At 71.8% G+C, this 230686-nt stretch carries 183 protein-coding genes, 1 pseudogene and 1 riboswitch (2 of these 185 running past the window's edge); of the genes and pseudogenes, 101 read left to right on the top strand and 83 right to left on the bottom strand.

What is annotated here, in order from left to right:
* Window positions 1-437, bottom strand: partial view of a VOC family protein gene (locus ACFY3I_RS04775; RefSeq protein ID WP_365288720.1) — the 5' portion only. It extends 367 nt beyond the left edge of the window; the window shows 437 of its 804 coding nt (coding positions 1-437); it begins with the start codon at window positions 435-437; its stop codon lies off the left edge, out of view.
* 314 nt (window positions 438-751) lie between these two features.
* On the opposite strand from ACFY3I_RS04775, the gene ACFY3I_RS04770 reads away from it, so the two are divergent.
* Window positions 752-1594, top strand: a complete 843-nt coding sequence (locus tag ACFY3I_RS04770) for a sulfurtransferase (protein WP_390859314.1) — start codon at window positions 752-754, stop codon at window positions 1592-1594.
* Window positions 1595-1710: 116 nt separating this feature from the next.
* Here ACFY3I_RS04770 and sepH read toward each other — a convergent pair whose 3' ends face one another.
* The 4 genes from sepH to ACFY3I_RS04750 form a co-directional block, all read right to left on the bottom strand.
* Complete coding sequence (sepH, locus tag ACFY3I_RS04765; protein WP_390859313.1) at window positions 1711-2745, bottom strand: septation protein SepH; 1035 nt, start codon at window positions 2743-2745, stop codon at window positions 1711-1713.
* 875 nt (window positions 2746-3620) lie between these two features.
* Complete coding sequence (locus ACFY3I_RS04760; protein WP_390859312.1) at window positions 3621-3917, bottom strand: hypothetical protein; 297 nt, start codon at window positions 3915-3917, stop codon at window positions 3621-3623.
* A gap of 11 nt (window positions 3918-3928) precedes the next feature.
* Window positions 3929-5257, bottom strand: a complete 1329-nt coding sequence (locus ACFY3I_RS04755; protein WP_390859311.1) for a D-arabinono-1,4-lactone oxidase — start codon at window positions 5255-5257, stop codon at window positions 3929-3931.
* On the bottom strand, window positions 5217-6455 hold the full coding sequence (locus tag ACFY3I_RS04750) for an MFS transporter (protein ID WP_390859310.1): 1239 nt from the start codon (window positions 6453-6455) through the stop codon (window positions 5217-5219). Before ACFY3I_RS04750 ends, ACFY3I_RS04755 begins: the two co-directional genes overlap by 41 nt.
* Window positions 6456-6615: 160 nt before the next feature.
* Here ACFY3I_RS04750 and ACFY3I_RS04745 point away from each other — a divergent pair, with 160 nt between their 5' ends.
* Window positions 6616-7743 carry a ferrochelatase gene (locus ACFY3I_RS04745; RefSeq protein WP_390859309.1) on the top strand — a complete coding sequence of 376 codons (1128 nt, stop codon included), beginning with the start codon at window positions 6616-6618 and terminating at the stop codon, window positions 7741-7743.
* A gap of 8 nt (window positions 7744-7751) precedes the next feature.
* Entirely contained in the window at window positions 7752-8567 is an 816-nt protein-coding gene (locus ACFY3I_RS04740) for an inositol monophosphatase family protein (RefSeq protein WP_390859308.1), read from the top strand.
* Between the two features lie 152 nt (window positions 8568-8719).
* Here the strand turns inward: ACFY3I_RS04740 and ACFY3I_RS04735 are convergent, their stop codons facing one another.
* Window positions 8720-8893 (bottom strand): hypothetical protein, encoded by a 174-nt coding sequence (locus ACFY3I_RS04735; RefSeq protein ID WP_365288728.1) that lies wholly within the window; start codon window positions 8891-8893, stop codon window positions 8720-8722.
* Window positions 8894-9309: 416 nt separating this feature from the next.
* Here ACFY3I_RS04735 and ACFY3I_RS04730 point away from each other — a divergent pair, with 416 nt between their 5' ends.
* The 4 genes from ACFY3I_RS04730 (at window position 9310) to ACFY3I_RS04715 (ending at window position 12848) form a co-directional block, all read left to right on the top strand.
* Window positions 9310-9963, top strand: coding sequence for a response regulator transcription factor (locus ACFY3I_RS04730; RefSeq protein WP_351728548.1), 654 nt, complete (start codon window positions 9310-9312; stop codon window positions 9961-9963).
* Window positions 9964-9968: 5 nt separating this feature from the next.
* The gene (locus ACFY3I_RS04725; protein ID WP_390859307.1) at window positions 9969-11219 is read left to right on the top strand and encodes a sensor histidine kinase; all 1251 of its coding nucleotides are present in this window, start codon (window positions 9969-9971) and stop codon (window positions 11217-11219) included.
* 401 nt (window positions 11220-11620) lie between these two features.
* The gene (locus ACFY3I_RS04720; RefSeq protein ID WP_003997302.1) at window positions 11621-11917 is read left to right on the top strand and encodes a DUF4193 domain-containing protein; all 297 of its coding nucleotides are present in this window, start codon (window positions 11621-11623) and stop codon (window positions 11915-11917) included.
* Window positions 11918-11930: 13 nt separating this feature from the next.
* Entirely contained in the window at window positions 11931-12848 is a 918-nt protein-coding gene (locus ACFY3I_RS04715) for a hypothetical protein (RefSeq protein WP_390859306.1), read from the top strand.
* Window positions 12849-12935: 87 nt separating this feature from the next.
* Here the strand turns inward: ACFY3I_RS04715 and ACFY3I_RS04710 are convergent, their stop codons facing one another.
* Window positions 12936-13409, bottom strand: a complete 474-nt coding sequence (locus ACFY3I_RS04710) for a DUF3093 domain-containing protein (RefSeq protein ID WP_365288731.1) — start codon at window positions 13407-13409, stop codon at window positions 12936-12938.
* A 58-nt stretch (window positions 13410-13467) separates the two neighbouring features.
* On the opposite strand from ACFY3I_RS04710, the gene ACFY3I_RS04705 reads away from it, so the two are divergent.
* The 8 genes from ACFY3I_RS04705 to ACFY3I_RS04670 all read left to right on the top strand — a co-directional run bounded on the left by ACFY3I_RS04705 (window position 13468) and on the right by ACFY3I_RS04670 (window position 21443).
* Entirely contained in the window at window positions 13468-14052 is a 585-nt protein-coding gene (locus ACFY3I_RS04705; protein WP_365288732.1) for a PaaI family thioesterase, read from the top strand.
* 41 nt (window positions 14053-14093) lie between these two features.
* Window positions 14094-14639 (top strand): dUTP diphosphatase, encoded by a 546-nt coding sequence (gene dut, locus ACFY3I_RS04700; protein WP_365288805.1) that lies wholly within the window; start codon window positions 14094-14096, stop codon window positions 14637-14639.
* Between the two features lies 1 nt (window position 14640).
* Entirely contained in the window at window positions 14641-15402 is a 762-nt protein-coding gene (locus tag ACFY3I_RS04695) for a DUF3710 domain-containing protein (RefSeq protein ID WP_365288733.1), read from the top strand.
* A 191-nt stretch (window positions 15403-15593) separates the two neighbouring features.
* Window positions 15594-16763, top strand: coding sequence for an alginate lyase family protein (locus tag ACFY3I_RS04690; RefSeq protein ID WP_390859305.1), 1170 nt, complete (start codon window positions 15594-15596; stop codon window positions 16761-16763).
* Window positions 16764-16920: 157 nt separating this feature from the next.
* Window positions 16921-19500, top strand: coding sequence for an ATP-binding protein (locus ACFY3I_RS04685; RefSeq protein ID WP_390859304.1), 2580 nt, complete (start codon window positions 16921-16923; stop codon window positions 19498-19500).
* Complete coding sequence (locus ACFY3I_RS04680; RefSeq protein WP_390859303.1) at window positions 19497-20183, top strand: response regulator; 687 nt, start codon at window positions 19497-19499, stop codon at window positions 20181-20183. Before ACFY3I_RS04685 ends, ACFY3I_RS04680 begins: the two co-directional genes overlap by 4 nt.
* A 102-nt stretch (window positions 20184-20285) precedes the next feature.
* Window positions 20286-20684 (top strand): OB-fold nucleic acid binding domain-containing protein, encoded by a 399-nt coding sequence (locus ACFY3I_RS04675; protein ID WP_365288737.1) that lies wholly within the window; start codon window positions 20286-20288, stop codon window positions 20682-20684.
* Window positions 20685-20687: 3 nt separating this feature from the next.
* Window positions 20688-21443 carry a DUF3159 domain-containing protein gene (locus ACFY3I_RS04670; RefSeq protein ID WP_365288738.1) on the top strand — a complete coding sequence of 252 codons (756 nt, stop codon included), beginning with the start codon at window positions 20688-20690 and terminating at the stop codon, window positions 21441-21443.
* A 69-nt stretch (window positions 21444-21512) separates the two neighbouring features.
* On the opposite strand, the gene ACFY3I_RS04665 is transcribed toward ACFY3I_RS04670, so the two are convergent.
* Together ACFY3I_RS04665 and ACFY3I_RS04660 are read right to left on the bottom strand one after the other, a co-directional pair.
* Complete coding sequence (locus tag ACFY3I_RS04665) at window positions 21513-22184, bottom strand: TrkA family potassium uptake protein (RefSeq protein WP_365288739.1); 672 nt, start codon at window positions 22182-22184, stop codon at window positions 21513-21515.
* Entirely contained in the window at window positions 22184-22855 is a 672-nt protein-coding gene (locus ACFY3I_RS04660; protein WP_365288740.1) for a TrkA family potassium uptake protein, read from the bottom strand. Before ACFY3I_RS04660 ends, ACFY3I_RS04665 begins: the two co-directional genes overlap by 1 nt.
* 363 nt (window positions 22856-23218) lie before the next feature.
* On the opposite strand from ACFY3I_RS04660, the gene ACFY3I_RS04655 reads away from it, so the two are divergent.
* On the top strand, window positions 23219-25264 hold the full coding sequence (locus tag ACFY3I_RS04655; RefSeq protein ID WP_365288741.1) for an APC family permease: 2046 nt from the start codon (window positions 23219-23221) through the stop codon (window positions 25262-25264).
* A 115-nt stretch (window positions 25265-25379) separates the two neighbouring features.
* A complete protein-coding gene (locus ACFY3I_RS04650) occupies window positions 25380-26708 on the top strand; it encodes a class I SAM-dependent RNA methyltransferase (RefSeq protein WP_390859302.1) in 1329 nt (442 codons plus the stop codon).
* A gap of 227 nt (window positions 26709-26935) precedes the next feature.
* Here the strand turns inward: ACFY3I_RS04650 and ACFY3I_RS04645 are convergent, their stop codons facing one another.
* Window positions 26936-30226 (bottom strand): AAA domain-containing protein, encoded by a 3291-nt coding sequence (locus ACFY3I_RS04645; protein ID WP_390859301.1) that lies wholly within the window; start codon window positions 30224-30226, stop codon window positions 26936-26938.
* 280 nt (window positions 30227-30506) lie between these two features.
* On the opposite strand from ACFY3I_RS04645, the gene ACFY3I_RS04640 reads away from it, so the two are divergent.
* The 7 genes from ACFY3I_RS04640 (at window position 30507) to ACFY3I_RS04610 (ending at window position 52716) form a co-directional block, all read left to right on the top strand.
* Window positions 30507-32330 (top strand): DUF262 domain-containing protein, encoded by a 1824-nt coding sequence (locus ACFY3I_RS04640; RefSeq protein ID WP_390859430.1) that lies wholly within the window; start codon window positions 30507-30509, stop codon window positions 32328-32330.
* A complete protein-coding gene (locus tag ACFY3I_RS04635; protein ID WP_390859300.1) occupies window positions 32330-33370 on the top strand; it encodes a CBS domain-containing protein in 1041 nt (346 codons plus the stop codon). The genes ACFY3I_RS04640 and ACFY3I_RS04635 overlap by 1 nt, the downstream gene beginning before the upstream one ends.
* A gap of 108 nt (window positions 33371-33478) precedes the next feature.
* Window positions 33479-34642, top strand: coding sequence for a serine/threonine-protein kinase (locus tag ACFY3I_RS04630; RefSeq protein WP_390859299.1), 1164 nt, complete (start codon window positions 33479-33481; stop codon window positions 34640-34642).
* Between the two features lie 35 nt (window positions 34643-34677).
* On the top strand, window positions 34678-37944 hold the full coding sequence (locus tag ACFY3I_RS04625; protein WP_390859298.1) for an SNF2-related protein: 3267 nt from the start codon (window positions 34678-34680) through the stop codon (window positions 37942-37944).
* Complete coding sequence (locus ACFY3I_RS04620) at window positions 37941-43586, top strand: hypothetical protein (protein ID WP_390859297.1); 5646 nt, start codon at window positions 37941-37943, stop codon at window positions 43584-43586. The genes ACFY3I_RS04625 and ACFY3I_RS04620 overlap by 4 nt, the downstream gene beginning before the upstream one ends.
* Window positions 43583-50401 (top strand): DEAD/DEAH box helicase, encoded by a 6819-nt coding sequence (locus tag ACFY3I_RS04615; RefSeq protein ID WP_390859296.1) that lies wholly within the window; start codon window positions 43583-43585, stop codon window positions 50399-50401. The genes ACFY3I_RS04620 and ACFY3I_RS04615 overlap by 4 nt, the downstream gene beginning before the upstream one ends.
* On the top strand, window positions 50398-52716 hold the full coding sequence (locus ACFY3I_RS04610) for a UvrD-helicase domain-containing protein (RefSeq protein ID WP_390859295.1): 2319 nt from the start codon (window positions 50398-50400) through the stop codon (window positions 52714-52716). Before ACFY3I_RS04615 ends, ACFY3I_RS04610 begins: the two co-directional genes overlap by 4 nt.
* Here ACFY3I_RS04610 and ACFY3I_RS04605 read toward each other — a convergent pair.
* Window positions 52713-52913 (bottom strand): DUF397 domain-containing protein, encoded by a 201-nt coding sequence (locus ACFY3I_RS04605; protein WP_390859294.1) that lies wholly within the window; start codon window positions 52911-52913, stop codon window positions 52713-52715. The genes ACFY3I_RS04610 and ACFY3I_RS04605 overlap by 4 nt on opposite strands.
* Window positions 52910-53758, bottom strand: coding sequence for a Scr1 family TA system antitoxin-like transcriptional regulator (locus ACFY3I_RS04600; RefSeq protein WP_390859293.1), 849 nt, complete (start codon window positions 53756-53758; stop codon window positions 52910-52912). The genes ACFY3I_RS04605 and ACFY3I_RS04600 overlap by 4 nt, the downstream gene beginning before the upstream one ends.
* A gap of 146 nt (window positions 53759-53904) precedes the next feature.
* Here ACFY3I_RS04600 and ACFY3I_RS04595 point away from each other — a divergent pair, with 146 nt between their 5' ends.
* The 7 genes from ACFY3I_RS04595 to ACFY3I_RS04565 all read left to right on the top strand — a co-directional run bounded on the left by ACFY3I_RS04595 (window position 53905) and on the right by ACFY3I_RS04565 (window position 67667).
* Window positions 53905-54363, top strand: a complete 459-nt coding sequence (locus ACFY3I_RS04595; RefSeq protein WP_390859292.1) for an ATP-binding protein — start codon at window positions 53905-53907, stop codon at window positions 54361-54363.
* Window positions 54364-54421: 58 nt separating this feature from the next.
* Window positions 54422-55963: a TIGR02677 family protein gene (locus tag ACFY3I_RS04590; RefSeq protein ID WP_390859291.1), complete on the top strand. Its 1542-nt coding sequence runs from the start codon at window positions 54422-54424 to the stop codon at window positions 55961-55963.
* A complete protein-coding gene (locus ACFY3I_RS04585; RefSeq protein ID WP_390859290.1) occupies window positions 55960-57183 on the top strand; it encodes a TIGR02678 family protein in 1224 nt (407 codons plus the stop codon). The genes ACFY3I_RS04590 and ACFY3I_RS04585 overlap by 4 nt, the downstream gene beginning before the upstream one ends.
* An 8-nt stretch (window positions 57184-57191) precedes the next feature.
* Window positions 57192-61355: a TIGR02680 family protein gene (locus tag ACFY3I_RS04580; RefSeq protein WP_390859289.1), complete on the top strand. Its 4164-nt coding sequence runs from the start codon at window positions 57192-57194 to the stop codon at window positions 61353-61355.
* Window positions 61346-62605 carry a TIGR02679 family protein gene (locus tag ACFY3I_RS04575; protein WP_390859288.1) on the top strand — a complete coding sequence of 420 codons (1260 nt, stop codon included), beginning with the start codon at window positions 61346-61348 and terminating at the stop codon, window positions 62603-62605. The genes ACFY3I_RS04580 and ACFY3I_RS04575 overlap by 10 nt, the downstream gene beginning before the upstream one ends.
* A gap of 719 nt (window positions 62606-63324) precedes the next feature.
* Entirely contained in the window at window positions 63325-66735 is a 3411-nt protein-coding gene (locus ACFY3I_RS04570) for a hypothetical protein (RefSeq protein ID WP_390859287.1), read from the top strand.
* The gene (locus tag ACFY3I_RS04565; protein WP_390859286.1) at window positions 66732-67667 is read left to right on the top strand and encodes a hypothetical protein; all 936 of its coding nucleotides are present in this window, start codon (window positions 66732-66734) and stop codon (window positions 67665-67667) included. Before ACFY3I_RS04570 ends, ACFY3I_RS04565 begins: the two co-directional genes overlap by 4 nt.
* A 436-nt stretch (window positions 67668-68103) precedes the next feature.
* On the opposite strand, the gene ACFY3I_RS04560 is transcribed toward ACFY3I_RS04565, so the two are convergent.
* Entirely contained in the window at window positions 68104-68253 is a 150-nt protein-coding gene (locus tag ACFY3I_RS04560) for a hypothetical protein (RefSeq protein WP_365288760.1), read from the bottom strand.
* Window positions 68254-68271: 18 nt separating this feature from the next.
* Window positions 68272-68449, top strand: a riboswitch (cobalamin riboswitch).
* A gap of 118 nt (window positions 68450-68567) precedes the next feature.
* Between ACFY3I_RS04560 and ACFY3I_RS04555 the strand changes: the two genes are divergently transcribed.
* Window positions 68568-68957 carry a (2Fe-2S) ferredoxin domain-containing protein gene (locus tag ACFY3I_RS04555; RefSeq protein WP_365288761.1) on the top strand — a complete coding sequence of 130 codons (390 nt, stop codon included), beginning with the start codon at window positions 68568-68570 and terminating at the stop codon, window positions 68955-68957.
* A 94-nt stretch (window positions 68958-69051) separates the two neighbouring features.
* Here ACFY3I_RS04555 and ACFY3I_RS04550 read toward each other — a convergent pair whose 3' ends face one another.
* From ACFY3I_RS04550 to ACFY3I_RS04540, 3 genes and pseudogenes are all read right to left on the bottom strand, one after another.
* Window positions 69052-70986: an NB-ARC domain-containing protein gene (locus tag ACFY3I_RS04550; protein ID WP_390859285.1), complete on the bottom strand. Its 1935-nt coding sequence runs from the start codon at window positions 70984-70986 to the stop codon at window positions 69052-69054.
* Window positions 70987-71076: 90 nt separating this feature from the next.
* A pseudogene (locus ACFY3I_RS04545) lies at window positions 71077-71238 on the bottom strand (helix-turn-helix domain-containing protein); the annotation flags it as partial.
* Window positions 71239-71379: 141 nt separating this feature from the next.
* Window positions 71380-72348 (bottom strand): helix-turn-helix domain-containing protein, encoded by a 969-nt coding sequence (locus tag ACFY3I_RS04540; protein ID WP_390859284.1) that lies wholly within the window; start codon window positions 72346-72348, stop codon window positions 71380-71382.
* Window positions 72349-72500: 152 nt separating this feature from the next.
* Between ACFY3I_RS04540 and ACFY3I_RS04535 the strand changes: the two genes are divergently transcribed.
* The 6 genes from ACFY3I_RS04535 to ACFY3I_RS04510 all read left to right on the top strand — a co-directional run bounded on the left by ACFY3I_RS04535 (window position 72501) and on the right by ACFY3I_RS04510 (window position 78230).
* Complete coding sequence (locus ACFY3I_RS04535) at window positions 72501-73199, top strand: alpha/beta fold hydrolase (RefSeq protein ID WP_390859283.1); 699 nt, start codon at window positions 72501-72503, stop codon at window positions 73197-73199.
* A gap of 280 nt (window positions 73200-73479) precedes the next feature.
* Window positions 73480-74313: an alpha/beta fold hydrolase gene (locus tag ACFY3I_RS04530; RefSeq protein ID WP_390859282.1), complete on the top strand. Its 834-nt coding sequence runs from the start codon at window positions 73480-73482 to the stop codon at window positions 74311-74313.
* Between the two features lie 182 nt (window positions 74314-74495).
* A complete protein-coding gene (locus ACFY3I_RS04525; protein WP_390859281.1) occupies window positions 74496-75077 on the top strand; it encodes a hypothetical protein in 582 nt (193 codons plus the stop codon).
* Between the two features lie 37 nt (window positions 75078-75114).
* Window positions 75115-75813 carry an alpha/beta fold hydrolase gene (locus ACFY3I_RS04520; RefSeq protein ID WP_390859280.1) on the top strand — a complete coding sequence of 233 codons (699 nt, stop codon included), beginning with the start codon at window positions 75115-75117 and terminating at the stop codon, window positions 75811-75813.
* Window positions 75810-77210 (top strand): carotenoid oxygenase family protein, encoded by a 1401-nt coding sequence (locus ACFY3I_RS04515; protein ID WP_390859279.1) that lies wholly within the window; start codon window positions 75810-75812, stop codon window positions 77208-77210. Before ACFY3I_RS04520 ends, ACFY3I_RS04515 begins: the two co-directional genes overlap by 4 nt.
* A gap of 63 nt (window positions 77211-77273) precedes the next feature.
* On the top strand, window positions 77274-78230 hold the full coding sequence (locus tag ACFY3I_RS04510; protein ID WP_390859278.1) for an RNA polymerase sigma factor: 957 nt from the start codon (window positions 77274-77276) through the stop codon (window positions 78228-78230).
* Here the strand turns inward: ACFY3I_RS04510 and ACFY3I_RS04505 are convergent.
* From ACFY3I_RS04505 to ACFY3I_RS04495, 3 genes are all read right to left on the bottom strand, one after another.
* The gene (locus ACFY3I_RS04505) at window positions 78190-79323 is read right to left on the bottom strand and encodes a YihY/virulence factor BrkB family protein (protein WP_390859277.1); all 1134 of its coding nucleotides are present in this window, start codon (window positions 79321-79323) and stop codon (window positions 78190-78192) included. The two genes, ACFY3I_RS04510 and ACFY3I_RS04505, sit on opposite strands and share 41 nt — an antisense overlap.
* The gene (locus tag ACFY3I_RS04500; RefSeq protein ID WP_365288808.1) at window positions 79320-79505 is read right to left on the bottom strand and encodes a hypothetical protein; all 186 of its coding nucleotides are present in this window, start codon (window positions 79503-79505) and stop codon (window positions 79320-79322) included. Before ACFY3I_RS04500 ends, ACFY3I_RS04505 begins: the two co-directional genes overlap by 4 nt.
* A 64-nt stretch (window positions 79506-79569) precedes the next feature.
* On the bottom strand, window positions 79570-80073 hold the full coding sequence (locus ACFY3I_RS04495) for an Asp23/Gls24 family envelope stress response protein (protein WP_390859276.1): 504 nt from the start codon (window positions 80071-80073) through the stop codon (window positions 79570-79572).
* Window positions 80074-80440: 367 nt separating this feature from the next.
* On the opposite strand from ACFY3I_RS04495, the gene ACFY3I_RS04490 reads away from it, so the two are divergent.
* From ACFY3I_RS04490 to ACFY3I_RS04480, 3 genes are read left to right on the top strand one after another with little or no spacing between them, the layout of a single operon-like run.
* Window positions 80441-81025, top strand: coding sequence for an RNA polymerase sigma factor (locus ACFY3I_RS04490; RefSeq protein WP_390859275.1), 585 nt, complete (start codon window positions 80441-80443; stop codon window positions 81023-81025).
* Window positions 81022-81663, top strand: a complete 642-nt coding sequence (locus tag ACFY3I_RS04485; RefSeq protein ID WP_390859274.1) for an Asp23/Gls24 family envelope stress response protein — start codon at window positions 81022-81024, stop codon at window positions 81661-81663. The genes ACFY3I_RS04490 and ACFY3I_RS04485 overlap by 4 nt, the downstream gene beginning before the upstream one ends.
* Window positions 81660-82013, top strand: a complete 354-nt coding sequence (locus ACFY3I_RS04480) for a hypothetical protein (protein WP_390859273.1) — start codon at window positions 81660-81662, stop codon at window positions 82011-82013. The genes ACFY3I_RS04485 and ACFY3I_RS04480 overlap by 4 nt, the downstream gene beginning before the upstream one ends.
* A 54-nt stretch (window positions 82014-82067) precedes the next feature.
* On the opposite strand, the gene ACFY3I_RS04475 is transcribed toward ACFY3I_RS04480, so the two are convergent.
* Both ACFY3I_RS04475 and ACFY3I_RS04470 read right to left on the bottom strand, forming a co-directional pair.
* Window positions 82068-82694 (bottom strand): DedA family protein, encoded by a 627-nt coding sequence (locus ACFY3I_RS04475; protein ID WP_390859272.1) that lies wholly within the window; start codon window positions 82692-82694, stop codon window positions 82068-82070.
* Between the two features lie 69 nt (window positions 82695-82763).
* Window positions 82764-83357 carry a TetR/AcrR family transcriptional regulator gene (locus ACFY3I_RS04470; protein ID WP_365288775.1) on the bottom strand — a complete coding sequence of 198 codons (594 nt, stop codon included), beginning with the start codon at window positions 83355-83357 and terminating at the stop codon, window positions 82764-82766.
* A gap of 166 nt (window positions 83358-83523) precedes the next feature.
* Here ACFY3I_RS04470 and ACFY3I_RS04465 point away from each other — a divergent pair, with 166 nt between their 5' ends.
* Together ACFY3I_RS04465 and ACFY3I_RS04460 are read left to right on the top strand one after the other, a co-directional pair.
* Entirely contained in the window at window positions 83524-84102 is a 579-nt protein-coding gene (locus tag ACFY3I_RS04465) for a hypothetical protein (RefSeq protein WP_390859271.1), read from the top strand.
* Between the two features lie 157 nt (window positions 84103-84259).
* On the top strand, window positions 84260-85234 hold the full coding sequence (locus ACFY3I_RS04460; RefSeq protein ID WP_390859270.1) for an alpha/beta hydrolase: 975 nt from the start codon (window positions 84260-84262) through the stop codon (window positions 85232-85234).
* Window positions 85235-85309: 75 nt separating this feature from the next.
* On the opposite strand, the gene ACFY3I_RS04455 is transcribed toward ACFY3I_RS04460, so the two are convergent.
* Window positions 85310-87676, bottom strand: coding sequence for a SpoIIE family protein phosphatase (locus tag ACFY3I_RS04455; protein WP_390859269.1), 2367 nt, complete (start codon window positions 87674-87676; stop codon window positions 85310-85312).
* Window positions 87677-87982: 306 nt separating this feature from the next.
* On the opposite strand from ACFY3I_RS04455, the gene ACFY3I_RS04450 reads away from it, so the two are divergent.
* A complete protein-coding gene (locus ACFY3I_RS04450; RefSeq protein WP_365288779.1) occupies window positions 87983-88447 on the top strand; it encodes a DUF5709 domain-containing protein in 465 nt (154 codons plus the stop codon).
* A gap of 20 nt (window positions 88448-88467) precedes the next feature.
* On the opposite strand, the gene ACFY3I_RS04445 is transcribed toward ACFY3I_RS04450, so the two are convergent.
* From ACFY3I_RS04445 to ACFY3I_RS04415, 7 genes are all read right to left on the bottom strand, one after another.
* On the bottom strand, window positions 88468-89337 hold the full coding sequence (locus ACFY3I_RS04445; protein WP_390859268.1) for a LysR family transcriptional regulator: 870 nt from the start codon (window positions 89335-89337) through the stop codon (window positions 88468-88470).
* A gap of 59 nt (window positions 89338-89396) precedes the next feature.
* The gene (locus tag ACFY3I_RS04440) at window positions 89397-90566 is read right to left on the bottom strand and encodes an MFS transporter (RefSeq protein WP_390859429.1); all 1170 of its coding nucleotides are present in this window, start codon (window positions 90564-90566) and stop codon (window positions 89397-89399) included.
* A gap of 280 nt (window positions 90567-90846) precedes the next feature.
* Entirely contained in the window at window positions 90847-91389 is a 543-nt protein-coding gene (locus tag ACFY3I_RS04435) for a GNAT family N-acetyltransferase (RefSeq protein WP_390859267.1), read from the bottom strand.
* Window positions 91390-91500: 111 nt separating this feature from the next.
* Window positions 91501-92499, bottom strand: coding sequence for a methylmalonyl Co-A mutase-associated GTPase MeaB (meaB, locus tag ACFY3I_RS04430; RefSeq protein ID WP_365288783.1), 999 nt, complete (start codon window positions 92497-92499; stop codon window positions 91501-91503).
* On the bottom strand, window positions 92496-94670 hold the full coding sequence (scpA, locus tag ACFY3I_RS04425; RefSeq protein WP_390859266.1) for a methylmalonyl-CoA mutase: 2175 nt from the start codon (window positions 94668-94670) through the stop codon (window positions 92496-92498). Before scpA ends, meaB begins: the two co-directional genes overlap by 4 nt.
* The gene (locus ACFY3I_RS04420; protein WP_390859265.1) at window positions 94670-96475 is read right to left on the bottom strand and encodes a methylmalonyl-CoA mutase family protein; all 1806 of its coding nucleotides are present in this window, start codon (window positions 96473-96475) and stop codon (window positions 94670-94672) included. The genes scpA and ACFY3I_RS04420 overlap by 1 nt, the downstream gene beginning before the upstream one ends.
* Window positions 96476-96588: 113 nt before the next feature.
* The gene (locus ACFY3I_RS04415; protein ID WP_390859264.1) at window positions 96589-97086 is read right to left on the bottom strand and encodes a MarR family winged helix-turn-helix transcriptional regulator; all 498 of its coding nucleotides are present in this window, start codon (window positions 97084-97086) and stop codon (window positions 96589-96591) included.
* Between the two features lie 100 nt (window positions 97087-97186).
* On the opposite strand from ACFY3I_RS04415, the gene ACFY3I_RS04410 reads away from it, so the two are divergent.
* Window positions 97187-97702 (top strand): YceI family protein, encoded by a 516-nt coding sequence (locus ACFY3I_RS04410; protein WP_365288787.1) that lies wholly within the window; start codon window positions 97187-97189, stop codon window positions 97700-97702.
* Here ACFY3I_RS04410 and ACFY3I_RS04405 read toward each other — a convergent pair.
* Window positions 97683-99473, bottom strand: a complete 1791-nt coding sequence (locus ACFY3I_RS04405) for a hypothetical protein (RefSeq protein ID WP_390859263.1) — start codon at window positions 99471-99473, stop codon at window positions 97683-97685. The genes ACFY3I_RS04410 and ACFY3I_RS04405 overlap by 20 nt on opposite strands.
* Before the next feature lie 238 nt (window positions 99474-99711).
* Here ACFY3I_RS04405 and ACFY3I_RS04400 point away from each other — a divergent pair, with 238 nt between their 5' ends.
* The 4 genes from ACFY3I_RS04400 to ACFY3I_RS04385 all read left to right on the top strand — a co-directional run bounded on the left by ACFY3I_RS04400 (window position 99712) and on the right by ACFY3I_RS04385 (window position 102737).
* The gene (locus ACFY3I_RS04400) at window positions 99712-100101 is read left to right on the top strand and encodes a cell division protein SepF (protein ID WP_365288788.1); all 390 of its coding nucleotides are present in this window, start codon (window positions 99712-99714) and stop codon (window positions 100099-100101) included.
* 411 nt (window positions 100102-100512) lie between these two features.
* Window positions 100513-101766, top strand: a complete 1254-nt coding sequence (locus ACFY3I_RS04395; RefSeq protein WP_390859262.1) for an ATP-binding protein — start codon at window positions 100513-100515, stop codon at window positions 101764-101766.
* Window positions 101763-102095, top strand: coding sequence for a nucleotide pyrophosphohydrolase (locus tag ACFY3I_RS04390; protein ID WP_390859261.1), 333 nt, complete (start codon window positions 101763-101765; stop codon window positions 102093-102095). The genes ACFY3I_RS04395 and ACFY3I_RS04390 overlap by 4 nt, the downstream gene beginning before the upstream one ends.
* Before the next feature lie 183 nt (window positions 102096-102278).
* Complete coding sequence (locus ACFY3I_RS04385) at window positions 102279-102737, top strand: DUF6099 family protein (protein WP_365288791.1); 459 nt, start codon at window positions 102279-102281, stop codon at window positions 102735-102737.
* Between the two features lie 407 nt (window positions 102738-103144).
* On the opposite strand, the gene ACFY3I_RS04380 is transcribed toward ACFY3I_RS04385, so the two are convergent.
* Entirely contained in the window at window positions 103145-103321 is a 177-nt protein-coding gene (locus ACFY3I_RS04380; RefSeq protein ID WP_390859260.1) for a hypothetical protein, read from the bottom strand.
* Between the two features lie 240 nt (window positions 103322-103561).
* Here ACFY3I_RS04380 and ACFY3I_RS04375 point away from each other — a divergent pair, with 240 nt between their 5' ends.
* The 4 genes from ACFY3I_RS04375 (at window position 103562) to ACFY3I_RS04360 (ending at window position 109642) form a co-directional block, all read left to right on the top strand.
* Complete coding sequence (locus ACFY3I_RS04375) at window positions 103562-104485, top strand: LLM class F420-dependent oxidoreductase (RefSeq protein WP_390859259.1); 924 nt, start codon at window positions 103562-103564, stop codon at window positions 104483-104485.
* Between the two features lie 100 nt (window positions 104486-104585).
* On the top strand, window positions 104586-105500 hold the full coding sequence (locus tag ACFY3I_RS04370; RefSeq protein ID WP_390859258.1) for a DUF4232 domain-containing protein: 915 nt from the start codon (window positions 104586-104588) through the stop codon (window positions 105498-105500).
* A 126-nt stretch (window positions 105501-105626) separates the two neighbouring features.
* Complete coding sequence (locus ACFY3I_RS04365) at window positions 105627-107102, top strand: 3' terminal RNA ribose 2'-O-methyltransferase Hen1 (RefSeq protein WP_390859257.1); 1476 nt, start codon at window positions 105627-105629, stop codon at window positions 107100-107102.
* Window positions 107099-109642: a polynucleotide kinase-phosphatase gene (locus ACFY3I_RS04360; protein ID WP_390859256.1), complete on the top strand. Its 2544-nt coding sequence runs from the start codon at window positions 107099-107101 to the stop codon at window positions 109640-109642. Before ACFY3I_RS04365 ends, ACFY3I_RS04360 begins: the two co-directional genes overlap by 4 nt.
* Before the next feature lie 31 nt (window positions 109643-109673).
* Here the strand turns inward: ACFY3I_RS04360 and ACFY3I_RS04355 are convergent, their stop codons facing one another.
* On the bottom strand, window positions 109674-110567 hold the full coding sequence (locus ACFY3I_RS04355; protein ID WP_365288797.1) for a hypothetical protein: 894 nt from the start codon (window positions 110565-110567) through the stop codon (window positions 109674-109676).
* A 148-nt stretch (window positions 110568-110715) separates the two neighbouring features.
* Entirely contained in the window at window positions 110716-111819 is a 1104-nt protein-coding gene (locus ACFY3I_RS04350) for an SPFH domain-containing protein (RefSeq protein WP_390859255.1), read from the bottom strand.
* Between the two features lie 149 nt (window positions 111820-111968).
* Here ACFY3I_RS04350 and ACFY3I_RS04345 point away from each other — a divergent pair, with 149 nt between their 5' ends.
* From ACFY3I_RS04345 to ACFY3I_RS04335, 3 genes are all read left to right on the top strand, one after another.
* Window positions 111969-113207 carry an arginine deiminase gene (locus ACFY3I_RS04345; RefSeq protein ID WP_390859254.1) on the top strand — a complete coding sequence of 413 codons (1239 nt, stop codon included), beginning with the start codon at window positions 111969-111971 and terminating at the stop codon, window positions 113205-113207.
* A gap of 97 nt (window positions 113208-113304) precedes the next feature.
* The gene (argF, locus tag ACFY3I_RS04340) at window positions 113305-114312 is read left to right on the top strand and encodes an ornithine carbamoyltransferase (RefSeq protein ID WP_390859253.1); all 1008 of its coding nucleotides are present in this window, start codon (window positions 113305-113307) and stop codon (window positions 114310-114312) included.
* A gap of 127 nt (window positions 114313-114439) precedes the next feature.
* On the top strand, window positions 114440-115876 hold the full coding sequence (locus ACFY3I_RS04335) for an amino acid permease (protein ID WP_365288801.1): 1437 nt from the start codon (window positions 114440-114442) through the stop codon (window positions 115874-115876).
* Here the strand turns inward: ACFY3I_RS04335 and ACFY3I_RS04330 are convergent.
* The 6 genes from ACFY3I_RS04330 to ACFY3I_RS04305 form a co-directional block, all read right to left on the bottom strand.
* A complete protein-coding gene (locus ACFY3I_RS04330) occupies window positions 115836-116285 on the bottom strand; it encodes an ATP-binding protein (protein ID WP_365288802.1) in 450 nt (149 codons plus the stop codon). The genes ACFY3I_RS04335 and ACFY3I_RS04330 overlap by 41 nt on opposite strands.
* Before the next feature lie 247 nt (window positions 116286-116532).
* Window positions 116533-117750: a sulfate adenylyltransferase subunit 1 gene (locus ACFY3I_RS04325; protein ID WP_390859252.1), complete on the bottom strand. Its 1218-nt coding sequence runs from the start codon at window positions 117748-117750 to the stop codon at window positions 116533-116535.
* Between the two features lie 2 nt (window positions 117751-117752).
* A complete protein-coding gene (gene cysD, locus ACFY3I_RS04320; protein WP_390859251.1) occupies window positions 117753-118655 on the bottom strand; it encodes a sulfate adenylyltransferase subunit CysD in 903 nt (300 codons plus the stop codon).
* Window positions 118652-119203 carry an adenylyl-sulfate kinase gene (cysC, locus tag ACFY3I_RS04315; protein WP_390859250.1) on the bottom strand — a complete coding sequence of 184 codons (552 nt, stop codon included), beginning with the start codon at window positions 119201-119203 and terminating at the stop codon, window positions 118652-118654. Before cysC ends, cysD begins: the two co-directional genes overlap by 4 nt.
* A 193-nt stretch (window positions 119204-119396) precedes the next feature.
* Window positions 119397-120209 (bottom strand): PaaX family transcriptional regulator C-terminal domain-containing protein, encoded by an 813-nt coding sequence (locus tag ACFY3I_RS04310; protein ID WP_390859249.1) that lies wholly within the window; start codon window positions 120207-120209, stop codon window positions 119397-119399.
* Between the two features lie 217 nt (window positions 120210-120426).
* Complete coding sequence (locus ACFY3I_RS04305) at window positions 120427-120621, bottom strand: DUF5999 family protein (protein ID WP_365292826.1); 195 nt, start codon at window positions 120619-120621, stop codon at window positions 120427-120429.
* A 298-nt stretch (window positions 120622-120919) separates the two neighbouring features.
* Between ACFY3I_RS04305 and ACFY3I_RS04300 the strand changes: the two genes are divergently transcribed.
* On the top strand, window positions 120920-121345 hold the full coding sequence (locus ACFY3I_RS04300; protein WP_390859248.1) for a DUF6299 family protein: 426 nt from the start codon (window positions 120920-120922) through the stop codon (window positions 121343-121345).
* 94 nt (window positions 121346-121439) lie between these two features.
* Here ACFY3I_RS04300 and ACFY3I_RS04295 read toward each other — a convergent pair whose 3' ends face one another.
* The 5 genes from ACFY3I_RS04295 to ACFY3I_RS04275 all read right to left on the bottom strand — a co-directional run bounded on the left by ACFY3I_RS04295 (window position 121440) and on the right by ACFY3I_RS04275 (window position 129126).
* On the bottom strand, window positions 121440-122696 hold the full coding sequence (locus tag ACFY3I_RS04295; RefSeq protein ID WP_390859247.1) for a carbohydrate ABC transporter substrate-binding protein: 1257 nt from the start codon (window positions 122694-122696) through the stop codon (window positions 121440-121442).
* A complete protein-coding gene (locus ACFY3I_RS04290) occupies window positions 122693-123715 on the bottom strand; it encodes a hypothetical protein (protein ID WP_390859246.1) in 1023 nt (340 codons plus the stop codon). Before ACFY3I_RS04290 ends, ACFY3I_RS04295 begins: the two co-directional genes overlap by 4 nt.
* Entirely contained in the window at window positions 123712-125103 is a 1392-nt protein-coding gene (locus ACFY3I_RS04285; RefSeq protein ID WP_390859245.1) for a vWA domain-containing protein, read from the bottom strand. The genes ACFY3I_RS04290 and ACFY3I_RS04285 overlap by 4 nt, the downstream gene beginning before the upstream one ends.
* Before the next feature lie 223 nt (window positions 125104-125326).
* Window positions 125327-127807, bottom strand: coding sequence for a tetratricopeptide repeat protein (locus ACFY3I_RS04280; RefSeq protein ID WP_390859244.1), 2481 nt, complete (start codon window positions 127805-127807; stop codon window positions 125327-125329).
* On the bottom strand, window positions 127807-129126 hold the full coding sequence (locus ACFY3I_RS04275; protein WP_390859243.1) for a serine protease: 1320 nt from the start codon (window positions 129124-129126) through the stop codon (window positions 127807-127809). Before ACFY3I_RS04275 ends, ACFY3I_RS04280 begins: the two co-directional genes overlap by 1 nt.
* Window positions 129127-129217: 91 nt before the next feature.
* Here ACFY3I_RS04275 and ACFY3I_RS04270 point away from each other — a divergent pair, with 91 nt between their 5' ends.
* Both ACFY3I_RS04270 and ACFY3I_RS04265 read left to right on the top strand, forming a co-directional pair.
* A complete protein-coding gene (locus ACFY3I_RS04270; RefSeq protein ID WP_365292815.1) occupies window positions 129218-129511 on the top strand; it encodes a trypco2 family protein in 294 nt (97 codons plus the stop codon).
* Between the two features lie 321 nt (window positions 129512-129832).
* On the top strand, window positions 129833-130981 hold the full coding sequence (locus tag ACFY3I_RS04265; protein WP_390859242.1) for a hypothetical protein: 1149 nt from the start codon (window positions 129833-129835) through the stop codon (window positions 130979-130981).
* Window positions 130982-131137: 156 nt separating this feature from the next.
* Here ACFY3I_RS04265 and ACFY3I_RS04260 read toward each other — a convergent pair whose 3' ends face one another.
* The gene (locus tag ACFY3I_RS04260; RefSeq protein WP_390859241.1) at window positions 131138-132667 is read right to left on the bottom strand and encodes a helix-turn-helix domain-containing protein; all 1530 of its coding nucleotides are present in this window, start codon (window positions 132665-132667) and stop codon (window positions 131138-131140) included.
* A 378-nt stretch (window positions 132668-133045) separates the two neighbouring features.
* On the bottom strand, window positions 133046-133243 hold the full coding sequence (locus tag ACFY3I_RS04255; RefSeq protein ID WP_365292810.1) for a DUF4236 domain-containing protein: 198 nt from the start codon (window positions 133241-133243) through the stop codon (window positions 133046-133048).
* A gap of 340 nt (window positions 133244-133583) precedes the next feature.
* Between ACFY3I_RS04255 and acnA the strand changes: the two genes are divergently transcribed.
* On the top strand, window positions 133584-136298 hold the full coding sequence (gene acnA, locus ACFY3I_RS04250) for an aconitate hydratase AcnA (RefSeq protein ID WP_390859428.1): 2715 nt from the start codon (window positions 133584-133586) through the stop codon (window positions 136296-136298).
* A gap of 154 nt (window positions 136299-136452) precedes the next feature.
* On the opposite strand, the gene ACFY3I_RS04245 is transcribed toward acnA, so the two are convergent.
* Complete coding sequence (locus ACFY3I_RS04245; RefSeq protein ID WP_365292806.1) at window positions 136453-136860, bottom strand: hypothetical protein; 408 nt, start codon at window positions 136858-136860, stop codon at window positions 136453-136455.
* Between the two features lie 879 nt (window positions 136861-137739).
* Between ACFY3I_RS04245 and ACFY3I_RS04240 the strand changes: the two genes are divergently transcribed.
* Window positions 137740-141021 (top strand): GH92 family glycosyl hydrolase, encoded by a 3282-nt coding sequence (locus ACFY3I_RS04240; protein ID WP_390859240.1) that lies wholly within the window; start codon window positions 137740-137742, stop codon window positions 141019-141021.
* Window positions 141022-141090: 69 nt separating this feature from the next.
* Here the strand turns inward: ACFY3I_RS04240 and ACFY3I_RS04235 are convergent, their stop codons facing one another.
* Window positions 141091-144834 (bottom strand): GH92 family glycosyl hydrolase, encoded by a 3744-nt coding sequence (locus ACFY3I_RS04235; RefSeq protein WP_390859427.1) that lies wholly within the window; start codon window positions 144832-144834, stop codon window positions 141091-141093.
* Window positions 144835-145258: 424 nt separating this feature from the next.
* Here ACFY3I_RS04235 and ngcE point away from each other — a divergent pair, with 424 nt between their 5' ends.
* From ngcE to ACFY3I_RS04185, 10 genes are all read left to right on the top strand, one after another.
* Window positions 145259-146710: an N-acetylglucosamine/diacetylchitobiose ABC transporter substrate-binding protein gene (ngcE, locus tag ACFY3I_RS04230; protein WP_365292802.1), complete on the top strand. Its 1452-nt coding sequence runs from the start codon at window positions 145259-145261 to the stop codon at window positions 146708-146710.
* Between the two features lie 28 nt (window positions 146711-146738).
* Window positions 146739-147665 carry a sugar ABC transporter permease gene (locus tag ACFY3I_RS04225; protein WP_365292800.1) on the top strand — a complete coding sequence of 309 codons (927 nt, stop codon included), beginning with the start codon at window positions 146739-146741 and terminating at the stop codon, window positions 147663-147665.
* A 3-nt stretch (window positions 147666-147668) separates the two neighbouring features.
* Window positions 147669-148592: a carbohydrate ABC transporter permease gene (locus tag ACFY3I_RS04220; RefSeq protein WP_365292798.1), complete on the top strand. Its 924-nt coding sequence runs from the start codon at window positions 147669-147671 to the stop codon at window positions 148590-148592.
* A 293-nt stretch (window positions 148593-148885) separates the two neighbouring features.
* On the top strand, window positions 148886-150085 hold the full coding sequence (locus ACFY3I_RS04215; RefSeq protein ID WP_390859239.1) for an ROK family transcriptional regulator: 1200 nt from the start codon (window positions 148886-148888) through the stop codon (window positions 150083-150085).
* A 133-nt stretch (window positions 150086-150218) separates the two neighbouring features.
* Complete coding sequence (locus ACFY3I_RS04210; protein ID WP_390859238.1) at window positions 150219-151310, top strand: sugar ABC transporter substrate-binding protein; 1092 nt, start codon at window positions 150219-150221, stop codon at window positions 151308-151310.
* A gap of 332 nt (window positions 151311-151642) precedes the next feature.
* On the top strand, window positions 151643-152434 hold the full coding sequence (locus tag ACFY3I_RS04205) for an ATP-binding cassette domain-containing protein (protein ID WP_365292793.1): 792 nt from the start codon (window positions 151643-151645) through the stop codon (window positions 152432-152434).
* Between the two features lie 101 nt (window positions 152435-152535).
* A complete protein-coding gene (locus ACFY3I_RS04200; RefSeq protein ID WP_390859426.1) occupies window positions 152536-153804 on the top strand; it encodes a sugar ABC transporter permease in 1269 nt (422 codons plus the stop codon).
* 227 nt (window positions 153805-154031) lie between these two features.
* On the top strand, window positions 154032-155948 hold the full coding sequence (dxs, locus tag ACFY3I_RS04195; RefSeq protein WP_390859237.1) for a 1-deoxy-D-xylulose-5-phosphate synthase: 1917 nt from the start codon (window positions 154032-154034) through the stop codon (window positions 155946-155948).
* Between the two features lie 210 nt (window positions 155949-156158).
* Window positions 156159-157655 carry an amino acid permease gene (locus tag ACFY3I_RS04190; protein WP_365292789.1) on the top strand — a complete coding sequence of 499 codons (1497 nt, stop codon included), beginning with the start codon at window positions 156159-156161 and terminating at the stop codon, window positions 157653-157655.
* A 72-nt stretch (window positions 157656-157727) separates the two neighbouring features.
* Complete coding sequence (locus ACFY3I_RS04185; RefSeq protein ID WP_390859236.1) at window positions 157728-159176, top strand: ArnT family glycosyltransferase; 1449 nt, start codon at window positions 157728-157730, stop codon at window positions 159174-159176.
* A 30-nt stretch (window positions 159177-159206) separates the two neighbouring features.
* Here ACFY3I_RS04185 and ACFY3I_RS04180 read toward each other — a convergent pair whose 3' ends face one another.
* Window positions 159207-159578: an NTP pyrophosphohydrolase gene (locus ACFY3I_RS04180; protein WP_390859235.1), complete on the bottom strand. Its 372-nt coding sequence runs from the start codon at window positions 159576-159578 to the stop codon at window positions 159207-159209.
* A 66-nt stretch (window positions 159579-159644) separates the two neighbouring features.
* On the opposite strand from ACFY3I_RS04180, the gene ACFY3I_RS04175 reads away from it, so the two are divergent.
* Together ACFY3I_RS04175 and ACFY3I_RS04170 are read left to right on the top strand one after the other, a co-directional pair.
* Entirely contained in the window at window positions 159645-160661 is a 1017-nt protein-coding gene (locus ACFY3I_RS04175) for a hypothetical protein (RefSeq protein WP_390859234.1), read from the top strand.
* A 40-nt stretch (window positions 160662-160701) separates the two neighbouring features.
* On the top strand, window positions 160702-161088 hold the full coding sequence (locus ACFY3I_RS04170) for a hypothetical protein (RefSeq protein WP_390859233.1): 387 nt from the start codon (window positions 160702-160704) through the stop codon (window positions 161086-161088).
* An 88-nt stretch (window positions 161089-161176) separates the two neighbouring features.
* Here ACFY3I_RS04170 and ACFY3I_RS04165 read toward each other — a convergent pair whose 3' ends face one another.
* The 5 genes from ACFY3I_RS04165 to ACFY3I_RS04145 all read right to left on the bottom strand — a co-directional run bounded on the left by ACFY3I_RS04165 (window position 161177) and on the right by ACFY3I_RS04145 (window position 168229).
* Entirely contained in the window at window positions 161177-163306 is a 2130-nt protein-coding gene (locus tag ACFY3I_RS04165) for a 3-hydroxyacyl-CoA dehydrogenase NAD-binding domain-containing protein (protein ID WP_390859232.1), read from the bottom strand.
* Window positions 163303-164520 (bottom strand): thiolase family protein, encoded by a 1218-nt coding sequence (locus tag ACFY3I_RS04160; RefSeq protein WP_390859231.1) that lies wholly within the window; start codon window positions 164518-164520, stop codon window positions 163303-163305. Before ACFY3I_RS04160 ends, ACFY3I_RS04165 begins: the two co-directional genes overlap by 4 nt.
* Window positions 164521-165132: 612 nt before the next feature.
* Window positions 165133-166422 (bottom strand): HRDC domain-containing protein, encoded by a 1290-nt coding sequence (locus ACFY3I_RS04155; protein WP_390859230.1) that lies wholly within the window; start codon window positions 166420-166422, stop codon window positions 165133-165135.
* A 194-nt stretch (window positions 166423-166616) separates the two neighbouring features.
* Window positions 166617-167279, bottom strand: a complete 663-nt coding sequence (locus tag ACFY3I_RS04150) for a response regulator transcription factor (RefSeq protein WP_129305965.1) — start codon at window positions 167277-167279, stop codon at window positions 166617-166619.
* A 272-nt stretch (window positions 167280-167551) separates the two neighbouring features.
* Complete coding sequence (locus ACFY3I_RS04145) at window positions 167552-168229, bottom strand: DUF3000 domain-containing protein (protein ID WP_365292774.1); 678 nt, start codon at window positions 168227-168229, stop codon at window positions 167552-167554.
* 106 nt (window positions 168230-168335) lie between these two features.
* Between ACFY3I_RS04145 and hemE the strand changes: the two genes are divergently transcribed.
* On the top strand, window positions 168336-169403 hold the full coding sequence (hemE, locus tag ACFY3I_RS04140) for a uroporphyrinogen decarboxylase (RefSeq protein WP_390859229.1): 1068 nt from the start codon (window positions 168336-168338) through the stop codon (window positions 169401-169403).
* A 9-nt stretch (window positions 169404-169412) separates the two neighbouring features.
* Here hemE and ACFY3I_RS04135 read toward each other — a convergent pair whose 3' ends face one another.
* Window positions 169413-170237, bottom strand: coding sequence for a rhomboid family intramembrane serine protease (locus ACFY3I_RS04135; RefSeq protein WP_390859228.1), 825 nt, complete (start codon window positions 170235-170237; stop codon window positions 169413-169415).
* A 131-nt stretch (window positions 170238-170368) separates the two neighbouring features.
* On the opposite strand from ACFY3I_RS04135, the gene ACFY3I_RS04130 reads away from it, so the two are divergent.
* The gene (locus ACFY3I_RS04130; RefSeq protein ID WP_390859227.1) at window positions 170369-170671 is read left to right on the top strand and encodes a hypothetical protein; all 303 of its coding nucleotides are present in this window, start codon (window positions 170369-170371) and stop codon (window positions 170669-170671) included.
* A gap of 162 nt (window positions 170672-170833) precedes the next feature.
* On the opposite strand, the gene ACFY3I_RS04125 is transcribed toward ACFY3I_RS04130, so the two are convergent.
* Together ACFY3I_RS04125 and ACFY3I_RS04120 are read right to left on the bottom strand one after the other, a co-directional pair.
* Window positions 170834-172219 carry an FAD-dependent oxidoreductase gene (locus ACFY3I_RS04125; RefSeq protein WP_390859226.1) on the bottom strand — a complete coding sequence of 462 codons (1386 nt, stop codon included), beginning with the start codon at window positions 172217-172219 and terminating at the stop codon, window positions 170834-170836.
* A 37-nt stretch (window positions 172220-172256) separates the two neighbouring features.
* Entirely contained in the window at window positions 172257-173135 is an 879-nt protein-coding gene (locus ACFY3I_RS04120; protein ID WP_390859225.1) for a DUF4349 domain-containing protein, read from the bottom strand.
* Between the two features lie 154 nt (window positions 173136-173289).
* Between ACFY3I_RS04120 and hemG the strand changes: the two genes are divergently transcribed.
* Window positions 173290-174828, top strand: coding sequence for a protoporphyrinogen oxidase (hemG, locus tag ACFY3I_RS04115; protein WP_390859224.1), 1539 nt, complete (start codon window positions 173290-173292; stop codon window positions 174826-174828).
* 4 nt (window positions 174829-174832) lie between these two features.
* Window positions 174833-175564, top strand: coding sequence for a hydrogen peroxide-dependent heme synthase (gene hemQ / locus ACFY3I_RS04110; RefSeq protein ID WP_365292761.1), 732 nt, complete (start codon window positions 174833-174835; stop codon window positions 175562-175564).
* Between the two features lie 7 nt (window positions 175565-175571).
* Here hemQ and ACFY3I_RS04105 read toward each other — a convergent pair whose 3' ends face one another.
* The 12 genes from ACFY3I_RS04105 to zapE all read right to left on the bottom strand — a co-directional run bounded on the left by ACFY3I_RS04105 (window position 175572) and on the right by zapE (window position 187545).
* A complete protein-coding gene (locus ACFY3I_RS04105) occupies window positions 175572-177212 on the bottom strand; it encodes an alpha/beta hydrolase (protein ID WP_390859223.1) in 1641 nt (546 codons plus the stop codon).
* A gap of 151 nt (window positions 177213-177363) precedes the next feature.
* A complete protein-coding gene (locus ACFY3I_RS04100; RefSeq protein WP_390859222.1) occupies window positions 177364-178143 on the bottom strand; it encodes a TIGR04222 domain-containing membrane protein in 780 nt (259 codons plus the stop codon).
* A 96-nt stretch (window positions 178144-178239) separates the two neighbouring features.
* Complete coding sequence (locus ACFY3I_RS04095) at window positions 178240-179031, bottom strand: DUF4142 domain-containing protein (RefSeq protein WP_390859221.1); 792 nt, start codon at window positions 179029-179031, stop codon at window positions 178240-178242.
* Between the two features lie 298 nt (window positions 179032-179329).
* On the bottom strand, window positions 179330-180607 hold the full coding sequence (locus ACFY3I_RS04090; RefSeq protein ID WP_390859220.1) for a DUF692 domain-containing protein: 1278 nt from the start codon (window positions 180605-180607) through the stop codon (window positions 179330-179332).
* 245 nt (window positions 180608-180852) lie between these two features.
* A complete protein-coding gene (locus ACFY3I_RS04085; protein ID WP_390859219.1) occupies window positions 180853-181569 on the bottom strand; it encodes an aminoacyl-tRNA hydrolase in 717 nt (238 codons plus the stop codon).
* Between the two features lie 65 nt (window positions 181570-181634).
* The gene (locus tag ACFY3I_RS04080) at window positions 181635-181817 is read right to left on the bottom strand and encodes a hypothetical protein (protein WP_390859218.1); all 183 of its coding nucleotides are present in this window, start codon (window positions 181815-181817) and stop codon (window positions 181635-181637) included.
* An 18-nt stretch (window positions 181818-181835) separates the two neighbouring features.
* On the bottom strand, window positions 181836-182684 hold the full coding sequence (locus ACFY3I_RS04075) for a polysaccharide deacetylase family protein (RefSeq protein WP_390859217.1): 849 nt from the start codon (window positions 182682-182684) through the stop codon (window positions 181836-181838).
* Window positions 182685-182706: 22 nt separating this feature from the next.
* Window positions 182707-183603: a slipin family protein gene (locus ACFY3I_RS04070; RefSeq protein ID WP_390859216.1), complete on the bottom strand. Its 897-nt coding sequence runs from the start codon at window positions 183601-183603 to the stop codon at window positions 182707-182709.
* Window positions 183604-183749: 146 nt separating this feature from the next.
* A complete protein-coding gene (locus ACFY3I_RS04065) occupies window positions 183750-185234 on the bottom strand; it encodes a SulP family inorganic anion transporter (RefSeq protein WP_390859215.1) in 1485 nt (494 codons plus the stop codon).
* Window positions 185235-185242: 8 nt separating this feature from the next.
* Window positions 185243-185821 carry a carbonic anhydrase gene (locus ACFY3I_RS04060; protein WP_390859214.1) on the bottom strand — a complete coding sequence of 193 codons (579 nt, stop codon included), beginning with the start codon at window positions 185819-185821 and terminating at the stop codon, window positions 185243-185245.
* A 102-nt stretch (window positions 185822-185923) separates the two neighbouring features.
* Window positions 185924-186247: a hypothetical protein gene (locus ACFY3I_RS04055; RefSeq protein ID WP_390859213.1), complete on the bottom strand. Its 324-nt coding sequence runs from the start codon at window positions 186245-186247 to the stop codon at window positions 185924-185926.
* Between the two features lie 191 nt (window positions 186248-186438).
* Window positions 186439-187545 carry a cell division protein ZapE gene (gene zapE, locus ACFY3I_RS04050; RefSeq protein WP_390859212.1) on the bottom strand — a complete coding sequence of 369 codons (1107 nt, stop codon included), beginning with the start codon at window positions 187543-187545 and terminating at the stop codon, window positions 186439-186441.
* Window positions 187546-187582: 37 nt separating this feature from the next.
* Here zapE and ACFY3I_RS04045 point away from each other — a divergent pair, with 37 nt between their 5' ends.
* The 5 genes from ACFY3I_RS04045 to ACFY3I_RS04025 all read left to right on the top strand — a co-directional run bounded on the left by ACFY3I_RS04045 (window position 187583) and on the right by ACFY3I_RS04025 (window position 192576).
* The gene (locus tag ACFY3I_RS04045) at window positions 187583-188413 is read left to right on the top strand and encodes a pyrimidine reductase family protein (protein ID WP_390859211.1); all 831 of its coding nucleotides are present in this window, start codon (window positions 187583-187585) and stop codon (window positions 188411-188413) included.
* 155 nt (window positions 188414-188568) lie between these two features.
* Window positions 188569-189042 carry an indole-3-glycerol phosphate synthase gene (locus tag ACFY3I_RS04040; protein ID WP_365292738.1) on the top strand — a complete coding sequence of 158 codons (474 nt, stop codon included), beginning with the start codon at window positions 188569-188571 and terminating at the stop codon, window positions 189040-189042.
* Window positions 189043-189236: 194 nt separating this feature from the next.
* On the top strand, window positions 189237-190625 hold the full coding sequence (murC, locus tag ACFY3I_RS04035) for a UDP-N-acetylmuramate--L-alanine ligase (RefSeq protein ID WP_390859210.1): 1389 nt from the start codon (window positions 189237-189239) through the stop codon (window positions 190623-190625).
* 13 nt (window positions 190626-190638) lie between these two features.
* Window positions 190639-191046, top strand: coding sequence for a peptide-methionine (R)-S-oxide reductase MsrB (msrB, locus tag ACFY3I_RS04030; protein WP_365292734.1), 408 nt, complete (start codon window positions 190639-190641; stop codon window positions 191044-191046).
* 228 nt (window positions 191047-191274) lie between these two features.
* Window positions 191275-192576 (top strand): SpoIIE family protein phosphatase, encoded by a 1302-nt coding sequence (locus ACFY3I_RS04025; RefSeq protein WP_365292732.1) that lies wholly within the window; start codon window positions 191275-191277, stop codon window positions 192574-192576.
* 6 nt (window positions 192577-192582) lie between these two features.
* Here ACFY3I_RS04025 and ACFY3I_RS04020 read toward each other — a convergent pair whose 3' ends face one another.
* Together ACFY3I_RS04020 and ACFY3I_RS04015 are read right to left on the bottom strand one after the other, a co-directional pair.
* Entirely contained in the window at window positions 192583-194019 is a 1437-nt protein-coding gene (locus ACFY3I_RS04020; RefSeq protein ID WP_390859209.1) for a sensor histidine kinase, read from the bottom strand.
* Window positions 194016-194711, bottom strand: a complete 696-nt coding sequence (locus tag ACFY3I_RS04015) for a response regulator transcription factor (RefSeq protein WP_365292728.1) — start codon at window positions 194709-194711, stop codon at window positions 194016-194018. Before ACFY3I_RS04015 ends, ACFY3I_RS04020 begins: the two co-directional genes overlap by 4 nt.
* Window positions 194712-195008: 297 nt before the next feature.
* On the opposite strand from ACFY3I_RS04015, the gene ACFY3I_RS04010 reads away from it, so the two are divergent.
* Genes ACFY3I_RS04010 through ACFY3I_RS04000 form a run of 3 tightly spaced genes read left to right on the top strand, consistent with a single transcriptional unit; the run spans window position 195009 to window position 197448 of the window.
* Window positions 195009-196139 carry an ABC transporter ATP-binding protein gene (locus ACFY3I_RS04010; RefSeq protein WP_390859208.1) on the top strand — a complete coding sequence of 377 codons (1131 nt, stop codon included), beginning with the start codon at window positions 195009-195011 and terminating at the stop codon, window positions 196137-196139.
* A complete protein-coding gene (locus tag ACFY3I_RS04005) occupies window positions 196136-196786 on the top strand; it encodes an ABC transporter permease (protein WP_365292724.1) in 651 nt (216 codons plus the stop codon). The genes ACFY3I_RS04010 and ACFY3I_RS04005 overlap by 4 nt, the downstream gene beginning before the upstream one ends.
* The gene (locus ACFY3I_RS04000) at window positions 196783-197448 is read left to right on the top strand and encodes an ABC transporter permease (protein WP_365292723.1); all 666 of its coding nucleotides are present in this window, start codon (window positions 196783-196785) and stop codon (window positions 197446-197448) included. The genes ACFY3I_RS04005 and ACFY3I_RS04000 overlap by 4 nt, the downstream gene beginning before the upstream one ends.
* Window positions 197449-197495: 47 nt before the next feature.
* On the opposite strand, the gene ACFY3I_RS03995 is transcribed toward ACFY3I_RS04000, so the two are convergent.
* Genes ACFY3I_RS03995 through ACFY3I_RS03980 form a run of 4 tightly spaced genes read right to left on the bottom strand, consistent with a single transcriptional unit; the run spans window position 197496 to window position 201465 of the window.
* Window positions 197496-198092, bottom strand: a complete 597-nt coding sequence (locus tag ACFY3I_RS03995) for an ATP/GTP-binding protein (RefSeq protein WP_390859207.1) — start codon at window positions 198090-198092, stop codon at window positions 197496-197498.
* The gene (locus ACFY3I_RS03990) at window positions 198079-198495 is read right to left on the bottom strand and encodes a DUF742 domain-containing protein (protein ID WP_365292718.1); all 417 of its coding nucleotides are present in this window, start codon (window positions 198493-198495) and stop codon (window positions 198079-198081) included. Before ACFY3I_RS03990 ends, ACFY3I_RS03995 begins: the two co-directional genes overlap by 14 nt.
* Window positions 198496-198529: 34 nt before the next feature.
* Window positions 198530-199009, bottom strand: a complete 480-nt coding sequence (locus ACFY3I_RS03985; RefSeq protein WP_351325995.1) for a roadblock/LC7 domain-containing protein — start codon at window positions 199007-199009, stop codon at window positions 198530-198532.
* Window positions 199006-201465 carry an ATP-binding protein gene (locus tag ACFY3I_RS03980; protein WP_390859206.1) on the bottom strand — a complete coding sequence of 820 codons (2460 nt, stop codon included), beginning with the start codon at window positions 201463-201465 and terminating at the stop codon, window positions 199006-199008. Before ACFY3I_RS03980 ends, ACFY3I_RS03985 begins: the two co-directional genes overlap by 4 nt.
* Window positions 201466-201831: 366 nt before the next feature.
* On the opposite strand from ACFY3I_RS03980, the gene ACFY3I_RS03975 reads away from it, so the two are divergent.
* The gene (locus ACFY3I_RS03975) at window positions 201832-202794 is read left to right on the top strand and encodes an ABC transporter substrate-binding protein (RefSeq protein WP_365292715.1); all 963 of its coding nucleotides are present in this window, start codon (window positions 201832-201834) and stop codon (window positions 202792-202794) included.
* A 120-nt stretch (window positions 202795-202914) separates the two neighbouring features.
* Here the strand turns inward: ACFY3I_RS03975 and ACFY3I_RS03970 are convergent, their stop codons facing one another.
* Entirely contained in the window at window positions 202915-203370 is a 456-nt protein-coding gene (locus ACFY3I_RS03970; RefSeq protein WP_365292712.1) for a TerB family tellurite resistance protein, read from the bottom strand.
* 133 nt (window positions 203371-203503) lie between these two features.
* On the opposite strand from ACFY3I_RS03970, the gene ACFY3I_RS03965 reads away from it, so the two are divergent.
* From ACFY3I_RS03965 to tatA, 3 genes are all read left to right on the top strand, one after another.
* Window positions 203504-203863: a metalloregulator ArsR/SmtB family transcription factor gene (locus ACFY3I_RS03965; protein ID WP_365292710.1), complete on the top strand. Its 360-nt coding sequence runs from the start codon at window positions 203504-203506 to the stop codon at window positions 203861-203863.
* Complete coding sequence (locus ACFY3I_RS03960; RefSeq protein ID WP_390859205.1) at window positions 203853-206426, top strand: HAD-IC family P-type ATPase; 2574 nt, start codon at window positions 203853-203855, stop codon at window positions 206424-206426. The genes ACFY3I_RS03965 and ACFY3I_RS03960 overlap by 11 nt, the downstream gene beginning before the upstream one ends.
* Before the next feature lie 140 nt (window positions 206427-206566).
* The gene (tatA, locus tag ACFY3I_RS03955; RefSeq protein WP_390859204.1) at window positions 206567-206833 is read left to right on the top strand and encodes a Sec-independent protein translocase subunit TatA; all 267 of its coding nucleotides are present in this window, start codon (window positions 206567-206569) and stop codon (window positions 206831-206833) included.
* A 168-nt stretch (window positions 206834-207001) separates the two neighbouring features.
* Here the strand turns inward: tatA and ACFY3I_RS03950 are convergent, their stop codons facing one another.
* Both ACFY3I_RS03950 and ACFY3I_RS03945 read right to left on the bottom strand, forming a co-directional pair.
* Window positions 207002-207439, bottom strand: a complete 438-nt coding sequence (locus ACFY3I_RS03950) for a DUF6114 domain-containing protein (protein ID WP_390859203.1) — start codon at window positions 207437-207439, stop codon at window positions 207002-207004.
* Entirely contained in the window at window positions 207439-208137 is a 699-nt protein-coding gene (locus ACFY3I_RS03945) for a DUF6230 family protein (protein ID WP_390859202.1), read from the bottom strand. The genes ACFY3I_RS03950 and ACFY3I_RS03945 overlap by 1 nt, the downstream gene beginning before the upstream one ends.
* A 615-nt stretch (window positions 208138-208752) precedes the next feature.
* Here ACFY3I_RS03945 and ACFY3I_RS03940 point away from each other — a divergent pair.
* Window positions 208753-209403: a Tat pathway signal sequence domain protein gene (locus tag ACFY3I_RS03940; protein WP_365292699.1), complete on the top strand. Its 651-nt coding sequence runs from the start codon at window positions 208753-208755 to the stop codon at window positions 209401-209403.
* 17 nt (window positions 209404-209420) lie between these two features.
* On the opposite strand, the gene ACFY3I_RS03935 is transcribed toward ACFY3I_RS03940, so the two are convergent.
* Entirely contained in the window at window positions 209421-210365 is a 945-nt protein-coding gene (locus ACFY3I_RS03935; RefSeq protein WP_390859201.1) for a lytic polysaccharide monooxygenase, read from the bottom strand.
* A gap of 377 nt (window positions 210366-210742) precedes the next feature.
* Here ACFY3I_RS03935 and ACFY3I_RS03930 point away from each other — a divergent pair, with 377 nt between their 5' ends.
* The 6 genes from ACFY3I_RS03930 to ACFY3I_RS03905 all read left to right on the top strand — a co-directional run bounded on the left by ACFY3I_RS03930 (window position 210743) and on the right by ACFY3I_RS03905 (window position 218160).
* Window positions 210743-211390, top strand: coding sequence for a ScbR family autoregulator-binding transcription factor (locus ACFY3I_RS03930; RefSeq protein ID WP_365292695.1), 648 nt, complete (start codon window positions 210743-210745; stop codon window positions 211388-211390).
* A 56-nt stretch (window positions 211391-211446) separates the two neighbouring features.
* Window positions 211447-212598: a damage-control phosphatase ARMT1 family protein gene (locus ACFY3I_RS03925; protein ID WP_390859200.1), complete on the top strand. Its 1152-nt coding sequence runs from the start codon at window positions 211447-211449 to the stop codon at window positions 212596-212598.
* A gap of 221 nt (window positions 212599-212819) precedes the next feature.
* Entirely contained in the window at window positions 212820-215009 is a 2190-nt protein-coding gene (cyc2, locus tag ACFY3I_RS03920; RefSeq protein WP_390859199.1) for a germacradienol/geosmin synthase Cyc2, read from the top strand.
* Window positions 215010-215263: 254 nt separating this feature from the next.
* Window positions 215264-215824, top strand: a complete 561-nt coding sequence (locus tag ACFY3I_RS03915; RefSeq protein WP_390859198.1) for a PDZ domain-containing protein — start codon at window positions 215264-215266, stop codon at window positions 215822-215824.
* A gap of 196 nt (window positions 215825-216020) precedes the next feature.
* Window positions 216021-217151, top strand: coding sequence for an aminopeptidase P family protein (locus ACFY3I_RS03910; RefSeq protein WP_390859197.1), 1131 nt, complete (start codon window positions 216021-216023; stop codon window positions 217149-217151).
* A 61-nt stretch (window positions 217152-217212) separates the two neighbouring features.
* Window positions 217213-218160: an aminoglycoside phosphotransferase family protein gene (locus ACFY3I_RS03905; protein ID WP_390859196.1), complete on the top strand. Its 948-nt coding sequence runs from the start codon at window positions 217213-217215 to the stop codon at window positions 218158-218160.
* Between the two features lie 100 nt (window positions 218161-218260).
* Here the strand turns inward: ACFY3I_RS03905 and treZ are convergent, their stop codons facing one another.
* A complete protein-coding gene (gene treZ, locus ACFY3I_RS03900; protein ID WP_390859195.1) occupies window positions 218261-220000 on the bottom strand; it encodes a malto-oligosyltrehalose trehalohydrolase in 1740 nt (579 codons plus the stop codon).
* Window positions 220001-220176: 176 nt separating this feature from the next.
* Between treZ and ACFY3I_RS03895 the strand changes: the two genes are divergently transcribed.
* The 3 genes from ACFY3I_RS03895 to ACFY3I_RS03885 all read left to right on the top strand — a co-directional run bounded on the left by ACFY3I_RS03895 (window position 220177) and on the right by ACFY3I_RS03885 (window position 222657).
* Complete coding sequence (locus tag ACFY3I_RS03895; RefSeq protein WP_365292678.1) at window positions 220177-220728, top strand: DUF1707 and FHA domain-containing protein; 552 nt, start codon at window positions 220177-220179, stop codon at window positions 220726-220728.
* Between the two features lie 196 nt (window positions 220729-220924).
* Window positions 220925-222244 (top strand): M14 family zinc carboxypeptidase, encoded by a 1320-nt coding sequence (locus tag ACFY3I_RS03890; protein ID WP_390859194.1) that lies wholly within the window; start codon window positions 220925-220927, stop codon window positions 222242-222244.
* Entirely contained in the window at window positions 222241-222657 is a 417-nt protein-coding gene (locus tag ACFY3I_RS03885; RefSeq protein WP_390859193.1) for a subtilase-type protease inhibitor, read from the top strand. Before ACFY3I_RS03890 ends, ACFY3I_RS03885 begins: the two co-directional genes overlap by 4 nt.
* A 58-nt stretch (window positions 222658-222715) precedes the next feature.
* Here ACFY3I_RS03885 and ACFY3I_RS03880 read toward each other — a convergent pair whose 3' ends face one another.
* The 3 genes from ACFY3I_RS03880 to glgX form a co-directional block, all read right to left on the bottom strand.
* Window positions 222716-223969 carry a M14 family zinc carboxypeptidase gene (locus ACFY3I_RS03880; RefSeq protein WP_390859192.1) on the bottom strand — a complete coding sequence of 418 codons (1254 nt, stop codon included), beginning with the start codon at window positions 223967-223969 and terminating at the stop codon, window positions 222716-222718.
* Between the two features lie 290 nt (window positions 223970-224259).
* Entirely contained in the window at window positions 224260-226614 is a 2355-nt protein-coding gene (gene treY, locus ACFY3I_RS03875; protein WP_390859191.1) for a malto-oligosyltrehalose synthase, read from the bottom strand.
* 68 nt (window positions 226615-226682) lie between these two features.
* Window positions 226683-228791: a glycogen debranching protein GlgX gene (gene glgX, locus ACFY3I_RS03870; RefSeq protein ID WP_365292668.1), complete on the bottom strand. Its 2109-nt coding sequence runs from the start codon at window positions 228789-228791 to the stop codon at window positions 226683-226685.
* Between the two features lie 195 nt (window positions 228792-228986).
* Between glgX and ACFY3I_RS03865 the strand changes: the two genes are divergently transcribed.
* Window positions 228987-229802, top strand: coding sequence for a Tat pathway signal sequence domain protein (locus ACFY3I_RS03865; protein ID WP_390859190.1), 816 nt, complete (start codon window positions 228987-228989; stop codon window positions 229800-229802).
* Between the two features lie 68 nt (window positions 229803-229870).
* Window positions 229871-230686, top strand: partial view of a copper amine oxidase gene (locus ACFY3I_RS03860; protein ID WP_365292664.1) — the 5' portion only. 501 nt of this gene lie beyond the right edge of the window; only the first 816 of its 1317 coding nucleotides appear in the window; its start codon is at window positions 229871-229873; the stop codon falls past the right edge of the window.

Here is a 230686-nt window from a genome sequence, read left to right as displayed (position 1 = left end):
CCGGTGATGGCCGTGCCCAGGTGGGCGGAGGCCTGCCAGATGCCGAACACCGCGCCCGACGGGTCGGAGCCGATGGCCATCCGCCCGGCCTCGGCGGCGTCCAGCGGGCCGACCCCCACCGTGCCACCGCACAGCCTGGCCGTCTCGGCCGCCAGGTCCACGTCCGTCGACGCGAAGTACGGCGTCCAGGCGATCGGCAGGTGCAGTTCCGGCGGGAGCTGCCCGATGCCCGCGACGTCCTGTCCGTCCAGCAGCGCCCGGACGTAGGGGCCGAGCTGCTGCGGTCCGGGCTGGAACTCCCAGCCGAACAGGGCCTCGTAGAACCTCTCGGTCGCGGTCAAGCCGTGCACCATCAGACTCACCCAGCAGGGGGTGCCGGGCGCGCGCCGAACGTGTGTACCGCCGTGCGGGCCGGCCGAACCCCGTACCTCGGTCATCGTCACTCTCTCCTCGGCCCCTCGCGGTGGCCGTGTCGCTTCCGCTCTCCGGACCGGCTGTGCCGCAGCCGCGGGCACGCCCCGTGCCGATGCTCGCACCCTCCGTGGCGGCCTGTGCCCAGGCGGTGGCGGCGGCCTTCGCCGCGAGGATGCCTGGTCTGCCGATTCTCGCCCGTTTCCGGTCGATTGCCGCCGAGTGTCCATCAGCCGTACAGCATGTGCCCGATCCCGCACGCCCGGTGATCGAGCCTGTCCGGCCGAGCAGAGTAGTCGTACCTGGACGTTGCGGCCACCCCTGGCGTAAGGATGGGGCCATGGAAGCCATCATCACCACAACCGAACTCGCCGACGACCTGGCCGGGCCGAAACCGCCCGTCCTGCTGGACGTGCGCTGGCAGCTGACCACGCGGGGCGGGGCGGCCTTCGACGGCCGCGCCGAGTACGCCGCCGGGCACCTTCCGGGCGCCCACTACGTGGACCTGGACTCGGAGCTGGCCGCCGCACCCGTGGGGCGCGGCCGGCATCCCCTGCCCGACCTGGCCGTCTTCGCGGCGGCGATGCGCCGTGCGGGTGTGTCGGCGCGCCGGCCGGTGGTCGTGTACGACGGCGGGCACGGCTGGGCGGCGGCGCGCGCCTGGTGGCTGCTGCGCTGGGCGGGTCACCCGGACGTGCGGGTCCTGGACGGCGGGTTGCCGTCCTGGGAAGGCGCTCTTTCGGCTGACGCCGCCGAGCCGGCCGCGGGTGACTTCGAACCGGCGCCCGGTGCCCTGGAGTTGCTCGACGCGGACGGGGCGGCCGCGCTGGCCCGTGCGGGTGTGCTGTTCGACGCCCGCGCGGGGGAGCGGTACCGGGGCGAGGTGGAGCCGATCGACCGGATCGGCGGGCACATCCCGGGCGCCGTCTCCGCGCCGACCACGGAGAACGTCGGCCCGGACGGCCGGTTCCTGTCGGCCGGGGTGCTGAGGGACCGCTTCAAGGCCCTGGGTGCCGTGGAGGCGGCTCCGGTGGGCGTCTACTGCGGCTCGGGTGTCTCGGCGGCGCACGAGGTGCTGGCGCTGGCCGTGGCGGGCATCGACGCGGCGCTGTACGTCGGTTCATGGTCGGAATGGTCCGCGGACCCGGCCCGTCCGGTCGCGGTCGGCCCCGGCCCGCAGTAGCCGGTCCCGGCCCGCAGTAGCCGGTCCCGGCCCGCGGCAGGGGAGCGGCGGGAGGGGGTATGCGCGCGTGCCCCCTCCCGCACGGTCTGCGCCCGTGCGGATCCTGCCTTTCGCGCCTACTCCTGCTTCTTGCGCCGGGTGCCGAAGACGATCTCGTCCCAGCTCGGCACCGCGGCCCGGCGACCCGGACGGACGCCGTCGGCCTCGGCCTGGCGGTCGGTGGCACCGATCAGCCGGTCGCGGTGGCTGCCGACGGAGCGGGGCATGAGGACGTCCGCGTAGGCGGAGCCGGCCGAGGCCGCGGGCGCCGGAGGCTCCTCCGTCACCGGTTCCGGAGCGGGTTCCTCCGGGACGGTCTCGGTGGGGCGTTCCGGAACGACCATGTCGCCACGGAAGCTCGGTACCGCCTCCAGCAGGCTGGTCAGCGAGTCCCGTTCGCTCGTCGTCTCCTCGAGAGGTTCGGACGGTTGGGCGGGCAGGCTCGGCCGGTCCCGGTCACCGCCGCGGTCCAGCGGGCGGTCCCGCGGCAGCCGCGCGATCCGCGGCACGAACGGAAAGCTGGGCTCCGGTACCGCGAGGTCGTCGGACTCGCCGATGAGGGACCGCGCCTCGTCGTCCACGGCCTGGACGAGCCGCCGGGGCGGGTCGTAGGTCCAGCTCGCCGAGTGCGGTTCGCCCGCGACCCGGTAGACGAGGAGGACCTCCCAGGTGCCGTCGTCGCGGCGCCAGGAGTCCCACTGCACGGTGTCCTTGTCGGCGCCGCGCAGCACCAGCCGTTCCTGCACGGCCTCGCCGAGCAGCGGTCCGGAGTTCTCGCCGGGCCGGCGGACCGGCGTCTTGCGGGCCCGCTCGGCCATGAAGGCGCGCTCGGCCAGTACCGGACCCTCGAAGCGCCGCACCCGGTCGACGGGGATCCCGGCGAGTTGCGCGACCTCTTCCGCGGTCGCGCCCGCCCGTATCCGCGCCTGGATGTCTCGGGGCCGGAGATGGCTCTCGACCTCGATCTCGATCTGGCCGAGCCGGGGCCGGTCGCCGCGTACGGCGGCACGGAGCCGTTCGTCGATCGGAAGCGTGTACTCCGTAGAGTCGGCAGCCTTGAGCACCAGCCGTGTGCCGTCATTGGAGACGGCCACGACACGCAGTTCGGGCATGGGGACCTCCCGGGTGGTGCCTGCCGACGTCACGTGCGTCGCTGCTTCCGCTAGTCGAGTGTGGCCTGCCCGGGTGCAGCCTGCCACAACCTTGCCGAGTTGCCCGGCGTGTCGGGCACAGGCCCGGGTGCGCCGTTATGGCACGGTTACCTATTCGCAACGCTAAGTGACCAACTCCGTCACCCTGTGCAACTAGCCCCCTCCCGGCGGTCCCACAAGGCCGCGGACGCCCTGGCGGGAGACCGGACCCAGGGCTCGCAACAGTACTCCATTCGGGCCACGTGCGTGGATTGGCGCGCCGCCCAACTTCTGGCAACGAGCCTTCCCGGGCCGCCGGTTGCCCACTCCTGGCGATCTTGAACGTGGCGTACTTCACGCAATCCGGAGAAACGGAACCAATGGTTTCGCTCGTACGTCCCTTTCTCATGCAGTCGGTCGAACAAGCACGGGAAAGGCAGGCAAGGTTCGGGAATGCGCGAAAGGCCCGGTTTTGGTGACCAGTCCAGTGCGGGAGAGGAGGTGACGGGTGGTCGGAAGCGGATCGACCTCAGCGTGCCCCAGGTCGCGGGCAGCGCGGTGGCCGCGGTCGTGGCCGCCAAACTCGCCTCCTCCGTGGGGGTGTACGGCACGATCCTCGGCGCCGGGGTGGTCAGCGTCGTCGCCACCTGCGGCGGCACGCTGTTCCAGCACTTCCTCAGTCGCACCGGGGAGCAGCTGCGCGACGCGAAGGTGACGCCCCGTCCTCGGGAGCAGGCGCCCCCGGCGCCCGGTGAGTTCACCGAGGGCACCGTCTACCGCGCCCGCGTCCGGACCTGGCGCCGTCCGGCAGTGGCGGCGGCCCTCGTGTTCGCGGTGGCCATGGCCGGTATCACGACCTACGAGCTGGTCGCCGGGAGCAGTTTCAGCGGTGGCTCCGGTACGACGGTCAGCGGCGCCGTGACCGGCGGCGGCGGGCCGTCGAAGCCGGCGGCCACCTCCGACTCCCCCTCCCCGGAGAGCCCGTCGGACTCTCCCGGTCCGAAGTCCGGTGACGGGCGGGCCACTTCGCCCACTCCGTCGCCGTCGTCCTCCTCGGGCGAGGTGCGGACCCCCGCGAGCGGGGAGGTCACCACCCCGGCGCCGTCGCCGAGCGAGCCGGAAAGCGGCGAGCCGGACCCGGCCCCCTCGGCCACCGCTCCCTCGGCTACTGACCCAGAACCCTCCGCAAGTAGTCGTTCTGGAACAGCCGTTCCGGGTCGAGCCGATCCCGCAACGCGGTGAACTCGCCGAATCGCGGGTAGGCCTTCGCGAAGTACTCCGCGTCCCTGGTGTGCACCTTGCCCCAGTGCGGGCGCCCCTCGTGCGCGGTGAAGATGCGCTCGGCGGCGGTGAAGTACGCCTGGTACGGGGTGCCCCGGTACATGTGGACCGCGACGTACGCGCTGTCCCGGCCGGAGGCGGTGGACAGGGCGATGTCGTCGGCCGGGGCGGTGCGGACCTCGACCGGGAAGTTGATCCTGAGACCGGAGCGGTCGACCATCGCCCGCAGTTCCCGCACCGTGTCCACCAGGGCCTCGCGCGGCACCGCGTACTCCATCTCCACGAAGCGCACCCGGCGCGGCGAGGTGAAGACCTTGTAGGGGATGTCGGTGTACGTCCGTGCGGAGAGCGCCCTGCTGGAGACACGGGCGACCGTCGGGACGACGGCGGGCACCGCCCGGCCGAGCAACTGCACCCCCTGGAAGAGGCCGTTGGAGAGGAACTCGTCCTCGAACCAGCCGGCCAGCCGGCTCACCGGCTGCGGCGGGCCGGCGCTGCGGTTGTTGCGCTTGGTGTTGGTGCTGCCGGTGTGCGGGAACCAGTAGAACTCGAAGTGCTCGTTCTCGGACCAGAGCTGGTCGAACTCGGCGAGGACCCGGTCCAGGGGCATCGGTTCCTCGCGCGCGCTGAGCAGGAAGAGCGGCTCCACGGCGAAGGTGATCGCGGTGACGACCCCGAGCGCGCCGAGGCCGATCCGCGCGGCCGCGAAGACGGCCCGTTCCTCCTCCGTGCCGTCCGCGGAGCAGGTGAGCACCGAGCCGTCGGCGGTGACCAGTTCGAGCGCCCTGATCTGGGCCGCGAGCGAGCCGGACGAACGCCCCGTGCCGTGGGTGCCGGTGCTGGTGGCCCCGGAGACCGTCTGCTCCATGATGTCGCCCATGTTGGTGAGCGACAGGCCCTCGCGGGCCAGTGCCATGTTGAGCCTCTTGAGGGGGGTGCCGGCCTCGACCGTGACGGTCATGGCCGTGCGGTCGATCGCGCGGATCCCGGTCAGCAGCTGAGGGCGGATCGAGAGGCCGTCGGTCGCGGCGATCGAGGTGAAGGAGTGGCCGCTGCCGACCGGCTTCACCCGCAGGCCGTCCTCGGCCGCCTGCCGTACCGCCGCCGCCAGCTCGTCCACGGAGGCGGGGGTGACCTCCCGCGCGGGACTGACCGTGACGGTTCCGCCCCAGTTACGCCACGTGCCGCTCTTCCCGCTCGCTGTACTGCTCAACGGTGCCTCCCCGACGCGTGACCGGCCTGTTGAGCCGGCGGTACCCGAGGAAACCGACCGCGACCGCGACGGCCCCGGACACGGCCGGAACCCCGTACCCGGCGCGGGCCCCGGCAGCGTCGATCACCCAGCCGGCGACCGAGGAGCCGAGCGCCACGCCGACCGCGAGGCCGGTGCTCACCCAGGTCATGCCCTCGGTGAGCTTCGCGCGAGGTACGTGCTTTTCGATGAGGGACATCGTCGTGATCATCGTCGGTGCGATGGACAGGCCCGCAACGAACAGCGCCACGGCCAGAAGCGGCAAGTTTCCGACCAGTAGGAGGGGGATCATACTCACGGCCATCGCACATATGCCCAGCAGCCACCTGCGTTCCGGCTTCCCCGCGAACCGCAACAGGCCGAACACGGCCCCGGCCAGGCAGGAGCCCGCCGCGTACAGCGCCAGGACCACGCTCGCGGCGCCCTTGTGGCCGCGTTCGTCGGCGAAGGCGACGGTCACCACGTCGACCGCCCCGAAGATCGCTCCGGTGGCCACGAAGGTCGCCACCAGGACCTGCAGGCCGGGTGCGCGCAGCGCGGAGCCGCGGGTGTCGTGCTCGCGCGGGTGCGGCGCGGGTTCCGTGGCGCGCTGGGAGGTCAGCCAGAGGACGCCGGCGGCCAGGAAGCAGGCGGCCAGCAGCGGTCCCGCCTCCGGGAACCACACCGTGGACAGGCCGATGGAGATGATCGGTCCGAAGATGAAGCAGACCTCGTCGACGACGGACTCGAACGAGTAGGCGGTGTGCAGCTGCGGGGTCCCCCCGTACAGGGCGGCCCAGCGGGCCCGGATCATCGCGCCCAGGCTCGGCACCGCGCCGATCCCGGCGGCGCAGACGAACAGCATCCAGTCCGGCCACCCGTAGTGCGCGGCCAGGAGCAGTCCGGCCGCCGCCACCAGCGCGAGCAGTGTCGCCGGCCGCAGCACGCGGCGCTGCCCGTACAGGTCGACCAGCCGGGACACCTGCGGCCCGACCGCGGCGGCGGACAGCGCGATGGTGGCCGAGAGCGCGCCGGCCAGCCCGTACCGGCCGCTGATCTGGGAGATCATCGTGACCACGCCGATGCCCATCATGGACAGCGGCATCCGGCCGACGAAGCCCGCGGCGGAGAAGCCCTTGGTGCCGGGAAGGGCGAAGAGGGCGCGGTAGGGGCTGGGCACGTGGGTCTCCGACGGGGGTGGTAAGGCGTGTTCGCGGTCTGTACAGCTTACGAGCAAGGGGGCGTCGAAGCACCCTGCCGGCACTGGGGATAAACCTCCCGAATCCGACTCTTCACGCGCCTGTTTCCGGGCCGTCAGTGCCGGGTGGCAGGATCGCCCCATGTCAGACGCGCTCGATGCCACCCCCTACGACGCCCTGCTCCTGCTCTCCTTCGGCGGCCCGGAAGGCCCGGACGACGTGGTTCCGTTCCTGGAGAACGTGACGCGTGGGCGCGGTATCCCGAAGGAACGTCTCAAAGAGGTCGGACAGCACTACTTCCTGTTCGGCGGGGTCAGCCCGATCAACGACCAGAACCGCGCCCTGCTGGACGCCCTGCGCAAGGACTTCGCCGAGCACGGCCTGGACCTGCCGATCTACTGGGGCAACCGCAACTGGGCGCCGTACCTGACGGACACCCTGCGCGAGATGGCCGCCGACGGCCGCCGCCGTGTCCTGGTGCTCGCCACCAGCGCCTACGCCTCGTACTCCGGCTGCCGCCAATACCGCGAGAACCTCGCCGACTCGGTGGCGGAGCTGGCCGCGGAGGGAATCGAACCGCCGAAGGTCGACAAACTGCGGCACTACTTCAACCACCCCGGTTTCGTGGACCCCATGATCGACGGGGTGCTCCGGTCCCTCGCCGACCTCCCCGAGGACGTCCGGGCCGGCGCCCACATCGCCTTCACCACGCACTCCGTCCCGACCGCGAGCGCCGACACCTCGGGGCCGGTCGAGGCCCACGGGGAGGGCGGCGCGTACGTCGAGGAGCACCTGGAGGTGGCCGAGCTGATCGCCGACGCGGTCCGCGAGCGCACCGGCGTGGACCACCCCTGGCGGCTCGTCTACCAGTCCCGCTCCGGCGCCCCCGGGACCCCGTGGCTGGAGCCCGACATCTGCGACCACCTGGAGGCGCTGCACGGCGCCGGGGTGCCGGCCGTCGTCATGGCCCCCATCGGCTTCGTCTCCGACCACATGGAGGTCCTCTACGACCTCGACACGGAGGCCACGGCCAAGGCCGCCGAACTGGGCCTGCCGGTGCGGCGGTCCGCGACCGTCGGGGCCGACCCGCGGTTCGCCGCCGCGATCCGCGACCTGGTCCTGGAGCGCGCGGGCGTGGAGAGCGGGCGCGAGGTCACGCCGTGCGCGCTGGGCGCACTGGGCGCGAGTCACAACCTGTGCCCGGTGGGCTGCTGCCCGGCGCGCGCCCCCCGTCCGGCCGCGGCCGGCGCCGACAGCCCGTACGCGTGAGGAGCCCCGTGACCGACGCCCTGCACACCGAACTGCTCCGGCTGGCCCGGGAGGCCGCCGCCCGCGCGGGCGAGCTGCTGCGGGACGGCCGGCCCGCCGACCTGGCCGTGGCCCGGACCAAGTCCAGCCCGATCGACGTCGTGACCGAGATGGACATCGCGGCGGAGAAGCTGATCACCGACCTGATCTCCGGACACCGCCCGGACGACGGCTTCCTCGGCGAGGAGGGCGCCTCGACCGAGGGCACGAGCGGGATCCGCTGGGTGATCGACCCGCTCGACGGCACGGTCAACTATCTGTACGGGCTGCCGACCTGGGCGGTGTCCATCGCGGCGGAGCAGGACGGCGAGACCGTGGCCGGGGTCGTGGCGGCACCCATGCGCGGCGAGACGTACCACGCGGTACGCGGCGGTGGGGCCTGGGCGACCGGGGCGTGGGAGGGCGAGCGTGAGCTGCGCTGCCGGCCCGCGCCGCCGCTGGACCAGGCGCTGGTGTCGACCGGCTTCAACTACGTGACGGAGGTCCGCGTCCACCAGGCCGAGGTCGCCGCCCGGCTGATCCCGCTGCTCCGCGACGTACGCCGGAGCGGGTCGGCGGCGATCGACCTGTGCGACGTGGCCTGCGGCCGGCTGGACGGGTACTACGAGCGCGGGCTGAACGCGTGGGACTGGGGCGCGGGCGACCTGGTCGCCCGGGAGGCCGGCGCGCTCACCGGCGGCCGGCCCGGAGAGCGTCCGTCCCGTGACCTGACGGTCGCGGCCACCCCGGGCGTCTTCGAACCCCTCCAGCGGCTCCTGGAGGACTTCGGAGCCTGGCACGACTGAGTCCCGACGGTGCGGCCGGTCGGACACCGGTTTTCTTCCGGTACGGGGAGTCGAACACGGACGGCCCGGGTAGGGGCCAAGGCATGAGCAGGGCCCCGGCGCTGGATTCGCCGGGGCCCTGCTCCCGTGCCGTGAGCTGCTGTGCGGGACTGTCAGACGCTGGTCACGGCGACTTCCACGCCATGTTCGGCGGCGAGGCGGTGCAGGTCGTCGAGCTCGGCCTGCTCCACCTCGACAAGGAAGTCGTCGCCCTCGTCACGAGCCCGGGTGATGTCGGACTCGGTCGCCTTTATGCGCTGCAGAAGTCCTGTGGTGAATGCGTCCATGCTGCGCCCCCTCGTCCTGGGTCGTGGGTCGGTGGCACGGGGGTGTGCCGTTGAAGGGGCGATCACGTCTCACGCGGGTGCCCAGCGCTGCCGTGCTGGGCGGCGACGGTGCCGGACACCCCCATCGTCCACTCTGCTGTAGCGGCGATGTACGTACCGCATGGTGCTGCGGCACATGCAGAGCGTGATCGCGGGGTGTACATGCCGTCCTCCCCTCGCGCCCTTCGGTGGAAACCTCAACCGCAGGAGAAAATCCCGCATTCCCGCCCCGCCCCGCGGATCCTGCCGTCACCACCCCTGCCTTACTGCCGACTTATGGCCGAAAAGGGCAGGATGGAGGTCACACACCCCACGGAGATCACTGCCCGCGTGCGCCGGTGCGCGCTACGCGGGTGGACAGAGGAAGGACAAGCGACGTGCGCGTACTCGTCGTCGAGGACGAGCAACTGCTCGCCGATGCGGTGGCCACCGGACTGCGCCGGGAGGCCATGGCCGTCGACGTCGTGTACGACGGTGCGGCGGCCCTGGAGCGTATCGGCGTCAACGACTACGACGTGGTCGTCCTCGACCGTGATCTCCCCCTCGTGCACGGCGACGACGTCTGCCGCAGGATCGTCGAGCTGGGCATGCCCACGCGCGTGCTGATGCTCACCGCGTCCGGTGACGTCAGCGACCGAGTGGAGGGCCTGGAGATCGGCGCCGACGACTACCTGCCCAAGCCCTTCGCGTTCAGCGAGCTGATCGCACGCGTGCGTGCCCTGGGCCGGCGTACCAGCGTCCCGCTGCCCCCCGTCCTCGAACGCGCCGGCATCAAGCTCGACCCGAACCGCCGCGAGGTCTTCCGTGACGGCAAGGAGGTCCAGCTCGCGCCCAAGGAGTTCGCGGTCCTGGAGGTCCTGATGCGCAGCGAGGGTGCGGTGGTCTCCGCCGAGCAGCTCCTGGAGAAGGCCTGGGACGAGAACACGGACCCCTTCACCAACGTCGTGCGGGTGACCGTGATGACGCTGCGCCGCAAGCTGGGCGAGCCCGCGGTGATCGTCACCGTGCCCGGCTCGGGCTACCGGATCTGACGGCCGTGGCGACCACCCCCGCACCCGCGCAGGCACCCCCCAAGCCCACCTGGGACCCCCGCAGACCGCAGCCGGTCTTCCCGTGGCTGCGCCCGACGATCCGGATACGGCTCACCCTGCTGTACGGCGGCATGTTCCTGATCGCCGGCATCCTGCTGCTGTCGATCATCTACCTGCTCGCGGCGCAGGCGATCAGCACCGGCAACCAGCCGCTGTTCAAGATCGTCAGCGGTACGGACGTCAACGTCTCCAGCGACAGCTGCTCGGCGATCGCCGGTTCCGCCCGCCTGCCGGTCCCGGACTTCAACAACGCCATCGCCCGGTGCGTGGACCACCAGCGCCAGGCGGCCCTGGACGACCTGCTGAGCCGTTCCCTGCTCGCCCTGCTGGGCCTGGCCGTGATCGCCTTCGCGTTCGGTTACGCGATGGCCGGGCGGGTGCTGTCCCCGCTCGGCCGGATCACCCGCACCGCCCGCGCGGTGGCCGGCTCGGACCTCTCCCGCCGGATCGAGCTGGACGGCCCGGACGACGAGCTCAAGGAGCTCGCGGACACCTTCGACGACATGCTGGAGCGGCTGCAGCGGGCCTTCACCGCCCAGCAGCGCTTCGTCGGCAACGCCTCCCACGAGCTGCGCACGCCGCTGGCGATCAACCGCACGCTCCTGGAAGTGCATCTGTCGGACCCGGGCGCGCCCGTGGAGCTGCAACAGCTCGGCAAGACCCTGCTGGCCACCAACGAACGCAGCGAGCAGCTCGTGGAGGGCCTGCTGCTGCTCGCCCGCAGCGACAACCAGATCGTCGAGCGCAAACCCGTGGACCTGGCCGAGGTGGCCACCCAGGCGGTCGACCAGGTCCACGCCGAGGCGGCGGCCAAGGGCGTGACCATCCGGGGCACGCGCAAGCCGGCGGTCGTGCAGGGCAACGGCGTCCTGCTGGAGCGGATCGCGCTGAACCTGGTGCAGAACGCGGTGCGCTACAACGTCGCCGAGGACGGCTGGGTCGAGGTCGACACCGAGATCGACCACGGCCAGGCGGTACTGTCCGTGTCGAACACGGGTCCGGTGGTGCCGGCGTACGAGATCGACAATCTGTTCGAGCCCTTCCGGCGGCTCCGTACCGAGCGCACGGGGAGCGACAAGGGCGTCGGTCTCGGTCTGTCGATCGTCCGGTCCGTGGCCCGGGCGCACGGCGGGCACATCGCGGCCCGGCCTCGTGAGGGCGGAGGTCTCGTGATGCGGGTCACCCTGCCGATCTGACCAGTTACAAGATCGCGACACTCGCGGCTGATGTTCGCTTTGCGCGGAATTTTCAGTCGGCGTGCCGTGGTACCCCCTGTGTGATCGATCACAAGGGCGGATTTCCGGCCATCTACTCTCCGTGATCATGACTAGGGGAATAAAGCCGGTAAAATCCCTGTTTTCACGGGTCTTGATCACGGGAAGTACAGGGTGAGGCGCCTTTGAGGTGCCTCGTGAGGACCGTGTACGGTCCCCATCGCCATTCAACCCGATCACTCTCGAGGGATCCGGTTGGGTGTCGATTGAGTAACAGACCTTGATGTGAGGCAAAATCTCCGCCTCAGGTCGGGCACAAGTCCGGCCTCTCACGCGTTACGTGCGCTGGAGACACCGCAGACACCCAGAGGGGGAGAGCGACCATGGCAACCGATTACGACACTCCACGCAAGACCGACGACGACGTCGACTCGGACAGTCTTGAAGAGCTGAAGGCCCGGAGGAACGACAAGTCCACGTCCTCGGTGGACGTAGACGAGTTCGAGGCCGCCGAAGGCCTGGAGCTGCCCGGCGCGGACCTCTCGAACGAGGAGCTGGCCGTCCGGGTGCTGCCCAAGCAGCAGGACGAGTTCACCTGCATGAGCTGCTTCCTGGTGCACCACCGCAGCCAGCTGGCCCGGGAGAAGAACGGTCAGCCGATCTGCCGCGACTGCGACTGAGGAGGGGTCGGGCATGACTGGCTCGACCCCACCCCGGAAGCGCCGTTTCCCCCTGCGGGGAGCGGACTCGGGGCCGTCCGACGGCCCACGCGCGCGTGACGACGGGCGAGGCTCATCCGATCCGGGAGCCTCGCTCGAACCGGCGGCCGACCGGGGTGACCTCCCGGCGCCGGCGGAACAGCCCGCGCCCGTCGCATGGCGACGGGCCGGGGGCATCCGTGACAAGGCCGTGAATCTGGCCCGGGAAGGCGTCCGTAAGGGCGGCAGCCGGGCGAGAGCGGGGCTGGCCTACCTCGCGGACCGGATCATCGAGATCGCCCCTCGTGTCCCCGTACGCGACCTCGCGGCGCTGCGCAGGCAGTTCCCGGACCTCGGGCCCGAGCAGCTCGCCGACAAGCTGGTGGCGGGCGCGGCGGCCGCGACCTCCGCGGTCGGGGCCGGGGTCGGCGCCGCGGCGATGCTGCCGGTGCCGCCGGCGATGCCGACCGAGCTGGCCGCGGAGATCACCGGGGTGGCGGCGATCGAGCTGAAGCTGATCGCCGAGCTCCACGAGGTCTACGGCGTCAGGCCGCCGGGCGGCCTCAAGGACCGCAGCACCGCGTACCTGGCCTCCTGGTCGGGGGAGCGCGGGATCGACGTGATGAAACCGTCGACGCTCAACAACGCCCTCGGCGGGCACATGAAGCGCGAACTGCGCCAGCAGATCATGAAGCGGATGGTGCGGGACCTGCCCAACCTGATGCCGTTCATGGTGGGCGCCGCGGTGGGCGCGGTCATGAACCGGCGGGACACCAGGAAGCTCGCGGCGCGGATCCGGGCGGACCTGAGAAAGATCCAGGTGCCGTGGTCGGCGCTGCCGGAGCTGCCGCCGCTGGAGGAACCGGCGCAGCCGCTGCCGATCGCCGAGCTGCCGGAGGACTTCGGGGACTGACCGCCGGCGGCCGGGAGACGGGCGGGACCGGCCGGCCCGCTCCCGGGACCCGCGGTACCCGCTGGGGCTTCCGGGGCCGGCCCGGGTCTACTCGGCCTTGTCCTGGGCGTTCCTGGCCGCCTCGATCGCCGCGGCCAGGGCCTCCGGCTCCCGCGTCGACAGGTACAGGTAGGGCGTCGGGTCCGCGGGGTCGGTGACCTCCACGCGCAGGGCCCTCGGGATGTAGGCGCGCAGCAGCAGGAAGGCGCGGACGTCGGCCTTGTACGTGCGCCAGGCGCGCGCCTCCTCCGGGTCCAGGATCTCCGACTCCCCGAGCGCGGACACCGGGATCTTCGCCTCGCCCGCGATCAGCGAGTCACCCACCACGCGGATGCGGGGAGAACCGTACGAACTGGCCACCACGGCCGCCGCCGCCGTGCCGCCCACGAGACCGCCGAGCGTGGGCAGGGTGCCGAACGGCAGCAGGACCAGGGCGCACGAGACGCCGATCAGGAAGCTGAGGAACCACCACGACCGGGGGGCCGTGAGGCGTTCTTCGTACGGGGTGGCGGAGAGCTGCATGGTGCCAAGCTTGGCACGGTGTCCTGATTCATCGGACGCGCGGGTAAGGTCTGCGCCTGTGAGTGGTAGTTCCGCAGCTCTTCAGCCTCCCGCCAGTGCCCGGAAACCGGTACGGCACCCCGACGCTCCCGCGCCCGGCGCGCTCATCGGCGCCCACTACGAACAGTGTTTCGGATGCGGTCACGAGCAGGCGCACGGGCTGCATCTGGAGGTGCGGGCCGGCGAGGGGGTGTCCCTCACCGCCGAGTTCACCGTGCGCGCCGCCCACCAGGGCGCCCCGGGCCTCGCGCACGGCGGTGTGCTCGCCAGCGCCCTCGACGAGACGCTCGGCTCGCTGAACTGGCTGCTGCGGAAGATCGCCGTCACCGGACGGCTGGAGACCGACTTCGTGCGACCGGTACCGGTGGGCAGCACACTGCACGTGTCGGCCGAGGTCGCCGCGGTGGCCGGCCGGAAGATCTACTCGACCGCCACCGGGCGCCTGGACGGCCCGGACGGACCCGTCGCGGTCCGTGCCGAGGCCCTCTTCGTGGAGGTGCCGGTCGAGCACTTCGTCGACCACGGCCGCGAGGAAGAGATCAAGGCCGCCATGAACGACCCGGACCGGACCAGGCGCAGCCGCGCCTTCGAGGTGAACCCGTGAACCCCGCAAGCTCCCCGGACCCCGCGGGCCCGGTCCGTACCGTGAGCCCGCTCGACGTCCTGATCCGCCGCGTCGACCCGGACGTACCGCTTCCGGCGTACGAGCACCCCGGGGACGCGGGAGCCGATCTGCGGACCACCGAGGCGTGCGAGCTGAAGCCCGGTGAACGGGCCGTACTGCCCACGGGGGTGTCGATCGCCCTCCCGGAGGGGTACGCGGCCTTCGTACACCCTCGTTCGGGGCTGGCCGCCCGGTGCGGCGTGGCCCTCGTGAATGCCCCGGGGACGATTGATGCCGGGTACCGTGGGGAGATCAAGGTGATCGTGGTGAATCTCGACCCGCGCGAGGCAGTGCGGTTCGAGCGCTTCGACCGGATTGCCCAACTGGTCGTCCAGCAGGTCGAGAGGGTCCGCTTCCAGGAGGTGGCGGAGCTTCCCGATTCGGCGCGGGCCGAGGGGGGCTTCGGGTCCACCGGCGGGCATGCCGCGGTGGACGACGTGAGCGGCACAAGCGGTCAGGCCGCCGAGGGCGGTCGGACGGGTGGGAATCGATACGCTTCGGTCGTATCCGACCGGGAAGGACAGTGACGTGTTCGGACGTCGCAACAAGAAGGGTGCCGCCGAGGACGCGGCCGGCGAGGCCGAGCAGGTCGTCGACAGCGTCGACACCGAGGCGGACGAGGTGGAGGGCGAGCGCGAGCGCGTACGCCTGGAGCCGGAGCCCCGGCCCGACGGGCCGTGGGACGCCACCGAGGTGCGGGAGCCGGGCGAGGGCCGGGTGGACCTCGGCGGGCTGTTCGTGCCCGGCGTCGACGGCATGGAGCTGCGGGTCGAGGTCGCGGGTGACGCGATCGTCGCCGCGACCGTGGTGCTCAAGGACAGTGCCGTGCAGTTGCAGGCCTTCGCCGCTCCCAAGCGCGAGGGCATCTGGGGCGAGGTGCGCGAGGAGATCGGCTCCGGCATCACCCAGCAGGGCGGCATCGTCGACGAGGTCGAGGGTCCGCTGGGCTGGGAGCTGCGCGCCCAGGTGCCGGTGCAGCTGCCGGACGGCACGGGCGGCTACCAGGTCGTCCGGTTCGTGGGCGTGGACGGTCCGCGCTGGTTCCTGCGCGGGGTGATCTCCGGCCAGGGCGCGGTGCAGCCGCAGGCCGCCGGGCTCCTCGAGCAGATCTTCCGGGACACCGTGGTGGTCCGCGGCGAGGGTCCGATGGCGCCCCGCGACCCGATCGTCCTGAAGCTGCCCAACGACGCCCAGATGGTTCCCGAGGGCGTCCAGCAGGAGGAGTCCTCGCGCTTCTCCGGCGGCATGGGCCAGCTCCAGCGCGGACCGGAGATCACCGAGGTCCGCTGACGGCGCCGCGCGCGACGGAGGGCCGTACCCCTTGCGGGTGCGGCCCTTTCACATGCCCGCACTCGCGGGTGTGAACGGCCGCCCCTTCCTTCACACCTTGACGGAAGTCTGGTCCGTACCTACGGTCTCGGCACGCCTTCGTTCACAGAGGCGCTCCAGGTTCACATACGAGAACGTAGAACGGAGTCGCTGTGCGTCGCATCCCCCTGCTCGCGGCCGCCGGAGCCCTGCTCCTGGGAGCCTTCACGGCCCCCGCCGCCCATTCGGCCCCCAGCACCTTCGTGCACCCCGGAGTCACCGTCTCCAAGGCCCAGCTGGACTTCGCCCGCTCCGAGGTGCTGGCCGGCGCCCAGCCCTGGAAGTCGGCCTACGACCAGATGATGGCGAGCAAGTACGCCGACCTGAACCGGACCCCGGCGCCCCGGGCGACGGTCGAGTGCGGGTCGTACTCGAACCCCAACTACGGGTGCACCGACGAGCGCGAGGACGCGATCGCCGCCTACACCGACGCCCTCGCCTGGTACATCACCAAGGACGCCCGCTACGCCCAGAAGGCGATCCAGATCATGGACGCCTGGTCGGGCACGATCACCAGTCACACCAACAGCAACGCGCCCCTGCAGACCGGCTGGGCCGGCTCCTCCTGGCCCAAGGCCGCCGAGCTCATCAGGTACACGTACACCGGCACCTGGGCCAACGAGGGCCGCTTCGCCACCATGCTGCGCAACGTCTACCTGCCCACCGTGATCAAGGGCTCCAACTCCAACGGCAACTGGGAGCTGACGATGACGGAGGCCGCCGTCGGCATCTCCGTCTTCCTGGAGGACAAGGCGTCGTACGACTCGGCCATGGCCAGGTTCCGCACCCGCACGGCCGCCTACGTCTACCTGGCCTCCGACGGATCGGTGCCGAAGACCGTGCCCAGCCAGAACCTCGACACCACCGCCAAGATCGTCTCCTACTGGCAGGGCCAGTCCACCTTCGTCACCGGGCTCACCCAGGAGACCTGCCGGGACTTCACGCACACCGGCTACGGCATCTCCTCGATCTCGCACGTCGCCGAGACCAGCCGGATCCAGGGCCAGGACCTGTACGGCACGGACGTCGGCGAACGGCTCCGGCAGGCACTCGGCTTCCAGTCCAAGTACCAGCTGGGCACCGCCGCCCCGAGCTGGCTCTGCGGCGGCTCCCTGAACCTCGGGCTCGGACCCGTCACCGAGGTCGGCTACAACGCCCTCCACAACCGGCTGGGCATCGCCATGACCAACACCCAGACCCTCACCCAGAACAACCGTCCCGCGGGCACCAACAACCTCTTCACGGCCTGGGAGACCCTCACCCACGGCGACAACCCCAACTGAGCCCCCGCGTGCCCCGCGACCCCCTCCGGGAGGCCCGCGGGGCACATCAGGGTTGTGTCAAAGATGCCCGCCGTCGCCCCGCCCGTCCCGTTCGCCGCGATTGTTGGCCGTAAGGTCGACGCTGCGTAGGCGGCGGTAAGCGGAAGACAATGGGACCATGGCACGCGGCAAGCTTCGGATCTATCTCGGTGCGGCACCGGGCGTGGGCAAGACCTACGCCATGCTCTCCGAGGCCCACCGGCGCGTGGAGCGCGGCACCGACTGCGTGGTCGCCTACGTCGAGCATCACAACCGGCCGCGCACCGAGGTGATGCTGCACGGCCTGGAACAGCTTCCCCGCAAGGAGCTGGACTACCGGGACGCCGCCTTCACGGAGATGGACGTGGACGCCGTCCTGCGCCGCGCCCCCGCCGTCGCCCTGGTGGACGAACTCGCCCACACCAACATCCCGGGCTCCCGCAACGCCAAGCGCTGGCAGGACGTCGAGGAACTGCTCGCCGCGGGCATCGACGTCGTCTCCACCGTCAACATCCAGCACCTGGAGTCCCTCGGCGACGTCGTCGAGTCCATCACCGGCGTGCGCCAGCGTGAGACCGTGCCCGACGAGGTGGTACGGCGCGCGGACCAGATCGAGCTGGTCGACATGTCGCCCCAGGCGCTGCGCCGGCGCATGGCGCACGGCAACATCTACAAGTCCGACAAGGTCGACGCGGCCCTGTCCAACTACTTCCGGCCCGGCAACCTGACCGCCCTGCGCGAACTCGCGCTGCTGTGGGTGGCCGACCGGGCCGACGAGTACCTCAAGCAGTACCGCAGCGAGCACCGGGTCTCCGCGATCTGGGGCTCCCGGGAGCGGATCGTCGTAGGGCTGACCGGCGGCCCCGAGGGGCGCACCCTGATCCGGCGGGCCGCACGCCTCGCCGAGAAGGGCGCCGGCGGCGAGGTCCTGGCCGTCTACATCTCCCGCAGCGACGGCCTGACCTCGGCGTCCCCGAAGGAACTCGCCGTCCAGCGCACCCTGGTCGAGGACCTCGGCGGCACCTTCCACCAGGTCGTCGGCGAGGACATCCCGGCGGCCCTGCTGGACTTCGCGCGCGGGGCCAACGCCACCCAGATCGTGCTCGGCTCCTCCCGCCGCAAGGCCTGGCAGTACGTGCTCGGGCCCGGCGTCGGCGCCACGGTCGCCCGCGAGTCGGGACCCGACCTGGACGTCCACATCGTCACCCACGAAGAGGTCGCCAAGGGACGGGGACTGCCGGTGGCCCGGGGCGCCCGGCTCGGGCGCGGCCGGATCATCGCGGGCTGGCTGGTCGGCCTGGTCGGCCCCGCCGCCATGGCGGTGCTGCTGAACACCGTCGAACTCGGCCTCGCCAACGACATGCTGCTCTTCCTGACCTTCACGGTCGCGGCGGCGCTGCTCGGCGGGCTCTTCCCGGCGCTGGCCTCGGCGGCCTTCGGGTCCCTGCTGCTGAACTACTTCTACACCCCGCCCCTGCACCGGCTGACCGTCGCCGACCCGAAGAACATCGTGGCCATCGTGGTCTTCTTCGGGGTCGCGCTGTCCGTCGCCTCGGTCGTGGACCTCGCGGCCCGCCGCACCCACCAGGCGGCCCGGCTGCGCGCCGAGTCCGAGATCCTCTCCCTGCTCGCCGGCAACGTGCTGCGCGGCGAGACCGGACTGGAGGAGCTGCTCGAACGGGTCCGGGAGACCTTCGGCATGGAGTCCGCCGCCCTCCTGGAACGGGCGGGCGACGTCGAGCCCTGGAGCTGCGCGGGCCGGGCCGGCGTCGGCCCGGCCCCGGCCCGGCCCGAGGACGCCGACGTCGACGTGCCCGTGGGCGACCACATGGCCCTCGCTCTCACCGGCCGGGTGCTGCCCGCCGAGAACCGCCGGGTGCTCGGCGCCTTCGCCGCGCAGGCGGCCGTCGTGCTGGACCGCAGGCGGCTCCAGGAGGAGGCCGAACGGGCCCGCGCGCTCGCCGAGGGCAACCGGATCCGCACGGCCCTGCTGGCAGCCGTCAGCCACGACCTGCGGACCCCGCTCGCCGGCATCAAGGCGGCGGTCTCCTCGCTGCGCTCGGAGGACGTGGACTGGTCCGAGGAGGACCGGGCGGAGCTGCTGGAGGGCATCGAGGAGGGCGCCGACCGGCTCGACCACCTGGTCGGCAACCTGCTCGACATGTCCCGCCTGCAGACCGGCACCGTCACCCCGATCATCCGGGAGACCGACCTCGACGAGGTGGTCCCGATGGCGCTGGTCGGGGTACCGGAGGGCAGCGTGGAACTGGACGTCCCCGAGACCCTGCCCATGGTCGAGGCCGACGCCGGGCTCCTGGAGCGGTCGGTGGCCAACCTGGTCGAGAACGCCGTGAAGTACAGCCCGGCCGACCGGGCCGGCCACGTGGTCGTCGTGTCCGCCAGCGCCATCGCCGACCGCGTGGAGGTGCGGATCGTGGACCGCGGGCCCGGCGTGCCCGACGACGCCAAGGAACGCATATTCGAGCCCTTCCAGCGCTGCGGCGACGCCCCGCGCGGCGCCGGGGTCGGCCTGGGGCTCGCGGTCGCCCGGGGCTTCGCGGAGGCGATGGGCGGCACCCTGGACGCCGAGGACACGCCCGGTGGCGGACTCACCATGGTCCTCACCCTCCGCGCGGCAGGATCGGTCGCCGCAGCAGCAGAACCCACGGCGGAGGCGACAGCACAGGCCGTGGCAGAACCGGAAAGGCAGGCCTCATGACCCGTGTGCTCGTGGTCGACGACGAGCCGCAGATCGTGCGCGCCCTCGTGATCAACCTCAAGGCGCGCAAGTACGACGTCGACGCGGCCCCCGACGGCCGTACCGCCCTCGAACTGGCCGCCTCCCGCCACCCCGACGTGGTCGTCCTCGACCTCGGCCTGCCCGACATGGACGGCGTCGAGGTGATCAAGGGGCTGCGCGGCTGGACCCGGGTGCCGATCCTGGTGCTGTCCGCCCGGCACTCCTCCGACGAGAAGGTCGAGGCGCTCGACGCGGGCGCGGACGACTACGTGACCAAGCCCTTCGGCATGGACGAGCTGCTGGCCCGGCTGCGGGCCGCCGTCCGCCGTGCCGAGCCGGCTGCCGGAGGCGGTGAGGGCGACGTGCTGGTGGAGACCGCGGGGTTCACCGTCGACCTGGCCGCGAAGAAGGTCAACAGGGCGGGCAAGGACGTCCGGCTGACCCCCACGGAATGGCATCTGCTGGAGGTGCTGGTCCGCAACAGCGGCCGGCTGGTCAGCCAGAAGCAGCTGCTGCAGGAGGTGTGGGGACCGTCGTACGGGACGGAGACCAACTACCTGCGCGTCTACATGGCACAGCTGCGCCGGAAACTGGAGGCGGACCCCTCGCACCCGGAGCACTTCATCACCGAGCCGGGCATGGGCTACCGCTTCGAGCGGTGAACCGGCCGCGGCCGGCGGGGCGGACCGGCGGCCGGCCCCGGAAGTGCGGCGGGACGTGAGCTGGACTACGGCGGTGCCGGTGAGCCCCGGTAGGCTTCAGACATGAGTGCTGTCCCTCGTTCCGAAAAGCCGGCCGGCCGGTTCCGGCGCATGCTGGGCCGGCTGTCCTCGTCGCAGGAGGACCTGGAGTCCGAGGAGCTGCGCGAGGCCGCCGACACGGCGGGCTGTATCCGGATCGGCGACTGCCAGGACCGGCAGATCGTCACCGTAACTGGTACCTTGCGCACGGTCACCCTGCGGCCGCGCGCCGGAGTCCCGGCCCTGGAGGCCGAGCTGTTCGACGGCTCCGCGGCACTGGACGTGGTGTGGCTCGGCCGGCGCTCCATCGTGGGCATAGAACCGGGGCGCAGGCTCATCGCTTCGGGCCGGATCTCGCTGAGCCGGGGCCGCCGGGTGCTGTTCAACCCCAAGTACGAACTGAGACCCCTCGGTAGGGAGTAGCCGGTGACGTCGCTCGACAAGCCGACCGAAGAAACTCAGGCAAAGGACGACGCGCGAGCGGTGACCGAGGCCGCGCTGTTCGAGGCCTTCGGCGGCGTGCGCGGCATGGTCGAGACCGTCCTGCCCGGCCTGCTGTTCGTCACGATCTTCACCATCAACAAGGACCTGCACTGGTCGGCGATCGCCGCCCTCGCGGTCTCCGTGGTGCTGGTCGTGGTCCGCCTGGCCATGAGGGACACCGTCAAGCACGCCTTCAGCGGCGTCTTCGGCGTCGCCTTCGGTGTCGTCTTCGCGATGATGACGGGCAACGCCAAGGACTTCTACCTGCCCGGCATGCTCTACACGCTGGGCCTGGCACTGGCCTACATCATCACCACGCTCTGCGGGGTGCCGCTGATCGGCCTGATCCTCGGACCGGTGTTCAAGGAGAACCTCTCCTGGCGCACCCGCAACCCCGGCCGCAAGAAGGCGTACGCCAAGGCCAGCTGGGCCTGGGGCCTGATCCTGCTCGCCAAGTGCGCGATCCTCTTCCCGCTGTACTGGTGGGCGAACACGGCCCAGCTCGGCTGGGTGCTGGTCGCGTTGAAGATCCCGCCGTTCCTGCTCGCGGTCTGGCTCACCTGGGTCTTCCTGGCGAAGGCGCCGGCGCCGATCGACGTCTTCGCCGAGATGGAGGCGGAGGAGAAGGCCGAGGAGGAGCGCAAGGCCGCGCTGGCCGCGGAGAACGGCGAGCCCTCCGGCGGACGCCACCGCAGGTAGCACCGGGCTGTCGGTACGCACGAAGGGCGCCCTCCGCGGTGGAGGGCGCCCTTCGTGCGTACCGCCGTGTCAGACCTCTTCGCGCCGTACCGACAGCAGGTCCTCCAGCTGCTCCTCACGGGCCTGGGCGGCGACGAAGAGGAGTTCGTCGCCCGCCTCCAGGGAGTCCTCGCGGGAGGGGGTGAGGACCCGGGTGCCGCGGATGATCGTGACCAGCGAGGTGTCCTCGGGCCACTCCACGTCCCCGACCTGCGTGCCGGCCAGGGCCGACTCCTCGGGCAGCGTCAGCTCCACCAGGTTGGCGTCGCCGTGGCTGAAGCGCAGCAGCCGGACCAGGTCGCCGACGCTCACCGCCTCCTCGACCAGGGCGGACATCAGGCGGGGCGTCGAAACGGCCACGTCCACGCCCCACGACTCGTTGAAGAGCCACTCGTTCTTCGGGTTGTTGACCCGGGCGACGACGCGCGGAACCCCGTACTCCGTCTTCGCGAGGAGCGAGACGACCAGGTTCACCTTGTCGTCGCCCGTCGCGGCGATCACGACGTTGCAGCGCTGCAGCGCCGCCTCGTCCAGGGAGGTGATCTCGCAGGCGTCGGCGAGCAGCCACTCCGCCTGCGGGACCCGCTCCACCGAGATGGCGGTCGGGGCCTTGTCGATCAGCAGGACCTCGTGGCCGTTCTCCAGCAGCTCGCCCGCGATCGAGCGGCCGACGGCGCCGGCTCCGGCAATGGCGACCCTCATCAGTGACCGCTCTCCTCTTCCGGACCCCCGGCGAAGGCGGCCTCGACCTTGTCGACGTCGTCCGTGCGCATCATCACGTGCACGAGGTCGCCCTCCTGCAGCACCGTCTGCGAGGTCGGCACCATCGCCTCGCCGAGCCGGGTCAGGAACGCGACCCGGACACCGGTCTCCTCCTGCAGTGTGCTGATCTTGTGGCCGACCCACTTCGGGGAGGCGTGCACCTCGGCGAGCTGCACCCCGCCGGTGGGGTCGCGCCACAGCGGCTCCGCGCCCGAGGGCAGCAGCCGGCGCAGCATCTGGTCGGCGGTCCAGCGGACCGTGGCGACGGTCGGGATGCCGAGGCGCTGGTAGACCTCGGCGCGCCGGGGGTCGTAGATACGGGCCGCGACGTTCTCCACGCCGAACATCTCCCGGGCCACCCGGGCCGAGATGATGTTCGAGTTGTCACCGCTGGAGACGGCGGCGAAGGCGCCGGCCTCCTCGATGCCCGCTTCGCGCAGGGTGTCCTGGTCGAAGCCGACCCCGGTGACCCGGCGACCGCCGAATCCCGGGCCCAGCCTGCGGAAGGCGGTGGGGTCCTGGTCGATCACGGCGACCGTGTGCCCCTGTTGCTCCAGGGTCTGGGCTAGAGCGGAACCCACTCTGCCGCAGCCCATGATGACGATGTGCACGACCGTCCTTCCGGTGTCCAAAAGTTACTGCTCAGCCCCATCAGGGTCTCAGACCGAGGCCCAAGCTACACACGCACCGTCCCGGCCGGGCACCCCTCGGCGAAGCTCATCGCCGAGTGATGCTGCGCACGCTGCAGGCGGTGAGGATTCCGAGGCCGAGGAGGGTCACCGCGGCACCGATCAGTTCTGCGGTCGCGGGCATGGGACCTCCGAAGTGCGATGACAGGCGGGGTCTGCCATCTAGGCACGAATGACGCGAAGGGCGCGGAACCCGCAGTTCCAGCCGTCACCTTTTTCACTCGGGAGGCAGATCGCGCCATGCGGCTGGAGCCCTGCCACGTCGAAGGCCTACGATGCTCTCTCGTGTCCAAACTGACCGACGTGCCCAAACGGATCCTGATCGGGCGCGCTCTGCGCAGTGACCGGCTGGGCGAAACGCTCCTGCCGAAGCGCATCGCACTCCCCGTCTTCGCCTCCGACCCGCTGTCCTCCGTCGCCTACGCGCCGGGGGAGGTCCTGCTGGTCCTGTCCATCGCGGGTGTGTCGGCCTACCACTTCAGCCCGTGGATCGCGCTCGCGGTCATCGTGCTGATGTTCACCGTGGTCGCCTCCTACCGGCAGAACGTGCACGCCTACCCGAGCGGCGGCGGCGACTACGAGGTCGCCACCACCAACCTCGGCAACAAGGCCGGCCTCACCGTGGCAAGCGCCCTGCTCGTCGACTACGTGCTGACCGTCGCGGTCTCCATCGCCTCCGGCATCGAGAACCTCGGCTCGGCGATCCCCTTCGTCGTCGAGCACAAGGTCTTCTGCGCGGTCACCGTGATCGTGCTGCTGACCCTGATGAACCTGCGCGGGGTGAAGGAGTCCGGCAAACTCTTCGCGATCCCGACGTACGTGTTCGTCGGCGGTGTCTTCATCATGATCGCGTGGGGTGCGTTCCGGGGCCTGGTCCTCGGGGACACCATGCGGGCGCCGACCGCCGGCTTCCACATCAGGGCCGAGCACCAGGGACTGGCGGGCTTCGCGCTCGTCTTCCTCCTGCTGCGCGCCTTCTCCTCGGGATGTGCCGCGCTCACCGGTGTCGAGGCGATCTCCAACGGCGTCCCGGCCTTTCGCAAGCCGAAGTCGAAGAACGCGGCGACCACGCTGGCCATGATGGGTCTGCTCGCCGTCACCATGTTCTGCGGCATCATCGCGCTGGCCATGGTCACCAAGGTCCGCATGGCCGAGAACCCGGCCACCGACCTGATCCACAACGGCGTCGGGGTCGGCTCGGGATACGTCCAGAACCCGGTCATCTCCCAGGTCGCCGAGGCCGTCTTCGGCAAGGGCAGCTTCCTGTTCATCGTGCTCGCCGCCGCCACCGCGCTGGTCCTGTTCCTGGCCGCGAACACGGCCTACAACGGCTTCCCGCTGCTCGGCTCGATCCTCGCCCAGGACCGCTACCTGCCCCGCCAGCTGCACACCCGCGGCGACCGCCTGGCCTTCTCCAACGGCATCGTGCTCCTGGCCGGCGCCGCCGCCCTGCTGGTGGTCATCTACGGCGCCGACTCGACCCGCCTGATCCAGCTGTACATCGTCGGCGTGTTCGTGTCCTTCACGCTCAGCCAGACCGGCATGGTCCGGCACTGGAACCGCCACCTGGCGACCGAGAAGGACCCGGCCAAGCGCAGCCACATGACGCGCTCCCGCGCGATCAACGCGTTCGGCGCCTTCTTCACCGGCCTGGTGCTGGTCGTCGTCCTGGTCACGAAGTTCACCCACGGCGCCTGGGTGGCGCTGCTCGGCATGTGCATCTTCTACGCGACCATGACCGCGATCCGAAAGCACTACGACCGGGTCTCCGAGGAGATCTCGGCCCCCCAGGAACCCGACGACGACCTGGTCCGGCCCTCCCGCGTGCACTCGGTCGTCCTGATCTCCAAGATCCACCGCCCCACCCTGCGCGCCCTCGCCTACGCCAAGCTGATGCGCTCGGACACCCTGGAGGCGCTCACCGTCAACGTCGACCCGGCCGAGACGAAGGCACTGCGCGAGGAGTGGGAACGGCGCGGCATAGACGTACCGCTGAAGGTCCTCGACTCGCCCTACCGCGAGATCACCCGGCCGATCATCGAGTACGTCAAGGGCCTGCGCGCCAAGTCCCCGCGGGACGCGGTCTCCGTGATCATCCCCGAGTACGTGGTCGGCCACTGGTACGAGCACCTGCTGCACAACCAGAGCGCCCTGCGCCTCAAGGGCCGGCTGCTGTTCACCCCGGGCGTCATGGTGACCTCGGTGCCCTACCAGCTGGCGTCCTCTGAGGCCGCGAGGAACCGGGCGCGCAAGCGGCAGGACTGGAACGCCCCGGGCGCGGTCCGGCGCGGTCCGGCCGAGCACCGGCCGAAGGAGCACAGCGGGGGATGAGCCGGCGGCCCGCCCCGAGCGGGGGCGGGCCCCTTCGCCGAGCACGTAGACTGGTGGGCTGTCGTCGGCCCGCGCGCGGCCGTACCCCCTCTCGCTGATCTGGAGTCACCCCGCCATGCAGGCAGAACCGAAGAAATCTCTGGTGGGGACGGAGTACGAGGTCGAGGTGGGCCCGGTCGCACACGGCGGGCACTGCATCGCCAGGACCGCCGAGGGCCAGGTGCTGTTCGTCCGGCACGCGCTGCCCGGCGAGCGGGTGGTGGCCCGGGTGACCGAGGGCGAGGAGGGGGCCCGCTTCCTGCGCGCCGACGCCGTCGACATCGTGGACGCCTCCAAGGACCGCGTCGAGGCCCCCTGCCCCTACGCCGGCCCCGGCCGCTGCGGCGGCTGCGACTGGCAGCACGCCAAGCCGGGCGCCCAGCGCCGGCTCAAGGGCGAGGTGATCGCCGAGCAGCTGCAGCGGCTCGCCGGTCTCACGCCGGAGGACGTCGGCTGGGACGGCACGGTGATGCCCGCCGAGGGCGACAAGCTGCCCGCCGGCGAGGTGCCGCAGTGGCGCACGCGCGTGCAGTACGCGGTCGACGCGGACGGCAACGCCGGTCTGCGCCGGCACCGCTCGCACGACGTGGAGCCGATCGAGCACTGCATGATCGCGGCGCCGGGCGTCAGCGAACTGGGCATCGAGGAGCGCGACTGGTCGGGCATGGTGTCGGTGGACGCGATCGCCGCGACCGGCTCCCAGGACCGCATGGTGATCCTGGAACCCCGCCCCGGCGCCCGCCTCCCTCTCGTCGAACTCGACCGGCCGGTCTCCGTCATGCGGGTCGACGAGAACGACGGCGGCATCCACCGCGTCCACGGCCGCGGCTTCGTGCGCGAGCGCGCCGACGGGCGTACCCACCGGGTCGGCAGCGGCGGCTTCTGGCAGGTCCACCCGAAGGCGGCGGACACCCTGGTCACCGCGGTCATGCAGGGCCTCCTCCCGCGCAAGGGCGAGATGGCCCTCGACCTCTACTGCGGCGTCGGCCTGTTCGCGGGCGCCCTCGCCGACCGGCTCGGCGAGAAGGGCGCGGTGCTCGGCATCGAGTCCGGCAAGCGCGCGGTGGAGGACGCCCGCCACAACCTCGCGGGGTTCCCCCGGGTCCGCGTCGAGCAGGGCAAGGTCGAGTCGGTCCTGCCGCGCACCGGGATCACCGAGGTCGACCTCGTCGTCCTCGACCCGCCCCGCGCGGGCGCCGGCCGCCAGACGGTCGCCCACCTGTCCTCCCTCGGCGCCCGCCGCATCGCCTACGTCGCCTGCGACCCGGCGGCCCTGGCCCGCGACCTGGCGTACTTCCGGGACGGGGGGTACCGGGTGCGGACACTGCGGGCGTTCGATCTGTTTCCGATGACGCATCATGTGGAGTGCGTGGCGATTCTGGAGCCTGCGGGAAAGGTCGCCTGACCTGGCGATTCGCGGCTAGTGGGGGACCACTTGACCTGTTTCCGGTCTGGAATCAGGTTGGACGGGTGGTGCCTGTTCCGACCGTGCTTTCATGGTGAAGTGCTGAGCGGGGTCGCAAGGGTGTTTCCGAGGACCAAACACCTCTTGACGCTCGTTCCATTTGTCTTTGGATCCGTGGCCACTGGTAGGCCGGAGTCTCTGCGCGGTGCGGGTTGGGTGCACGGCCCTTAACATCGGCCCTGGCCCAACCGAATATCCATGTTCCAGGCGTTGCTGCGGCCGTTCGGTCCGGCTTTGCAGACCGTGTCATAGCAGCGCCAGAACCAGGTGCCGTTCGTGCGGCGGCGCAGTTCGATGCTCGTGCCACCGCAGCGAGCACATTTCGGGGGGCGGGCGAACAGCTCGGCATGCTCGTGTTCCAGCAGCTTGCGCGCGAAGTGGCCGCCTCGCATCGTCACCATGATCTCGCGAGTCCACGACTGGGACAGGCTGTTGAGACTGCCCATCATCACCGTCTGCTCGTCGATCACCGCGATCTTCTGGTGCATGACGTTGACGGGGACGACGGTGTCGACGACGGCCCGAAGGTCGGCGATGAGGCTCTGGTTGTCCGGGCGTGCCTGGAGCTGGTCCGTGTCGTCGCGGATGAACACGGTCACGCGCACGCCCCGCCCCGCCGCCTCGCGCAGCAGCGGCAGAATGCCGCGTACCCGGCGCGCGACCCATGGGGCCCACAGCCAGATCGAGGTGCGAGCCTTGTCGATCTCCTCCTCGAAGGTGCTGAAGAAGGTCAGTTCGTCATCAAGGCCGGTCACTTCGACGTGCCGGGCCAGGACGTCGGCGAGCGCGGCTCCGAAACCGCCGAGATCTCTGGCCTTGTCCTGCGGCGGCGTGATCAGGTGGCTTGCTCTCAGCCGTCGTACGCCGGGAGTGCCGACCAACGCGGCCAGATGAGTGAAGGCCCTGCCGTTCCTCGCGGTCTGCATCCGTTCCCAGCTGCCGAGAATGTACAGACGGGTCTGGACGCGGGTGGCGGCCACATTGAACAGGCGTACTCCGTTCCGTGCCCAGTCGGACGCGTCCGGTTCGCGGTGCGCCAGGGACATCCACAGTTCGCGTCCGTCGATTCCCTCGACCGTGTCGAAGACGACGACGGGGAACTCCCGGCCCTGGAAGCGGTGCGCCGTGCCCACTTCGGCCAGAGGGCCGACTCCGCTCTCCACGTCCCGCAGAGCCTCAAGAGTCGCGTCCGCCTGGGTTCCGTACGGTGTGACGATGCCGGTCTCCTCGCCCTTGCCGCGGTGGTAGTCCACGAGGGCTCTGGCGATCAGTGTCCCGGCCGGCCACCAGCCGCTCCTGCGGCCTGTGAGGTGCGGCCTTGCCAGCTCGTGCAGTCCGTCGGTGTCGACGACCACGATCTCCGGATCGTCGGGCGGCCTCGGTGCCGCGGTCTGCTTGCCACCTCGCAGCAGTCCACCGTAGGCGAGCGAGTTGGCCAGCCGCATAACCGCCGGGCCGAAGCGGTGCTGCTCGCTCAGGGTGACGCACGCCGCGTGCCGGTGGGCGTCCGCCGGTTCCCGGATGCCGCAGTGTTCGAAGACGTCCGGGAGCAGCCAGCGCTTGACATCCGGGCGGTCGAGATCTTTCAGCTGCTCCTCGATGACCGGCCCGAGCTGCATGAAGTCACCGAGCAGCACGGCCGTCCGGGACGCCTTCGCCGTCGCGAGGATCACTTCCGGCAGCGTCGCCGCCCCCGCCTCGTCGACCAGGACGACGTCGTACGGGCCCTCGAAGACCGCCTTGTTGGTCCTGAACCTGGCGAGCGTGGTCGCGACCAGTCTGGCCCTCTTGATGATCTCGCCCTGGGCGTTGCGGGCGAGGCGTTCGTACTCCTCTTGAACCTGTTGGAACTGTGCCTCCAGCGCCGGCCGATGGGAGGTGTCGGCTGTCACCTGGGGCCGGAGTTGCTCGGCGCGGGCATGGCGGGTCGGCCAGCCCTGCCGGTCGGAGAGTCCGGTGAGTTCCGCCGCGTCGAGGGCGTGGACAACAGCTTTCTCCAGCCGGGTGACGTCGTCACGGCTCGTCGCAGTGACGGCAACGGCCGCCCTGCGGGCCGACTGCGCCGAAGCAAGCGTCCCCTCCAGGGCGACGATCTGCTCGCGGGTGTGTGTGATGCCGGCGGCCAGCTGTGCCCGCTCCCCTTCCAACGCGGTGACATGCGCTTCGGCCGTCGTACGCGCGGCCTGGGCGGTCCGGCGAGCCCGGCCGGCGTCCTCCGTCAGGGCGGTCGCCTGATCGCGGAGTGCCTGCCGCTTCTCCCGAGCCCGCCATCTGGCCATGGACCGCTGGCTGTCGAGCTGCCGCAAATCCTCTTCTACGTCACGCAGTTGTTCCTCGGCCAGGAGTGCCTCGGCTTCCTTTCGCTCCGCCGCTCCGAGGATCCGCGCCTGCTCGTCGCCAAGGCGGTCGACCTCCGACCACTTACGACGGGACTCCGCGGCTTCGTCCCGGTGCCGCTGTGCCGCCGACACAGCTCTCTCGGCCGCTTCCAAGGCCGCCTCGGCTACCTCCAGCAAGGACGCGGCGCTCTCCGCGCGTTCCCGCACGGACTGGGGGTCCTGGCCGGGCGTACGCAACAGCTTCAGCGCGTCGAAGTACGCGGTCGGATCGAAGCAGACGAGGGAGGTGTCCAGCGCGGCCAGTTCCTTGGCGCGGTTTCGTATCTCCACCAGCGCGGCCTCGATGGCACGCCTGCGCTCCGCCGTCTCCGTGAGTCGCTCGCGGATCATGAGAGGCAGAGACACCGTGGGATTGTCCGCCACTTCCCGGAGTTGCGGCGGGCCGACACGGACGATGTCACCGGATCCGTGCCGGTTCTCCCTCACCACGCCCAACAGGGCGTTGTCCACAGCGATGTTGGTGGCTGACACCAACAGCACACGGTCGCCCTGGGAGATCAGGTCACCGATCGCCCGCTTCAGCACGGTCGTCTTGCCGGTGCCCGGCGGACCCCACACCAGGTGCACGCCCTGGCCCAGGCACGCACGGTACGCATGGCCCTGCGCGGGGTGGAACCCAGGAGGGTCCGGGTCGGCGGAGGAAGTACCGCCGATCGATCCTGCGGCCAGGACGTTGGCCAGCGGATTCTCGCCCAGTCCGGCGATGCCGTCCCGCAGTGCCTCCACGAGGAAGGTCGGTGGTTGCTTCAGCAGCCACAGATACGCATCCGGAAGATCCGCGAATTCTGCGACTTTCAGCGTGAGCAAGGAGCCGTTCTGTACCGTCTCCGAGACCACGAACCCCTGCGTCTCGATGTTGTCCGAATCCGGGCCGGCCAGTCGCAGGGCGTCCAGTTGATCCGGTCCGATGTCCGAACCGCGCAGGTCCACCGCGTACCATCCGGCTTCTCTGGTGTGGACCGCGCGCCCCACCCGTTGCCAGCGCGGCTGCCTTCCCGAGCCGCCCGTGATCCTGATCAACTCGCCCAGAGCCGTCGCGATCTCCTCGCGCCACCCCACCCGCGTCGCCCCCGTTCCGCGCCCTCGCGGGATCTCCCGCGTGTACGCGGCCGGATCCCGCGGGGACCATACCCGTTGCGTACCTGGGGCGATTCCGTGCAGGACATGTTCTACGGCGACTTTCGGCCTGCCGCGTCACCGGTAGGCGTCGGTGATCCGGTGAGAAGGGCATGCACGGTCACCTGGATCTGTAGTCATCGAAGATGTGAGTCAGCGTCAAACTATGGTTGACGCTGCACATGCGCCTTGATGGAATGCCTTGTCCGCGACGAACGCGAGGGTGGGGCACGTGGCAGGGCTGGACAGCGCGAATCTCAAGGCACTTCTCGGTGACGTCGCCTCGGGAAGACTTCAACTCCCTGATTTTCAGCGGGACTGGAAGTGGGACGACGACCGTATTCGGGCCATCATCGCGACAGTGACGCTCGATTACCCGCTGGGCGTCACCATGACACTGGAGACCGGCGGCGCCTCCCGGTTCCGTACCAGGACACTCACGGGTGCGGAGTCCGCTGCCGGACGGGAGCCCGGTCTGCTGCTGCTGGACGGCCAGCAGCGGCTGACCTCGCTGTTCCAGGCGCTGTACGTCGCGGACGCGCCGGTGAAGACGGTGGACACCCGGGGCAAGCCCGTACGCCGCTGGTACTACGTCGACATAGCGAAAGCGACCGGTTCGCCGTCCGACCGAGACGAGTCGATCGTGTCGGTGCCGGAGGACCGGATCCTCCGTGCGGACTTCGGCCGCAAGATCGTGCACGACCTCAGCGATTCCTCCGGCGAATGCGGGGCGGGGCTGTTCCCCTTGCGCATCGTCTTCGACACGCAGCGGGTCAACGCATGGCGCCGCGAGTACGAGAGGGCCGACGAGGCGCGGAACTTCGATCTGTGGGCCGCCTTCGAGGACCAGGTGCTGCACCCCGTCCGGTCGTTCCAGGTACCGATGATCAACCTGTCCTCGGCGACGCCCATGGACGCCGTCTGCGCCGTCTTCGAGCGGGTCAACACCGGGGGCGTCCCGCTCAACGTCTTCGAGCTGCTCACCGCCAGCTACGCCGGGGATCCCGCGTACACGAGCCGTACCGGCGACTACTACGATCTTCTCTCCACCTGGCATTCGATCAAGGAACACCTCGCGGAACGGTTCGAGGTGTTCGGCCGCCTCGACGATGGTCTGAGCAACAGCGACTTCCTCCAAGCGGTGGCGCTGGTACGGACCTGGAACCTCAAGCAGCAGGACCCCACGGTGGGTGTCTCCTGTAAGCGGCGCGACCTGCTGGAGCTCCCGCTGAACGACTTCGAGGAGCTCGCCCCGCGTCTTCGGGAAGCCTTCGAGTGGGTCGGCCTGTTCCTGCTGACCCAGGGCATCGTCCGCGCCGAGGATCTGCCGTACCGAACCCAGGTGGTGCCGCTGGCCGCCGTGCGGGCGGTCCTCGGCGACGAGCTCGACAACCCTGAGGCGAGACAGAAGATCACCCAGTGGTACTGGTGCGGTGTCCTGGGCGAGATGTACGGCGGCTCGACCGAGACCCGGTTCACCCGTGACGTGGAGCAGCTCATCGCGTGGATACGCGACGACGGCGAAGTCCCCGACACGATCACCGACGCCTATTTCTTCCCCGAGCGCCTGCGCACCCTCAAGACCCGCAACAGCGCCGCCTACAAGGGCATCTTCGCCCTCCTGATCCGGCAGGGCGCCGTGGACTGGCACTACACAGACGGCCCGATGGCTCCCGGCCGGCTGGTGGAGTACGGCGTCGACGTCCGCCAGATCTTCCCGAAGAACTGGGTACGCCGGAACCTCGACGAGCGCTACCCGGCCGGCTCAGTGATCAACAAGACCCCACTGTCGCTCCGTGCCGCACAGGCCCTCAGCGGCGCTCCGGCCGGGTACCTGGACCCCCTCGCCGCGGCGGCGGACATGCGTCCCGAATGGTTCGACGACGTGATCTCCACCCATCTCATCGACGCGAAGGCGCTGCGGGCGAACGACTACGTCACGTTCTTCGAGGCACGCGCCACGGCGCTGGAGGACCTGGTGTACCAGGCGATGGGCAAGCGCACCACGGTCGTCCGCGGCACCCCGGACGACGAGGGTGACCGTTGATGAGGAAGCCGACGACGGAACAGCTGATCGCTCTCAAGGGGACGGAAGTACCGCTGTCCGAGCTGCTGGGCCTGTTCGCGGTCCGGGTACGGCAAGCCGGGGTCATCCGGGAGATGACCGAGTCGCTGGCCGCCGCCGGACTGACCACCCTCCCCGACTTCTCGACCTGCCCGACTCTCGCCCGGGTCCGCCTGGTGCCGGTCGCGACCGCGGTGACGACGGCGCCCGAGGACGATCCTGCCATCCCGGCCGATCCGCTGCCCCCGGGGGCGCTGCCGCAGCGCCTTCTGCTGGAGGACCTGCCCTCCGCGGTGGGTGGCCTCAAGTGCGTCTCCCGTGGTGCCGAGCTGAGCCAGGCCACCTATCTGATGCGCCACGAGGGTTACAACCAGATCCCCGTGGTCAGCAACATGACCGAACTCCACGGTGTGGTGACGTGGAAGTCGATCGCCCTCATGTACGAGAACGGCTGGGACACCACTCTGGAGAACGCGATGCAGCAGGAGTCGCTGCCCGTGTTCGACAGCCGGGAGGACCTGTTCAGCTGCCTGGCCATGCTCGTCGATCATGGATATGTGCTGGTCCGGGGGCAGGACGGCCGAATATCCGGCATCGTCACCTACCAGGAGATCGTCCGCCGCTTCCAGAACACCGCCCGCCCCTTTTTCCTCCTCGGGGAGATCGAGTCACTGCTGCGGCGCTGGCTGGGGTCCCGGCTGGACATGGAGGCCGTCATCGCCGTACAGGCCACCAACCGCAAGCCGGAACACCGCACCGGCAGGGTCGAGGACCTGATGTTCGGCGACTACGTCATCCTCCTGGACGGTACCCAACGGAGGCCCGCGCTGGCTCAGCGCGCGGACCAGAACTGGGCCGCCCTGGGCCGTCCGGCGCTCGATCGGGGCCAGTTCGTCCACCATCTCCAGCGAGTGCAGGCCATCAGGAACCGGATCGCCCACTTCGGCGACGATCCACTGCCGCCGGAAGATATGCGGGACCTGACGTCCTTCGCCCGGCAGCTGCGCGAGTGCGTACGGTGAAAGCCCTGCCCGGAGCCCCTGACGGCACTCCGGCCGCAGCGATAGGGTGAACCTCCGGTGAAAGTGTGACGTGCCCGGACAGGTGGGCACGAGAGGGTGGCGCGGCGCGTGAAGACTGAGGGGCCCACGCAGATCGGCCGGTACACGGTTGAGCGGAAGCTGGGCGCGGGGGGCATGGGACAGGTCTATCTGGCCTACTCGCCCGGCGGCGATCCGGTCGCGGTCAAGGTGATCAGGAACGACAGGCTCGACCAGGCGACCCGGGCGCGCTTCGAACGGGAGGCGCTGATCGCCCGGACCGTCGTCGGAACCAACCGGGTGGCCCGTTTTCTCGACGCCGACCCGTATGCCGACCAGCCGTGGATGGCCGTGGAGTACGTGCCCGGACGGACCGTCCAGGAACAGGTGGACGGTGCCGGCTCCCTCCCGGTGCCGCTGGTCGCCAGCCTCGGCGCGCTGCTCGCCGAGGGCCTGGAGGCGGTGCACGCGGTCGATCTGCTGCACCGCGACCTCAAGCCGCAGAACGTGATGCTCGGCGAGTACGGCCCGATCCTGATCGACTTCGGCCTGGGCGCCTTCATGGACACGAGCAAGGACACCCTCACCCAGGACGGCATGATCGTCGGCACGGTCCGTTGCATGCCGCCGGAACAGGCGCTGGGCCGTTCCAGGGTGGGGACTCCGGCCGACGTGTACGGCCTGGGTACGGTTCTGCTGTACGCGGCTACCGGCCATTACCCCTACGACGGCAACGGCTGGCCGGCGATCGTCGCCAAGGTGACCGACGAGACCCAGCCGCCGGACCTCTCAGGACTCCCCGGGGAGCTGCTTCCCCTGGTCATCGCGATGCTCGCGCGTGCCCCGGGGGACCGGCCGGGCCTCGCCGAGGTCACCGAGAGCTGCGTGGCGCTGATGAAGGGCGCCGGCTCCACACCCGTCGAGGCACGATATGCGCTGATCGACATCGCGGCACCGTTCGGCGAGCGGAGTGTGTGGGAGCGCGTCGCGGAGCAGTACGGTGACGCGCTGGACCTGCACACCCAGGTCGTGGATGAGGACGGACACGACAGCCCGCTGGACCGCCCGGTCCGCCCCGAGCCGGGGGAGGACGACGAACCGGAAGAGGCCCAGGAGGCCGACGCCGAGTCCGTCGTCGTGCCTGCCGCGGAGCCCGCGCCCGCCGCCCCGCCCCGCACGCCCGGCCGGCGGCCGGCCTCGCGGAAGGTGGCCGACGAGCTGAGGGCCAGGTACGCCATGCAGTCGGCCCTGTGACCTGCGAGCACGGGGAAGCGGCGGTGGGAAACGGTATGCGGGACGTCACAGACTTCGACGAGGGAACGGAGCGGTTCGTGAACGGTACGGGGGCGGACGGCGGTACGGCCGCCGCGCGTCAGGGCACCTTGGACTCGGCGGTCCACGAGCACACCGCACCGGACCCCGCACCTGGCACCACACCGGACTCCGCCGCGCCCGCCACGACCGGACCGCGCCGCGCGGGGTTCGCCCCCGGCTCCCAGGTCCTGGTCCGCGACGAGCAGTGGCTGGTGAAGAAGGTCGCGGAGACGAGGTACGACGGCTGGATGGTCGAGGTCACTGGCGTCTCCTCGCTGGTACGCGGCATGGACGCCGTCTTCTACGCGAAGCTGGACCACATCGAGCCGCTCGACCCGGACAACACCCGTCTGGTGCCTGACTCCTCGCCCAACCATCGCAAGGCGCGTCTCTACCTGGAGGCCGTCATCCGCAAGACCGCGCTGCCGCAGACCGAGCACGGCCTGGCGCTGGCCGGCAACTTCCTCATGGACGAGCAGACGCACCAGCTGCGCCCCGCTCAGCTGGCCCTGTCGATGGAGAACCCGCAGCCGCGGGTGCTCGTCGCGGACGTGGTCGGTCTCGGCAAGACCCTGGAGATCGGCATCCTGCTCGCCGAGCTGATCCGCCGGGGCCGGGGCGAGCGCATCCTCGTGGTGACTCCGGCGCACGTCCTGGAGCAGTTCCAGCGCGAGCTGTGGACCCGTTTCTCGATCCCGCTGGTCCGCCTCGACTCGACCGGCATCCAGCGGATCCAGCAGGACATCCCGGCCGGCCGGAACCCGTTCGCCTACTTCAAGCGGGCGATCATCTCCGTGGACACCCTCAAGAGCGACGTCTACGCCCACCATCTGGAGAACACCGACTGGGACGCCGTCGTCATCGACGAGTCCCACAACCTGGTCAACCGGGGCACGAAGAACAACGAGCTGGCCCGCCTGCTGGCCCGCCGCAGCGACGCCTTCGTCCTCGCCTCCGCCACCCCGCACAACGGGGACGCCGAGTCCTTCGCCGAGCTGATCGGCATGCTCGACGAAGCGGCGATCGCCGACTCCTCCTCGTATGACGTGAAGGACCTCGGCCACCTCTACATCCGGCGTACCAAGACCGACCGCGAGGTACGCGACTCCCTCAAGGGCGCCTGGGCGGACCGCGGCCCCTCCCTCCCGGTGGTCACGAAGGCGACCGAGAAGGAGCGGGCGGTCCTCGAAGAGCTGGCTGCCCGCTGGATCCCGCGCGACCCGGCGGCCTCCTCGGTGTGCGTGGACTCGATGGTCGCCTACAACCTGCTGAAGGCGTTCCTCTCCTCCCACCGTGCCTTCCAGCACTCGGTCGCCGCCCGGACCGCGACCCTCGCGAAGCCCTTGAAGGGCCGCAAGGGCCAGGATCCCGCGCAGCTGGAATCCGCGCGCCGGACCGAGCAGAAGGCGATCGTCGACCTCGCCCGCCTTGCGAACGACCTCGGTGACGACGACTCGTCCAAGCTTGAAGCCCTGGTCGAGGTCCTTGAGGAGATCGGCGTCAAGCCGGGTTCGGACACCCGCGTCGTCGTCTTCTCCGAGCGCATCCCCACCCTGAAGTGGCTGGCCGAGACCGTCCCGGCCCGGCTCGGCTTCCCGCGCGCCAAGCAGCTCGACCAGGCCGAGAAGGAATCCGAGCCGTGGAAGGCGTACGGCGGTGTCGTCGAGGTCATGCACGGCGACGCCACCGGCGAGGAGGAGCAGCAGCGCATCGTCGAGGAGTTCGGCCTGGCCACGAAGCCCGTCCGGCTCCTGTTCACCGGTGACGTGGCCTCCGAAGGCGTCAACCTGCACCAGCAGTGCCACCAGCTGATCCACTACGACCTGCCCTGGTCGCTGATCCGCATCGAACAGCGCAACGGCCGTATCGACCGCTATGGGCAGAGGCAGAAGCCGCAGTTCCGGGCCCTGGTCCTCACCAACGACACGGAGTGGCGCACCGACGACACGACCGGCGAACCTCTCCCGCTCGACGACCGGCTCGTCGGCGCCAAGCTCCTCGCCCGCGAGGAGGAGGCCCACCGCATCGAGGGCACCGCCGAGGCCGTCACCGGGATCTACCGGGCGAAGGAGGAGGCCGACCGCCTCACCCGCGACCTCATCGCCGGTCGTACCGTCGAGGAGTCGATCAAGCAGTCGGCCGCGGCGGGCGGCGGCGCGAAGGCGATGCTCGCGCGGGCGATGGGCAACGTCGGGGCGAAGAAGCCGACGGACGACGTCCCGCGCGCCACCGTGCCCAGTCTGTTCGGCACCTCCGGTGGCGCCCCGGCCACCTCCGCCTACTTCGACGAGGCGCTCCGCCAGGTCTGCGACCCCATCAGTCCCGACATCGCCCTCAAGCTGCGGCGGGAGAAGGACGGCACGATCGCGTTCCGGCCGCCGTCGGACCTCCTCTACCGGCTGAAGGCGCTGCCCAAGTCGTATCTGACCGAACAGCAGATCATGCCCACGGCCAACACGGAGGCGCGGATCCGCCTCACCTTCGACAAGGGTCTCGCCGCCAAGCGCCTGCAGGTGGCCCGCGAGGAGTCCGGCAGCCAGTGGCCCAACGTCGGCTACGTCTCCGACGTGCACCCCGTGCTGGACTGGGTGACCGACAAGGCGCTCGCCGCGCTCCGCCACGACGAGGCGTTCGTCCTCGCCTTCGACCCGGACCGGAAGCAGGCTGGTGACATCGCCCCTGAGCTGCCCGCCGCGCTCGACGGCCCGGTCTACCTCGTCCAGGGCATCTACTCGAACACGGCTGGACGCCCCACCGTCGTCGAGTGGATGGCGGTGACCGGTGTGCCGGACGCCCCGCGCACCTACCGGATGGACGACGCCTTCCTCGCCGCCTGCCGGGTCGGCCCGAGCATGCCCGGCCGTGCCGTCCCGGTGAACCTGGCGGCCCTCCAACGGCAGGTACCGGCCGCGGTCGGCGAGGCGCGCCGGTTCCTGGAGGGACGCGAGGCCGAGTACGGGCAGCGGATCGACGCCGTGCTCGCGCCGTACGAGAAGCGCGTCACCGAGTGGAAGCAGGCCGCGCTGTTCACCCCGGCGGCCCGCCGCTCCCAGAAGGCGAAGAACGACGTGAACCTCACGGCCGACCGCCGTCGGACCCTGATCCGCTCCCTGCGCACCTCCGGCGCCCCGCTCCTGAGGCTCTTGGCCGTACTCGAACCCCTGGCCGCCACTCCCGCGCCGCCCACCGCCGGACCCGCCGCGACCGACCTGCCCGACGCCGGAGAGGCGACCGCCCGATGAGCACCGACTTCGACTCCTTCTCCAACCGCGGCGAGTACCTGTCCGCGCACTACTTCGCCGAGCAACTCGCCGACGGCCTGAAGAAGGGCGTCTTCGCGGCCTGGGCGGACCGCGAGAGCGACGAGAACGACAAGCGCACGACCCCGCGGGTCGCCCTGCGTGGTCTGCGCTCGGTCTACCTCGACGAGAAGTACCGGGGGTTCTTCGCCGAACAGGCCAAGGCGGACGCGTACGACGACGAATACCCCGACAAGGACGGCTTCCAGGAGCGTCGCAGCACCTACGAGGACGAGGAGTGGCGCGAGCGCGTCGCCGCCTGGCACCGCGAGGTGCTCACCGCCCTCGGCTACCCGGGTCTCGACACCGACCCCGAAACCCCCTCCGGCCCGCGCGAGTTGACCGTCCACCGGGCCGGACGCGACCACACCGTCAAGGTCGCCTGGCACGGCGAAGGTATCGTCGCCGTCGACTGCGGCTGGTCCGCGGGTAACGACACCGCGCTGGACGCCGAGGCCTACGGCCGCCTGCTCCACCCCCTGCGCACGGTCGGCAGCGGCGAGACCTACGCATCCGGCCACGCCCTCGCCACCTGGCTCTTCCAGAGCGAGATCGGCGGCGAGGGCGGCACCCCGCCCCGCTTCGTCCTGCTGCTCTGCGGCGGGGTGATCGTCCTCGCTGACCGCCAGGCGTGGGGCGAGGGCCGCTACCTGGCGGTCAACATCGATGCCGCCCTGGAGCGCTACGACCGTAAGCAGTACGGCGAACTCGCCACGATCGCCGGTCTGTTCAGCCACGACGCGCTCGCCCCGGCCGAGGACGGCAAGGGCCCCGCCATCGACGCCCTGATCAAGGCGTCCCGGGACAACGCGGTCGGCGTCTCCGGTGAACTGCGCCAGGGGCTCCAGAAGTCCGTCGAGATCATCGCCAACGAGGTGCTGGCCCGCCTGGAGGAGACCGGACTCGACCCCCGCGACCTCGAACGGCCCGGCGAGCCGTTCCCCCGCCGGCTCACCCGTGAGGCGCTGCGCTACCTCTACCGCATCCTGTTCCTCCTGTACGCCGAGGCCCGCCCCGAACTGGGCATCCTCCCGGCCGACGACGGCACCTACGAGGCCGGCTACTCGGTGGCCCGCCTGCGGGAGATCGTCGAGCGGGATGCCCAGCTCACGGACGAGACCGCCCGCAACGGCTTCCACCTGCACGCGTCCCTGGACGTCCTGTTCAACAAGGTCAACCACGGCCACCGCGAGTACGGCACCGAACCCTGGGACGAGCGGCCCGAGGACGACGCCGAGACCCGCAAGAAGAAAGCCAAGCAGCGCAGCGAGGGCCGGGGCCTGCGCTTCGAGCCGCTGCGCAGCGAGCTCTTCGAACCGACATCGGTACGACTCATCGGCCTCGGCACCCCCGACCCGCGCCACGACGAGGACGGCCCCGACGGCCCGGCCTGGCTGGACCTGCGGCTGCGCAACAGCGCCCTGCACGAGGTGCTGCGCCTGCTCACCATGAAGAAGGCCAGGCGGCGCGGCGAACGCGGCGGCTTCATCTCCTACCGCAACCTCGGTATCAACCAGCTCGGCGCGGTCTACGAGGGCCTGATGTCGTACACCGGCATCATCGCCGACCAGGAGCTGTGCGAGGTCGCCAAGGGCGGCGAGCCGGAGAAGGGCTCCTGGCTGGTGCCCTCGCACCGGCTCAGGGAATACGACGAGAAGACCTGGGTCGAGTACGACGAGCGGGACCGCGAGGAGAAGGGCCTGCGCGGCCCGAAGAAGTACCCGGCGGGTACCTTCGTCTACCGTCTCGCCGGCCGCGACCGGGAGACCTCCGCGTCGTACTACACCCCCGAGTCACTGACCAAGGTCACCGTCGAACTGGCCCTCAAGCACCGCCTCGACCAGGAGAAGGACGAGGCCGGGAACGTCGTCAAGACCCGCGCCTCCGAACTCCTGCAATACCGCATCTGCGAGCCCGCTCTCGGTTCCGGAGCCTTCCTCAACGAGGCGATCAACCAGGTCGCCGAGGAGTATCTGCGGCGCCGCCAGGACGAGTTGGGCCGCTCCATCCCGACCGCCCAGGCCCTGACCGAGAAACAGAAGGTCAAGGCGTACATCGCCCTGCACAACGCGTACGGCGTCGACCTCAACCCCACGGGCGTCGAGCTCGCCGAGGTCTCCCTCTGGCTCAACACCATGCACCCCGGGATGCGGGCCCCGTGGTTCGGGCTTCACCTCCGGCACGGAAACTCGCTCATCGGCGGGCGGCGGGCGGTGTACGAGGCGCACGACGTCTCGCCGCACAAGGGCAAGGCCCGCTGGTCCGTCGACAAGGACACCCTGGCCCCGACCCGACTGCCGTTCCGCGACAACGAGTCGGGCGGCCGGCCGCTGTCGCTCCCCGACGGCGCGGTCCACCACTTCCTCCTCCCCACCCCCGGCTGGGCGGCGGTCACGGGCGCGAGCGGCGACGCGAAGAAGCTGCTGGGGCAGTTGGCGGGCGAAGGCGTCGACCGGCTCAAGGACTGGAAGAAGGGCATCGTCCAGAAGCCGGAGCGGAAGTACACCCAGGCGGGTACGCCGAAGATGGACCGGAAGACCGGCGGCGAGGCCGCGTCCCAGTACACGCGGCTGCGGGACGCAGCCCGGCGTGCGGAGTTCCTCTGGAAGCTCGTCGTCAAGCGCATGAAGCTCTCCGAGCGGGAGATTGCCCGCAGCATCGACGTCTGGGGCGCCGCCCCGGAGACCGACAAGGAGACCGACAAGGAGTTCGCTTTCCTGCGCCGCGCCGAGGGGGAGTCCCACCGGTCCCGGCAGACGAAGGAGAAGGTCTACGCGGACCTCTTCGACGCCGTGGACACACCGTACTGGCGCCTCAAGCAGGTGATGAACGCCTGGTGCGCGCTGTGGTTCTGGCCGGTGGACAAGGTGGGGCTCCTCGACGGCACGGACGGGGAGTATGCGGCGGAGTCCGTCGACGTGGAGTCGCTGCTGGGCGGGTTTGGGGAGGTGCAGGCAGTTCCTCCGGCCGCGGCGGAGGAGGTACGACCGCTGCCCGCGCCTTCGCCTGCACCTGCGGCGAGCAAGCCCGCGCCCCGGTTCGTGGAGGCTGGGCTGCTGTTCCAGATGGCCGGCGACCAGCCGACGCTCGACGACGCGGGCATGCAGGCCGAGGGTGACTACTTCTACGAGGTCCAGGAGGCCGGTGGTGTCCCCAAGCAACGCAAGAAGGCGGCGAGCGGCAGCGTTGGCCCGAAGCGTCGGCGCCCTCTCATCCCGCTGAAGGATCTGAACGACTGGCTGGACTTCCTGGAGTCGATGCTGGGGACGGGGCCGGTGCCAGACGGCAGCATCGGGTCCGGCCTCGACAACCTCAAGGACCTGGGGGAGTACGAGAAGCTGCTCCTCGACGAGATGTGGATGGACCAGCTCGACCCGAAGACACGGTACCCGTGGATGCGGGTCGTGGCGGACATCGCCGAGGAACAGGGCTTCCTGCACTGGGAGCTGGACTTCGCGCTGGCGTTCGCGGAGGGCGGGGGGTTCGACCTTCAGGTGGGGAATCCGCCTTGGGTGCGGCCGGAGTGGAAGGAGAACGCGGTACTCGCCGAGTCCGAGCCGTGGTTCATGCTGACAGAGAAGCCTCCGGCGGCGAAGAAGCAGGAGCTGCGCACGGCTGAGCTGGGCAAGGCGGGGGTGGCGGCTTACACGCTGGGCGAGTTGACGGCGACGCTGACGTTGGCTGACTATTTGGCGGCGTCGCAGGTGTATCCGCTGATTTCAGGCAGTCGTCCAGATTTGTACCGTGCCTTCATGTGTCAGGTGTGGGATCACGCTGCGAGCGCTGGTTCTGCAGGGCTGGTACACCCAGATACCCACTTCAACGGAGACAGGGAGGCCGCCCTGCGCGAGGCCGCGTATCACAGGCTGCGTGTACACGGTGACTTCGTCAACGCGGGCAATCGGTTCTTCCCTCCACCTGTAGGCCGGTCCAGCCACTTCGGCGTGCATGTCTACGGCACGCGGGCGGCGGAGATCAACTTTGAGCATCTGTCCTGGCTCTTCTCAGTCGAGGCGCTACGGCACTCCGCGACTCACGACGGAAAGGGTGACGCTCCGGGCGTGAAGTACGCCGGTGACTGGGACGAGCGAGCGCACTTGGCGCGTGTCATCCGGGTCACCTCGGACACCCTCGCGCGCTGGCAGAGGCTGTCTGGTGAACACGACGTACCTGTTGGGCAGACCCGTTTGCTTACTCCGGTGAGTACTGCTGAGGACCCGGCTATTGATGCCCTGGCGGCTTACCCGCTGCGTCTCGGGCAACTGCATCCTCGGCCCGATATCTCGGAGGGGTTGAACGAGACAAACGCTAAGAAGCCCATGAACGGACCGAACAAAGATGCCAGGCTGATTGAGTACAACACGAAGACCGAGGAGCGTTCGGACTTCCAGGCGGACACCTGGGAGGACGTCATCCTCAAGGGTCCGCAGATCGGTGTCGCCAACCCGTTCTTCAAGCAGCCCGGCCAGGGGGCCAGCGAGATGCGCGGACTCAACCACCTGGAGCTGTCGTCGGACGCAGTCCCGGAGTCGGAGTACCGGCGGGTTGCGGATGAGGCCACGTATCTGGGTACGCAGGACCGGTGGCTGGATCGTGCGGAACTGGAGCGGCTGCGGGCTTCGGACGAGGAGATCCGCGCGGTGAAGGCGACGTTGGCCGAGAAGACGGGGTGTCTGCCGCGGGAGGTTCCGTACGAGTTGGTGGACGGGGTGCTCCTGGCGCGGGCGACGAAGCCGTACACGTCCCTCTACCGGCTGGCGTGGCGGGAACGAGTCGCGGCTGACACTGAACGCGCTTTGTACGGAGCGCTCGTACCGCCAGGCCCTGCTCACATCCACGCCGTTCGTTCGGCAACGGCGGGTTCGAGCCGCTTGACAGCGCTACTCGCCGGGTTCTGGTCCTCGATTCCTACGGACTACATGGTGCGAACGGCTGGCGTAGGACATGTCGATGTCGCCCAGGCGAAGCGCCTGCTCGCTCCGCAAGAACACCACCCCCTAGCCCCCGCCCTACTCCTCCGAACCCTCCGCCTCAACTGCCTCACCACCGCCTACGCCGACCTCTGGCAGCAACTCCACGACCCCAACTGGGCCGACAACGACCCCTGGGCCCGCACCTGGCCCCAGATGTCCACGAAGCTCAACGACACCACCCCCACCTGGCAGCGCGACACCCCCCTGCGCACGGAGTACGCCCGCCGAGCCGCCCTCGTCGAGATCGACGCCCTCGTTGCCGTCTGGCTCGGTATCGACGCCGACACGCTCATCACCATGTACCGGGCCCGCTTCCCGATCATGCAGGACTTCGACAGTGTGACCTGGTTCGACGCCGCCGAGCGCAAGATCGCCGGGGACCGTTACACCTTCGGCCACGGCCAGGACAAGGACCACTGGAAGCAGTTCGAGAAGTACATGGCCGACCCCACCCGCCAGACCGCCGCCCCCGACGGCTACACCGCCCCCTTCTACAAGGCCGACCGCGAGGCAGAGATGCGGGAAGCCCACGTCTACTTCCAGAAGCGGCTCGATGCCGCCGTGGCCGCGGGCGAGTGGGACCCGGTCAAGCAGGAGGTGCCGAAGCCGTGAGGCCGACGCTCGAAGCCGAGGGGCTGAAGGAGAGCCTTCTCCAGTACCTGTCGACCACCTACGCCCTCACCGACGAGGGGGCCCGGAAGGCGCTCCACCGCTTCCTCGGGGACGACAACTCCGGCATGTTCCGGGGCCCGTTCCTCCGCCTGCGCACGCCCTTCGTGCAGGCGGACCCCTCCTGGGAGACCTACCTCGACTGGCGTCGTACGGACGGCTGGACGCCGTACGCCCATCAAGCCGTCGCCTTCGAGCGGCTGTCCTCCGCCGATGGGCGCACCCCGCGCCCGACCCTCGTCACCACCGGCACCGGATCCGGTAAGACCGAGTCGTTCCTGTACCCCGTGCTCGACCACTGCGCTCGCGAGCGCGCGGCCGGGCACAACGGGATCAAGGCTGTGTTCCTGTACCCGATGAACGCCCTCGCCACCGACCAGGCGCAGCGCATCAACGGGCGGCTGACCAAAGAACCCGCGCTCAGCAAGCTCCGCGCGGGTCTGTACATCGGTGAGCGCGCGGCGACCCGGTACGACAGGGTGTACACCGACCGGTATGACATGCAGGTCACCCCGCCGGACGTCCTGATCACCAACTACAAGATGCTGGACCTGCTGCTCCAGCGGGCGGACGACGCCGCGATGTGGGCGGGGTCGGACATCCGGTATGTCGTGGTCGATGAGTTCCACACCTACGACGGCGCGCAGGGCACCGACGTGGCGATGCTGCTGCGCCGGCTGGCCTCCGCCGTCGGGGCGTCGGAGAAGGGGCGGCCCCTGGGCCGTATCTGCCCGGTGGCCACGTCCGCGACCCTTGCCTCAGGGACGGACGCCGACGGCGTACGGCAGTTGCTCACCGTCGCGAGTCAGGTGTTCGGCACCGAGTTCACGCCGGACGCGGTCGTCGGAGAACAGCGGCTCACCGTCGACGAGTTCCTGCCCAGCGACGACTTCGACCCGCTCGCGCCCGTGCCGACTCCCGACCAGTTGGCCGCCCTGCCCGACCCGACCCGCGGTGACGCGGAGTTCGCCGTTCTCGCCGAGGCCGTCACCGGCAGCCCGTACACCGATGATCCGTACGCCCTCGGCCGCCTCCTGAAGCGGCATCCGCTGACCGCCGCCGTGCTGCACGCGTTCGACGGGCAGGTGCGGTCCGTGCCCGAGGTGCTGGATCTGATGTGGCGGCGGGGCGCGCAGGCGTGGGGCCGAACCATCACCCTGCGCCCGGAGGTGGCGGCGAAGGCGCTCGCCCGGTTCGTCGCCTTGCTGTCCGTCGCCCGCGACCCATCGTCCACGCCCGACGAGCCGCGACCCTTCGTGCAGGTCGAGGTGCACCAGTGGGCGCGGTCGGTGTCCCGGCTCGTGCGAGGTGTACTGCCGTGGCCCAAGGCCGAGTTCCAGTGGGACGCGGCGGGCGCGCCCGAGACCGCCGAGGAGGCGACCGCACGCACGACGCCCGTCACCACCGCGACCGCCGGGCAGGCGGCGAACCTGTTCCTGCCCGCCGTCTACTGCCGTGACTGCGGACGTTCCGGCTGGGCGGTGTTCACACCGGAGTCCGACGACCTCGACGTCGAGGTCGACACGCACAAGATCCGGCGGGCCTCGGTCAGCCAGGACAAGATGCGGGTGCGGAATCTCATCGCCGCCACGGACGGGGAGGCCAGGGAGGGTTCCGCCGCCGCGCCGATGGAAGGTGCGGGGCGGGCCGCCGGGCGGGCGGATGCCAATGCGCTCAGTGTGGCGGGGGCCGGACAGCTCCGGGTGCTGGACGGGCCCAAGCGTCGGCTGCGGCTGCCCGACCCGATCGCCGACTACGACCAGGAGACCGGCAGCCCCCGACTGGCCGGCGCCGACTCCGCGTTCGTGCTGGTGTACCTGGGGGAGACCGCGACCACCGCCGCCGAGGAGGACTGGTGCCCGGCCTGCGGCTCGCGCAACACGATCCGCTTCCTCGGTACCGGCGCCGCCGCCCTCGCCGCTGCCTCCGTCACCCAGCTGTTCACCGGCGGGGAACTGAACAAGAAGCAGGGCGAGACGAAGACCCTGATGTTCAACGACTCGGTCCAGGACGCCGCGCACCGGGCCGGGTTCGTCGCGAGCCGGTCGTACACCTTCTCGCTGCGCGCCCTGTTCAAGAGCCACCTCTCCGAAACCGCCCCTACCGCGCTGAACGACCTGATCGCCGATGTCGTCGCCGCGACCACCGACCGCACGACCCTTGCCGCCGTCGTCCCCACCGACCTGCACGACATCAAGGGCGTGAAGAAGCTGCTGTCCGGGCAGGGGCGGGGCGGGGACCACAAGACGTGGTCGCTGATCGGGGAGCGGTTCGCGTTCGAGGCGTTGATGGAGTTCGGGTTCCGGTCGCGCAACGGCCGTACGCTCGAACTGACGCGGACCGCCGCCGCTCAGGTGCGTATCGCCGACCCGGCCGCCGCCGTCGGCATCGTCCGGGCCGCGCACACCGCGCCGTACGGCAAGGGCGGTCAACTGCCCGTCCCCGAGGCGTTGGGCGACGCACGCTATCTCGGGTTCCTGCGGATCTTCATGGAGCGGCTGCGGACCCGCGGTGCCATCGGCCACCGCTGGTTGGACGGGTATCTGAAGGAGGCCGGGACCAGCCGCTACTTCATCTGGGGCAAGCGGCCGACCGGTATGAAGGCCTTCCCCAAGGGCATCGCCGCGCCCGTCTTCCTGCTCAACGCCCCCAAGGCGCGCAGCGAGTTCGACTTCGCCACCGGGCGGCTCTCCTGGTACGAGCGATGGGCGCAGCGTAGCCTGGGCCTGCCGCGTGAGCAGGCCGCCGAGTTCTGGTCGCGGCTGCTGCCCGAGCTCGTCGAGGCGGGGCTGCTCGCCGTACGGACCCCGGACGACGGCACCCTGCGCATCTATGGGCTCAAGCCGGGCGCCGTCGACGTACAGCTGCTGACGGACGACGAGGTCAACGAGGCGTTCGTGCGCTGCCCCTCGTGCTTCTGGGAGCAGACCGTGCACCCGTCCCTGCTCGCGCAGTGGGACGGCCAGAAGTGCCCCGCCTACCGGTGTCGGACAGGAAGGCTCGTCGCCGGGAACCGGCCGGAGGGGCTCGGCCTGCACCAGCGTGACCGGGACTACCGTGAGGACTACTACCGTCGGCTGTACCGCAAGGCCGGCACCTACCAGGTGATCACCGCCGAACACACCGGCATGCTCAAGCGGCCCGAACGGGAGCGCATCGAGGCCGCGTTCCGGGACGGCACCGGGTTCAAGGACCCCAACGTGCTGTCCTGCACGCCCACCCTGGAGATGGGCATCGACATCGGCGACCTGTCGGCCGTCGTGCTCGCCGCGCTGCCGCGCCGCGCCGCCAACTACGTCCAGCAGGTCGGCCGCGCGGGCCGGCGCACCGGGAACGCCTTCCTCCTCACCATCCCCGACCGCAGCCGCCGCGACCTGTACTACCTGGACCAGCCGCGCGAGATGATCGCCGGACAGATCGTGCCGCCGGGCAGCCATCTGTCGGCCATCGAGATCCTGCGCCGGCAGTACCTCGCCCACCTCCTCGACCTCGCCGCGCAGGGGCGACTCAAGCGCACCGACGGGCAGCCGCTCGCCGCGATCCCGCGCGAGGCGTCCGGCCTGTTCGGGCCCACCGGCTATCTCGTGGACCTCGTGGCGGCCGCCCTCGCCGGTGCCGGCGAACTGGTCGAGGGCTTCCTCGCTCTCTTCCCCACCGGCGTCAGCCCGCAGGCCGCCGACGAGCTGCGCGCCTACGCCACACGCGAGCTGCGCGGCGCCGTCGAGGAGGCCGGCCGGCAGTGGAAGCGTGGTGAGGAGGAGCTGCGGCGCAGACTCACCTTCATCGACGAGGCCGCCCGCGAACTCCGCGACGACGAGGACGAACAGCGCATCCGCAAGGCAGAACTCGAAGCCGAGCGCCGGGCTGTCGGCGGGCGGATGAACAAGCGCGGCCGGATCACCTCCCAGCAGGCCCTCTGCGACCTCGGTCTGCTGCCGAACTACGCCCTCCTGGACTCCGTCACCACTCTCAACGCCACCCTGTACTGGCCCGACGGCGTCGACCCGAGGACCGGACGGGACCGCTTCGACTCCAAGATGCGCGCCTACGAGCGGCCCCAGCGCTACGCCCTGTCCGAACTCGCGCCCGGCAACACGTTCTACGTCAACGGCTACAAGCACCAGATCACCGGCATCGAGATCGGCAGCTCCACCCGCCCGGACTGGACGCCCTGGCGGTTCTGCCCGGAGTGCGGCTACGTCCGCACCGAGAACGCAGCCGAGGACCGCGACCCGTGCCCGCGCTGCCACAGCACCGGCATCGCCGACGACGGGTCCTGCCTGCACCACGTGATCGAGCCGACTGCCGTCACCTCCCGCGACAAGCGCGACGACGCCCGTATCGGCGACGACAAGGACGACCGCGAGCAGCGCTTCTACTCCGTCGTCGACGCGGTCGACATCCCGGAGGAGCACATCGAGCCCGGCGCGTCCTGGCGGCACACCCGCGAGACCTTCGGCATCGACTACTCCCGCAAGGCCGTCATCCGCCGGATCAACGTCGGACCGCTCCGCTTCGACGCCCGCGCCGACGAACAACTGGCCGGACACGATGTTCGGTTGGCGCCCTTCCACGTGTGCACCGCCTGCGGCGCCGCCACCGCTGACGGCAAGCCCGTCTTCGACCACGACACCGACGCCCTCGACACCTCCGCCGTGCGCAACCCGGCCGTCAAGCACCACCAGCCCTGGTGCCCGCTGCGCCGCAGCAAGAAGGGGCCGGACCTGCCGAAGCAGGAACCGGTGCTCCTCGCCCACCAGCTCACCACCGAGGCCCTGCGCGTCCTGCTGCCCGCCGCGACCGTCCTCGTCGACGAGAAGGTGCACTCCTTCCGGGCCGCCCTGCGACTCGGCGTCGACAGGCACTTCGGCGGCGACCCCGCCCATCTGGACACCACCCTCGCCAGGATGCCCGACCGCACCACCGGCGAGACCCGGCACTTCCTCGTCCTGTACGACCGCCTGCCGGGCGGCACCGGCTACCTCGACCGGCTGACCCGGCCCACAGCCTTCCGTGACACCCTCGCCGACGCCCGCGAGACGCTGCTGGCCTGCCCCTGCAAGGAGGAGGGGCGCCGCGCCTGCCATCGCTGCCTGCACCGCTACACCGAGGAACGCCACCAGGACGCGGTCTCCCGCCAGGAGGCCCTGGAGATCATCAACAGCCTCCTCGGACCCGTCGACGAGAACGGCCGCCCCGTCACCGGCGACGACGGCGAGCCCGTCAGCCTCTGGGACGTCAAGGAGATCCCGACCACCGCGGCGATCGGCCTGGACAAGCAGGTCGAGTCCGACCTGGAGGCCCGCTTCCTCGCCGCGCTGCGCACCTGGAGCACCGGCCAGGACGACGCCTCCCTGGAGGAGAGCGGCGCTCACAGCGGCCTGCTGCGTTTCGCCGGGGCCGCGGCCTGGCGGCTGACCGCCCAGCGCGACGAGGAGTTCACCCGGACCGACTTCACCTTCGAGCGCACCGACGGCACCCCCCAGAAGGTGCACGTCTTCCTCGACGGCCACCGCTACCACGCCTCCCGCGCCCACAACCGCATCGCGGCCGACTGCGTGAAACGGGACGGGCTGCGAGCCGGCGGAGCCCTCGTCTTCCAGGTCACCTGGGACGACCTGGAACTCTTCGAGAAGGGCGACCGCGCCACGGCCGTTCCGGTGTGGCCGCCGTACCGGCGCACCGGACAGGACTCCGCCAAGGACTGGTACGAGGAACTCGGCGGCGACCGCACCGAGTTCGCCGACGCGGTCCTCACCAACCCCATCGTCACCCTGCTCGGCTACCTCCGTGACCCTTCCCGGAGCCGGTGGGGACGGCGGGCCGAGGCGCTCGTCGGCGGGCTGCTCGGCGACCCCCGGACACTGGCGCAGAACGTCGGCCCCGGCCAGGCCCGTGCGACCCTGCGCGCCGCCCTCCGCTCCCTGGCGAAGGGCGGAGACCCGGCGGCCGACGTCGAACCCGCCGCCGGGGACGGAGAGATCCTCGTCCTGCACGCCACCGACGAGCACGGCCTGCCGCTGCTCTACACCGTCGACCCCTCCGGCGGACCCGACGGCACGGGCGGGGTCGGCTGGAGCGCTCTCGCCGTACTCGACGACCACGACGGAGACCAGCTAGGCACCGCCGCGCACAAACTCCGGTGGCGGTCCTGGCTGTACTGGTCCAACCTCCTCCAGTTCCTCGCCTTCACGGGCGGCGACGGGGTGCAGCTCGCCGGTAGCGTGGCCGCCGACTTCGCGGTGGAGGTGCTAAGGGTTGGCGGCGGGGCGGGTGAACTGGAAACCCTGATCGCGCGGGCACACGCCGGGACGACCGAGGAGGCTGACACGCCCGCCGCCGAGATCCCCGAGGCGGCGCAGCGGCCTTCGGAGTCCTCCTCTCTCGAAGAGGCGGTGGCAGGCCTGATCCGCGACGCCGCCTGGGACGAGGACATCCTCGAACTGCTCGAAGAGGACGAACCCGACTCCGACCTCACCCGGCTGGCCCGCACCCTCGCCGCCCGGGGCAAGAAGGCCCCGGTCTTCGGACACGAACTGGGCGAGCGCGGCTGGCAGGCCGACTTCGCCTGGCCCGGTGCTCCCGCCAAGGTCGCGGTGGTCGTGGATTCCGACGCCCACGACAGCGACGAGCATCGCAAACGGGACGACGCGTACACGGGCGCCGGCTGGACCGTACGCACGGCGGCCGACTGGCTGGACCACCTCGACACCCTGCTCACCCTGCTCCCGGACACGGAAGGCCCGACCCGCCGATGACCGCACGGCTCAGCCTGTACGAGAAGGCCGAACAAGAGCTGTACAAGCTCGACCGATCGGTCAAGGGCAAGTTCTACGACTTCTGCCACCGCTTCCGGGAGAACCCCGACCACCCCGGCCTCGATCTCAAGCCTCTCAAGGGCGACGGCCGGGTCCACCGCGCCAAGATCGACCAGTCGTACCGGGCGCTCCTCGCCAAGATCGGCATCGACGCCGACGGCCGCGAGAAGTGGCTGGTCGTCGCCGTACGGCACCGCAAGCACGTCTACGAAGAACTCTCCGTCGCGATCAACCGCATCACCGGCGAGATCGAGTTCGTGGACCTCTCGGTGGTGGGCCAGAGCGTCCTCCAGCGGGCCGGGATGAAGCTCACCCCGGCGGAGCGTGAACAGCCCGAAGCCGCCGAGGTGCCCACGGCCGAGCCCGCTGCCGAGGCGCCCGTCCCGGCGGCCGAGCCGCTCCTCGCCGGTCTCACCGCCGCCGACCTGCGCGGTCTCGGCGTCGCCGAACAGCTCATCGACCTCGCCCTCGCGGTCACCGAGAGCACCGAACTCGACGCCCTCGTCTCCGGCGCCCCCCTCCTCACCAAGGACATCCTGTACGGCCTCGCCGCCGGGCTCCCGATCGAGGAGGTCCGCAAGGAGATCACCGCCCCCGTCGACGTCAAGCTCCCCGAGGAGGAGCGGCACGACCTGGACGCGGCCCTCGCCCGCACCGCCGTCACCACCATCGACGAGGATCTCAAGGACATCCTCGAAGAAGGCGACTTCCGCGCCTGGAAGGCGTTCCTGCACCCCGCGCAGGCCAAGCTCGTCGACCGCCGCTACACCGGTCCCTTCCGGGTCTCCGGCGGCCCCGGCACCGGCAAGACCATCGTCGCCCTGCACCGCGTCAGGCACCTCGCCGAGCAGCTGCCTCCCGGGCACAGCAAGCCGATCCTGCTCACCACCTTCACCAAGAACCTCACCACCGACCTGCGCGCCCGCCTGTCGTACCTCCTCGAACCCGAGCAGCTGGCCAGGGTCGACATCACGCACATCGACCAGCTCGCCGCCCGCGTCCTGAACGAGAACACCCTCTCCGGCGCCGGAAAGCAGCGCATCTACGACAGCGTCGCCCTCGACACGCTCCGCCAGATCCTCCTCGAACTCGACGAGAAGCGCTGGGACCCCGAGTTCCTCTACGAGGAGTGGGAGCAGGTGATCCTCGGCCAGTCGCTCGGCACCCGCAAGGCGTACTTCGACGCCCGCCGGGCCGGACGCGGCCGGTCCGTCAGCCGCCCCGACCGCGCCCAGATCTGGAAGATCCTGGAGCAGTTCACCACCCGCCTCGACAAGGAGCACCGCGAGACCTGGGGGCAGGCCGCCGAACGCGCCGCGCGTTTCGAGATGCAGCGCGCCGACAAGATCAGGAAGCGCCAGGAGTACAAGGACGAAGTCGGCGGCCTGGATCTCAAGCACCGCGACGACAGCTCCGGCATGTACTACCTGGGCCACCGCTACAAGCACGTCGTCGTCGACGAGGCACAGGACCTCCGCCCTGCCCACTGGAAGATGCTCCGCGCCATGGTCGCCTCGGGTGAGGACGACATGTTCATCGCCGGCGACACCCATCAGCGCATCTACGACCAGCAGGTCACCCTGGGGACCGTCGGCGTCCACATCCGGGGCCGCGCGGCCCGTCTCACCCTCAGCTACCGCACCACCCGCGAGATCCTGAACCGGGCCATGGAGGTGGTGAACCCGAAGAGCGGCCGGATCACCTTCGACGACCTCGACGACGGCACCGACAACCTCGACGGCTACCGCTCGGTCCTGCGCGGCCCGGCCCCCGAACTCGTCCCCTGCGACTCATGGGACGACGAGCTGACCCGCCTCGGCACCACGCTCCGAGCCTGGCGGGAGGAGCTGGCCACCGGCGGCGCCGACGGCGCGCCCCGCGACCCACGCGGCACCATCGCCGTCTGCGTCGCCGACCGCGACGCCGTCAACCAGGTCATGTTCCACCTGGCGACCCAGGCCGGCCTCACCGTCGCCGAACTCACCAAGGACGGAGCGAAGGGGGACGGCGACATCCACGTCGGCACCATGCACCGCTTCAAGGGCCTCGAATACCAGCGGCTCGCCATCGTCGGTGCCCGGGACGGCGTGATCCCCCGTGCCTCGGTCGTCCAGCGCTACCGCGACACGGACCCGCAGCGATTCGCCCGCGAGGAACTCAAGGCCCGTTCCCTGCTGTTCGTCGCGGCGACCCGGGCCCGTGACGCCCTGCGCATCAGCTGGTACGGCAAGCCGAGCCCGTACCTGCCGGTCTAGCGGGGCAGTCCGAGGAACCCCGCCCACGCCGCACGCGACACACGCATGACAGGTCCGGCCACGGCCTTGGAGTCACGGATGTGCACGACTCCGGGGTCGGCCGCGACCTCTACGCAGTCGCCGCCCTCAGTTCCGCTGTAGCTGCTCTTGAACCAGATGAGGCAGGAATCGACGGTCGAGGATTCAGCGGTGTTCATAGCTCTCCCAGCAACCTTTCGATGAACTCCAGGGACTCTCGCGGACTGAGAGCCTGCGATCGGATGATCCCATAGCGGGCGGCGGCGAGAGCCGTCTGTTCCGGGTCGGTCCGAAGGGTGCTGGTGTTCTGTGCCTCGACGTACATGAACTTCATGCCGTCCTTACGGGTGACGACCGTGAAGGGTCCGTTCACGCCCGCGTTGTCCTCGCAGTCGGTCGGCATCACCTGAATTTCGACGTCGCGCTTCTGACCGACCAGGAGAAGGTGTTCCAACTGCCCGCGCAGCACCTTCTTGCCGCCGTACCGGTGTCGCAATACCGACTCGTCCATCACGAAGCTCAGCAGAGGTGAAGGTCGCCGGTCGAAGATGTCCTGGCGGGCCAGCCGCGCGGCTACTCGTTGCTCGATGATCTCCTGGTCCAGAGCGGGGCGCCGCATGGCCAACAGAGCCCTCATGTACTCCTCGGTCTGGAGCAGGCCCTTGACCACCAGGGCGTCGTACGCGAGCAGTTCGACGGCTTCCTTCTCCAGCTTCGCCATCCCCTGGAAGAACACCGGATACTGCGCCCTCTCCACCTGCTCCTTCCACACCGTCAGCAGCCCCTCCGCCCCCAGCGCCTCGTCCGCCTTGTCGATGGTCCGGGGCGACGGGATCCGCCGGCCCTGCTCGAACGACGCGACCGTGGACGCCGAGTAGCCGATCCGCCGCCCCAACTCCTCGCGTTCCAGGCCCGCCCGCACCCGCAGCGTCTTCATGGTCTGGCCGAACGCGGCGACCACGCCCCGGCCCGAGGCGTCCGCCGCCTGACCCGCGGTGCTCTCTTCTTCCGTTGCCTCGGCCACCCCTACCGCCTCCCTGCCCCAACGCCCGTCTCCGGGACGGCGTCACGCCGCGCCGCTCGTACTCGTACCGCCACCGCGCGTACAACCGGCCCGCGTCAGTGCGTCACCGCTGGTCACGCTACGCGACCGGCGACACCGTTGTCGGCATGACGAACAAACCCGCCTGCCTCGTGGTTGGCCGTGCCTTTGAGATGCGCTTCACCTCCACCCCGCGCGGCGCCCGGCTCGCCCGCAGGCTGGTCGCCCACCGGCTGGACACGTGGGGGATCCCGTACGGCGGAGAGCCGCACGAGGCGATCGCGCTGGTCGTCGGCGAACTGGCCGCCAACGCGGTGCGGCACGGGCACGTGTCCGGCCGGGACTTCCAGCTGCGCCTTTACGAGATCGGAGCCGCCGGTACTGTGGTCCGGATCGAGGTCTCCGACACCCGCGCCGAACGCACACCGCCCCGCCCGGAGGCGCTGCGCGCGGCCGGCATCGAGGACACCGCGGGCCGTGGGCTGGTCATCGTCGCGGGGCTGGCGACCCGCTGGGGCTGGCACGCCCGGTCCGACGGGCCGGGCAAGACGGTGTGGGCGGAGTGCGCGGCCACGCCTCCGACGTGAGACGAAAACCGGACATCGTGCTCCGGCGAGGGTGGCGGTCGGGGACAATGGACCCACGATGACCTCGCAGGACTACAGCCCGTTCGCCCACCTCACCGTGCCCAACTCCGCCCTTTACCGTCAGGTGATGCGGGCGTTCCTCGCCGCCAAGGCGCGGTTCGCGGTGCATCTGCGGCCGGAGGACGTGTTCGCGGCGCTGGACCCGGACGCCCGGCCCGGTGACGTCGAGGCGGTGGCGACGGCGCTGGACAGGCTCGTGGGGTGGGGGAACCTGCGGGCCGATCCGGACCACGCCCGGGTGACGGCGGTCGAGGACTTCTACCGCAGGCGGTTCATCTACCAGCTCACCCGGGCCGGTGAGGCGGCCGAGGCGGCGCTCGGGACGTACGACGCGACGCTCGGGCGGCGCGGGGAACTCCAGGCGGTCGCGCTGCACGACATCGTCACGCAGTTGCGGGCGCTCCTGGTGATCGCCCAGGAGGACGAGCCGGATCCGGCGAAGGCGTACATCGCGCTGTCCGTCCTCACGGCCCGATTCACCGACCTCGCGGACAACGCGCGTGCCTTCATGGGCTCGTTGCAGCGCACCATCGACCTGCACGACATCGAGATCGAGGCGTTCCTCGCGTACAAGGACCGGCTGATCCAGTACCTGGAGCGGTTCATCCAGGATCTGATCACGCTCGGCGGGCGGATCGCCCTGCTCATCGGCGAACTGGAGGAACAGGGGAGGGTGAGGCCGCTGCTGGCCCTCGCCGCCGGGCGGGAGGCCGCCGACGCCGCTCCCGAGGAGGCCGGGCAGGCGGAGGCGGTGGCGTACGAGAGGTGGGCCGCGCGCTGGTCCGGGCTCGCCCAGTGGTTCGTGTCGGAGGAGGGGCGGGAGTCACAGGCTCGGCTGCTGCGCGGGCGTGCCCTCGGAGCCATTCCTCAACTGCTGGCTGTCGTACGTCAGTTGAACGAACGACGGGCCGGGCGCTCGGACCGCTCCGCGGACTTCCGCACGCTGGCCCGCTGGTTCGCCCAGGCACCGGACGACGAGACGCGGCACCGGTTGTGGCGGGTGGCGTTCGGGCTCCACTCGTCCCGGCACCTCACCGTCGACGCCGACACCCTCGCCGAACGCGCCGCCGCACCAGAGCCCGCCGCGACGCCCTGGGCCAAGGCGCGCCCCCTGCGGATCAGCCCCCAGCTGCGCCGTACCGGAAGCTACGAACGCCGGGGCAGGCCGCGCCGGGTGGCCGACCGCGGCGAGGCGAAGCGGCGGCTCGCCGAACTCGCCGCCCGGCAGACGGCTCAGGCCCGGCAGGCCCGTGACAGGCTCGCGACGGACGGGCCGGTACGGCTGTCCCGGCTCGGTGAACTCGACGCCCTCGCGTTCCAGTTGTTCCTGCGCCTGCTCGGTGACGCCCTCGCCACCTGGCGGCCGGACATGACGACCACCACGGTGACCAGCTCGGACGGTTCGATGGAGATACGGCTGACCGCGCTCGACGACAGCACGACGGCCGAAGTGCACACCCCTGACGGAGTGTTCAGCGGCCCCAACCATGTGATCGACATCGTCGACCTCACCACGACCGGGACGGGGGAGGACCGGTGACCGGGCCCGTCGGAGCCTCCGGCCCGCTGGCGGAGGTTCTCGAAGGTCAGCGCGAGGCCGAGATCCAGCGCGCCGCACGCGCGTTGCTGAAGGAGCCGCTGCTGACCGCCGACGGGCCGTACGCCGAGGAGTTCCGGCTGGTCCGCCGGCACGCCACCGCACTCCGCGACTGGTTCGAACGCAACGTCGGCTGGACGCTGCGCACCGACGCCGACGCGGCCCGGCTGCGCAAGACACCCGGCACCCTCACCGACGCCACCCACCCCGCCCGCGAGACGGCCCGCACCGCCCTGCCCTTCACCCGCCGCCGCTATGTCCTGCTCTGCCTGACCCTCGCCGCTCTGGAGCGCGGCGAGGCCCAGGTCGCCCTCGGCCGCCTCGCCGAACAGGTCGTCCTGGCCGCCGCCGACCCGGAACTCGTCGCCGCCGGAATCGAGTTCACCCTGGAACGGCGCGACGAACGCCTCGACCTCGCCGCCGTCGTACGTCTGCTGCTCCGGATCGGCGTGCTGCGGCGGGTCGCCGGTGACGAGGAGGCGTACGTCAGCGGCGCCGGTGACGTGCTGTACGACGTACGCCGGCGTGTCCTCGCCGGGATGCCCGCCGCCCTGCGCGGTCCCTCCCTGATCGAGACCGAGGACTTCGCCGAGCGCCTGACGGAGATGACGGCACGGACCACCCTCGACAGCGACGAACTGCGCTTCCGGGCCATCCGCTGGAAACTGACCCGCCGCCTCCTCGACGACCCCGTGCTCTACTACGACGACCTCACCGACGACGAACTCGGCTACCTCACCCGGCAACGCGGCTTCATCACCGCCCGCATCACCGAACTGACCGGACTGGTCGCCGAGGTCCGGGCCGAGGGCATCGCCATGGTCGACCCACTGGACGACCTCACCGACGTACGCATGCCGGAGCAGGGCACCCACGGCCACATCACCCTGCTCCTCGCCCAGTACCTGGCACGGGCCGACGAGCCCGTCACGGTCGCCGAGCTGGCCGCGCACGTGCGAGAACTCGCGGTGGAACACGGCAACTTCTGGTCGAAGACAGCCCGCGAGCCGGGAGCCGAACCCGAGCTCGTGGCACAGGCCCTGACCAAGCTCCAGGCCCTTGGGCTCGCCGAGCAGACCCCGCGAGGCGTCGTGCCCCGCCCCGCCCTCGCGCGGTACGCGGTCGGCGAAGCCGTCATCAGAACAACCGGCGACGAAAGGTGACCCGCGCCGTGACCGCGCCGACCGTACAGACTGCGCCGACCGCGCCCCCGGGCCTCGTCCTCCCCGCCCCCGCGCCCGGTCGCTGGCGGCCGCTGCGGATCGGGCTCGTCGACCTGTTCCACTACGACGTCGAGGAGTTCTGGTTCCGCGACGGCCGGCTGCTGCTGCGCGGTAACAACGGCACCGGCAAGTCGAAGGTGCTCGCCCTCACCCTGCCGTTCCTGCTGGACGGCGACCTCTCCGCGCGCCGTGTCGAGCCGGACGGCGACCCCGGCAAGCGGATGGAGTGGAACCTGCTCCTGGGCGGCGAACACCCCCACCCGGAACGGCTCGGCTACACCTGGATCGAGTTCGGCCGGCTCGACGACACCACCGGCGAGGCCCACTTCCGCACCCTGCTGTGCGGCCTGAAGGCCGTCGCCGGACGCGGCATCGCCCGCCACTGGTTCGCCGTCACCACCCAGCGGATCGCCGCCGGACTCGACCTGCTCGACGCCACCGGCACCGCCCTGTCCCGGGACCGGCTCGCCGAGGCCATCGGCGGCCACGGCATGGTGTACGACACCGCCAAGGCTTACCGCCGCGCGGTCGACGAGGCCCTGTTCGGGCTGGGGGAACGGCGCTACGGCGCGCTCGTCGACCTCCTCATCCAGCTGCGCCAGCCCCAGCTGTCCAAACGGCCCAACGAGGCCGCCTTGTCGCGGGCGCTGACGGAGGCGCTGCCGCCGATGGACCAGGCGGTCATCGCCGACGCCGCGGAGGCGTTCCGGTCGCTGGACGAGGAGAAGGAGGAACCGCGGGCGGCCCGCGAGGCCGAGCAGGCGTCGTCGGCGTTCCTCGACCACTACCGGCGCTACGCCCGGATCGCCGCCCGCCGCCGGGCCCGCCTGCCCCGCGCCGAACACGCCCGCTACGAACACCTCCAGCGGGAACTGGTACGGGCACAGGCCGATCACGACCAGGCCGTGACCGACCGGACCGAGGCGCAGGACCGGGCGGCCGCGCTCGCCGAGCGGGCGGCACGGCTCAGCGCCCAGGACGCGGCACTGCGGTCCGGGCCCGAGATGCGCGACGCCCGCGCCCTCGACCAGGCGGCGACCGACGCCTCCCGCACGGCCGGGGACGCCGTCCGCTCCGAGACCGACCGGCAGAAGGCCGCCGAAGCACACACCCGGGCCCTCGGCCGGCTCGCCACCGCCACGAACCGGCTGACCGCTGCCCGGGAAGCCCTGGACGACATTGAAGGCCGGGTCGCCGGCAGCGCGGCCGCGGCGCGGATCGAGGTGCCCCGGACCTCCGGAGCCCCCACCCCGGTCCTGCGCCGTGCCGCCGACGAGGCCACGGCGAGCAGGCGGCGGGCCGTGGACCATGTGGAGACCCTCGTGACGGCGGCCGAGCGCGCGGAGGGCGCACGCAAGGCCGCCCGGCTGCGCGCCGACGAGGCCGACGAGGAGGCCGGGCACAGCGCGGAGCTGCTGGCCGAGGCCGAGGAGACGGTCAAGGAGGCGGGGCACGCCCTGGTCGCGGCCGTACGGGAGAGGCTGTCGGGGTTCGTGGAACTGCGGGTCGACGGGCTGCCGGGGGTGCTCGACGCCGTGCAGAGCTGGACAGGCAGCCTGGACGGACCCCATCCGGCCCGGCTCGCCGCCACCGCCGCCCACCGCGTACTCGGCGCCCGACTGGCCGACCGGGCCGCGGCGTTGGCCCAGTCGGAGGCGTCGACGGCCGAACGCCTGCGCCTCGGGGCGGAGGAACTGGCCGCCCTGGAAACCGGCGGGCAACGCGGCCCCACCGCCCCTCACACCCGCACCGCCGATCTCCGCAGCCGCGCCCTGGGCGCCCCGCTGTGGCGCCTCGTCGACTTCCGCCCGCACGTGACGGAGGCGCGACGGGCGGGTCTGGAAGCCGCGTTGGAGGCCTCCGGGCTCCTCGACGCCTGGGTGCGGCCGGACGGTGCGGCGGTGCGGGCGGACGGCCACGACGTACTCCTCGACCCGCTCGACCTGCCCACTGGAAACGGCCTCGACCGTGCCTTGTGCCCGGCCGTCGACCACGCCGACGCCGGGGCCGCAGCTGTCGGCGAGCACACCGTCGAGCGCCTGCTGGCCGCCATCGCGCTCGTGGACGTCGACAAGGACGGTGACAGTCGCACCTGGGTCTCCACCGACGGCCGCTTCCGGGTCGGCGCGCTCGCCGGCGCCTGGGCCAAGGACCGCGCCCAGTACGTGGGAGAGGGGGCCCGGGAACGGGACCGTCGCAACCGCATCGGCGAACTGCGAGTAGAACAGGCGGCCTTGACGGCCGAACGGGAGCAATTGGCCAGGGAGCGCAGGACCGTGTCCGAGCGGCGCACCGTACTCGACGCCGAACTGGCTGCCGTACCCGGCGAGGACGGCCTGCGTGGCGCCCACGCCCGGCTCGGCGCGGCGGCCGAAGCCGTCCACCGGGCCCGTACCCGGCAGCGGGAGCGGGCCGCCGAACTGGCTCGCGCGGCTGCCGACGCCGACCGTACGGCGAACGAACTCGGCTCCACGGCGGTCGACTTGAACCTTCCCGCCGACCGCGACGGCCTGGCCGCCGTACGGCAGGCGCTCGCCGACCACACCCTCCACCTCGCCGTACTCTGGCCCGCGGCGCGCGAGCGCGCGGACGCCGAGCAGGCGGTCGACGGGGAGCGTACCGAGACCGGCCGCGCCGAGCAGCTCGCCGCCGAGCTCGCCGACCGTGCCACGGAGGCGGCCCGCCTCGCCGCGGCCGCCGACGAACATCTGCGTACCCTCCGCTCCACCGTCGGAGCGGCTGTCGACGAACTTCAGCGGCAGTTGGAGGAGACGGGGGAAGCCGCACGCGCATGCGAGCGCGAACAGCAGCGAGCCCAGGAGGACATCCAGGCCGCCGGCGGGCGGGCCGGCCACGCCGAGGGACGCATCGAGCGCCTCGCCGAGGACGTCACCGACGCCACCGCCGCCCGCGAACGGGCCGTCGCCGCGCTCCAGCGGTTCACGGCGACCGGACTGCTCGCGGTAGCCCTCCCCGACCTGCCCGTACCGGACGAGGACGGCGGACCGTGGGCGGGCACCCCCGCCGTGACCCTCGCCCGCGCCGTCGAGTCCCGCCTGGCCACGACCGACGACTCCGACGCGGCCTGGGAACGCATCCAGAAACATCTCAGCGAGGAACTCGGCCGGCTCCAGGACGCGTTGTCCCGGCACGGTCACACCGCCACGGCCCGTCCCGGCGAGGACGGCATGCGCGTCGACATCGTCTACCAGGGCCGCGAACGCGCGGTACCCGAACTCGCCGAAGCCCTCGCCACCGAGGTCGCCGAACTGACCCGCATCCTCTCCGCGCACGAACGGGAGATCCTGCAGACCCATCTGATCACCGAGGTCGCAGGCACCCTCCAGGAACTGATCGGCACGGCCGAACGCCACGTGCGCGCCATGAACAGGGAGCTGGAGGAGCGCCCGACGTCCACCGGCATGAAGCTGCGCCTGGTCTGGCGCGCCTCCCGCCGGGCCCCGCAGGGACTGGCCCAGGCCCGGGACCGGCTGCGTCAGTCCGCCGACGCATGGTCACCCGAGGACCGGGTGGCCGTCGGCGCCTTCCTCCAGGAACAGATCGCACGCCGGCAGGCCGACGACCGTACCGGCAGCTGGCAGGAGGACCTCACCGCTGCCCTCGACTACCGCGCCTGGCACGAGTTCGGTGTCGAACGCCACCAGCACGGCAAGTGGGTACCGGCCACCGGCCCCGCCTCCGGCGGCGAACGCGTCCTCGCCGCGTCCGTCCCGCTCTTCGCCGCCGCCTCCTCCCATTACGCGAGCGCGGGCGGCGCCCACGCCCCACGCCTCGTCACCCTCGACGAGGCGTTCGCCGGAGTCGACGACGACTCCCGCGCCAAGTGTCTGGGCCTGCTCCGTGCCTTCGACCTCGACGTCGTCATGACCAGCGAACGCGAGTGGGCCTGCTACCCGCAGGTGCCCGGCATCGCCATCGCCCAGCTGTCCCGGGTCGACGACATCGACGCCGTCCTGGTGACCAGATGGGAGTGGGACGGCGGTGAACGGCGACGCGGTCCCGAGCCCGGCGCCACCGCAGGTCCGGCATCGGTTCCCACTCAGGCTCACGCCCCCGCCACCTCGGTGGAACCGGGGGCCCCATGGGCGTGAACCACCCGGTGGCCGAGGCGAAGGTCGACGACGAACGGCTCGCGCGACTGCTCGGGGACCCGGGACTCGCCTGGCTTCTGGAACGCGTCCGGCAGCGGATCGCGGCGGGACGGCCGCTCACCGGGACGGTCACCCTCGCGCGCCCCGACGACCTCCAACGCCGGGCCGCCGAAAGGCTGCTGGGACGCCCTCCGGGCGCGGGCCGGTCCCTGACCCTACGCCTCGACACGGTCGACGAGATCCTGCGTCGCTCCGGCGTCAGCCCGGACGGCCTGGAGACCGCAGTCGTCGCCCTCACCGGGCCCGTCACACTGCGCGCGGAGACGAGGGACAGGCAAGCCGAAGCATGGCAGGAGGCACTGGCACCGCTCACCACCGTGAACGTCGAACTGGCCGCCTGGTCCGGCCGAATCCGTGAGGACGGTCTTGTACGGCGACTCGCCCGCACCCCCGATACCGCGGGCCCCCTCGTCTACGCCGCCGTGCGGGCACTGCACGCACTGCCCGCCGACCCTCCGATGTCACGGGCGGCGTTCGCGGCACTGCATCTGACCGGCGCCCACGCCCTGGACGAGGGAACCCCGCTTGCGACGCTCGTGCTGTCGGGGATCCGTGCGCTCACCGGCTTCCCCGACGGCGCCGGCGCCGAGTGGCGACGCGAGGCCTGGGCTTCGGCCGGACTGCTCAAGGACGACGTGTCGTCCACCGTCCTCACCCTCAACCTGCGCGGCACACCCGCCCTCGACTGGATGGCCGGCGATGGCGAGCCTGCCGTCCTGACACTGCGTTCTCTGACCCGCCCGACCGCGAACCGGATCACGACGGCGACGGGAGACGTCCACGTGTGCGAGAACCCGGCCGTCCTGTCCGCCGCAGCCGACGCCCTCGGCCCGGCCTGCCCGCCCATGGTGTGCCTCCAGGGGCAGCCCTCGGCGGCCGCACTCACCCTGCTGCGCGGCCTGTCCGCGTCCGGAGCAGCACTCTTTCACCATGCGGACTTCGACTGGGGTGGGGTACGCATCGCCACAGCCCTCGGACGAGTGGCCCCCTGGCGTCCCTGGCGCTACGAGGCCGCCGACTACCTGGCAGCTGTGACCAGGGTGAACGAGCCGCAGGACCTGACCGGCACGCCTGCCGCGACACAGTGGGATCCGGGCCTGGCCGACGCGATGAGCGAGCTCCGAGTGCGTGTCGAAGAGGAGTCGCTCCTCGATGACCTGATCTTGGATCTGCAGACAGCGACTCACTGAGCCACGCGCGACGGCGGTGGAAAGCTTCTCGACAGGCGTTTGAAGGGGCCCGCACGGCCTATCCGCCGAGGACCAGCGCAAGTGTGGAGGTGAGAGCGAATGCGGCCGTCGCGGAGGTCGGTGACGGTGTGTTTGAGCTGGGTGCGCCGATTCCGTCGACCCTGGCACCGATGGTCTGGCTGTCGGCGAGCTTGTGGTTGGCGATGCACCCCGGCGCCGAAGACGCCCAGCACGCGCCGCACTCGGACCATGCTACGGCAGGTGTCGACGGTGACCTCGGCGACCGCGGCGTCGTAGGCGTACATGGATGGCCGGGACCGGCTCGGAGCAGGAGCTGAGTGTTTCCAGGGCCCCCCAGGTCCTTGCGGGTGGGGAGCTGCTGTTATGCCTCTTCGCGGGCCGGGGTTGTCCTTCATGTGTAGCCGGTTGTCTCGGGCGACCAAGTCATCCGCGTCAACCTGTGGAGCGTATGGCAATGCCAGCATGGACGGCTCGGCAACACTGCTGCGAAAACTGCTGCTCCAGTGCAAAATTGACGGCCTGTCGTCTACGCAAGGGCGACGGGGGGTTATTCACCTGGAGACGACATGTCGGTAGGGAAGCAGACCCTGTTCGAGAGGCTGGACCGGGGTCCGTCCTTCTTGTTCCTGGGGCAGAGCTATCTATCTATCGAAACGGGCCACGACCCGCTGGTAGGACCTCTAGCCAGGTCACTGGGTATGGACAACTTGCCCGAGACCGTCTACCAGGCAATCCTTGGGGCCGCTCCGGACAGCCGTGAGGCAGCTGCCGAGGCGCTCAGCGATGCTGGACGTGCACTGGTTCTGCCGCCGTCATTGAAGACCACGCTGGAGTTCCCATGGAACGGCGTGCTCTCCTCGGCCGTCGATCCCTCGTGGCGGCTGGGTCTCAAACAGGACTGGCGGACGGTCCAGGAGACTGTGCCCCAGCGCGACCGGACGCGCCTGTCGCGCGACATGGCCGACGTCCAGGCGCTCATGCTCTTCGGAGGCGTTGATCAGCCGGTCGACGAGAGACCGCCTGCGACGAAGATGGAGTTGTCGCGACGCCGAGCGTTGGCAGCCGAGGCTCTGTCGCGGATCGTTACGGACGGGCTGACGCCGCGGGGTTTGCTGGTGGTGGAGGGGTGGTCCCTCAGCGACTGGCTCGACCCCGAGACGCTCTACAGCCAGATCTGCGACGCGGTTGCGAACCAGGTCCACCTTTTCTCCACGACCGACGAAATCCTCGCGGACGAGTTCATACGTGAGGCGATCAATCTCAAGGTGCTTGTCCCGCATCGAGAGACATTCGCCTCCCTGGTGGAGGAGGCACGCAGCACTGGTCGTTTGAGCGACGGCGGCCCGACCACAACCTCAACCCACGCCGTACGCGTCGGTGACCGACGCCTGCCCATCGACCGGAGTCGCTGGCAGCGGATTCTGCCGCACGCCCGCCCGGTGGACGTGGACCTCCTGGACGATCCGCCTGCTGAGTCCAAGCACCGGCGCTTCCAGAAGTTCCGTGAGTTTCTCGGTGCGAGCGACGGCTCGCCGACCTGGTGGGCGCACGCCCGCGGACTCCCCTTCCAGCGCAATTTCGAGAAGGTCTTGACGGACTTGGTCGAAGATGCAGCCGCATCCCCGGAACGACAGGGGCCGCTTCTGGTCGTCGGTCAGTCGGGGACGGGGAAGAGTGTCGCTCTGGCTCGACTGGCCTTCCAGACCGCCCGGACGGGGAGGCGAATCGTCCTCCATATCCCGCGCAAGTCGACGCGCCCGGAGTTTCAGGCACTCGACGACTTCTGCCTATGGGCCGAGGAACAGTCAGGGGCCAACACTCTGATCGTGTGGGACGGCATGCTGGAGGCTGAGGAGTACCAGCGACTCTTCGACTATCTGCGCAGCAGGGGCCGCAAGGTGGTCATGGTTGGCAGTTGCTACTGGGACGCGGACCAGTTCGGCGACAGCGGCGGCAGAAAGCGCGGGCGGGCTGACAAGCAGGTGAGGACGGCCTCCCGGTACCGGCGAGATAAGGATTTCGTTGAGGCACCCGCCACCATTGCCGGGAAGGAGCTTGACCGCTTCACCCGCTACTTGGCGGACTTTGGCATCGTCCTCAAGGGCGCGGACGAGGCGATCGTGGCTCGCGATCGGTCGTTCCTGTCGGCTCTGTACCGCCTGCTGCCCGACGCGCACGCTCCTCTGTCCCGCGGCTTGGTGCTCGAGCTGAGGCGCTCCGAGGAGCGTCTGGGCCATGCCGCCCGTACGCGAGTCAACTACGAGCCGTCCACGATCATGGCGGCGGCCCTGGAGAAGGCCGGCCTGCTGCATGGCCTGGAAGCACTCCCGGGAACCTCGGAAGAGGGGGCGGCCGCCTGGCAGGACGACCCATACGAGCGCCTCCTCAGCTTGATCCTGCTGATTCACAGCCACGGTCTGCGCACGCCACTTGAGCTTGCCCTGCGCACCATCGGCCGCGACGGCGTCCGGAATCTTCCGGACCTGCTGAGTGGCATAGACATAATCCGCTGGGACGAGGACGAACAGGGCAATTACGCACTCGGAGGGCGCAACCAGTTGGAGGCAACCCTGCTGACCGGCGCCCGCAGTTGGGGGGAGGAGCGAGAGGGTGCTCAGATTTCCGAAGTGATCGAGCTGGTCCGGCCTGATTCCCGAGCCCGTAATGGCGGCCCGGAGATCGAGTTCGTCATGGCGCTTCTCACCGCGATCGGCCCGCAGAAGAACCGGGAGCAGCGGAAGTACGGGGCCCAGTACCTGCTGATCGCTGACTCCATCGCCAAGCTGAGAATGCTGGTGACCAACCCTGTGATTCACGCTCGGCTCACCCACAAAGAAGTGAACATGCGGCGTGAATGGGCGGTGTGGGACCAGCGCCGACAGGGACCGGACGCCGACCTGCGGCGCCGCGCCTTGGAGGCAGCGCAGGAGGCGGTGGACGAGGCGTTGCGGGAAGCGGAAGACCTGGGTCACCGGCGGGACATTCGCCTGAATCTCTACGTCGAGCAGGCCAGCGTCCGCGGCTCCCAACTGTACGAACTGCTCCACTCCGGACCCGGCGGCGGCATCCCTCAGACGTTGCCGAGCGAGGAGTACATTTCGGGCGAACTCCGGGAGCTCAAACGAAGCGTCCAGTCGGCTCTGGAGTGTGAGGCGACCAATTACTACCCGGTGGATGTGCTCTGCTGGGCTACCCGGGACACGTTCAAAGCGGGAGCACTGTCCGACGAGACTGCAGCTACGCTGGTCGGTGACTGCCTGAGCGCCCTGACAGTGATCGACCCGGAGACTCTAGAGCCCGGACAGGCAGGCCTGTACCACAGCAAGTTCGTGGATATCGCCTCGCTGGCGAGCGACCATTTCCTGGCAGAGCAGCAGTTGAAAAAGCTCGAGGCGTACGACGAGCCGCTGGCCGCCTTCTTCTATGCCCTGAAAGTCAGTGGCTTCATCAATAATGAACCCAACCAGGAGGGAGTACAGCGGGCTCTGGAGCATCTCAGGCGGAATCCCCTCCGGCTCCAAGACGAACGCTGTGTGCGCCTTGCCGTTGATCTGCTGTGGTTCGCGCGAACCGGTGAGCGCTTCCTCTCGGGTGAGCGACAGACCCTGCCGTTGGATCAGGCTGCCTGGCAGGAATGCCTCGAGCTCACGGAGCTTGCGTCGGCCTACGACGCGATGCCTTCGCTCAGGGTCCACTTCATGCGCGCGCTGGCGCTCTTCCACCTGGGCAGCATCGACAGGGCGATTGAGGCGTTCCGGGACCTGGACCGCCTCTCACTGGAGCAGCGGGATCGCCGCCGCGTGATCAACGTCTACGTGTCGAGCTGGGAGGACGGTGCTCCCCGAGTCTTCAGGGCCAGAGTCCTCCGGGTCGACGCGAACTTCCGAGGCGGTCGCTGTTGGGTCGATGGGTACCAGAGGGAGCTCCCCTTCGACCCGTCCGGCTTCGGACCCGATCAGGCCGTGGAAGGCAGGACTCTTGACGCCTACATCTCGTTCAACATGATCGGTCCGCGGTTGGAGCCCCCGCGAGAACCTGGAGAGCGTCGTGGGCCCACGCTTCTGGGTCCTGCCGCCCATCGGCGGAGCAATGTGCGAGGTGCACGGTGACAACGACGCAGTCCACCCCGCCGGTCGCGCCCGCGGCCGCCTGGAATCGCATCGCCGGCGTCCATCGCAATCTTGACCGGCTCGCCCGCCATCTGTTGAGGCGCTCAGCTGGCACAGATGTCAGTCTGCCTCCACCCGACTTCACCCACCCGCAGACCGCTTTCTTCTTCGCCACGATATGGATGCGGGCGTGGTACTCGGAGGCATGGGCAGCGTCCAGCAGGTGGCTCTACGAACAGGCCGCGGCCCTGGGGCACACGCCGCCCGAGAAGGACTTTGCGGACACGATGCGCCGGTTGCGCGCGTTCCTGGTCCATCACATGGACGCCTCGGTGTCCGAGGGCGAGGATACCGAGCGAATTTGCAATGAGTGGTTCGAGCGGGCCTGCGGGTCCGTTGTGCCCCAGTCCACCATTGAATGGCAGCACTGCTTGGCCAGGCTGCTTGAACAGAACGAGGCGTATGCCCACTTCATGCTGGCCATAGCCAAGTCCGTCGAGCGTAGTCCGGAGAAGTCCACGCTGGTGTTGCAGTGGCGTGCCGCCTTGGAGCGTCAGGACTATCCGCGCTACAGGCAAAGCCTTCAGGAGGCTGCGGGAGACCTGGGGCTTCAGCGGTTCAATGATCAGAAGTTGAACAGCATCCATGCTAGGTACCGGGTGCGGTGGGCGAAGGCACTTGAGAAGCTGGCGCACGATGCCGACTTCGACCGTGAGATCCGCCTGCGCGCCGAGTGGGCACTTCTCGCCGACACGACCGGAGTCCTGATCGTCTCCGCCTCGGACGTCATAGAGGCGCTCGGCCTTTCGCCTGGTCCCCAGGTGGCCCGCGCCCTGCGTCTCGCACAGGTCCTCCGGGAGTTCCACCCTGACGACTCGGCCGAGCAGCTTCTGCAGCGCCTTTCCGTGCAGTGGGTCGCTATAAGTCAGTAGCTGCACGCGTCGACAACGCCAGGGGGATGGGCCACGGATCGGAAGCGCGGCCTATCCCCTGCGATGGGAAAGACCAGCCCACGGATCGCCGAAATGGACAGCGCACGACCGCGATGGTGAGGGTCCTGGAACGCCACCGGTGTTTACCGCGATGCACTTTATCGCCGTCGCGCTGACGCTCTAGGTGCCCACAGGGGCACTCAGAGCACCGGGAACCAATCCTGAGCTGCGGTTATGCCTTCCCCGCTTAACATGACGTTTTTCTGATGACGCATTATGTGGAGAGTGTGGTGATCCCGGAGGCTGCCGGGAAGCGTGCCTGACCTGCTGTTTTGCCCATGCGCGTAATGTGCGGTGTGGCCGGTGTCACGGGCCGGATGGCAGGAGGATCGAACGGCTGTGCGTGCACGTCGTCCCTGGTGAGGTCCTCGGGCTTTCAGTGTCCGCGGGGGCGGCGGGAGATCGTCTGGGGGAGCTTTCCCGTCCCCCAGCAGCCGTCGAGGATCTCGAGCAGGTTCTCGGGGTCGCGGAAGACCTCGGCGATCCGGTCGCCGTACTGGTCAAGGAGCGGGTCGCTTCGGACCATCTGCCCGTACGCCGGACTTGATAGCCTCGACGTGCCAGTCGAACCACGTCCGTGGTCAGGGAATCCGGTGGGAATCCGGAGCTGACGCGCAGCGGTGAGGGGGACGGGCGGGGCACGCGAGCCACTGGGAGACCGGGAAGGCGTCCCGGCCGGAGGAACCCGAGTCCGAAGACCTGCTGGCACCTCCGTGCCCCGGCGCGGAGGACGTCCGCAGGCCAGGCTCCGCGTACGAGCCCCGACACCCGCCGAGGCATGCCGTGCAGTTCCGCGCTCCCGCGACCCCGTCCGTCCTTCCGGCGCAGGGGGTGAGCCCGATGTCCCGGCCGCGACCCGAGGCAGGACGTTCGGCGAACCCCGCGGCCACACCGGCACCCTGCCGTGTCGTGGTCTGCCGGGACTGCTGCTGCGGCACCCCGAAGGTCACCGGGGTGGATCACGACCGGCAGTTGGCGCGCCTGTCGGAGCAGGTTCCCGTGCGGGTCTCGGACTGCCTCGACGTGTGCGAGCACGCCAACGTGATCGTCGTCCAGCCCTCGGCCGCCGCGCGCGCCGCGGGAGCCCGCCCGGTCTGGCTCGGCCTGGTCAACGATCCCGAGGCCACCGAGGACGTCGCCGCCTGGGTGCGGGCCGGCGGGCCGGGCATCGCGCCCTGTCCCGACATCCTCGAGCTGTACGTCTTCACCCCGCCGGGCAGGGCGAGTTGACCGGTCGGCGTGACCGAGGCCGGGGAGTTCCCGGGCGGGGGGTGACGGGAAGCGCGTACGGCTGCCCGACGGCGCCCGCGGGCGGTCGGGGTGGTCAGGTGGCGGCCTCGCAGCGACGGCCGGCCGCCTCGTCGCCGATCTCCCGGTAGGTCCGGGCGGCCCGCTCGTAGTAGGGGCGGCCTTCGTCCTCCAGCAGGGCTCCCAGTGTCTCCAGGGCTTCGGCCTGACGGAAGTTCGGCTGGAGCTTCTCCATCAGCTCCACCGCCTCGGTGAGGGCGGCGACCGCCTCGGCGCGGCGGTCGAGGTCCGCCAGGCACTGTCCGATGCGCGCCAGCACGTACGGCCGGCACTGTGCCGCGATGGTGGGCGTCATGCCCGAACTCCCGTCGCCGATCAGGTCGAGCGTCCCGCGGTACTGCCGCAGGGCTTCGGCGGTACGCCCCTGCTTCCTGCGGCAGTGGCCGATCTGGGAGAGGGTCTGCACGTACGCGTCGATGTCGCCGGCCGCCTGGAACATCCCCGCGGCCACGGCCGCCGACGCCGCGGCCTCGTCGGGTCGGTCGAGCGCCAGCAGGGCACGCGAGGTGTAGTCGTGTGCCGCGGCGACCTGTTGGGCGGCACCGCTCCGCTCGGCGAGTTCCAGTGCCCGCGCGGTGCAGCGGAGCATGGCCTCGGGGTCGCTGGGCGGCACCCAGTGGACCCAGGCGAGGTAGTTGAGCTGCGTCGCCTGCTGTACGGGGTCGGCGAGGGCGACGGCGGCCTCCGCGCCGAGAGAGAAGACTTCACGCCAGTGGGGGGCATGGGCCCAGCGGTCGGAGAACCAGTGCATCGACTCGGCGCAGTCCAGGACCGGTCGATGCCGGCCGGCGGCCGACGCGGAGCGCAGTGCTCCGAGCCAGTTCTCCACCTCCGCCCGCAGCCAGTCCTCCGCTTCCTCCGTGCTGCCGAGGGCGGGGACGTCCGGGTCGGGGCGGCCGTAGCCGGGCTCGAACCAGCGTCCGGCGGCCGTCGCCGTCCGCAACAGCCACACCGTCACCCGTTCCCGGACGGCCGCGGCGGCGTCGCCCTCCTCCGCCTGGAGCCGGTCGCGGGCGAAGAGCCGGACGAGGTCGTGGAACCGGTACCTTCCCGCCCCGGCGTCCTGGAGGAGGCCGAGGTCCACGAGGTCGTCCAGCGCCTCCCAGGCGTCCCCGAGCGGGAGTCCGCCGGCCACCGAGGCCAGTTCGGCGCCGAAGTCCCGCCCCGGCAGCACCGCCAGTCTTCGGAAGACCTGCCGTGCCGAGGGGGTCAGCTGTTCGTAGGACATCATGAACGCGGCGGCGATCCGCAGGTCCCCCGCCCTGAACTGGTCGAGGCGGTGTTCCTCGGGGGCGAGCCGGGCGGCCAGTTCCGCGGCATCCCAGTCGGGCCGGCTGAGCAGCCGGTTCCCGATGATCCGCAGCGCGAGGGGCAGGCCCCCGCAGCTCTCGGCGAGCCGGGTGAGGGCCGCGCCGTCGACGGTCCGCCCGTTCAGGATCCCGGCCAGCAGGTTCGTGGACTCGGCCGGCCCGAGCGGCCCGAGGGCCAGCCTGCGCACGCCCTCCAGACCGGCCAGCAGCCGCCTGGTGGTGACCAGGACCCGGCTCGTGCCGCCGCCGGGCAGGAGCGGGCGTACCTGTTCCTCGGACCCGGCGTTGTCGAGGACGACCAGGATGCGGCGGTCCCGCATCAACGACCGGTAGAGCGAGGCCCGCTCATGGACGTCGGGCGGGATCCGCTGGTCGGGCACACCGAGGGCACGCAGCAACGCCCGCAGGGCGTCGGGGACGGGCAGCGGGCGTTGCGAGATCCCGAACAGGTCGAGGAAGACGGCCCCGTCGGGGAAGCTCGGCAGTAACGCATGGGCGGCGCGGACGGCGAACGTGGTCTTGCCGAGGCCCGCGGATCCGGTGACCAGCCCGACGACGCCGACGCCGGGCGCGCTCTCGGCGTAGACCAGATCGCTCACCCAGATCAGCTCCCGCGAGCGGCCGGTGAAGTCCGCCACCACGCGGGGCAGTTCGTGGAGTCCGGCGGCCGGACGGCTCCAGTGGTCCGCCAGCCTGCCGTCCCGGGCCAGTTCCAGGAACCGGGTACGGGTGTCGCCGGCGAGCTTCAGCGCGTCGGCCAGCGCGGTGACGGTGCGGTGCCGTGGACCTCTGCTCCGGCCGCGCTCGATGTCCGACAGCGTGCGGGCGCTGACCCCTGAGGCCTCGGCCAGCTGTTCGAGCGTCAGGTGTGCCGCACGCCGATGGCCGCGCAGCAGCTCGGCGAAGCCGTTCTGTGTCGTGATGGGTCACTCCTGCCGGACAACCGCGAGACGGAGGTCCCATGATGGAAGTCCGCACCCCGGGCAAACACGGACGGCGGCGCACCCCGGGCAGGACAGGAGCGCACCCGTCGGCTACCGGCCCCGCCGCAGTTCCCGGGGGCTGACCCCGTATCTGGCCTTGAACGCCCGGTTGAAGCCGCTGAGATCGCCGAATCCCGCGTCGAACGCGAGCGCCGAGACCGGCCGGTCGGCGAAGCGCGCGTCCAGCAGCCGCAGCCGTACCTGTTCGAGCCGGCGCTCGCGGATGTAGTGCGCCACCGTCTCCCGCTCGGGCCGGAAGAGCTTGTGCAGATAGCGGGTGGAGATGCCGAAGGCGGCCGCCACCCGAACCGGGTCGAGTCCTGGGTCGGCCAGGTTCCGGTCGATGTGGTCCCTGATCCGCAGTGGCAGGGTCCGCTGCAGGGAGCCGGCCAGCCGCGGGCTCTCGGCCAGGGGCTCGCCGAGCAGCGTGACCAGCAGGTCGTTCGCCAGGGCGAGCGCGCCCGAGCTCTGCGACCGGCTCGGTTCGCCGGTGTTCCGGGTCAGTTCGCCGGCGTTCCGGGCCAGGTCGAGCAGCGCCCGGCGGGAGACCCCGGCCAGCCCGGTGCGGGCGTTCACCCGACGGGCGGCCAGCCGCCGCTGGTCCTGCTCGCCGAGTCGTACGAGGTGCCGCGGGAACGCGAACACCCACAGGCCGAAGGACTCGGCGAAGTCCAGCTCGAAGGCGCGGCGCGACTCCAGGACCACGCAGTCACCGGGGTCGAGCCGGATCCGGCGGTCGCCCTGCGCGATCCCGGCCGCTCCCCGCACCTGCATGCCGAGCAGAAGGTAGTGGGCCTCGGCAGCGTCCACGAGCCGCTGGGTGCGCGTCATCGACTGCGCGGTCGCCGCGATGTCCCCCACCGCCAGCCCGTCCACCTCGTACGCCCGGACCCGGCCGCCGATCGCCTCGCCGGGCCTTCCCGCGGTCTCGACCCCCACGAAGGTCCGCGTGCACGCGTCGCGCCAGAACTCGGCCCGGTCGCCCGGGACGACCCCCTCGAAACTCAGCACCCCCGGCATGCCGCGAGTGTACGTGCGCTCTCGCGGCCGGCGCGCGGGCCGCGGAAGAGCCCCGATCCTGCGTGCTGTTCTGCGTGTTCACCCGCGCGCCGGACGACTTGGATGGCGACGTCGGACAGGTGCGGCGCCTGTCCATCCGGTCAGGAGGCACCATGACGACGGTCAGGAACGTCGTGCTCGTGCACGGCGGTTTCGTGGACGGATCGGGCTGGCGGGGGGTCTACGACCACCTCGTCGCCGACGGCTACCAGGTGTCCGTCGTACAGAACCCCACCCTGTCGCTGGCGGGCGACGTCGCCGCCACGGGCCAGGTCCTCGACGCCCTCGACGGCCCGGCGGTCCTGGTCGGCCACTCCTACGGCGGGGCCGTCGTCACGGAGGCCGGCAACCACCCGAACGTCGCGGCGCTCGCGTACATCGCGGCGTTCGCCCCGGACAAGGGCGAGTCGGTCGGCACCCTGATCGCGGACCCGCCGCCGGGCGCGCCGGTCCCGCCGATCCTTCCTCCCCGGGACGGATTCCTCTTCCTGGACCGCGAGAAGTTCGCCGCCTCCTTCGCGGCCGACGTGCCCGGGAGGACCGCGGCGTTCATGGCCGACGCGCAGGTCCCCTGGGGCGTCGAGGCGCTCGGGGGCGCGGTCACCGTACCGGCCTGGCGGGCCAGGCCGTCCTGGTACCTGGTCGCCACCGACGACCGCATGATCCCCCCGGCCGCCCAGCGCGCCATGGCGGAGCGGGCCGGGGCGACGGTGTCCGAGACGCCGGGCAGCCACGCCGTCCACGTGTCGCGCCCGGCCGTCGTGGCCGCCGTCATCGCCCAAGCGGCGCAGGGGCCCGACGGACAGGCCTGACACACGACGGACATCGCGGCACCGCACCACCCGATGGCCGGGCCCGGATCCCGGCGGCCATCCGATGGCCGGGCCGCGATTACCGGCAGTCCCCTCGTGGCCGGGACCAGCCTTTCCTCGCCGTCCCCCCCGTGGCCGGGGCCAGCCTTCCCTGGCCGCCCACCCCGTGGCCGGGGCCAGGTCCCCGGCCGTCACCCGATGGCCGGGCCGGGATGCCCGGGACGGCGTCCGGCCGTCGTCTGTCACCCCGTGCCCGACACCCACCACCCAAGGAGTCTTCGTGAGTTCCGATCTCACCCGCCGCACCGTGCTCACCACCGGTGCCGCCGTCGCAGGCGCGGCAGCGCTGACCGGCCCGTTCGCCACGACCGCGTCAGCGGCTGACCGCCGCGCCGCCGAGGCCAGGCCGACCGTCGTGCTGGTGCACGGCGGTTACGCCGATTCGTCGTGCTGGAACGGCGTCGTCCAGGAGCTGCAGAAGAAGGGCTACACGACGATCGCCGGGTCCAACCCGCTGCGGGGCATCCCCACCGACGCGCCCTACGTCGCGAGTCTGCTGGACTCCATCAGCGGGCCGGTCGTGCTGGTCGCCCACTCCATGGGCGGAACCGTCATCACCAACGCCGCCGCGGGGAAGAAGAACGTCAAGGCACTGGTCTACGTCGCGGCCTTCGTGCCCGACGTGGGGGAGACCCAGGGGGAGCTCATCGACAAGTTCCCGGGCAGCGAGGTCCTGCCGGTGAGCGTGCCGGTTCCCTACACCAGGCCCGACGGCACCACCGGAACCGATCTGTACCTGAGCAAGGACGGCCAGGGCGCGTTCGCCGCCGACATACCCGCGGCCGCGTTCCGGGTCCTGCAGGCCACGCAGCGGCCCTTCGACGCCGACTCCTTCACCTTTCCGACCACGGCCGCCGCATGGCGGACGATCCCGTCGTGGGGACTGGTCGCCGGCCGGGACAAGGCGATCCCGCCCGCCGCCGAACGCTGGATGTACGGCCGGGCCGGCTTCCGCAAGGTCGTCGAGGTGCCGACCTCGTCGCACGTCGCCATGATCAGCCACCCGGACGTCACCGCCCGCCTCATCGAGGACGCCGCCCGGGCGACCTGCTGACACCGCGTCAGCCGCCCCGCCCCGCAGCCCCGGTCCGCCGTCGCGGGCCGGGGTGCGCCCAGGCCCGCCGCCGGCGACGCATCCGTGTGACGTGTGTCACGCGCCGGAGTTCGAACTTCCCGGCCCGCCCCGCATCCAGTCCGCGTCGACCACCGTCGTTCCGCCTCAGCAAGGAAGGCTCAATGGGTTATCTTCGCGGATTCGTCCCCTGGATCATCGCCGGTGTCGTGTCGGGCTTCGTGGACTGGCGCTGGGGTGCGGTCGCCGGTTTCGCCTCGGGACTGCTGCTCCTGCTCCAGGACCGCCGTCGCGGGGTGAATCTCGACGCGCTGATCCTGGAGGCCAGCACCATCGTGTACTTCGCGGTGGTCGGTGCCGTCGCCCTCACGCGGCCGCACTCGTCCCTCTCGCACCACACCGACGTCGTGTCCTTCGCCTGGCTGGCGGCCACGGCCTGGGGGACGCTGGCGATCCGTCGCCCCTTCACGCTGGGCATCGCCAAGCGCCAGACGCCGCGCGAGTTCTGGGACCTGCCGGAGTTCGTCCGCGTCAACAACCACATCACCGCCGCGTGGGGCACCGGCTTCACCTTCATCGGCGTCAGCCTGGCCGTCGCGGGCGCGGTCGACGCCCCCGCCTGGGTGGGGATCGCCGCCCATGTCGTCGGCCTCGTCGGCCCCGCCGTGTTCACGAAGGTCCGTCCCGCCCGCGCCCAGGCGCGTCTGCGGGCCGCGCAGACCCAGGTCACGGCCGTACCGCAGTAGTCCGTCCAAGCAGTCCACCCAAGAGGAGCGCTCACGCATGAACACGGAAGCAAGGAACGTCGTCCTGGTCCACGGCGGGTTCGTCGACGGTTCGGGCTGGAAGGGGGTGTACGACCTGCTGACCGCCGACGGCTACAGCGTCACCGTCGTCCAGAACCCCACCCTGTCCCTGGCCGGCGACGTGGCGGCCACCCGGATGGTCCTCGACGCCCAGGACGGCCCGACCGTACTCGTCGGCCACTCCTACGGAGGCGCGGTGATATCCGAGGCGGGCAACCACGAGAAGGTGAGCGCGCTCGTGTACGTCACGGCGTTCGCGCCCGACAAGGACGAGTCCGTCAACATGCTGATCGCCGACCCGCCGCCCGGCGCGCCCGTGCCGCCGATCCTGCCGCCCCGCGACGGTTTCCTCTTCCTGGACAGGGAGAAGTTCGCCGCGTCCTTCGCCGCCGACCTGCCCGCCGACGAGGCACGGTTCCTCGCCGACTCCCAAGTGCCCTGGGGCGTGAACGCGTTGGACGGGACCGTCACCCACCCGGCGTGGCGTGACAGGCCGACCTTCTACCTGGTGGTCACCGAGGACCGCATGATCCCGCCGCCGGCCCAGCGGGCCATGGCCGAACGGGCCGGTGCGGCGGTGACCGAGACGGGCGGCAGCCACGCCGTGTACGTCTCCAAGCCCGCCGAGGTCGCCGCGCTGGTCAGGAGGGCCGCGTCGCCCGGACCGCGGGCATGACGGAGGGGACGTCCCTTCCCCACCACCTCCGGGGCCGGTTCGCACCGGTCCCGGAGGAGCGTGAGGCGACCGGCCTCACGGTGCGGGGAACGCTGCCGCCCGAGCTGGACGGCCGCTATCTGCGAAACGGCCCCAATCCCCGGCCCGGCGAGGCCGGCGGGCACTGGTTCACCGGTTCCGGCATGCTGCACGGCATCCGGCTGCGCGGCGGACACGCGGAGTGGTACCGCAACCGGTGGGTGCGCACGCGGGAGTTGGCGGGCCACCCCTTCGTCCGCGAGGACCGCACCCTCGATCTGGCGGCCACGCCCGCCAACACGCACGTGATCCGGCACGCGGGCATGGTGCTGACCCTGTGCGAGGCCGGCCTGCCCTACTGGGTCACCGAGGAGCTGGAGACCGTGGGGCCGTACGACTTCGGCGGGCGGCTGAGGACGGCGATGACCGCGCACCCCAAGGAGGACCCGGTGACGGGCGAACTCCACCTGTTCGGCACCGGGTTCACCCCGCCGTACCTCGCCTACCACCGGGTCGGCGCACAGGGCGAACTGCTCGACAGCCGGCCGGTCGCGGTGCCGGGGCCGACGATGATGCACGACTTCGCCGTCACCGAGCACCACATCGTGTGGATGGACCTCCCCGTCGTCTTCGATCCCGGCCTGGCCGGACGCGGCGGTATGCCCTACCGGTGGGACGAGGAGTACGGCGCCCGGCTCGGGACCATGTCCCGCGCGCCCGGCAGCGCCGACGTGCGCTGGTACGACATCGATCCCTGCTACGTCTTCCATGTGGGCAACGCCTACGAGGACGCCCACGGCCGGATCGTGCTGGACGCGGTGCGCCACGACCCCGCGGGCTTCCGCCACACGTGGTCGGGCATGGGCGGCTCCACCGGGTTCGGCGGGCCCACCCGGTTCGGCGGCCCCACCGGTTTCGGCGGCCCGGCCGGGCGGAGGGAACCGGACGGCTCCCCGGCCGTCCCCTCCGTCCTGCACCGCTGGACCCTGGACCCGGGCACGGGTCGCGTCGCCGAGTCCCCGCTGGACGACCGCGACGCCGAGTTCCCCACCCACAACGAGACCCTCACCGGAAGCCGCCACCGTTACCTGTACACGGTCTCCGGCGACGGCGTCGCCAAGCACGACCTCACGACCGGCACGCGGCGTCTGCACAGGACGCCAGGGGGCCGCCATGCGGGCGAGGCGGTCTTCGTGCCGGCGGCGGACGGTTCCGGCGAGGACGCGGGCTGGCTGCTGTCCCTCGTGTCGGACGACCACGGCGGGGCGGGCGGGCTGCTCGTGCTCGACGCGCGGGAGCTCACCCAACAGGCGGTGGTGGAGCTGCCGTACCCCGTCCCGGCCGGGTTCCACGGCAGCTGGCTGCCGGAGGTGCCCTGACCGGAGCATGATGCACCACAGGCACGCCCGCGAACCACGTCGCCACGGAGGCGTTCACCCACCATGACAGCCCTCGACGCGCCAACGGACGAGGTACTCGCCCGCAGGGCCCAGGCCGGTGAGACCGCGGCGCTCGGTCTGCTGCTCGCCCGCCACCAGGCACCGATGCGGGCCGTGGCACTGAGCCTGCTCGGCTACGGCCCCGACGCGGAGGACGCGGTGCAGGACGCCGCGCTCACCGCGCTGCGCCGCATCGGCGACGTACGGGACCCGGCGGCCGTGGGCGCCTGGCTGCGGGCGGTCGTGCGCAACAGCTGCCGCATGCGGCTGCGGAGCCGCCGGGAGACACCGGGCCTGGACGGCCTCGACCACCTGCACGCGCCCGGGTACGGGCCCGCGAACCCCTCGTATCTCGGGCATCCCGAACGGGTCGTGGACGAGCACGCGATGCGCGACTGGATCTGGGACGCGCTGGAGCAGCTGCCCGAGTCGCTGCGGCTGGTGCTGATGCTGCGTCATTTCAGCGGTATCACCGCCTACCAGGACATCGCCCGTGCCTGCGGGATCCCGGTCGGTACGGTGCGCAGCCGCCTCAACCAGGCCCGGGCCAAGCTCGCCCAGGTGCTGCTGACGACGGCCGCACAGGTCCACGACGACGCCTCCCGGCTCACCGAGGCCAGCCGTCAGGAGGCGGAGGTCACGCTGGAGGGCGCGCGGCGCGGCCGTCAGCCCGGCGAGATCCTGGAGCTCTGGCCGGCGGAGACCGAACTGGTCGGCGTCCTGAGCACGCCGGGCGAGCGCTGCCACCCCATCCCGGCCATGCGCAGGAACCGGGAAAAGGGCATCACCCAGCATCTGCGCCATGTGGTGGCCAGCCGCACCGTCACCATCTGGGAGATGGACGTCACCAATCCGGACGGCATCGCCGACCCCTGTCCGCCGACCCTCGCCTGGCTCATGCACCGCCGCGACGGGCGGGTCACGACACTCCGCGTCGTCTTCCCCGAGCCACAGCGCTGAGGAGCCGGTGGGAAGCACCACCGGCCGGTGCCGTCCGCGACGCGCCGTCCGCGGCGGCCTGCTTCCCCAGCTCGGCGGTGAACTGCGCGCCGCTGAGCAGCGCGAGGTTGGACAGCCACAGCCAGACCAGGAAGACGACGCCGCCCGCGAGGGAGCCGTAGAGCCTGCTGTACGTGCTCAGGGTGGCGGCGTACAGCGCGAAGCCGGTGGAGACGGCCAGCCACAGCACGGCGGCCAGTACACCGCCGGGCAGACTGCGCGCCCGGTGGCGGGCCGCGGCCGGGCCGGTGTGGAAGACCACGACGACCAGCAGCGCCACCAGGCACAGCAGCAGCGGCCAGCGCAGCAGGTTCCAGCCCCAGGCCGCCGTGGCACCCAGACCGAGTATCCGGCCCAGGCCCTCCGCCAGCGGCCCGGTCAGCAGCAGCGCGAGGGAACCGGTCAGCAGCAGGAGGAGCAGCACCAGCGCGGTGAGCACGATGCGGTGGGCCCGGCGCCAGGGCGAACGCCGGTCCTCGACCCGGTGCATGCGGTGCAGGGCGCGGCGGAAGACGGCGAGATAACTGGACGCCGACCACAGCGCGCTCACGGTGCCGGCCACCAGCAGCGGCCACGCGCCCCGGTCCGCGCCGAGCATCCGGGACAGGGTGGCGTGCAGGTCGGCCGCCGACTCGGCGGGCGCGTACGCGCTGACATGGGTGACGAACTCCTCGGCCGTGCCGGGGCTGATCAGGCCGAAGGCCAGGACCGTCACCAGCAGCGCGGGCAGCACGGCGAGGATCGCGTAGTACGTCAGGGCCGCCGCGTAGTCGGAGATGTCGTCGTTCCACAGCGACACCGGCGTGCGCCGCAGCGCCGTCCACCAGGTGGCGGCCCGGGTCCGGGGCCGCGCGGGCGGCGGCCCTTCCGCCGAGGGGGAGCGGCGCACGCGCGGTGGGCCGGGCCGGCCCAGCTCGCGGGCCGTGGGCGCCTCGTCGGCCGAGCGCTCGGCGCTCCCGCCCGCGGCCCGGCCCGCGACCGCGCTGCTGTCCCCCGTGACCGTGGTGGTGCCCCCCGTCACGGCGGTGGTGCCCCGTTCGGCGGCGGCGGTCATCGGCGCCTCCGCTCGAAGCCGTCCCGCAGGTCCTGGACGCCACCGCCGCCCTCGACCCAACGGCCCACCGCCCAGCCGAGTCCGCCGAGCGCGGCCACCAGCAGGAACGCGCCGAAGCCGCCGAAGTACCCGGCGAACGCCAGGGCCATCCCCGCGATCATCCCCATGAACGGTGCGCTCACGCCCGCCCGCCTCCCACCTGGATCCACTGCCGTCCGTCCACGTCACCCGCACCGGAGAGAACCGCTACGCCACGCGGGCCTCGGTGCCCACGGGAGGCTCCTCCTCGTCGGGCAGGCGGACGTCGTTGACGGTGATGTTCACCTCGACGACCTCCAGCCCGGTGACCCGCTCCACCGCGGAGATCACGTTCTCACGGACGTCCCGGGACACGTCGGTGATGGACACGCCGTACTCGACGACCAGGTCGAGGTCGATGGCCGTCTGCCGCTCGCCCACCTCGACCTTCACCCCACGCCCGACGTTGGGCCGACCGCCGGGTACGCGGTCGCGGACGGCGCCGATGGTGCGGGACAGCCCGCCGCCCATGTCGTACACGCCCGGGATCTCGCGGGCGGCGATGCCCGCCACCTTCACGACGACGAGGTCGGCGATGGACGTCCGGCCGCGGTCCGCGGCCGGCTGGTCCGCGCCGGTGGCGCCGCCGGAGACGGCCGTGGTGCCTTCGGTCCTGCCGCCGGTGCGGGATGCGGGCGCGTCCTGGGCGGCCACCGCGGTCTGTGTGGTCATGGTGGGGTCCTTCCTGCCGTGACTCGTTCGTGGGGTGCGTGAACTCGTCGCATGTACTCGTTGCCCGTACTCGTTGCCTGCACTCGTTTCGACCCGCGGTGGCCGTCACTGTGACGCGGATGCCCGGAAAAGATCCCGGCGAACGCCGACGCGGCCCGACGCGGGTCCGACGCGGGCCCGACAGTGACCCGACGGGAACCCGTCGGGGCCCGCCTCGGCATCCGGGAGAGCCCGGGAGGGCGCCGGGTGACGTGCTCCGCCCGGGTGAGCGAGGTGCGTCCGGGTGCGGTTCGGCCGCCGAAGTCGTGCGTAACGGGCACGGTGTGCGGGTGTCCAACGGGAGAGACCGGACGAGAGGAGCCGCCCAGTGGCGGGCGCCAGCAGACTCACCGCGCCGCCGGACGTCGACGGCGGTACCGACGACGCCCTGCTCGCGGTCCGCGCCGCGGAGGGCGACGAGGACGCCTTCGCGGTGCTCGTGCAGCGCCACGCACCGGCGCTGATCCGGCTGGCCACCCGGCTGCTGGGGACCGCCACGGAGGCGGAGGACGCGGTGCAGGACGCCTTCCTCAGCGCCTGGCGGCGGCTGCCGGAGTTCCACGGCGAAGCCTCCTTCGGTACGTGGATGTACCGGATCGTCACCAACCGCTGCCTGAACGTCCTGCGGGCCCGGAGGCCGGTGGCCCCCCTGGAGGCGGCGGGGGAGGTGGCGGCCGCCGAACACGCCACCTCCCCGGCGCGTATCACCGAGGGGCGGGACGCCGTCCGGGAACTGCGGGAGGCCCTGGACCTGCTCTCGGCGGAGCAGCGCGCCTGCTGGGTGCTGCGTGAACTGGACGACCGGTCCTACGAGTTCATCGCGGGTGCGGTCGGCATCAGCCAGGAGGCCGTCCGCGCCCGCGTCTTCCGCGCCCGTCGCTGTCTGACACGAGCATTGGGGGCCTGGCGATGACCACCCGCACCGATCCGCCCGAGGACGCCCGCCCACGCGGCGGCGGCGACGGCGATGGAGACGTCGAGGAACTGCTGCCGTGCGGACGGTCGTTGTCCCGGGTCTGGGACGACCGGGAACGGCGGACCGACGACCCCCACCCGGCCACCTGCCCGCACTGCCGCCGGGCGACCGGTGAGCTCGAACGGCTGGAGAGCGCGGTGCGCGGCCTGCGCGAGGAGGCGCCGGACGTCTCGGCGTACGACGCCGAGCCGCTGACCCGCCGGGTCATGGAACTCGTCCGCCTCGAACTGCGGCCCGGCCGTCCGCTGCCTCTGGGCGAACCCGCGGAGGACCTGTGGATCATGGAGACGGTCGCCGCCCGCGCCCTGCGCGCGGCGGCCGAGACGGTCCGCGGGGTACGCGCCGGTTCCTGCCGTGTCTCGGCCGCCGACGGCCCGGCGGGCGGTGTCGTCGCGGTACGGCTCGACATCCACGCCCCCGCCGGCGCCGCGCTGCGCCAGGTCGCGGAGCAGGTACGGCAGCGGGTGCGGGAAGCCGCCGAGCGGCAGCTGGGCATGGTCACCGGACCCGTGGACATTCGCGTCACGGACCTCGTCGGCACTCCGGCCGACGGCCGCGAAGGGAGCACCCCATGACCGCGCGCACGGCGCCCGCCGCCCTGGTCGAGGACGTGGCCGGCGTCGTGGAGAACGTGCCGGGCGTCGCCTTCCTCAGGCCGGGGCTGGCCGACCGGCTCCGCTCCTCGCTGTCCCGGCCGGGCGAGGGGACCGCGACCGGCCGTGGCCCGATCGCGGGGGTCCGCCTGACGCCGGGACCCGACGGCACCGACGGCTGGCACGTCGACGTCCAGGTGGTCGCCCTGCGCCGGGCCAGGGCGGTGGACGTGGCCCGTGCCGTCCGCTCCGCCGTCGAGGAGCACCTGGCCGCGCGCCTGACGGGCCGACCGGTATCGACGGTGACCGTCACGGTCACGGGCCGGGTCTGACCGGCCCGCGCGACCTTCGGGGGCCGTCCTTCGGGGGCTGTCCTTCCGGGCGCCTCAGGTCCGGCTTCGGCGTCGCCGGCGCAGTACGTGCCGGATCACGAAGGCGGTGACCAGGGCGGCGAGGGCCACGAGTGCGTACAGCTGGTAGCGCCGGATCTCGTCGTAGACGGCGTCGATATGGGTGCCCGCCACATAGGCGAGGCTCGCCCACAGCCCGACCCACAGGGCCGCGCCGAGGGCGTTGAAGACGAGGAAGCGCCGCCAGGGCATGCCGCTGGTGCCCGCGATGATGCCGTTGACCTGGCGCAGCCCTTCGACGAAGCGGGCGACGACGACGATCTTGGCGCCATGGCGGGTGAAGAACTCCTCACCCGCCCGGAAGCGCTCCGGGGTCACGAAGACATAGCGCCCCCACCGGTGCACGAAGGCCCGTCCGCCGGTGTGGCCGATCAGGTAGCCGATGTTGTCCCCGATGACGGCGGCGGCGAAGGCGATGCCCGCCACGGCCGCGATGTTCAGCTGCCCGGCCCCCGCGTAGACGCCGGCGGCCAGCAGGATGGTCTCTCCCGGAGCGGGGACCCCGAAGTCCTCCACGAGGATCACGGCGCCGACCGCCCAGTAGCCGTAGTGGCTGAGCAACGGGGCCAGATGAGCCAGCGGTCCCGGAAGCGGCGGTGCCATGTCCCCACCGTACGCGGCGGCCGGTCGTGCGGCCGGTGTCCCCGGGGCGGGCCCCGGTCGGTGGCCCGGTCAGGCGTGGGCGCCGTGGTCCGTGCGCAGGAGGCCTTCGACGCCCCGCAGGAACGTCTCGGAGATCATCGCCGGGTCGAAGAGGCAGCCGGCGGCCATGGCGCCGTCCCGGAGCATGACGAAGTGCCGGCCCGCCGCGTCGGCGGGGGTGCGTCCGGCGTCCGCCAGCAGCTCGGTGACGGTGTCCAGGAACCACTGGCGGTGCGCCAGCACGGCCTGGTGGACGGGGTGCGCCGGGTCGGGGTACTCGGCCGCCGCGTTCAGGAAGGCGCAGCCGCGGAATCCGGCGGACCTGATGCCGCCGGTGATGGACCGGCTCACGGCACGGAGCGTGTCGGCCGCCGGCAGGTCCTGCGCGCGGACGGCGGCCACCTGTCCCCGGATGCCCTGGTCGGCCTGCTGGAGGTAGGAAAGGATCAGTTCTTCCTTTCCCTTGAAGTGCCGGTACAGGGTGGCGCGAGTGACCTGTGCCTCCGCGATGATCCGGTCCACGCCGACCGAGTGGATCCCCTCGGCGTAGAAGATCCGGGTCGCCGTGTCGACCAGCCTCGTCCGTGCCTCGGAGGTGCTTCCGCCCTCTGTGCCCGTGTTCATGCCGTCCACGGTATCAGCCGCCGAGGGAGAACGTTCGGTCTTGACAGGGGCGCGGTGGTCCCCTTGGATGAGTGGAAGACCGAACGTTCTCCCTCACCCTCCCTCTCTCCGTACCTTGCCCTCGCCCTGCCCTGTCGCAGCTCCCGCCCTCGCCGAAAGGACCCCCATGGACTCCGTCCTCGCCGCCCCCGCCCCCACCGTGAACGACACCGCGGCGTTGCGCCGCCTGTACCTCGTGCGGTTCGCGTTCGCCGCGGTGTGGGCCGCCCTGCTGTTCACCTCCGCGCACAGCCTGAACGCCCTCAGCGCGACACTGCTGGTGATCTACCCGCTGTTCGACGTGGCGTGCGCGGTCGTCGACCTCAGGTCCGCGCGGGCGAACCGCGGACCGGCCCGCGGGCTCCAGGCCAACATCGCGCTCAGCACCCTCGCCGTCGCGGGCCTGGCCGTCGCCGCCACCTCGGGAATCCCGGCCGTCCTGCGGGTCTGGGGCGCCTGGGCCGTCACCGCGGGACTCGTCCAGCTGCTCGTCGGCGTCCTGCGCCGAGGTACGGCGGGACAGTGGCCGATGATCGCCAGCGGCGCCATCTCCACGTTCGCCGGAGTCTCCTTCGCCGCCCAGGCCGGACAGGACCACGCCTCCCTGGGCGCCCTGGCCGGCTACGCCCTCCTGGGCGGGATCTTCTTCCTCGTCTCCGCACTCCGCCTGGGCCGGGCCGCCGCGCCCACCGGTCACACTTCGTGAGGAGGTCCGGCGCGGTGGCGGCGGTTGCGGGCCGCGCCGGGCGCGCCAACGATGGGACGGGGGAGTCCTCGTCCGGAGGGGACCGCCATCCGCAGCGGCCGCTCCGCCGGGCCGCACGACCGGGCACTCCGGTGCCCGAGACGTGGAGTGAGTGAGCGTGACCGACCTTCCACCGCCGATCACCCCCTACCTCGAACCGGCCGCGAGGGACCTGGCGGAGGCGACCGACCCGCACCCCCGCATCCACGAACTTCCCCCGGAGCGGGGCCGGGCGGTCCTCGTCGGCCTGCAGAGCGACCCGAGCGTGCCCCGCCCGGACGTCGACGAGGAGTGGGTCGACGTCGACACCGGCGACCGGGGTACGGTCCGCACCCGCATCATCCGGCCCAAGGGGGCGACCGGGCCGCTTCCGGTGGTGTTCTACATCCACGGCGCCGGCTGGGTCCTCGGCGACGACAGGACCCACGACCGCGTCTTCCGCGAACTCGCCGTCGGGGCGGGCGCCGCGGGCGTCTTTCCCGTCTACGACCGCGCGCCCGAGGCCAGGTACCCCACCCAGGTCGAGCAGAACTACGCCGTGGGCCGGTGGGTCGCGAAGCACGGCGCCGGGCACGGCCTGGACACCTCGCGCGTAGCGGTCGCCGGCGAGTCGGTCGGGGGCTGCATGTCGGCGGTCTTCGCACTGATGAACAAGGAGCGCGGCGGAATCGACCTCAGGGCCCAGTGCCTGCTCTACCCGGTGACCAACGCCGACTTCGACACCCCCTCCTACCTGCAGTTCGCCGAGGGCTACTACCTCACCCGCGACACCATGAGGTGGTTCTGGGACGCCTACACCACCGACGTGGCGCAGCGCTCCGAGGCGCACGCCTCCCCGCTCCGGGCGCCCCTGGAACTGCTCCGGGGGCTGCCCCCCACCCTCCTGGTCACCGGCGAGGCCGATGTCCTGCGCGACGAGGGCGAGCAGTACGCCAACAAGCTCCGCGAGGCGGGCGTCGACGTCACCGCGCTCCGGGTGGCCGGCATGGTCCACGACTTCATGCTCCTGGACAGCCTGCGCGACACCAGGGCGGCCACCGTCGTCCGCAAGATCGCCGTCGACTTCCTGCGGGACGCGCTGCACGGCGGCTGACCGGCCGCGCCGCACGGCGTGCGCCCCGGACCGTGATCAGGGTGCGGGGCAGGGACTGATGAACGCGGACGCGGCCTAGGGGATGGACAGTTCCGCCCAGATGGTCTTCCCGGACGCGGTGTAGCGGGTGCCCCAGCGCTGTGAGACCTGGGCGACGAGGAACAGGCCGCGGCCGCCCTCGTCGTCACGGCGGGCACGGCGCAGATGGGGTGCGGTGTGGGCGTTGTCGGAGACCTCGCAGAGCAGGCTGCGGTCCCTGATCAGCCGCAGCATCACGGGACCGGTCGCGTACCTGATGCTGTTGGTGACCAGCTCGCTCACCACCAGGGCCGCGGTGAAGGAGAGTTCGGACAGGCCCCAGGTGTCCAGCTGGCGCTCGGTGTCCGTGCGGGCGTCGGCCACCACCGCCGGGTCCGGCGGCAGCTCCAGATCCGCCACACGGTCGGCGCACAGCCGGCGGGTGCGCACCAGCAACAGCGTGGCGTCGTCGGCCTGGGGGCCGGGCGGCAGGGTCGACATCGCCCGGTCGCACAGTTCCTCCAGCGGGCAGCGCTGCCAGGTGAGCACATGGGCGAGGCGGTCGATCCCGCTGTCGATGTCGGTGCGCCGGTCCTCCACGACACCGTCGGTGAAGAACGCCACCACGCTGCCGTCGGACAGACCCAGCTCGACGTTCTCGTACGGCAGGCTGCCCAGCCCCAGCGGCGGACCCGGCGACGCCGCCGACAGGGCGACCGAGCCGCTCGCGTCGGCGACGATCGGCGGGGGATGACCCGCGCTCGCCCAGACGCAGCGGCCGCCGACCGGGTCGTAGATCGCGTAGAGGCAGGTCACGCCCAGGGCCTCGTCGCTCGGCCCGCCGGCCTCGTCGGGTTCGCAGTCCTGTGTGACCAGGCCGTCCAGCCGGGTCAGCAGCTCGGCCGGATCCAGGTCCAGCAGCGCCAGGGTCCGTACGGTGGCGCGCAGCCGGCCCATGGTCGCGGCGGCGTGCACACCGTGACCGACCACGTCGCCGACGGTCAGCCCCACCCTGGCACCGGACAGCGGGATCAGGTCGAACCAGTCGCCGCCCACCCCCACCCGGCTGTCCGCGGGCAGGTAGCGGTACGCCACCTCGACCGCGCTCTGCTCGGGCAGCCGCCGCGGCAGCAGGCTCCGCTGCAGCACCAGGGCGGCGGCGTGCTGGCTGGTGTAGCGGCGGGCGTTGTCGATGCCGACGGCGGCCCGCTCGGCCAGCTCCACGGCGAGCGTCTGCTCCTCGGGACCGAAGGGGTCGGGGTTGTCGCCGCGCCGGAAGGTGGCGAGGCCGACGACCGCGTCACGGGCGAGCAGCGGGACGAAGAGATCGGAGCGCCGGGTGCCGGGGGAGCCCTCGTCCGGCGTCGGGCAGGTCTCCACCACGGGGCGGTTGGTGGCCAGGCTCTGCGCCTGTGGTGACGACGGCGGATAGGAGACCGGAGTGGTCGAGAACTCCTCCGGGGTACGGCCGTGCATCCGAAGGAGACTGTGTCCCGGCGCGGAGCGGGTCGGCGGCTGACGTCCCTCGATGACCGCGGGCGGCAGGTCCACCAGCACCTCGTCGGCCAGTTGCGGCACGGCCACGTCGGCCAGCTCCGCGGCCGTACGCCGCACGTCCAGCGAGGCGCCGATCCGCTTTCCCGCCCGTACCAGCAGGGACAGCCGTTCCTGGGCGCGGTAGCGCTCGGTGATGTCCAGGGACTCCTCGAAGAGCCCCAGCGGTTCGCCCCTGGCGTCCACCAGCCGGTGGTAGGAGCAGGACCAGACGTGCTCGCGTCCCGGGTCGGCGGGGGCACGTCCGCGATAGTGCATGCCGAGGACCGGGTCGCCGGTCTTCAGCACCTGCTCCATCACCTGGTCCTCGTCCGGCGGATGGTGGCGGGAGATGAACTCGCCCTCCGGGAAGAGCGCCGAGGCGGGCAGGCCCACGTACTGGGCGACACCGGCCAGCTCCTGGTCGGTGGAGGCGTTGCCCCACACCACGCGCATGTCGGTGTCGTAGATGGTCAGGCCCACGGAGGACTCGGTCGCCAGTCCCTGCAGCATCGCCAGCTGTGCCTCCCAGCCGCGCAGGGCGGTCAGCTCCGCCGCGACCACGACGGTGGCGGCGGCACCCTGGTGGACGAGCGGACTGAAGGTGACGGCGGCGCGCAGGACGTGCCCGTCCCGGCACCGCAGGTCAAGGACCGCGGTGCGGGGGCGCCGAGCCCCGCAGAGGGCGGACCGCCGTGCGCCCGGGCCCGTCGCCAGCAGCCGGTCGGCCGACCGCCCGAGCACCTCCTCCGGCGGATGGCCGAGGAGACGCTGGGCCGAGGCGCTCCAGCCGGAGAACCGGCCTTCCGCGTCCAGTACCGCGGCGGCCGCCTTGGTGAGGTCCAGGGGACTGTGGAATTCGACGTCGGCGGCATTCGGAAAACGATCCATGGCACCGCTTCCCCTCGTGCTCAATCAGCATCCCGTGCCGCACGACGGACGACAACCGCACGCGTGGGCGCCGCCGGTTCAGGGGCGTCGGAGCCCTGTGCCACGAGGGTCGGGGCCCCGTTCCACCAGGGTCGGCGCCCCGCGCCGGCCAGGGGCCGCCGACCGGTCGCGGGGCCGTCGCGGCCGGTACCGACCGCGGGGGCGGCGGACGGCCGCCGCGAACACCTCCGGTCCGCCTGCCGGACCTCATAACCTTTCCCCCGACGGCCTGATCGAACGGACGGCCCGAGCGACGATGGAGCACGTATGACCGACGAGGCGATGGGTGACGACGTCTACCAGCCGGACGGTTCGGAGGTGCAGGACGACGCCGGTGTGCTGGACGCGTCCGACACCCTGGACTACCGGGCCGGAGAGGAGGCCCTGGACGAGGGCTACTCGCCGCCGGAGCGGCCCTGGGCCGTGACGCACACCGGCGTCACGGCGGCCGAGGCGCGGCGCGGGGAGACCCTCGACGAGCGGCTCGCCGAGGAGGTGCCGGACGTCGGCGTCCCGGACGGCGACGGGCTCGGCGACACCTGGGACACGGACGGCGAACTCCTCGACGACGAGGTCGGCGACGGCCGCGCCGGACGGCTGGTGGCACCGGACGAGGGCGCCCACGAGAACACCGAGACCGACCTGTTCGCCTCCGACCGGGGCCTGGACGGGGCCGGGGCGTCCGCCGAGGAGGCCGCGATGCACGTGATCCCCGACGCCGAAACCTACTGACAGCCGGGGCGCCCGGCGGGTCAGGTCAGGTGCCTCAGCAGGGCCGCGACCGCCGCCGGGGGCTCGCCCTGCGGCCGTACCACCATCACCTTCCAGCTCGGCGGGTTCCGGGTGAAGCGGTAGCAGGCCAGGTCCGGGAAGCGGTCGGCGATGGTCGGCGGCATGACGCAGACACCGAGGTCGTTGCGGACCAGCTCGGACGCGGCCACGATGTCGTTGACCTCGAAGGTCGTGGCCCGTTCGACGCCGGCCGCCCGGAACGCGCGGTCGGTGGCGTCACGGACCGCCCAGCCGGGGGTGAACTCCACCTGCGGCAGCTCGGCGATCCCGGCCAGGTCGACCGTGTTCCCGGGCCCGCTCACGGGCAGGTCCCGGCGGGGCGAGGCCACCAGGACCATCTCCTCGTGGGACAGCAGCCGGGTCACCAGCCCGCGCTGCTGGCGGCGGTCCAGCGCCACCACCGCCAGGTCCACGGTGCCCTCCCGCAGCCCCTGCCGGAGGTCGACGACCGCCGCCTGCCGCAACCGCACCACCACCCGCGGGTGTTCCGCCCGCAGCGCGGCCAGCGCCAGGTGCAGGTCGGCCCAGACCCCCTGCATCGTGCCGACCGTCACCCGGCCGCGGAGCTCGCCCTTGGCCGCGTCGACCGCCTCGCGGGCCAGCTCGGCGGCGCGCAGCGCCTGCCGTGCCGCCGGCACGAACGCCTCCCCGGCCGGGGTGAGCCCGACCCGGTGCGTGGTCCGGGTGAACAGCGCGGTGCCCAGCTCGCGTTCGAGCGCGCGGACCGTGCCGGAGACCGCGGACTGGACCACGTGCAGCCGCCGGGCCGCCGCCGTGAACCCGCCCGTGTCCGCCACCGCGACGACGACTTCCATCTGGCGCAGGTCCATCATCCGCTCCCACCGGCGCAGCGTCCCGCCCCCGGCGGAACGGCGATCATCACCGCATCCTAGGCAGTCGCGGGCTTCGCGCCCTGCCGACGCTCGGTCAGCCAGTACAGCAGCGCGAGCACCGGCAGAGCCGCCGCGAACAGACTGACCGCGCTCCAGCCGCCGGCCCGGTAGGCGATCGAGCCGGCCTGCGAGCCGAGCGCGCCGCCGACGAAGAAGATCGCGATGAACGCGCTGTTGAGGCGGGCCCGGGCGAGCGGGTCGAGCTGGTAGACGGTGTGCTGGCCGAGGATGAGGCTGGTCTGGACGGCCGCGTCCAGCACCAGGGCGCCGAGGGCGATCAGGATCACGCTGTGCTGACCGAAGCCGGCTATGACGAAGGCCAGCGCGGCGAGCGCGAGCGCGGCACCGGTCATCCGCCGGGTCAGTCCGTGGTCGGCCCAGTGTCCGGCGAGCGGCGCCACGGCCGCACCGGCCGCGCCGACCAGCGCGAACACCCCGACACCGACGGCCGAGTAGTGGAACCGCGGTCCCGTCAGCACGTACGAGACCGTGGTCCAGAAGGCGCTGAAGGCACCGAACATCGCCGCCTGGTAGAGACCGCGGCGCAGGAGTGCGGGGTGCGTGCGCACCAGGGCCGCCGTGGAGCGCAGCACGTGGTGGTAGGGCACGGACGTGGTCGGCGCCTGCCGGGGCAGTGCCAGCCGCAGCGCCACGCCCAGCAGCGCCATCAGGACGGCCGAGCCGAGGTAGACGACCCGCCAGCCGGCGGCGCCGGAGACCAGGCTGCTCAGCGTGCGGGACAGCAGGATGCCGGTGAGCAGGCCGCTCATCACCCGGCCGACGATCCGGCCCCGTGCGTGGTCGGGCGCCAGGCTCGCGGCGAACGGCACCAGGATCTGGGCGACCACCGAGGTGGCACCGCTGATCAGGGACGCGATCAGGAGCATGGGGAAGCCGGTCGCCAGACCTGCCGCCACCAGGGCGAGCGTGGTGACCGTCAGCAGCGCGGTGATCAGGCTCCGCTTCTCCAGCCGGTCCCCGAGCGGGACCAGGAAGACCATGCCGAGCACGTAGCCGACCTGGGTGAGGGTGATCAGCGCGCCCGCCGTGGCCTCGCCGATGTGGAAGACCCCGCGCAGCTCGGACAGCAGGGGCTGGGCGTAGTACAGGTTGGCGACCGTCATGCCGGAGGCGACGGCGAACAGCGCGATCAGCCAGCCCGGCACCCCGTGGGCGGGCTCGGCGGCGGGCTTCCGACGCGGGGAGCGGACTTCGGACGACGACTGGGACACGGGGACCTTCCTCACAGCGCGGTGACTCTCACCCGTGTCAGCGCTCCACCGGTCACGATGCTTCCCCCGCCGCGGCGATCGCTGCGGATGTCAGTCATCTCCGTCACAGATGACCACCGCTGCCGGCGGCCCGGACTCGGGCGTGCGCTGCGGGTGGCGGAAGTGTTCGCGCGGTCCCGTGTGCGCGGTCGCCGGCCCCCGAGCGGCCGGCGGCCTAGCCCTTTACGGCCGGCTCCCAGTCCTCGGCCAGCAGGCCGAGGAGCACCTCGTCCAGGAACTCGCCCATCACCCAGGCCGCGGAGCGCAGCACGCCCTCGCGGACGAAGCCGTTGCGCTCGGCGGAACGCAGCATCGCGGTGTTGTCGGCCAGCGTGTCGACCTGCAGCCGCCGCAGACCGCGCACCGCGAAGCCGAAGTGGCACAGTACGGCGACCACGTCGGTGCCGTAACCGCGGCCCCGGGCGGACGGCAGCAGTCCCACCCCGACGTGCGCGGACCGGTTGTGGGTGTCGACGCCCCACAGCATGGCGCTGCCGACCAGCGCGCCGCCGTCGAGCTCCACCACGGAGAACGGAACGTTCTTCTCGTTCTCGTCGTCCACCACGAACGGCGCTTCCTTCGAGCCGGGCGTGAACGGCCGCCACGGCCTGCCGCTGGCCCGCGACGCACCGGCCACGTCGTCGTGGAGCTCGGCCTGCAGCACCGGGACGTCCGCCTCGTGCCGGGCCCTGAGCGCGATCTTGCTACCCCTCAGCATGCGAACTTCCTATCCGCCCCGGCCGACCGGCGGCAAACCAATTAAGGGGGGCGGACGGTCGTGGACAGCCGTCGCCGCCCCGCCGCGCCGGGCCCGCGAGGTGCTCGGGGATCAGCTGGTCCGAGGCGCGTCGGGGGAGTCGCCGAACGCCTGGAGGATCCGCTCGGCGGCCAGTGTCGCCGTCAACGTGCCGTCCCTGACCTGTCGTTCCAGGTCGGGGGCGGCCGCCCGCACCGCCGGGTTGGCGGACAGCCGGCCCAGCAGTTCGTCCCGGACCATCGACCAGGTCCAGCCGACCTGCTGTTCCCGGCGCTTCTCGGCGAGCCGTCCGGTGGAGTCGAGCAGCGCCCGGTGCTGCTCGAGGCGCTCCCAGACGGCGTCCAGGCCCGTCGACTCGCGGGCGCTGCAACTCAGCACCGGCGGAGTCCAGAACGCGTCCTTGCCGTGCATCAGCCGCAGCGCGCCCGCCAGTTCCCGGGCCGCCGACCGCGCGTCCCGTTCGTGCGGGCCGTCCGCCTTGTTGACGGCGATGACGTCGGCCAGTTCGAGGACGCCCTTCTTGATGCCCTGGAGCTGGTCGCCGGTGCGGGCCAGGCTGAGCAGCAGGAAGGAGTCGACCATGTCGGCGACCGCGGTCTCGGACTGCCCGACACCGACGGTCTCCACCAGGATCACGTCGTACCCGGCGGCCTCCATGACCACCATCGACTCGCGGGTCGCCTTCGTGACCCCGCCGAGGGTGCCCGCGCTGGGGGAGGGGCGGACGAAGGCGTTCGGGTCGACCGACAGCCGTTCCATCCGCGTCTTGTCACCGAGGATCGAGCCGCCGGTCCGGGTGGACGACGGGTCCACGGCGAGTACGGCCACCCGGTGGCCGAGGCCGGTCAGTATGGTCCCGAACGCGTCGATGAACGTCGACTTGCCCACGCCCGGCACCCCGCTGATGCCGATCCGCCGCGCCCGGCCGCTGTGCGGGAGCAGCTCGGTCAGCAGCTCCTGTGCCAGCACGCGGTGCTGCGGCCGGGTGGACTCGACCAGGGTGATGGCGCGGGCGACGACCGCGCGCTTGTGGTCGAGCACACCCTTGGCGTAGGCGTCGACATCGATCACAGGTCGTGCCCGAGTTCCGCCGACAGCCGCTTCACCAGGTCGTAGGCCGCGTCCGGGATCACCGTGCCGGGCGGGAACACCGCGGTGGCGCCCATCTCCAGGAGGGTCGGCACGTCCTGCGGCGGGATCACGCCGCCGACCACGATCATGATGTCCGCCCGGCCCTCCTCGGCGAGCTTCTCGCGCAGCGCCGGTACGAGGGTGAGGTGGCCGGCCGCCAGCGAGGACACGCCGACCACGTGGACGTCCGCCTCCACCGCCTGGCGGGCGACCTCCTCCGGGGTCTGGAACAGCGGGCCGACGTCGACGTCGAAGCCGAGGTCGGCGAAGGCGGTGGCGATCACCTTCTGGCCGCGGTCGTGGCCGTCCTGGCCCATCTTGGCGACCAGGATGCGCGGACGGCGCCCCTCGGCCTCGTCGAAGGCGTCGACCAGGGCCCGGGTGCGGTCCACGTTCGGGGACTCGCCGGCTTCGTTGCGGTACACACCGGAGATCGTACGGATCTGGCTCGCGTGCCGGCCGTACACCTTCTCCAGGGCGTCGGAGATCTCGCCGACGGTCGCCTTGGCGCGGGCCGCGTCCACCGCCAGCTCCAGCAGGTTGCCCTCGCCGTCGGCCGCCCGGGTCAGCGCGTCCAGCGCCGCCCGGCACGCGACGTCGTCCCGTTCCGCCCGCAGCCGCCGCAGCTTCTCGATCTGCTGGGCGCGCACCGAGGAGTTGTCGACCTTGAGGACCTCGATCTGCTCGTCGCTGTCCACCCGGTACTTGTTGACGCCGATCACCGGCTGCCGTCCGGAGTCGATCCGCGCCTGGGTCCGCGCGGCCGCCTCCTCCACGCGCAGCTTCGGGATGCCGGCGTCGATGGCCTGGGCCATCCCGCCCGCCTGCTCGACCTCCTGGATGTGCGCCCAGGCCTTGCGCGCGAGGTCGTAGGTGAGCCGCTCCACGTAGGCGCTGCCGCCCCAGGGGTCGATGACCCGGGTCGTCCCGGACTCCTGCTGGATCAGCAGCTGGGTGTTGCGGGCGATGCGCGCCGAGAAGTCCGTCGGGAGCGCGAGCGCCTCGTCGAGGGCGTTGGTGTGCAGCGACTGGGTGTGGCCCTGGGTCGCGGCCATCGCCTCCACACAGGTGCGCGTCACGTTGTTGAAGACGTCCTGCGCGGTGAGCGACCAGCCCGAGGTCTGCGAATGGGTGCGCAGGGAAAGGGACTTGGTGTTCTTCGGGTCGAACTGCGCGACCAGCTTGGCCCACAGCAGCCGCGCCGCCCGCATCTTCGCGATCTCCATGAAGAAGTTCATGCCGATCGCCCAGAAGAAGGACAGGCGCGGGGCGAACGCGTCCACGTCCAGGCCGGCTTCGCGTCCCGCCCGGATGTACTCGACCCCGTCCGCGAGGGTGTACGCCAGCTCCAGGTCGGCCGTCGCGCCCGCCTCCTGGATGTGGTAGCCGGAGATGGAGATCGAGTTGTAGCGGGGCATCCGCTGCGAGGTGTACGCGAAGATGTCGGAGATGATCCGCATCGACGGCTTCGGCGGATAGATGTAGGTGTTGCGGACCATGAACTCCTTGAGGATGTCGTTCTGGATGGTCCCGGCCAGCTTCTCGGGCGGTACGCCCTGTTCCTCGGCGGCCACGATGTACAGCGCGAGCACCGGCAGCACGGCGCCGTTCATCGTCATCGACACGGTCATCCGGTCCAGCGGGATCCCGTCGAACAGCTGGCGCATGTCGTAGATCGAGTCGATGGCCACGCCCGCCATGCCGACGTCACCGGTCACCCGCGGGTGGTCGCTGTCGTAGCCCCGGTGGGTGGGCAGGTCGAAGGCGACCGACAGGCCCTTCTGGCCGGCCGCGAGGTTGCGCCGGTAGAAGGCGTTGGACTCCTCGGCGGTGGAGAAGCCCGCGTACTGGCGGATGGTCCACGGCTGGTTGACGTACATCGTCGGGTAGGGGCCGCGCAGGTACGGCGCGACGCCCGGGTAGGTCCCGAGGAAGTCCAGGCCCTCCAGGTCGCGGCCGGTGTAGAGCGGCTTGACCCCGATGCCCTCCGGGGTCTCCCACACCGGGGCCTCGCCGCCGGTGGCGTGCTTGACGGCCGTACGCCACTCGGCGTCACCGCCCTCGGCGACGGGGGTCCCCAGCTCGATGCCGGAGAAGTCGGGGATTCCCATCAGGACACTCCCATGCGGTCAAGGGTCTCGGACAGCACGGCCACGGCGTCGCAGCCCGCGAAGACGTACGCGTCGACGTCCGCGTACTCTCCCCGGCCGGCGAGGAAGACGTGCCCGGCACCCGCTGCCTTCAGCGACCGGGCCGTCGTCTCGGCCTGTTCGGCGTAGAGCGCGTCGCTGGAGCAGAGCACCGCCTCGCCGGCACCGCTCTCCTCGAAGGTGCCCCCGGTGACGGTTTCGATGCCGCCGGCCTGGAAGAGGTTGGCGGCGAAGCCGGCGCGGGCGGTGTAGGCGGCGGCCGGACCGATCGTCGCCAGGTGGATCCGGGGCCGGGCGCCGGTCGCCGCGAGGTGGGCGTCCGAGCGGGCGCGCAGCTCCTCGAACGCCTCGTCCCGGCGCACCCGGGGAAGCCCGCCGGACGGCGGCTCGGGGGCGGGTTCACGCACCGGCGTCTTCTCGGACAGCAGCGGGAACTCGCTGACGCCGGTGACGGGTTCACGGCGCCTGGCGAGCTTCTTGGAGCGCTCCGCCCAGGTGGTCGCGAGGTCGGTGCGCAGCCGGCCGGAGCGCAGTACGGCCGCCTGGCCGCCGTCCCGCTCGATCGACCGGAAGTACTCCCAGCCCGCGTGCGCGAGTTCGTCGGTGAGCCGCTCCACGTACCAGGAGCCGCCCGCCGGGTCGACGACCCGGGCCAGGTGCGACTCCTCGACCAGGATCGTCGAGGTGTTGCGGGCGATGCGGCGGGCGAACGCGTCCGGCAGGCCGAGCGCGTGGTCGAACGGCAGCACGGTGACCGATTCGGCGCCGCCCACCCCGGCGGCGAGCGTGGCCACCGTGGTGCGCAGCATGTTCACCCACGGGTCGCGGCGGCTCATCATCACCGGTGAGGTGACCGCGTGCTGGACCTGGGCGCCCGCGTCCGGGGCCCCGCTGACCTGGGCGACCCGCGCCCACAGCCGGCGCGCGGCGCGCAGCTTGGCGATGGTCAGGAACTGGTCGGCGGTGGCCGCGTACCGGAACTCCAGTTGCCCGAAGGCCTGTTCGACATCCATGCCGGCCTCGGTCAGCTCCCGCAGGCAGGCCACCCCGGTGGCCAGCGAGGCGCCCAGCTCCTGCCCGGCCGAGCCGCCCGCCTCGTGGTAGGGCAGCGCGTCCACGGTCAGGGCGCGCAGCCCCGGGAACTCCTGCGCGCACCGCCGCGCGAGGGCGATGGCGGGTGCGAAGTCCAGCGGCTCACCCGTACGCGCCTCGAACCCGAGCGGGTCGGCGCCCAGATTGCCGCGTACGGCCCTGGGGTCGACGCCGTTCTCCTCGTACAGCCGGAACAGCTCGGCGGCCGCCTCCGGTGTCTCGCGGCCGGCGTCGAGGACCACCGGGGCGAGGTCGAGGAAGACCCCGTCGAGGGCGCGGGCCAGGCCGGACACCGGGATGCCGTCCGGGCCGACCGCCAGCCAGAGCGAGGTGACGCCGTTCTCCAGATCGGCCAGGACCGCGCCGTCGGGAGCGGCCGCGTGCCGCTGCCTTATGTCCCAGCCGCCTGCGGTGCCCCCCTCGGGCCGGGCGCCGCGCACGTACGGCGCGAAGCCGGGCAGGCCGGGGTCGGGGGCCGTGTCTCGCGCGGTGTAGAGGGGACGGGTGCGCAGCCCGTCCTCCAGCGTCGTGGACAGAGCGTCCTCAGCGGCCTCGCCCGAGACGTCCCTGCCCGACTTGCGCAGCACACCCTCCACGAGGTGTTGCCACTGCTCGTGTGTCGCGTCAGGGAACTCGGCGGCCAGTGAGAGCCCGTCGTCAGGCAGGACCGTCATGCTCGGATGCTAGGGCAGAGCGTCAGAAGTGCACGGGTGACGGGGCTGTGACCTTGCCCTCTCCGTGGTTGTGACCTGCGCCTCGCGAGGCCGGCGAGGCCGGGTTCCGGCGGTCAGCGGGCGTCGTCGGCCGGTGCCGGCACGAGCGCGGCCAGGGCCTCGCGCTGCTCCGGTCCGATCACGTGGGCGAACGCCGTGCCGACCGTCTCGGCGAGGGCGGCCGAGGCGTCCTCGATGCGGCCGCGCGCCTTGTCGGTGAGGGCGACCTCGATGCCCCGCCGGTCGTCGCAGACGGCCTTGCGGGTGACCAGGCCGGCGTGCTGGAGGCAGGCGATCTGGTAGGTGAGGCGGGTCTTGGGGCGGCCCAGCAGCTCCGCGATCCGGCTCATCCGCAGTCCCTCGCCCGGCTGCTCGGCCAGCAGGCACAGGATCAGGAACTCGTCGTGGGAGACGTCCAGCGTCTTCTTCACGACCGACCGCAGCCGCTGCTCGACCGAGCCCGTCGCGGCCAGCAGCAGCATCCAGGCGCGCAGCTCGTCCGGGAGTAGCCCGTCGCCCGCGTGGGACGGGCATACGGGCAGCTCTGCGGGGTCGTCGTGGGCCGCGGTCATGGCATCGAGTCTACCTGTTGTCCAAATTTGGATATTGGGCTAGCGTGCAGCCGTACCGAAGTCATCCAAATTTGAACCATCAAGCGATCGGAGCACGGCCATGACCGTCACCGTGGAAACCGGCCTCTGGCAGCTCGACCCGACCGCCACCACCGTCGCCGTCCGGCACAAGTCGGTGTGGGGTCTGGTCACCGTCAAGGGCGCCTTCACGGGCGTCACCGGCCGGGGCGAGGTGGCCGCCGACGGCACCGCCACCGGCACACTGGTGATCGACGCGGCCACCCTGGACACCAAGAACAAGAAGCGGGACGACCACCTGCGCTCCGCCGACTTCCTCGACGCCGCCAACCATCCGGAGATCACCTTCGCGGTGCGCGGCGCCGAACGGGACGCGGACGGAGTGGTGCGCGTCGACGGCCAGTTGACCGTCCGGGGCGTCAGCAGGCCGCAGCAGGTCACCGCGGAACTGGTCTCGGCCGATGCCGACGGGCTGACGCTTCGGACGGAGTTCACGGTGACGCGCGAGGAGTTCGGGCTCACCTTCAACCAGATGCGCATGATGGGCGGCCCGACCACGGTGACCGCCACCCTGCGCTTCACCCGCGCGGCGGCCTGACCGCCGGGCGGGTGAACCGCGGGGTGACGTCCTCGCTGGACAGGGTCTGCGGGTCCGCCGTGAAGGCGCGCAGCCGGATCCGGGTGCTCGGCTTCGCGGGGATCCCGAACCGGCCGTCCGGCGGCCGCAGTTCGACGCTCGCCGAGCCGTGCCCGGGAATCGTCGCCGGGCCCCGCACCAGCAGCCAGTAGCGGCTCATGCCCTGCCCGGTGGTGAGCGTGTAGTGCGGGGTGAGCGGCGAGTTCCCGGTGTTCACCACCCGCAGCGTCATCGCCCGGACCACCGAGGCCGACCGCTCGGCCCGGCGCAGCGCGGTGACCTCCATCCGCAGCGGTGGCCTGCCCGACACCGCGAGGACCGCGCTCACCAGCGCCGGGGTGAACAGCAGGACCACCGTCCCGAACAGGAGGGCCCGGCGCCGGGGTCTCCTCGGAAACGCCGGCCGCGGCTGCCAGGCGCGCTCGAACTCCGACAGCGGCGCGGTGACGGCGGCCGCCAGCCACAGCGGGGTCATCAGCAGGTAGTAGCCGTCCTGCGAACGCGTCGCCAGGAAGAAGGCGAGCCAGGGCAGCACGGTCGCCACCGGGCCGAGGCGCCGTACGAACAGCACGAACAGGGCGAGCAGTGCGGCCGCGAGCAGCATGCTGGCGTGCGAGTACCAGTCGATACGGTCGCCGCCGTCGGTGAAGTACAGCGTGACGTCCACCAGGCCCTGGCCGTGCACCACGGCGCCCTGGGTCAGCGGCAGCGCGATCCCGGCCAGCCAGCGGCCGGGATCGGACACGGCGAAGTACGTGTTGATCAGCAGCCAGACCGTGACGGCGACGCCGGTGAACCGCAGCAGCACCAGGGCGGCGGCCCGGCCGCCCAGTTCCCCGCGCCGCACCGCGTAGATCCCGGCCAGCAGGAACGGCGTGACGAACCAGGGCAGTTGCTGCGCCGCGCACGCGGCGCCCAGGCACGCGGCCCGGGCGATCCCGGCCGTGCCCAGCCGGCCGCCCGCCCCGATCCGCGGCCAGCGCACCGCCACCGGGATCAGCAGGGCCAGCCCGATGATCGCCGGGTAGCCGACCCGGGCGTACGTCGACAGGAAACCGAATCCCAGACAGGCCAGCGTCGCCGCCGACCGCCACGGGACCGGGAGCATCCGCCACAACGTGACCGTGCCCGCGATCAGCGCGAGCGTGCACAGCGCCGTCGCCGGGGCGCCGGAGTGGCCGAGCCACAGCAGCGGGACGGTGAGCAGCGGGGCCAGCGGGGGATAGCCGTAGGTGTAGTCGTAGCCGCCGCCTGTCGTCGGCGTCAGCGCGATGCCCGTGCCGTGGAAGAGCCAGGGCCAGGGCTGCCCGTAGACGGCGTGGCCGCTGACGAGTTCCCTGGCCGCCTGGGTGGTGAGGACGCCCTCGTCGCCGCCGTTGTGGTTCAGTGCCCAGGCGCACAGGGCGAGGATCGCCGCCGTGACCAGGACCAGCAGGTCCAGGCGGGCCAGCGACCGGGTCCTGCGCACGGTCAGGGTCAGCACGCCGGTCACCAGGATCGAGGCGTAGCAGAGGGAGATCAGGGCCGCCAGCACCAGGTGGTGGGTGGCCGCCTGTGTCCACACCGACCGGGTGCCGATGAACAGGGAGACGTCGGCGAGGAGGGTGAGGGCGCGGTGCCAGGGGACGGGGGGCGCGGAGGGCTCGGGATCCCGGGGATCCCCCGGGGCGGCGGACACCGCCGACTGTGTCCGCCGGTCGGGTGTCACCTGCCGTGTTTCTGCCAAGTGCACGTACCGGACGCTAATCCCGGGCGGTGAACGGGACGCCGAAGGAGGAGAAGAGTCCGGTGTGAGGGCAGTAAGAAGCCCCCAATGCGCGGCAATCGCCCTAATAGTGACAATATTCCTTCTCCCCCGCATGAGCGCCCACAGTCGCTCGCCCTTCGTGTCGCTGTTGGGCCGAACGGATGACTTGGCGTAAGAATTGGCTGGTGCAGGCATCGAGTGTGAGTCAGGTCAGGGGGAGCCGGTGAGCCGTTACGACGTCACCGATGAACAGTGGGAGGGGCTCGCCCAGGTCGTGCCGCTGCGGGGCCGCGACGCCTGGCCGTCCTCGGTGGGCCACCGGTCGCTGCCGGACGCGGAGACCGAGACACGGCGCCGGTTCGTGGTGCTGCGGGTGAACGTCTTCGCCGACGCGCGGGAGGTCGCCGAGACGCTGATGGCCGGCATACCGGTGCTGCTCGACCTGACCGGCGCGGAGACGGAGACCGCCAAGCGCGTCCTCGACTTCAGCACGGGAGTCGTCTTCGGCCTGGCGAGCGGGATGCACCGGGTGGACCGCAACGTCTTCCTCCTCACCCCGCCCGGCACCGAGGTCAGCGGCCTGATGCAGGACGCGGGAGTCTCGGGCGGCTGAACCGGCTGAACCGGCTGCCGGCTCCCGGCGAACCCGGTCCGGCGGGTGGCGGGCGTGCTCTCCTTCGCGACGGCGGGCACGGCCACGGCTCGTCTCCCGGGCGAGCGGAAGGCGCCAACCGCAACCTTGTCGGTGAATGACGGTGTGCCCGCCCCGGCCCATGGCCGACGTGGTGGCCGTGTTCGTCTCGGTCCGTCGGTGGTGTGCTCGCCCCGCTCCGTCGATGGTGCGGCCCGCACGGTCTCCTCGGCTGCGGCTGCGGCTGCGGCTGTGGCTGTGGCGGCGGGGTGCCGGTGCACGGGCCGGCCGTCGGCGTGCCGGTCGTGGACGGGGGCGTCCTCGTCCCTCGATCGTAGGAAGGTCGCGACGGCGGAACGGTTTGCCGGTCGGCCGGGGCCGTACGGTCCGCGTATGGCCCTGCCCTCCACCTCACCCGCGCCCCGCTCCGCCCCGTCCACCGGTCCCGCCCCGGGCCGTACCCCGACGCCCGGTGATTCCGCACTCCCGTCGGCCGTCCCGGCCCCCGCGCCCCCCGTGGCCGCCCCCCGGTGTGACCCCCGTCCCCGGGTCACCGAGCTCCGGCTCTCGGCCTTCGGGCGGCATCGCGGAGCGTCTTTTCCGCTGGGGCCGGTCACGCTTCTCGCCGGGCCCAGCGGCAGCGGGAAGTCGACGGTGCTCGCGGCCTACGAGGCGCTCGCCCGACTCGGTGGCGGGGCCTCGGTCACGGAGGTGTTCCCCGATCCCGTCGCACTGGTGCCGGAACGCGCCCGTCCCGACGCGCAGCGCCGACGGGGGTTCCGGATCGGCTGCACGGCGGACGGCGCCGAAGGCCCCGTACGGCTCGATGTCGCCGTGCAGGCCGAGCCCGAACTCCGCATCGTCGGTGAGCGGTTGACCGCCGGCGGTCTGGTACTGCTGGAGACCGCGCTGCGCGACCCGGGGCGCCGGAGCGTGCAGGCCGCCTGGCACACGGCGGGCAGCTCCCCGGTGACCCGGGCCCCGCTGCCCGACGACCGGCTCGGCACCGCCCTGCTGCCGTTGCGTGTCGCGGGGAAGACCGACGGCCAGCGCCGGGTCCTCGCCGCCGCGGAGCAGATGGTCGTCGCCCTGCGGTCCGTGTTCGCCTGCGACCCGCGCCCCGAGGAGATGCGCACCCCCGTCCTCACCGGAACGGGGCGCCTCCTGCGCGGCTGCGGCAACCTCGCCGACGTCCTGTGGCGCACCCGCTCGGAGTGCGGGCGCCGGCACGGACTGCTCGTCGACGCGGTGCGCACCGGCTGCGCTGGTCCCGTGGCCGACCTGCTCGCCGAACCGCTCGGCGACGGTACGGTCCGGGCGCTGCTCGACCGCGGGGACGGCCACCGTTCGGAGCTGGCCAGGCTCGGCGACGGCGAGCTGCGCTACCTCGCCCTCTCCCTGGTGCTCTTCACCGGCCCCGGCGTCCTGGAGGTGGACGCACCCGGTGAGGTCCCCGACGCCATGCGCGGCCTCACCGTCCTCGCCGACGGCTTCGACCGTTGCCTCGACCCCCGGCAGCGCGCCGAACTCCTGCGCACCGCCGCCCTGATGGGCGAGCGCGGTCACATCCGCTTCGTCGGCGCGGTGGGCGACGTGGACCGGGCCGCCGAAGCCGGGGCGATCACAGTGGTACACCTGGACGCGTGACCGACGAAGAACCCCTCGACGTGACGAAGCTCCAGCGCCGGCTGGCCGAGTTCGCCGCCGCCCGTGACTGGCAGCAGTACCACACGCCCAAGAACCTGGTGGCCGCCCTCAGCGTGGAGGCCTCCGAACTGGTCGAGATCTTCCAGTGGCTGACCCCGGAGGAGTCCGCCCGGGTGATGGCCGACCCGGACACCGCGCCCAAGGTCACCGACGAGGTCGCCGACGTCCTGTCCTATCTGCTCCAGCTCTGCGGGGTACTGGACATCGACCCGCTGGCCGCGCTGGACGCGAAGATCGAACGCAACGAGAAGCGCTTCCCGCCCGCCTGACGGGGTTTTCGACGGGTCGACGGTCCTCCTGGGTAACGCTGGGTAGCCAAAAGCCCGCCCGAATCCGAATTGTTGTCCACAGATTTCCCCCTTCCTCTGGCTGTACGTCTCGGGCGCCTTCACTCTGGGTAGTGAACTACTGACTGGTGCAGGGCAGTTGGACCGACGGGGACGGGGCGGCGGATGGACGCGATGCGGCTCATCGTGGCGAGCAGACGGGCGCTGGCGAGCGGTGCGGGTGTACCGGAGATGATGACCGAGGTGTGGCAGGCCCAGGCGCTGGCCCAGGCGATCGGCAGCCGGCTCGCCGTCTCCGGTCCGCCCGAGCTGCGCGGCGAGGCACTCGGCCTGACCGAGCTGGCGGGCCGGGGCTGCGGGATCCTGGGCGCCCCCGACCTGGACCCCGGGACTCTGCGTGCCGCCCAGCTCACCGAACTGGAAGACGCCCGTGCCACGCTTCTCTCCCTCGGCGGCCTCCTCGCCGAGGTCGGCATCACGCTGGTCGGCATGGCCAGCGCGGCGGCCGACGAAGCGGCGTACTGGCAGTGCATGGAGGCCATCGACGCGGCCGACGAGTCCCGGGACCGCGTGCTGGAGATGCTGCGCAAGCTGGCGGCACGAGAGGAAGTCCGCGACGGCTGACCGCGTGCGGCGCAGCCGGGGCGACGGACACGGAGCGGCTCACCGGCGCGGAGCCGCGCACCGGCGCGAGGCCGTACTCCGTCCACGGGCCCGTGGACGTGCGGTACGCCGGTGCCCCGCACGCCGAGCGCGCCCACCCGACGCCGCGAGCCACCCTCCGGCCGGCTACGGGCCCGGGTGGCGACAGGCCCCGCCGATGACGAGCCCAGGTGGCGACAGCCCCGGCCGGTGACGGGCCACGGCGGTGAGGGGCCCGGCCGGTGACGGGCCTGCCCCGTGACGAGCCCGAGCGGTGAGGGGGCCGTTGGCGAAGTCCGGCCGACGACGTGCCCGGGTGGCGACGCGCCCGGCCGACGACGTGCCCGGCCGACGCGCCCGCCCGGTCACGGGCCCCCGGCCCGGCAGGCCTAGTCGTTCAGCGGGCCGCCGACGCATTCCCGGGAGTCGCAGTCGGTGAAGCCCGCCTCCCTGTGCAGGTCGGACAGGTCCGCGTTGAGCGCGGCCATGAGCTCCTCCATCTGCTGGAGCAGTCCCTTCGGTGGATCGGAGGGATCGCTCTGCTCGGGAAAGGACTCTTCGGACAAGACGGCCTCCTCGGCCCCCCGGTCCGCCGCCGGCGGACCACGGACTGCGCGCGGTGGCGAGGACCGTCCGGCGCGGGTGCCGGACGGCCCGGCTCCCAACGGCCAACGATCACCGGACAGGCCGGTCACTGGCCCGCTCCGCCCCGGGCCCAGCCGTCGGCGGTTTTCACCCTGGCGGGGACGCGTGTGACGGCCGGTGCCGATGCGGTGGACGGCGCCCGGGGCAGGCAGGATGGACGTATGGACCTTCGCATCTTCACCGAGCCCCAGCAGGGCGCGAGCTACGACACCCTCCTCACCGTCGCCAAGGCGACCGAGGAACTCGGGTTCGACGCCTTCTTCCGCTCCGATCACTACCTGAAGATGGGCGACGTGGACGGCCTGCCCGGCCCCACCGACGCCTGGATCACCCTGGCCGGGCTGGCCCGCGAGACCAAGCGGATCCGCCTCGGCACCCTCATGACGGCCGGCACCTTCCGGCTGCCCGGCGTGCTCGCCATCCAGGTCGCGCAGGTCGACCAGATGTCCGGCGGCCGGGTCGAACTCGGCCTCGGCGCCGGTTGGTTCGAGGAGGAGCACAAGGCGTACGGCATTCCCTTCCCGAAGGAGAAGTTCGGCCGCCTGGAGGAGCAGCTGGCCATCGTCACCGGGCTCTGGGAGACGAAGGCCGGCGAGACCTTCGACTTCCACGGCGCCTACTACGACCTCACCGACTCGCCCGCGCTCCCCAAGCCCGCCCAGGCGCGGATCCCGGTGCTGATCGGCGGCCACGGCGCCACCCGCACCCCGAAGCTGACCGCACGGTACGCCGACGAGTTCAACATGCCGTTCGCGTCGATCGAGGACAGCGCCGCCCAGTTCGGGCGGGTGCGTGCCGCCGCCGAGGCGGCCGGCCGCAAGGGCGACGACCTGACGTACTCCAACGCCCTCGTGGCCTGCGTCGGCAAGGACGACCAGGAGGTCGCCCGCCGCGCCGCCGCCATCGGCCGTGAGGTCGACGAGCTGAAGGCGAACGGCCTGGCCGGCACCCCGGCCGAGGTGGTCGACAAGATCGGCCGTTACGCGGAGGTCGGCGCGCAGCGCTTCTACCTCCAGATCCTCGACCTGTCCGACCTGGACCACCTGGAGCTGATCTCCGCCCAGGTCCAGACGCAGCTGTCGTAACCGGGCCGGGCCCGCGCATCCGGCCGGCTGTGACGCGGCTGTGACCGGAACTATGGCTTCCATCACAGGAGTTCGGGGCTTCCCCTGATGAGGTGGCCGGATGCGCAGACCCCACTCCCGCCTCCTCGCTCCCGCCACCGCACTTCTCCTGGCCACGGCGTGCGGCGTGGAACACGCGGACACCGGCGCGTCCGTCCCGGTTCCCCGCGCCACCGTCACCGACCCGCCGGTGGACGGCGTACGGATCACCTCGGTCACCGTCCCCACCGTCTCCCCGACACCGTCCGTCACCCCGGACGGGGTGCACGCGGACCGGCTGCCCGGCGACTCCGGCATCTCCGCCGCGTACCAGGTCAGCAACGACGGCGACCGGGCCCTGACCTACACCGTGCTCTTCGACTTCACGACGGACACCGGCGCGGTCATGGCGAACAGGAAGGTGACCGTGCGCGGGGTCGGGCCGGGCCGCAGCACCAGCGGGACCGTCGCCCTCGGCGCGCTCGCCCCCGGCGCCTCCCCGGTGACCCGGGTGAAGGTCGCCGAGGTCACCAGGGTCCCGGCCGACGAGGCACCGTCCGAGGCCGGCGCCTGCCCCTCCTCGGGCGTGCGGCTGTGGGCCGACGACGGCGACGCCGCGATGGGCCTGCGCGTCGTCGGACTCCACCTGGAGAACTGCGGGAAGCGGGACTACGCGCTCGACGGCTACCCGCGGTTGAGCCTGCTGGACGACGACCTCGCACCCGTCGACGGCATCCGCGTCCTGCACGGCGGCGCCGCCGTCGCCACCGGCACCGGCCTCGACGTCCCGCCCGCCCCGCTCGTCCTCAGGCCCGGTGAGACCGCCCTCTCCGGTCTGGTCTGGCGCAACACGACGCTCGCGGGCACCGCGGTGAACGTGCCGTACGTCCGGGTCCTGGCGAAGCCGGGCGCCGCGCCCGTGACGGTCACCCCGAACCTGGATCTCGGGACCACCGGGAAGCTCGGCGTCGGTGCCTGGCGGCGGGCCGACCGCTAAGGGCTGTCCCGTAGCGCCGGGAAATTACTCCGCCCCGCCCGGCGAGGCTCTGTACGTTGGAACCGCGCGTGAGCGCACGACCAGCGCTTTCGCACCCTTTGCTGACCCGTTTCGAGGCGACCCACCGTGTTCCTGACGATCACCACCACCGGCACAGCCGACCGTCCCGCGACCGACCTCGGGTACCTGCTGCACAAGCACCCCGACAACGCGCAGACCTTCTCGACGTCCTACGGCATCGCGCACGTCTTCTACCCGCAGGCGGATCCCGGGCTCTGCACGGCGGCGCTGCTCCTCGAGGTCGACGCGGTGGCGCTGGTCCGGCGCGGCAAGGGCAAGGGACGCGGCGGTGCCCCGGACGCGGCGCTCGCGCAGTACGTCAACGACCGCCCGTACGCGGCCTCCTCACTGCTCGCCGTGGCGATAGGCAACGTCTTCTCCAGCGCGATGCGCGGAGTGTGCCGGGCCCGGCCCGACGCCCCGGAGCGGCCGCGGCCGCTGCGCATCGAGGTGCCCGCGCTGCCCGCGCGCGGCGGTCCCGGTCTCGTCCGGCAGCTCTTCGAGCCGCTGGGCTGGACGGTGACCGCCGAACCGGTCGCCCTGGACCCCGCGTTCCCGGAGTGGGGTGACTCGCGGTACGTCGCGCTCGTGCTGGAGGCGGAGTCGCTGACCCTCGCCGAGGCGCTGCGCCACCTCTACGTCCTGCTCCCGGTCCTCGACGACGCCAAGCACTACTGGGTGTCCGCCGAGGAGGTCGACAAGCTGCTGCGCGCCGGTGAGGGCTGGCTGCCCGGCCACCCCGAGCAGAAGCTCATCACCACCCGCTACCTCTCCCGCCGCTGGTCGCTGGCCCGCCAGGCGATGGAGCGGCTGGAGCTGGTGCGGCTCGCCGAGACCGACGACAGCGAGGTCGAGCAGATCGACAACGCGGTCGCGGAGGAGACGGAGACCGAGGAGCGGCCGACACCGCTCGCGGTCCGGCGCCGGGAGGCGATCCTCGACGCGCTGCGCCGGTCCGGCGCCGCCCGGGTCCTCGACCTCGGCTGCGGCCAGGGCCAGTTGGTGCAGGCGCTGCTGAAGGACCCCGCCTTCACCGAGATCGTCGGCATCGACGTGTCGGTGCGGGCGCTCACCATCGCCGCGCGCCGTCTCAAGCTGGACCGCATGGGCGAGCGGCAGGCGTCCCGCGTCACGCTCCTCCAGGGCTCGCTGGCCTACACCGACCAGCGGCTCAAGGGGTACGACGCGGCCGTGCTCTCCGAGGTGATCGAACACCTCGACCTGCCCCGGCTGCCCGCCCTGGAGTACGCCGTGTTCGGCGCGGCCCGGCCGCGCACGGTCCTGGTGACCACACCGAACGTCGAGTACAACGTCCGCTGGGAGACCCTCCCCGCCGGACACGTCCGGCACGGCGACCACCGCTTCGAGTGGACCCGCGAGGAGTTCCGCGCCTGGGCCGGCCGGGTCGCCGAACTCCACGGCTACGAGGTCGGTTTCGTTCCCGTCGGCCCCGACGACCCCGAGGTCGGCCCGCCCACCCAGATGGCCGTCTTCCAGCTGAACACCACCACTTCCGCCGTGAAGGAGGCGAAGGCGGCATGACCGAGCGGACAGCAGGACGGGTCCTGCCCGTCACCGACCTCTCCCTGGTGGTCCTGATCGGAGCCTCGGGCTCCGGCAAGTCCACCTTCGCGCGACGCCACTTCAAGCCGACCGAGGTGATCTCCTCCGACTTCTGCCGGGGACTGGTCTCCGACGACGAGAACGACCAGGGCGCCACCAAGGACGCCTTCGACGTGCTGCACTACATCGCGGGCAAGCGGCTGGCCGCCGGCCGCCGTACGGTCGTCGACGCGACCAGCGTGCAGCAGGAGTCCCGGCGCCGGCTGATCGACCTGGCGAAGAAGTACGACGTGCTGCCCATCGCGATCGTTCTTGACGTCCCCGAGGAGGTGTGCGCCGAGCGCAACGCGGCCCGCACCGACCGGGCCGACATGCCCCGCCGGGTCATCCAGCGGCACATCCGTGAACTCCGGCGCTCCCTCAGGCACCTGGAGCGCGAGGGCTTCCGCAAGGTGCACGTCCTGCGCGGGGTCGAGGAGGCCGAGGCGGCGACCGTCGTCACCGAGAAGCGGTTCAACGACCTCACCCACCTCACCGGCCCCTTCGACATCGTCGGCGACATCCACGGCTGCTCCTCGGAACTGGAGTCCCTGCTCGGCGAGTTGGGCTACTCCGACGGGGTGCACCCCGAGGGCCGTACCGCCGTGTTCGTCGGCGACCTCGTCGACCGCGGCCCGGACAGCCCCGGCGTGCTGCGCCGGGTGATGTCGATGGTGGGGTCGGGCAACGCCCTGTGCGTGCCCGGCAACCACGAGAACAAGTTCGGGCGGTATCTCAAGGGCCGCCAGGTCCAGCACACCCACGGACTGGCCGAGACGATCGAGCAGATGGCCGGGGAGAGCGAGGAGTTCACCCGGCAGGTACGGGAGTTCATCGACGGACTCGTCAGCCACTACGTCCTCGACGGCGGCAGGCTGGTGGTCTGCCACGCCGGGCTGCCCGAGAAGTACCACGGCCGCACCTCCGGCCGGGTCCGCTCGCACGCGCTGTACGGCGACACCACCGGCGAGACCGACGAGTTCGGCCTGCCGGTGCGCTACCCCTGGGCCGAGGACTACCGGGGCCGGGCGGCCGTCGTCTACGGCCACACCCCGGTCCCCGAGGCGAGCTGGCTCAACAACACCATCTGCCTGGACACCGGTGCCGTCTTCGGCGGCAAGCTGACCGCGCTGCGCTGGCCGGAGCGCGAACTGGTCGACGTACCGGCCGAGCGGGTCTGGTACGAGCCGGCCCGGCCGCTGCGCACCCAGGCGCCCGGCGGCCAGGACGGGCGCCCGCTCGACCTGGCGGACGTGCACGGGCGACGGGCCGTGGAGACCCGGCACCAGGGCCGGATCGCCGTCCGCGAGGAGAACGCGGCGGCCGCCCTGGAGGTGATGAGCCGCTTCGCGGTCGACCCGCGCCTGCTGCCGTACCTGCCGCCGACGATGGCCCCGACCGCCACGAGTCACGTCGAGGGTTACCTGGAGCACCCGGCGGAGGCGTTCGCGCAGTTCGCCGAGGACGGGGTCGCCCGGGTCGTGTGCGAGGAGAAGCACATGGGTTCGCGGGCGGTGGCCCTGGTGTGCCGGGACGAGGAGGCGGCGCGCAAGCGCTTCGGCGTCGCGCCCGGCCCCACCGGCTCCCTGTACACCCGCACCGGACGCCCGTTCTTCGACGACGAGTCGGTCACCGAGGAGATCCTCGGCCGGATCCGCGGCGCGGTCGACGCGGCCGGACTCTGGGACGAACTCGGCACCGACTGGCTCCTGCTCGACGCCGAACTGCTTCCCTGGTCGCTCAAGGCCGCCGGCCTGCTGCGCACCCAGTACGCGGCCGTGGGCGCCGCCTCCGGCGCGGTGTTCCCTGGCGCGCTGGCCGCTCTGGAGGGCGCGGCGGCACGCGGCGTGGACCTGACCGGGCTGCTCGCCCGGCAGCGTGAACGCGCCGCCGACGCGGCCGCGTTCACCGACGCCTACCGCCGCTACTGCTGGACCACCGAGGGCCTGGACGGGGTGCGCCTCGCACCCTTCCAGATCCTCGCGGTACAGGGCCGCAGCCTCGCCGCGCTCCCGCACGACGAGCAGCTCGCCCTGCTGGACCGGCTGGTGGAGAACGACCCGACCGGCCTGCTGCGGACCACCGGGCGCCGGTACGTCGACACCGGGGACCCGGAGTCGGTGCGGGCCGGTGTCGACTGGTGGCTGGAGCTGACCGGCGAGGGCGGGGAGGGCATGGTCGTCAAGCCGCTCGGCGCGGTGGTGCGAGACCCGAAGGGCCGGCTGGTCCAGCCCGGCATCAAGTGCCGGGGCCGCGAGTACCTGCGGATCATCTACGGTCCCGAGTACACCCGCCCCGACAACCTGGCCCGGCTGCGGAACCGGTTCCTCAACCACAAGCGGTCCCTGGCGATCCGGGAGTACGCGCTCGGCCTGGAGGCCCTGGACCGCCTCGCGGACGGCGAGCCGCTGTGGCGGGTCCACGAGGCGGTGTTCGGGGTGCTGGCCCTGGAGTCGGAGCCGGTCGACCCCCGGCTGTGAGGCGGAGGCCGGCCGTTCCGCGGCCGGCCGGTCAGCCGATCAGCCGGAGCCGGTGGGCGCAGGCTCCCACCCGGACCGTCTGCCCCCAGGCGAGCTCCAGGGCGTCGGTCTCGATGCCGTCGCCGAAGACGATCAGCCGGTCCGACTCGACCGTGAGCGTCAGGGCGGCCGTGGCGGACAGCTCGCCCGCGACCAGGGAGGTACCGGTCGCGGGCGAGGGCCAGGCCTCGCGGACGAACCACAGCAGGCGGTCCTCGGTGGGGGAGGGCAGCGTCAGCCGGGCGCCGCGCTCCTGCCACAGCGAGCGCAGCCAGCCGGTGGCGCCCGTGCCGGTGCCCACCAGTACCCCGGAGGAAGCCTGGGCCTCGACGACACCCCCGTCGTTCTCGAGGCCCAGGCGGTATCGGGCGGTCTGATGACCGGCGGTACCGAGGTAGATCTCGTTGAGCGCCACGAGCCGCTGCCTGTCGTCGGTCACGGCCTCGACCATCGTCAGCTCGTCGGCGCCGGTGGCCCGGACCGAGGCCAGCAGCGCGGCCGCGTGCTCGGGGCGGTGCCGTACCAGCACACCGGGGTTGCGGCCGGGGTCGGTGTCGATGCCGATCACCGGCTGGCCGTCCAGGTACTTGGCCACGTTCGCCACCAGCCCGTCCTGGCCGACCACCAGGACCACGTCCTCCGGCGCGAACAGGAACCGGTCCAGGTCGCCCCGCTCGACCCGGGCCTGCCGCCAGGTCAGCGGGATGGCCGCGGTCACCTCGGTGAGCGCCCGCCCGGTGCGGCGGTGCCGTTCGGCGACCTCCTCGATGTCCCGCCCCCGGGAGGAGAGGAAGAACGCGGCCTGGCCGTGGGTGCCGTGGTGGGCCACCAACTCCTCGTACTCGGTGGTGCGGTGCACGAGGACCACCCGGGGTGCGAGGCTCATGACGCGGCCCGTGCGGGCCGGCCGCTCCGGCGCGCGGGAGCCGCCGGCCCGGCCGTCCGGACCGCCGCCGGTCCCCGGCCGGACCGCGCGACCGCGCCCGCCGTGCCGTTTGCCGGTGCCGCGAGGGCCGGGGACCTCCGGGCGGCGGTCACGACTCCGCCGCCGTACCCAGCTTCGCCAGCAGCCCCGTCAGCACGTCCGGTGACACGGTCAGGCTGTCGATGCGCGGCAGGTTCTCGGCGAGCCGGGTGCCGGTGAGGGCGTGCAGCGTGGCCACGTCCACCTCGCCGTGCACCCGCAGCCAGGCCGCCTGTGCCGCGGCACGTGCCTCGCCGACCTCCCGGGCCGCCTCGGCCTCGGCCCGGGCGAGCGTGACCGCCCGGGCGGCCTCCGCCTCGCCCAGCTTCACCGACCTCGCGGCCTCCGCCTCCGCGAGCCGGACCGTGCGGGCGGCCTCGGCCTCCGCCAGCTTCACCGACCTCGCGGCCTCGGCTTCCGCGCGCACCGCGTCGGCGGCCGCGTGCTCCTCCGCCTCGCGCCGCGTGTTGGTACCCCGCTGCTCGACCAACTGCTCCTCGCGCCGGGCCAGTTCGATCTGGCTGGCCAGTTCGTTCTCGGCGATCGCCCGCTCCCGCTCGACGGCCACCGCCCGCCGTTCGTAGGTGGCCCGGTCGGCCTCCTGCTGGATCTGCTCACGGGCCGGGGTGCGCAGCGCCCGCTCCACCTCCGGTTCGGGCCGCAGCGCCATCACCCGCACGGCCACCACCTCGATCCCGGTGGCGGGCAGCCGGGGCTCCGCGCCGAGGCCCGCCGCGATCCGCTCCCGGACCGCGGCCACCCCGTCCACCAGGGCCGCCGCCAGCGGGGTGCGGGCCAGCACGGCCAGCGCGTGCTGCTGGGCCGTCTCGGTGAGCAGGGTGCCGAGCTGTTCCAGCGGGGTGCCGCGCCATGCCCCGGTGTCGGGGTCGATCGAGAAGTCGAGCCGGCCGGCGGCGAGCGCCGGGTCGCCGACGCGGTAGGTGACCGTCGCCTGCACCGCCACGTCCTGGAAGTCGGCCGTACGGGCGTGGAAGGTCATCGCGAGTTCGCGGTCGTCGACCGGTATCTCGGAGATCGCCGCGGTGAGCGCGCGGAACCAGAAGCTGATGCCCGGCCCGTCGTGCAGCAGCTTCCCGTCCCGGTGGTGCCTGATGTGCGCCGTCGGGGCTCCGCGCAGGTGGCGCCGGCCCAGGCGTCGGGTGATGTCGGCCATGAGGTCCCCCTCGTGATGTCCTCGCGATGCCCTCGCGATTAAGAGTCAGCATGACAATAATTATCCTGATCCCGCTTGTCGTCAAGGGGACGACAACAGAAACGGTCGACCTGGGGGTGAATCCGGTCCGCGATGGTCAGGATGGAGTCATGGGATTCCATGTCGACTCCGAAGCCGGGCGGCTGCGCCGCGTCATCCTGCACCGGCCGGATCTCGAGCTCAAAAGGCTCACCCCCAGCAACAAGGACGCCCTCCTCTTCGACGACCTCCTGTGGGTCCGCCGGGCGAGGGCCGAGCACGACGGTTTCGCCGACGTGCTCCGGGACCGCGGCGTCGCCGTCCACCTCTTCGGCGACCTCCTCACGGAGACGCTGGCGATCCCGGCGGCCCGCACCCTCGTCCTGGACCGGGTCTTCGACGAGAAGGAGTACGGCCCGCTCGCCACCGACCATCTGCGCGCCGCCTTCGAGAACCTGCCCGCGCCGCGGCTGGCGGAGGTGCTGGTCGGGGGCATGACCAAGCGGGAGTTCCTGGACGGGCACGCGGAGCCCACCTCGGTCCGCTTCCATGTCATGGACCTCGACGACTTCCTCCTGCAGCCGCTCCCCAACCACCTCTTCACCCGGGACACCTCCGCCTGGGTCTACGACGGTGTCTCCATCAACGCCATGCGCTGGCCGGCCCGGCAGCGCGAGACCGTGCACTTCGAGGCGATCTACCGGCACCACCCGCTCTTCGGCGGCGAGGAGTTCCATGTCTGGTCGGAGGGGCAGGCCGCCTATCCCTCCACCATCGAGGGCGGCGACGTCCTGGTGATCGGCGGCGGCGCGGTCCTGATCGGGATGAGCGAGCGCACCACCCCGCAGGCCGTGGAGATGCTCGCGCACAAGCTCTTCGCGGCCGGCTCCGCGCGGACCATCGTGGCCCTGGACATGCCGAAGCGGCGCGCCTTCATGCACCTGGACACCGTGATGACGATGGTCGACGGCGACACCTTCACCCAGTACGCCGGGCTCGGCATGCTCCGCTCGTACACCATCGAGCCGGGCAGCGGCGAGAAGGAGCTGAAGGTCACCGACCACCCGCCGGAGCACATGCACCGCGCGATCGCCGCGGCCCTCGGCCTGAGCGAGATCCGGGTCCTCACCGCCACCCAGGACGTGCACGCGGCCGAGCGGGAGCAGTGGGACGACGGCTGCAACGTGCTGGCCGTCGAGCCCGGGGTGGTCGTCGCCTACGAGCGCAACTCCACCACCAACACCCACCTGCGCAAGCAGGGCATCGAGGTGATCGAGATCCCGGGCAGCGAGCTGGGCCGGGGGCGGGGTGGTCCGCGCTGCATGAGCTGCCCGGTGGAACGGGACGCCGTGCAGGGGTCCCGCAGGTGAACACTGGATACGGCGCGTACAGCCCTGTATAGAAATGTGAAACGTCGTATAGACTTCCAAAAGTCCCGACGTCGATCTCTACTGCTGGAGCGCCCCCATGGCGACAGTCCCGACCGCCCTCACCGGCCGCCACTTCCTCAAGGAGCTGGACTTCACCCAGGAGGAGTTCCGCGGGCTGGTCGGGCTGGCCGCCGAGCTGAAGGCGGCCAAGAAGGCCGGGGCCGAGACGCAGTACCTGCGCGGCAAGAACATCGCGCTGGTCTTCGAGAAGACCTCCACCCGCACCCGCTGCGCCTTCGAGGTCGCCGCCGCCGACCAGGGCGCCGTCACCACCTACCTCGACCCGTCCGGCTCGCAGATCGGGCACAAGGAGTCCGTGAAGGACACCGCCCGGGTGCTGGGCCGGATGTTCGACGCCATCGAGTACCGCGGACACGGGCAGGGCGTCGTGGAGGAGCTGGCGGCGTTCGCCGGGGTTCCCGTCTACAACGGCCTCACCGACGAATGGCACCCCACCCAGATGCTCGCCGACGTGCTCACCATGACCGAGCACAGCGACAAGCCCCTCGACGAGATGGCCTTCGCCTACCTCGGCGACGCCCGCTACAACATGGGCAACTCCTACCTCGTCACCGGCGCCCTGCTCGGCATGGACGTGCGGATCGTGGCGCCCCGGCTGCTGTGGCCGGACGACACCATCGTCGAGCTGGCCGGACGGCTCGCCGAGGCGTCCGGCGCCCGGATCACGCTCACCGAGGACGTGAAGGACGGTGTGCGGGGCGCCGACTTCATCGCCACCGACGTATGGGTGTCCATGGGTGAGCCCAAGGAGGTCTGGGACGAGCGGATCGCGCTGCTCGGCCCCTACGCCGTGACCATGGACGTGATGCGGGCCAGCGGCAATCCCGACGTCAGGTTCCTGCACTGCCTGCCCGCCTTCCACGACCTCGGCACCGACCTCGGCCGGGAGATCCACGAGCGCCACGGCCTGACCGAGCTGGAGGTCACCGACGAGGTGTTCGAGTCCGAGCACTCGGTCGTCTTCGACGAGGCCGAGAACCGGATGCACACCATCAAGGCGGTGCTGGTGGCCACCCTCGGCTGACCTTCGCCGTACCGCAAGGTCCCCACCAGGCCTTATTCTGTCCGGCGGCCCGGCGCCACCCCTGCCGCGGCCGCCACGGCGACCGACCCGGATCGCACCCGCACCACCAGAAACGAGCACCACCCGCATGCCCCGCATCAAGTCCCCCCACCTGCTCGTCGCCGAATCCGGCGCCGACCGCGCGGGCCACGGCCTCCGCCGCACCATGGGCCTCTTCCAGCTGATCTGCTTCGGCATCGGCGCCGTCGTCGGCACCGGCATCTTCGTCGGGCTCTCCGACTCGGTCGCCCAGGCCGGCCCGGCCGTCGTGGTCTCCTTCGTCCTCGCCGCGATCACCTGCGTCTTCACCGCCCTGTCCTTCGCCGAGCTGGGCGGCGCGATCCCGGTCTCCGGATCGTCGTACTCCTTCGCCTACGCCGGCCTCGGCGAGTCCACGGCCTTCCTGGTCGGCTGGTGCCTGCTCCTGGAGTACGGCGTCTCCATCTCGGCCGTCGCGGTCGGCTGGAGCCAGTACGTCAACGAACTGCTGCACAGCCTCACCGGCCTCCAGCTCCCGCACGCCCTGTCCGCGGGCCCCGGAGACGGCGGGGTCGTGAACCTCCCGGCGGTGATCGTCATCGCGATGGGCGCCCTGCTGCTGGTGCGCGGAGTCCGGGAGAGCGCCCGGGCGACCGCCGCGATGGCGGCCGTGAAGCTCGTCATCCTGCTGGCCTTCTGCGTGATCGGCTTCAGCGCGTTCAAGGACGGCAACCTCGTGCCGTTCTCCCCGGCCGGGCTCGGCGGCATCGGCGCGGGCACCACCGCCGCGTTCTTCTCCTACATCGGCTTCGACGCGATCACCACGGCCGGCGAGGAGGCCAAGAACCCGCGCCGGGACATCCCGGTCGCGATCCTCGTCTGCATGGGCGTGGTCACGCTGCTCTACTGCGCCGTCGCGCTGGCCGCGACCGGCGCCATCGGCGGCGACCAGGTGGCCGGCCGGCCCGCGGCCCTGTCCTACGTGGTCAACCAGGTCACCGGGTCCACGATCGGCGGCGGTGTGATCGCCTTCGGCGCGGTCGTCGCCATCGCCTCCGTGGTCCTCGCCGTGATGTACGGCCAGACCCGCATCCTCATGTCCATGTCCCGGGACGGGCTGATCCCGCGCGTCTTCGAGAAGGTCTCCCCGAAGACCGCCACCCCGGTCGCCGGCACCCTGATCGTCGCGCTCGTCTTCGCGCTGCCCGCGGCGTTCGCCTCGCTGGACGCCGTGATGAACCTCTGCACCATCGGGACCCTCGCGATCATGGCCGTGGTGAACATCGTGGTGATCGCCCTGCGGCGCCGCGAACCGGCGCTGTCCCGTACCTTCCGGGTGCCGCTCTACCCGGTCGTGCCGCTGCTCGGCGTCGGATTCTGCCTGTACCTGATGTACGAGACCGGCTGGACGACCTGGCTGCAGTTCGCGGTCTTCCTGGTGGTGGGCCTGCTGGTCTACGTCGGCTACGGGCGCCGGAACTCCACGCTGGCCCGCGCCGGGGCGATCACGCCGGACGCCACTGACGCGGTACTACAGGAAGCCTGAACCACACCGCCTTGCCGGACGGGGTGGCGCGGTGCCCGCAGGACGCGCTGAGGGCGCGGATCAGCAGCAGACCGCGCCCGCCCTCCTCCATCGGATCGGGCTCCTCGATCACCGGACGGGTCAGGTGGCCCGGCGGCGCCGGGTCCGGGTCGTGCACCTCGACCTTGCAGCCGCCCGGCAGCAACTCCACGACCAGCTCTATCGGTCCCCGGCCGGCGGTGTGCTCGACGGCGTTGGCCACCAGTTCCGCGGTGAGCAGCTCGGCGGTGTCGGGGTCCGCCGCGTGCTCCGCCTCCTCCATCGCCGAACGCACCAGGGCACGGGCGACCGGCACGGCCGCGACGGTGTGCGGCAGCGCGATTCGCCAGGAGGCGGCGGAAGGTGGTTCGTACACGGCGATTCCGTTCATGGCGCAGGCGATCACTGCTTGTCCTGCTTTCAGCTGTAGGAATGGTACGGGCCCCGTCCCGGAACCCGTCGGCGGGCCCCGGACCGGAGCTTCGTCCCGGTAACCGGCTGCTTACCCAGCCCCGCGCGCCGTCCTGCACGCGCGGCCCGGCTGTTACCGCGTTATTGACTCGCTGTGACCTTGTGACCGCCCGCACGCGAAGAGCCCCCGGCCGCGGCCGGGGGCTCTTCGCGTGCGGGCGAGGGGATCAGGCGAGGTCGACCATCCCCGCGGTCAGCGTCGCGCCGTCCGCCGGGTCGATCAGGATGAACGACCCGGTGCGCCGGGAGACCGCGTAGGCGTCCAGCGGCACCGGCTCGGCACTGCGCAGGGTGATCCGGCCCAGGTCGTTGGCGGTGAGCTCGGCCGCGCCCGCCAGGTCCCGGACGATCGCCTTGACGGTCCGCGTGGTGTGTCTGAGCAGCACCCGGTCGCCGACCCTGAGCGGCCGGTCGGCCAGATGGCACACGTCCGCCGTGACGTCCCGGGTGAGCACGGGCGCCTCCGGTCCGGCCGTGATCAGGTCGCCGCGGGACACGTCCCGCTGGTCGGCCAGGCGCACCCCGATGGACTGCGGGGCGTACGCGGTCTCCACCGCGGTGCCCAGCACGTCGATCCCGGCGATCTCGGAGACCGCCCCGGACGGGTGCACGGTGACCCGGTCGCCGACCCGCAGCGAACCGGAGACCAGCTGGCCCGCGTAGTGGCGGAGGTCGCCGTGCCGGATGACGTACTGGACCGGGAACCGGGCCGGGCCGTCCGCCGCGTCCGCGGCCACCGGGACGCCCTCCAGGAACTCCAGCAGGGCCGGACCGTCGTACCAGTCCATCGCCGTGGACCGGTCGACGACGTTGTCACCGGCCAGCGCGGAGACCGGGATCGCGGTGACCTCCGGAAGCCCCAGCTCGGCGGTCCGCGCGGCGAAGTCGGCGACGATCCGCTCGAACTCCGTCCGCTCGTAGCCGACGAGGTCCATCTTGTTGACGGCGAGGACGACGTGGGGGACGCGGAGGAGGGCGGCGATGGCGGCGTGTCGGCGGGTCTGTTCGACGACTCCGTTGCGTGCGTCGACGAGGACGACGGTGAGTTCGGCGGTGGAGGCGCCGGTGACCATGTTGCGGGTGTACTGCACGTGGCCGGGGGTGTCGGCGAGGATGAAGCGTCGTTTCGGGGTGGCGAAGTAGCGGTAGGCGACGTCGATGGTGATGCCCTGTTCGCGTTCGGCGCGCAGTCCGTCGGTGAGGAGGGCGAGGTCGGGGGTGTCCTGGCCGCGGGAGGCGGAGGCGCGTTCGACGGCTTCGAGTTGGTCGGTGAGGACGGACTTGGAGTCGTGCAGGAGGCGTCCGACGAGGGTGGACTTGCCGTCGTCGACCGACCCGGCGGTCGCGAACCGCAGGGTGTCGACGGTCGTGGTGGTGCTGGTCATGCCTAGAAGTACCCTTCGCGCTTGCGGTCTTCCATCGCGGCCTCGGAGAGCTTGTCGTCGGCGCGGGTGGCGCCGCGCTCGGTCAGCCGGGACGCGGCGATCTCCGCGATCACCTTCTCGATGCCGTCCGCGTCCGAGTCCACCGCGCCCGTGCAGGACATGTCGCCCACGGTCCGGTAGCGCACCCGTCGCTTCTCGACGGTCTCGGTCTCGCGCGGGCCGCCCCATTCGCCCGCGGTGAGCCACATCCCGCCCCGCATGAACACCTCGCGGTGGTGGGCGTAGTAGATGTCCGGCAGGTCGATGGCTTCGCGGGCGATGTACTGCCAGACGTCGAGTTCGGTCCAGTTGGAGAGGGGGAAGACGCGGACGTGTTCGCCGGGGGCGTGGCGTCCGTTGTAGAGGTTCCACAGTTCGGGGCGTTGGCGGCGGGGGTCCCACTGGGAGAACTCGTCGCGCAGGGAGAAGACGCGTTCCTTGGCGCGTGCTTTCTCCTCGTCGCGGCGGCCGCCGCCGAAGACGGCGTCGAACCTCTCGTGCTGGATCTTCTCGGTGAGAGGGAGGGTCTGCAGGGGGTTGCGGGTGCCGTCGGGGCGTTCTTTGAGCACGCCGCGGTCGATGTAGTCCTGGACGGAGGCGACGTGGAGGCGCAGTCCGTGTGCGGTGACGACGCGGTCGCGGTAGTCGAGGACTTCGGGGAAGTTGTGGCCGGTGTCCACGTGGAGGAGGGAGAAGGGGATCACCGCGGGGGCGAAGGCCTTGAGGGCGAGGTGGAGCATGACGATGGAGTCCTTGCCGCCGGAGAAGAGGATCACCGGCCGTTCGAACTCGCCCGCCACCTCGCGGAAGATGTGCACGGCCTCCGACTCCAGCGCGTCCAGATGGGACAGGGCGAAGGCGCTCACGCCAGCCCCCGTTCCACCAGCAGCGCGTGCACCGCGTCCGCCGACTCCCCGGGGGTCTGGTCCTGGGTGCGCAGCACCAGCGCCGGATCGGTGGGCGGCTCGTACGGGTCGTCGACACCGGTCAGCCCGGACAGTTCGCCCGCGGCCTGCCTGGCGTAGAGGCCCTTCACGTCCCGCTCGCTGCACACCTCGACCGGTGCCGCGACATGCACCTCCAGATACGGCGTACCGCTCTTCTCGTGCCGGATGCGGACCGCCTCGCGGCTGTCGGCGTAGGGGGCGATGACCGGGACGACGGAGATCACGCCGTTGCGGGCCAGCACCTCGGAGACCAGTCCGATCCGCTGCACGTTGGTGTCGCGGTCCTCCCGGGAGAAGCCGAGGCCGGCCGAGAGGAAGCGGCGTATCTCGTCGCCGTCGAGGATCTCCACGCGGTGTCCCCGGGCCTTGAGCCGATCTCCCAGGAGCCGGGCGATCGTCGTCTTGCCCGCGCTCGGCAGCCCCGTCAGCCAGACGGTGGCTCCCTGCACCCTTGGCGTGGTGGTCATGCGCAACAGACCTCTTTCTTACCTTCTCGTCCAGCTCGCGTACGACCTGTCGAAGAGTAGGTAAGAAGTCTGAGAGGAGTGGTTGAGGAAGCTGAGGTTTGGCTGAGTGACTCGCGGTGCGCAAGAGGTCACGGGGGCCCGCAATGAACATTTCACAATCGGCCGCCCGTTCACTGTTCGGCCGATCGTTCGTTCACAGTCCGGCGAAGGTACCACCCGCGTCCCGCAGCCGTTCGTGCAGCGCCCGGAAGACGGCGGCCGAACGGGTGCCCGGCCAGTCCGCCGGCAGCAGGCTCGTCGGCAGTCCGGGGTCGGTGTACGGCAGATGGCGCCAGGAGTCCAGGGCCAGGAGGTAGTCGCGGTAGGCGTCCTCGGGCGGGGTGTCCGTCCGGCGCTCCCAGCCGCGCAGTACCGGCTCGTGGTCGTCGAGGAACTGCTCGTGCGCCTTGGCGATCGCCGTCAGGTCCCACCAGCGGGCGACCGCCTCGGTGGTGGGCGCGAAGCCGAGATGGTCGCCGCGGAAGAAGTCCACGTACGGGTCGAGGCCGAGCCGTCGCAGGGTGTGCCGGGTCTCCTCGAACAGCCGGGCCGGGGCGATCCACACCCCGGGGGCGGCCGTGCCGAAACCGAGACCGGCGAGCCGGGAGCGCAGCACGTGCCGCTTCTGCCGTTCCGACTCGGGCACCGAGAACACCGCGAGCACCCAGCCCGCGTCCTCGGGCGCCGCCGCCGCGTACACCCGGCTGTCGCCGTCCTCCAGCAGCTGGCGGGCCTCGGCCGAGAGTTCGTAGCCGGCGGCACCCTGCGCGGTGCGGGCCGGCGCCAGCAGCCCGCGCCGCTTCAGCCGGGACACCGACGACCGTACGGATGGGCCGTCCACGCCGACGGCGGCCAGCAGCCGGACCAGCTCGGCGACGGGCACCGGGCCGGGCAGGAAGCGGCCGTACGCGCCGTAGAGCGTGACGATGAGGGACCTCGGGGCGTGTTGCTCGGGCACGTTGATCATTTTAGGTCCCCGGCATCGCTGCTGGTCACCTCAGGTACACGCCTGAACGCGAGTCAGGATTTCGGGGTGCGGCGGCCGGCGCGGGGTTTGCGGGGCCGCCGGGGTTGGGCGCGGGGCCGCTGGAGTCGGGCGCGGGGCCGCCCGGGGTGAGCCGAGAGGTCGCCCGGGGTGTGGCGAGGGGCCGCCCGGGTCGGGCGCGGGGCTTGCCGCGCCCTGGTCAGGCGGCGACGGTGAGCCGGCCGGCCGGGCCGCGGTGCGGCTCGGTCACGGTGCCGTCGGGACGCAGCTCGCCGGTGTCGTCGAAGACGATCGCGCCGTCGCACAGCAGCGTCCAGCCCTGCTCGGGGCGGGCGGCGACGATGTGCGGGAGGCCGCGGTCGGCCGTCGCGCTAGGGATCTGATGGGAACACATGGCGCACCTCCACGGGTCTGCCTCCGGCACGGTCGCCGACCGGCATGACCAGACCATGCTCCCGTCGTGAACGCCGCGGAACCACCTGCCGCGACCTGTGACAACACACGGACAACTCCCGGACGCGGCCACGACGGACGCCGCGCGACCGGGACGGCGGCCGGCGGCACCGACCCGTCGCGGAGCGGTGTGCGGCATGCGCGCCGGGACGCGCCACCGAAGGGGTGATGGTCACGCCCACCGGCCCGGGAGCCCGGTATCCAGGGCATGCCCCACACCACGACCTGGGAAGGATGTCATGCGCCTACGCCCCGTCCTCGCCGCGGCCCTCGGTTCCGCCGCCCTGCTCTGCGGCGCCGTCGCGCCCGCGACCGCCGCCTCCGCCGACTCCGTCACCGTCGACCCCGCCGGCCGCCTCGCCGACGACGGCACGGTCACCCTCTCCGGCACCTACACCTGCACCGACGCCACGGGCCCGGTGTTCGTCAGCTCGTCGGTCAGCCAGGAGTCGCCGAACACACGCCACGGCGTCGGCGGCACCCGGGCCGTGTGCGACGGCGCCGAGCACCACTGGGAGAACACCGGCAAGGTGACCTCGGAGAAGCTGAAGCCCGGCGCGGCCCACGTCGAGGCCACGATCATGGAGCTGCGTCCCCAGGGCGTCCTGCCGCTGCCCACCTTCCACGCCGTCCAGCAGCAGGACGTCACCCTCGACAAGGCCTGAGGCGCGCCGCACCGGGCGGCCCCGCACCCTCCCCGGTGCCGGGCCGCCGCGACCTCGCGCCGGGCCGGTCGCGGACCGGCCTGCGGGAAGCGCCTCACCGGGAACTGCACACCGTCCGCGGCGCCGCCCGGCCAGGGGCGCCCTGGGCGTCCTGCACCCGCTGGAGATCCCGCAACAGGCCCGTGATGCCGGGGTCCTGGCCCTCGGCGACCCGGGCGATGGTCTGCAGGACGGCCTCGTAGAAGGCGTCCCGTACGGCGGGTGCCATGACGTCCGAGGCGTCCAGGCAGCGCGGACCCTCCCGGAGCCGCTGGGCGATCCTGTGCTCGACGGGGTGGTTCCGCGGGACCACCTCCCGGTTCGCGGAGAAGGAGTCCGCCGAAGCCGCCCACTCCTGCTGGCCGTCCCTGGAGGCCAGCCGCCGGACCAGTTCGCGGGCCCGGGGGCGGTCGCTGAACAGTGCCGCGAAATCTCCCGTGACCTCGTGGGCCCGGACCCGGCCGCCGCCGGGCAGCAGCGGGGCGGAGTCCGTGAAGTCCGCGTGCGGCGCCTCGGTCCGGTAGAAGGAAGGGGCGAACGAACCCTGGTGCTCCAGACCGCAGCCGCCCCAGCCGTCGAACAGCAGCCCGTTGCCGTCCGGCGCGCCGCGATGATCGGTGAGCAGGGCGTGCCTGGCCCTGGTCCGGTCCTGCCCGAGCAGCCCGGCCCAGGCCTGCCAGGCCGACCGCACCGGGTCGCTCCGCCACCACCGTGTGCCGCCGGTACCCAGTGCCCACCGCGCGTAGACGCCCGGTCCCGCACGCTGCAGCACGAGATCCTCGATCCAGTCGGTGCCGGGCCAGCCGGAGGCGCCGTCGTCCCCCATGCCGATGCACCAACTCCGCAGCGGCGCGGGCGAGTCGGCGGGCCGCTCGTGCTGCCGGTACCAGACGATGCTCTTCAGGTCCGCCTTGACCGGGACCCAGTACACCGACGACGAAACGGTGCCGGTCGCGTTCCACGGCGCGCCGTACTGCCCCGGGTCGTAGAGCCCGTTCAGCGGTTTGAGGCGGTTCTGGTCGGCGTACTCGGCGAGTTCACCGATACCCGGCATGATCACGATGTCCGGGGGCTCGCCCGACTGCACCTTGGAGAGCAGCACCTCGCGCTGGGCGGCGGTGCCCTGGTAGCGGAAGGGAATGCCGAAGTCCCGCAGCACGGCCTCGAACCGGTCCGCCTGGTCCCCGGTCCACGTGCCCAGGATGGTCACCGGCTCCCCGTCGTCGTGCCGGGCCCAGGCCGCCACCAGCCCGCCGGCCGCGATCAGCAGCATGACCACGAGCACGACCATTACCTTGAACCGCTGGGTCACCGCCGCCTCCAGTAGTCGCTGTCCAGCCGGAGCCCGAGGCCCAGCGCGGGCAGGACGACGACCAGCAGGCCGCCGACCGCGGTGCCCATGTACATCCGGTCGGCCCAGCCGCCGTCGGTCAGTTCCTGCCGCACCTCCTCCGATTCCTGCGCGACGCTCTGCTGTGCCGAGGCCAGTCCCGGACCGGTGCGCCGGGACGTCTCGGTGATCCGGCCGAGGTCACCGAGCGCCCGGTCGAGGCGGTGCCCGGTGGCGGTGGCCGTCAGCAGCGGGAACACCGCGAGCGACACGGTCAGGGCGAACGCCGCCAGCAGGTACGGGTTCCAGTCGCGGCCGCACCGGTCGCGCAGCACGAACAGTGCCGAGAGCAGGGTCAGGGCCATGACGGCCAGGGCGAGTTCGGCGAGCCACCAGCCGGCCCGCTGCCACCGCCCCATGGTGGCCGTGGCCTTGGCGTGTCGCAGCTGGACCCGTTGCAGGGCGTCGAGGCGGGGTGCCAGCCCGACCGTGCTGCGGCTGAGCAGCGAGTCCGCCTCGTCCAGCTTCTGCTCGCGCATCAGCGGCTGGTCGCGGTACATGGACGTCCCCAGACCGAGCGAGTTGCCGTAGGTGTCGAGCAGCCCGTCGACCGTGCCGAGGTCCTGGTCCGTGCGGTCGGCGATCCGGGACAGGCCCTGGTCGGCCGCGGACAGCTGGGACCGGTAGGTCTCGCCCGAGCCCGCCACGTCGACGAGATGCGCCGTCACCAGGGCGTGGGCCTCCTGGTCGGCCCGCACCGCCGCCAGCCGGGCGGCGGCGAGCCCCTGCACGGCCGGCGCCTCACGGGCGGCGAGTGCCGCGGCCCCCTGCCGGGTCTGCCGGTAGGACAGGAACAGGGAGGCCGAGGCGACCACAGCGCACAGGAACAGCACCAGCAGATGCGTCTCCAGCAGCCGTCGGGTCCGCCGGCCGCTCAGCCGCCGGCGCCAGTACGCGGCGGGGGAGTACCGACGCGGGAGGGCGGTCCGCGGGGCCGTCACAGCAGCTTCTCCCCACAGGCGACGCAGTGACGGGCCTCCGGGCCGGCCGGGCGGCGGCAGGCGCCGCAGCGCGGGCCAGGCGGTGCGTCCACGAAGCCGGACACGGGCCCGCCCGGACGGGAGCCCGCCCGCAGGATCATCGGGCCGAGCGTGCCGGCGTCCACGGCGCGCAGCCGGACCCGTCCCTCGGCGGCGTCCTCGATGTCGGCGACCGTACGGATCTCGTCCAGTACCCAGTCCGTGCCCAGCCGCGCCGCCAGCCGGGCCGCCTGTGCCAGGTACTCCCGGGCGGTGTCGGGCCTCTCTCCCCGGAGCGCGGTGAGCCCGTCGCGCAGCGCGCCGCGCATCCGGGTGGTGGCGTTGAGGCCGCGCACACTGTCACCGCCCGCCGGACCGGTCGGGGGAGGGGACTGCCGGGGCAGCCGCCAGCGGGCGACGACCGGTGCGTGGACGTCGTCGACGGAGACCATGGCGAACTGGAGGTCGGTCTCCAACGGGTCGCCGTCGGCGCCCGCGACCAGGGTGAGCAGGTAGTCGCGGCTGCCCTGCTCCCACTGGTGGGTGGGGAAGCTCCAGCGGTGCGGCCGGTCGGTGTCGGGCAGCCCGACGAGCCGGTGCGGCCGGGGTGCCTTCTCGCTGAGCGAGACCTGACGCACCGAGGGCCGCAGGGTCACCTCGATCGCCAGCTGCGACGGTCCCACCCGGCGCAGCCGTGCGACGGCGTCGGTGACCGCCCCGCCGAGGCCCTCGTCCACGAACTGGGCGGTGCCGTGCAGCCGTTCGGCGATGGCCAGCAGCGGATCGGGCGCCCAGTCGGCGCCCACCGCGAACACGTCGCAGGTGAACCTCTCCGCGCAGCGGGCGAGTTCCTCCTCGAGGCGGGTCTCTCCGGCGGCGCTGCTGCCGTCGGTGATCAGCACCAGATGCGGTACGGACAACGGGCGCCCGGCGAGCAACGCCCGTGCCTTGGCCGCCCAGGGGGCGTATCCGGCGGGACGCGGCCCGTCCCGGTGCAGCGGCAGCGAGCCGACGGCGAACGCCGCCCGGCGCCGCTGGTCGCCGTCGGCGACGGCCCAGTCGTCGGTGCCCCGCGGGTAGCAGCGGACCGGCTCGGGACCACTGCCCAGCACGGTGAAGGAGATCCCGTCGGGCAGGGCGCGCAGCGCGGCCGGCAGCGCGTGGCGTACGGCCGCGCGCCGCGCCTCGGCGACGTCCACCGCGATGATCACCGCGAGTTCGACCGCGGGCAGGTCGGCGGGGGCCCGGTCGGCGGCCACGTCGACCCGCAGATGGGCCTCGATCTTGGTGTTGCGGTGCGGTCGCAGATCTCCGTCGAGGTCGACGTGGAGGCGGACGCGTGGCCGCGACGGCCGGGTGTGGCTGCTCATGTCCTCCGTCACCGCTCCTTCCCTTCGTCACCGTGGGGGGCGCGCCGCGGGAGCGGCGCCGTACGGCCGCGCGGGCCGGTCGTGCCGGTCGTGCCGTGTGCTGCCGGTGTGGTGCGGACCGGTCCGGACGTGTGCCGTGGGCCTCCGTCGTGTCGCGAGGCCCGGTCGTGCGGGGTGCGTTGTGATCGTGGCGCGTGTGGTCCGGCTGGACCCGTGCGGGTGGTCAGACCCGGGTCTGCGGCCGTACCGCGTGCAAGAGGTCCACGAGATGCTCGTGGGCGGCGGGCGACTCCCGGTGCCGGGCCGCCAGTTGCCGGTACAGGGACTCCATCCGGCCGCGTTGCTCGCGCTCGGGCGGGCTCAGGCCTCTGAGCCTGCGGGCGTCGAGCCGGCCGGCGCCCGCGCCCGGAGCACCGGGCAGGTCGCTCTGGTGGTGCAGCGCGTCCAGCTTCCACTCGTGCAGCTCGGTCCGCAGCCGCAGCGCCTCGTCCTCGGACAGACTCGGCTCGCCCGCGCCCGGCCCACGGCCCACCAGTACGGGCACCTCGGCCAGCACCGCGTCGACCTCGGCGGGCGCGGGCAGCGCGGCGAAGTTCTCCGGCGCCGGACCGAGGCCACCGGGCAGCCGGGCCGCGCGGATCCGCAGCGACGCGATCCGGGCGACGGTGTGGTCCAGGGTGCCGGGCCCCACCCGGCCGAGGACGTCGAGGGCCGCCCGCCGGTCGCCCGCGCGCAGTGCCAGCCTGGCCAGCCCCAGCGCGGCCCCGCCGTGCGCGGGGTTGCGGGCGAACACCGCCTCGTACAGCTCCCGCGCGGTGGGCCCGTTCCCGGGGTCGCCGAGCCGCTCCCCGCAGTAGGCGAGGGCGAGCTTGGGGGCGTACTCGCCGGGCAGTTCGAGGTGGACCCGCAGGAAGTGGGTCCGGGCCGCGGTGACCTGGTGGGGGGCGTCGTGGAGACCGGCGTGCCGCAGCGCCAGCAGCGCGCGGTGCCACTCCAGCCGCCACCGGCGCACCGCGGACGGCCCTGGAATGGAGTCGGCGGTGTCCAGTTCCGCCTGGGCCAGCTCCAGATCGTCGCGGGTGTTCCGGCCCAGCAGGACCCGCACGTTGTGCAGACAGATCTCCACCGACGCCGGTTTCTCGTCCTCCTGGTCGAGCAGGAGGCCGGGGTCGTAACCGCTGCTCACCTCGAACCGCGCGGTCTGCGGGTCGCCCGGATACCGTCGCGGCACCGGCAGGCAGCCCGCGATCTCCGTGGGCGTGGGGGCGCCGAGATCGAGGGCGGGGGCCACCGGCGGCTCGTACCGGTCGCGGCGGGGCCGCTCCAGCCAGTGTTCGATGCCCGGTACCGTGCCGAGCCGGGCGCCGAGCAACTGCGGGGACGGACGGAAGTAGTCGGAGGGTTCGGGCGGGTCGCTCTTGCCGCGCAGCGCCCGGATCTCCCGGAGCGCGCCCCGCAGTTGGCCGGCCATCTCGCGGGCGTCGGCGAAGCGCCGTCCGGGGTCGGTCCGCACGGCGCGCTCGACGACCTGCCAGAAGGAGCCGGTGCCGAGGCCGGGCACCTCGTCGACGGCCCACCGGGCGAGTTCGCGCAGGGTGACGCCGACGGTGTGCAGGTCGTGGGCGACGGTGGGCAGGCCCGAGAACGCGGTCTCGGGCGCCATGAAGTCGCTGGTCACATGGGCGGGCGGCCGGCTCTGACCCTCCTCGCGCATCCCGCCGAGGTCGATGACCTTCACGCCGTCCCCGTGGTGCACGACGTTCGAGGGCTTCATGTCCCCGTAGACGAAGACCCGTTCGCCGCCCGCGTGCAGATGCGCGAGGGCTTCGAGGATCTGGCAGCCGTACGCCGCCACGTGCTCGATGTCGAGTACGGACTCGCCCCGCCGGGTCTCCTCGACGACCTTCTCCAGGGTGCCGTCCCCGACGTCGTCCATGACGATGTAGCCACCGGTGATCTCCCCGGTGTCGTCGCCGCGGGCGACGAAGTCCCGGATCTGGACGATCCGCGGGTGGCGGATGGCGACCAGGTTTCGGCGCTCCACGTCGGCGAGCCGGGCGCCGTCCTGCTCGTACCGGTTGAGCAGGCCCTTGACGGCGACGACGTCCCCCAGGTGGGTGTCCTCGGCGAGGTAGACCCAGCCCTGGCCGCCGTGGTCGATGGGCCCCATGATCCGGTACTGGTCCCGCAGCAACTCGCCCTCGGTGAGCTCGGGTTCGTACGAGTAACGCTCCCCGCACGCCGGGCAGTACCCCGTGACGGGGACCGGGCCCTCGGTGTAGGGCGGGGCGAAGGTGATCCCGCAGTCGGCGGCCGAGCACCCCATCCGGACGCGCAGCGGCGCCTCCGCACGGATCAGGCGAGCCCCGGCGGGACGCGGTGCGCGGTCCGGCAGCGTGAGCAGGTCGCGGGGGCCGAGGTCACGCGGGTCCTCGGGCAGGACGGGCAGCCTGACGCCGTGCTCCGCACGGCCGCACCGGTCGCACCAGCCGGTGGGCAGGACCGAGCCCGGACAGGGCGATCCGTCGAAGTCCCGGTGCGGACACCCGGACACCCTGCTGGTGCTGGTGCTGGTGCTGGTGCTGGTGCCTGTGCCTGTGCCTGTGCCCGTGCCGGTGGCGTTGCCGCCGGCGTCCGCGTCCGCGTCGGCGGCAACGTCGGCGTTGCCCTCGATCCGGGCCCGGTCCGTGCGGTGTTCCCGCATCACCGGCCCCCCTGTCGGTCCAGGTCGGTGCGCAGCGTTCGCAACAGCGCCCGCAGGCCAGGCAGTTGCCGTTCCGGATCAGGCAACGCGCTGATCCGGCGGAGTTCGGCCCGGCGCAGGTCGGCCGTCTCGGTGACGGAGGCGAGGGAGGCGCTGTCGACGACATCGCGGCGGATCGCGCCGGCGGACTCGGCGCTTTCCAGGCGGCCGAGCAGGGTGTCCGCGTGACCGAGGAGCGCGGGCCGCAGCAGCTCGTCGCGGGCGGTGTTCCAGCCCGTACCGCCTTCGTGACGGAAGACCAGCAGCATCCGGAAGCCCAACAGCCTTAATCGGAGCAGCAGTTCCACCAACGCGCCGGCCCGGGGCTCCTCGTCCAGGCCGTCGACCACCAGGGTGACGGGCCGGGCGGGCGCGGGGATCGCCCCCGTCGGGCGGCCCGCGGTGCCGAGCAGCCAGTTCCAGTACGCGAGGTACTCGCCGACCGGGAAGGAGATCCGGCCCAGGGCGTGGTCGGCGAGGTGCGGTCTGCTGTCGCCGCCGCGGTGCACGAGGTCGGCGCGGTGCAGCAGATGACGCAGCGAACGGTCCTTGCCCGTGCCCGGGGGAACCACGGTGATCTTCACCGGTTCCTCGTCCGGATCGTCGAACCACCGGTCCAGACGCTCCTCGAAGGCGTGGTCCCAGGCGTCCGGGGCGCTCAACTCCGCCACCAACGGCGAGAGTTCGGCGATGCGATCGACCGGTACCAGATACGAGAAGGCGAGTCGGCTGTCCTCGGGCAGCGGCCTGCCCAGGTCCCCGCGCCAGCTGACGACGAGGCCGACCACCCGCCCCGGACGCCCCTCCCGGGGCCGCGTGCACACACCGGCACCGCTGAACCCGGGGCGTACCACCTCGGCCTTGGTGACGGCGTCGAGCTGTACCCACTCGCCGCTGACCCCGCCGACCCGGCCCTTCAGGCTCATACCGTCGTCGAAGCCCTCCGCGTACCCGGTCGCGTACACCTCCGCACCGACGCCGAGCGCGGGCTCCAGCCGGGCCGGGCGTGCGCGTGGGCGCGGACTGTCGAGCCGTAGCACCGCGACGTCCTCGCCGTGTCCGCCCTCCCGGAGCCAGCCGCCCGCCATGACCCGTGCGGACACCGGATCCAGGGAGCTGTTCTCGGCGAACTCCAGCCACATCACGGCGTCCGGGTGGCGTACCACATGCGCACAGGTCAGCGCCGTGTGCTGGTCCACGAGTACACCGGCCCCGCAGACGGGGCCGTGCGCGTCCTCGCGTCGCAGCCTGAGTCTCCAGTCCGCACGCAGTTCCCCCATGCTGTCTCACACTACGCGCGGGGCATCGCCCGTCCCTAGACTCGTGACCAGGTTGGATCGGTCGATCAGCGGAAGACGGCGGTGAGTTGTCATGGGGGATCCAGAACCGATCGGTCTCGCGGAGGCCATCGGCACGGTACGCGCGGAGCTGGCCCGGGCCCAGGCCGAAGGCGCGGAGAGCGACTGGCGGTTCAGCGTGGAGCAGGTGAGCCTGGAGTTCTCGGTGCAGTTCCACCGGGCCGGTGAGGGCGGTGCGGGGCTGCGCCTGGGTGTCGTCGAGGCCCGCCTGGGCGGCTCGGTCAGCCACGACTCCACCCATCGCATCCAGGTCGACCTCAAGCCGCTGCCCCGCCCGGACGGCCGCCACCACGAGGTCGGCCGCTAGTGCTGCGACCGGAAAGGTTCACCGGCTCGCGACGCCCGGCACGGCACCTCGCCGCGTTGTCGCATCGCCCGAGTACATCCAGTACGCGGGCGATGCTCCGCCTTGCGATGCACCGCACCGGACGCCGCGAGCCTTCCGGTAAACCTTTCCGGTCACAGCACTAGCCCCGGGCGCGGGGGCTCCGGTCCGCTCCTGAGGAGCCGTCAGGGACCCTCCTTCGGGGACGTCGTCGCAGGCCGGCCGGCGCGCGCAGAATGATGCGCGTCCGCCGGCGCATCCGGCGAATCGACCCGCGTGAGGCCACCGAAGATGGCAGTGCAAGTGGCAGAGAGAGACGAGACTCCCTTCTCGTTCATCGAAGTCGACTCCCTCTCCTTCCGTTTCGACGATCACCGGCTGCGTACCGCGCGCATCGAGGGCCGGCTCCTGGACAGCAAGTACGGCCCGGTCGTGTGCGATCACGCGACGGTCGGCCGGCTGCTGCGGGAACCGACCCTGGTGCACGACCCCTGGCGGCAGCTGCGGCACGCCGGGGTGACGGATCAGACGATCGGCTCCTGGTTCGCGTCGCTGCTCATCTTCTCCCGGGCCGAGGACCACGGGACGCTGCGCCAGAGCATGCGCCCGCTCCTGCGCGGCCCGGCCTTCGAGCCTTCCTTCGCCGCCGCGGAGGCACTCGCGGCCACGGCCGGGATCGACGGGGAGTGCGAGTTCGTCGAGGACGTCGCGGACCCGGTCGTGCACGCGCAGGCGGCCCGGCTGCTCGACATCGACCGGGTGACCTATCGCGAGATCGCCGATCCGGTGCGGGATCTGGCCCTGATCCACCGGCTGACGCCGTCGGAGGTGCTCGCACCGGCGAGGGCGGCGGTCGAGCAGGTGCAGGACTTCCTCGGCCGACTGGCCCGCAGACAGGGCGTCACGGCGGCCGAGCGACCGCGGTGGGCGCGCTCCAGGATGTCGCTCCTGATCGGCTTCGAGCCCTACCGCCTCGCGCTCGGCCAGCTGGTGGCCGCCCTCGCCGACCACCCGCGGACCTGGTCCGCGGCGGCCGCCGACGAGACGACCGCGAGGTCGGCCGTACGGGAACTGCTGCGCTGGATGCCGACCGCGCCCCTGCAGATCCGCTTCACCGAGACGCCGTTGGCGCTGGCCGACCGGATCCTGGAGCCCGGCAGCCCGGTCCTGCTGTGCGCGGTGCAGGCCAACCGGGACGGCGAACCCGACGGCGACGCCTACCACCCGCTGCGCGAACCGGGCCGCCCGCACCTGAGTTTCGGCGCTGGCCTCCACTACTGCACAGGCGCCACGGCCTCGGAACGGCAACTGACCGCCGTGCTGCGAGCGCTGGCCGCCCGCTTCCACCCCCCGCGGCCGACGGGCCCCGAGCGCTGGGGGCCACCGTCCGGAGTCCAGGGCCCGATCGAGGTCCCGGTCCGGCTGGACAGACGTCGAGGGCGGGACGCCTGAACGGCGCGGTACCGCCCCCGTCGACCGGGTGCCCGCGCTCCGGGCCGGCCGCCCCGGAGCCGTGCGCGCGGAGAGGCCGCCCGCCTTCCGGACCGGCCGGGCCCTCCCGACCCGCCACCCAGCGGATCAGCGAGGCCCGGCCGTCACGTTCACACGTCAGATGTCCCGGAAGATCTCGATCTGGGCCCCGATCGTGTTCAGTCGCTCCGCGAGGTCCTCGTAACCGCGGTTGATGACGTACACGTTGCGCAGTACGGACGTGCCCTCGGCCGCCATCATCGCCAGCAGGACGACGACCGCGGGGCGCAGTGCCGGCGGGCACATCATCTCGGCGGCGCGCCAGCGGGTCGGGCCCTCCACCAGCACCCGGTGCGGGTCCAGGAGCTGGAGGCGGCCGCCGAGGCGGTTCAGGTCGGTGAGGTAGATCGCGCGGTTGTCGTAGACCCAGTCGTGGATCAGGGTCTTGCCCTGCGCGACCGCCGCGATGGCGGCGAAGAAGGGGACGTTGTCGATGTTCAGGCCCGGGAACGGCATCGGGTGGATCTTGTCGATCGGCGCCTCCAGTTTGGAGGGGCGGACCGTCAGGTCGATCAGCCGGGTGCGGCCGTTGTCCGCGAAGTACTCGGGGCTGCGGTCGTGGTCGAGGCCCATCTCCTCCAGGACGGCGAGTTCGATCTCCAGGAACTCGATCGGGACGCGACGGACCGTCAGCTCCGACTCCGTCACCACCGCCGCGGCCAGCAGGCTCATCGCCTCGACCGGGTCCTCGGAGGGGGAGTAGTCGACGTCGACGTCGATGTTCGGGACGCCGTGCACGGTCAGGGTCGTGGTGCCGATGCCCTCGACCCTGACGCCCAGCGCCTCCAGGAAGAAGCAGAGGTCCTGGACCATGTAGTTGGAGGACGCGTTGCGGATGACGGTGACGCCGTCGTGCCGGGCCGCGGCGAGCAGCGCGTTCTCGGTGACCGTGTCCCCGCGCTCGGTCAGTACGATCGGACGGTCCGGGCGCACCGACCGGTCGACCTGCGCGTGGTACTGCCCCTCGGTCGCCGCGATGTCCAGCCCGAACCGGCGCAGGGCGATCATGTGCGGCTCGATGGTCCGGGTGCCGAGGTCGCAGCCGCCGGCGTACGGCAGCTTGAAGTGGTCCATGCGGTGCAGCAGCGGACCGAAGAACATGATGATCGACCGGGTGCGTACGGCGGCCTCGGCGTCGATCGCCGCCATGTCGAGGTCGGCCGGCGGCACCAGCTCCAGGTCGACGCCCTCGTTGATCCAGCGGGTCCGCACGCCGATCGAGTTGAGCACCTCCAGCAGGCGGTACACCTCCTCGATCCGGGCCACCCGGCGCAGCACCGTGCGCCCCTTGTTCAGCAGCGAGGCGCACAGCAGGGCCACACACGCGTTCTTGCTGGTCTTCACGTCGATCGCGCCGGACAGCCGGCGGCCGCCCACCACCCGCAGGTGCATCGGGCCCGCGTAGCCCAGTGAGACGATCTCGCTGTCCAGGGCTTCACCGATTCGAGCGATCATCTCAAGGCTGATGTTTTGGTTGCCGCGCTCGATGCGGTTGACAGCGCTCTGACTGGTGCCGAGCGCCTCCGCGAGCTGCGCCTGCGTCCAGCCACGGTGTTGCCGGGCATCACGGATGAGCTTGCCGATGCGTACGAGGTAGTCGTCTGCCATGGGGCCGAGGTTATCTCAGATATGAGATGGTGCGCGGTGGGGGGTCCGTTCGGGTGACGTGCTGTCAGTGCGGTTGCGGTAATGACGAATCCGGATACAGGTGGACCCGGACCGCAGGTGCGTGGATTACTCGCAAAAGGTACAAAATTACCGAAGTCGCCTACATGGTCGACGTGTCGTGCGCCGACCGGATGAACGGGCGTACGACACGCCGAAGGTCGGCCGTGCGGGTGTCCCGTACCTCCGTCCGGGGTCCGGACGCTGCGGGGGCCGGGTCGCCGGCTCGGCGGGTCTCCGGTGCGGACGGTGTGGGCGGTGCGGACGGTGTGGACGGTGCCGCGGGGCGGGCCGCCGGGGCCCCGGTCCGCCCCGGGGGCGTCACCGGCGGCGCTCCTTGGAGGTGTGCCGCCAGCCGAACGGTCCGGGCAGGTCCATGGACGTGGTCCGGCGACCCGTGCTGCTGTGCGTGTGCCGGGGGCCGTGCTTGCCTCCGGTGGTGATGGACCAGGAATGCCGGTTGATGTTGAGGCGTACTCCGGGCAGGATCCGGAAGCTCTTCCGGAAGGTGAGCGGCATGGGTGCGACTCCTCTCGCTTCGCACGTCGCATACCCCCGCTTCGCGAACTGATGGCCCTGGGGCCGGGATTCGCCCCGGACGTCCGCTCGGGGTCCGCCGGCTCCCTCCCGTCGGGAGCCGGCGTCCGGTGCGCCGCGGGGAGGGCGGGGGCGGGTCCGGGCATGACCTTCCGGCGCCCGTGTACTAGAGTTATCTCGACATCGAGATATCTGCCTAGGCGCACCGTAGCCGCCACCTCTAGTAAGGCATGCCTAACTTAGCCTGACCTTACTGGATCGGCCAAGTCGGCGTGGCGGCACGATTGACGGTGGTACGCGCACATCAATGAAGGAGACTGTCGTGTCGGCGAACAGCTTCGACGCCCGCAGCACGCTGCAGGTGGGCGACGAGTCGTACGAGATCTTCCGGCTGGACAAGGTGGAAGGCTCGGCTCGCCTTCCGTACAGCCTGAAGGTGCTGCTGGAGAACCTGCTCCGCACGGAGGACGGCGCGAACATCACCGCCGACCACATCCGTGCCCTCGGCGGCTGGGACTCGCAGGCTCAGCCCAGCCAGGAGATCCAGTTCACGCCGGCCCGCGTGATCATGCAGGACTTCACCGGCGTCCCCTGCGTCGTGGACCTCGCCACCATGCGCGAGGCCGTGAAGGAGCTCGGCGGCGACCCGGCGAAGATCAACCCGCTGGCCCCGGCCGAGCTGGTCATCGACCACTCCGTCATCGCCGACAAGTTCGGCACCCACGACGCCTTCGCCCAGAACGTCGAGCTGGAGTACGGCCGCAACCGCGAGCGCTACCAGTTCCTGCGCTGGGGCCAGACCGCGTTCGACGAGTTCAAGGTCGTCCCGCCGGGCACCGGCATCGTCCACCAGGTGAACATCGAGCACCTGGCGCGCACCGTCATGGTCCGCGGCGGGCAGGCGTACCCCGACACCCTGGTCGGCACCGACTCGCACACCACCATGGTCAACGGCCTCGGCGTGCTGGGCTGGGGCGTCGGCGGCATCGAGGCCGAGGCCGCCATGCTGGGCCAGCCGGTCTCCATGCTCATCCCGCGCGTCGTCGGCTTCAAGCTGACCGGTGAGCTCAAGCCCGGCACCACCGCCACGGACCTCGTCCTCACCATCACCGAGATGCTCCGCAAGCACGGTGTGGTCGGCAAGTTCGTCGAGTTCTACGGCGAGGGCGTGGCGGCCACCAGCCTCGCCAACCGCGCCACCATCGGCAACATGTCGCCGGAGTTCGGCTCCACCGCCGCGATCTTCCCGATCGACGGCGAGACCCTGAACTACCTGCGCCTGACCGGCCGGGACGCCCAGCAGGTCGCGCTCGTCGAGGCGTACGCCAAGGAGCAGGGCCTCTGGCTGGACCCGAAGGCCGAGCCCGACTTCTCCGAGAAGCTCGAGCTGGACCTCGCCACGGTCGTCCCGTCCATCGCCGGCCCGAAGCGCCCGCAGGACCGCATCGTCCTCGCGAACGCCGCCGAGCAGTTCAAGACCGACGTGCGCAACTACGTCGACACCGCCGACGAGGCGGGCAAGGAGTCCTTCCCGGCCTCCGACGCCCCGGCGTCCACCAACGGCGTGCCGACCAACCCGGTCACCGTCACCGCCCCCGACGGCTCGACCTACGAGATCGACCACGGCGCGGTCACCGTCGCGGCCATCACCTCCTGCACCAACACCTCCAACCCGTACGTCATGGTCGCCGCCGCGCTGGTGGCCAAGAAGGCGGTCGAGAAGGGCCTGACCCGCAAGCCCTGGGTCAAGACCACCCTCGCCCCGGGTTCCAAGGTCGTCACCGACTACTTCGAGAAGGCGGGCCTGACCCCCTACCTCGACAAGGTCGGCTTCAACCTGGTCGGCTACGGCTGCACCACCTGCATCGGCAACTCCGGCCCGCTGCCGGAGGAGGTCTCCAAGGCCGTCAACGACCACGACCTCGCGGTCACCTCGGTCCTCTCCGGCAACCGGAACTTCGAGGGCCGGATCAACCCCGACGTCAAGATGAACTACCTGGCCTCCCCGCCGCTGGTCGTCGCCTACGCGATCGCCGGCTCGATGAAGGTCGACATCACCAAGGACGCCCTGGGCACCGACACCGACGGCAAGCCGGTGTACCTCCAGGACATCTGGCCGACCGAGGCCGAGGTCAACGAGGTCGTGGCGAGCGCCATCGGCGAGGACATGTTCAACAAGTCCTACGCCGACGTCTTCGCAGGCGACGCCCAGTGGCAGGCGCTCCCGGTCCCGACCGGCAACACCTTCGAGTGGGACGCCGAGTCCACCTACGTCCGCAAGCCCCCCTACTTCGAGGGCATGCAGCACGAGCCGGCGCCCGTCACCGACATCGCCGGTGCCCGCGTGCTGGCCAAGCTGGGCGACTCGGTCACCACCGACCACATCTCCCCGGCCGGTGCCATCAAGGCCGACACCCCGGCCGGCAAGTACCTCACCGAGCACGGTGTGGAGCGTCGCGACTTCAACTCCTACGGCTCCCGCCGAGGCAACCACGAGGTCATGATCCGCGGCACGTTCGCCAACATCCGCCTGCGCAACCAGATCGCGCCGGGCACCGAGGGCGGCTACACCCGCGACTTCACGCAGGCCGACGCGCCGGTGGCGTTCATCTACGACGCCTCCCGCAACTACATCGAGCAGGGCATCCCGCTGGTCGTCCTGGCCGGCAAGGAGTACGGCTCCGGCTCGTCCCGCGACTGGGCCGCCAAGGGCACCGCGCTGCTCGGCGTCAAGGCCGTCATCGCCGAGTCGTACGAGCGCATCCACCGCTCGAACCTGATCGGCATGGGCGTGCTCCCGCTGCAGTTCCCGGAGGGCGCCACCGCCGAGTCCCTCGGTCTGACCGGCGAGGAGACCTTCTCCTTCACCGGTGTCGAGGAGCTCAACAACGGCACCACCCCGCGCACGGTCAAGGTCACCACCGACTCGGGCGTCGAGTTCGACGCGGTCGTCCGGATCGACACCCCCGGTGAGGCCGACTACTACCGCAACGGCGGCATCATGCAGTACGTGCTGCGCAGCCTGATCCGCAAGTAGCCCCCAGGGGCCAGCAAGGGCCGCGTCCCCGGTCACCGGGGACGCGGCCCTTCGCCGTACGCCGGTACCGGGCGCGACGGGGCGGCCGGGAACGAGCCGTCGCCCGCCTCGCCCACGTCGGGTGTCACCGGCGACGGCCCCTGCCGTCAGGGCGTCAGTCGTACGGGTTGATCGAGGTGGCGGACGTGCTGCAGTTGTCGAAGGTCGTGTCGCGGCAGACCGTCAGCCAGAGGCTGTGGATGCCGCCGTCCAGGCTGCCCGGCAGGCTGCCCCAGGTGGTGGTGGTACCGCACCCGGCGCTGTTGAAGTGGTTCGGGAACTGGAAGCCCGGCACGGAGACGTGGAAGAACACCGGGTGGGCGTCGCACGAGGTGTCGCTGAGCTTCACGTTGCGCAGGGTGAACGATTCCGAGCCGGTCCAGTCGACGGTGAGCGAGGCGGAGGCGCCCGTGGTGCTGGCGCTGAGCGTGTCGTTGTCCGCGGCGCTGGCCGTGCCGGGCGTGAGCCCGAGGGCCGCGGCCGCGAGGCCGGCCACGACGGCCGCGATGGCACGCTTCTTCATGAGTCCTCCCGTGTTTTCAAGCACGTGTTCGGTCTGATGTCCGGCCGGGGTGTCCGCCCCGGCCCGGCCGCAGCAGGCTTTCGGCGTGGTCGGGAATATGCCAAGGAGTTCCGGCCGTCCTGGGACGCCGGGATGCCGTCGGTGTGCTGAACTGCCGTGTCGCGGGGGTGGTGGGACGCGCCTGGGATGTGACCGGGGCAGCCGCCCGGGGCACGTGGGCCGTGGGAGGCGGGAGGCTCGCGCGTCGGCGCCTCCGAGGAACGGCGGGTACGTGCCCGGCGTTTGCAGCCGTGCCCAGCTTTTAGCCGTGCCCAGCTTTTAGCCGTGCCCAGCTTTTAGCCGTGCCCAGCCTTTACAGCCGTTCCCGGCGTTTACAGCCGTTCCCGTTCGCGCTACCGTCTCGCGGAGTGGGGTGGGAGCGCTCCCATAACCTTCGGCGGACCGGAACCCGCCGAGGCGCCGGGCCCGCTTCCGCCCCGCCCTCGACTTCCGTCGGGGCTGCTCTCCGCGGTGCCCGGCCTCTGCTCTGGGCGGACCCGGTGTCGGTGCACACCGGGTCCGCGAGCCGGGCAGGGAGGGGGGTGGGGTCCTGCCCGGGGGAAGTGGCTCGAACTGCCACGTGCGCGCTGTGCTGTTCGGCTTGTGTCGACGCTGCGGGACACGACAACGTTGTCTGATGGTCCTTTCATGACTCTACCGCCCCAACCGACAACGATGTCAAGCCACTTCGCGTAGCCCGACCGGGTGAACAGGGGTGATGCCGGTCGGCGGACGTGCGGTCGGAGGCGGTCTTCCGTGTTACGGGTGGCGCACGTTACTGTCCCTGCGGCTTGTGCGACCTGTGGTGCGCGACCCGTCCGGAGGAGGAAGGGCCGCGTCATGCGTTTCCGTCCCATGTCCCTGCTGCTGGCCGCGGTGCTCGCGGCCGGCGGCGCCACCCCCGCCCTCGCGGCGACCGCCGGCGGGCCACCCGAGCGAGCCCCCGAACTGGTCAAGGACCCCACGGCGTACGTGGATCCACTGATCGGCACCAAGAACGGCGGCGACACCTTCCCGGGCGCCGTCGTGCCGTTCGGCATGCTCTCCTGGAGCCCGGAGAACACCAGAGGCGACGCCACCAGAACGGCCGCGCCCGGCGGTTACCAGTACGACGCCACCCGCATCCGCGGATTCAGCCTCACCCACATGTCCGGCACCGGCTGCGCCGGCGGCAGCGGGGACATCCCCTTCTTCCCGTACGCCGGCGACGTCACCTCGTCCCCGGCGAGCGACACCAAGGACGCCGTCTACGCCTCGGACTTCAGCCACGCCGACGAGAAGGCCGAGCCCGGCCACTACCGGGTCGGCCTCGCCTCCGGTGTCACCGCCGACCTCACCGCGACCGCCCGCACCGGCTCGGCCCGGTTCGGCTACCCGGCCGGCAAGCCCGCCTCGCTGCTGATCCGTACCGCCAACTCCGAGGTCGGCTCGGCCGATTCGACGGTCACCATCGACCCGGCCACCCGCACCGTCTCCGGCTCGGTCACCTCCGGGAACTTCTGCGGCTACCTCGACCCGGAGGGCCAACGGTCCTACTACACCCTGTACTTCACCGCGCACTTCGACCGCGCCTTCGCCACCGCGGGCACCTGGCAGGACGACCGGCTCAGCCCCGGATCCACGACCGCCTCCGGCTCAACCGGCGGCTTCTCGTCCGGCGGACGTCCGGTCGCCGGCAAGGGGGCGGGAGGATACGTCGAGTTCGCGCCCGGCACCGGTCCGGTCAACGTCAAAGTCGGCATCTCCTACGTCAGCGGGTCCGCCGCCGAGGCGAACCTGAAGGCCGAGAACCCGCCCCGGCGCTCCTTCGACGCCGTCCGGGACGCGGCCCGTCGCGCCTGGCGCGACCGCCTCGGCGCCATCCGCGTCGGAGGCGGCACGGACGCCGACCGCACCACCTTCTACACCGCCCTGTACCACTCCCTGTTCCACCCGAACGTCATCAGCGACGCCGACGGCCGCTACCGGGGCAGCGACGACCGGGTGCACCGGGTCGGGCACGGCCACCGGGCGCAGTACGGCACGTTCTCCGGCTGGGACGTCTACCGCGACCAGGTCCAGCTCCTCACCCTCCTCGACCCCCGGACCGGCTCGGACATCGCCCAGTCGCTCTACGAACTCGCCCGGCAGAACGGCGGGACCTGGGACCGGTGGCTGCACGGCGCGAGCGGCACCCACGTCATGAACGGCGACCCCTCGCCCACCGCCCTCGCCGGCATCCGCGCCTTCGGCGGCACCGACTTCGACCTGAAGGGCGCCCTTCGCTCGCTGGTGAGGGCGGCCACGGTACCGACCGCCGAGGACCTGTCACCGGCGGGCAAGCCCGTGCTGTCGGCCGGGCAGCGCCCGTCCCTGGACAAGTACCTGGACAAGCACTACATGCCGTCCGTCTCCAACGCCTGGGGCGGCGCCGCCGAGACCCTGGAGATGTCCACCGCCGACTTCTCCCTCTCCCAGCTCGCCGCCGCGGCGGGGGAGAAGAGCACGGCGGCAGCCTTCGCCGACCGGTCGCAGTGGTGGCAGAACAACTTCAACATCGCCGCCGACCCGAGCGGCGGCTACATCGCCAACCGCAAGGCCGACGGCAGCTGGGTCACCGGCTTCACCCCGGCCACCGGCAACGGGTTCGTGGAGGGCACCGCCGCCCAGTACACCTGGATGGTCCAGCACGACCCGGCCGGACTGTTCGCCGCGATGGGCGGCACGGACCAGGCCCTGGCCCGCCTCGACTCCTTCTTCCACAACGACGACGGCAGCTGGGCCCTCACCGGCGGCGGCGGGGACAAGTCCGAGCTGGACAACGAGCCCTCGATCAACGTGCCGTACCTGTACGACTACGCGGGCGCCCCGTACAAGGCCCAGGAGACCGTCCGGGCGGCCATGACCACGCTCTGGAACACCGGCCCCGGCGGCATCCCGGGCAACGACGACCTCGGCGCGATGTCGTCCTGGTACGTCTTCTCGGCGCTCGGCATGTACCCCCAGGTCCCCTCCCGTGCCGAACTCGTGCTGGCCTCACCGTTGTTCGAGCGGGTGGAGATCGACCGGCCGGGTGGCAACGACATCTCGATCCGGGCCCGGGGCGCGGCCGCCGACACCCCCTACGTCCAGTCCCTGAAGGTCGACGGCCGTACCAGCGACCGCCCTTGGCTGGACAGCTCGTTCGTCCGCGACGGCGGCCGGCTCGACTACACCCTGTCCGCCACCCCGAACCGCGCCTGGGGTGCCTCCTCGCCGCCGCCCTCCTTCCGCCGGGGCGAGCAGCCGTACCAGATCGGCGTCGGGCCCACCTCCGCGACGCTCGCCCCCGGTGACAGCACCCAGGTCGGCATCCGTGCGCTGTCCCTCACCGGCGGCACCGGCCCGGAGGTCCGTTTCCGGGTGCGGACCCCGGACGGCGTCGAGGCCTCCCCGGCCGAGGGCACGGTGACCGACGGCTCGCAGCGGATCACCCTGGCCACCACCCCGGGTACACCCCAGGGCTACTACGACGTCCAGGTCACGGTGACCTCCGCCGGCACCTCCTACGCCCAGCCGGTCGCCCTGACGGTCGCGGCCCCCGGCACCCTCCTCGCCGCCTACGACAACACCGGGGTCTCGGACGACACCGGCGACCACGCCGAGGGCGACTTCGACGGCGGCGGCTGGAGCTACTCCCGCCAGTCGCTGGCGGCGGCCGGCCTCACCGCGGGCGCCCACGGCACGGTCGACGGTCTCGCCTACACCTGGCCGGACGCGCCCGCGGGCCGTCCCGACAACGCGACGGCGGCCGGCCAGAGCGTCGAACTGGCCACCCCGGCGGCGAGGTTGTCCTTCCTGGGCAGCGCCACCAACGGCAACCAGTCGGCCCGGGCGACCGTCACCTACACCGACGGCACGACCGGCACGGTCGACCTCGCCCTCACCGACTGGACCGTCGGCGGCGGAGGAGGCACCGTCCAGTACGGGAACGAGACCGTGGCACGGACCGCGTACCGCAACGTGGCGGGCGCCGACAAGGACCCGGTGGCCACCTACGTGTTCGCGACCAGGCCGTTCGAGGCGCCGGCGGGCAGGACCATCAGGAGCGTCCGGCTCCCGGACAACGCGGACCTGCACGTCTTCGCCCTCGCCACCGGCTGAGACGGACAGACGCAAGGGGGGCGGACCCGAACGGGCCCGCCCCCCTTCCTTCTTTCGGCTGCCGTTGTCTCAGGCCAGCAGCTCCACCTCCGCGAGCGTCGACGCGCCGTCCAGGACCAGCCGGTAGTGCGCGTACGTCCCGGGGGCGCGGACCGTGAACGCCCGGGTCTGCAGGTTCCAGGGGAAGTTCTCCCCGGACCGCCGGTCCACGGTGCGCCAGTGGGTGCCGTCGGCCGAGGCCTGCAGGGTCCAGCCCGTGGGGGCCTGCGCGTGGTCCGCCGGTGAGGTCAGCGTGTACTGGATGCCCTTGACCGCCTGGGTCACCGGCAGGTCCACCGAGGTCACCGACTGCTGCGTGGCCGACGTGTCGTCGAACAGGGAGCCGTCACCCTTGAGGACGTCCACGCGCGGCGTGGGCACCTTGTCGTCCTGGGTGATCGAGACCGGGCCGGCGTTCTTGCCGGTGCCCCAGGTGGACGGCTTCGGGCCCATCGTGAAGTCGATGACCCCGCCCTTGGAGAGGAGCGAGTGGGGGAGCGTGGTCGACGTCCAGATGCGGCCGTCGACGCGCACACCCTGTACGTAGACGTTGGCCGCGCTGTTCCGCGGCGCCCGGACCACCAGGTCCCGGCCGTTCTCCAGGTGGACCGTCGCCTTCTTGAACAGCGGGGAGCCGATCGAGTAGTCGCCGCTGCCCATCACCAGCGGGTAGAAGCCGAGGGCCGAGAAGAGGTACCAGGCCGACTGCTCGCCGTTGTCCTCGTCGCCGTGGTAGCCCTGGCCGATCTCGCTGCCGAGGTAGAGCCGGGAGACGGCCTCGCGCACGTACGCCTGGGCCTTCCAGGGCTCGCCGGCCGCGTCGTACATGTAGATGACGTGGTGGGCGACCTGGTTGGAGTGGCCGTACATGCCCATCCGGACGTCCCGGGCCTCGGTCATCTCGTGGATGACCCCGCCGTAGGAGCCGACGAAGTCGGTGGAGGCCGTCTCGGGGGTCGCGAAGTACTCGTCCAGCTTGTCCGCGAGCCCGGACCGGCCGCCGTACAGGTTGGCCAGGCCCCGGCTGTCCTGGGGTGCCGTGAAGGCGTAGCCCCAGCCGTTGGTCTCGGTGTAGTCGTACCCCCACACCCGCGGGTCGAACGACGAGGAGTCCACCCGCCACTTGCCCTGGGCGTCCTTGCCCTGGAAGAAGCCGGCCTTGGAGTCGAAGAGGTCCACGTAGTCCTGGGCGCGGTTCAGGAAGTACGCCGACTCCTCCTTGTAGCGCTTCTCGCCGGTCTTCTCGTACAGCGCCTTGCCCATCTCGGCGATGCCGTAGTCGTTGACGTATCCCTCCATCGCCCAGGACAGGCCCTCGCGGGTGTCGTCGCTGGTGTAGCCGAGGAAGGGGGAGGTCGACATGCCCTTGCGGCCCACGCCCGAGGAGGGCGGGACGACCGTCGCGTTCTTCACGGCCGCGTCGTACGCCGCCTTCGCGTCGAAGTGCACGCCCTTGACGTAGGCGTCCGCGAACGCCACGTCCGAGGAGGTGCCGGTCATCAGGTCGGCGTAGCCGGGGGAGGACCAGCGCGAGGTCCAGCCGCCGTCCTTGTACTGCTGCACGAACCCGTCGACCATCTCCCCCGCCTGACCGGGTGTCAGGAAGGAGTAGGCGGGCCAGGTCGTGCGGTAGGTGTCCCAGAAGCCGTTGTTGACGTACACCTTGCCGTCCACGATCTTCGCGCCGGTGTGCGTCGGGGTGTCCTGGCTCGTCATCGGCGAGAAGGGGGAGGCGTACTGGTCTTTCGAACCCACCTTCTCGAAGCCCGAGTTGGGGTACAGGTACAGCCGGTACATGCTGGAGTAGAGGGTGGTCAGCTGGTCCGCCGTGGCGCCCTCCACCTCCACCTTGCCGAGCAGCCTGTCCCACACCTTCTGGGCCCGCGCCTTGACCGTGCCGAAGGAGGTGCCGTCCGGGATCTCCTGGGACAGGTTGTCCTTCGCCTGGTCCACGCTGATCAGCGAGGTGGCCAGGCGCAGGGTGACCGCGTGGTCGGCGCCCGCGTCGAAGCGCAGGTAGCCCTTGACCCCGGCGGAGTCGCCGCCCGTCACCGGCTTGTCGAAGACGCCGTAGACGAACAGCCGGGTCGCGCCGGTCGAAAGCCCGGACTTGACGTCCGAGTACCCGGTGACGATCCCGTGCTCCTTGTCGAGGGTCAGGCCCGCCTGCTCGGTGACGTTGTCGAAGACCACGCTCGCGTCGTCGCCCGGGTAGGTGAAGCGCAGCGCGGCCGCGTGGTCGGTCGGCGCTATCTCGGCCTTGAGGCCGTTCTCGAACGTGACCCCGTAGTAGTACGGCCGCGCGGTCTCGTTCTCGTGCCGGAAGGCCAGTTCGCGGGCCTCCCGCCCGGTGTCCGGGGTGCCGGCGGCCGCGGACGGCATCATCTGGAAGGTCTGCCGGTCACCCATCCAGGGGCTGGGCTCGTGGCTCGCGCTGAACGCCTGGATCGTGGGCAGGTTGGCGTCGTTGTTGGCCCGCGCGTACTCGTACAGCCAGCTGTCCGAGGACGCGTTGGTCACCGGCGTCCAGAAGTTGAAGCCGTGCGGCAGGGCGGTGGCCGGGAAGTTGTTGCCGCGCGAGAAGCTGCCGCTGGAGTTGGTGCCGCGGGTGGTCAGCGCGTAGTCGGACAGGTGCGCCTTCGGCTTCTCGGGCGCGACGCGGGCGATGTTCACGTCGTCGATCCAGCCCCGGAACCTGGCCGGACCGGCCGGCGAGTCGTAGCCCACCAGGATCCGGTCGACGGTCTTGCCGGCCGCGACCGATCCGATCACCGAGGAGACGTCGTTCCACTGGTTGACGTACAGGCCCTTGGCCGAGCCCTGGCCGCGTGGCGACAGCGCGAACCCGTGGCTGTCCACCGCCCCGAGACCGCTCAGGTACGTGCCGTCGGTGAAGGCCAGGTCCACGGCCACGTTCGTGGCGTCGTAGTCGAGGTCGCCGTCGGCCATCGAGGGGAAGATCCGGTACGAGAGCCGTGTGTCGCGCCCGACCTTCACGTTCACGTCGAAGACCTTGTTGTACGAGTACGCCCGGCCGCTCGCGGTGTGCCGGCCCGCGTACCGCAGCGCGTGGGTCCCGGTGAAGCCGGCCCTCGCCTTCGCGGTCGGCGAGCCGCTCGGGCCCCTGTCGACGAGCGAGAGCATGTCCTGGGGCACCGGGCCGCCGCCGCCGCCCGTGGAGAACTGGACGTCGGCGATCTGCAGGATGCCGGACGCGCCGTTGTTCTTCGTGACGTCGAGCCGGAAGTGCTGGTACTCGGCGGGCGCCGAGAGGTCGTACGAGCGGGTCTGGAACCGCTCGGCGAAGCCCTCCCCGGTGCGGGTGTCGACGGTCTTCCAGTCCTTGCCGTCCGTCGAGCCCTGCAGCGTCCAGTCGGCGGGGTCGCGTTCGGCGTAGTCGTTCGCGGAGGTGACGGCGTACGTCACCAGCTTGATGGGCTTGTCGAAGTCGAACTCCACCCACCCGGTGGGCTCGAAGGTGAGCCACTTGGTGCCCGGCTCGCCGTCGGTGAGGTTCTCCTTGACCTCGCCCGCCCCGGAGTTCTCGCCGCTGGCCCGCATGTCGGTCACGTGGTCGGTGACGTTGCCGGGGATGCCGGTGCTGTAACCGCCGTCGACGCCCGAGGCGCGCGGGGCGCCGGCGGGGTCCGTGTCGACCGTGTCGGTCCAGTCCGGTGACGGGTCACCGGACTCGAACGAGGATGCGAACTGCGTCGCGGCGGACGGGGCCTTGGCCGGCAGGGCGACCGCGGCCCCCTGGGAGCCCAGGGTCATGACTACGGCGGCCGCGATCACGACCGCCGTACCGGATCGGTGTCCTGTTCTTCGCTGCGTTCTCCGCTGCATCACAACGGGTACCCTCCCTGCCACATGAGACAACGTTGTCAGATGTGTGGCGCAGGAACCAGTAGGTGGTCAAGTGGTACGTGATGTCAAGGGTGTTGGCTGCGGCATTCAGGGGTCTATGTCGGCTCTTTTTCCGGCAAGGCGTACACGGCTCGCTCAGATTTCCGACAGGTCTCAACTAGGAAAAGACCCTTGGCGAACCTTGCATTCGATCTTGCCCCGCTGGCGGGAAGTGGACTATACCTGTCGGCACTTCCTGAGTGACTTCCTGCACGGCCCAGCACGACCCGACCGCGGTGCCGGGGAGGATCCGGTTCACCGCCTGAGTCCTGGAGAGGGCGAGGACTTGAGCATGGGATCCACATCCGCAGCCAGTCATGGTTCCGAAGGCGTCGGCCGCCGCGATCTGATCAAGCGGTCAGCCGCACTCGGCCTGATCTCGGTCCCCACCGTCGGATTTCTCTCCGCCTGCGCCAGCAGCGGCGGAGGCGGCCAGTCCAAGGACAAGGCCGGCAAGAAGACGACCAAGAACCCGCTCGGCGTCAACGACACCGCCCAGATGGAATTCGTCCTCTTCGACGGCGGTTTCGGCAAGGAGTACGCCGAGGACGCGGTGAAGATCTACCAGAAGGACTTCCCGAAGGCCAAGGTCAAGTTCTCGGCCACTCAGAAGATCCAGTCCACCCTGCAGCCCCGCTTCAACCAGGGCACCCCGCCCGACCTGATCGACAACTCCGGTGCCGAGCAGATGGACATGGGCGTCCTGGTCGGCAAGAAGCAGCTGGCCGACCTCACCCCGCTGCTGGACGCGCCGTCGTACGACGACCCGAACAAGAAGGTCCGCGACACGCTGCGCCCGGGCATCGTCGAGATGGGCCAGTTCGACGGCGACCCGGTCTGGATCATGTACTACGCCTACACGGTGTACGGCGTCTGGTACTCCCAGAAGGCCCTGGACTCGCTGGACGCGGAGTACCCGCAGACCTGGGACCAGATGCTCGCGGTCTGCGAGAAGGCCAAGAAGAAGGGCATGGCCGGCTGGACCTACGCCGGCAAGTACCCGTACTACATCCCCTTCTCGCTGTACCCGATGATCGGCAAGGTCGGCGGCGTCGAGGTCCTGAACGCGATCGACAACCTGGAGCCCAACGCCTGGAAGCACCCGGCCGTCAAGGCGTGTTTCGAGGCGTACTACGAGCTCTACAAGAAGGGGTACATCCTCAAGGGCACCCCCGGCCTCGACCACATCCAGTCGCAGACCGCGTGGGCCCAGGGCAAGGCGCTGTTCATTCCGAACGGCTCCTGGGTGGAGAACGAGTCGGCGAACGTCATCCCCTCCGACTTCAACCTCGCCGTCTCCGCGCCCACCGGCATCGACAAGAGCGACAAGATGCCGTTCGGCACCATCTGGGCCTCCGGCGGCGAGCCGTTCATCGTCCCGGCCAAGGCGGCGAACGCCGAGGGCGGCATGGAGCAGCTGCGCATCATGCTCAGCGAGGCCTCCTCGAAGAACTTCACGTCCAAGGTGAAGTCGCTGACCGCCTACAACGGCGGCACCGACGGCATCACCCTCACCCCGGGTCTCACCTCCGGTGTCGCCGCCCTCAAGCTGGCCGGGACGAACGTGGTCAACCCGCGGCTCCAGGACTGGTACGTGCAGCTCCAGAAGGAGAAGATCGGCGTGGCCGGCCTCGGCGAGATGATGGCCGGACGGCTTACCCCGGCGGAGGCCATCAAGAAGATCCAGGGCTATGCCGACGAGGCGGCCAAGGACAGTTCGATCAAGCACTACAAGCACCAGTAATACCCACCTTCACGGCACCGGAGTGGCGATGCAGCACGGCAAGTACCGGTTCATCGTGGGGTTTCTGGCGTTGCCCCTCGGACTGTACGCGCTCTTCGTGGTCTGGCCGTTCATCCAGTCCATCTACTACTCGTTCACGGACTGGACCGGCCTGAGCCCCGATTTCAAGATGGTCGGCCTGGACAATTACAAGAGGATGCTCAACGACGACATCTTCTGGAAGTCCTTGCAGCACAGCTTGATGTTCGCGGTCGTGCTGCCGCTGGTGACGATCAGCCTCGCGCTGTTCTTCGCTTTCATGATCAATGTGGGCGGTCGCAGAAGGAAGGGCGGTCCGGTCGTCACCGGTGTCCGGGGCTCTTCCTTCTACAAGATCGTCTATTTCTTCCCGCAGGTGCTGTCGATCGCGATCGTCTCGCTGCTGTTCGCCTTCGCGTACAACCCGGACAGCGGCGCGATCAACTCACTGCTCCGCGGAATCGGCCTGGACAACGTCCAGCCGCTGTGGCTCGGCGACCCGAGCCTCGCGCTGTGGTGCGTGATGGCCGTGCTGGTCTGGTCCACGGTGGGTTTCTTCGTGGTCCTCTTCTCGGCCGGCATGGCCTCCATTCCCACGGATCTCTACGAGGCCGCCCTGCTCGACGGGGCCGGCCGCGCGACCACCTTCTTCCGCCTCACCCTGCCGCTTCTGTGGGACACCGTGCAGTCCGGCTGGGTCTACATGGGCATCCTCGCGCTCGGCGCCGAGTCGTTCGCAGTCGTACAGATCATGACGACAGGACCGGGCGGGCCGGACTACTCGACGACCGTCATGGTCCTGTACGTGTACCAGAAGGCGTTCCGGGACGGTCAGGCCGCCTACGCCACCACCATCGGCGTCGCCCTGCTGGTCGTCACGCTCGCCTTCGCGGCGGTCGTGATGCGGCTGGGCCGTCGCGAGCGGCTGGAGTTCTAAGCGATGACGACGACCGAGACCGACGCCACGACGCCGACCGGCCCCGACGCGCCCGTGACCAAGGCCGGGGACCCGGCGCCGAAGCCGTCCCGGGGCAGGCGCGAGGGCGGGGTCCTCAACGTCTTCTCCCACGGCGTCCTGGTCCTGTGGGCGATCATGGTGGTCCTGCCGCTGGTGTGGGCGGTGATGACCTCCTTCAAGGACGACAGGTCGATCTTCAGCTCGCCGTGGGCGCTGCCGGACAAGCTGCACTTCGACAACTGGTCGCGGGCGTGGACCCAGGCCAACATGGGCGACTACTTCCTGAACACCATCCTGGTGGTGGGCGGTTCACTGATCGGCACGCTGGTGCTCGGCTCGATGGCGGCCTACGTGCTGGCCCGCTTCGACTTCCCCGGCAACCGCTTCATCTACTTCCTCTTCATCGGCGGCATGAGCTTCCCGATCATGCTCGCGCTGGTCCCGCTGTTCTACGTCGTCAACAACATGGGCCTGCTGAACACCATCCACGGCCTGATCCTGGTCTACATCGCGTACTCGCTGCCCTTCACGGTCTTCTTCCTCACCGCGTTCTTCCGCACCCTGCCCACCTCGGTGGCCGAGGCCGCCTTCGTCGACGGCGCCTCGCACAGCCGCACGTTCTTCCAGATCATGCTGCCGATGGCGAAGCCCGGCCTGATCAGTGTCGGGATCTTCAACTTCCTTGGGCAGTGGAACCAGTACATGCTGCCGACGGTCCTCAACACGGACCCGGACAAGCACGTCCTCACCCAGGGCCTGGTCCAGCTGGCGGTCAGCCAGGGTTACAAGGGCGACTGGTCCGGCCTGTTCGCCGGTCTCGTGATGGCGATGCTCCCGGTCCTGGCGGCCTACATCGTTTTCCAGCGCCAGGTGGTGGCCGGTCTGACGGCGGGCGCCTTGAAGTAACGAAGCGTTTGCCATCCGAAAGAACCGCGAGCCACCGCGCGACCGGCCACGACACCTCCCGCACCCGGCCACGGACCCCGTCCGGCCTCGCTGACCAGTGGCCTAGACATGTCGAACGCATGTCCCTCAGGCATCCCCCGAACCGCCAACGATTTCTGTCAAGGACTTGACGGCGGTAACCCGTTCAGCAGAGCTTGGAGTTCATAACTTGTAAGTGGCCCGGTCTCAGTGAGGTGACCTGGGTCACGTTGGCGGCACCGTGGCCGCCTCCGATGGCGGGAGTGGATGGGTCGATGGAGACTCCGGGGTCGCAGTCGTCGCTGCACCGAGCCAACCTGGAACGTGTCGTACGGGCCGTACGGCTGGCCGGATCGCTCACGCAGGCGGAGATCGCGCGCACGACCGGCCTGTCGGCCGCGACGGTCTCCAACATCGTGCGCGAGCTCAAGGACGGCGGAACCGTCGAGGTCACGCCCACGTCGGCCGGCGGCCGCAGGGCCCGCAGCGTGAGTCTGAGCGGTGACGCCGGCATCGTCATAGGGGTCGACTTCGGCCACACCCACCTGCGTGTCGCGATCGGGAACCTCGCCCACCAGGTGCTGGCCGAGGAGTCCGAGCCGCTCGACGTCGACTCGTCTTCCAGTCAGGGGTTCGACCGGGCCGAAGAGCTGGTCAACCGTCTGATCGCGGCGACCTCCGTGGACCGGTCGAAGATCGCCGGCGTGGGCGTCGGCGTGCCGGGACCGATCGACGTCGAGTCCGGCACCCTCGGCTCCAGCGCCATCCTGCCCGGCTGGATCGGCGCGAGACCCGCCGAGGAGCTCAGGCTGCGCCTCGGCGTCCCCGTGCACGTGGACAACGACGCCAACCTCGGCGCCCTCGGCGAACTGGTCTGGGGCAGCGGCAAGGGGGTGCGTGATCTTGCTTACATCAAGGTGGCGAGCGGTGTCGGCGCGGGGCTCGTGATCAACGGGAAGATCTACCGCGGTCCCGGCGGCACGGCGGGCGAAATCGGGCATATTACACTCGACGAGTCCGGCCCGGTCTGCCGGTGCGGCAACCGCGGCTGCCTGGAGACCTTCGCGGCGGCCCGCTACGTGCTGCCGCTGCTCCAGCCCAGTCACGGCACCGACCTGACCATGGAGAACGTCGTGCGGATGGCCCGGGACGGCGACGCCGGGTGCCGTCGGGTGATCTCCGACGTCGGCCGGCACATCGGCAGCGGTGTGGCCAACCTCTGCAACCTGCTGAACCCCAGCAGGGTGGTCCTCGGCGGCGACCTCGCCGAGGCCGGAGAGCTGGTCCTGGCGCCGATCAGGGAGTCCGTGGGGCGCTACGCGATCCCCAGTGCCGCACGGCAGCTCTCGGTGCTTCCGGGGGCGCTCGGGGGCCGTGCGGAGGTGCTCGGGGCGCTCGCTCTCGCGCTCAGCGAGATGGGCGATTCGACCCTTTTGGACGGCTCGTTGCCTGCTGTTGCACCTGCCTTCACTTAGAGAACGAATGGCGCCGTTGCCATCTCGTTAAGTATTTACTTCTTGACGCCGCAGTCACGGCCGAGTTGACTTCCAGCCACCTCGGCCGCAGCGTTGCGGCCCTGTCAGGGAGGCACCCCCAATGAACGCAACGATGCGTAGAGTCGTGATCGGCACCGCCGCGGTTTCCATGGCGCTGTCCATCGCCGCCTGTGGCAAGGCCGGCGATGACAAGAAGAGCGACTCGAGCAGCAGCTCCTCCGGTGGTAGCAAGACCATCGGCCTGCTGCTTCCCGACAGCGTGACCGCGCGCTACGAGAAGTTCGACAAGCCGTACTTCGAGGCCAAGGTCAGCTCGCTGTGCGCCGACTGCAAGGTCGAGTACGCGAACGCCGCCGGTGACTCGGCCAAGCAGGCCCAGCAGGTCAGCAGCATGATCACCAAGGGCGTCAAGGTCATCGTGATCTCGTCCCAGGACGCTGCGGCCATCAAGTCCTCCGTGCAGGCCGCCGTCGACAAGGGCATCAAGGTCGTCGCGTACGACCGCCTCGCCCAGGGCCCGGTCTCGGCCTTCGTCTCCTTCGACAACGTCAAGGTCGGCGAGCTCCAGGGCCAGGCCCTGCTCGACTCCCTCGGCTCCAAGGCGACCAAGAAGTCCAAGGTCGTCATGATCAACGGTGACGACGCCGACCCGAACGCCGCGCAGTTCAAGGAAGGCGCCCACAAGGCGCTGGACGGCAAGGTCGACATCGCCTACGAGCAGTCCGGCCTGTGGAAGGACACCACCGCGGCGCAGAAGGTCAAGGCCGCCATCACGCAGCTCGGCGCGAAGAACATCGCCGGTGTCTACTCCGCCAACGACGGCATGGCCGGTGGTATCGCCACCACCCTCAAGGGCGCCGGCATCAGCGGCATCCCGCTGACCGGTCAGGACGCGGAGCTCGCGGGTATCCAGCGCATCGTCGCCGGCACCCAGTCCTCCACCGTCTACAAGGCGTTCAAGCCGGAGGCCGAGGCCGCCGCGACGATCGCCGTGGACCTGCTCCAGGGCAAGGACATCGCCTCGCTCGCCACCAGCACGCAGACCAGCGGCTCCGGCGACAAGGTGCCCTCGCAGCTGCTGACCCCGGTGTCGGTCACCAAGGCCAACATCAAGGACACCGTGATCGCGGACAAGCTCTACACGGTCGCCGACATCTGCACCGCCGAGTTCGCCAAGGCCTGCAAGGCCGCCGGCCTGCAGTAGTCCGGCACCCCGGAGCCGCACGGCTCCGGTCGCCAGCGCCCGGGTGCTCGCAGTACGACACCCGGGCCCCGGCCGCCCGACGGCCCCGGCCCTGCGCGAGCAGGGCGCCCCGTCCGTCCGGCGGTCTCGCGAAGCCCCTCCGACGCCCGCTCCGGCCCTCATACCCCGCTGCCGGAGCGGGCGTCGGACGGACCCGTTGCCAAGCGCAGCGGATTCGCGCATGTTCATCTTGTAAATCGCGTGCGTACACCGAGGGCAACCCGAGGTGACCGCACGCCCCTCCGCGCCTGATCAACAAGCGCGGCATCCCCGCCGGTCAGGCGGCGAAGGAGATGGTTCACGTGTCCGCTACGCCCGTGCTGGCGTTGCGCGGAGTCTCCAAGCGATTCGGTGCGGTCCAGGCACTCACCGATGTCGACTTGGAGGTCCACGCCGGAGAAGTGGTCGCCCTGGTGGGCGACAACGGCGCCGGAAAGTCGACCCTGGTCAAGACGATCGCGGGTGTGCATCCCATCGATGAGGGCGTCATCGAATGGGAGGGCAAGCCGGTCCACATCAACAAGCCCAACGACGCCCAGGGCCTGGGCGTCGCGACGGTCTACCAGGACCTCGCCCTGTGCGACAACCTGGACGTGGTCGGCAACCTCTTCCTCGGCCGTGAGCTCCTGCACCGGGGCGTCATCGACGAGGTCTCCATGGAGAAGCAGGCTCGCGAGCTGCTGAGCACCCTCTCCATCCGCATCCCGAGCGTGCGCATCCCGATCGCCAGCCTCTCCGGCGGTCAGCGCCAGGTCGTGGCCATCGCCCGCGCCCTGATCGGCGACCCGAAGGTCGTCATCCTCGACGAGCCCACCGCCGCGCTCGGCGTGGAGCAGACCGCCCAGGTCCTCGACCTGGTCGAGCGGCTCCGCGAGCGCAACCTCGCCGTCATCCTGATCAGCCACAACATGGCTGACGTGAAGGCGGTCGCGGACACGGTCGCCGTGCTGCGCCTGGGCAAGAACAACGGCTCCTTCCCCGTGAAGAGCACCAGCCATGAAGAGATCATCGCCGCGATCACGGGCGCCACGGACAACGCCGTGACCCGTCGTGCGGAGCGTCGCACCCCGGAGGCGGCAAAGTGAGCGAGACGTCGAACAAGACCGTGCAGGGCGACGAGTCGCCCGACGAGTCGCCGCAGGTCGAGAAGTCCGCGGCCGCCGAGGCCGCCGCGGCCACGGCGACGGTGGCCCCTCCGGCCGAGGACCCCACGGCCGCGCCCGTTGCGGTCGTCGACCCGCGTCTGCTGGTCCGCGAAGAGGGCCTCAAGGGCTACGTCACCGAGTTCAAGCGCAAGGTGCGGGGCGGCGAGCTGGGCTCGCTGCCGGTGGTCATCGGCCTGATCATCATCTGGACCATCTTCCAGGCGAAGAACAGCCTGTTCCTCAGCGCGGACAACCTCTCCAACATCAGCTACTTCCTCTCGGCCACCGGCATGCTCGCCATCGGCCTGGTGTTCGTGCTGCTGCTGGGTGAGATCGACCTCTCCGTGGGCTCGGTCAGCGGTCTGGCCTCCACGCTGTTCGCGGTCTTCGCGGTCAACCACGGGATGAACCCGTGGCTGGCCCTGATCCTCACGATCATCACGGGCGTCGGCATCGGCGCGCTGCACGGCTGGTTCTTCGCCAAGATCGGCGTACCCGCGTTCGTGGTCACCCTGGCCGGCTTCCTCGGCTGGAACGGTCTGATGCTGTGGCTGCTGGGCGACAGCGGCACCATCAACATCCCGTCGGACAGCGGTCCGGTGCACATCCTGGGCCAGAGCTCGTTCTTCATGGACCAGGCCATCATCGGCGCCTACCTGCTGGCCGGCCTCGGTGTCGTGCTGTCGGCCCTCGGCCAGTTCAACGAGCAGCGCCGGCGCCGCGCCGCGGGCGTGCCGTTCCGTCCCACCAGCGAGATCCTGGTCCGCGTCGTCCTCCTCGGCATCGCGTCCTTCGCCGCGGCGGCGGTCCTCAACAACGCGTCCGGTGTCTCCAACGCGCTGGTGATCTTCCTCGCCTCCCTGGTGATCGTCGACTTCGTGCTGCGTCGCACCACCTACGGCCGCAAGGTCTTCGCGGTCGGCGGCGGCATCGAGGCGGCCCGGCGTGCCGGTATCAGCGTGCCGATGGTCCGGATCACCGTGTTCGCGATCTCCGGTGGCTTCGCGGCGATCGGCGGTATGTTCTTCGCCGGCCAGACCGCCAGCGCCACGCTGAACGCCGGTGGCGGCAACACCCTGATGCTGGCCATCGCGGCGGCGGTCATCGGTGGTACCTCGCTGTTCGGCGGCCGCGGTTCGGTGTGGTCGGCGCTCCTGGGCATGCTGGTCATCCAGTCCATCCAGACCGGTCTCGACCTGCTCAACATGAACACCTCGATCCAGTACATGATCACCGGTGGTGTTCTGCTCGGCGCCGTCGTCATCGACTCGGTGTCCCGCCGGAGCCAGAAGGCCGCGGGTCGCGGCTAGCACCCGTCGCCGTCAGGGGCGCGGGGCCGGCCCCGCGCCCCTGGGGTCTCCGACCGTGCCCGGCACTGTCCAGTGCCGGGCACGGTCGTGTCATAGGTGGGGGTCATGATGGGTACAGCCGATCGCGTGACCTATGACCCCGGGGCCGGAGTCGTTCCGTCCGGGCGGAACATTAGACTCGTCTGGCCCGGCAACAGCTCGATCAGCTCTACTGCAAGGAGGCACGGGTGTCGCTGCTGACCCGTATCAGGGGACCGCGCGATCTGGACCGGCTCACCCCCGAGGAGCTGGTCCAGCTGGCAGAGGAGATCAGGGGCTTCCTCGTGGAGGCCGTCTCCAAGACCGGCGGACACCTCGGTCCCAACCTGGGCGTGGTCGAGCTCACCATCGCCCTGCACCGCGTCTTCGACTCCCCGAAGGACAAGGTGCTCTGGGACACCGGCCACCAGTCCTACGTGCACAAGCTGCTCACCGGCCGGCAGGACTTCTCCCGGCTGAAGCAGAAGGGCGGCCTGTCCGGCTACCCCTCGCGTGCCGAGTCCGAGCACGACGTCATCGAGAACAGCCACGCCTCCACGGTCCTCAGCTGGGCCGACGGCATCGCCAAGGGCAACCAGCTGCTCGACAACGACAACCACGTCGTCGCCGTGATCGGTGACGGCGCCCTCACCGGCGGCATGGCCTGGGAGGCGCTCAACAACATCGCCGAATCCAGGGACCGCCCGCTGGTCATCGTCGTCAACGACAACGAGCGGTCGTACTCCCCGACCATCGGCGGCCTCGCCAACCACCTCGCCACCCTGCGCACCACCGACGGGTACGAGCGGTTCCTGGCCCGGGGCAAGGACCTGCTGGAGCGGACGCCGGTCGTCGGCAAGCCCCTCTTCGACACCCTGCACGGCGCCAAGAAGGGGCTGAAGGACTTCATCGCCCCGCAGGGCATGTTCGAGGACCTCGGCCTGAAGTACGTCGGCCCCATCGACGGACACGACATCGAGGCCCTGGAGTCCGCGCTGGCCCGCGCCAAGCGGTTCGGCGGCCCGGTCATCGTGCACTGCCTCACCGAGAAGGGCCGCGGCTACCAGCCGGCCCTCCAGGACGAGGCCGACCGCTTCCACGGCATCGGCCCCATCCACCCCGACACCGGGCTGCCGATCAAGGCCTCCGGCGCCGACTGGACCTCCGTCTTCGGCGACGAGATGGTCGAGCTCGGCAAGGAGCGCGAGGACGTCGTCGCCATCACGGCGGCCATGCTGCAGCCGGTCGGCCTGAAGAAGTTCGCCGACACCTTCCCCGAGCGGATCTACGACGTCGGCATCGCCGAGCAGCACGGCGCCACCTCCGCCGCGGGCCTGGCCACCGCCGGACTGCACCCGGTCTTCGCCCTCTACGCCACCTTCCTCAACCGCGCCTTCGACCAGGTCCTCATGGACGTGGCCCTGCACAGGTGCGGGGTGACCTTCGTCCTGGACCGGGCGGGCATCACCGGCACCGACGGCGCCTCCCACAACGGCATGTGGGACATGTCGATCCTCCAGGTCGTGCCCGGTCTGCGGCTCGCCGCCCCGCGCGACGCCGACCAGGTCCGCGCCCAGCTCCGCGAGGCCGTCGAGGTCGACGACGCGCCCACCGTCGTCCGCTTCTCCAAGGGCGCGGTCGGTCCCGCGGTGGCCGCCGTCGGCAGGGTCGGCGGCATGGACGTGCTGCGCGAGCCCGGCACCGACACCCCCGACGTGCTGCTGGTGTCGGTCGGCGCGCTGGCCCCCATGTGCCTGGAGATCGCCGGCCTCCTCGACAAGCAGGGCATCTCCACCACGGTCGTCGACCCGCGCTGGGTCAAGCCGGTGGACGAGGCGATGGCCCCGCTGGCCGAGCGGCACCGGGTGGTCGTCACGGTCGAGGACAACCTCCGCGTCGGCGGTGTGGGCGCGGCGATCGCCCAGGCCCTGCGCGACGCCGGAGTGGACGTCCCGCTCCGCGACTTCGGCATCCCGCAGCGCTTCCTCGACCACGCCTCGCGGGCCGAGGTCATGGCGGAGATCGGCCTGACGGCCCCGGACATCGCCCGTCAGGTCACCGGTCTGGTCGCCAGGCTGGACGGCACGACGACGGAGGTCGACTCGGTGGAGCCCGCCAGGGACTGAACCGCGACGCACCCCGAGGGGGCCGCGGGGACCCGCGCGAGCGACCGCACGCGGTCTTCGGCCCCCGACGGAAGACGTACGCCCGATGGGCCGGTCCCGCCACCTCTCCGGTGGCGGGACCGGCCCATGTGCGTGAACCTGCCTTTGCCGGGCATACGCATCCCCGGCCCTCTCGATCATGTCGAGGACGACAAGCGTGGGAGGTAGGCAGTGGCCAGTTCGCTCTTCAGGACCAAGAACGTCGAACAGTCCATCAAGGACACCGAGGAACCGGAGCACGCGCTCAAGAAGTCGCTCTCCGCCCTGGACCTCACGGTCTTCGGCGTGGGTGTCATCATCGGCACCGGGATCTTCGTCCTGACCGGCACGGCCGCCAAGAACACCGCGGGTCCCGCCGTCGCGCTCTCCTTCGTCGTCGCCGGTGTCGTCTGCGGCCTCGCCGCGCTCTGCTACGCCGAGTTCGCCTCCACCGTTCCGGTGGCCGGTTCGGCGTACACGTTCTCCTACGCCTCGCTGGGCGAGTTCCCGGCCTGGATCATCGGCTGGGACCTGGTGCTGGAACTCGCGCTGGGCACGGCGGTGGTGGCCGTCGGCTGGTCGGGGTACATCCACTCGCTGCTCGACAACGCCGGCTGGCAGCTGCCCGACTACCTCAGTGGCCGGGACGGCGCGCACGGCTTCGGCTTCGACATCCTCGCCGCCCTGCTGGTCCTCGCCCTCACCGCGATCCTGGTCGTCGGCATGAAGCTCTCCGCCCGGGTCACCTCGGTCGTCGTCGCCGTCAAGGTGGCCGTCGTCCTGGTCGTCATCATCGCGGGCGCCTTCTTCATCCACAGCGGCAACTACGAGCCGTTCGTCCCCAAGTCGCAGCCGGTGCCGGCGGGCGGCAACCTCAAGGCCCCGCTGATCCAGCTCATGTTCGGCTGGGCACCCTCCAACTTCGGCGTGATGGGCATCTTCACCGCCGCCTCCGTCGTCTTCTTCGCCTTCATCGGCTTCGACGTCGTCGCCACCGCCGCCGAGGAGACCCGCAACCCCCAGCGGGACGTGCCGCGCGGCATCATGGGCTCGCTGATCATCTGCACCCTGCTGTACGTCGCCGTGGCCATCGTGGTCACCGGCATGCAGAAGTACAGTTCGCTGTCCGTGGACGCCCCGCTCGCCGACGCGTTCAAGGCCACCGGGCACCCCTGGTTCGCCGGCCTGATCAGCTTCGGCGCCGCCGTCGGCCTGACCACCGTCTGCATGATCCTGCTGCTCGGCCAGTCCCGGGTGTTCTTCGCGATGAGCCGGGACGGGCTGCTGCCCAGGTTCTTCTCGCACACCCATCCGAGGTTCCGCACCCCGTACCGGCCGACCATCCTGCTCGGCGTCGTCATCGCGATCGTCGCCGGCTTCACCAGCCTCAGTGAACTCGCCGAACTGGTCAACATCGGCACGCTCTTCGCCTTCATCGTCGTCGCGATCAGCGTGATCATCCTGCGCAACACCCGGCCCGACCTGGAGCGGTCCTTCCGCACCCCGTGGGTGCCCGCGCTGCCGGTGGTGTCCGTGCTGGCCTCGCTGTGGCTGATGCTGAACCTGCCCGCCGAGACCTGGCTGCGGTTCGCCATCTGGATGGTCATCGGCTTCGTCGTCTACTTCCTGTACGGCCGCACGCACAGCGGTCTCGCCCGCGCCGAACGGACCCCCGCCGACGCTCCGTGACCGGCAGGCTCGCCACCGCGGCCCCGTATGTCCCGTCCGGGTGGGACTGCGGGGCCGGATAGCGTGCTCTCCATGCTTCTCGCGCCCCTCGCCCCGCCACGGTCCGTAGTCGCAGGGAAGGGGTACTGGACGCGGCTGCTGCCCCTGCTCGCCGCCCTGGCCTGCGTGACCCGGGTGCCGTCCTTCCTGGGGCGGCTGTGGAACCCGGACGAGGGCTATCTCGCCGTTCAGGCCCGCATACTGGCGCGTGGCGGGCAGCTCTACGAGACGGTCGTGGACCGCAAGCCGCCGCTGCTGCCGTGGCTGTACGAGGCGGTCTTCGGGGTCTTCGGATCCGGATCGCTGACCCCGGTGCGGGTGCTCGCCGTGCTCGCCCAGCTGGCCACCGCCGTGACGCTCGCGTCGATCGCCCGGGGCCGGTGGGGCGACAGCGCGGGGCGCACCGCGGGGGCGCTGTACCTGCTGGTCTCCGTCGGCCTGAACCCCGAGGACGCGCAGGCGGCCACCTTCGAGGTGTTCATACTGCCCGCCACGGCCGCCGCGATGTGGTGCGCCGACCGCCGCCGCTGGGGCGCCGCCGGCGTCGCCGTCGCCTGCGCACTGCTCACCAAGCAGACCGGCGGCGCGGTCCTGCTGCCGGTGGTCTACCTGCTCAACCGGTACGGCGGCCCGCGCGCGAGCCCGCTCCGGCTGGCGGCCGGCGTCGCCCTGCCTGTCCTGGGCGCGGCCCTGGTCACCGACCCGGCCGGCTTCGCCTTCTGGACGGTCACCGGCTCCGGCGCCTACGCCTCCTTCACCGGCTCCGAACTCCACGTCCTGGTCAGGGCGTTGACCAACAGCGCGATCCTCGCCACGGCCTGCGCGGGGCTGCTCCCGCCGGTCGCGCGCGCCCTGCGCATCGCCCGAACCGGTGCCGCCGACCTCTGGCTGTGGCTGGCGGCGTCCGCGGTCGCCGTCACCGTCGGCTTCCACTTCTTCGGCCACTACTTCCTGCAGCTCACCCCGCCGCTCGCGCTGCTGGCCACGGCCGCGCTCCAGGTCCTGCCGCGGGAGCGGACCGCGGTCGCCGTCCGCACCTCGGCCTGCGTCTGCGCCCTCTTCCTGGCGTGGGGACTCCTGGCTCCCCGCCCCGAACTCGCGCACGCCCAGCGGCTGGCGACCGCCCTCGCCCACCGCACCCAGCCGGGCGACCGGGTGCTGGTGTGGGGCATACACCCGGAGACGTACTGGCTCGCCGACCGTGCCCCCGCCACCCGCTATCTGACCGCCGGACTGCTCACCAACTTCAGCGGCGGCCGGGACGGCCCGGAGGTCGGTGAGAAGTACGCCGTCGAGGGCACCTGGCCGGTCTTCCGCGCCGAGCTGGCCGACCGGGCGCCGGACCTGGTGGTCGACGACTCCCGGGGCAAGCCGTACGGACCCGACCGGGTCCCCACCCTGCGCCGCCTGCTCATGGCCGGCTACGAGCAGGTGGACGAGGTCGACGGAGCGGTGGTGTACGCCCGGGTGCCGGGGGAGTAGGCCGGGAACGGCCCGCCGGGCGCGCCCCGTTCAGCGGAGCAGCGCGCTCGGGCCGATCACCTCGGCACCCAGCTCGCTCACTCTGCCGCGCAGTTCACGGTCGGCGGTGACGACGAGACGGGGGCGGCCGGGATCCTCGGCGGTCAGCTCCACGATCCGGTCGTCGCCGCTGCCGGACGCCGGTTCCACGCGCACCCCGGGCACCGACGCCACACCCCGGGCCGCGCCCTCGACGACGAGCACCAGCTCCACCGGGGTGGGGTGGCCGGGCAGGCCCCGCTCGGCCAGCCGGTCACGCAACCGCTCGGCGGCCCCCTTGCGGTCCCGCCACCAGCCGTCCGGCCGTGACCCCACGACGTTCGCGCCGTCGACGATCACCAGCAGCGGAGCTTCGTCATCCATGCCACCAGCCTCGCACGCCAGGGGCCGGGCCACTGCCCCGAACGGCCCCCCGCTTAGAGTGAGGCGGTGAACGGCGACTGGCTCCTCCGCGGCCGCGACGGCCGGCTCAGTGTCTATCTGCCGTCGGGCGACGCCCTGCTGTGCCGGGCGGAACGCGGTCCCGGCGGCCCCTGGGGCGCCCCTCGGCGGATGGGCGGCGGCCAACGGCTGCACCCCGGCTTCTCGGTGGGCCGGAGCGCCGACGGGTACGCTCACCTGGTCGCCTGGCGGCCCACCGGGCAAGGGGAGTCGGGCCTGGTCCACTCCACCCACTACCGTCCCCATCTGGCCGCCCTGGACTGGCAGTCCATAGGCCACCCCGGAAAGAAGGGCGAGGTCACCGGCGCCCCGGCCGTCGCGGTGGACGCGCGGGGCCGGGCCCATGTCTTCGTCCGCAACCGGGGACGCGGGGTGAGCATGGCCGCCCAGAAGGAGAAGGGCGGCTGGGAGCCGTGGCGTGATCTGAAGGGCCGGCTCGTGGAGGACGGGCTCGCCGCGGTGACCGGTGAGTCGGGGCGGGTGGAGGTGTACGCGGCCGTGCCGGGCGGGATCGTGCACTGGCGCCAGCAGGAGGCGGGCAAGCCGCCCGTGCTGCTGGAGACGGTCGAGACCCCGGTCCGTCCGGGCACCCTCGCCGCCCTCGCCACCTCCCCCGGGAACACGACCCTCTACTACGGCGACGAGTCCGGCGACCTGTGCGCCTGGCGTCCCGGCGGCGAGCCGCGCCGGCTGCTGCCCTGCGCCGGCCCCGGACCGGTCGCGGCGGTCCGCTGCGAACTCGACGGACACGACTGCACCCTGCTCGCCCAGCGCTCTTCCAGCGGCCGGGTGGCCTTCGCCGCCTACCCCACCGAGGACGAGGGGGCCGGCGCCTGGTGGACCGAGTCGGGCCCGCAGCTTCCGGCCGACGCCACGGTCGCCCTGACCACGGACGAGGACGACCGGGTCACCGCGGTGGCCCTCTCCCCGTCCGCCGGCCAGTTCCTGATCACCCGCCGCAAGGCCGAGCCGGGGCTGGCCCTGGAGGCCTGGCGAGAGGTCTGACACGGCCCTGGGCCGTCACGGACGGTGCGCGTGCGCCATGATGGCCACCGTGGAAAGCCAGACACTCATAGACGCCTGGCGGCGTCTGCTCACCGGCTCCGGCAAGTCATGGGTGCTGTTCGAGCACGGCACCTGCGTGGTCCTCGAACACCCCGCCGGTGACATCGCCGAGCAGGCCGTCGGTATTCTCCGCGAGTTCGGCCCCCTGCAGGTCAACACCAGCGCGGGTGACTTCCGGGTGCTCGAACTCCAGCAGGACGACGGCTGGCTGGTGACGAGCCACCATCCGGACGTCGTCACCTTCGTGCCGCGCGACGATCCCGAGGACCCCTCCCACCTGGCCGTCGGCATCCTGGGCCGCTCCCGCCGCGACCTCGACGGCACCGAACTGAGCGTCGTCCACACGGAGGCGGCCCCGCCCGCCTGAAGCGGACGAGGCCGGCGCACCGATGCCCGACGCACCGATGCCCGGCGCACCAGTCGGTGTGCCGGGCATCGGGTCCGTGCGGACGGGGCTACGCCGGGACGCTCGCCACGCCCGGCGCCAGGAACTTCTTGCCGTTCACGCGCTCGGAGACACCCTCGCGGTCCAGGTACGGCGTGAGGCCGCCCAGGTGGAAGGGCCAGCCGGCGCCCGTGATCAGGCAGAGGTCGATGTCCTGCGCCTCGGCGACGGCACCCTCGTCGAGCATCAGCCCGATCTCCTGGGCGACGGCGTCCAGGACGCGGTCACGGACCTGCTCCTCGCTGAGAACGGTGTCGCCCTGCTTCAGCAGCGCGGCGACCTCCGGGTCCAGCTCCGGCTTCCCGCTGTCGTACACGTAGAAGCCGCGCTTGCCCGCCTTCACGACGGCCGCGAGGTTCGGGGAGACCGTGAAGCGGTCCGGGAAGGCCCGGTTGAGGGTCTCCGAGACGTGCAGGCCGATGGCGGGGCCGACCAGCTCCAGGAGCACCAGCGGGGACATCGGCAGACCGAGCGGCTCGACCGCCTTCTCCGCGACCTCGACCGGGGTGCCCTCGTCGATGACGTTCTGGATCTCGCCCATGAAGCGGGTCAGGATGCGGTTGACGACGAACGCCGGGGCGTCCTTCACCAGCACCGCGGTCTTCTTCAGCTTCTTGGCGACGGCGAACGCGGTCGCCAGGGAGGCGTCGTCGGTCCGCTCGCCGCGCACGATCTCCAGGAGCGGGAGGATCGCGACCGGGTTGAAGAAGTGGAAGCCCACGACCCGCTCGGGGTGCTTGAGCTTCGACGCCATCTCGGACACCGACAGCGAGGAGGTGTTGGTGGCGAGGATCGCGTGCGCCGGGGCGACCGCCTCGACCTCTGCGAACACCTGCTGCTTGACGCCGATCTCCTCGAAGACCGCCTCGATGACGAAGTCGGCGTCGGAGAAGCCCTCGGCCTTGTCCAGCACACCGGTGACCAGGGCCTTGAGGCGGTTGGCCTTGTCCTGGTTGACGCGGCCCTTGCCGAGCAGCTTGTCGATCTCGGCGTGGACGTAGCCCACACCCTTGTCGACGCGCTCCTGGTCGATGTCGGTCAGCACGACCGGCACCTCCAGGCGGCGCAGGAAGAGCAGCGCGAGCTGGGAGGCCATCAGACCGGCGCCGACGACACCGACCTTGGTGACCGGACGCGCCAGGTTCTTGTCCGGCGCGCCCGCCGGACGCTTGCCGCGCTTCTGCACCAGGTTGAACGCGTAGATGCCGGCGCGCAGTTCACCGCCCATGATCAGGTCGGCGAGCGCCTTGTCCTCGGCGTCGTAGCCCTGCTGGAGGTCGCCGCTCTTGGCGGCCGCGATGATGTCCAGGGCGCGGTAGGCGGCCGGAGCGGCGCCGTGCACCTTCGAGTCCGCGATGAAGCGGCCCTTGGCGACGGCCTGGTCCCAGGCCTCACCGCGGTCGATCACCGGACGCTCGACCTCGATGCCGCCCTTGAGGACCTCGGCGGTCCAGATCAGCGACTGCTCCAGGAAGTCGGCACCCTCGAACAGGGCGTCGGCGATGCCGAGGTCGAAGACCTGCTGCCCCTTGAGCTGCTTGTTCTGGTTCAGGCTGTTCTCGATGATGACCGAGACGGCCTTCTCGGCGCCGATCAGGTTCGGCAGCAGCGCGCAGCCGCCCCAGCCCGGGACCAGACCGAGGAAGACCTCGGGCAGCGAGAACGCCGGGATGGCCTTCGAGACGGTCCGGTACGTGCAGTGCAGACCGACCTCGACGCCACCGCCCATGGCGGCACCGTTGTAGTAGGCGAAGGTCGGCACGGCCAGGCCCGCGAGGCGCTTGAAGACCTCGTGGCCGCCCTTGCCGATGGCGAGCGCGTCCTCGTGGTTCTTCAGCAGCTCGACGCCCTTGAGGTCGGCGCCGACCGCGAAGATGAACGGCTTGCCGGTGATGCCGACACCGACGATCGTGCCGTCGGCCGCCTCCTTCTCCACCTGGTCGATGGCGGCGTCGAGGTTCGCGAGCGACGCCGGGCCGAAGGTGGTCGGCTTGGTGTGGTCCAGGCCGTTGTCGAGGGTGATCAGCGCGAAGCGGCCGGCCCCCGACGGCAGGTCGAAGTGGCGGACGTGCGCGGACGTCACGACCTCGTCGGGGAACAGGTCCGAAGCCTGCTTCAGAAGCTCGGTGGTGGCGCTCACTTGTCCCCCTCGAAGTGCGGGTTCTCCCAGATGACCGTCGCGCCCATGCCGAAGCCGACGCACATGGTGTTCAGGCCGTAGCGGACGTTCGGGTGCTCCTCGAACTGGCGGGCCAGCTGCGTCATCAGACGCACACCCGAGGAGGCGAGCGGGTGACCGAAGGCGATCGCGCCGCCGTACTGGTTGACGCGCTCGTCGTCGTCCGCGATGCCGTAGTGCTCCAGGAAGGCCAGTACCTGCACGGCGAAGGCCTCGTTGATCTCGAACAGACCGATGTCGGAGATGCTCAGCCCGGCCTGGGCGAGCGCCTTCTCGGTGGCCGGGATCGGGCCGTAGCCCATGACCTCGGGCTCCACACCGGCGAAGGAGTACGACACGAGTCGCATCTTGACCGGCAGGTTGTTCTCGCGGGCGAAGTCCTCGGAGGCGATCAGCGAGGCGGTGGCGCCGTCGTTCAGACCGGCCGCGTTGCCGGCGGTGACCCGGCCGTGCACGCGGAACGGCGTCTTCAGACCGGCCAGGTTCTCCAGGGTGGTCCCCGGGCGCATCGGCTCGTCGGCGGTGACCAGACCCCAGCCGGTCTCGCCGCCCTCGGGGTTGGTCCGGCGCACCGAGATCGGCACCAGGTCGGCCTGGATCTTGCCGTCGGCGTACGCCTTGGCGGCCTTCTCCTGGGAGCGGACCGCGTACTCGTCCGCGCGCTCCTTGGTGATCTGCGGGTACCGGTCGTGCAGGTTCTCGGCGGTCATGCCCATGAACAGCGCCGACTCGTCGACCAGCTTCTCGCTGACGAACCGCGGGTTCGGGTCGACGCCCTCGCCCATCGGGTGGCGGCCCATGTGCTCGACACCGCCGGCGATGGCGACGTCGTACGCGCCGAAGGCGACGGAACCGGCGACCGTGGTGACGGCGGTCAGGGCGCCGGCGCACATGCGGTCGATGGAGTAGCCGGGCACGGAGGTCGGCAGGCCCGCGAGGATGCCCGCGGTACGGCCGATGGTCAGGCCCTGGTCACCGATCTGGGTGGTCGCGGCGATGGCGACCTCGTCGATCTTCTTGGTGTCCAGCCCGGGGTTGCGGCGCAGCAGCTCCCGGATCGCCTTCACGACGAGGTCGTCGGCACGGGTCTCGTGGTAGATGCCCTTCGGGCCCGCCTTGCCGAACGGGGTGCGGACGCCGTCGACGAAGACGACATCCCTGACGGTACGAGGCACGATTGGCTCTCCTCCAGGGTGCGGGATGGCACTGCTGCGATGCGCTGAGCGCGCGCTCAGGCCCATGCTACTTATGAGTAACGTGACTGCCCACCCCTGGCGGCGGGAGCGGCGAAGGTCACATGTCCGGGTGCCTCCGCGCGCCGTCCCCCGAACCTTGGCGTGATCTCGACGCCCCGGTTCCGGCCGCGCGCGGCCCCGGCGCCCGGGGCTCGGGGGAGTTCCTGCCCGGAGGCCGGCGACCGCGCCGTTTTGAGCCATGTGGAGCCGTGCCGGAAGTCCGTCGCCGGCCGGGTACGCCGACCGGGTGGTGACCGGTCCCCACCGCACGCCGAGCGGGCCGGACAGCCCCGTCGCGCGCGGCCGGGCGGGCACGCGCCGGCGAACGGTTCCGCCCGTTCGGCACCGACGGGAAGCACCGGGATCATCGTGTACACCGGGTGTCCGGCAGCGCCCTGGCACGCCTGCCCGGAACCGGAACCGGATCCGTCCGGACGCGTTCACGCCCGACCCGGTCCGCCCGCACGCGTTCACGCCCGACCCGGGTCCGTCCGGACGCGTTCACGCCCGGACCCGGTGAGGACGCAAGGAGCACCGCCCGGGCGCCCCGGTTCAGGCGGTCGGTGCAGCCAGTGCCGTCACGAGCGCCGGTGTCACCTGTTCCACCTGCCAGGGCCGGGCCCCGTACCCGACCAGAGCCGATCCCACGGTCTGGGCGTCGACGGTCTTCGGCGGCTCCCAGCACAGCCTGCGCACCGTGTCCGGGGTGATCAGGTTCTCCTGGGGCATGGTGAGCCGCTCGGCCAGCGCCGACACCGCGGCGCGCGCGGCGGAGAGCCGGGCGGCGGCCTCGGGGTCCTTGTCGGCCCACGCCCGCGGCGGCGGCGGCCCGGTCAGCGGCTGCCCCGGCAGCGGCAGCCCGGCGTCCGGCAGTGCCTTGGCCCGGTCCACCGACGCCTGCCACTGCTCCAGCTGCCGCCGTCCCATCCGGTGCCCGAAGCCGTTCAGTCCCGCCAGGGCGTGCACGTTGGCGGGCAGGGCGAGCGCCGCCTCCACGATGGCCGCGTCACTGAGCACCTTGCCGGGCGACACGTCCCGCTTCTGCGCGATCCGGTCCCGCGTCTCCCACAGCTCCCGCACCACGCCCAGCTGCCGCCGCCGGCGCACCTTGTGCATGCCGGACGTCCGGCGCCAGGGGTCCTTCCTCGGCTCGGCCGGCGGCGCGGACGCGATCGCGTCGAACTCCTGCCTGGCCCACTCCAGCTTCCCCTGCCGGTCCAGCTCCTTCTCCAGCGCGTCCCGCAGATCGACGAGCAGTTCGACGTCGAGAGCCGCGTAGCGCAGCCAGGGCTCGGGCAGCGGCCGGGTCGACCAGTCGACCGCGGAGTGGCCCTTCTCCAGGACGAAGCCGAGGACGCTCTCGACCATCGCGCCGAGTCCGACCCGAGGGAACCCGGCGAGCCGCCCGGCCAGCTCGGTGTCGAACAGGCTGCTGGGCACCATGCCTATCTCGCGCAGGCAGGGCAGGTCCTGGGTGGCCGCGTGCAGCACCCACTCGACGCCGGACAGTGCCTCGCCGAGGCCGGACAGGTCGGGGCAGGCGACGGGGTCGATCAGCGCGGTCCCGGCGCCCTCGCGGCGCAGCTGGACGAGGTAGGCGCGCTGTCCGTAGCGGTAGCCGGACGCCCGTTCGGCGTCGACGGCGACCGGGCCGGAGCCGGCGGCGAACGCGGCGATCACGCGGGCGAGGGCCACCTCGTCGGTGATCACGGGAGGAATGCCCTCACGCGGCTCCAGCAAGGGAACCGGCGCCTCCGTCGCAGAAGATCCGGCGTCGTCCGGGGGAGTGCCCCCGGTGGTGCGCAGTGTGCTGTCTGCTGCGGTGTCTTGGGCGTCGGTCACATGTCAAGGGTATCCGTGTGTGGACGGGGCCCGTCGACGGAACGTTCCGTCGACGGGCCCCGGGGGGTCGTAAACCAGTCAGCTCGGTGAAAGATCAGGTCCACGAACGGGGGACGCCGCCGCAGTCGTGACGGTGGACCGGCGGCCGGTCCGGCTCACGTCGCCGAACGGTGGAGTGCGGGACGGACGGTCGGTCAGTGGATGATGCCGGTGCGCAGGGCGACGGCGACCATGCCGGCACGGTCGCCCGTGCCGAGCTTGCGGGCGATGCGGGCCAGGTGGCTCTTGACGGTGAGGGCGGACAGACCCATCGAGACGCCGATGGCCTTGTTGGACTGGCCCTCCGCGACCAGCCGGAGCACCTCGACCTCGCGGCCGGAGAGCTCGCGGTAGCCGCCCGGGTGGCTCGGGGCACCCGGGGGGCGGCGGTGCATGCGGGCGGCGGCGGAACCGATGGGTGCGGCACCCGGCCGGGTGGGGAGCCCGATGTTGGTGCGGGTGCCGGTGACGACGTAGCCCTTGACGCCGCCGGCCAGGGCGTTGCGCACGGCGCCGATGTCGTCGGCGGCGGAGAGGGCCAGGCCGTTGGGCCAGCCCGCGGCGCGGGTCTCGGACAGGAGGGTGAGGCCGGAGCCGTCGGGGAGGTGGACGTCGGCGACGCAGATGTCGCGGGGGTTGCCGATGCGGGGACGAGCCTCCGCGACGGACGAGGCCTCGATGACGTCGCGCACACCGAGCGCCCACAGGTGGCGGGTGACGGTGGAGCGGACGCGCGGGTCGGCCACGACCACCATGGCGGTGGGCTTGTTCGGGCGGTAGGCGACCAGGCTTGCGGGCTGCTCAAGGAGAACGGACACCAGGCCTCCTGGGGTGGGGGACGGGGCCGGCTTGTGGGGAAGAAGCCGGGACGAACCGTGCTTTCAAGGTCACAGTCGTCTTCGGCATCAAACCCGTCCGCCTTTAGAGAATGATCACGATTTAGTGAGCAATAATCCGTGCAATTCGGACACGCGATCGATCATCCGAAGATCGAATCGGTTCGGGCTGTTGCCGTACGGGACAGAAAGTGGCCGTATCGACAAAGAGATGGTCAATGAAGGGTGAGTCGACGCGCCCCGGCGCGCGGCGGCTAGCGCGCCTGCGGATCCCGGCGCTGCGGCAGCGTGACCACCGAGGCGTCGCCCGGCGCGGCCGGCGGCAGCCCCGCCACCTGCGCCAGCAGATCGCACCAGGAGGTCAGGTGCGCGGCGGTGTCGGGGACCCCGGCGCGGCCCTCCCGGGGCGTCCAGGAGGCCCGGATCTCGATCTGCGAGGCGGCGGGCCGCTCCGACAGGCCGCCGAAGTAGTGCGAACTGGCCCGTGTGACGGTCCCGCTCGGCTCCCCGTACGACAGGCCGCGTGCCTGCAGCGCGCCGGTCAGCCACGACCAGCAGACGTCCGGCAGCAGCGGATCGGCCGCCATCTCCGGCTCAAGCTCCGCGCGCACCAGCGTGACCAGCCGGAACGTCCCGCGCCACGCGTCGTGCCCGGCCGGGTCGTGCAGCAGCACGAGACGGCCGTCGGCGAGGTCCTGCTCGCCGTCCACCACCGCCGCCTCCACGGCGTACGCGAACGGGGCCAGACGCTGCGGTGCGGGCGTCGGTTCCACCTCGACCTGCGGCCGCAGCCGGGCGCCCCGCAGCGCGTCGACCGCGGCCCGGAAGGCCGGCGGAGCCGTACTCCCCTTGTGTCCTTCGCCCTCCTCGGTGCCCTTCCCCTCGCCCGTCCCGCCAGCGCCGTCCGACAGTCGTCCCTGAGCCGCAGCCATGCGGGGAAGAGTAAGGGGAACGACGCCTTCGCGCAGGGAGAGACACCACCAAGGCCCCGCCGGGCCGCGGCCACGCCCCGTTCACGGGCGTGCGAGACTTGCCGTCGTGAGTGCGAACGGGAGCCCCGCGGGCCAGCAGCCGACAGCGACGTACGACAGTGCCTTCCTGAAGGCGTGCAGGCGTGAACCCGTGCCGCACACACCCGTGTGGTTCATGCGTCAGGCCGGGCGCTCGCTGCCGGAGTACCGCAAGGTGCGCGAGGGCATCGCCATGCTGGAGTCGTGCATGCGGCCCGAGCTGGTCACCGAGATCACGCTCCAGCCCGTCCGCCGGCACGACGTGGACGCGGCGATCTACTTCAGCGACATCGTCGTCCCGCTCAAGGCCATCGGTGTCGACCTCGACATCAAGCCCGGCGTCGGACCGGTCGTCGCGCAGCCGATCCGCACCCGCGCCGACCTCGCCCGGCTCCGCGACCTGACCCCCGAGGACGTCTCGTACGTCACCGAGGCGATCGGGATGCTCACCCGCGAGCTGGGCCCGACCCCGCTGATCGGCTTCGCCGGCGCCCCGTTCACCCTCGCGAGCTACCTCGTCGAGGGCGGCCCCTCGCGCACGTACGAGAACGCCAAGGCGATGATGTACGGCGACCCCGACCTCTGGGCCGACCTGCTCGACCGCCTCGCCGACATCACGGCCGCCTTCCTCAAGGTGCAGATCGAGGCCGGCGCCTCGGCGGTGCAGCTCTTCGACTCCTGGGCCGGCGCGCTGGCCCCCGCCGACTACCGCCGTTCGGTGCTGCCCGCGTCCGCGAAGGTCTTCGACGCCGTCTCCGGCTACGGCGTCCCGCGCATCCACTTCGGCGTCGGCACCGGCGAGCTGCTGAACCTCATGGGCCAGGCCGGCGCGGACGTCGTCGGCGTCGACTGGCGCGTCCCGCTCGACGAGGCCGCCCGCCGGGTCGGACCCGGCAAGGCGCTCCAGGGCAACATCGACCCGACCGTCCTGTTCGCCGGCAAGGACGCGGTGGAGACCAAGGCGCGCGAGGTGCTCGACGCGGCCGCCGGTCTCGAAGGCCACGTCTTCAACCTCGGCCACGGTGTGATGCCGTCCACCGACCCGGACGCGCTGACCCGGCTGGTCGAGTACGTCCACACCGAGACGGCCCGCTGACGCCGTCCGCTACCAGCCGTGCCGGGGCCGGGCCCGCCTGCCGAACAGCAGGCCGCGCGGTTCCGGCGGCGGGGGGGTGCCCGGCTTGAGCGGCCAGGCCAGCAGCATGCCGACGAGGAAGCCGACGATGTGCGCCGCGTAGGCGACCGTGCCGGCGTCGGAGACGCCCTCGCCGGACGAGTACACGGCCTGCAGCACGAACCAGAAGCCCAGCACCAGCCAGGCCGGCAGCCGTAGCGGCAGGAAGATCAGGAACGGCACCAGCACCCAGACCCTGGCCCTCGGATAGAGCACGAGATACGCGCCGAGGACGCCGGCGATCGCACCCGAGGCGCCGATCAGCGGGTCCGCCGAGGTGTCGTTGACGAGGGCGAAGCCGTAGCCGGCCGCGTAGCCGCAGACGACGTAGAACAGGAAGTACCGGATGTGGCCCATCCGGTCCTCGACGTTGTTGCCGAAGATCAGCAGGAACAGCATGTTGCCCAGCAGGTGCAGCCAGCTGCCGTGCAGGAACATCGCCGTGAAGACCGACAGCACCGGGGACTTGTCGTACCCGGGCGGTGCCACGACACAGCCGGGGCCGTTCCGGCCGATGCCCACGGCGCCGGTCGGGACCAGCTGGGGCAGCTGATGGTGGATCAACTCCCTGGGCACCGCCGCGTAGTGGTCCGTGAAGGCCTGCAGGTGGCACAGCTGTGCCAGATCGCTGCCGCTCGCCACGGAACCGGCTATGCCGGGCGTGAACAGGAAGACGAGGACGTTCGCGGCGATGAGCGCGTACGTCACGTACGGCGTGCGCCGCACCGGGTTGACGTCATGGACGGGGATGACCACAGCTCACTAGTGCCCAGGGCGGGGGCGCCCGAAGCGCGGAGCGGGCCGGTGAACGTCGGCGCGCGCGGGTGCGTATGTCCCTGCGACCGATGAGCTTCGGCTGATGTTTCCGGCGACGTGAGGACCAGGCGATGAACGAGCGGGTTGCTTCCCAGGGATTCCCTCCGATGCAGGCCATGCCCGACGGGGAGGCGGAGATCTCCCTCGTCGTACGGCTGCCCTGGGAGGACGTGGCACGGCTCGGTCAGGAGGCGGGGCGGCTGGCGGCCCAGATGCAGCGGCCGGTGACGCTGGACGAGGCGGTGAGCAACCGGCTGCGCTCGACCCGGCCGGCGGCCCACGCAGCGCGCCCGGGGGCCGAGCAGCCCGCCGCCGCGGTCGCGCCCGGTGGTGCGGGGGTCACCTCGCTGCCGCGGATCAGCGGGACGGGCTGACCGCCGTCGCGGGGCGCGGGCGCTGGTGCGGCTGCAGGCCGCGTCGCGGGCCGCGGGTGCGTGGGGGCCGGTCGCACCGTTCCCCGCGCCCCTGAGCCGGTGTCCCTGGCGCGTCTCACGAGGCACGGGCCGCCGTCCCCGGGGCGCTGCCCCCGGCGCCTCTCAGGACGTTCGCACCTTCGCGGCCGCTTTCCTCGCGGCCACCAGTACCGGGTCCCACACCGGTGAGAACGGGGGCGCGTAGCCCAGGTCCAGGGCCGTCATCTGCTCCACCGTCATGTTCGCGGTCAGGGCCACCGCGGCGATGTCGACCCGCTTGCCCGCGCCCTCCCGCCCCACGATCTGGACGCCCAGGAGGCGGCCGGTGCGGCGTTCCGCGAGCATCTTGACCGTCATGGGATTCGCGCCGGGGTAGTACCCGGCGCGGCTCGTGGACTCGATGGTGACCGCCTCGAACCGCAGGCCCGCCCGCAGCGCGTCCTTCTCGCGCAGACCGGTGCGGGCGATCTCCAGGTCGCACACCTTGCTCACCGCCGTGCCGACGACCCCCGGGAAGGTGGCGTAGCCGCCGCCCACGTTGGTGCCGATGACCTGGCCGTGCTTGTTGGCGTGGGTGCCCAGCGGGATGTACTGCTCCTGTCCCGAGACCAGGTTCAGGACCTCCACGCAGTCGCCGCCCGCCCAGACGTCCTGGTGGCCGCGGACCCGCATCGCCAGGTCGGTGAGGAGTCCGCCGTGCTTCCCGAGCGGCAGGCCCGCGGCCCGGGTGAGTTCCGTCTCCGGGCGGACGCCGATGCCGAGGATCACCACGTCCGCCGGGTACTCGCCGTCCTCCGTGGCCACCGCGCGGACCCGGCCGTCGGGGCCGGTGAGCACCTCGGTGACCTCGGCGTCGGCGACCATGGTGATGCCGAGGCCCTCCATCGCCTCGCGCACCAGGCGGCCCATGTCGGGGTCGAGCGTGGACATGGGCTCGCTGCCGCGGTTGACGACCGTCACCTCGTAGCCCCGGTTGATCATCGCCTCGGCCATCTCGACGCCGATGTACCCGGCGCCGACGACCACCGCCCGCCGGCCCCGCGTGCGGGAGAGCGTGTCGAGCAGGGCCTGGCCGTCGTCCAGGGTCTGCACGCCGTGCACCCCCGGTGCGTCCGCGCCCGGCATGTCGGGGCGGATCGGCCGAGCGCCGGTCCCGATGACGAGTTTGTCGTACGACGTCCAGGACTCGGCACCGGAATCGACGTCACGCGCGCGTACCCGCTTGCCGGCCACGTCGATCGAGGTGATCTCGGTGCGCATCCGCAGGTCGATGTCGCGCGAGCGGTGTTCCTCGGGCGTGCGGGCGATCAGTTCGTCCCGTGCCGCCACGTCGCCGCCGACCCAGTACGGGATGCCGCACGCCGAGTACGAGCTGAAGTGGCCGCGTTCGAAGGCCACGATCTCCAGCTCGTCCGGTCCCCGCAGCCGGCGTGCCTGGGACGCCGCGGACATGCCCGCGGCGTCCCCGCCGATCACCACCAGTCGTTCGCGTCCACCGCTCATGTCCATGCGAACACGCTACGGGGCGAGGGAATTTCGGGCTTGCTCAGCCCTCCTCGCCGGGCGTGCGGCGCCGCCGGACGATCCGCCACCACAGGAGCGCGGCCAGGGCCGCCAGGGCCGCGAACGGCAGGGCCGCGCCGAGCGCCAGCGCGATCCAGCGCAGCATGGTGACGAAGACGTGCCAGCCGCCCGCCAGCGCGTCCGTGAACCCCGGCGTGTCGTCCTTCGCCGCCGCCACCGGAGGTGTCTGGGTGAGTGACAGGGTGATGGTGGCCAGGCTCGTGCGGTCCTTCAGGGACGCCTGCCGGGCGAGCAGCGCCTCCAGGTCGGCCTCCCGGCTGCTCAGTTCGCCTTCCAGGGTGACCACGTCACCGAGCTTGGTGGCCCGGTCCATCAGCTCGCGGACCCGGGCCACGCTGGCCTGCTGCGACTTGACGCGGCTGTCCACGTCCACCACCTGGTCGGTGACGTCCTGGGCCTTCGCGGTGCGGTCGAGGAGCTTGCCCGCGCCCTGGAGGCCGGTGAGCACGTCGTCGTAGCGCTCGGTGGGCACGCGCAGGACCAGCCGGGTGCGCTCGTGGCCCTCGGTGTCCCGGGTGGTGGTCTCGTCGCCGACGTAGCCGCCGGCGCTCTCGGCGGTGCCACGGGCCTCGTCGAGGGCCTTGGGCACGTCCTTGACCTGCACGGTCAGGGAGGCGGTGCGGATGATGCGGTTCGCCGTGAGGGTGGGCGCCTTGGCGGGGCCCCTGCCGTCGACGTCCTTGGCGCTCGCGCTCGCCGGGCCCGCCGCCTCCTGGGCAGCGCCGCCCGCGTCGGCCTTGGAGTCGGCGGTGTCGCCGGAGCCGTCGGCGCTGCAACCGGTGAGGACGAGGGCCGCGGCCAGCAGGACGCCGGCGAGGACGGGTCGTACGGGATGTCGCATGGTTCCCCCCGAGGGTGGTGACTACTGACGCTCCTCCGACGCCGGGGTGGTGCGGGGCGTTCGGGCGCGCCGGTCCCGATGCGGTCACGGTCAGGACGCGCGCCGGTCACCGGCCCGGGACGGGAGCGCAGGAGGGGTCTGAGAGAGTGGGGCCATGAGCGCAACGGACACCGGGCAGGTCGTCGTCGTCGGGGCCGGGATCGCGGGGCTCGCCGCGGCCCACCGGCTGCTGGAGCGCGGCGTGCGCGTGACCGTGCTGGAGGCCTCGGAGCGCGTCGGCGGCAAGCTGCTGCCCGGCGAGATCGCGGGCGTACGGGTCGACCTGGGCGCCGAGTCGCTGCTGGCGCGCCGGCCCGAGGCGGTCGGTCTGGCGCGTGAGGCGGGTCTCGGGGACCGGTTGCGGCCGCCGTCCACCGCGACGGCCTCCATCTGGACCCGGGGCGCCCTGCGGCCCATGCCCAAGGGCCATGTCATGGGTGTCCCCGGCACCGCCGACGCGCTGTCCGGCCTGCTGTCCGCGGAGGGCCTCGCACGCATCGGGCGCGACGCCGACCTGCCCCGCACCGAGGTCGGCGACGACGTCGCGGTGGGCGAGTACGTGGCCGGGCGGCTGGGCCGGGAGGTCGTCGACCGGCTGGTCGAGCCGCTGCTCGGCGGGGTCTACGCGGGCGACGCCTACCGCATCTCGATGCGTTCGGCGGTCCCGCAGCTCTACCAGGCCGCCAGGACGCACGGCTCACTGACCGAGGCCGTCCGCGAGATCCAGGCCAAGGCCGCCGCCGGCCGGCAGACCGGCCCGGTCTTCATGGGCATCGAGGGCGGCGTCGGCAGCCTGCCGCTCGCCGTGGCCGCGTCGGTGCGGGCGCGCGGCGGCGAGATCGTCACCGGGGCGCCGGTCACCGAACTGCGCCGGGTCGGACCGGGCTCCGCGCGGGCGGGTGCCGCGACGGCCGGGGACCCGGCGACGGCCGACGGGGGTACGGCGGCCGGGGGTGCCCCCGGCGGCGCGCGCACCGGCTGGCGGATCGTCGCCGGGGGCCGGGTGCGGTACGCGGACGCCGTGGTGGTCGCCGTCCCGGCCCCCGCCGCCGCCGTCCTGCTGCGCGCCGAGGCGCCCGCCGCCGCGGCCGAGCTGTCCGCCGTCGAGTACGCCTCGATGGCCCTGATCACCCTCGCCTACCGCCGCGCCGACCTCGCCCTTCCCGAGGGCAGCGGCTTCCTGGTGCCGCCCGTCGACGGCCGCACCATCAAGGCCGCCACCTTCGCCTCCCACAAGTGGGGCTGGATCGCCGAGGAGGACCCGGACGTCGTCGTCGTGCGCACCTCGGTCGGACGGTACGGCGAGACGGAGGTGCTCGGCCGCGCGGACGACGGTCTGGTCGACGTCTCCCGCCACGACCTGCGCGCGGCCACCGGCCTCGCCGCGGATCCGGTCGCCACCAGGGTCACCCGCTGGACCGACGGCCTGCCCCAGTACCCGGTGGGACACCACGCGCGCGTGGCCCGCGTCCGCGAGCACGTCGCCGCCGTCCCCGGCCTGGCGGTCTGCGGCGCCCCGTACGACGGGGTGGGCGTCCCCGCCTGCATCGCGAGCGCGTACGCCGCCGTCGACCAGCTGGGCGGTGACCTGGCGGCCGTCCGGGAGCTCACCGCCAACCCGGTGCAGAGCCTGCACGGCGGAGCGGGAGAATAGGACCATGAGTGACGACGCCCCCACCACCGCCTCCGAGCGGATCCCGAACAAGGGCAAGCTGGCCAAGGACCTCAACGAGGTCATCCGCTACACCCTGTGGTCGGTCTTCAGGCTGACGGACGTGCTGCCGGAGGACCGCGCCGGCTACGCCGACGAGGTCCAGGAGCTGTTCGACCAGCTCGCGGCCAAGGACGTGACCGTGCGCGGCACCTACGACGTCTCCGGTCTGCGCGCCGACGCCGACCTGATGATCTGGTGGCACGCCGAGGACAGCGACCAGCTCCAGGAGGCGTACAACCTCTTCCGCCGCACGAAGCTGGGCCGCGCCCTCACGCCGGTCTGGTCGAACATGGCGCTGCACCGCCCCGCCGAGTTCAACCGCTCGCACATCCCGGCGTTCCTCGCCGACGAGACGCCGCGCAACTACGTCAGCGTGTACCCGTTCGTGCGCTCGTACGACTGGTACCTGCTGCCCGACGAGGACCGCCGCCGGATGCTCGCCGACCACGGCAAGATGGCCCGCGGCTACCCGGACGTGCGCGCCAACACGGTCGCCTCGTTCTCGCTCGGCGACTACGAGTGGATCCTGGCCTTCGAGGCCGACGAGCTGTACCGCATCGTCGACCTCATGCGTCACCTGCGCGCCTCCGAGGCCCGCATGCACGTCCGTGAGGAGGTCCCGTTCTACACGGGCCGCCGCAAGGACGTCGCGGAGCTGGTCGCGGGCCTCGCCTGACGACGGGTCAGCGCTGGGCGGCCTTGCCCTTCATGGAGTCCCGCAGCTTCTTGTGCTGCGGGACGCGGCCGGCCGGCTTCGGCTCCGGGTGCGCCGCGCAGGACGCCCGCCGCTCCGGGAGCCGGCCCTCCAGCAGGTACGCCTCCAGGTAGCCGTTGACGCACTTGTTGGGCCCGCCGCCGATGCCGTGGGTGCCCGCGTCCCGCTCGGTCACCAGCACCGAGTCCGCCAGCCGGCGGTTCATCTCCAGGGCGCCCGCGTACGGCGTGGCCGCGTCCCGCTCCGCCTGGAGGATCAGCGTCGGCGGCAGCTCACCGGGACCCGTCCGCACGTCCAGGGGTTTCTGCCGGGACACCGGCCAGTAGGCGCACGGCAGGTTCATGAAGGCGTTGTCCCAGGTCTCGAACGGCGCCACCCGCGCCAGCCGGGTGTTGTCCCGGTCCCAGGTCGCGAAGTCCGTCGGCCAGGCCGCGTCGTTGCACTCGACGGCCGTGTAGACCGCGTTGCCGTTCTCCGCCGCCGCGGCCGTCGCCGGGGTCGGCGCCGCCAGCCGGACCAGCGGCTTCGCGTCCCCCTTCAGGAACTTCGACAGCGCCTCCGCGCGGCTCGGCCAGTAGTCGTCGTAGTAGCCGGCGGTCAGGAACGCGCCCTGCAACTGCGCCGGCCCGACCTTGCCGCCGGCCGCCTTCTTGGCCAGCCGCCTGCTCGCCCGGTCGTAACTCGCCTGCACCTTGGCGGGCGTGTTCCCGAGCCCGTACGCGTCGTCGTGCCGGGCGATCCACTCCCGGTAGTCCGCCCAGCGGCTCTCGAACGCGGCCGACTGGTCCAGGTTGGCGCGGTACCAGATCTGCGCCGGGTCCGGGTCGACCGCCGAGTCCAGCACCATCCGCCGTACGTGCGAGGGGAACAGGGTGGCGTACAGCGCGCCGAAGTAGGTGCCGTAGGAGGCGCCCATGAAGGTCAGCCGGTTCTCGCCGAGCGCGGCGCGCAGCACGTCCAGGTCCCGGGCGTTGTTGAGGGAGGTGTAGTGCCTGAGCTTGTCGCCGGACCGCTTGAGGCAGCCCTTCGCGTACGCCTTCGCCTCGGCGACCCGGGCCTTCTTGTACGCCTCCGAGGGGTGTGTCGGCGACGGGGAGGGCGCCTTGAAGAAGCGCTTGGGGTCCACGCAGGACAGCGGCGCCGAACGGTCCACCCCGCGCGGGGCGTAGCCGACCAGGTCGTAGGCGGCGCCGAGACGCTTCCACTCGGGGAGCACGCCGACCAGCGGGAAGTCCATGCCGGAGGCGCCGGGGCCGCCCGGGTTGTAGACCAGGGCGCCCTGCCGGGGCACCTTGCGCTTGCTGTTGTGCGGGTCCTTGTGGGTGGCCCGCACCCGGCTGACGGTCAGCCGGATCCGCTTGCCGTCCGGGTGCGCGTAGTCCAGCGGGACGCTCAGGGTGCCGCACTGGAAGGAACTCGGGTACTCCAGCGCGGCGGCGCACTTGCCGAAGTCGATGCCCTCCGCGCGCGCCCGCGCGGCGGCCACGGCGGTACCGCGCAGTTCGGCCGTCGGCGCGTCCGGGACGCGGGGGGCGCTCCCGGCCGGGGCGGCGGCCAGCGTGGTCAGGAGCAGGGACCCGGCTGCCGAGTACAGGACGGGGGCTCTCATGGCGTATCCCTTCGTGCGGTCGCTGCGTGGCGCGGCAGCAACGGCACGGCAGCGACTGCACGGCAGCAATAAAAGGGATATTTCGACCGGTTGGCGGAGAAGGCAAGCACCGTCGGCCGGTGTCGGCGCCAATGCCCCTGTACGCCCCCGTTCACTCCCGCGGGAGCTGGTCCCGGTGTGCGAAGGCCGCACGCAGCTCCGGTTCACCGATCGCGCGGACACCGCGCACGGCGACGGAGGCGAGGAGCGAGTGGTCGTCGGCCGCCCGGTTCGAGCGCCGGTGCACCACGCCCAGCAGCCGCTGCCCGGCCGGGGAGGCCCAGCGCGCGTACGGGTGCGCCTCCACACGGGCGATGGCCAGGCAGCTCAGCGCCAGCGTGAGGGGCAGCGCGAACCACACGGCGACCAGGTCGCGGGGCATCCCGGTCGGGGCGGGCAGCGACAGGGCGGCCACCGCCAGGCCCGACACGGCCAGTGCGGCGGCCCGGACCTGACGCACACCCGACGCGACCGTCGTACGCGCCGCCGCGTCCGGTACCGCGAGCCCCGCCCGCACCAGTCCCTCACCGAGGCTGCGCACGGCGTCCGTGTCGGCCGCCGCCGACCGCACCGGCGCTATCCGGGACTGTCCCCCGGGTCCGATGGCGCCTATCACCGAGCGCTCCATCTCGTCGCGCGCGCGGGGGTCGACGACGGTCGCCCAGCCGGTGTGGGCGAGCAGCAGCCGCCGCTGGCGGGCCATGGAGACCATCGTCAGGTCGGCGACCCGCGCGGGCCCTCCGGACAGGAACGCGGCCTCGTACAGCGTCAGATCGTGTCCTCGGCCCGCGTCCGCGTCGGAGGCCGCCGCGCGTACGGCGGCCAGACACAGCCGAGTGCAGGCGGTGCCGGTGACGGCCCAGGCGAGGAGCAGGAGAAGGACCCAGAACATGACGTGTTTCTATGCCAGGGGCCGGGCGGACACCATGCCCTGTTCACATTCCGGACCGAGTGTTGCAGGTATGTGACGTTCCGTTTGGTGGGCTGGTCAGGAACCGCCGGACGGCGGGGGACTGGAGGCGGCGGGCGGCAGCGGATAGACCGAGGCCGTCGGGGCGGGCGCCGGGGACGGTACGACCGGGATCGCGTCGCTCGGCGCGAAGACCGGAGGTGAGGAGGCGGGCGCGGGGGTGGCCGCCAACTGCTGGGCCAGCGCGGCGAAGTCGACGTACCCCGTGGCCTCCAGCATCTTGATGTGGTCCAGGACGGTGGTGTTGGCGTCGTCGGCGAGGCTGCGGACCAGGATGTTCTGGGTGCCGGCCCGCACCTGGGCGACGACGGAGAAGACCCGGCCGTGGGCCAGCCGCAGGATGTTCGCGAACTGCCGGTCGAAGTCGTGCCCCTGTGCCTCGGCCAGCGTGGCGAGCCACTGTTGCTGCTGGTCGTTGGGCTGGTTGGGGATCGGCAGGCCGAGTATGCCGGCCACGCTGCGCACGTGCGCGTCCAGGGTGGTGTGTCCGTCGACGAGGTGTTGTCCGGCGGCCCGGACGGCCTGGGTGGTGCCCTTCTCCTGCGCCATCTCCCCGGCCGGCAGCTCCCACAGCCCGGCGAGCCGCACCTTGACCACGAAGTCCCGGTCCAGGGCGGACAGCGGGCCGTAGCGGGTGGGTACGGTCCGGTCGCTGAGCAGGCTCACCGTACCGGTCGGGTCCGAGCGGTCGGCGTAGGACCAGACCGGGAAGACCAGGGCGGCGAGGGTCGCCGCCAGACAGGCGATGATCAGTCCGGTACCGGTGAATATGCCTCGGCCCTGGACGGGGGGTCGGGGACGCGCGCGCATGATGCCTCCTGCACCGCACGGCTCAGGCTTGCGCTGTGCGGGTTTGGCATATTACCGACCGCAGGTGACGGGGGACCGGGCCGAGGCCCGGGAGAGTACGGCGGGCGCTCCGCGGCCGTTTGTCCCGCTTCCCCAAGGGCTGTCCCGAGATCCCCGGCGGCGCGCGCGACGACAGCCACGGCACCTCGCGGTGTTGCCTGGTTCACCCGGATACGCCCGGTACGAGGGCGCCCCTCCGCCTTCCGACGCACCGCATCCGACGCCGTGCGCCGACCGACCGGGGAGCACGGGACGGCCCTCAGCGCCGCCGCGCCAACGCCCTGCGTACGGCCGACTTCCGGGGCGTCGCGCCCGCTCGGTCCAGCCACCACTTCTCCAGACGGCGGTGCGGGGTTCCGCCGCCTGCCCGTCCCTCGCTCAGCAGCCGCTCCGCGAAGTCCAGCGCGTCCCGCCGGTACCCCCCGGTCATCGGCCGTTCCTGGGCGTACGCCAGGAACGCCGGCCGGTAGGCGCCCCCGAGGATCTCCGGCAGCTCCGGAGCCACCTTCGCGACCACGTCCGCCCGCTTGGACGCCAGTGCCCGCGCCTGCACCCCCATCCGCACCCGGTCGAACCCCTCGGGCACCGGTGTCCCCGCGACCAGCGAGGACAGCACCGCGGCCTGGCCGAGCCCGACGCGCTGCCGGGTGGTGCCGGGCACCTCGGGCGCGGCGGACCGCGCCGGAGGGACGAACGGCCGGCCGGTGTCCGCGGCGCCCGCCGCTACCGCCCGCCGGATCGCCGCCAGTTCCCGCTCCAGTTCGGCCGGCTCGGGAAAGTTCTCGTCCCGCTCCAGCAGCACTCCCGGTGGCGCGACCCGGGAGGCCAGGTCGCTCAGCACCTCCAGGACCTCCGCCGGCACCGGGTGGGCGTGGCTGTCGTGCCAGACGCCGTCCCGTTCGAGCCCGCCCGCGACATGGACGTAGGCGATGGCCTCGACGGGAAGCTCCGCGAGCGCCTTGGCCGGGTCCTCGCCCCGGTTGACGCGGTTGGTGTGCAGGTTCGCCACGTCGATCAGCAGCCGTACCCCGGTGCGGTCCACGAGGTCGTACAGGAACTGTCCCTCGGTCATCTCCTCGTCGGGCCAGCGGATCAGCGCGGCGATGTTCTCCACGGCGAGCGGCACCGGCAGCGAGTCCTGCGCGATGCGGACGTTCTCGCACAGGACGTCGAGGGCGTCCCGGGTGCGGGGGACGGGAAGGAGGTGTCCGGCCTCCAGGAGCGGTGACGCCGTCAGCGGGCCGCCCGCGCGGACGAACGCGATGTGCTCGGTGACGAGGGGGGAGCCCAGCGCCCCGGCCCGCTCGGCCAGCGCCGCGAGCCGGTGCTCGTCCGGGCGGTCCGCGCCGCCGAGCCCCAGGGACACGCCGTGCGGTACGACCGTCACCCCGCGCTCGCGCAGCCGCCGCAGCGACTCGGGGAGGTGGTCCGGGCAGGTGTTCTCGGCCACGACCTCGACCCAGTCGACGCCCGGCATCCGCTCCACGGCGTCCGCGATCTCCGGCCGCCAGCCGATGCCCGTGCCCAGTCGCTCCATGACCATGGTCCTCCCCCTCCGCCGATTGACGGGGGTATGGCCCCGGAGCGCGTCCGCGAACCGCGGTGCCCGCCGCTTCAGAGCAACATTTGAGGTTCGGTCCGCGCTCGGGGGAGCCGGGCCGGCGATCCGCCGAGGGCGCCGAGGGCGCCGAGTGAGTCCACCGGGTCCGGGCGCGCGCTGGTCATCGAGCCCGGCGCGCCGGGCGAGGGCCTGGACGCGACCCGTACGTCAGGAATCCCGGGTCAGCGCAGCGCCGGATGGTCCGCGACGACCGTGCAGCTGCCCGGCGCGATCTCGGTGAACCCGGCGTCCCGCACCAAAGGCAGCCCGCCGGTGGTCAGTTCACGCCACTCGGCGGGATCGGCGACCCGCACGGCGAGCGGGAACCCGGCCTCGCGCCACGTCGTCCGCGCCTCCTCGGGAAGCGCCCACCAGGCGAGCTGGGCCCCGTGTCCGGCCTGTGCCATCGTCTTGCCCGCGGACATCTCCAACTCCGGGTTCAGCCACAGCACGGGCTGCGTCCGGTCGGCGTCGGCGGGGGGCTCGGGATCGTCCAGCTCGGTCCCGGACACCTGCAGCTTCGCCAGCTCCTTGGGCCAGCCGTCCAGGGGAACCGGCGGGAACACCCGTACCTCGGCGGACTTCCCGGTGAGCGTGATCCCGGGCAGCTCCGTGGCCCGTCGCCACTCGGATCCCCGGGCCCGCCGCACGACCTTGCGGATCCGCGCGTCCTCCCAGTCCCGTACGGCCTGCGCCCACTCCCCGTCACCGAGGGCCCGCGCGTCACCGAGCATGGTCAGCACGGCCCGGGCGGCGGTCTCGAGCGCGTCGGTGCGGGCCGGCGGAGCGTCCCTCTCGATGCGTACGACCAGCGGCAGCACGAACTGGGGTGCCTCGTCACGCGCGGTGGGTTCGGCGCGGAAGGGGCTGTCGCCGGGCGACTTCGGATCAACGCTCACCCCATCACCCTAAAGGGCCCCGGAAACCGCGCCGGGGTCGGAGGCGTCCGGCCGACCGTCGTCGCTCACCCCGAGCAGGCGCTGCGCTGTGCCTCCTGCCACTCGCACCGGGCGCACATCGTGATGCCCTTGTACGACTCCGGGTACTCGGTCGGCTCCCGGCACAGCACGCACTCCGCGTACGGCGGCCCGTCCGCGGTGGGCGGCTCCGCCGCCCCGGTGACGCTGCAGTAGCCCTCTTCGCTCATACCTCCAGCGTAGGCCGGTCAGCGGTGACCGGGCGTCTCCCCGATCAGCTGGGACACCTTCACGAACCGGAAACCCCGGTTGCGCAGCTCGGGCACGACGTGGCGGACCACTTCCTCGGTGGTCGGGGCGGCGCTGCGGGTGCAGTGCATGACGACCACCGAACCGGGCTTCACCCCGTCCAGCACCTGCTTGGTCACGGCGTCCGCGTCGGTCGCGAACGCGTCGCCGCTCACCACGTCCCACTGCACCGCGGTGACCCCGAGCGAGCCGACCGCGCGCAGCGCCTGCTGGTCGTAGCAGCCGCCGGGGAAGCGGAAGTACGGCATCGGGTGCGGCACGCCCGCCCGCAGCAGCGCGGCATAGGCGCGCTCCACGTCCGACTTCATGTTCGCGGCGGCGACGGTCGGCAGGCCGTAGCAGTCGCCGGTGAAGGCGTAGTGGCTGTAGGAGTGGTTGGCGACCTCGAACTGCGGGTCGTGGCCGAGGGAGCGGGCCTGGTCCGGGTACTCGTCGGCCCAGCGGCCGGTCATGAAGACGGTGGCCGGCACCTTCAGCCGGCGCAGGGTCGCGATCAGCGCCGGGTTGTCGAAGTGCTCACCGGCGGCCGCGCGGGGCCCCTGGTCGGCGGTCATGTCGGCGTCGAAGGTCAGCGCGACGGTCTTGCCCAGGGTGCGCGGACCGTTGGCGAAGACGGCCGCCCGGCCGCCCGGCCCCGCGGGGAGCGTGGGCGGCTTGGCGGCTGGAGCGGGCCTGGCGGGGGCAGGCCGGCCGGTGGGTGGGGCGTCGGGGGCGTGGGCGGTGCCGCAGGCGGCGAGTGCGGCGCCCAGGGCGACACCGGCGACGGTCGGAGCGGTAAGGCGGCGCACACGGCGTAGCGATCGGATCACCCTATGAACGTAGTTCGGATTGTCCGTTTTTTCGGGATGGCGCGGCGTCGGGGCCGCCCCGGTCACCCGGGCGGCCGTCGCCCCTCGCGGCACGCTCCTCACCGGCGGGGCCGAACCCGGCGGCGCCGTTCGGCGCCGGCTGCTGGGCCCGCTCCAGGAAGCGCAGCAGTTCCACCGGGAAGGGCAGTACCAGGGTGGAGTTCTTCTCGGCCGCCACCGCCACGATCGTCTGGAGCAGCCGCAGTTGCAGGGCCGCCGGGGTGCTCTCCATCTGCTGGGCCGCCTCGGCCAGCTTCTTGGAGGCCTGGTACTCGGCGTCGGCATTGATGATCCGGGCCCTGCGCTCCCGGTCGGCCTCGGCCTGGCGCGCCATCGAGCGCTTCATGGTGTCCGGGAGCGACACGTCCTTGATCTCCACCCGGTCCACCTGCACGCCCCAGCCCACGGCCGGGCTGTCGATCATCAGCTCCAGGCCCTGGTTGAGCTGCTCCCGGTTGGAGAGCAGGTCGTCCAGGTCGCTCTTGCCGATGATCGACCGCAGCGAGGTCTGGGCCATCTGCGAGACGGCGAACTTGTAGTCCTCGACCTTGACCAGCGCGCTCACCGCGTCGACCACCCGGAAGTAGACGACCGCGTCGACCCGCACGGTGACGTTGTCGCGTGTGATCCCCTCCTGGGCGGGGATCGGCAGCGTGACGATCTGCATGTTGATCTTGTGCAGCCGGTCCGCGAACGGGATCACCAGGTTCAGTCCGGGCTGTCGTACCGCGCCGGTGACCCGGCCGAGCCGGAAGAGCACGCCCTGTTCGTACTGCTTGACGACCCGGGCCCCCGCGGCCAGGTACAGCGCGCCCACGCAGAGCGCGGCCACCACCGCGACCAGCAGATCCTGAAGCATCGGCGACCTCCAGCCAGAGAGGTCCGAAATATCTGATACCGCAACAATATGCCCGGCGGGCCGTCCGGGGCCACGGTCGCCCGTCAGCAGGTCCGGGCCGGGATGCCGAGGGGCGTCGGCGTCCCGGCCCGGTGACGGCCGCCGGTTCAGGCGGCCGTGATCCCGGTGGTCCCGGCCGCCGGGGCCGTGACCCTCACCGGTTCGGTGCCCGCGGCGCTGTGCCGCTCGGCCCAGCCCTCCAGCGCGGTCCGGCAGGCGTGGTCGAGATGGTGGAGCCCGGACAGGTCCAGCCGGATCGGCCGGTCCTGGGGCAGCGCCTCCAGGCTCTCGAGGATCCTGGGAAGGCGCAGGAAGGTCGCGTTGCCCGAGAGCACGGCGTCGACCGGGCCGGCTCCTTTGTCGACCACCTCCAGCCTGAGGTGCGAGGCCTCCCACGCGGTCTTGACCACGGACAGCGCCATCCCGACGAGCACGCCCTCGAACATGCTGACCGCCACGATCGACACCGCGGTGACGACCAGGATGAGCGCCTCGCCCCGGTGCTCACGCCAGAGCGCGGCCAGCGCCCGCACGGGTATCAGCTTGGCGCCGGAGTACACCAGGACTCCGGCGAGCGCCGGGATCGGCAGGTGTCCGAGGGCTCCCGGCAGCAACGCGGCGAACAGCAGCAGCCAGACGCCGTGCAGCACCCGGGACGCCCTGGTCCTGGCGCCCGCCTGCACGTTGGCCGCGCTGCGCACGATCACCGCGGTCATCGGCAGCGCGCCGAGCACCCCGCAGAGCGCGTTGCCCGCGCCCTGCGCGATCAGCTCCCGGTTGTACTCGGTGCGCGGACCGCGGTGCAGCCGGTCCACGGCCGCCGCGCTGAACAGCGACTCGGCGGAGGCGATCAGCGTGAACGCGACGACCGTGCCGAGCACGCCGAGGTCCGCCAGTTCGCGGAAGGCGCCCGGTGACGGCGGCCGGACGGAGTCCAGCAGCCCGTGCACCTCGACGGTGGCCACCGGGAGATCCAGCAGGAACGCGGTGAGGGTCGCGAGGCCGACGGCGGCCAGCGGGCCCGGAACCGCGCGCACCCGCGCCGGGAGCCGCCTCCACAGCACCAGGACCGTGACGGTGCCCGCGCCCAGGGCGAACGAGGCCAGCGCCTGCCCGTCCCCCAGGGCGTCCGCGAACGCCCCCGGCAGGCCGGCTATCTTGCCGGGCCCCGAGTCGGGGGCCTCGGCCGCGAGCGCCGGGTACAGCTGACCGGCGATCAGGACCAGGCCGATCCCGGCGAGCATGCCCTCGACCACCGAGACGGAGATGGCCCGGAACCAGCGGCCCAGCCGCAGCACGCCCATGGCGATCTGGAGCACGCCGGTGACGAGCACGATCACCCCGAGCACCGGGAGCCCGAACTCCCGTACGGCCTCGAAGACGAGCACGGTCAGACCGGCGGCCGGCCCCGACACCTGGAGGCTGCTGCCCCGCAGCGCCCCGGTGACGAGACCGCCCACGATGCCGGTGACCAGGCCGAGTTCGGCCGGGACACCGGAGGCCACGGCCACGCCCACGCACAGCGGGAGCGCGACCAGGAAGACGACGAGAGAGGCGGTGAAGTCCTGTTTCAGATGGGGGAGTCTGGTCATCGCGACGCTCACAGGGTCTCGAACGCGTCGGTCTCGGCGCGGTGTTCGCGCACGGCACCGGTGTGGACCTCGTAGTACCAGCCGCGCAGGGTCAGTTCGCCCCGCGTCAGCTTCCTTTCGACGCACGGGTAGGAGCGCAGCCGCAGCAACTGGGCGAGCACGTGGTTCTGCACGCCCTCGGCGACGGCCGGGTCCTCGGCGGCTCCGGTCGGGCGCGGCTCGGCGCGGGCCAGCCAGTCCCGGACGGCGGGTACGGCGGTCAGGTCGTCGCCGCGCACCAGCGCGCCGACGGCGCCGCAGTGCGAGTGCCCGCAGACGACGACGTCGCGGACGCCGAGCACCTCCACGGCGTACTCGATGGTGGCCGCCTCGCCGGTGGGGTGGTCGCAGGCGTACGGGGGGACGATGTTGCCCGCGGTGCGCAGCTCGAAGAGCTCGCCCGGGCGGGCGCCGGTGATCAGGGCCGGGACGACCCTGGAGTCGGAGCAGGTGATGAACAGGACCTGCGGGGACTGGCCGGCGGCGAGTCCGGCGAACTCCTCAGGGTGCTGTCCGAACGTACGGGCGTTGTCGATGAGGGGCTGCATGATCTGTGGACTCCTCCTGGCGCGCCGGACCGGCGCGTCGGGTCTTACGACGGTTGTGGGGGGTGAGGAGACGGGGGGTGGGGAGCGGGCAGTACCCGTCGCTCAGCGGCAGAGGACCTGGAGCGCGGCCGACGACCGGGTTCTGGACGTTCCGGGTGAGCGGTCGCGGCGGGCCGCCGGGGTCGGTATCGCCCCGGTGTGCCGGGCGGTGCCCGGACGGTAGGCGTGGGGGCCGCGGTCGCGGAGGGCGGGCGGGTCGTCACGGACGAGCGTCACCGAGGCCCGCGGACCGGACGGGGCCTTGGCCTTGACATGACTGAGCGTATGCGCGGTTGCGAAGGTTGCCGCGGGCGCGAAGATCTGGACGGCGAGCGGGGTGGCGGCCGGGAGCGAGAACACGGTCCGGGCCGTCGTACCACGGAACATGGGCCCCCCTCGCGGCAGTTCGCGCCTCTTGTGCACACCAAGCACGGGTCAATGGTTGGTCAAGAAACACGTTAACCCTGCAAACGACTTTGCAGGGTCAACTGGGTGCCGCGAACCGAAGAGAGCGTGAAAAAAGCCGGTGGGGTGGCGTGATCGGGCCCTTGACCCGGCCACCTTGATCGAATACCGGCCTATCCGGCGGCGACCAGCCCCTTGGCGTCCCGGGCCAGGGCGGTGAGCCGGGAGATCGCACGGAAGTACTTCTTCCGGTAGCCGCCGTTCAGCATCTCCTCGCTGAACAGCCTGTCGAACGGCATCCCGGAGGCCAGGACCGGCACCTCGCGGTCGTAGAGCCGGTCCGCGAGGACCACCAGTCGCAGCGCGGTCGACTGGTCCGGCACCGGCCCCACGTCGGTGAGGCAGACCGCCGTGACGCCGTCGGTCAGCGCGCCGTACCGGCTCGGGTGCACCTTGGCCAGGTGGTCCAGGAGCTGCGGGAAGCCGTCGAGCGAGGCGCCCGGGGTGGCGTACGCCGCCTTGGTCACCTGTTCCTCGGAGAACGGCGCCGGAGCCTCGGGCAGCCCGCGGTGCCGGTAGTCCTCGCCGTCGATGCGCAGGGCCCGGAAGTGCGCCGACAGGCCCTGGATCTCGCGCAGGAAGTCGGCCGCCGCGAACCGGCCCTCACCGAGCTTGCCCGGCAGCGTGTTGGAGGTGGCGGCGAGCGCCACCCCCGCGTCGACCAGGCGGCCCAGCAGCGTCGACACCAGGACCGTGTCACCGGGGTCGTCCAGTTCGAACTCGTCGATGCAGAGCAGGCGGTGGCCGGAGAGGGTCTGCACGGTCTGCTGGAAGCCGAGCGCTCCGACCAGGTTGGTCAGCTCGACGAAGGTGCCGAAGGCCTTCAGCCCGGGTTCGGCCGGGGTGGCGTGCCAGAGCGAGGCGAGCAGGTGGGTCTTGCCGACGCCGTATCCGCCGTCGAGGTAGACCCCGCGGGGCCCGGCCGGGGTCTTCGGCGCCTTCGCCTTCCCGAAGCCGAAGAGGCCGCGCCTGCCGCCGCCCGCCGCGTGCGCCCCGCCGAGCCCGGCCGCGAAGCCTTCGAGGACGCGCACGGCCTCGGTCTGGCTCGGCTGGTCCGGGTCCGGTATGTAGGTCGCGAAGCGGACCGAGTCGAAGCGGGGTGGCGGCACCATCTCGGCGACCAGCCGGTCCGCGGGGACGCGCGGGGAGCGGGCGCACAGGGACTGCGGGGCCGCGTCGGCTATGGGGCTGACCTCGGAAGCGGCGGGAGAAGACGACACGGTCATCCATGGTAGTTGCCGTGCCAGACTGCACGACATGCGACGCCTGTTCCCTGTGACCGAAGAGACACCGGCCCCCGTCTGCGGCGGTTCGACGGAGGGGGAGGCGCCCGGCGGCCCGGCGGGCGCCGGCGGGGAGGGGCGCGGCGACCGGGAGTGGAGCCTCGCCGAGCTGGCGCTCGCCTACGGCTATCCCGCCGGCCGGGAGGTCTGGCTGCGGGCCAACATGGTCTCGACGCTCGACGGCGCCGCCCAGCACGACGGACGGTCCCAGCCCATCTCCAGCGCCGCCGACATGCGCGTCTTCGGCGTCCTGCGGGCGCTCGCGGACGTCGTGGTCGTGGGTGCGGAAACGGTACGGCAGGAGGGGTACCGCCCGGCCCGCGCCCGTGCCGAGTTCGCCGCGGCACGTTCCGCGGCGGGGCAGGGCGCGGCCCCCGCGGTCGCCGTCGTCACCGCGAGCCTGGACCTCGACTTCTCGCTCCCGCTGTTCTCCTCGCCCCTGGTCCCGACGCTCGTCCTCACCGGTGCGGGGGCCGCTCCCGGCCGGGTCGCCGCCGCCGAGCGGGCGGGCGCCCGCGTGGTGGTCGCCGGCGACGGCGCCGGCGTCGACCCGGCCCGCGCGGTGGGCGCCCTGGCCGGCCTCGGCCACACCAGGCTGCTCACCGAGGGCGGCCCCCGGCTGCTCGGGCAGTTCGTCGCCGCCGGTGTCCTCGACGAGCTGTGCCTGACGATGTCCCCCACGCTCACGGCGGGAGGGGCGCAGCGCATCTCCGGCGGCCCCGGTGTCACCGTTCCCACGCGTTTCGAACTAGTGTCCTTGCTGGAGGAGGCCGGGTTCCTGTTCGGCCGCTACCGGCGGTCGTGAATTCCACGGAATCCACCGTTCCGCTTAGCTTCCGGCGGACACACTCGATTTCCGGCAGTACCCGTGCGATCACGGGGCAGGATGGTTTCCGCAGGGCTGCTAGCCCAAGGGAGGACGGAGGGCCCGAGCGGCCCTCCCAGGAGAAGAGGCGCCAGGTGTTCACAAGCGTTCTGATGATCGAGAAGGCCCTGACGTCCGCCGACGTGGAGTTCGTCACCACCTTGCACGGGGACGAGCAGGTCTCCTTCCACGTGCTGCTCCAGCCGCGCGGCGACCAGGCGGACCGCCTGCTGCGGGCCATCGACGACATCGCCCTCGGTGAACTGGACGAAGCCGCGCGCGAGCGGGAGACGCCGGAGGGGGACGCGGCGAAGGCACCGGCCGAACAGGCGCTGGACGTGTCCCTGGCGGCCCTGCGGGCGGCGGGCAGCACGGCGCAGGGACGGATGGTCGAGGACCACCCGCTGGACGCGCTCAGAACGGTGGTGGACGAGGTCGGCGCCGACGAGGTGATCGTGCTGACCGACCCGCACTACGTCGAGGAGTTCTTCCACCGGGACTGGGCGTCCCGGGCCCGGCACAAGGTGGGCGTGCCGGTGCTCAAGCTGTTCTCGCACAGCAAGGCCTAGGCTCCCCGAGGGGGCGGTGCCTCGGCGGGCGCCGGTGCGCGGTGGCCGATCGCGCGGTTCCGCCGCCCTTCGGCCGGGGTACCCCCGGCGGCCCCCCCGTGGGGCGCCCGTGCCCGCGCCCCTCGCGTGGCACCCGGTGCTCCAGCGCATAGGCTAGGGCCGCTTTCGAACGTCACCGTCCCTGGGAGAAACACATGGCACCCGGCCTTCCTTCCGCCATGGAGCGACCGCACTTCATCGGGATCGGCGGCGCCGGCATGTCGGGGATCGCCCAGATCCTCGCCCGGCGCGGAGCCGCGGTGGCCGGGAGCGACGCCAAGGAGTCGGCCACCGCCGAGGCGCTGCGGGCGCTGGGCGTCACCGTGCACATCGGGCACGCGGCCGGGCACCTGGCCGACGACGCCAGCTGCGTCGTCGTGTCGTCGGCGATCCGCCGCGACAACCCCGAGCTGGCTCGCGCGGCCGAGCTGGACATCCCCGTGGTGCACCGCGCGGACGCGCTGGCCGCCCTGATGGACGGGCTGCGGCCGATCGCCGTCGCGGGCACCCACGGCAAGACCACGACCACCTCGATGCTGGCCGTCTCCCTGACCGAGCTGGGCCGCGAGCCGTCGTACGCCATCGGCGGCGACCTGGACGCACCCGGCTCCAACGCCCTGCACGGCGCGGGCGACATCTTCGTCGCCGAGGCGGACGAATCGGACCGCAGCTTCCACAAGTACGCGCCCGAGGTCGCCATCGTCCTCAACGTCGAGCTCGACCACCACGCCAACTACGCCTCGATGGACGAGATCTACGAGTCCTTCGAGATCTTCGCCGGCCGCATCGTGCCCGGCGGCACCCTGGTGGTCAACGCCGATCAGGCGGGCGCGCGCGAGCTGACCCGGCGGCTGGCCGCAAAGGTCCGGACGGTGACCTACGGCGACGCCGCCGACGCCGACGTCCGGGTGCTGTCCGTCGTACCGCAGGGCCTGCGCAGCGAGGTCACCGTGGCGATCGACGGAACCGAGCTGACCTTCACGGTCTCCGTGCCCGGCCGGCACTACGCGCACAACGCCGTCGCCGCGCTCGCCGCGGGCGCGGCCCTCGGGATCCCGGCCGCCGAGCTGGCACCCGCGCTCGCCGCCTACACCGGCGTCCGGCGCCGCCTCCAGCTCAAGGGCGAGGCGGCCGGCGTCCAGGTGATCGACTCCTACGCCCACCACCCCACCGAGATGACCGCCGACCTGGAGGCCATGCGCGCCGCCGCCGGCGACGCGCGGATCCTGGTCGTCTTCCAGCCCCACCTGTTCTCCCGCACCCAGGAGCTGGGCAAGGAGATGGGCGACGCGCTGGCCCTCGCGGACGCGTCGGTGGTCCTGGACATCTACCCGGCCCGCGAGGACCCCGTCCCCGGCGTCACCAGCGAGCTGATCATCGAGGCGGCGCGGGCCGCGGGCGCCGACGTCACCGCCGTCCACGACAAGGACGAGGTCCCGTCCGTGCTCGCGGGAATGACGAAGCCCGGTGATCTGGTTCTCACCATGGGCGCGGGCGATGTGACCGACCTGGGCCCGAAGATCCTGGAACGCCTGGCGAAGTGAGGGGCTGAGAGTCATGTCGTACGACGTCGACAAGCCGGACGAGCAGTGGCGGTCGGAGCTGAGCCCGGCCGAGTACGCCGTGCTGCGTCAGGCGGCGACCGAGCCGGCCTTCGTCGGGGAGTACACCGACACCAAGACCAAGGGCGTCTACTCCTGTCGCGCCTGCGGTGCGGAGCTGTTCACCTCCACCACCAAGTTCGAGTCCCACTGCGGATGGCCGTCCTTCTACGACCCGAAGGACACCGACGCGGTCGAACTGGTCGAGGACCGCACCCACGGCATGGTGCGCACCGAGGTGCGGTGCGCGCGGTGCGGCTCGCACCTCGGGCACGTCTTCGAGGGCGAGGGCTACGGCACCCCGACCGACCAGCGGTACTGCATCAACTCGATCTCGCTGCGGCTCACCCCCGACGAGGGCTGACACCGCGGTCCGGGTCGGCCGCGCCCGCCGTTCGGGCGTACGCGGACGACCCGGCGGGCGGGGCGCTCACCCGGAGTGCCCCGGCCGCGCGCCGACGACTCCGGGGCCGGTACACACGGCCGTCGGCCCGCACGGCACCGGGGCCCGCCGTCCGGGCGAACCGGATCCGGGGCGCCCGCGGCCCTGTCGGCTGGTGCCTGGCGCGGAGCTGTTTGAGATTCTGTGAGGGTGTCGGGTGTCGCGCGATGGTTCCAGTCCCACAGGGGACCCGCGTCCGCCGACGGCCCGGGAGCGGCGGACGGGGCCGCCGCGGGCGCCGACCCCGGCGCGCCCTTCAGGGCGCTGCGGACGGCCGCGGCCGGCATCGGTACCACCCTCGACGAGTCCGTGACCTGCACGGAACTGACCCGGGCGGCGGTACGGCTGACCGGTGGCGGTGCCGCCGTGATGCGGCGGGTGGGTGAGACCGTGTCCGGCTACGAGTCGATCACCGGCGACGCCGACGCGCTGCCCGACGCCCGCTGGGCGGCCGCCGTGGCCCGGGACGCGGGCTCGCCGGCGGCCGACCACTGGGCGGACCCCTGGCTGTCCCGCCCGCCCGGCAGCCGTACCCGTCCGGCCGTGTGCGTGCCCCTGAACAGCGGCTCCGACCAGTACGGCGTCCTGGTCTGCGCCCGCGAGGGGATGGCCTTCGTCCGGGCGGAGACCGAGCTGCTCGCCGTCCTCGCCGAACGAGCCGCCTCCCACATCCGGCACGCCCGCGAGTACGAGCACGTCAACCGGACCGCCGCCGACCTGCAGCGCGCCCTGCTGTCCGAGCCCGGCCGGCCGCATCCCAACCTGGACGTGGCGATCCGCTACCTCCCGGCGGGCGGCCGGGTGCTGGTCGGCGGTGACTGGTGCGAGACGGTACGGCTGCACTTCGGCCGCTCCCTGCTGGTGGTCGGCGACGTGATGGGCCACGGCCTTGAGGCCGCCGTCGACATGAACGCCTACCGGTCCTCGCTGCGCTACATCGCCTCGTCCGAGCTGCCCCCGCACCGGGTGCTGCGCCAGATGGACGCCATCGCCGACGCCGAGGCCGACCGAAGACCCGCCACATGTCTGCTGGTGCGCGTCGACCCGGCCCGCCACCAGGTCACCCTGTCCAGCGCCGGCCATCTCCCGCCCGCCCTGATCACCGGGGACGGACGGACCCTGCTGCTGCCGGTCCCGGTGGGTCCGCCGCTCGGCACGGGGTTCGGCGGCTACGAGTCGGCCACCCACCAGCTCGACCCGGCCCACACCCTCGTCCTCTTCACGGACGGCCTGGTGGAACACCGTGACGAGGACATCGACCGCTCCCTGAACCGCCTCGCGGACCTGCACTTCACCCCCGCCGCCGGCGTGGAGGCCCTCCTCGAGTCCATCCTCACCCGCCTCGACGCCCGCAACGCCGAGGACGACGTCGCGGTGCTCGCAGCCCGCCCGCACCCCCGGGAGGGCGGCTTCACCTACGAGTCCGAGGAGGAGCGGGCGCAGGGCGTCTGAGGCCGGCTACCCGGGCAGCGTCAGCGTGAACGCGGTCGCGCCGTCGGGGCCTTCGGCCAGCCCGATGGTGCCGCCGTGCGCCTCCACCAGGGCCCGGGCCACCGACAGGCCGAGACCGCTGCCGCCGCGGTCGCGGCTGCGGGCCTTGTCGACGCGGTAGAAGCGGTCGAAGACCCGGGTCCGGTCGGCGGCCGGGATGCCGGGGCCGCCGTCTGCGACGCGCACCGTCGCCGAGCCGGCGGCCGTGGTGACCGTCACCGCAACCGGCGTGCCGGTGGGCGTGTGGACGGCGGCGTTGGTGAGGAGGTTGTCCAGCACCTGCCGGACACGGACCGGGTCCAGGCGCAGGGGGACCGGGTCCGCACCGACGGTCACCGTCAGCGGATGGCCGGCGTGCGCCGCCCGGAACGCGTCCGCCGCCTCCCGCACCAGCTCCGCCAGGTCGGTGTCCTCCAGCCGCAGCGGTGTCTCCACCTCGGCCGCGTCGAGACGGGCCAGGAGCAGCAGGTCGTCGAGGAGCACGCCCATCCGGGCCGCCTCGGCGCGGAGCCGGGCCAGGTGCCGGTCGCGTTCGGCGGGCTCGTTGGCGGCCGCGTACTGGAAGAGGTCGGCATAGCCGCGCACCGACATCAGCGGGGTGCGCAGCTCGTGCGAGGCGTCCGCCACGAACCGGCGCAGCCGCTGCTCGGCCTCCGCGCGGACGGCGAGGGAACGGTCGATGTGTTCGAGCATCGTGTTGAACGCGGTGCGCAGCTCCTCGACCTCGGGCCCGCCGCCCCGCCTGGCCGCGCGCAGCGGCAGCCTGGCCGCCGACTCGGTCAGGTTGTGCGAGGCGATGCCGTGGGCGGTGTGCGCCATGTCGCTCAGCGGTTCGAGACCGTGCCGCAGCAGCCGGCGGCCGAACACCACCAGCGCCAGCAGCGCCAGTCCGAACGCCACCACCTGGACCGTGACCAGCCGTCGTACCGTGTCGTCGATGCTGTCCGTGGGCGCGCCGCTGACCAGCACCACCCCCGGCTCCACCTCGCAGCCGCGGAGCCGGTACTCGCCCTTCCCGGTCAGGTCCGCGGTGCGCAGCACCTCGGTACCGGCGGCCAGCTGCGCCCTGGCCACCGAGGTGAGCGGGGCGATGTCCGGGGGCAGGTCACCGCTCTCCTCCGGCTTGCGCAGCACCGGGGCGCCGTGCGTGACGTCGTACACGGCGTAGTACCAATGGTAGTACTTCTTGCCCTGGAGCGTGCCGTGCTGCGCGATGCTCTTGGACTGCGCGACCTGGGCGAGCCCCAGCTGGTCGTCCAGCTGCGCCGACAGGTAGTCCCGCATGTACGTCGTCAGGGCGGTGCCGACCACGGCGAACACCACCAGGGCGAGCGCACCGAGCCCCAGCGCCAGCCGGGTGCCCAGGCGCATGCTCCGGTAGGAGCGCCGCAGCCGCCCTCTCACTCCGCCGCCTGCTGCCGTATGACGTATCCGAAGCCGCGCACGGTGTGGATCAGCGGCTCCCCGTCGGCCTCGTCCAGCTTGCGGCGCAGCCGGCTGACCACCAGCTCCACCACGTTCGAGCGGCCGCCGAAGCCGTACTCCCAGACGTGGTCCAGGATCTGCGCCTTGGTGAGCACGGCCGGCGACTTGCGCATCAGATAGCGCAGCACCTCGAACTCGGTCGGGGTCAGCGGGAACAGCCGGTCGCCCCGGCGCACCTCACGGGTGTCCTCGTCCATCGTCAGGTCGGCGACCCGCAGCACCGAGCGCTGGAAGCCGGGGCCCGCGCTGCGCCGCAGCACCGTCCGCAGCCGGGCCATCAGTTCCTCCACGGCGAACGGCTTGACGAGGTAGTCGTCGCCGCCCCGGGTCAGCCCCGCCACCCGGTCGGCGACCCCGTCGCGCGCGGTCAGGAACACCACCGGCACCATCGTCCCGGAACGCCGCAGCCGGTCCAGGACGCCGAAGCCGTCGACGTCCGGCAGCATCAGGTCGAGCACGACGATGTCCGGGCGGAACCCGGCGGCCCGGGCCAGCGCCTCCTCACCGGAGTACGCGGTGACCGCCTCCCAGCCCTCGTACCGCGCGACCGTCGCGACCAGGTCGGCGATGGGCGGGTCGTCGTCCACGACGAGGAGTCGTACTTTTTCCACCCGCCCATACTGCGGCACGCGGCGGCGGACGCCGGACCCGCGTTCGCACCGGGAACACATCGACAGCCGGTCGAAAGGCGTCCGACAGGAGAACGACAGCGGCCGACGGCTGCTGCGGACGGCCGGCTTCCCGGCGGCCCGCTGATCCCGGAGGCCAGGTCACAGAGTGAGGACGACCGGTCGGCCGCCAAAGTGCTGAAACACTTGCGGTCTAGACTCTCCCCGCAACGGCCTGCGCCACGGCGACCGTGGTCGAAACCGGGCAGCCTCAGCCAAACCCGAAGGGCATTCGGCGTTTTGATACGGATAGATTCAGTCACCAAGCGGTACCCGGACGGTACGGTCGCCGTCGACCGGCTCTCCCTGGAGATACCGGACCGCTCGATCACCGTCTTCGTCGGCCCCTCGGGCTGCGGCAAGACGACGACCCTGCGGATGATCAACCGGATGATCGAGCCCACCGAGGGCCGGATCCTCCTCGACGGCGCCGACGTCCAGGCACAGCCGGTCAACACCCTGCGCCGGTCCATGGGTTACGTCATCCAGAACGCCGGTCTCTTCCAGCACCGCACGATCGTCGACAACATCGCCACCGTGCCGCGGCTGCTGGGCTGGAGCAAGCAGAAGGCGCGCGCCCGCGCGGCCGAGCTGATGGAGCGGGTGGGGCTGGACCCTGCCCTCGCCAGGCGCTACCCCTACCAGCTCTCCGGCGGCCAGCAGCAGCGCGTCGGCGTGGCCCGGGCGCTCGCCGCCGACCCGCCCGTGCTGCTGATGGACGAGCCGTTCTCCGCCGTGGACCCCGTGGTCCGCAAGGGCCTCCAGGATGAACTCCTCCGCATCCAGGGAGAGTTGGGCAAGACGATCGTCTTCGTCACGCACGACATCGACGAGGCGATCAAGCTCGGCACGATGGTCGCCGTGATGCGAACCGGCGGCCACCTCGCCCAGTTCGCACCGCCCGCCGAACTGCTCACCGACCCAGCCGACGCCTTCGTGGAGGACTTCCTCGGCGCCGACCGGGGCATCCGCCGGCTCTCCTTCTTCCCGTCCGCCGGGCTGGAGTTGCAAAGGGGACCGATCGTTCCGGTCGACGCCGACGCCACCAAGCTCGACGCCCGCACCTCGGCGGACGCCCCCTACCTGCTGGTGACGGACCTGGACGGCAGGCCGCTCGGCTGGGGCGAGCCGCGTGCCCTCACCGCCGGCTCCATCGACCCGGCGCAACTGCTGTCGTACGGGCGGCCGTTCGTGCCCGGCCGGGACTCGCTGCGCACCGCCCTCGACGGTTCGGTGCTCTCGCCGACCGGCTGGGCGGTGGCCGTGGACGGCGAGGGACGGGCGGTCGGCGTCGTCTCCCAGCAGGTCATCGGCGCGGCGATCCGCACCGCCCACGCCGAGGGCCGCGAGAACACGAAGGCCGCCGGATGAGCGGGTTCTTCGACATCCCCAGCGACCTCCAGAACACCTACTTCGGACTGATCGGCCTGCACCTGCGGGAGGCGCTCGTCCCGGTGCTGGCCGGACTGCTGGTGTCGCTCCCGATCGCCCAGTTCTGCGTGCGCTTCCGCTGGCTGTACCCGCCGGTCCTGGGCGTGACCACGATCCTGTACGCCATCCCCTCGCTGGCCTTCTTCGTGGTCCTCATCGACTACACCGGCCAGACCGAGACGACGGTGATGATCCCGCTGGCGGTCTACAGCCTGGTGGTCCTGGTCCCGGCGATCGTGGACGGCGTCCGCTCGGTCCCGGCCGAGACCCTCGCCGCCGCCACCGCCATGGGCCTCGGCCCCGTACGCCGTTACTTCCAGGTGCAGTTGCCGATCGCCGTCCCCGCCATCATCGCGGGCCTGCGGGTGGCCACCGTCTCCAGCATCTCCCTGGTCAGTGTCGGCATGCTGATCGGCAACCAGGGCGCCCTCGGCAACCTGCTCAACGACGCCAACACCTACCACCGCCCCGAACTGGCGGTGAACTCCGTGGTGACGACGGCCGTACTGGCGATCCTGGCGGACGCCGTGCTCGTCCTCGTACGCCGTGTGCTGACGCCCTGGATGCCGAAGGAGAGCACCCGGTGAACGTCCTCAGCTTCATCCACGCGTTCTTCAGCGACGGTTCGCACTGGCACGGCTACGACGGCATACCGACCCGCCTGTGGGAGCACGTCCAGTACTCGCTGCAGGCGCTCGCCTACGCGGCCCTGATCGGCCTGCCCGTCGGCCTGGTGACCGGTCACTACGGCCGGGGCGGCAACACCCTCGCCCTGATCGCGACGGCCGGCCGGGCGCTGCCCAGCTTCGGCCTGCTGGTCCTGATGTTCATCTGGCTCGGCTTCGGCCTGCTGCCGGTGATGATCCCGCTGGTGATCCTCGCCGTACCGCCGATCCTGGTCACGACGTACGAGGCGATGCGCTCCGTCGACCCGTCCCCGGTGGACGCCGCGCGCGGCATGGGCATGCCGGAGGCGCGGGTCCTCTTCCAGGTCGAACTCCCGGTCGCGCTCCCGCTGATCCTCAGCGGCCTGCGTTCGGCGGCCATCCAGATCGTCTCGACGGCCACGATCGCCGCCTACGTCAGCCTGGGCGGCCTCGGCCGCTACATCATCGACGGCCTCTACCAGAAGAACTACGAGAAGGTGGTGGGCGGCGCCACCCTGGTGGCCGCGATGGCCCTGGTCACGCTCGGGATCTTCTGGGCGGTGCAGAGACTGACGGTCTCTCCGGGAGTGCGCAGGAGTTAGCGCTCCGCGAGGGGCGCCGGGTTGTCCCCGGCGCCCCTCGCGCCGTACTACGCCTCGCGCCGCGCCAGTGCCAGTTCGAGGACCACGAGCAGCGCGTCCCGCACCGAACCCCGTTCCCGGGCGTCGAAGACGACCACCGGTGTCCCCTCGGCGACGTCCAGGGCCCACCGCACCTCGTCCATGGTGTGCTCGACACGGCCGTCGAACGCGTTGATGGCGACGGCGAACGGGATTCCCCGGTGCTCGAAGTAGTCGACCGCGGCATAGCAGTCGTCCAGGCGACGCGTGTCAACGATGACGAGTCCGCCGAGCGCCCCCTCGACGATGTCGTCCCACATGAAGCCGAACCGTTCCTGCCCGGGGGTGCCGAACAGGTACAGCTTCAGCGTCGGGTCGATGGTGATGCAGCCGAAGTCCATCGCCACGGTGGTGGTCGTCTTGCGCGGGGTGTGCGTCAGGTCGTCCACGCCCGCCGCGACCTCGGTGATCGACGCCTCGGTGGTCAGCGGCTCGATCTCCGAGATCGAGCCGACGGCGGTGGTCTTGCCCACGCCGAATCCGCCCGCGATGACCATCTTCACCGGCAGCGGCGGCCGTACGGCCGTACGCCCGGCCCCGCGGGTCAGCGAGTCAGTCGGTGTCACGGAGTACCCCTCGGGAGTCTGGGATGGCCCGCAGGCCGTCGATAACCCTGCGCAGGACGGACGAGTCGTGGGTGGCTTCGAAGTCGGGCACGTGCACGGTCAGCTGCCCGGCCTCGCGCAGGTCCTCGGCGAGCACCCGGACCACGTTCAGGTGCAGCCGCAGCCGGGCCGCCAGTTCCGCGAGCGACTGCGGGAGGCGGCACGCCGCGATGATGTCGTGCTGCTCGAAGGAGAGCCGGGCGAGCGCGTCGAGGCCGGCGGTGGTCGCCACCACCTGGGTCTCGACGGGCATCGCCGGTCCGGAGTCGCCGTCCGCGACCCGGCCGGCGGTCACCAGGAACGGCCGTACGGCGGGGGCCGGGCCGACCGGGTCCGGGCCCGGGGGCGGGAAGCCGTCCGCCATCGCTGTGTCTCCCTCTCTCGACCGGCTCCGCCGGTCAGCGCGTCTGTGGGACGCCGACGCTGTTCTTCAGCTCCAGGACCAGCTGCGGGCTGAGCGCGGCGCCGGCCCGGTTGGCGAACAGGGTCATCTCGTAGGCGATGTTGCCGAGCTTGGCCTCGTTGTCGGCGACCACGCCGAGCACGGCGCCGCTGCCGATCGCGGAGACGATGACGTGACCGCCCTCCAGGTCGATGATGACCTTGTTCAGTCCGCCCAGGCCGTAGTTGCCGGAGGCGCCGGCGGCCAGGCTGGTGATGCCGGAGACGATCGCGGCGAGGCGCTCGGAGTGCGCGCGTTCACGCAGCTCCGACACCGCGATCAGCAGACCGTCGGAGGACACGGCGATCGCGTCGACCACGCCGGCTGTCTCGGTCGCGAAGCGGTTCAGCAGCCAGGTGAAGTCGGCTGCGGCCGCCTGCAGGTCGGTCGGCGTGGCTGCGCCGCCCGTCGGGGTGTCACCTGTCGACGTGCTCACTGCTCGGCTCCTTCCGGAAGGTGGATCTGGTGGTGCGGCGGGTTGGTCTCGGGGTGCGGCACGGGCTGTTCGTGGCTGCCGGTGTCGCTGTCGCGCCGGGCGCGTTCCACCGCCGCCTCGAACTCCTCCAGCGCGTCCCGCTCGGCATCGGCGTCGCGGTCGCGCGCCGGCCGGGCGAGGGCCTGGGCGGCGCCGGCGGTGGTACGGAGGGTCGCGCCGCGCACCCGGCGGCGCAGCGGGCGCGTTCCGTCGACGGAGTCGGCCGTCGACTCGCCGTCGCGGGCCGCCGGGATCAGCGGGACCGGTGCGGCCTCCGTCTCGGCGGCCGGTTCGCGGCGCGGCACCCGGCGGGGGAGCGGGCTCTCGGGCTCGGCGGCGGCCGGGACCGAGGCGGCCGCGGTGGGTCCGGTCGGGGCCGGCCCGGCCGGTTCCGCGGTCTGCGCCGCTTCCGTGGCGGGCCGGGATCCGGAGGTTTCGGGGACGCTGTCCGTCACCGCGCTCATCGTGAGCAACAGCCTCGACGGCAGTGTCACTTCGGCGGTGACGCCGCCACCCGGGGTGCGGGTCAGCTCGACGCCGATCTCCCAGCGCCGGGCCAGCGCACCCACCACGAACAGACCGAGCACCTTGGTCGGCACCAGGTCGAGGCGCTCACGGCGGATCAGCCGGGCGTTCTCCTCGGCCAGCCGCTCGGCGCTCATGCCCATGCCGTGGTCGGTGACGACGACGTGCGCGCCGTCGACGCCGGTGCGGACGGTCACCTCGACGGGGCTGCCCTCCGGCGAGAACGACACCGCGTTCTCCAGGAGTTCGGCCACCATCAGGGTGAGGTCACCGATGATGTCCGGCTCGATCATGGCTTCCGTGCCGGCGTACAGCCGTACCCGCTGGTAGCCCTCGATCTGGCCGAGGGCGGCCCGGACCACGTTGGACAGCGGGGTGGGCCCGGAGGCCAGCACCGTCTCGCGGATGCCCGCCAGCAGCATCAGGCTGTCGGCGTTGCGGCGCAGGCGGACGGCGATGTGGTCGATGGAGTAGAGGCGTTCCAGCAGGGCCGGGTCGGTCTCGGCGCGCTCCACCGCGTCGATGAAGGCCAGCTGGCGGGTGGTCAGGTTGCTGACGCGGCGGCCGACGTTGCCGAACATCTCGGCGGTGTTGCGGCGGCTGAGCACCTGGCGTTCCAGGAGCGCCGCGGCCGTGGTCTGCACCTGGTTGAACGCGTCGGCCAGGTCACCGATCTCGTCGCGGGCGGTGACCGGCATGTCCCGCAGCCGCGGTGGCCCGGCGTCCTCGGCGTCGTCGTCGGCGACCCGGGCGAGCTCGCGGCCCGCCACCTCGGCGACCTCGTGCGCGACCCCGGTGAGCGCCTGGACCGGGCGGATCACCGAGCGCCGCACCAGCGCGGCGAGGGCGATCCACAGGACGAAGCCGAGCAGGGTGCCGGTCAGCAGGTAGATGGCGTGCCACCGGGCCGAGTCGGCGGCGGCGTCGGCCCGGTCGGCGATCTGGCCGATCAGCGAGGCGGTGATGTTCAGCCGGGCGGGGGCCTGTTCGAGGTAGTACGGGTAGGCGGTGAGCGCGTCCGAGACCGCCTTGCGGATGTCGTCCTGGCTGCCGGCCTGCAGCCGGCTCGGGTCGATCTGCAGTTCGGCGTAGGACTGGGCGATCTGCGCCTGGGCCTTGGTGTGTTCGATCGAGGCCAGCTGGGCCGCCTGGCCCTCGGTGGCGAACCGGGCGAAGCGTTCGGCCTGGTGCTGGTAGCGGTCGTAGGCACCGACGGCGCTGGTGAACTCGATCAGCGCGTTGGTGTCGCCGGTGGTGGCGGCGAGGACGTTGGTCTCGAAGGCGCCGTGGGCGGCGTCCGCGCGCAGCAGGGAGTCGAGCAGGTTGCCGGTGAAGGTGGCGGCGAGGTCGGCGTTGCGGTCCAGGCCGAGGCCGTCGATCAGATCGTCGGCCGCGCTGGAGTACGCCGGGTCGATGTTGTCCGCCGGCAGGTAGGACTGCTCGACGGTCTCGCGCAGGCTGGTCAGGCCCTCGACCTGGCGCAGGGCGTCCGCCTCGGTGTCCGGCAGCCGGTCGCCGAAGGCGTCGCGGACCGCGCGGAGCTGGGCGGTCACCGCCCTCTGGGCCGCGCGGTACTCCGCCGAGGAGGGCTTGTCGTCGCCGGACTCGTAGCGCGCGGAGAGCAGGATCGCCTGCTGGTGCTCCGCCTCCACCTTGCCCACCAGGCGGGCCACCTGGGTCGAGTCCCGTACGAGCCGTGCCGCGTCGTCCGCGCTGGTGGACTGCCGTACCAGGTCGGTGAAGACGTAGGCGAGCAGTACGGTGATGACGGCGAGCGGGACACCGACCAGCAGGTTGAGCTTGCGCCGGAAGGGCCAACGGTCGGCGAAACCCCTCGTCCCGGCACGCTCCTGGGCGGGCCGGACGGGCGCGTCCACCTGGTTCGTGGACACCGGGCCTCCTTCATGAAGGTGTCTCGACTGTGGGGGCGTCTTCACCCCGAGCTGCTGCGGAACGACACCGAGTAGCGGGCCCCGTGCACCGCTGTGACCGATGTCAACTGCGGTGAGACTACAGCGTTCTTGAAGCTCGATTCCGCTTGCTCTTTATCAAGAATCCGTTACAAAGAGACCGCTCTGCGTCCACAAGTGGCCACGGATCGAAGCCAATCGGTGACCCGGGGGCACTTGACTGACCGAGAACCGGCTGGATTGGATCGTGTGGAGTGGTTCGCAACAGCCCCACGCGGTTCGCGGTATCACCACGTGGTCCGCAGCAACACCCCCACCTTCTGTCCACAGCTCCCGGAAACGGCAACCGTGACTCCCAACACCCTTCCCAGCAGGTCAATCCGGACATACCGAGGTGCGGCGGCCGTCGCGCTCGCGGCGACGACGGCCCTGCTGGCGGGCTGTTCCTCCTCCGACGACGGCAAGTCCGACCCGCTGTCCGACAGCAAGGCGAGCGGCGACACCGTGGTCGTCGGATCGAACAACTTCGCCGAGAGCACCCTGATCGCCGACATCTACGGCGAGGCGCTGAAGGCCAAGGGCGTCAAGGTCACCTACAAGCCCAACATCGGCAGCCGTGAGACGACCTACGGTCTGCTCAAGAACGGTTCGATCTCGGTCCTGCCCGAGTACAACGGCGCCCTGCTCGCCTACCTCGACCCCAAGGCCACCCCGAAGTCCGTCGAGGAGACCACCAAGGCCATCGAGGCCAAGCTGGACTCCAAGCTGACGCTGCTCGACCCGGCGGAGGCGCAGGACAAGGACACGGTGACGCTGAACGCGACGACCGCCGCCAAGTACAAGCTCACCGAGAAGTCCTCCATCGGCGACCTCAAGGACATCGCCAAGGAACTGGTCATCGGTGCGTCGCCGGAGTTCCAGACCCGCCAGCAGGGCCTGGTCGGCCTGAAGTCGGTGTACGGGCTGGAGTTCAAGTCATTCAAGGCGCTCGACGCGGGTGGCGCGCTCACCGAGGCGGCGCTGACGAAGAACGCGGTCCAGGCCGGTGACATCTTCAGCACCGACCCGACCATCACCAAGGAGAAGTTCGTCGTCCTCCAGGACCCGGAGAACCTCTTCGGCTTCGAGAACGTCCAGCCGCTGGTCTACAAGAGCGCTCTGAACCAGACGGCCACCGACGCCCTCGACGCGGTCTCCGCCAAGCTGGACACCGCGACCCTGCTGGACCTCGACACCCAGGTCCAGTCCGACAACAAGGACCCGCTGGACGTGGCCCAGGCCTGGCTGAAGAAGGTCGGCCTCGGCGGCTGACCCGCGCCCGCTGCCGAACACCGGCCGGCCCGGTCGCACCGCCCAGGGCGGCGCGACCGGGCCGGCCGCCTTCACGGCACCTGGCGGTCCGCCGGTGCCGTGTGGCGCGGGCCCGTCCGGTCAGAGGTCGAACTCGTGCGGCGGCAGGTCGAGCGTGAAGCAGGCCTCACGGACCACGGCCTGCTCGGTCTTGTCGAAGTCGCCGTCCGCGCCGCCGATCACGATGCCGATCTGGATGACGGCACGCGCCTCGGCCGGCTTCTTCTTCGCCTTGGCGACCTCCTGGAGCACGCTCACCTTGCCGAAGGCGAAGTCGGCGGTCAGCTTGTTCAGGTTCTCCTCGAAACGCCGGCGCAGGTCGTCCGCCGGGAAGTTCTGCAGCACCTCGTTGGTGGCGATGAGCTGGGCGACCCGCTGTCGCTCCGACGGGTCGATGCTGCCGTCGGCAGCCGCCACGAGCGCGCACATCGCCATGCTCGCGTCGCGGAACGCACCGCTCTTCAGATCGTTCTTCTTCGCCACCAGCTGGGTCTGCATCTGCGTCGCGGAGTCCTTGATGCGGTCCCACAGAGCCATGCGCACTCACTCCTCGGTCGGTTCTACAACAACGTAGAAACTGACGCGGCCACCGAGAAGTTCCCGCGTCCTAGACTGTTCCCTTCGATCCGGCACGGGTGGCGTGGACGCGGTGGACAGGAGGAGTACGACAGTGGCTACAGCGTCCGGCGACGGCCGTGACGACCCCTCCGCGGAGGTGCTCGCGCAGGCCGCCGCCGCCTTCGGGATGCTCGCCTCGCCCGCCCGGCTGCACATCGTCTGGGCCCTGGCCCAGGGCGAGAGCGACGTCACGGGTCTGGCCGAGCGGGTGGGCGGCGCGCTGCCCGCCGTCAGCCAGCACCTCACCAAACTGAAGCTCGCCGGGCTGGTCCGCTCCCGCCGGGAGGGCCGCCGGCAGGTGTACCTGCTGGACGACCCGGACGTGGTCGACGTCGTACGCCTCCTCGTGGGCAGCCTCACCGCCCGCGGCACCGGCACCGGACTCCCGGCCCCCCGCGCCCGTGGTCTCTGACGGCGAGGCCGCCACCGCACTTCAGGTGCTGCGCGGGCTGGACACGGGACCGCGCGGACTGACCGAGGCCGAGGCCGCGGCCCGGCTCGCCGCCGTCGGCGAGAACACCCCGCCCCTCCCGCACACCGCCTCCTGGCCGCTGCGCTGCCTCCGGGCCCTGCGCGACCCCTTCACCGCCGTGCTGCTCACCCTCGGCCTGGTCTCCGCCCTGGTCGCCTCCTGGGGCACGGCCGTGGTGATCCTCGCCCTGGTCGCGGTCAGCTGCGGGCTGCGCGCCGCCGGTGAACACCGCGCCGACCGTTCCCTGGCCGCCCTGCGCGAACTCGTCGGCGGCACCGCCACCGTGCTGCGCCGCGCGGGGGAGGAGGCGCCGCCGCGGGCCCGCGAGGTCCCGGTCGCCGACCTGGCGCCGGGCGACGTGATACGGCTCGGTCCCGGTGACCTGGTCCCGGCCGACGTACGCCTGCTGCGTGCCCGCGGGCTGACCGTGCACCAGGCCGTGCTCACCGGCGAGTCCGCGCCCGTCGCCAAAGCCGCCGCCGACGTCCCCGAACCGGACGATCCGGCCGGCGCGGGTGCCTTCCAGCGGCCCCACCTCTGCTTCCAGGGCAGTGGGGTCGCCTCGGGGAGCGCCACGGCGGTGGTCGTGGCGACGGGGGAGCGGACCCGGTTCGCCGCCGCGCAGGGCACGGCGGGCCGGCGCCGGGAGGCGAGCGCCTTCGACCGGTCGGTGCACGGCATCTCCTGGGCGCTCATCCGCTTCATGCTGCTCACCCCGCCGCTGGTCCTCATGGCCAACGCCGCCCTGCGCGGCCGGGGCCTGGAGACGCTGCCCTTCGCGGTCGCGGTCGCCGTCGGACTCACCCCCGAGATGCTCCCGGTGATCGTCACCACCTGCCTGGCCCGCGCCGCCGCACTGCTCGCCCGCGCCCACCGGGTCGTCGTACGGCGGCTGCCCGCGCTGCACGACCTGGGCGCGGTCGACGTCCTGTGCCTCGACAAGACCGGCACGCTCACCCAGGACCGGCCCGTCGTGGCGGACGCCCTCGGCCCCGACGGGCACGCCGACCCGGACGTGCTGCGCTGGGCGGCCGTCGGCGCCTGGTGGAACCTCCAGCTCGGCGAACTGCCCACCGCCGACGCCCTGGACGAGGCCCTGCTCACGGCGGCCGGACCGGTGGGGGAGGAGTACGACGGCCTCGGCGCCGTCCCCTTCGACGCCGGGCGGCGCCTGGCCACGGCCGTCGTCGCGGGCGGCCTCGGCACCCATGTGCTGGTCACCAGGGGTGCCGCCGAGGACGTCCTGGCCCGCTGCGACCTGGACCCCGCCGAACACGAACGCCTGCTCGCCCTGGCCGCCCGCGAGTCCGGCGCCGGGCTGCGCGTCCTCGCCGTCGCCACCGCCGAAGGCCCCGCCCGCATCCGCCCCCGCACGGCCGCCGACGAGCACGGCCTCACCTTCCGGGGCCTGGTCACCTTCCGGGACGCCCTGGTCCCCGGCGCCGCCGAGGCACTGCGCGGCCTCGCCGGACAGGGCATCACGATCATGGTGCTGACCGGCGACCATCCGGCCACCGCGGCCCGCGCGTGCCGGGACCTGGGCCTGGGACCGGTCGAGGCGGAGGTGGCCGCGGACGTGCTGCGCCGTGGGGAGCACGGGGCCGTGGCCGGGCCGCGGGCGGGCACGGCCACGCCGGAGGGTCCGGGCCCGCACCCCGGGCCCGTCGTCGTCGCCCGCTGCACCCCCGAGGACAAGGCCCGTATCGTCGGCGGCCTGCGCGCGGCCGGACACACCGTCGGCTTCCTCGGCGACGGCGTCAACGACGTCCCGGCCCTGCGCGCGGCCGACGTCGGGATCGCGCCGCGCACCGCCGTCGACCTCGCCCGGGAGACCGCCGACGTGGTGCTGGCCGCCAAGGACCTCGGTGCGATCGGGCACGCCGTCACCGCCGGCCGGCACAGCAGTGCCAACATCGCCTCCTACCTGCGGGTCACCCTCTCCTCCAACCTCGGCAACGTCATCGCGATGCTCCTGGCCGGCCTGCTGCTGCCCTTCCTGCCCATGCTCCCGGTCCAGGTGCTCGCCCAGAACCTCTGCTTCGACGCCGCTCAGCTCGCCTTCGCCCACGACCGTCCCGGCGCGGCGGCCCTGCGCCGCCCGACCGTGCTGCGGCCCCGCGCCTTCCTGCGGTTCATCACCGGCTTCGGGGTGCTCAACGCCGTCGCCGACCTCGCCACGTTCGGTGTCCTGGCACTCGCCCTGCGCGGTCCGGACGCCCTCGACGACCAGGCGGTCTTCCACTCCGCCTGGTTCACGGAGAACCTGCTCACCCAGGCCCTGGTGATGTTCCTGCTGCGCGGCGGCCCCCGGCCCGGCCCCATCGGACGGGCCGCCGCCGCGCTGGCCGCCGTCGGCCTGCTGCTCCCGCCCAGCCCGTTGGGCGCGGCCCTGGGCATGACCGGGCTGCCGCCCGTCTACCCGCTGCTGCTCGCCGCCGTCATGGGGCTGTACGCGCCGGCCCTGCGGGCGGTACGGGCACGCCATGACCGGCGCCGGCCGTAGCGATCGCGCGGCCGGGTCCCGCCACCGCCCGTGCGGCAGGGTTGTACAGTTGCGCAATGTGGCAATCGTCGCCGCTCGGCCAGGGTGCGGGAAGCGCCTCTCGTCGGCACCGAACAACGTGAGAAAGGGAGGGGGCGGTCATGCTCCGTAACGGACTGGAACCCTGGCACCTGCTGGTCGTCGCGATCGTCTTCATCGTGCTCTTCGGCTCCCGGAAGCTGCCCGACACCGCCCGGGCCCTGGGCAAGTCGATGCGCATCCTCAAGAGCGAGGCGAAGGCGATGAAGACGGACGACGCCGCCGCACCGGTGGAGCCGACCTCGGTGCGGATGGCGGCGGAGCCGACCGCGGCTGCCGCGCAGCCGGAGCCCGCCAAGGCCGCCGAGCCGACCGCCACCGCGATCTGACGCCCGCGGACCCCGGCCGGCGCCCGGGCGGCCCGGCCTGAGCGCGCTGCCTTCATGGCGGCGCGATGGTGATGCCGGTGCCGGGGCCGCGGCACCGGATCCGGCACCGAAGACGAGGGGGCTCCGGACATGTCGCCACAGCTGGTGGCGTGCTGTCCGGAGCCCGCGTCAGTGCGCCTGTACGGCCTTCGTCGCGTGTTCCTGCTTCTTCCGCCGCCGTCGGCTCACCCGCGGTTCCTGGTCCGGCAGCCAGCCGAAGATCATGCAGCTGCCGACGGCCCCGAGGGCGAGGCCGATGAAGAAACCGCCCAGGTTGGAGGTGACCCAGCTGCCGAGGGAGCACAGGACGCCGACCACGGAGTAGAAGAGCCGCTGCGAGGGGTTGAAGAGGGCCAGCAGGCCGCAGATAAGCATCACCACCGGCAGCAGGTAGCCCGCCAGGCCCTGCATGCCGATGTGGATGACGACCTTCAGGGAGGCTTTCTCGGTGAGCAGGATCCACCCGCCGCCGAGGGTCAGGAGCAGCCCGCCCCAGAACGGCCGACGGGCCCGCCAGTCGCGGAAGGCGGGCCGCCATCCCTCGTGCGGCGTGTCCGTGCCGGACATCAGCAGCCCGAGTCGCTGAAGCTGAGTCTCAGGCCGGGAAGCTTGAACACGGCGGCGGTGGTGGCGTAGTTGGTCTGCCGCAGGTTGTCGATGTGCACGGTGTCGGCCTGCTGGCTGAAGACGCCGGGAGGTCCCTGGACCCCGGCCTTGTCGAGGGTGCTCGCGTCGTTGCCGATCTCGATGTTCTTGAAGGCCGCGTCGCCCGACAGCTCGGTCGAGTCGGTGGTGAGATCGGTCGCCTCCACCTTCGAAGAGCCGCTGCCCGCCTTGATGAGCAGGTTGACGCCGCCGAGGTCGACGCTCTGGCACAGGCTGTCCAGGGTCGCCTTCTTGATCGCGGAGGTGACGATCAGCACCTGACCGCCGGTGTCGCCCTCGTTCGGGCTGTCCTTGATCATGTTGTCGAGGCCGCCGAACTGCTCGAAGCCGGTGCCGTCGAGCGACTTGGCGGTGACCGTGAAGGGCATGCCGGAGATGGAGAACGACACCCCGAGCGCCCCCTGCGCGGTCAGGACGGCGAGGCCGGCCAGGGCCAGGGTGGCCGGGACGGCCATCACGGCGGCCCGGCGCGCGCGGACCTGTCCCCGTCTTTGCTGCCCTCCCTCGGCTCCGGTGGTGTCTGGCGTTTCGGAAGGAGAACCGCTTCCCGGGTTCTCCGGCGTGTTGTCGGCGGACGGAATGTCCGGGGACGAGGCCATGTCTGCTCCCATGCATCAAGTCACGCGGGTTGGGCTCCAGTGGCACGTTGTCCTGGCGCGGACAGCGGCTGCCGCGTACGCCTCCTCGCAACTCCCGGCGGACGCAAGGGCTTTCTCGTTACGCAGCAGTAGCCACGCCGAAAGTTACCGGCGGTTACATTAAGGGGTCAAGGCGGTTGTGAAAAAAGGGTGTTGAATATGCGTCAGTTGTGTTCCGACCTCGCACTCCCTTGATCGGTTAATCAACTCCCTTGACTTCTCTTGACGTTGACGGTTGATCAGGTCTACAAATCTCCCTGGTTTCCTTCGGATCCGTGGCGCCGGATCCGCCGAGCGGTGCCGACCGTCTCCCGGTCCCATCGATCACCGCTCCGCTCACGGCGTCGGCACGGTCGCTTCCCCCCAGGGGTCGTGCCCGAACGCCCGCAACCGGCCCGGCAGAAGGTCAAACCCCCCAGACCTTCGGCCGGTGTCCGGCTCGGCTGCCGTTGCCGGTCCGTCGCGTACGGAGAAGGCGTCACGGGCCGGCAGCGGCTGGCGGCGCACCCGCGCCCACCCTCAACCCCCCACCTCTCCCCACCTCATGCAAGTCCCCCCAAGGAAAGAGGCACCCGCATGCGTACGCGATCCCTGCTCGCCCTCGCCGGTACCGTCGTGGCCCTCTCGGCCGCCGCCACCGTTCCCGCCTCCGCGGACGGCGCGGTACTCACCACCGGCAGCGCCGGCGGCACCGCCGTCGCCGTGGGCGACGTGCTCAGCGCGCCGCTGGCCACCGGCACCAGCGCCACCCTCTACTCCAGCGCCACCGGCACCAGCGGTGTGAAGTGCACGTCCTCGGTCTTCACCGCCACGGTCACCGACAACCCGGCCGCCCCCGGCACCGCCACCGAGTCGGTCAGCGGACACACCTTCGACGCCAGCAGCTGCACCAGCAACGTCCTCGGTGTCACCGGCGTCACCAGCATCACCGTCGACAACCTGCCCTACTCCACCGCGGTCGCCTCCGCGGGCACCCTCACCGTCACGCCGGCCAGCGGCTCCACCATCCAGACCACGGTGAAGCTGAAGACGCTGCTGGGCAGCATCACCTGCGTCTACCAGGCGCCGAGCCTGACCGGTACGGCGAGCAATACCGACAACAGCATCGCATTCGCCAACCAGGCGTTCACGAAGACCTCCGGCTCCTCGCTCTGCTTCTCCGCCGGATACTTCACCGCCAAGTACGCGCCGGTCAGCGACAACGGCGCCACCGTCTTCGTCAACTGACCTCCTGACGAAGGCGGTCAGCGTCGACGCAGACGCGACGCCAGGGCGGCGCCGGCGGTGAGCACCAGCACCGCGGCGGCGCCGCCCGCCAGCAGTGGCGCCGACGGGCCCGAACCCGAGGCCGTGTCGGAGGCCACCGGAGTGCCGTCGGTGGCGGTTCCGGTCGTCGGATCGACCGGGACCGCCGCCGACGTCTGCCGTGTCGAGGCGGCAACGCTCCGCGAGGCCGCGGGAGTCGGGCTCTTCGACGCGCTCGGAGTCGGCGTGGCGCTCGCCCGCGCGCTCGAAGTCGCGGTGCCGCCCCTGCGCACGGCGCCGCTCCCCTTCGCCTTCGCCGTGAACACCACGTCGGAACACGAGTAGTAGGTGTCCGTCGTGCTGCTGTTCTGCCAGATCGTGTACAGCATCTGACGTCCCGTCCGGTCGGCCGGCAGCGTCGCCGTGAAGTGGTACGCCCCGTTCGTCAGGGCCGGGTCCCGGAACTCGGCGAACGGCTGCGCGGGCAGATCGGACCACTTCAGCGGCTTCGCCGGGTCGTAACCCGGCTTCGTCAGATAGAGCTTGAACGTGCCCTCGTGCGCGATCGTCGACGCGTACGTCATCGTCATCCGGGCGCCCGGGGTCAGCCGGGTCGCGGGCCAGTCCGTGCGCGCCAGGTCGAGCCCCCGGTACGCCGGCAGGTTGCCGCTGCACAGCCGGCCGTCCGGAATCACCTGCCGGTCGCGGCCGCCGACACCCGCCACCCGCAGGTTGTCCCACGCCGCGAAGTTCTGCCCGCTCGCCGCGATCGCCGCCCGGCAGGCCGCCGTCGCCGCGCTGCCGCCGCCGGGGGAGCAGGCGTAGACCCGGCTGACGGGGTCGGTGGGCGCGCCGTGCGCCTGGGCGGACCCCGCCGCCCACGACAGGAGCAGCAGCGGAGCCGCGACGGCGGCTCCCGTCACACGGGCGGTCGTCCGGGTCATCGGGACGTCTCCTAGGCGGGCGCGGGTTCGAAGTCTGCCGAAGTGAGTACGGGTTCCGGCCGCGCACCGTTCAGCGGCCGGCGACGGCGTCATTGAGAACCAACCGTCCGGCTCGTATTGTTGGGCTCACCGATGCGCGCCCGGCCGTTCGCATCACCTTCGGAATCCGGCACGATCAACAGGGAGTTGCTTCTTCCGCTCTCGTGCGTCGGTGCTGTGTGTTCCGCCGATCGCGGTGCCACACCCACCACTTGCGCGCGTCCGTCACCAGGTCCGCACAGTCGCCTCCCGTTGCCGCACGGTGAGCTATCGTGTGCACGGGGTAAAAAACAAACCGCATGCCCCGTCGGTTTGGAGCCGTGAGGAGTGTTGAGTCGATGGCGAGGCAGTTACGCGCGGAGCAGACCCGTGCCACGATCATCACCGCCGCCGCCGACCTCTTCGACCGGCGTGGCTACGAATCCACCAGTCTGAGTGAGATCGTCGAACACGCGAAGGTCACCAAGGGGGCGCTCTACTTCCACTTCGCCGCCAAGGAGGACCTGGCGCACGCCATCATGGAACTCCAGTCCCGCACCTCCAGCCAGTTGGTGAAGGAACTGGACAGCCGCGGGTACTCCTCGCTGGAGGCCCTGATGCGCACCACGTTCGCGATCGCCCGGCTCTCCGTCGACGGTCCGATCCCGCGCGCCGGACTGCGGCTGGCCACCGCGGACGTCAGCGTACGGCCCCCGCTGCGGCACCCGTTCACCGAAGGCCTGGAGTTCGCCACCCGCAAACTCCAGGGCGCGGTCAAGGAGTCCGACGTCCACCCGGACATCGACATCGGCTCCGTCGCCCACTCCCTGGTCTGCTTCTTCGTCGGCACCCGGGTGGCCGGCCGCAGCCTGGAGCCGGTGGCACGCCTGCCACGCAGGGTCGCGGAGATGTGGTACCTGATGATCCGCGGCCTGGTGCCGGTGCACCGGCGCGCCCGCTACATGACCCTCGCCACCCAGCTGGAGCGCGAGATCAGAACGGCGTGACAGACGGCGCCGCCGGTTCGGCGGAGCCGGGCACCTCGCGCGATAGCGTGACGTCCATGCCCGACTCCGCCGCCGCACCCGTGATCCTCGGCACGACCGGCCCCTTCCCGCACAGCGTGCTGGCCGAACGGCACCCGGCGATCATCCGTCAGGTGCGGGACGCCTTCCCCTACGACCCCGCGCGGCAACGCGCCCTCGACGCGCTGCTGCACGACTGCACCGAGGGCGTGGTCGAACCGCTGCCCGGCGACGACCTCTGGCACGGCTGGGGCCTGGACGGCCACCTCGGACAGTCCTGGTTCGACGTGCCGTGGCTGTGGTCGGAGAGCTACTTCTACCGCCGGCTCCTGGACGCCGTAGGCTACTTCGGCCCCGGCCCCTGGCAGGGCATCGATCCGTTCCGCCCCTTCAAGCTCGCCGAACTCGACGCCAAGGAGACCGACGAGGAACTCGCCGCGCTCGACGGTCTCGGCGACGACCCGGACCGGGCCCTCTTGCACGGCTCCCTCTGGGGCAACCGCGCCGACCTCGGATTCCGCCTCTCGGCCGCGTCGGGCGAGGCCGTCTCCGCCCTGGTCGCCGACGACGGCGCCGAACTGTGGCGGCTGCTCCGCGGCGGCACCCTGTGCCTGGTCGCCGACAACGCGGGCCGCGAACTCGTCCCCGACCTGCTGCTGATCGCGCATCTCCTGGACACCGGGCGGGTCGCGGACGCGGTCCTGCACGTCAAGCCGTATCCCTACTACGTCTCCGACGCCACCACCGCCGACGTGCTCGACGCCCTGCGCAGGCTCACCGGCGCGTCCGGTGCGGCCGCCGCGTATGGCCGCCTTCTCTGGTCGGCGCTGTCGGACGGCAGGCTCACGGTACGCGCCCACCCCTTCTCCTGCGCCCCGCTGCCGTACGCGGAGATGCCCGGTGACCTGCGCGCCGAATTCGCCTCCGCCGACCTCACCGTCTTCAAGGGCGACCTCAACTACCGGCGCCTGGTGGGTGATCGGCTCTGGCCGCCGACCACTCCCTTCGCCGAGGTCACCGCCTGGTTCCCGGGCCCGGTGGCCGCCCTGCGCACCCTCAAGTCCGATGTGATCACCGGCCTCTCCGCGGGCACCGAGGCGGCCCTGGACGCGGCCGAGGGGCAGCGCTGGCGAACCGCGGGCACCCACGCCCTGATCCAGGTCAATCCACGCTCGTCGGGCGGGGCTTGACACCGCTGGGGAGACGAAAGCGGGAGACGGGGGCCGGGGACGGGCCGAGTGGTCGGTGGCCGTCGCCGGTTGGGTGTCCGGGCGGGAGGCCGGAGAGAGGCGTGCGGCGCGGACGCCACAGAGGCCGCCCAAGGATCGCGGAATCCGCCCGGGTTCACGCGATGGTGTGATCATGTGTCCCGCGGCGGATGGCGGTCGGAGGCCCCGGGTAGGGCCCGGCCATGACGCAGCCGTTCGAACTCCCGCACTTCTACATGCCGTATCCCGCGCGGCTCAATCCGCATCTGGAGGAGGCCCGGGCCCATTCCACCGACTGGGCCCGCGGGATGGGCATGCTGGAGGGCTCCGGGATCTGGACCCAGGCCGACCTGGAGGCACACGACTACGGCCTGCTGTGCGGCTACACCCATCCCGACTGCGACGGCCCCGCCCTGTCGCTGATCACCGACTGGTACGTGTGGGTGTTCTTCTTCGACGACCACTTCCTCGACATGTACAAGCGCACCCAGGACCGGGCCGCCGGCAAGGCCCATCTCGAACGGCTCCCGCTGTTCATGCCGCTCGATCTGGCGACCCCCGTACCGGAACCGCGGAACCCGGTCGAGGCGGGACTCGCCGACCTGTGGGCGCGCACCGTGCCGTCGATGTCGGTCGACTGGCGGCTCCGCTTCTCCGTCGCCACCGAGCACCTGCTGAACGAGTCGATGTGGGAACTGTCCAACATCAACGAGGGACGGATCGCCAACCCCGTCGAGTACATCGAGATGCGCCGCAAGGTCGGCGGCGCCCCCTGGTCGGCGGGGCTCGTCGAGTACGCCACGGCCGAGGTGCCCGCGGCCGCCGCCGAAACGCGTCCGCTGCGGGTCCTGATGGAGACCTTCGCCGACGCCGTCCACCTGCGCAACGACCTGTTCTCCTACCAGCGCGAGGTGGAGGACGAGGGCGAGAACAGCAACGGCGTGCTGGTCCTGGAGACCTTCTTCGGCTGCACCACCCAGGAGGCCGCCGACACCGTCAACGACATCCTCACCTCCCGCCTGCACCAGTTCGAGCACACCGCCCTCACCGAAGTCCCCGCCGTCGCCGCCGAGAAGGGCCTCACCCCCGACCAGGCCGCGGCGATCGCCGCGTACACCAAGGGCCTGCAGGACTGGCAGTCCGGCGGCCACGAGTGGCACCTGCGCTCCAGCCGCTACATGAACCAGGGCGCCGTCCGGCCCTCCGCCTGGCAGCAGCTCACCGGCCCCGGCACCTCCGCCGCCGACGTCGGCGCCCTGCTCGCGTCGGCCGCCGCGGAGCGCCTGCGGGCCTACACCCACGTGCCCTTCCAGCAGGTCGGCCCCTCCCTCCTGCCCGACTTCCACATGCCCTACGAGGTCGACCTCAGCCCGCACCTGGACGCCGCCCGCCCCCGGCTGACCGCCTGGATGCACGCCACCGGCATGCTCGCCGAAGGCGTCTGGGACGAGGACAAGCTCGCCGCCTCCGACCTGGTGCTCTGCGCGGCCGGGCTCGATCCGGACGCGACCCCCGAGGAACTCGACCTCAGCGCCCACTGGCTGGCCTGGGGCACCTACGCGGACGACTACTACCCCCTGGTCTTCGGCACCCGGCGCGACCTGGCCGGTGCCCGGCTCGCCACGGCCCGCCTCTCCGCCTGCATGCCCCTCGCCGACGAGCCCGTCCCCGAGCCGGCCACGGGCATGGAGCGCGGCCTGACCGACCTGTGGGCCCGCACGACCGCCGGCATGAGCCCCGAGGACCGGCTCGCGCTCAGGCAGTCCGTCGACAGGATGACCGAGAGCTGGCTGTGGGAGATGTCCAACCAGCTGCAGCACCGCGTCCCCGACCCCGTCGACTACCTGGAGATGCGCCGGGCGACCTTCGGCTCCGACCTCACGCTGAGCCTGGCCCGCCGTGGCCGGGGCCCGTCGATCCCCGGCGAGGTCTACCGCAGCGGCCCGGTCCGCTCCCTGGAGAACGCCGCCATCGACTACGGCATGCTCGTCAACGACGTCTTCTCGTACCAGAAGGAGATCCAGTACGAGGGCGAGTTCCACAACGCGATCCTGGTCGTCCAGAACTTCTTCGGCGTCGACTATCCGACCGCGCTCCGTGTCGTACACGATCTGACGACCCAGCGAATGCAGCAGTTCGAGCACGTCATCGGCAACGAACTCCCGGTCGTGTACGACGACTTCGAGCTGTCCGCCGAGGCGCGTGCGGCCATGGACGGCTATGTCCGCGACCTGCAGAACTGGATGGCCGGGGTCCTGAACTGGCACCGGGGGGTGGACCGTTACCGGGCGGACCACCTCGCCCGCCGGGCCCACGGCTTCCTCCCGGACCGCCCCCCGACCGCCCCGGCCCTCCCGACTGCCCCGACCGCCCCGGTCCTCCCGGTCGCCTGACGACACCGGCGGCACCGGCGGCACCGGCGCGGACCCTGCCGGGAGTCCCGCGCCGGGCCCGCCGGTCCGCGGGGGAACCGGTGTGCGACGGGACACCCGCGAGGATGGTGGCGGGCCTCGTGGCGCGCCGCCCCCGTGCGGCCGGAGCGCAGGTGGGACCCGAGCCTTCCCGCTCCGCACCCGGGGGCAGTCTCACTCGTTCGTGTCTCGTCGGGCCCACGTGCGCCGGGTAGAGCTGCGGCTGGAGGCGAACCATGGAACAGACCGCATTGCGTCCCAAGCCGATCCCAGGTCAGGAACGCCGGGACGAGCCCGACCCCGAGCCCGGGCCGGCCCGGCACCCGCACGCCGCGCGGCGGCGCGGCCGGCGGGTCAGGTCCCTGCTGTTCGGCCTGGCGGTCGGCGCGGTCCTGGTGCTCACCGGGGTCGGACTCGGCACCGCCGGCGCCACGGTGATCGGCATGAGCAGACTGGCGGAACTTCGGCAGCGCGCCCCGGCGCCGACACCGGTGCCCGTCCGCCCGGCCACCCCGGCGCCCGCGCCGAGGGCCGCCGCGACGCTGGGCGTGGAGGCCGTGGACGCCGAGAAGGTGGGCGCGCTGGTGGTGGGCGTGCATGTGCCGGGGCCGGGGTACACGGCGGGGCTGGTCCGCGGCGACCTCCTGCTCCAGCTCGGCGACCGGCGGATCGACAGCGTGTCCGACCTGGTCCGCGCGGTCGCCGACGCCCGGCCGGGCAGCGAGCTGAAACTCACGGTGCGGCACGAGAGCGGCGGCTACCAGCAGCTGACGGTCGTCCCCGGCGTCGTGACCTGATCAGCGGCTGGCGGCCGTCCCAAAGAGGCGGCGCGCTCAGCAGCCGGCGGTGGTTCCGGATACGTGGTGCGCTCACCAGCCCCCGTGCCCCGCGGCGGCGACACACCGCGCGCTTCCGCGCAAACCGGCTCGCGCGGCCCTTCCGTACCCGGCAGGATGCTCCCCGCAGGCACCCACACCCGTGCACGGAGGCCCGATGACCGGCACCACCCCTGCCGCGCCCTTCAGCGCCGGCGACTACAAGTCCCGTATGGCGCGCGCGGCGCGGACCGCGGCCGACGCCGGACTCGCCGGCCTCCTGATCGCCCCCGGTCCGGACATGGTGTGGCTCACCGGGTACACCCCCACCGCGGTCACCGAACGGCTCACCCTCCTGGTGCTGGCCCCCGGCAGTGACCCCGTGCTGATCGTCCCCACCCTGGAGGCCCCCGACGCGGAGAAGGCCGACGGCGCGGCCGTGCTGAGTCTGCGGGACTGGACCGACGGCGTCGATCCCTACGCCGTGACCGCCGAACTGCTCGCCAAGGACGGCCGCTTCGGCATCAGCGACAACGCCTGGGCCATGCACCTGCTGGGTCTGCAGAAGACGCTCCCCGGCACTTCCTACGCCTCCCTCACCGACGCGCTGCCCATGCTCCGCGCCGTCAAGGACGCGGCCGAACTCGAACTCCTCGCCGCCGCGGGAGCGGCCGCCGACGAGACGTTCGAGGAGATCCGCAAGGTTCCCTTCGCCGGCCGCCGCGAGTCCGACGTCGGCCACGACCTCGCCGACCTGCTGCGCCGCTTCGGCCACGAACAGGTCGACTTCACCATCGTCGGCTCCGGCCCCAACGGCGCCAACCCGCACCACGAGGTGGGTGACCGGGTCATCCAGGACGGGGACATGGTCGTCCTGGACTTCGGCGGCCTCAAGGACGGGTACGGCTCCGACACCACCCGGACGGTGCACGTGGGCCCGCCGACCGCCGAGGAACGCGAAGTGCACGACATCGTGCGCGCCGCCCAGGAGGCGGGCTTCCGGGCCGTCCGCCCCGGTGCCGCCTGCCAGGAGGTCGACCGGGCCGCCCGCGCGGTCATCACCGACGCCGGGTACGGCGAGTTCTTCATCCACCGCACCGGCCACGGCATCGGCGTCACCACGCACGAGCCGCCGTACATGATCGAGGGCGAGGAGCAGCCGCTCGTGCCCGGGATGTGCTTCTCCGTGGAACCCGGCATCTATCTGCCCGGCCGCTTCGGGGTCCGGATCGAGGACATCGTCACGGTGACCGAGGAGGGCGGGCGTCGTTTCAACAACACCACCCGCGAGATGGTCATGGTGAGCTGACCGGTCCGGCTCCGCCGACCCTCTCGCCCCCACCTCATCCCGAACGGCGACGGCACGACCCATGACCCAGGCACCGACACCCACCGCGGACACCGTCCGCCGACTGGCCCGTTCGCTGCTCAAGGAAGGCGCGACCGGAGCCCCGGGCCCCGACGTCCGGCCCGTGACGGCGGGCGGTGAGCACTCGACCTGGTGGGTCGGCGACCGGTACGTGCTGCGTCTCGCGCCCGACCGCGAGGCCTCCGCGCGCCAGCGCCGCGAACTGCGGCTGCGGGACCTGGTGCGCCCGCACCTGCCCGTCGCGGTCCCCGCCGGCGTCGCGCGCGGCGAGTGGGCGCCGGGGCTGACGTACACCCTGGACACCGCGATCCCCGGCGGCACGGCCGAGGAGCACGACGTCTCCGCGGTCGGCGAGGCCGATCTGGCCGGACTGCTCACCGGCCTGCGCGAGGTGCCGGTGCGGCAGGCCGAGACGCTCGGTGTGCCACGCACCCCGCCGCGCTCGCTGGAGGCGCTGCGCAGGATGGCCCTGCCCGCCGCCGAACGCCTCGCCGTCGCCGACGAGTTCGACCCCGCGCCGCTGCTCCACTTCACGTCTCCGAGCGCCGCCCAGCTCACCGCCCAGCCCGGTACGGCCGTGCTGGTCCACCACGACCTCAAGGGCGAGCACCTGGTGGTCAGCGCCGACGGCAGGACGCGCGGTGTCCTGGACTGGACCGACGCGGCGGTGGGGGACCCCGCCGAGGACATCGCCGGGCTCGTCCTCGCGGTCGGCTCCGGCGCGGCCGTCCGCGCGGCCACCCTCGCCGGCTACGGCGTGCGGCCCTGCCTGCGCGGCCTGTGGCTCGCCCGCTGCGACACCGTCGTCCGCCTCACCGACCGCCTCGACGGCCGTGACGACAGCCCCCTGCCCCTGTTGCGCACCCGGCTCCGGCGCGCCTGGGAGGCGATCCTGCTGGAGCGAGTGTCGGATCTGCGGGACGACGACGTCACGGACGAGGAGACGTAGGGCACGCACGGGTACCCGGGCACCCCCGGCGTCCCGCACGTGCTCCGTTACCCCGTCTCAGGTACCCCGTCTCCGATACTCCGTCCGCCGGTGCGCGGGCTCAGGTCAGTACCACGCACGACTCGCCCGGCACCCGCAGCATCCCGCCCGCGTCCGGTGCCGTCACGGCGTCCCACGCGGCCAGGACCCGCACCCGGGCGGTGCCCAGCGGGATCGCGGCGGGCTCCGCGCCCAGGTTGACGGCGACCCGCACGTCACCGCGCCGGAACGCCAGCCAGCGTGCCTCCTCGTCGTACGCCACCTTGGTGTCGGCGAGGTCGGGGTCGGTGAGGTCCGGCTGTTCGTGGCGCAGGGCGATCAGCCGGCGGTACCAGGCCAGCACGCGGGCGTGCGGCTCGCGTTCCGGCTCCGACCAGTCCAGGCAGGACCGCTCCCGGGTCGCCGGGTCCTGCGGATCGGGCACGTCCTCCTCGGCCCACCCGTGGGCCGCGAACTCCCGGCGCCTGCCGCGTCGTACCGCCTCCGCGAGGTCCGGGTCGGTGTGGTCGGTGAAGAACTGCCAGGGGGTGCCCGCCGCCCACTCCTCGCCCATGAACAGCATCGGCGTGAAGGGTGCCGTGAGCGTCAGGGCGGCCGCGCAGGCCAGCAGGCCCGGGGAGAGGGTGGCCGAGAGACGGTCGCCCTGGGCCCGGTTGCCCACCTGGTCGTGGGTCTGGGAGTAGCCGAGCAGGCGGTGCCCGGCCACCCGTGCCCGGTCCAGCGGACGGCCGTGGTGGCGGCCCCGGAAGCTCGAGTACGTGCCGTCGTGGAAGTAGCCACCGGTGAGGGTCCTGGCGACGGCGGCCAGCGGGGCGCGTGCGAAGTCGGCGTAGTAGCCCTGGGACTCCCCGGTCAGCGCGGTGTGCAGGGCGTGGTGGAAGTCGTCGTTCCACTGCGCGTCCAGGCCGAGGCCGTGCTCCGCGCGCGCGGTGATGACCCGCGGGTCGTTCAGGTCGGACTCGCCGACCAGGAACAGCGGCCGGCCCGACTCGCCGGCCAGGCCCGCCACGGCCGAGGACAGCTCCTCCAGGAAGTGGCACGCGCGCGTGTCGCACAGCGCGTGCACCGCGTCCAGGCGCAGCCCGTCGATCCGGTAGTCGCGCAGCCAGGCCAGCGCGCTCCCCACCAGGTACGCGCGCACCTCGTCGGAGCCGGGCGCGTCCAGGTTGACCGCCGCGCCCCAGGGCGTGTGGTGGGTGTCGGTGAAGTACGGCCCGAACGCCGGCAGGTGGTTGCCGGACGGGCCGAGGTGGTTGTGGACCACGTCCAGGACGACACCGAGCCCGAGGCCGTGCGCCCGGTCGACGAACCGCTTCAGCGCCTCGGGCCCGCCGTACGGCTCGTGCACCGCCCACAGCGAGACGCCCTCGTACCCCCAGCCGTGCCGGCCCGGGAAGGGGCACAGCGGCATCAACTCCACGTGCGTCACGCCCAGTTCCCGGAGGTGTTCCAGGCGATCGGCGGCCGCGTCCAGGGTTCCCTCGGGGGTGTACGTGCCCACGTGCAGCTCGTAGAGGACCGCGCCCGGCAGCGCGCGTCCCGGCCACGCGGCCCGCCATTCGTACCCTGCGTGGTCGACGACCGCGCTGAGCCCGTCCGGCCCGTCCGGCTGGCGGCGCGAGCGCGGGTCGGGCAGCACCGGGCCGTCGTCCGGAGCGAAGCCGTACCGGGTGCCGTCCTCGGCGTCCGCCTCCCCGGCCCACCAGCCCGGCCGGCGCGGATCACGCTCCAACGCGCTCACGGCGCCGTCGCAATGGAGCGTCACACGGTCTGCCTGCGGTGCCCACACCTCGAACTGCACGGACGGTTCCCCTTCGTCTGGCTCATCGTGAGGTAGCCCGTCCATCGTGCCGCGAAAAGAGATCAATCCGCTTTGAATCCCGGCTTTGCCGACGGGTGTCGCCGTACGTACGCGCGCGTGACGGCCGTTTCCCCGTTTTCTGGACACCCGCGGTTCACTGACCCAGAATCGGCAGCGTGACGTCGTCCTTCGAGTTCAACACCTATCCCGCGCGGTTGTCCGACGCGGAGCGCGAGAAAGCGCTGAGTGTGCTGCGCGACGGCGTCGCCATGGGACGGCTGTCGCACGACACGTTCGTGCGCCGCATGGAGTTGGCGCTGGCCGCCCGCCGCGCCGACGAACTCGCCGTGCTCACCGCCGACCTGGTTCCGGAGAGCCGCTTCGCGCGCGTGCTCTTCGGCACCGTCGAGGCCGTCTCCGGGTTCACGGTACGGCTGCGCCGCGCCTGGCAGGCCGAGCGGCTGCCCAAGCTGCTGCTGCCGCACCCCGGCGCCGGGCATCCGCTGCGCATCGGCCGCGACCCGGCCAGCGGGCTGCGGCTCAACCACGAGACGGTCTCCCGGGTGCACGCGGAACTCCACCGGCAGGGCGGCCTGTGGGTCCTCAGGGACCTCGGCTCCACCAACGGCACGACCGTGAACGGGCGCCGGGTGATCGGCGCGGCCGTCGTCCGCGAGGGAGACCAGGTCGGGTTCGGCCGCGTGCACTTCCGGCTCTCGGCGCACTGAGCGCGCGACCTCTCGCCGCGCCCTCGCCGCCCTCGTGTTCGGCACCTTCTCTTAAGTGGCTCAAAACGTTTGTCCGCCGCGGTGTTGACGTACCCCTCAAGTCGTGACTGACTGTGCGTACTTCATGCACATCATGTGAACCGACGGCACAGCATCGTGGAGGTGTGCCCTGCCGCCCCTCCACCGCTTTCCGTCTGTGGACGAGCTGTCCTCGCAGGCGGCCGCACTGGTCGCCGACCATCCCCGGGACGCCCGGCTGCACCGGATCGGGACCTCACGCGCGGGCGCTCCGATGTGGCTGCTTTCGATCGGTCACGGCAGCCGGCACACCCTCGTGGTGGCCGGCCCGCACGCCAACGAACCGGTCGGCGGCGCCACCGTGCTCCGCCTCGCCGACCGGGTCCTCGCCGATCCGCGGCTGACCGAGGACGCCGACGTCACGTGGAACCTGCTGCTGTGCCTGGACCCGGACGGCTCACGCCGCAACGAGGGCTGGCTGGCCGGGCCGTACACGCTCGGCCACTACTTCCGGCACTTCTTCCGGCCCGGCTTCCTGGAGCAGCCCGAGTGGCTGCCCGACGGCGCGGACGGCGCCGTCCTGCCCGAGACCCGGGCCCTGCTGGACCTCCAGGACGAACTGCGGCCCTTCCTCCAGTGCTCGCTGCACGGCGTCGACGTCGGCGGCGGCTTCGTCGAGCTCACCGACGACCTGCCGGGCCTCGCGCCGCGTCTCGCACACACCGCGAGCCGGCTCGGCATCCCCCGCGAACTCGGCGCCTACGACGCCCTGTACTGGCCCACCCTGGGCCCGGCCGTCTACCGGGTGCCACCGCCCCGCCGGGCCGATCTGGCCGCCGCCATCACGGAGGCGGCCGTCGAGTCCACCTGGTTCCGTCCGCACCGGCACGGCACCGTCACCGCCGTCGTCGAGGCGCCCATGTGGGGCGCGGCGGCCGTCCAGGACGGCGGCCCGCCCGTCGACCGGGACGCCGAGCTGCGCGCCGTCAGCCGGGCCCTGCGGCACGACACCGCCCTCCTGGAGGGCGTCCTGGCCCGGATCCGGCCCCAGCTGACCGGCACGCCGGAATCGGCCCGGCTGCTCGCGCCGGTGGACGACTATCTGCTGGTCTGGCCGGGGCTCGCCGACGCCTGGGACCCCGGTACCGACGCCGCCCGCCCGCTGCCCCCGCTGAGCAGCGCCCATCTGGCCGCCCTGGGGATCGCCGGGCGGCGGCTGGTCCTGCGCGCCGCCGGGCTGCTGCACCGGCTGCTGCGCGGCACCGGCCACGACCCCGCCGGCGCCCTGCCCGAGCTGGACCGGCTGATCGACACCTGGTGCGCGGAGTTCGAGCAGACCTTCGGCGCGCGCTGGATCCCGGTGGCGCGTCAGGCCGAGTACCAGACACGGGTGGTCCTCAGCACCTTCGAACTGGCCCGCCGCCACGCGCGCGTGCGTGCCCGTTCGGGTGAGCCGGGCTGGGGCACCGGCGCCACGGTGCCGATGCACAGGGAATGAACCATCTGATCAGAACCGCGGCCGCCGCGGTCGCCCTGCCGGCGGCCGCCCTGCTCCTCGCCGCCGGCCCGGCCCAGGCCCTGCCGGGTGCGGCCCGTGACGGCGACTACCTGTACCTGAGCGTCACCAGGGGCGAGGACGGCTCCGGCGGCACACGAGGCACGCTCCTGCTGTGCGACCCGCCCCAGGGGCACCCCAGGGCCGCCGATGCCTGCGCCGAACTGGGCGCGGTGGGCGGTGACGTCGCGCGTCTCACCCCGGCCGAGGGCGCCATGTGCCCGATGGTCTACGCCCCCGTGACCGCGCGGGCGCGCGGGCAGTGGAACGGCCGGCCGGTCGACTACCGCGAGACGTTCTCGAACTCCTGCGGGATGGCGGCGCGCACGGGATCGGTCTTCGCCCTCGACGGCTGAGTCCGAGCGCGGCGTGCGGCTGCCGGGGAAGGCGCGCCACCGGGCCGGCCCCGGAGCCTCACGCGGCCCGCTCACGGGCGTGCTGCGCGGCCGCCAGCACCGTCCTGGCCTGGTGCTCCACCTGGCGCTCCACCGGCACCCAGCGGGCCTGGAAGCGCTCCCCGTAGGCGTCGCACCAGGAGGACACCAGCTCTTCGAGCCGCGGCGCCGCGCGGTCGTCCGCCTCCCGCAGCACCCGCAGCAGCATCGACGCCGCCCGCAACGGCAGCCGCCGCCCGAAGGCGTCCACACTGCCGATGTACGCCCGGGTGGTGTCGATCGGCGACCTGCGGATCCAGTCCTCGGCGAGCCCGGGGATCAGCCCCAGGGCCCAGCTCGCCGCCCGCAGCAACGGCCCGTCCAGGAACCCGTCCAGCCGGGGCAGTGCCTCGGCGAGCACCCGCTCCACCTCCCGCGAGTCCCGCAGCAGCCGGCCGGCCAGCCGCCGCATCGCCGAGGCGGGCCCTGGGTGCGGTGCCGGGTCGTCGACCAGGTCGCTGGCCCACATCGGCACCTCGACCACCGCCGTCAGACCCCCGTAGCGGTGCGCGTGGTACCAGGTGCTGTGCCGCGCGTCGTCGGGCAGGCTCGGGTAGGCCACCCCCGAGCCCGGACCGGGCATCACCCGGACACCGGGACCGGAGGCGGCCCAGCCCGCGGCGTCCGAGGCACCCGTCTCCACCGGGATGTGCAGCTCCGCCGCGGACTTGGCGAACGGTTCCGCGAGTCCCGGCACGTCCTTCGTCAGCTGCACCCAGCTGCCGCCCAGATCGGTGCCGTGCAGGGTCACCTGGAGGTAGGGGCGCAGTTCGTCGATCACGCTGAGCAGGGCCAGCGTCTCGGGCGGCAGCCGGTCCGGGGGCAGCACCGACGGTGACCACTCGGGCTGTTCGGGGCCCGCCGGACGGTAGAAGCCGTGGTGGTAGTCGAGCAGGCTGCGCGGTGCGGGGGTGACGTGCAGGCTGGCGCCGTCCGGGTCCGCGCAGAGCAGGAAGTGCCAGGAGGTCCGTGCCCGCAGCTCGCGCTCCCTCAGCACCCGTTCGGCGAGCAGCTGGAGGGTGCCGCCGCCGGCCGGTTCGTTGGCGTGGGCGCCGGCGACCACCAGTACCGCCTGCCGGGCGTGCCCGACGGACAGCAGGTGCAGGGGTCTGCCCGCGCGGGAGAGGCCGATCTGCCGCAGCGTGCACAGGCCGGGCCGGTGAGCGGCCAGCGCCCGGGCGGTCGCGACCAGTTCGGGAACACTGGGGTAACGCAGCTCCGGCAGTGGACTCACCCCCGTCAGGTCCGCCCGGCTTCGCATTCCCCAGTCCCGCACGGCATAGGTGAACTGTCAAGAACCTCCCGGGGGAGGCTCCAGGGGGCGCCCGGGTGCGTGCCAGGTCGTCCGGCGTGGGCGGTCGGCGTCGGCGGGGGTGCGAAGCCATTGCGGGGCGCGGAACGGCTCCGCGCGCCCTTACCGACGCGGCAGGGGCCCGACGAGTTTCGGCACCCCTGCGAATCGACCGTATATTCACCCGTACGAGTGAATGTGGTTGGGTCTCTCAGCTCATCTGGCGCCGGCCCTCAGCTCCCGTCGTCCACCCGTTCCAGCAGCGCCACCGGCAGCGCCTCGAAAAGCCCGGCCACGCGCGCGTGCCCCGAGAACTCCCGCTCCGGCGCCAGCACGTCCACCCACCGCCCCGGCGGCAGCGGCAGCTCCGTGTCCCGCCAGCCGCCCGCCGCGGCCAGCCGCAGCGACAGCCGGGTCACCGCGGTGACCACCGCCCCGGAGCGCGCGAACGCCAGACAGTGCTCGGCGGCCGGCCCCTCGGCCGCCAGCGGCTCGTACGTCGCCGTGTCGCCGAAGACGGCCGGGCGGCGCGCCCGCAGCCGCAGCGCGGCCCTCGTCACCGCGTCCTTCTCGCCCGGCTGCTCGGGCGGGAAGGAGACCGGCCGCCGGTTGTCCGGGTCCACCAGCGCCCGGAACTCGCCCTCCGTGCCCTGGTAGACGTCCGGCACCCCCGGCATCGTCAGATGGACCAGGGCCGTGCCGAGCACGTTGGCCCGGACGTGCGGGCCCAGCGAGTCCCGGAAGGCGGCCACACGCTCGCCCGGAACCCCGCACGGCCCTTCCGCGACGAACGAGGCCACCGCCTCCTCGTACGGCGGCTCCTGCTCCGTCCAGCTCGTGTAGAGGCCCGCCTCCCGGACGTGCTTCAGCAGCGCCTCCCGCACCCGCTCGCCGGCCGCCGGACCGAGCCCGAACACCGTCTGCCAGGCCGCCCACGCCAGCTGCGCGTCCGGGCCCGCCGGACCGTCGTGGGTCACCTCGGTCAGCACGTCCGCCCACCGCTCGGGGCACTCCGTCAGCACGGCCAGGGCCGCCCGGACGTCCGCGCTGCGCTTGGTGTCGTGCGTCGTCACCACCGTCCCGGTGAGCGGCCAGTCGCGCTGCACGCGCGCGCAGTACCCGTGGAAGCCGTCGGGGGAGACCGCGGGGCTGCCGGGAGCGCCGCCCACCTCGGTCGCGGACAGCAGCGGCACATACCGGTAGAACGCCGTGTCCTCCACCGACTTGGCCCGCAGCGCCGAGGAGGTCTGCGCGAACCGCGTGCGGAACTCCTCGGGCCCGGGCCCGTCGTCCGCCGCCAGCAGCAGCCCACGCACCACGTCCACGGCCCCGCCCTCCTCGGGCACCACGAAGGCGGACCGCGCCTCCGCGGCGGCCCGCTCGGTGACCACGGCGGCCGTGTCGCCGGAGGTGTACGGCCGGTACACCCGCATCCGCACCAGCAGTTCCTCCAGCGCGATGCGCAGCGCCCAGGGCGCCCGGTCGCGCAGCGCCGGATCGGGAGAGGTCGCGCACGCGCGCGCGGCGGCCCGGGTCAGGCGGTCCGTCTCGGCCGCCAGCTCGTGCGTGAGCACCTTGTAGGCGGCCCGCCGCACGGTCGCCGGCCAGTCGCCGCCCCGGTCCGTCTGGGGAGCCGCGAACCGCCGGTACCCGCCGAGCAGTTCCCCGGCGCCCGCGGGATCCGTGAACAGGCCGTCCACCTGGCGCAGCGCGTCGTACCCGGTGGTCCCCGCGACCGGCCAGCCGTCCGGCAGCCGCTCGCCGTCGGCCAGGATCTTCTCCACGACGGTCCAGCGGCCGCCGCTCGCCTTGTGCAGCCGGGCGAGGTAGCCGTCGGGGTCGGCGAGCCCGTCCGGGTGGTCGACGCGCAGTCCGTCCACCACCCCCTCGTGCAGCAGCTGGAGGATCTTGGCGTGGGTGGCGTCGAACACCTCCGGATCCTCGACCCGCACCCCGATCAGCTCCGAGATGCTGAAGAACCGCCGGTAGTTCAGCTCGGTCCTGGCCAGCCGCCACCACACCGGGCGGTACCACTGGGCGTCCAGCAACTCCGGCATCGGCAGGCCCGCGGTGCCCTCCCGGAGCGGGAAGGCGTGCTCGTGGTAGCGCAGCACGTCGCCGTCGACCACGAGCTGATCGAGCACCTCGCCGACCGGGCCGCCGAGCACCGGCACCAGCAGCCGGCCGCCCTGCGCCTCCCAGTCGACGTCGAACCAGCGCGCGTACGGCGACCCGGGCCCCTCGCGCAGGACCTCCCACAGGGCGTGGTTGTGCCGGGGGGACATGGCCATGTGGTTCGGCACGATGTCGACGACGAGGCCGAGACCGTGTTCCCGCGCGGTGCGCGCGAGCGCGCGCAGCCCCTCCTCGCCGCCCAGCTCCTCGCGCACGCGCGCGTGGTCCACGACGTCGTAGCCGTGCGCGGAGCCGGGGACGGCCTCCAGGACGGGGGACAGGTGCAGGTGGGAGACGCCGAGCGAGGAGAGGTAGGGCACGGCCGCCGCGGCGGCCGAGAAGGGGAAGCCGGGCTGGAGCTGCAGGCGGTAGGTGGCCGTGGGCGGGGCGGAGGCGGTTCGCTCAGCTGTCATGCAGACCTCGTACCCGCCCCGCCGGCTTCTCTGTCACCGCTTGCGGCACAGTGCCCCTCGGGGCGTCCCTAGGCCGGCCTCTTCAGCACGGTCATGCTCCGGCTGACCAGGGTCAGCCGGGCACCCCCGTCCACCTTGGGCCCCGCCGCGGGCTCCTCGGCCCTGGCCGTGTCCACCACCACCTCCCACTGCCTGCCGTGGTTCACCGGCACCAGGAACTCCAGCGGCTCCGGGGACGCGTTGAACATGAGCAGGAAGGAGTCGTCGGCGATCCGCTCCCCGCGGGTGCCCGGTTCCGAGATCGCGTTGCCGTTGAGGAACACGGTCAGTGCCGACGCCTGTGCCGACCCCCAGTCCTGCTGGGCCATCTCGTGGCCCTCGGGGGTGAACCAGGCGATGTCGGAGAGCTCGTCGTGGGTGCCCTCCACCGGGCGGCCGTGGAAGAAGCGCCGGCGCCGGAACACCGGGTGCTCCTTGCGCAGCCGCGCCATCGCGCGCGTGAAGGCCAGCAGACCGCTCTCGTCCTCGGGGCCCGGCCAGTCCACCCAGGCCACCTCGTTGTCCTGGCAGTAGGCGTTGTTGTTGCCCTGCTGGGTGCGCGCGAACTCGTCGCCGTGCCCGATCATCGGCACGCCCTGGGAGAGCATCAGCGTGGCGACGAAGTTGCGCATCTGCCGTTCGCGCAGTTCCAGGACCCCGGGGTCGTCGGTGTGCCCCTCGACCCCGCAGTTCCACGAGCGGTTGTGGCTCTCGCCGTCCCGGTTGTCCTCGCCGTTGGCCGCGTTGTGCTTGTCGTTGTACGACACGAGGTCGTGCAGGGTGAAACCGTCGTGACAGGTCACGAAGTTGATGGAGGCCAGCGGGCGGCGGCCGTCGTCCTGGTAGAGGTCGGAGGAGCCGGTCAGCCGGGACGCGAACTCCGCGAGCGCGCGCGGCTCGCCGCGCCACAGGTCGCGCACGGTGTCGCGGTACTTGCCGTTCCACTCGGTCCACAGCGGCGGGAAGTTGCCCACCTGGTAGCCGCCCTCGCCCACGTCCCAGGGCTCGGCGATCAGCTTCACCTGGGAGACCACCGGGTCCTGCTGCACCAGGTCGAAGAAGGACGACAGGCGGTCCACCTCGTGGAACTGCCGTGCCAGCGTGGCCGCGAGATCGAAGCGGAAGCCGTCGACGTGCATCTCGGTGACCCAGTACCGCAGCGAGTCCATGATCATCTGGAGGACGTGCGGGGACCGCATCAGCAGCGAGTTGCCGGTGCCGGTGGTGTCCATGTAGTAGCGGGGGTCGTCGGTCAGCCGGTAGTACGACGGGTTGTCCAGGCCCCGGAAGGACAGCGTCGGGCCCAGGTGGTTGCCCTCGGCGGTGTGGTTGTAGACGACGTCCAGGATCACCTCGATCCCGGCCTCGTGCAGCGCCCGGACCGCCGACTTGAACTCCAGGACCTGCTGGCCGCGGTCGCCCCAGGAGGCGTACGCGTTGTGCGGGGCGAAGAATCCGATCGTGTTGTAGCCCCAGTAGTTGTTCAGTCCCATGTCGACCAGGCGGTGGTCGTTGACGAACTGGTGGACGGGCATCAGCTCCAGCGCCGTGACGCCCAGCTCCGTCAGGTGCTCGATGACGGCCGGGTGCGCCAGGCCCGCGTAGGTGCCCCGCAGTTCCTCGGGCAGCCCCGGATGGCGCATCGTCAGGCCCTTGACATGGGCCTCGTAGATCACCGTGTGGTGGTACTCGGTGCGCGGCCGCCGGTCGTCGCCCCAGTCGAAGTACGGGTTGATCACCACCGAGGTCATGGTGTGCGGGGCGGAGTCCAGGTCGTTGCGTTTGTCGGGATCGCCGAAGTGGTAGCCGTACACCTCCTCGCCCCAGCGCACCGACCCGCTGACCGCCTTCGCGTAGGGGTCGAGCAGCAGCTTCGCCGAGTTGCAGCGCAGCCCGCGACCGGGGTCGTACGGGCCGTGCACCCGGAAGCCGTAGCGCTGTCCGGGCATCACCCCCGGCAAGTAGGCGTGCCGGACGAAGGCGTCGCTCTCGCGGAGTTCCACCGCGGTCTCGGAGCCGTCGTCGTGCAGCAGACACAGCTCGACTCGGTCCGCGGTCTCCGTGAACACCGCGAAGTTGGTCCCGGCGCCGTCGTACGTGGCGCCGAGCGGATATGCCTCTCCAGGCCAGACCTGCATGAAGTCGACTCTTCCAGGTGTGTCTTGCGCGTGGGGGTGCCTTGGTCATGAGTCTGCCCGAAACTGATGGAACCCCAGATGACTTACGTCCCTCTTACCCGGCGACCAGTGCATGCAGCGCCCCGTGGGCGAAGTGTGCCGAACCAGTGGGGCAGACACGTACTCCCTGTGACCAAGGGGGAGTAGGGGGAAGATGTGCGCAGGATAGTGCACCGCCATCTGGGCAAGGTGGTGGCCGGTGCGGGCCTGGCGGTCGCGGGGACCGCCGTGATGGTCGGGATCACCCTGCCGGGTACGGCGGGGGCGGACGACTCGGGAGGGAACGACGGAACGGGCGCGGTCTCCGCGCAGTCGGCCGGGCAGGGCTCGGACGCCGTCAGGCCGGGCGTGGTGGAGCAGGCGCCGGCCGAGGGGAAGAAGGGCACGGGAAGCGACCCGCTGACCGACGACGAGACCAGGCGCGTCGAACAACTCGCTCTGACCAAGCAGATGTTCAACGCCGGGGAGAACGTCGAGGGCCGGCGCGGTCCGCAGCGGATCAGCGTCGACCTGGCCGAGCCGGACGCGAGCGAACTGGACGCCACGAACGCGCCGCGGCGCGCGGACGTGACGTTCTACGACTACCGGAACGACAGCCTCGTCACCCGGACCGTCAACCTCGACACCGGCAAGGTCGAACGGACCACCACCCGGCAGGGGGTCCAGCCGCCGCTCAGCCACGACGAGAACGTCGAGGCGCTGCAACTGCTCGTCGCCGACCCGCTCGGCGCCGGCCTGAAGGCGGACTTCAAGGACGCCACCGGCGAGGAACTCACCTCCCCCGAGCAGCTGCTGCTGCTCAACAGCGCGGTCTACCGCGCCACCGAGGGCGCCCAGCCGGCCGCGCTCGACAAGTGCGGCGAACACCGCTGCGTGCGGCTCTTCCCGAAGGTCAAGAACGGGCCCTGGATCGACGCCCGTTCACTGATCGTCGACCTGAGCGCGCGCAAGGTCGTGAAGCTCGGCCGCTGAGCCGGCCCGGTCCCGCACCTCCCAACTCCGTTCCCGACCGCATCTCCCGTACGAGGAGTCACTTCGTCATGCAACCGAACAGAATGCGCCGGGCCCGCCGGACGGCCGCCGTGGGCCTGTCCGCGGCGGCACTGGCCGCCGGCGTGACCACCGCCGCCGGACCCGCCGCCGCGCAGCCGAAGCAGGCCGCGGCGCCCGCCGCGGACTGCTCCGCCGCCTACCGCATCGAGCAGAAGCTCTCCACCGGGACCACCTGGCGGATGTGCTGGCGCTACGACAGCAAGGCCGGGCTGGTCCTGGAGCACATCTCCTACCAGCCCAAGGGCGAGACGGCCCCCATCAAGGTCCTCTCCAGCGCCCGGCTCGGCCAGATCGACGTCCCCTACGACGACGGCAGCGTCGAGTACGACGACCTGACCGGCTTCGGCTTCGCCCAGGGCCTGGTGCCGCTCGCCTCGGCCGAGTGCCCCGGCGGCACCATCAGGACCGTCAAGGTCCCCGACGCATGGGACCCCGACCACCCGAACGTCAACGGCCTGTGCACCACCACCCGTTCGCGCGGACACGCGTACCGGATGCAGGCCGACACGGGCAACCGGGTGTACCAGCAGCAGGGCAAGGACCTGCTCGTCTACACCGTCAACAAGGTCGGCTGGTACGAGTACATGACCGAGTGGCGGTTCCAGGACGACGGCACGATCAACATGAACGTCGGCGCCACCGGCAGCCTCTCGCCGGGCGACTACGACGCCGGGGACGGCCGCGGCTGGCCGATCGGCAAGGGCGCCCACGCCTACGCCACCAGCCACAGCCACAACGTGTTCTGGAAGCTGGACTTCGACCTCGACGGCTCGTCCAAGAGCCGCGTCGAGCAGTACGACTCG

Origin of the sequence: Streptomyces sp. NPDC001068 (genome assembly GCF_042897315.1) — a bacterium.
In the GTDB taxonomy this organism is placed as follows: Bacteria; Actinomycetota; Actinomycetes; order Streptomycetales; family Streptomycetaceae; genus Streptomyces.
This window is presented reverse-complemented; position numbering and strand designations above follow the sequence as displayed.

What these genes read in the sequence shown, in the direction of transcription:
- ACFY3I_RS04770 (WP_390859314.1), top strand. Translation starts at nt 752, where the DNA reads ATGGAAGCCATCATCACCACAACCGAACTCGCCGACGACCTGGCCGGG.
- sepH (WP_390859313.1), bottom strand. Translation starts at nt 2,745, where the DNA reads ATGCCCGAACTGCGTGTCGTGGCCGTCTCCAATGACGGCACACGGCTG.
- ACFY3I_RS04745 (WP_390859309.1), top strand. Translation starts at nt 6,616, where the DNA reads ATGTCAGACGCGCTCGATGCCACCCCCTACGACGCCCTGCTCCTGCTC.
- ACFY3I_RS04735 (WP_365288728.1), bottom strand. Translation starts at nt 8,893, where the DNA reads ATGGACGCATTCACCACAGGACTTCTGCAGCGCATAAAGGCGACCGAG.
- ACFY3I_RS04720 (WP_003997302.1), top strand. Translation starts at nt 11,621, where the DNA reads ATGGCAACCGATTACGACACTCCACGCAAGACCGACGACGACGTCGAC.
- ACFY3I_RS04715 (WP_390859306.1), top strand. Translation starts at nt 11,931, where the DNA reads ATGACTGGCTCGACCCCACCCCGGAAGCGCCGTTTCCCCCTGCGGGGA.
- ACFY3I_RS04710 (WP_365288731.1), bottom strand. Translation starts at nt 13,409, where the DNA reads ATGCAGCTCTCCGCCACCCCGTACGAAGAACGCCTCACGGCCCCCCGG.
- ACFY3I_RS04685 (WP_390859304.1), top strand. Translation starts at nt 16,921, where the DNA reads ATGGCACGCGGCAAGCTTCGGATCTATCTCGGTGCGGCACCGGGCGTG.
- ACFY3I_RS04680 (WP_390859303.1), top strand. Translation starts at nt 19,497, where the DNA reads ATGACCCGTGTGCTCGTGGTCGACGACGAGCCGCAGATCGTGCGCGCC.
- ACFY3I_RS04675 (WP_365288737.1), top strand. Translation starts at nt 20,286, where the DNA reads ATGAGTGCTGTCCCTCGTTCCGAAAAGCCGGCCGGCCGGTTCCGGCGC.
- ACFY3I_RS04665 (WP_365288739.1), bottom strand. Translation starts at nt 22,184, where the DNA reads ATGAGGGTCGCCATTGCCGGAGCCGGCGCCGTCGGCCGCTCGATCGCG.
- ACFY3I_RS04650 (WP_390859302.1), top strand. Translation starts at nt 25,380, where the DNA reads ATGCAGGCAGAACCGAAGAAATCTCTGGTGGGGACGGAGTACGAGGTC.
- ACFY3I_RS04635 (WP_390859300.1), top strand. Translation starts at nt 32,330, where the DNA reads ATGAGGAAGCCGACGACGGAACAGCTGATCGCTCTCAAGGGGACGGAA.
- ACFY3I_RS04625 (WP_390859298.1), top strand. Translation starts at nt 34,678, where the DNA reads ATGCGGGACGTCACAGACTTCGACGAGGGAACGGAGCGGTTCGTGAAC.
- ACFY3I_RS04620 (WP_390859297.1), top strand. Translation starts at nt 37,941, where the DNA reads ATGAGCACCGACTTCGACTCCTTCTCCAACCGCGGCGAGTACCTGTCC.
- ACFY3I_RS04610 (WP_390859295.1), top strand. Translation starts at nt 50,398, where the DNA reads ATGACCGCACGGCTCAGCCTGTACGAGAAGGCCGAACAAGAGCTGTAC.
- ACFY3I_RS04605 (WP_390859294.1), bottom strand. Translation starts at nt 52,913, where the DNA reads ATGAACACCGCTGAATCCTCGACCGTCGATTCCTGCCTCATCTGGTTC.
- ACFY3I_RS04595 (WP_390859292.1), top strand. Translation starts at nt 53,905, where the DNA reads ATGACGAACAAACCCGCCTGCCTCGTGGTTGGCCGTGCCTTTGAGATG.
- ACFY3I_RS04590 (WP_390859291.1), top strand. Translation starts at nt 54,422, where the DNA reads ATGACCTCGCAGGACTACAGCCCGTTCGCCCACCTCACCGTGCCCAAC.
- ACFY3I_RS04575 (WP_390859288.1), top strand. Translation starts at nt 61,346, where the DNA reads ATGGGCGTGAACCACCCGGTGGCCGAGGCGAAGGTCGACGACGAACGG.
- ACFY3I_RS04570 (WP_390859287.1), top strand. Translation starts at nt 63,325, where the DNA reads ATGGACAACTTGCCCGAGACCGTCTACCAGGCAATCCTTGGGGCCGCT.
- ACFY3I_RS04560 (WP_365288760.1), bottom strand. Translation starts at nt 68,253, where the DNA reads ATGGTCCGAAGCGACCCGCTCCTTGACCAGTACGGCGACCGGATCGCC.
- ACFY3I_RS04555 (WP_365288761.1), top strand. Translation starts at nt 68,568, where the DNA reads ATGTCCCGGCCGCGACCCGAGGCAGGACGTTCGGCGAACCCCGCGGCC.
- ACFY3I_RS04540 (WP_390859284.1), bottom strand. Translation starts at nt 72,348, where the DNA reads ATGCCGGGGGTGCTGAGTTTCGAGGGGGTCGTCCCGGGCGACCGGGCC.
- ACFY3I_RS04535 (WP_390859283.1), top strand. Translation starts at nt 72,501, where the DNA reads ATGACGACGGTCAGGAACGTCGTGCTCGTGCACGGCGGTTTCGTGGAC.
- ACFY3I_RS04525 (WP_390859281.1), top strand. Translation starts at nt 74,496, where the DNA reads ATGGGTTATCTTCGCGGATTCGTCCCCTGGATCATCGCCGGTGTCGTG.
- ACFY3I_RS04520 (WP_390859280.1), top strand. Translation starts at nt 75,115, where the DNA reads ATGAACACGGAAGCAAGGAACGTCGTCCTGGTCCACGGCGGGTTCGTC.
- ACFY3I_RS04515 (WP_390859279.1), top strand. Translation starts at nt 75,810, where the DNA reads ATGACGGAGGGGACGTCCCTTCCCCACCACCTCCGGGGCCGGTTCGCA.
- ACFY3I_RS04510 (WP_390859278.1), top strand. Translation starts at nt 77,274, where the DNA reads ATGACAGCCCTCGACGCGCCAACGGACGAGGTACTCGCCCGCAGGGCC.
- ACFY3I_RS04505 (WP_390859277.1), bottom strand. Translation starts at nt 79,323, where the DNA reads ATGACCGCCGCCGCCGAACGGGGCACCACCGCCGTGACGGGGGGCACC.
- ACFY3I_RS04495 (WP_390859276.1), bottom strand. Translation starts at nt 80,073, where the DNA reads ATGACCACACAGACCGCGGTGGCCGCCCAGGACGCGCCCGCATCCCGC.
- ACFY3I_RS04485 (WP_390859274.1), top strand. Translation starts at nt 81,022, where the DNA reads ATGACCACCCGCACCGATCCGCCCGAGGACGCCCGCCCACGCGGCGGC.
- ACFY3I_RS04480 (WP_390859273.1), top strand. Translation starts at nt 81,660, where the DNA reads ATGACCGCGCGCACGGCGCCCGCCGCCCTGGTCGAGGACGTGGCCGGC.
- ACFY3I_RS04475 (WP_390859272.1), bottom strand. Translation starts at nt 82,694, where the DNA reads ATGGCACCGCCGCTTCCGGGACCGCTGGCTCATCTGGCCCCGTTGCTC.
- ACFY3I_RS04470 (WP_365288775.1), bottom strand. Translation starts at nt 83,357, where the DNA reads ATGAACACGGGCACAGAGGGCGGAAGCACCTCCGAGGCACGGACGAGG.
- ACFY3I_RS04465 (WP_390859271.1), top strand. Translation starts at nt 83,524, where the DNA reads ATGGACTCCGTCCTCGCCGCCCCCGCCCCCACCGTGAACGACACCGCG.
- ACFY3I_RS04455 (WP_390859269.1), bottom strand. Translation starts at nt 87,676, where the DNA reads ATGGATCGTTTTCCGAATGCCGCCGACGTCGAATTCCACAGTCCCCTG.
- ACFY3I_RS04450 (WP_365288779.1), top strand. Translation starts at nt 87,983, where the DNA reads ATGACCGACGAGGCGATGGGTGACGACGTCTACCAGCCGGACGGTTCG.
- ACFY3I_RS04445 (WP_390859268.1), bottom strand. Translation starts at nt 89,337, where the DNA reads ATGGACCTGCGCCAGATGGAAGTCGTCGTCGCGGTGGCGGACACGGGC.
- ACFY3I_RS04435 (WP_390859267.1), bottom strand. Translation starts at nt 91,389, where the DNA reads ATGCTGAGGGGTAGCAAGATCGCGCTCAGGGCCCGGCACGAGGCGGAC.
- scpA (WP_390859266.1), bottom strand. Translation starts at nt 94,670, where the DNA reads ATGGGAATCCCCGACTTCTCCGGCATCGAGCTGGGGACCCCCGTCGCC.
- ACFY3I_RS04420 (WP_390859265.1), bottom strand. Translation starts at nt 96,475, where the DNA reads ATGACGGTCCTGCCTGACGACGGGCTCTCACTGGCCGCCGAGTTCCCT.
- ACFY3I_RS04415 (WP_390859264.1), bottom strand. Translation starts at nt 97,086, where the DNA reads ATGACCGCGGCCCACGACGACCCCGCAGAGCTGCCCGTATGCCCGTCC.
- ACFY3I_RS04410 (WP_365288787.1), top strand. Translation starts at nt 97,187, where the DNA reads ATGACCGTCACCGTGGAAACCGGCCTCTGGCAGCTCGACCCGACCGCC.
- ACFY3I_RS04395 (WP_390859262.1), top strand. Translation starts at nt 100,513, where the DNA reads ATGGCCCTGCCCTCCACCTCACCCGCGCCCCGCTCCGCCCCGTCCACC.
- ACFY3I_RS04385 (WP_365288791.1), top strand. Translation starts at nt 102,279, where the DNA reads ATGGACGCGATGCGGCTCATCGTGGCGAGCAGACGGGCGCTGGCGAGC.
- ACFY3I_RS04375 (WP_390859259.1), top strand. Translation starts at nt 103,562, where the DNA reads ATGGACCTTCGCATCTTCACCGAGCCCCAGCAGGGCGCGAGCTACGAC.
- ACFY3I_RS04370 (WP_390859258.1), top strand. Translation starts at nt 104,586, where the DNA reads ATGCGCAGACCCCACTCCCGCCTCCTCGCTCCCGCCACCGCACTTCTC.
- ACFY3I_RS04360 (WP_390859256.1), top strand. Translation starts at nt 107,099, where the DNA reads ATGACCGAGCGGACAGCAGGACGGGTCCTGCCCGTCACCGACCTCTCC.
- ACFY3I_RS04355 (WP_365288797.1), bottom strand. Translation starts at nt 110,567, where the DNA reads ATGAGCCTCGCACCCCGGGTGGTCCTCGTGCACCGCACCACCGAGTAC.
- ACFY3I_RS04350 (WP_390859255.1), bottom strand. Translation starts at nt 111,819, where the DNA reads ATGGCCGACATCACCCGACGCCTGGGCCGGCGCCACCTGCGCGGAGCC.
- ACFY3I_RS04345 (WP_390859254.1), top strand. Translation starts at nt 111,969, where the DNA reads ATGGGATTCCATGTCGACTCCGAAGCCGGGCGGCTGCGCCGCGTCATC.
- argF (WP_390859253.1), top strand. Translation starts at nt 113,305, where the DNA reads ATGGCGACAGTCCCGACCGCCCTCACCGGCCGCCACTTCCTCAAGGAG.
- ACFY3I_RS04335 (WP_365288801.1), top strand. Translation starts at nt 114,440, where the DNA reads ATGCCCCGCATCAAGTCCCCCCACCTGCTCGTCGCCGAATCCGGCGCC.
- ACFY3I_RS04330 (WP_365288802.1), bottom strand. Translation starts at nt 116,285, where the DNA reads ATGAACGGAATCGCCGTGTACGAACCACCTTCCGCCGCCTCCTGGCGA.
- ACFY3I_RS04325 (WP_390859252.1), bottom strand. Translation starts at nt 117,750, where the DNA reads ATGACCAGCACCACCACGACCGTCGACACCCTGCGGTTCGCGACCGCC.
- cysC (WP_390859250.1), bottom strand. Translation starts at nt 119,203, where the DNA reads ATGACCACCACGCCAAGGGTGCAGGGAGCCACCGTCTGGCTGACGGGG.
- ACFY3I_RS04310 (WP_390859249.1), bottom strand. Translation starts at nt 120,209, where the DNA reads ATGATCAACGTGCCCGAGCAACACGCCCCGAGGTCCCTCATCGTCACG.
- ACFY3I_RS04305 (WP_365292826.1), bottom strand. Translation starts at nt 120,621, where the DNA reads ATGTGTTCCCATCAGATCCCTAGCGCGACGGCCGACCGCGGCCTCCCG.
- ACFY3I_RS04300 (WP_390859248.1), top strand. Translation starts at nt 120,920, where the DNA reads ATGCGCCTACGCCCCGTCCTCGCCGCGGCCCTCGGTTCCGCCGCCCTG.
- ACFY3I_RS04285 (WP_390859245.1), bottom strand. Translation starts at nt 125,103, where the DNA reads ATGAGCAGCCACACCCGGCCGTCGCGGCCACGCGTCCGCCTCCACGTC.
- ACFY3I_RS04280 (WP_390859244.1), bottom strand. Translation starts at nt 127,807, where the DNA reads ATGCGGGAACACCGCACGGACCGGGCCCGGATCGAGGGCAACGCCGAC.
- ACFY3I_RS04275 (WP_390859243.1), bottom strand. Translation starts at nt 129,126, where the DNA reads ATGGGGGAACTGCGTGCGGACTGGAGACTCAGGCTGCGACGCGAGGAC.
- ACFY3I_RS04270 (WP_365292815.1), top strand. Translation starts at nt 129,218, where the DNA reads ATGGGGGATCCAGAACCGATCGGTCTCGCGGAGGCCATCGGCACGGTA.
- ACFY3I_RS04260 (WP_390859241.1), bottom strand. Translation starts at nt 132,667, where the DNA reads ATGGCAGACGACTACCTCGTACGCATCGGCAAGCTCATCCGTGATGCC.
- ACFY3I_RS04255 (WP_365292810.1), bottom strand. Translation starts at nt 133,243, where the DNA reads ATGCCGCTCACCTTCCGGAAGAGCTTCCGGATCCTGCCCGGAGTACGC.
- ACFY3I_RS04245 (WP_365292806.1), bottom strand. Translation starts at nt 136,860, where the DNA reads ATGAAGAAGCGTGCCATCGCGGCCGTCGTGGCCGGCCTCGCGGCCGCG.
- ACFY3I_RS04240 (WP_390859240.1), top strand. Translation starts at nt 137,740, where the DNA reads ATGCGTTTCCGTCCCATGTCCCTGCTGCTGGCCGCGGTGCTCGCGGCC.
- ACFY3I_RS04235 (WP_390859427.1), bottom strand. Translation starts at nt 144,834, where the DNA reads ATGACCCTGGGCTCCCAGGGGGCCGCGGTCGCCCTGCCGGCCAAGGCC.
- ngcE (WP_365292802.1), top strand. Translation starts at nt 145,259, where the DNA reads ATGGGATCCACATCCGCAGCCAGTCATGGTTCCGAAGGCGTCGGCCGC.
- ACFY3I_RS04225 (WP_365292800.1), top strand. Translation starts at nt 146,739, where the DNA reads ATGCAGCACGGCAAGTACCGGTTCATCGTGGGGTTTCTGGCGTTGCCC.
- ACFY3I_RS04220 (WP_365292798.1), top strand. Translation starts at nt 147,669, where the DNA reads ATGACGACGACCGAGACCGACGCCACGACGCCGACCGGCCCCGACGCG.
- ACFY3I_RS04215 (WP_390859239.1), top strand. Translation starts at nt 148,886, where the DNA reads ATGGAGACTCCGGGGTCGCAGTCGTCGCTGCACCGAGCCAACCTGGAA.
- ACFY3I_RS04210 (WP_390859238.1), top strand. Translation starts at nt 150,219, where the DNA reads ATGCGTAGAGTCGTGATCGGCACCGCCGCGGTTTCCATGGCGCTGTCC.
- ACFY3I_RS04205 (WP_365292793.1), top strand. Translation starts at nt 151,643, where the DNA reads ATGGTTCACGTGTCCGCTACGCCCGTGCTGGCGTTGCGCGGAGTCTCC.
- ACFY3I_RS04185 (WP_390859236.1), top strand. Translation starts at nt 157,728, where the DNA reads ATGCTTCTCGCGCCCCTCGCCCCGCCACGGTCCGTAGTCGCAGGGAAG.
- ACFY3I_RS04180 (WP_390859235.1), bottom strand. Translation starts at nt 159,578, where the DNA reads ATGGATGACGAAGCTCCGCTGCTGGTGATCGTCGACGGCGCGAACGTC.
- ACFY3I_RS04170 (WP_390859233.1), top strand. Translation starts at nt 160,702, where the DNA reads ATGGCCACCGTGGAAAGCCAGACACTCATAGACGCCTGGCGGCGTCTG.
- ACFY3I_RS04145 (WP_365292774.1), bottom strand. Translation starts at nt 168,229, where the DNA reads ATGGCTGCGGCTCAGGGACGACTGTCGGACGGCGCTGGCGGGACGGGC.
- ACFY3I_RS04130 (WP_390859227.1), top strand. Translation starts at nt 170,369, where the DNA reads ATGAACGAGCGGGTTGCTTCCCAGGGATTCCCTCCGATGCAGGCCATG.
- ACFY3I_RS04125 (WP_390859226.1), bottom strand. Translation starts at nt 172,219, where the DNA reads ATGGACATGAGCGGTGGACGCGAACGACTGGTGGTGATCGGCGGGGAC.
- ACFY3I_RS04120 (WP_390859225.1), bottom strand. Translation starts at nt 173,135, where the DNA reads ATGCGACATCCCGTACGACCCGTCCTCGCCGGCGTCCTGCTGGCCGCG.
- hemG (WP_390859224.1), top strand. Translation starts at nt 173,290, where the DNA reads ATGAGCGCAACGGACACCGGGCAGGTCGTCGTCGTCGGGGCCGGGATC.
- hemQ (WP_365292761.1), top strand. Translation starts at nt 174,833, where the DNA reads ATGAGTGACGACGCCCCCACCACCGCCTCCGAGCGGATCCCGAACAAG.
- ACFY3I_RS04105 (WP_390859223.1), bottom strand. Translation starts at nt 177,212, where the DNA reads ATGAGAGCCCCCGTCCTGTACTCGGCAGCCGGGTCCCTGCTCCTGACC.
- ACFY3I_RS04100 (WP_390859222.1), bottom strand. Translation starts at nt 178,143, where the DNA reads ATGTTCTGGGTCCTTCTCCTGCTCCTCGCCTGGGCCGTCACCGGCACC.
- ACFY3I_RS04095 (WP_390859221.1), bottom strand. Translation starts at nt 179,031, where the DNA reads ATGCGCGCGCGTCCCCGACCCCCCGTCCAGGGCCGAGGCATATTCACC.
- ACFY3I_RS04090 (WP_390859220.1), bottom strand. Translation starts at nt 180,607, where the DNA reads ATGGAGCGACTGGGCACGGGCATCGGCTGGCGGCCGGAGATCGCGGAC.
- ACFY3I_RS04080 (WP_390859218.1), bottom strand. Translation starts at nt 181,817, where the DNA reads ATGAGCGAAGAGGGCTACTGCAGCGTCACCGGGGCGGCGGAGCCGCCC.
- ACFY3I_RS04070 (WP_390859216.1), bottom strand. Translation starts at nt 183,603, where the DNA reads ATGCTTCAGGATCTGCTGGTCGCGGTGGTGGCCGCGCTCTGCGTGGGC.
- ACFY3I_RS04065 (WP_390859215.1), bottom strand. Translation starts at nt 185,234, where the DNA reads ATGACCAGACTCCCCCATCTGAAACAGGACTTCACCGCCTCTCTCGTC.
- ACFY3I_RS04060 (WP_390859214.1), bottom strand. Translation starts at nt 185,821, where the DNA reads ATGCAGCCCCTCATCGACAACGCCCGTACGTTCGGACAGCACCCTGAG.
- ACFY3I_RS04055 (WP_390859213.1), bottom strand. Translation starts at nt 186,247, where the DNA reads ATGTTCCGTGGTACGACGGCCCGGACCGTGTTCTCGCTCCCGGCCGCC.
- ACFY3I_RS04045 (WP_390859211.1), top strand. Translation starts at nt 187,583, where the DNA reads ATGCGACGCCTGTTCCCTGTGACCGAAGAGACACCGGCCCCCGTCTGC.
- murC (WP_390859210.1), top strand. Translation starts at nt 189,237, where the DNA reads ATGGCACCCGGCCTTCCTTCCGCCATGGAGCGACCGCACTTCATCGGG.
- msrB (WP_365292734.1), top strand. Translation starts at nt 190,639, where the DNA reads ATGTCGTACGACGTCGACAAGCCGGACGAGCAGTGGCGGTCGGAGCTG.
- ACFY3I_RS04005 (WP_365292724.1), top strand. Translation starts at nt 196,136, where the DNA reads ATGAGCGGGTTCTTCGACATCCCCAGCGACCTCCAGAACACCTACTTC.
- ACFY3I_RS03990 (WP_365292718.1), bottom strand. Translation starts at nt 198,495, where the DNA reads ATGGCGGACGGCTTCCCGCCCCCGGGCCCGGACCCGGTCGGCCCGGCC.
- ACFY3I_RS03970 (WP_365292712.1), bottom strand. Translation starts at nt 203,370, where the DNA reads ATGGCTCTGTGGGACCGCATCAAGGACTCCGCGACGCAGATGCAGACC.
- tatA (WP_390859204.1), top strand. Translation starts at nt 206,567, where the DNA reads ATGCTCCGTAACGGACTGGAACCCTGGCACCTGCTGGTCGTCGCGATC.
- ACFY3I_RS03950 (WP_390859203.1), bottom strand. Translation starts at nt 207,439, where the DNA reads ATGTCCGGCACGGACACGCCGCACGAGGGATGGCGGCCCGCCTTCCGC.
- ACFY3I_RS03945 (WP_390859202.1), bottom strand. Translation starts at nt 208,137, where the DNA reads ATGGCCTCGTCCCCGGACATTCCGTCCGCCGACAACACGCCGGAGAAC.
- ACFY3I_RS03940 (WP_365292699.1), top strand. Translation starts at nt 208,753, where the DNA reads ATGCGTACGCGATCCCTGCTCGCCCTCGCCGGTACCGTCGTGGCCCTC.
- ACFY3I_RS03935 (WP_390859201.1), bottom strand. Translation starts at nt 210,365, where the DNA reads ATGACCCGGACGACCGCCCGTGTGACGGGAGCCGCCGTCGCGGCTCCG.
- ACFY3I_RS03930 (WP_365292695.1), top strand. Translation starts at nt 210,743, where the DNA reads ATGGCGAGGCAGTTACGCGCGGAGCAGACCCGTGCCACGATCATCACC.
- ACFY3I_RS03925 (WP_390859200.1), top strand. Translation starts at nt 211,447, where the DNA reads ATGCCCGACTCCGCCGCCGCACCCGTGATCCTCGGCACGACCGGCCCC.
- cyc2 (WP_390859199.1), top strand. Translation starts at nt 212,820, where the DNA reads ATGACGCAGCCGTTCGAACTCCCGCACTTCTACATGCCGTATCCCGCG.
- ACFY3I_RS03915 (WP_390859198.1), top strand. Translation starts at nt 215,264, where the DNA reads ATGGAACAGACCGCATTGCGTCCCAAGCCGATCCCAGGTCAGGAACGC.
- ACFY3I_RS03910 (WP_390859197.1), top strand. Translation starts at nt 216,021, where the DNA reads ATGACCGGCACCACCCCTGCCGCGCCCTTCAGCGCCGGCGACTACAAG.
- ACFY3I_RS03905 (WP_390859196.1), top strand. Translation starts at nt 217,213, where the DNA reads ATGACCCAGGCACCGACACCCACCGCGGACACCGTCCGCCGACTGGCC.
- ACFY3I_RS03885 (WP_390859193.1), top strand. Translation starts at nt 222,241, where the DNA reads ATGAACCATCTGATCAGAACCGCGGCCGCCGCGGTCGCCCTGCCGGCG.
- treY (WP_390859191.1), bottom strand. Translation starts at nt 226,614, where the DNA reads ATGACAGCTGAGCGAACCGCCTCCGCCCCGCCCACGGCCACCTACCGC.
- glgX (WP_365292668.1), bottom strand. Translation starts at nt 228,791, where the DNA reads ATGCAGGTCTGGCCTGGAGAGGCATATCCGCTCGGCGCCACGTACGAC.